General features: G+C 71.2%; 159 protein-coding genes and 1 pseudogene. 79 read left to right on the top strand and 81 right to left on the bottom strand.

Translation table 11 applies throughout. The features are described from left to right. Positions 1–175: pseudogene (locus BG418_RS32215) on the bottom strand (Crp/Fnr family transcriptional regulator); the annotation flags it as partial. Positions 176–647: 472 nt separating this feature from the next. Between BG418_RS32215 and BG418_RS32220 the strand changes: the two are divergent. Further along, a complete protein-coding gene (locus BG418_RS32220) occupies positions 648–1112 on the top strand; it encodes a hypothetical protein (RefSeq protein WP_188277583.1) in 465 nt (154 codons plus the stop codon). Positions 1113–1200: 88 nt separating this feature from the next. On the opposite strand, the gene BG418_RS32225 is transcribed toward BG418_RS32220, so the two are convergent. The 8 genes from BG418_RS32225 to BG418_RS32260 form a co-directional block, all read right to left on the bottom strand. Continuing rightward, on the bottom strand, positions 1201–2361 hold the full coding sequence (locus BG418_RS32225) for a CapA family protein (protein WP_188277584.1): 1161 nt from the start codon (positions 2359–2361) through the stop codon (positions 1201–1203). Beyond that, complete coding sequence (locus tag BG418_RS32230; protein WP_188277585.1) at positions 2358–3152, bottom strand: DUF3050 domain-containing protein; 795 nt, start codon at positions 3150–3152, stop codon at positions 2358–2360. Before BG418_RS32230 ends, BG418_RS32225 begins: the two co-directional genes overlap by 4 nt. Beyond that, on the bottom strand, positions 3149–4855 hold the full coding sequence (locus BG418_RS32235) for a M3 family metallopeptidase (protein ID WP_188277586.1): 1707 nt from the start codon (positions 4853–4855) through the stop codon (positions 3149–3151). Before BG418_RS32235 ends, BG418_RS32230 begins: the two co-directional genes overlap by 4 nt. Positions 4856–4862: 7 nt before the next feature. Beyond that, complete coding sequence (locus tag BG418_RS32240) at positions 4863–5717, bottom strand: bifunctional 2-polyprenyl-6-hydroxyphenol methylase/3-demethylubiquinol 3-O-methyltransferase UbiG (RefSeq protein WP_188277587.1); 855 nt, start codon at positions 5715–5717, stop codon at positions 4863–4865. A 22-nt stretch (positions 5718–5739) separates the two neighbouring features. After that, a complete protein-coding gene (locus tag BG418_RS32245) occupies positions 5740–6897 on the bottom strand; it encodes a ThiF family adenylyltransferase (protein WP_188277588.1) in 1158 nt (385 codons plus the stop codon). 336 nt (positions 6898–7233) lie between these two features. After that, positions 7234–9987, bottom strand: a complete 2754-nt coding sequence (locus BG418_RS41005) for a LuxR C-terminal-related transcriptional regulator (protein WP_317453835.1) — start codon at positions 9985–9987, stop codon at positions 7234–7236. 135 nt (positions 9988–10122) lie between these two features. Next, positions 10123–11181 (bottom strand): helix-turn-helix transcriptional regulator, encoded by a 1059-nt coding sequence (locus tag BG418_RS41010; protein ID WP_188277589.1) that lies wholly within the window; start codon positions 11179–11181, stop codon positions 10123–10125. Between the two features lie 65 nt (positions 11182–11246). After that, entirely contained in the window at positions 11247–11630 is a 384-nt protein-coding gene (locus BG418_RS32260) for a peptidoglycan-binding domain-containing protein (protein WP_188277590.1), read from the bottom strand. Positions 11631–11865: 235 nt separating this feature from the next. On the opposite strand from BG418_RS32260, the gene BG418_RS32265 reads away from it, so the two are divergent. The 3 genes from BG418_RS32265 to BG418_RS32275 all read left to right on the top strand — a co-directional run bounded on the left by BG418_RS32265 (position 11866) and on the right by BG418_RS32275 (position 14875). Further along, positions 11866–12711 carry an alpha/beta fold hydrolase gene (locus BG418_RS32265; RefSeq protein WP_188277591.1) on the top strand — a complete coding sequence of 282 codons (846 nt, stop codon included), beginning with the start codon at positions 11866–11868 and terminating at the stop codon, positions 12709–12711. A gap of 81 nt (positions 12712–12792) precedes the next feature. Continuing rightward, positions 12793–13617 (top strand): alpha/beta fold hydrolase, encoded by an 825-nt coding sequence (locus BG418_RS32270; RefSeq protein ID WP_188277592.1) that lies wholly within the window; start codon positions 12793–12795, stop codon positions 13615–13617. A 139-nt stretch (positions 13618–13756) separates the two neighbouring features. Continuing rightward, complete coding sequence (locus BG418_RS32275; RefSeq protein WP_188277593.1) at positions 13757–14875, top strand: PP2C family protein-serine/threonine phosphatase; 1119 nt, start codon at positions 13757–13759, stop codon at positions 14873–14875. 145 nt (positions 14876–15020) lie between these two features. Here the strand turns inward: BG418_RS32275 and BG418_RS32280 are convergent, their stop codons facing one another. The 3 genes from BG418_RS32280 to BG418_RS32290 form a co-directional block, all read right to left on the bottom strand. Beyond that, positions 15021–15509, bottom strand: a complete 489-nt coding sequence (locus BG418_RS32280; RefSeq protein ID WP_188277594.1) for a lamin tail domain-containing protein — start codon at positions 15507–15509, stop codon at positions 15021–15023. Between the two features lie 292 nt (positions 15510–15801). Next, positions 15802–16590 (bottom strand): class I SAM-dependent methyltransferase, encoded by a 789-nt coding sequence (locus BG418_RS32285; RefSeq protein WP_188277595.1) that lies wholly within the window; start codon positions 16588–16590, stop codon positions 15802–15804. 124 nt (positions 16591–16714) lie between these two features. Continuing rightward, on the bottom strand, positions 16715–18709 hold the full coding sequence (locus tag BG418_RS32290) for an FGLLP motif-containing membrane protein (protein ID WP_188277596.1): 1995 nt from the start codon (positions 18707–18709) through the stop codon (positions 16715–16717). Positions 18710–19440: 731 nt separating this feature from the next. Between BG418_RS32290 and BG418_RS32295 the strand changes: the two genes are divergently transcribed. Next, positions 19441–20256, top strand: a complete 816-nt coding sequence (locus tag BG418_RS32295; protein WP_188277597.1) for a hypothetical protein — start codon at positions 19441–19443, stop codon at positions 20254–20256. A gap of 67 nt (positions 20257–20323) precedes the next feature. Here the strand turns inward: BG418_RS32295 and BG418_RS32300 are convergent, their stop codons facing one another. From BG418_RS32300 to BG418_RS32315, 4 genes are all read right to left on the bottom strand, one after another. Further along, complete coding sequence (locus BG418_RS32300; RefSeq protein WP_188277598.1) at positions 20324–21598, bottom strand: S1 family peptidase; 1275 nt, start codon at positions 21596–21598, stop codon at positions 20324–20326. Between the two features lie 127 nt (positions 21599–21725). Beyond that, a complete protein-coding gene (locus tag BG418_RS32305) occupies positions 21726–21971 on the bottom strand; it encodes a WhiB family transcriptional regulator (RefSeq protein WP_188277599.1) in 246 nt (81 codons plus the stop codon). Between the two features lie 193 nt (positions 21972–22164). Next, positions 22165–23403: a phosphodiester glycosidase family protein gene (locus BG418_RS32310; RefSeq protein ID WP_188277600.1), complete on the bottom strand. Its 1239-nt coding sequence runs from the start codon at positions 23401–23403 to the stop codon at positions 22165–22167. A 179-nt stretch (positions 23404–23582) separates the two neighbouring features. Then, positions 23583–24536: an NADP-dependent oxidoreductase gene (locus BG418_RS32315; protein ID WP_188277730.1), complete on the bottom strand. Its 954-nt coding sequence runs from the start codon at positions 24534–24536 to the stop codon at positions 23583–23585. 198 nt (positions 24537–24734) lie between these two features. Here BG418_RS32315 and BG418_RS32320 point away from each other — a divergent pair, with 198 nt between their 5' ends. After that, positions 24735–25100: a helix-turn-helix domain-containing protein gene (locus BG418_RS32320; protein ID WP_188277601.1), complete on the top strand. Its 366-nt coding sequence runs from the start codon at positions 24735–24737 to the stop codon at positions 25098–25100. 188 nt (positions 25101–25288) lie between these two features. After that, positions 25289–26113 carry a hypothetical protein gene (locus BG418_RS32325; protein ID WP_188277602.1) on the top strand — a complete coding sequence of 275 codons (825 nt, stop codon included), beginning with the start codon at positions 25289–25291 and terminating at the stop codon, positions 26111–26113. Positions 26114–26169: 56 nt separating this feature from the next. On the opposite strand, the gene BG418_RS32330 is transcribed toward BG418_RS32325, so the two are convergent. After that, positions 26170–28416: an MMPL family transporter gene (locus tag BG418_RS32330; RefSeq protein WP_317453836.1), complete on the bottom strand. Its 2247-nt coding sequence runs from the start codon at positions 28414–28416 to the stop codon at positions 26170–26172. Between the two features lie 241 nt (positions 28417–28657). Here BG418_RS32330 and BG418_RS32335 point away from each other — a divergent pair, with 241 nt between their 5' ends. Next, positions 28658–29881, top strand: a complete 1224-nt coding sequence (locus BG418_RS32335) for a sensor histidine kinase (RefSeq protein WP_188277603.1) — start codon at positions 28658–28660, stop codon at positions 29879–29881. After that, positions 29878–30591 (top strand): response regulator transcription factor, encoded by a 714-nt coding sequence (locus tag BG418_RS32340; protein WP_188277604.1) that lies wholly within the window; start codon positions 29878–29880, stop codon positions 30589–30591. The genes BG418_RS32335 and BG418_RS32340 overlap by 4 nt, the downstream gene beginning before the upstream one ends. On the opposite strand, the gene BG418_RS32345 is transcribed toward BG418_RS32340, so the two are convergent. Continuing rightward, entirely contained in the window at positions 30588–32168 is a 1581-nt protein-coding gene (locus tag BG418_RS32345) for a serine hydrolase (protein ID WP_223185776.1), read from the bottom strand. The genes BG418_RS32340 and BG418_RS32345 overlap by 4 nt on opposite strands. A gap of 127 nt (positions 32169–32295) precedes the next feature. Here BG418_RS32345 and BG418_RS32350 point away from each other — a divergent pair, with 127 nt between their 5' ends. Beyond that, positions 32296–33381, top strand: a complete 1086-nt coding sequence (locus BG418_RS32350; RefSeq protein ID WP_188277606.1) for a hypothetical protein — start codon at positions 32296–32298, stop codon at positions 33379–33381. An 11-nt stretch (positions 33382–33392) separates the two neighbouring features. Continuing rightward, positions 33393–34082, top strand: coding sequence for a YoaK family protein (locus tag BG418_RS32355; protein ID WP_399001145.1), 690 nt, complete (start codon positions 33393–33395; stop codon positions 34080–34082). A 15-nt stretch (positions 34083–34097) separates the two neighbouring features. Here BG418_RS32355 and BG418_RS32360 read toward each other — a convergent pair whose 3' ends face one another. Together BG418_RS32360 and BG418_RS32365 are read right to left on the bottom strand one after the other, a co-directional pair. Beyond that, complete coding sequence (locus BG418_RS32360; RefSeq protein ID WP_399001148.1) at positions 34098–34625, bottom strand: RNA polymerase sigma factor; 528 nt, start codon at positions 34623–34625, stop codon at positions 34098–34100. 84 nt (positions 34626–34709) lie between these two features. Next, entirely contained in the window at positions 34710–35993 is a 1284-nt protein-coding gene (locus tag BG418_RS32365) for a phthiocerol/phthiodiolone dimycocerosyl transferase family protein (RefSeq protein WP_223185778.1), read from the bottom strand. An 831-nt stretch (positions 35994–36824) separates the two neighbouring features. Here BG418_RS32365 and BG418_RS32370 point away from each other — a divergent pair. Genes BG418_RS32370 through ccrA form a run of 3 tightly spaced genes read left to right on the top strand, consistent with a single transcriptional unit; the run spans position 36825 to position 50581 of the window. After that, entirely contained in the window at positions 36825–45551 is an 8727-nt protein-coding gene (locus BG418_RS32370) for a non-ribosomal peptide synthetase (RefSeq protein ID WP_188277607.1), read from the top strand. After that, positions 45544–49311, top strand: a complete 3768-nt coding sequence (locus tag BG418_RS32375; RefSeq protein ID WP_188277608.1) for a type I polyketide synthase — start codon at positions 45544–45546, stop codon at positions 49309–49311. The genes BG418_RS32370 and BG418_RS32375 overlap by 8 nt, the downstream gene beginning before the upstream one ends. 49 nt (positions 49312–49360) lie before the next feature. After that, entirely contained in the window at positions 49361–50581 is a 1221-nt protein-coding gene (gene ccrA / locus BG418_RS32380) for a crotonyl-CoA carboxylase/reductase (protein WP_188277609.1), read from the top strand. Here ccrA and BG418_RS32385 read toward each other — a convergent pair. The 3 genes from BG418_RS32385 to BG418_RS32395 are packed head-to-tail and all read right to left on the bottom strand — an operon-like array spanning position 50565 to position 53009. Further along, a complete protein-coding gene (locus tag BG418_RS32385; protein WP_188277610.1) occupies positions 50565–51299 on the bottom strand; it encodes a 4'-phosphopantetheinyl transferase superfamily protein in 735 nt (244 codons plus the stop codon). The two genes, ccrA and BG418_RS32385, sit on opposite strands and share 17 nt — an antisense overlap. Continuing rightward, on the bottom strand, positions 51292–52758 hold the full coding sequence (locus BG418_RS32390; RefSeq protein ID WP_188277611.1) for a class I adenylate-forming enzyme family protein: 1467 nt from the start codon (positions 52756–52758) through the stop codon (positions 51292–51294). Before BG418_RS32390 ends, BG418_RS32385 begins: the two co-directional genes overlap by 8 nt. Continuing rightward, entirely contained in the window at positions 52758–53009 is a 252-nt protein-coding gene (locus BG418_RS32395; RefSeq protein WP_188277612.1) for an acyl carrier protein, read from the bottom strand. Before BG418_RS32395 ends, BG418_RS32390 begins: the two co-directional genes overlap by 1 nt. A 189-nt stretch (positions 53010–53198) precedes the next feature. Here BG418_RS32395 and paaA point away from each other — a divergent pair, with 189 nt between their 5' ends. From paaA to BG418_RS32445, 10 genes are all read left to right on the top strand, one after another. After that, positions 53199–54185 carry a 1,2-phenylacetyl-CoA epoxidase subunit PaaA gene (gene paaA, locus BG418_RS32400; RefSeq protein WP_188277613.1) on the top strand — a complete coding sequence of 329 codons (987 nt, stop codon included), beginning with the start codon at positions 53199–53201 and terminating at the stop codon, positions 54183–54185. Beyond that, positions 54182–54484, top strand: coding sequence for a 1,2-phenylacetyl-CoA epoxidase subunit PaaB (gene paaB, locus BG418_RS32405; RefSeq protein WP_188277614.1), 303 nt, complete (start codon positions 54182–54184; stop codon positions 54482–54484). The genes paaA and paaB overlap by 4 nt, the downstream gene beginning before the upstream one ends. Continuing rightward, complete coding sequence (gene paaC / locus BG418_RS32410; RefSeq protein ID WP_188277615.1) at positions 54474–55250, top strand: 1,2-phenylacetyl-CoA epoxidase subunit PaaC; 777 nt, start codon at positions 54474–54476, stop codon at positions 55248–55250. Before paaB ends, paaC begins: the two co-directional genes overlap by 11 nt. Next, positions 55247–55744 (top strand): 1,2-phenylacetyl-CoA epoxidase subunit PaaD, encoded by a 498-nt coding sequence (gene paaD, locus BG418_RS32415; RefSeq protein WP_188277616.1) that lies wholly within the window; start codon positions 55247–55249, stop codon positions 55742–55744. Before paaC ends, paaD begins: the two co-directional genes overlap by 4 nt. A 9-nt stretch (positions 55745–55753) precedes the next feature. Then, positions 55754–56881 carry a 2Fe-2S iron-sulfur cluster-binding protein gene (locus tag BG418_RS32420; RefSeq protein ID WP_188277617.1) on the top strand — a complete coding sequence of 376 codons (1128 nt, stop codon included), beginning with the start codon at positions 55754–55756 and terminating at the stop codon, positions 56879–56881. 63 nt (positions 56882–56944) lie between these two features. Further along, a complete protein-coding gene (locus BG418_RS32425; RefSeq protein WP_188277735.1) occupies positions 56945–57727 on the top strand; it encodes an SDR family oxidoreductase in 783 nt (260 codons plus the stop codon). A gap of 31 nt (positions 57728–57758) precedes the next feature. Next, a complete protein-coding gene (locus BG418_RS32430; RefSeq protein WP_188277618.1) occupies positions 57759–58610 on the top strand; it encodes a tryptophan 2,3-dioxygenase in 852 nt (283 codons plus the stop codon). After that, a complete protein-coding gene (locus BG418_RS32435) occupies positions 58603–59406 on the top strand; it encodes an alpha/beta hydrolase (RefSeq protein ID WP_188277619.1) in 804 nt (267 codons plus the stop codon). The genes BG418_RS32430 and BG418_RS32435 overlap by 8 nt, the downstream gene beginning before the upstream one ends. 97 nt (positions 59407–59503) lie before the next feature. Next, on the top strand, positions 59504–60991 hold the full coding sequence (locus BG418_RS32440; RefSeq protein ID WP_188277620.1) for an MFS transporter: 1488 nt from the start codon (positions 59504–59506) through the stop codon (positions 60989–60991). Next, a complete protein-coding gene (locus tag BG418_RS32445; protein ID WP_188277621.1) occupies positions 60988–61578 on the top strand; it encodes a TetR family transcriptional regulator in 591 nt (196 codons plus the stop codon). Before BG418_RS32440 ends, BG418_RS32445 begins: the two co-directional genes overlap by 4 nt. A 15-nt stretch (positions 61579–61593) precedes the next feature. Here the strand turns inward: BG418_RS32445 and BG418_RS32450 are convergent, their stop codons facing one another. Together BG418_RS32450 and BG418_RS32455 are read right to left on the bottom strand one after the other, a co-directional pair. Further along, entirely contained in the window at positions 61594–62799 is a 1206-nt protein-coding gene (locus BG418_RS32450; RefSeq protein WP_188277622.1) for an ATP-binding protein, read from the bottom strand. Then, complete coding sequence (locus tag BG418_RS32455) at positions 62796–63455, bottom strand: response regulator transcription factor (protein WP_188277623.1); 660 nt, start codon at positions 63453–63455, stop codon at positions 62796–62798. Before BG418_RS32455 ends, BG418_RS32450 begins: the two co-directional genes overlap by 4 nt. A gap of 89 nt (positions 63456–63544) precedes the next feature. Between BG418_RS32455 and BG418_RS32460 the strand changes: the two genes are divergently transcribed. Genes BG418_RS32460 through BG418_RS32475 form a run of 4 tightly spaced genes read left to right on the top strand, consistent with a single transcriptional unit; the run spans position 63545 to position 67024 of the window. Then, a complete protein-coding gene (locus tag BG418_RS32460; protein WP_188277624.1) occupies positions 63545–64042 on the top strand; it encodes a hypothetical protein in 498 nt (165 codons plus the stop codon). Further along, complete coding sequence (locus BG418_RS32465) at positions 64039–65097, top strand: peptidoglycan-binding protein (protein WP_188277625.1); 1059 nt, start codon at positions 64039–64041, stop codon at positions 65095–65097. Before BG418_RS32460 ends, BG418_RS32465 begins: the two co-directional genes overlap by 4 nt. After that, positions 65094–65783, top strand: coding sequence for an ABC transporter ATP-binding protein (locus BG418_RS32470; protein WP_188277626.1), 690 nt, complete (start codon positions 65094–65096; stop codon positions 65781–65783). Before BG418_RS32465 ends, BG418_RS32470 begins: the two co-directional genes overlap by 4 nt. Beyond that, positions 65783–67024 carry an ABC transporter permease gene (locus BG418_RS32475; RefSeq protein ID WP_188277627.1) on the top strand — a complete coding sequence of 414 codons (1242 nt, stop codon included), beginning with the start codon at positions 65783–65785 and terminating at the stop codon, positions 67022–67024. The genes BG418_RS32470 and BG418_RS32475 overlap by 1 nt, the downstream gene beginning before the upstream one ends. A gap of 54 nt (positions 67025–67078) precedes the next feature. On the opposite strand, the gene cynS is transcribed toward BG418_RS32475, so the two are convergent. Then, positions 67079–67549 (bottom strand): cyanase, encoded by a 471-nt coding sequence (cynS, locus tag BG418_RS32480; RefSeq protein ID WP_188277628.1) that lies wholly within the window; start codon positions 67547–67549, stop codon positions 67079–67081. 46 nt (positions 67550–67595) lie between these two features. Beyond that, positions 67596–68210, bottom strand: a complete 615-nt coding sequence (locus BG418_RS32485) for a carbonic anhydrase (protein ID WP_188277629.1) — start codon at positions 68208–68210, stop codon at positions 67596–67598. Between the two features lie 125 nt (positions 68211–68335). On the opposite strand from BG418_RS32485, the gene cynR reads away from it, so the two are divergent. After that, complete coding sequence (cynR, locus tag BG418_RS32490; RefSeq protein ID WP_188277630.1) at positions 68336–69244, top strand: transcriptional regulator CynR; 909 nt, start codon at positions 68336–68338, stop codon at positions 69242–69244. Between the two features lie 3 nt (positions 69245–69247). Here the strand turns inward: cynR and BG418_RS32495 are convergent, their stop codons facing one another. Both BG418_RS32495 and htpX read right to left on the bottom strand, forming a co-directional pair. Beyond that, entirely contained in the window at positions 69248–69838 is a 591-nt protein-coding gene (locus BG418_RS32495; RefSeq protein ID WP_188277631.1) for a PspA-associated protein PspAB, read from the bottom strand. 79 nt (positions 69839–69917) lie between these two features. Next, positions 69918–70823 (bottom strand): zinc metalloprotease HtpX, encoded by a 906-nt coding sequence (gene htpX, locus BG418_RS32500; RefSeq protein WP_188277632.1) that lies wholly within the window; start codon positions 70821–70823, stop codon positions 69918–69920. A 272-nt stretch (positions 70824–71095) separates the two neighbouring features. Between htpX and BG418_RS32505 the strand changes: the two genes are divergently transcribed. After that, positions 71096–72262 carry an alpha-hydroxy-acid oxidizing protein gene (locus BG418_RS32505; protein ID WP_188277633.1) on the top strand — a complete coding sequence of 389 codons (1167 nt, stop codon included), beginning with the start codon at positions 71096–71098 and terminating at the stop codon, positions 72260–72262. A gap of 36 nt (positions 72263–72298) precedes the next feature. Here the strand turns inward: BG418_RS32505 and BG418_RS32510 are convergent, their stop codons facing one another. Together BG418_RS32510 and BG418_RS32515 are read right to left on the bottom strand one after the other, a co-directional pair. Continuing rightward, entirely contained in the window at positions 72299–75508 is a 3210-nt protein-coding gene (locus BG418_RS32510; RefSeq protein ID WP_188277634.1) for an amidohydrolase family protein, read from the bottom strand. A 165-nt stretch (positions 75509–75673) separates the two neighbouring features. Further along, positions 75674–76822 (bottom strand): serine hydrolase, encoded by a 1149-nt coding sequence (locus tag BG418_RS32515; protein WP_188277635.1) that lies wholly within the window; start codon positions 76820–76822, stop codon positions 75674–75676. A gap of 110 nt (positions 76823–76932) precedes the next feature. Here BG418_RS32515 and BG418_RS32520 point away from each other — a divergent pair, with 110 nt between their 5' ends. Then, positions 76933–77727: an alpha/beta fold hydrolase gene (locus BG418_RS32520; RefSeq protein WP_188277636.1), complete on the top strand. Its 795-nt coding sequence runs from the start codon at positions 76933–76935 to the stop codon at positions 77725–77727. Positions 77728–77789: 62 nt separating this feature from the next. Here BG418_RS32520 and BG418_RS32525 read toward each other — a convergent pair whose 3' ends face one another. Further along, positions 77790–78560 (bottom strand): AraC family transcriptional regulator, encoded by a 771-nt coding sequence (locus BG418_RS32525; RefSeq protein WP_188277637.1) that lies wholly within the window; start codon positions 78558–78560, stop codon positions 77790–77792. Positions 78561–79087: 527 nt separating this feature from the next. On the opposite strand from BG418_RS32525, the gene BG418_RS32530 reads away from it, so the two are divergent. Then, the gene (locus BG418_RS32530) at positions 79088–79711 is read left to right on the top strand and encodes a histidine phosphatase family protein (RefSeq protein ID WP_188277638.1); all 624 of its coding nucleotides are present in this window, start codon (positions 79088–79090) and stop codon (positions 79709–79711) included. 33 nt (positions 79712–79744) lie between these two features. Here the strand turns inward: BG418_RS32530 and BG418_RS32535 are convergent, their stop codons facing one another. Beyond that, positions 79745–81301: a cellulose binding domain-containing protein gene (locus tag BG418_RS32535; protein WP_188277639.1), complete on the bottom strand. Its 1557-nt coding sequence runs from the start codon at positions 81299–81301 to the stop codon at positions 79745–79747. Positions 81302–81564: 263 nt separating this feature from the next. Between BG418_RS32535 and BG418_RS32540 the strand changes: the two genes are divergently transcribed. Beyond that, on the top strand, positions 81565–82401 hold the full coding sequence (locus BG418_RS32540; protein WP_188277640.1) for an SDR family NAD(P)-dependent oxidoreductase: 837 nt from the start codon (positions 81565–81567) through the stop codon (positions 82399–82401). Between the two features lie 61 nt (positions 82402–82462). Here the strand turns inward: BG418_RS32540 and BG418_RS41015 are convergent, their stop codons facing one another. From BG418_RS41015 to BG418_RS32570, 6 genes are all read right to left on the bottom strand, one after another. Then, positions 82463–83470, bottom strand: coding sequence for a LuxR C-terminal-related transcriptional regulator (locus BG418_RS41015; RefSeq protein WP_188277641.1), 1008 nt, complete (start codon positions 83468–83470; stop codon positions 82463–82465). A 161-nt stretch (positions 83471–83631) separates the two neighbouring features. After that, on the bottom strand, positions 83632–84423 hold the full coding sequence (locus BG418_RS32550) for an ABC transporter permease (RefSeq protein ID WP_188277642.1): 792 nt from the start codon (positions 84421–84423) through the stop codon (positions 83632–83634). Next, entirely contained in the window at positions 84420–85412 is a 993-nt protein-coding gene (locus BG418_RS32555) for an ATP-binding cassette domain-containing protein (protein WP_399001236.1), read from the bottom strand. The genes BG418_RS32550 and BG418_RS32555 overlap by 4 nt, the downstream gene beginning before the upstream one ends. 103 nt (positions 85413–85515) lie before the next feature. Continuing rightward, a complete protein-coding gene (locus tag BG418_RS32560) occupies positions 85516–86361 on the bottom strand; it encodes a DUF4097 family beta strand repeat-containing protein (RefSeq protein ID WP_188277644.1) in 846 nt (281 codons plus the stop codon). A gap of 85 nt (positions 86362–86446) precedes the next feature. Beyond that, the gene (locus tag BG418_RS32565) at positions 86447–86977 is read right to left on the bottom strand and encodes a toxin-antitoxin system HicB family antitoxin (protein WP_188277645.1); all 531 of its coding nucleotides are present in this window, start codon (positions 86975–86977) and stop codon (positions 86447–86449) included. 231 nt (positions 86978–87208) lie between these two features. Further along, a complete protein-coding gene (locus BG418_RS32570) occupies positions 87209–89395 on the bottom strand; it encodes an RICIN domain-containing protein (protein ID WP_188277646.1) in 2187 nt (728 codons plus the stop codon). A gap of 551 nt (positions 89396–89946) precedes the next feature. On the opposite strand from BG418_RS32570, the gene BG418_RS32575 reads away from it, so the two are divergent. After that, positions 89947–91056: a substrate-binding domain-containing protein gene (locus tag BG418_RS32575; protein ID WP_317453837.1), complete on the top strand. Its 1110-nt coding sequence runs from the start codon at positions 89947–89949 to the stop codon at positions 91054–91056. Between the two features lie 129 nt (positions 91057–91185). Here BG418_RS32575 and BG418_RS32580 read toward each other — a convergent pair whose 3' ends face one another. Then, entirely contained in the window at positions 91186–91719 is a 534-nt protein-coding gene (locus BG418_RS32580; RefSeq protein WP_188277647.1) for a hypothetical protein, read from the bottom strand. Between the two features lie 440 nt (positions 91720–92159). On the opposite strand from BG418_RS32580, the gene BG418_RS32585 reads away from it, so the two are divergent. Beyond that, positions 92160–92837 (top strand): pyridoxal 5'-phosphate synthase, encoded by a 678-nt coding sequence (locus BG418_RS32585; RefSeq protein WP_188277648.1) that lies wholly within the window; start codon positions 92160–92162, stop codon positions 92835–92837. Positions 92838–92864: 27 nt separating this feature from the next. Here BG418_RS32585 and BG418_RS32590 read toward each other — a convergent pair whose 3' ends face one another. The 3 genes from BG418_RS32590 to BG418_RS32600 all read right to left on the bottom strand — a co-directional run bounded on the left by BG418_RS32590 (position 92865) and on the right by BG418_RS32600 (position 95218). Then, a complete protein-coding gene (locus tag BG418_RS32590) occupies positions 92865–93389 on the bottom strand; it encodes an ATP-binding protein (protein WP_188277649.1) in 525 nt (174 codons plus the stop codon). A gap of 96 nt (positions 93390–93485) precedes the next feature. Beyond that, a complete protein-coding gene (locus tag BG418_RS32595) occupies positions 93486–93836 on the bottom strand; it encodes a VOC family protein (protein ID WP_188277650.1) in 351 nt (116 codons plus the stop codon). 251 nt (positions 93837–94087) lie between these two features. Beyond that, complete coding sequence (locus BG418_RS32600; protein ID WP_188277651.1) at positions 94088–95218, bottom strand: DUF5954 family protein; 1131 nt, start codon at positions 95216–95218, stop codon at positions 94088–94090. Positions 95219–95289: 71 nt separating this feature from the next. Here BG418_RS32600 and BG418_RS32605 point away from each other — a divergent pair, with 71 nt between their 5' ends. Together BG418_RS32605 and BG418_RS32610 are read left to right on the top strand one after the other, a co-directional pair. Then, positions 95290–96120 (top strand): alpha/beta fold hydrolase, encoded by an 831-nt coding sequence (locus tag BG418_RS32605; RefSeq protein WP_188277652.1) that lies wholly within the window; start codon positions 95290–95292, stop codon positions 96118–96120. Between the two features lie 82 nt (positions 96121–96202). Beyond that, the gene (locus BG418_RS32610) at positions 96203–97630 is read left to right on the top strand and encodes a lipase maturation factor family protein (protein ID WP_188277653.1); all 1428 of its coding nucleotides are present in this window, start codon (positions 96203–96205) and stop codon (positions 97628–97630) included. 7 nt (positions 97631–97637) lie between these two features. Here BG418_RS32610 and BG418_RS32615 read toward each other — a convergent pair whose 3' ends face one another. Both BG418_RS32615 and BG418_RS32620 read right to left on the bottom strand, forming a co-directional pair. Further along, on the bottom strand, positions 97638–99272 hold the full coding sequence (locus BG418_RS32615; RefSeq protein WP_223185781.1) for a phospholipase D-like domain-containing protein: 1635 nt from the start codon (positions 99270–99272) through the stop codon (positions 97638–97640). A gap of 186 nt (positions 99273–99458) precedes the next feature. Continuing rightward, on the bottom strand, positions 99459–99626 hold the full coding sequence (locus BG418_RS32620) for a hypothetical protein (protein ID WP_188277655.1): 168 nt from the start codon (positions 99624–99626) through the stop codon (positions 99459–99461). A gap of 168 nt (positions 99627–99794) precedes the next feature. Here BG418_RS32620 and BG418_RS32625 point away from each other — a divergent pair, with 168 nt between their 5' ends. Together BG418_RS32625 and BG418_RS32630 are read left to right on the top strand one after the other, a co-directional pair. Further along, positions 99795–100325, top strand: a complete 531-nt coding sequence (locus BG418_RS32625; protein WP_188277656.1) for an FBP domain-containing protein — start codon at positions 99795–99797, stop codon at positions 100323–100325. A gap of 170 nt (positions 100326–100495) precedes the next feature. Next, positions 100496–102382 carry a glycoside hydrolase family 5 protein gene (locus BG418_RS32630; protein WP_399001239.1) on the top strand — a complete coding sequence of 629 codons (1887 nt, stop codon included), beginning with the start codon at positions 100496–100498 and terminating at the stop codon, positions 102380–102382. Between the two features lie 7 nt (positions 102383–102389). On the opposite strand, the gene BG418_RS32635 is transcribed toward BG418_RS32630, so the two are convergent. The 5 genes from BG418_RS32635 to rpmG form a co-directional block, all read right to left on the bottom strand. After that, the gene (locus BG418_RS32635) at positions 102390–102911 is read right to left on the bottom strand and encodes a histidine phosphatase family protein (protein WP_188277658.1); all 522 of its coding nucleotides are present in this window, start codon (positions 102909–102911) and stop codon (positions 102390–102392) included. Further along, positions 102908–103624, bottom strand: a complete 717-nt coding sequence (locus tag BG418_RS32640) for a hypothetical protein (protein ID WP_188277659.1) — start codon at positions 103622–103624, stop codon at positions 102908–102910. Before BG418_RS32640 ends, BG418_RS32635 begins: the two co-directional genes overlap by 4 nt. Before the next feature lie 84 nt (positions 103625–103708). Then, positions 103709–103945 carry a 30S ribosomal protein S18 gene (rpsR, locus tag BG418_RS32645; protein WP_188277660.1) on the bottom strand — a complete coding sequence of 79 codons (237 nt, stop codon included), beginning with the start codon at positions 103943–103945 and terminating at the stop codon, positions 103709–103711. 32 nt (positions 103946–103977) lie between these two features. After that, a complete protein-coding gene (locus tag BG418_RS32650; RefSeq protein ID WP_188277661.1) occupies positions 103978–105153 on the bottom strand; it encodes a GTP-binding protein in 1176 nt (391 codons plus the stop codon). Next, a complete protein-coding gene (gene rpmG / locus BG418_RS32655; protein ID WP_188277662.1) occupies positions 105150–105353 on the bottom strand; it encodes a 50S ribosomal protein L33 in 204 nt (67 codons plus the stop codon). The genes BG418_RS32650 and rpmG overlap by 4 nt, the downstream gene beginning before the upstream one ends. Positions 105354–105438: 85 nt before the next feature. Between rpmG and rpmB the strand changes: the two genes are divergently transcribed. After that, positions 105439–105675: a 50S ribosomal protein L28 gene (gene rpmB, locus BG418_RS32660; RefSeq protein ID WP_188277663.1), complete on the top strand. Its 237-nt coding sequence runs from the start codon at positions 105439–105441 to the stop codon at positions 105673–105675. Then, complete coding sequence (gene rpsN / locus BG418_RS32665; RefSeq protein ID WP_188277664.1) at positions 105675–105980, top strand: 30S ribosomal protein S14; 306 nt, start codon at positions 105675–105677, stop codon at positions 105978–105980. The genes rpmB and rpsN overlap by 1 nt, the downstream gene beginning before the upstream one ends. A 78-nt stretch (positions 105981–106058) precedes the next feature. Here rpsN and BG418_RS32670 read toward each other — a convergent pair whose 3' ends face one another. Then, a complete protein-coding gene (locus BG418_RS32670) occupies positions 106059–106952 on the bottom strand; it encodes a peptidoglycan-binding protein (protein WP_188277665.1) in 894 nt (297 codons plus the stop codon). A 457-nt stretch (positions 106953–107409) separates the two neighbouring features. Here BG418_RS32670 and BG418_RS32675 point away from each other — a divergent pair, with 457 nt between their 5' ends. Further along, positions 107410–108753 carry an AMP-binding protein gene (locus tag BG418_RS32675; protein WP_188277666.1) on the top strand — a complete coding sequence of 448 codons (1344 nt, stop codon included), beginning with the start codon at positions 107410–107412 and terminating at the stop codon, positions 108751–108753. Here the strand turns inward: BG418_RS32675 and BG418_RS32680 are convergent. Beyond that, the gene (locus BG418_RS32680) at positions 108713–109681 is read right to left on the bottom strand and encodes a helix-turn-helix domain-containing protein (protein ID WP_188277667.1); all 969 of its coding nucleotides are present in this window, start codon (positions 109679–109681) and stop codon (positions 108713–108715) included. The two genes, BG418_RS32675 and BG418_RS32680, sit on opposite strands and share 41 nt — an antisense overlap. A gap of 249 nt (positions 109682–109930) precedes the next feature. Between BG418_RS32680 and BG418_RS32685 the strand changes: the two genes are divergently transcribed. The 3 genes from BG418_RS32685 (at position 109931) to BG418_RS32695 (ending at position 111852) form a co-directional block, all read left to right on the top strand. Beyond that, positions 109931–110218 (top strand): DUF2087 domain-containing protein, encoded by a 288-nt coding sequence (locus BG418_RS32685; RefSeq protein ID WP_188277668.1) that lies wholly within the window; start codon positions 109931–109933, stop codon positions 110216–110218. Positions 110219–110376: 158 nt separating this feature from the next. Then, complete coding sequence (locus BG418_RS32690; RefSeq protein ID WP_188277669.1) at positions 110377–111222, top strand: VOC family protein; 846 nt, start codon at positions 110377–110379, stop codon at positions 111220–111222. 66 nt (positions 111223–111288) lie between these two features. Then, positions 111289–111852 (top strand): PadR family transcriptional regulator, encoded by a 564-nt coding sequence (locus BG418_RS32695; protein WP_188277670.1) that lies wholly within the window; start codon positions 111289–111291, stop codon positions 111850–111852. Positions 111853–111867: 15 nt separating this feature from the next. On the opposite strand, the gene BG418_RS32700 is transcribed toward BG418_RS32695, so the two are convergent. Together BG418_RS32700 and BG418_RS32705 are read right to left on the bottom strand one after the other, a co-directional pair. Continuing rightward, entirely contained in the window at positions 111868–113115 is a 1248-nt protein-coding gene (locus tag BG418_RS32700) for a glycosyltransferase (RefSeq protein WP_188277671.1), read from the bottom strand. Continuing rightward, positions 113078–113929, bottom strand: coding sequence for a MerR family transcriptional regulator (locus tag BG418_RS32705; RefSeq protein WP_188277672.1), 852 nt, complete (start codon positions 113927–113929; stop codon positions 113078–113080). The genes BG418_RS32700 and BG418_RS32705 overlap by 38 nt, the downstream gene beginning before the upstream one ends. Positions 113930–114074: 145 nt before the next feature. On the opposite strand from BG418_RS32705, the gene BG418_RS32710 reads away from it, so the two are divergent. Next, positions 114075–114476, top strand: coding sequence for a MerR family transcriptional regulator (locus BG418_RS32710; RefSeq protein WP_188277673.1), 402 nt, complete (start codon positions 114075–114077; stop codon positions 114474–114476). Here BG418_RS32710 and BG418_RS32715 read toward each other — a convergent pair. Next, positions 114407–114847, bottom strand: a complete 441-nt coding sequence (locus tag BG418_RS32715) for a signal peptidase I (protein WP_188277674.1) — start codon at positions 114845–114847, stop codon at positions 114407–114409. The genes BG418_RS32710 and BG418_RS32715 overlap by 70 nt on opposite strands. A 44-nt stretch (positions 114848–114891) precedes the next feature. Next, complete coding sequence (locus tag BG418_RS32720; protein ID WP_188277675.1) at positions 114892–115701, bottom strand: SDR family NAD(P)-dependent oxidoreductase; 810 nt, start codon at positions 115699–115701, stop codon at positions 114892–114894. Between the two features lie 282 nt (positions 115702–115983). Between BG418_RS32720 and BG418_RS32725 the strand changes: the two genes are divergently transcribed. From BG418_RS32725 to BG418_RS32775, 11 genes are all read left to right on the top strand, one after another. Continuing rightward, a complete protein-coding gene (locus BG418_RS32725; protein WP_188277676.1) occupies positions 115984–117057 on the top strand; it encodes a type III polyketide synthase in 1074 nt (357 codons plus the stop codon). Positions 117058–117069: 12 nt separating this feature from the next. Then, positions 117070–118299 (top strand): cytochrome P450, encoded by a 1230-nt coding sequence (locus BG418_RS32730; RefSeq protein ID WP_399001194.1) that lies wholly within the window; start codon positions 117070–117072, stop codon positions 118297–118299. A 43-nt stretch (positions 118300–118342) separates the two neighbouring features. Next, positions 118343–118927: a cupin domain-containing protein gene (locus tag BG418_RS32735; RefSeq protein WP_188277677.1), complete on the top strand. Its 585-nt coding sequence runs from the start codon at positions 118343–118345 to the stop codon at positions 118925–118927. Continuing rightward, positions 118924–120156 carry a cytochrome P450 gene (locus BG418_RS32740; protein ID WP_188277678.1) on the top strand — a complete coding sequence of 411 codons (1233 nt, stop codon included), beginning with the start codon at positions 118924–118926 and terminating at the stop codon, positions 120154–120156. The genes BG418_RS32735 and BG418_RS32740 overlap by 4 nt, the downstream gene beginning before the upstream one ends. Before the next feature lie 174 nt (positions 120157–120330). Further along, positions 120331–121815 carry a penicillin-binding protein 2 gene (locus tag BG418_RS32745; RefSeq protein ID WP_188277679.1) on the top strand — a complete coding sequence of 495 codons (1485 nt, stop codon included), beginning with the start codon at positions 120331–120333 and terminating at the stop codon, positions 121813–121815. A 180-nt stretch (positions 121816–121995) separates the two neighbouring features. Next, positions 121996–122370 carry a hypothetical protein gene (locus BG418_RS32750; protein ID WP_188277680.1) on the top strand — a complete coding sequence of 125 codons (375 nt, stop codon included), beginning with the start codon at positions 121996–121998 and terminating at the stop codon, positions 122368–122370. Between the two features lie 184 nt (positions 122371–122554). Continuing rightward, positions 122555–123190, top strand: a complete 636-nt coding sequence (locus BG418_RS32755) for a hypothetical protein (protein WP_188277681.1) — start codon at positions 122555–122557, stop codon at positions 123188–123190. Between the two features lie 140 nt (positions 123191–123330). Then, positions 123331–123633, top strand: coding sequence for a hypothetical protein (locus tag BG418_RS32760; protein WP_188277682.1), 303 nt, complete (start codon positions 123331–123333; stop codon positions 123631–123633). Between the two features lie 113 nt (positions 123634–123746). Then, positions 123747–124244, top strand: coding sequence for a peptidylprolyl isomerase (locus BG418_RS32765; protein WP_188277683.1), 498 nt, complete (start codon positions 123747–123749; stop codon positions 124242–124244). A 139-nt stretch (positions 124245–124383) separates the two neighbouring features. Then, the gene (locus BG418_RS32770) at positions 124384–124860 is read left to right on the top strand and encodes a hypothetical protein (RefSeq protein ID WP_188277684.1); all 477 of its coding nucleotides are present in this window, start codon (positions 124384–124386) and stop codon (positions 124858–124860) included. Between the two features lie 67 nt (positions 124861–124927). Further along, positions 124928–125491 (top strand): DUF2165 domain-containing protein, encoded by a 564-nt coding sequence (locus BG418_RS32775; protein WP_188277685.1) that lies wholly within the window; start codon positions 124928–124930, stop codon positions 125489–125491. Positions 125492–125554: 63 nt separating this feature from the next. On the opposite strand, the gene BG418_RS32780 is transcribed toward BG418_RS32775, so the two are convergent. Beyond that, entirely contained in the window at positions 125555–127057 is a 1503-nt protein-coding gene (locus BG418_RS32780; RefSeq protein WP_188277686.1) for an SDR family oxidoreductase, read from the bottom strand. Positions 127058–127257: 200 nt separating this feature from the next. Here BG418_RS32780 and BG418_RS32785 point away from each other — a divergent pair, with 200 nt between their 5' ends. Further along, entirely contained in the window at positions 127258–128619 is a 1362-nt protein-coding gene (locus BG418_RS32785; RefSeq protein WP_188277687.1) for a rhodanese-like domain-containing protein, read from the top strand. Continuing rightward, positions 128616–129362 carry a sulfite exporter TauE/SafE family protein gene (locus tag BG418_RS32790; protein ID WP_188277688.1) on the top strand — a complete coding sequence of 249 codons (747 nt, stop codon included), beginning with the start codon at positions 128616–128618 and terminating at the stop codon, positions 129360–129362. Before BG418_RS32785 ends, BG418_RS32790 begins: the two co-directional genes overlap by 4 nt. Positions 129363–129467: 105 nt before the next feature. Here BG418_RS32790 and BG418_RS32795 read toward each other — a convergent pair whose 3' ends face one another. The 3 genes from BG418_RS32795 to BG418_RS32805 all read right to left on the bottom strand — a co-directional run bounded on the left by BG418_RS32795 (position 129468) and on the right by BG418_RS32805 (position 133238). Then, positions 129468–132341 carry an NACHT domain-containing NTPase gene (locus tag BG418_RS32795; protein WP_188277689.1) on the bottom strand — a complete coding sequence of 958 codons (2874 nt, stop codon included), beginning with the start codon at positions 132339–132341 and terminating at the stop codon, positions 129468–129470. Between the two features lie 80 nt (positions 132342–132421). Beyond that, positions 132422–132787: a hypothetical protein gene (locus BG418_RS32800; protein ID WP_188277690.1), complete on the bottom strand. Its 366-nt coding sequence runs from the start codon at positions 132785–132787 to the stop codon at positions 132422–132424. A gap of 157 nt (positions 132788–132944) precedes the next feature. Next, a complete protein-coding gene (locus tag BG418_RS32805; RefSeq protein ID WP_188277691.1) occupies positions 132945–133238 on the bottom strand; it encodes a hypothetical protein in 294 nt (97 codons plus the stop codon). A gap of 203 nt (positions 133239–133441) precedes the next feature. Between BG418_RS32805 and BG418_RS32810 the strand changes: the two genes are divergently transcribed. Further along, a complete protein-coding gene (locus tag BG418_RS32810; protein WP_188277692.1) occupies positions 133442–133633 on the top strand; it encodes a hypothetical protein in 192 nt (63 codons plus the stop codon). Positions 133634–133645: 12 nt separating this feature from the next. Here the strand turns inward: BG418_RS32810 and BG418_RS32815 are convergent, their stop codons facing one another. Together BG418_RS32815 and BG418_RS32820 are read right to left on the bottom strand one after the other, a co-directional pair. Next, a complete protein-coding gene (locus BG418_RS32815) occupies positions 133646–134695 on the bottom strand; it encodes a PHP domain-containing protein (RefSeq protein ID WP_188277693.1) in 1050 nt (349 codons plus the stop codon). A 148-nt stretch (positions 134696–134843) separates the two neighbouring features. Continuing rightward, the gene (locus BG418_RS32820) at positions 134844–135302 is read right to left on the bottom strand and encodes a subtilase-type protease inhibitor (RefSeq protein ID WP_188277694.1); all 459 of its coding nucleotides are present in this window, start codon (positions 135300–135302) and stop codon (positions 134844–134846) included. A gap of 431 nt (positions 135303–135733) precedes the next feature. Between BG418_RS32820 and BG418_RS32825 the strand changes: the two genes are divergently transcribed. After that, positions 135734–135943, top strand: coding sequence for a hypothetical protein (locus BG418_RS32825; protein WP_188277695.1), 210 nt, complete (start codon positions 135734–135736; stop codon positions 135941–135943). Positions 135944–135971: 28 nt separating this feature from the next. Here BG418_RS32825 and BG418_RS32830 read toward each other — a convergent pair whose 3' ends face one another. From BG418_RS32830 to BG418_RS32865, 8 genes are all read right to left on the bottom strand, one after another. Beyond that, entirely contained in the window at positions 135972–136451 is a 480-nt protein-coding gene (locus tag BG418_RS32830) for an ATP-binding protein (RefSeq protein WP_317453838.1), read from the bottom strand. 333 nt (positions 136452–136784) lie between these two features. Then, positions 136785–138086 (bottom strand): radical SAM protein, encoded by a 1302-nt coding sequence (locus BG418_RS32835; RefSeq protein WP_188277697.1) that lies wholly within the window; start codon positions 138084–138086, stop codon positions 136785–136787. A 207-nt stretch (positions 138087–138293) separates the two neighbouring features. Then, positions 138294–139229: a hydroxymethylbilane synthase gene (gene hemC / locus BG418_RS32840; protein ID WP_188277698.1), complete on the bottom strand. Its 936-nt coding sequence runs from the start codon at positions 139227–139229 to the stop codon at positions 138294–138296. An 88-nt stretch (positions 139230–139317) separates the two neighbouring features. After that, positions 139318–140187, bottom strand: coding sequence for a geranyl diphosphate 2-C-methyltransferase (locus tag BG418_RS32845; protein ID WP_188277699.1), 870 nt, complete (start codon positions 140185–140187; stop codon positions 139318–139320). Positions 140188–140223: 36 nt separating this feature from the next. Next, entirely contained in the window at positions 140224–141288 is a 1065-nt protein-coding gene (locus BG418_RS32850) for a family 2 encapsulin nanocompartment cargo protein terpene cyclase (RefSeq protein ID WP_188277700.1), read from the bottom strand. Beyond that, on the bottom strand, positions 141288–142715 hold the full coding sequence (locus BG418_RS32855; RefSeq protein ID WP_188277701.1) for a family 2B encapsulin nanocompartment shell protein: 1428 nt from the start codon (positions 142713–142715) through the stop codon (positions 141288–141290). Before BG418_RS32855 ends, BG418_RS32850 begins: the two co-directional genes overlap by 1 nt. 144 nt (positions 142716–142859) lie before the next feature. Beyond that, positions 142860–143303, bottom strand: a complete 444-nt coding sequence (locus BG418_RS32860; RefSeq protein ID WP_188277702.1) for an SPW repeat protein — start codon at positions 143301–143303, stop codon at positions 142860–142862. Between the two features lie 181 nt (positions 143304–143484). Next, on the bottom strand, positions 143485–144363 hold the full coding sequence (locus tag BG418_RS32865; RefSeq protein WP_399001213.1) for a hypothetical protein: 879 nt from the start codon (positions 144361–144363) through the stop codon (positions 143485–143487). A gap of 191 nt (positions 144364–144554) precedes the next feature. On the opposite strand from BG418_RS32865, the gene BG418_RS32870 reads away from it, so the two are divergent. The 3 genes from BG418_RS32870 to BG418_RS32880 all read left to right on the top strand — a co-directional run bounded on the left by BG418_RS32870 (position 144555) and on the right by BG418_RS32880 (position 146937). Then, positions 144555–145076, top strand: a complete 522-nt coding sequence (locus BG418_RS32870; protein WP_188277703.1) for a helix-turn-helix domain-containing protein — start codon at positions 144555–144557, stop codon at positions 145074–145076. A gap of 77 nt (positions 145077–145153) precedes the next feature. Then, positions 145154–146080: a ketopantoate reductase family protein gene (locus BG418_RS32875; protein ID WP_188277704.1), complete on the top strand. Its 927-nt coding sequence runs from the start codon at positions 145154–145156 to the stop codon at positions 146078–146080. Positions 146081–146178: 98 nt separating this feature from the next. Beyond that, positions 146179–146937, top strand: coding sequence for a thioesterase II family protein (locus BG418_RS32880; protein ID WP_188277705.1), 759 nt, complete (start codon positions 146179–146181; stop codon positions 146935–146937). 93 nt (positions 146938–147030) lie between these two features. Here the strand turns inward: BG418_RS32880 and BG418_RS32885 are convergent, their stop codons facing one another. Both BG418_RS32885 and BG418_RS32890 read right to left on the bottom strand, forming a co-directional pair. Beyond that, a complete protein-coding gene (locus BG418_RS32885; protein ID WP_262928633.1) occupies positions 147031–147708 on the bottom strand; it encodes a 4'-phosphopantetheinyl transferase in 678 nt (225 codons plus the stop codon). A gap of 8 nt (positions 147709–147716) precedes the next feature. Next, positions 147717–148559: a metallophosphoesterase gene (locus tag BG418_RS32890; RefSeq protein ID WP_188277707.1), complete on the bottom strand. Its 843-nt coding sequence runs from the start codon at positions 148557–148559 to the stop codon at positions 147717–147719. A 140-nt stretch (positions 148560–148699) separates the two neighbouring features. Between BG418_RS32890 and BG418_RS32895 the strand changes: the two genes are divergently transcribed. Then, the gene (locus BG418_RS32895) at positions 148700–149527 is read left to right on the top strand and encodes a hypothetical protein (protein ID WP_188277708.1); all 828 of its coding nucleotides are present in this window, start codon (positions 148700–148702) and stop codon (positions 149525–149527) included. Here the strand turns inward: BG418_RS32895 and BG418_RS32900 are convergent. Next, complete coding sequence (locus BG418_RS32900; protein WP_188277709.1) at positions 149503–151593, bottom strand: BTAD domain-containing putative transcriptional regulator; 2091 nt, start codon at positions 151591–151593, stop codon at positions 149503–149505. The two genes, BG418_RS32895 and BG418_RS32900, sit on opposite strands and share 25 nt — an antisense overlap. 255 nt (positions 151594–151848) lie before the next feature. Here BG418_RS32900 and BG418_RS32905 point away from each other — a divergent pair, with 255 nt between their 5' ends. Both BG418_RS32905 and BG418_RS32910 read left to right on the top strand, forming a co-directional pair. Next, entirely contained in the window at positions 151849–153900 is a 2052-nt protein-coding gene (locus BG418_RS32905) for a GAF domain-containing sensor histidine kinase (protein ID WP_188277710.1), read from the top strand. Then, positions 153893–154585 carry a response regulator transcription factor gene (locus BG418_RS32910; RefSeq protein ID WP_223185783.1) on the top strand — a complete coding sequence of 231 codons (693 nt, stop codon included), beginning with the start codon at positions 153893–153895 and terminating at the stop codon, positions 154583–154585. Before BG418_RS32905 ends, BG418_RS32910 begins: the two co-directional genes overlap by 8 nt. Before the next feature lie 190 nt (positions 154586–154775). On the opposite strand, the gene lanL is transcribed toward BG418_RS32910, so the two are convergent. Next, entirely contained in the window at positions 154776–157562 is a 2787-nt protein-coding gene (gene lanL, locus BG418_RS32915) for a class IV lanthionine synthetase LanL (RefSeq protein ID WP_188277711.1), read from the bottom strand. 228 nt (positions 157563–157790) lie between these two features. Between lanL and BG418_RS32920 the strand changes: the two genes are divergently transcribed. Further along, entirely contained in the window at positions 157791–158624 is an 834-nt protein-coding gene (locus BG418_RS32920; RefSeq protein WP_223185784.1) for a helix-turn-helix transcriptional regulator, read from the top strand. A 21-nt stretch (positions 158625–158645) separates the two neighbouring features. Here BG418_RS32920 and BG418_RS32925 read toward each other — a convergent pair whose 3' ends face one another. From BG418_RS32925 to BG418_RS32940, 4 genes are all read right to left on the bottom strand, one after another. Further along, positions 158646–159038 (bottom strand): SsgA family sporulation/cell division regulator, encoded by a 393-nt coding sequence (locus tag BG418_RS32925; protein WP_188277713.1) that lies wholly within the window; start codon positions 159036–159038, stop codon positions 158646–158648. Between the two features lie 490 nt (positions 159039–159528). Further along, positions 159529–159777 (bottom strand): DUF397 domain-containing protein, encoded by a 249-nt coding sequence (locus BG418_RS32930; RefSeq protein WP_188277714.1) that lies wholly within the window; start codon positions 159775–159777, stop codon positions 159529–159531. Positions 159778–159889: 112 nt separating this feature from the next. Next, positions 159890–160393, bottom strand: a complete 504-nt coding sequence (locus BG418_RS32935; protein ID WP_188277715.1) for a hypothetical protein — start codon at positions 160391–160393, stop codon at positions 159890–159892. 97 nt (positions 160394–160490) lie between these two features. Beyond that, positions 160491–160949: a nuclear transport factor 2 family protein gene (locus tag BG418_RS32940; RefSeq protein WP_188277716.1), complete on the bottom strand. Its 459-nt coding sequence runs from the start codon at positions 160947–160949 to the stop codon at positions 160491–160493. A 119-nt stretch (positions 160950–161068) separates the two neighbouring features. Here BG418_RS32940 and BG418_RS32945 point away from each other — a divergent pair, with 119 nt between their 5' ends. The 4 genes from BG418_RS32945 to BG418_RS32960 all read left to right on the top strand — a co-directional run bounded on the left by BG418_RS32945 (position 161069) and on the right by BG418_RS32960 (position 167930). Continuing rightward, positions 161069–161626, top strand: a complete 558-nt coding sequence (locus tag BG418_RS32945) for a TetR/AcrR family transcriptional regulator (RefSeq protein ID WP_188277717.1) — start codon at positions 161069–161071, stop codon at positions 161624–161626. 144 nt (positions 161627–161770) lie between these two features. Next, a complete protein-coding gene (locus tag BG418_RS32950) occupies positions 161771–163186 on the top strand; it encodes an alkaline phosphatase family protein (protein WP_188277718.1) in 1416 nt (471 codons plus the stop codon). Between the two features lie 107 nt (positions 163187–163293). Further along, positions 163294–166728: a sialidase family protein gene (locus BG418_RS32955; protein WP_188277719.1), complete on the top strand. Its 3435-nt coding sequence runs from the start codon at positions 163294–163296 to the stop codon at positions 166726–166728. A 68-nt stretch (positions 166729–166796) separates the two neighbouring features. Beyond that, the gene (locus BG418_RS32960; RefSeq protein ID WP_188277720.1) at positions 166797–167930 is read left to right on the top strand and encodes a serine hydrolase domain-containing protein; all 1134 of its coding nucleotides are present in this window, start codon (positions 166797–166799) and stop codon (positions 167928–167930) included. Between the two features lie 7 nt (positions 167931–167937). Here the strand turns inward: BG418_RS32960 and BG418_RS32965 are convergent, their stop codons facing one another. Beyond that, positions 167938–168768, bottom strand: a complete 831-nt coding sequence (locus BG418_RS32965; protein ID WP_188277721.1) for an alpha/beta fold hydrolase — start codon at positions 168766–168768, stop codon at positions 167938–167940. A 142-nt stretch (positions 168769–168910) separates the two neighbouring features. Here BG418_RS32965 and BG418_RS32970 point away from each other — a divergent pair, with 142 nt between their 5' ends. Beyond that, the gene (locus tag BG418_RS32970) at positions 168911–169516 is read left to right on the top strand and encodes a bifunctional 2-polyprenyl-6-hydroxyphenol methylase/3-demethylubiquinol 3-O-methyltransferase UbiG (RefSeq protein WP_188277722.1); all 606 of its coding nucleotides are present in this window, start codon (positions 168911–168913) and stop codon (positions 169514–169516) included. Positions 169517–169520: 4 nt separating this feature from the next. On the opposite strand, the gene BG418_RS32975 is transcribed toward BG418_RS32970, so the two are convergent. Next, a complete protein-coding gene (locus tag BG418_RS32975; protein WP_223185785.1) occupies positions 169521–170249 on the bottom strand; it encodes a TNT domain-containing protein in 729 nt (242 codons plus the stop codon). A gap of 371 nt (positions 170250–170620) precedes the next feature. On the opposite strand from BG418_RS32975, the gene BG418_RS32980 reads away from it, so the two are divergent. From BG418_RS32980 to BG418_RS33000, 5 genes are all read left to right on the top strand, one after another. Next, positions 170621–171976: an ABC transporter substrate-binding protein gene (locus BG418_RS32980; RefSeq protein WP_188277723.1), complete on the top strand. Its 1356-nt coding sequence runs from the start codon at positions 170621–170623 to the stop codon at positions 171974–171976. Further along, the gene (locus tag BG418_RS32985; protein WP_399001230.1) at positions 171973–172998 is read left to right on the top strand and encodes a carbohydrate ABC transporter permease; all 1026 of its coding nucleotides are present in this window, start codon (positions 171973–171975) and stop codon (positions 172996–172998) included. The genes BG418_RS32980 and BG418_RS32985 overlap by 4 nt, the downstream gene beginning before the upstream one ends. Further along, on the top strand, positions 172995–173885 hold the full coding sequence (locus BG418_RS32990; protein ID WP_188277724.1) for a carbohydrate ABC transporter permease: 891 nt from the start codon (positions 172995–172997) through the stop codon (positions 173883–173885). The genes BG418_RS32985 and BG418_RS32990 overlap by 4 nt, the downstream gene beginning before the upstream one ends. A 69-nt stretch (positions 173886–173954) precedes the next feature. Then, a complete protein-coding gene (locus BG418_RS32995; RefSeq protein ID WP_188277725.1) occupies positions 173955–174944 on the top strand; it encodes a carbohydrate kinase family protein in 990 nt (329 codons plus the stop codon). Positions 174945–174976: 32 nt separating this feature from the next. After that, complete coding sequence (locus tag BG418_RS33000; RefSeq protein ID WP_188277741.1) at positions 174977–176296, top strand: alpha-glucosidase/alpha-galactosidase; 1320 nt, start codon at positions 174977–174979, stop codon at positions 176294–176296. Positions 176297–176304: 8 nt separating this feature from the next. Here the strand turns inward: BG418_RS33000 and BG418_RS33005 are convergent, their stop codons facing one another. Next, a complete protein-coding gene (locus tag BG418_RS33005) occupies positions 176305–176943 on the bottom strand; it encodes an NAD(P)-dependent oxidoreductase (RefSeq protein ID WP_188277726.1) in 639 nt (212 codons plus the stop codon). A gap of 89 nt (positions 176944–177032) precedes the next feature. Between BG418_RS33005 and BG418_RS33010 the strand changes: the two genes are divergently transcribed. Continuing rightward, the gene (locus BG418_RS33010; protein WP_188277727.1) at positions 177033–177557 is read left to right on the top strand and encodes a MarR family winged helix-turn-helix transcriptional regulator; all 525 of its coding nucleotides are present in this window, start codon (positions 177033–177035) and stop codon (positions 177555–177557) included. Positions 177558–177835: the final 278 nt, after the last annotated feature.

Here is a 177835-nt window from a genome sequence, read left to right on the forward strand (position 1 = left end):
GGTTCACCCGGTACGTACCACCCTGCACCTGCACCCACGGCAGCATCCGCAGCAACCACCGAGAGGTGATCTCCTGCATCTGAGGAGCGGACTTGGTCGTGGTCGCCAGATTCCGCGCGGCCGCCGTACCAAGACTCTGCTGCGCGCGGTTCTCGGACCCTGCCTCGACCGACATGTGACTCCCTCTCGATCATTCACCGCAGTCCATCTGCGCCGCCCAGCCTTGCAGGAGGGCGGCGCCCCATCTATTACCCGAAGGACTTACCTACGGATTGGATGTTCGAAGGGAGAACAAGACAGCGGAGACGATTCGAAACGGAACTCCGGATGAATTGACCGGATTACGGCGAGCAGCGGGAGGCTCCGGCGCAAATTCATCGCACTGCGCGCGCTCCGAGATTTTCAGTCATCGCCAGAAAACACATTCTCGCCATGCCAAGAAATACCGTTCAAGGTGACTCGTGTAGGGGATGAATGCGGGCTCCACCCCTGACAGGTGTAGCCTTCCACTTCAGGTCAAAGAGTGACACGAACACGTCACCTCCCTGCGGAGCACACGCTTCCGCCACAACCGTGCTGCCAGAGTCCCGGGTGAGGCTCCCGCCCCGGGCGCCGATGGATGAACTACCTGACCCAAGGAGTTATTCGTGGGGAAGAGAGTCACCACGCTTCTCGCAACCGCCACCCTCGCCACCATGGCGCTGGTCGGCCAGGCGAGCGCGACACCTTTGCACCACAGCCCTTCGGCCACCACCGGCAAGTCGGCGCACGCGCACGCCGATTCGACCCAGATCCGCTATGCGCCGTTCACCCTCAACCACAATCAGTCGGTGAGTTCCGACACCGCCCGCCTGGTGATGCAGTCCGACGGAAACCTCGTCATCTACGACGAGTTCAACCGGGCCCGCTGGGCTTCCAACACGGTCGGCCAGGGCTGGACGGCCCGGTTCCAGACCGACGGAAACTTCGTCGTCTACACCCGCTCCAACCGCCCGGTGTGGGCCTCCAACACCGATGGGCGACCGGGCTCGCGCCTGGCCGTCCAGGACGATGGCAACGTGGTCATCTATGACGGCAGCCGCGCGGTCTGGGCCTCGGGCACCAACCACTGAGCATCTTCCCCAGCTCCTGGCAGGCCGGGCCCCGCACGGGCCCGGCCTCGCCGGTGGGAGCACGCGGGCCGAGGGAGCAGCCCTCACCTCATACCGTCAGCGTCACCAGCGGGCAGCCCGCGAACGTCTCCCCCTCGTCCACGACCTCTGTGCCGAGCCGTGGGTGGGTCATGGACTTCCGGACGTGGCCGAGGACTTCGGCCCAGCGGTCATCGGTGCGGGCGACAGGTCGCGCGATGCCGTCCCGGTCGATCAGACACGGCACCAGACCGCACCGGCCGATCCCGTCGTGGTCGAGCTCCACGAGGGCGACCGCGGTGATCCGGGTGCTCGGGTGGAAAGGGAAGGCGGCGCTGTCCGGGCGCGGGTAGAAGCCGTACTCGCCGAACGCCTCCACCAGCTCGTCCTGGCTCGCCCGGTCGATGTCGAATCCGGCGGCCCGCAGGTCGTCGGGGAAGCGGGGCATGTCGAACACGATGTGCCCGAGCCCGTAGAACACCGGTGTTCCGCCGATGAACTCGGCGCCGCACAGGGCGTGTTGATGGTGGCCGAGCACGAGGTCCGCGCCTGCCCCGGCGATCAGCTCCGCGCACAGCCGCTCGTGCTCGGTGATCACCCACGGCCGGGTGTGGTCGCCCCAGTGCACACTCACCACCACCAGGTCAGCCCGGGCGCGGGCGTCCGTGATGGCCTTCTCGACCCGCGCCCAGTCCCCGTCGTCGAGGACCGACACCACCTTGGCCGGCAGCCCGGGGCACACATACCCCGGGACGGGTGCGGTGTAGCAGTCCTCCGCGCGCAGCGCCGCCACGCCCGGCGTCGACGGTCCTGCCTGGGCGCCGACGGCCAGCACGGAAGTGCAGGCCACCACCGCGACCCGGCGCGCCCCCACCCGTACCGTGGCGGGCCGCAGCGCCTCGGCCGACGACATACCGGCGCCGACCGTACGTACACCTCGTGCGGCGAGCGTCGCCGCGGTGTCGGCGAGACCTCCGTATCCCGCGTCCATGGCGTGGTTGTTGGCCAGGGACATCACGTCGAAGACCGACAGGGGTGCGGCGTTGGCGGTGGCCACCACGGTCGACGTGGGTGATCCCGGTGTCGCGCCGAAGGTGTCGGTCAGCACGCCCTCGAAGTTGCCGAAGACGAGATCGGCCGCCGCGAGCACCGGTTGCACACCTTCCAGCGCGCGGTCCGGCCGGCTGCGGTCGATCAGCACATCGCCGACCGCCGCGATGGTGCGCCTCATATCCGTACGATCTCCTCGGCCACCGCGTTCCACAGCTCGTGCCGGGCGACGAGGGCGCGTCGTACGGTCGTCGCGCACTCGGACCACTTGCGGTCGTCGTCCGCGCACAGGTCGATCAGCATCTGCATCGCCATCGGGGTGTGCTGCTCGCCGTCGATGTCGATGTGGCGGACCAAGTAGTCTTTGAACGAGGTGAGTTGGTGCTGTGCGCCCTCGATCCGCAGGACCCGTTCGAACATGTCGGGGATCAGGTCCTCACGGCCGAAGGCGAAGGCGGCCGCCTGGCAGTGCACCGGGGCGGACTCGATGATGTCCCAGGTGTGCGCGACGAAGTCGGCCGCCGCCGACGGTGCGCCGGAGAGTTTGAGAGCCTCGGCCACCGGGGTGCCGCCCCGCAGCCGCTCGATGAAGGTATGGATCGGGGCGGTGTCCGCGCCCGCCTCGGCCATGGCGGTGAGGTAGAGCTCGAAGTGGCTCAGATAGCCGTCCCCGATCTCGTCGCTCTCCTCGGTCAGCACGATGTCGTTGATGAGCCGCCGACTCGTCGAGGGACCCTGCGGCACCCAGGGCACACTGACGCAGGTGAGCTCTCGCTGGAGGCTCTTGAGCAGGGACATGAAGTCCCAGACGGCGAAGACGTGGTGCTCCAGGAAGACGCCGATACGGTCGAGGCGGTCCAGGTCGTGGTACATCCGGTGGTTCACGATCGCCTCCCGGTCGGGTGTGATCGCCTGTTGCAGTCCCGTGAGTCCCGGGTGGGTGCGGTTCCAGTGGTAGCGGTCGGACATCATGTTCGGCTCCGATACGGAAGACGGGCTGTGGTGAGGGTGTTCAGGCGCGTACGGATCTCTCCGAGCGCCGAGCGCCAGGTCTCGGGATCGTCGATCGACAGCCCGAGCCGGGCCAGTTGTTCGTCGGGCGAGGCCGTACCGCCGGCCCGCAGGAACGCGGCGAAGGCGGAACCGAAGGCGGCGGGGTCATACCGTCGCAACCGGTGCAGCCCGAGGGCGGTCAGTCCCGCGAAGGGGTAGGCGTAGTTGTAGAAGCGGCCCTGGAAGAAGTGGGGGATGCGCATCCACTCCAGCCGTTGCAGCGCGCCGGGGGCGAGGGCCGTTCCGTAGCAGTCACGGTGGGCCTGCTGCCACAGATCGCCCAGCGCCTCGGCGTCGAGCACCCGCTCCTCCTCGCGCAGGTCGTATGTGGCCTGCTCGAACGAGGTGATCATGGTCTGCCGGAACACGGTCCGCATACAGCGCTCGATCCACTGCGCCTCGGCGTCGGCCGCCTGCGTCGGGTCGCCTTCGGTGGCGAGCCAGTCGAGGACGGCCAGTTCGGCGAAGCACGCGGGTACTTCACCGAGCGCGGTCGGGGCGTCGAAGACGAGCGTGGGCTGGGCTTCGGCGGCCAGGACGAAGGCGACCGCGTGGCCGAGTTCATGCGCCAGGTCGAGCAGATCGGCGGGCCTACCGCCGAAGCTGACGAGGACGAAACAGGTCCGCTCGGACGGGACCGGCAGGGAGAAGGTGCGGGAGACCCGGCCGGGGCGGGGCACGGTGTCGATGCGGCCTTCCTCGACGATGCGCCGCGCGACCTGGGCGATCTCCGGGGAGATCCGCGCGAAGGCCGCGAGCACCGTCTCGATCGCCGCCGCCAGCGTCATACGCCCGGCCCCCGGCAGCGGGGCCCGCTCGTCCCAGGCGGCCAGCGACTCCACACCGAGCAGCCGGGCCTTGTGCACGAACCAGCGCTCCGCAAGGCCGTGTTGCAGCGTGATCTCGGTCAGCATGCGGTCGACGGTCGTCGAGTCGAGCCGGTTGTCGAAGTCGCTCATCGCGCGCGGCCGCGCGAGCCCCCGCAGCCGGTCCACCGCCAGCCGGTCCGCGACCAGGGTGTCGTAGGCGAGCGCCAGCGTACGGGCGTACGGCTCAAGGCCGCGTACCAGCGCGTCATACGCGGACCGGCGGACGGCGGGATCGGTGTGGGTGAGGTCGGACCAGGCCTGGTCCAGGGGTGCGAGCAGCCGGTCGTGCAGCAGCCCCCACGCCTGGGCCAGCGGCTCGCGTGCGGCCAGCGCCCGCTCCTGTTCGTCGGGCAGCGGACGCGCCCTCGACTCCCGTGCGGTGAGCAGCAGATGACGGTAGGGCGCCAGGGCGGGTGCCGCGAGCAGCTGCGCCACTCGCTCGTCGGGCAGCGCCTGCCATTCCGTATCGAAGAAGCGAAGGGCGTCCTCGACGGATTCGGCGACCGTGTCCGCGACGAGGGCGAGCTCCGCGCCGGTCTGGCCGAAGACGTCGAGGCTCTGGTGCAGTGCCGCGTAGGCGATGAGATGGGTCAACCCGGCGCGTGCCTGGCCGAGTTCGGCGAGGAGGCGGGACAGGTCGTGTGGCCCGATGCCGCCGACCCGGCCGCGCCAGCGTTCGGCGCACCCCCTGGCCCGGGCGGCGACGGCGGGGCCCGTGGGCGGCGGCGCCAGTGTGGACAGATCCCACTGCATGGCTCGCTCAGCCCTTCGGCCGGGTCGCGCGCATCGTGAAGAGCAGCGGCAGCTCGCCCTCGATGTGCGCCGGCAGCCAGTACGCGCCGTCCTCGCGCTGCTCCAGATAGGGCAGCACCGGGAACCACGCGGACGGGAACTCGTGGACGAACTCCAGGCGCAGCCCGGCGTCGACGACGCTCGTCACGATCTCGCCGAGCGAGTGCGCCCAGGTGTATCCGGACTCGACGACATCGTCGGCGGCGTTGGTGTACGTGCCGTGGAGCTCATGGGCGATCGGCTGCGCACGGTCGAAGTACGGGTAGCGGACGATGGGTTCGCTCACATCGTCGTCGAAGTCGAGGACGTGCAGGACCGGGTGGTACTCGGCCACATACAGGACTCCGCCCGGCGCGAGCAGACGCGCCGCCGCCTGGGCCCACTGGCGGATGTCGGGCAGCCATATGACCGAGCCGAACGAGACGTAGACGATGTCGAAGCGGCCTTCGAGGTCCTTGGGCAGCCGGTAGATCTCCGCGCACCGGAAGTCGGCGTCGAGCCCTGCCGTGTCCGCGAGGCTCCTCGCCTGCGCGACGGCGGCAGGCGAGAAGTCGACGCCCGTGACACGGGCGCCGCGCCGGGCCCAGCTGAGGGTGTCGAGTCCGAAGTGGCACTGGAGGTGGATCAGGGAGCGCCCGGAGACCTCGCCGAGTTCGTCGGGTTCGAACGACCGCAGGGTGCTGCCGCCCTCCAGGAATCCCTGTACGTGGTAGTGGTCGCTGCCCACGTGGAACCCGGTCCAGTTGTCCCACAGGCCGCGGTTGCGCTCGATGCAGCGGTCGGCGTCGGCGGGGGCCAGGGTGGTGACACGCGGTGTACGCATCGGATCGACCTCCTTGTCCGGCTCAGGCCGTCGCGCGCGCGGCGAAGGCGGGTGCGGCAGGGGCGTGGGCGCACACCGGGCAGTCGGGCCGGCGGCTCCACCGCTCGGACTCACGCGGTACGGCGTCGTCGAAGTAGGCCTCCATCAGCCGCCCCTGGGACAGCGGCGGGGCGATACCGGTGGCCAGCCGCACGACCTCGCCGAGAACGTGCGCGGTGTACAGCGTGACCAGCGCGCCGAACGCCGACATGTCCTCGGGGAAGCGCGGCTCGTCGGGGGTCGACGCCGCCCATTCGGTCTTCTTGACACTGATGTCGGCCGACAGCCGGTCGTGCTCGGCCACGTCCGCCTTCCAGCACTCCACGCACCCGGTCACGCCGGGGATCATCGTGTAGTACGCGATACGGCGGCTGTCCACACCACCCGTGATCAGCGTCGCGCCCGCGGTGACACAGGCCTGGTTGATCCAGTTGACGACCTGCATCTTCGGCATGTCCACCGCCGACAGGACGAGGTCCCGCCCCTCGACCACGGCCAGCGCCTCGTCCGCGCAGCCGATGTAGGTCGAGCGGGCGTCCAGCTTGACCAGCGGGTCGTAGGCGAGGATCCGCTCGGTGGCGACCTCGATCTTCGGACGGCCGATGTCGCTCTCGCGGTAGAGGATCTGCCGGTTGAGGTTGGACAGTTCGACGGTGTCGAAGTCCACCACCCGGATGTCGCGCACCCCGAGCCCGACCAGGTCGTACAGCATATGGCTGCCCACACCGCCGAGGCCGAGGAGGACGACCCGGTAGTCGCGCAGCTTGCGCTGAAGGGTGTACTTGCTGGTCAAGAGCGAGCTGTAGTTCTCGAAGAAACCCAGGTTGCGCTTCCAGCGTTCCAGGCTGTGGCCGTCGAGCCCGGGTGCGACGCCTCCGTCCTCGATGAGCCCGGCACGGTCGAACTCCTCGATCGCGGCGTCGACCTCCTCCCGCGTGAGGTCGCGCCCGGCCGCCCGCAGATCACGCTGCACCTCGGGCACGGTCCGGGTGCCGTCGAGAAGGCCCACGAACACTCCGACCCCGCCGTCGGCGTCGGACAACTCGACGCACTTTCCCGGCAGTTGGATGTAGACGTGGTCCGATACCCGGTAGACCGGGAGGGTCGGCTTGATGCGTGGTTTGGCCTGATGGTCCGTCATGACTCTGTCCCCCGTGTTCGGTTCGGATTACGTACGTGGTGCGGGGTGCGGCCGATGCCGCCTGGGGCGGGCGCACGGCCGGAGCCGCACGCCCGCGTCGTTCGAATCAGGTGGCGACGGCGCGGCCGGCGATGCTGGTCTTGCGGGTCTTGAGGACGATCGACATGGTCATTCACCTCCCCGATGTGTGGTGCGAAGTGCGTTGCGAACGGATTCCAGAGTGCGGGGCGGGGACCGATCGGGGGTATTGGCACATACCCCAGGTCGTGGCGCGTGAGGTCGTGAGCACGTCAGTCGTGGACGCGTCAGCCGAGGACGCGTCAGGTCGTGGACGCGTCAGGAGTAGGCCGCCCGGACGACCGCGCTGGCCAGTGCGGCCCGCGAGGTGACGCCGAGTTTCCCGAAGGCGTTGGAGAGGTGCATCTGGACGGTCTTCTCCGTCACTTGCAGCCGTTGCGCGATCTGACGGTTTGTCAATCCTTCGCTGACCAGCGCCGCGACCTCGCCCTCGCGCCGGGTCAGGGCTGCCAGGTCGCCGGGCCGTGCGGCCTCCTGCGGCGGTCGCGTCGCCGCGATGCGGCGCCGCTCGGCCGAGGCCCGGCGAGCGAGCGAACGCGCTCCGCAGGCGGTGAACGTACGGTGTGCCGTGGCCAGTTCGGCCGCCGCCCGGCGCGTATCACCGCGAGCCGTCAACGACGCGGCAGCCGTCAGCCGGGCCCGGTTGGCGTCGATCACCAGGCCCGCCTCGGTGAGCGCGTCGTACGCCGCGACACTCGCTCGGAACGCCGAGTCGGAGCGCTGATGGGCGAGCACCTGCGCCCGGGCGAGCAGCGCCAGTCCGACCCGTCCCGGCAGCGCCAGCGGGCGAGCGGCCGCCATGGCCCGGTCGGCCCAGCGCTCGGCCACGTCGTCGCGCCCGGCGGCCAGCGAGGCGCGGGTGAACAGCTCGCACCAGTCGACCCTCGACCACACGTCCGCCCAGGCCAGTTCGACGCCGCCCACCGTCCGCACGGCCGCGAGGCACCCCGTCGCGTCGCCCGCGTCGAGCCGGGCCTCGGCGAGCGCGCGGGCGACGGACGCGCCCGACCAGCCCCCCACCCCGGCTCCCCCCGGCAGATACTCCGTCGCCGCCGCCCCTGCCCGCAGCGCCGCGTCCAGATCGCCCGTAACCACCGCGATACGGCAGCTCACGGCCAGCGCGCCGCTCCGGGCCTCCTCGGCGCCGGAACGGACCGCCAGTTCCAGCGCCTCCGCGGCGGCCGCCTCGGCCTCGTGGAGCCGCCCCGACAGCTGAGCCACGAAGGCGCGCGCGGTCAGCAGATGCGTCAGCGCGAACTCCCGGCCCGAGCGCCGCGCGACCGCGATCCCCCGGTCCAGATGGCCCATCGCGACCGATGGCCGCCCCAGCATCCCCTCGCTCCACCCGAGCCACAGCACCGCGTGGAGGTCACCGGCGAGTTGCCCATCCAGAAGACCGTCCACCAGACGTGCGGCGGACGCGCTGTGGGCCTGGGCCGAGGGGATGGCTCCGGTGAGCACGCCGGTCAGCGACAGGAGCCCGTGCGCGGTCGCCGCCGGGCCCCGGCTGCCGCACCGCTCGGCGACGGCCAGCGCGCGCTCGGCCCGCGCGGCACAGTCGGCGGGACGGCCTTCACCGAGCTCGTCGCGGGCGAGCGCGAACTCCAGGACACCGGCCGCGTCGGCGTCCCGCGCCGCCCCGTCGAACACATCGAACGCGTCGACCAGCAGCGAACGGGACTCGGCATACCTGCCCAGCGCGCGCTCCACCAGCGCACAGGCGGCCACCGCCTCCGCGTACCGCCCGGCGGACTCGCGCGGCAGCACTTCCAGTACGGCGTGCAGCAGTTCACGGCTCTCGCGCAGCCGGCCGACCGCGCACAGCAGCCGCGCCAGACGGAACTGGAGCCGGGCTCGCTGGGCCACGGCGTCCGTCGGCAGCAGTCGCAGTGCGGCGTGCAGCCACCGCACCGCGCTGTCGGGCTGGCGAAAGCGCACCAGGTGAGCGGCCTCCGCGAGGATGCGCACCGCGTCGCGGTCACCGGGCCGTGCGGTGCGCTCCACATGGAACGCGCAGGCCGCCGCGTCTGCCTGACGATCCGTCAGTGCGGCGGCGACGGTGGTGTGCGCGGCGAGCCGCCAGCCCGGCAGGGCGCTCTCGTAGACCACATCGCGCAGCAGCGGGTGGCGGAAGGTGAACGTTCGCGGTGCCTCGACCGGCCGTACGAGATCTTCACCCGCCAGCTCGTCGATGGCGGAGAGGGTGGCGATCTCGGGGAGACCGGCGATGGCGGCGACGAGTTCGGAGGTGAAGTGCTCCCCCACCACGGCGGCGGCGCGCGCCACTTGGCGTGCGGTCGCGGATACTCGCGCGAGCTCTGCGGCGACCTCGACTTCGAAGGCGGCGGCGTGGGCGTCGGTCCGGGCGTCAACAGTGGTCTCGTCGGCCTGCGCCAGGATCTTCAGATAGAGCGGATTGCCGCCGCCCACACGTAAGAGCTCGGGTAACCGGCTCCCCACGCCTCCAATTCGGTCCGCCAGGGCCGTCGCCTCGCCCACGTCGAGCGGACCGGGACAGACTCGTTCCACTTCCCACCCCCCGGCCAGGGCGCTCCTCAGCAGTGCGCGCAAACGCGGCGACGCCTGCCGGGGCCGGTGGGCGAGGGCGAACAGTACGGGCACCCTCGGCGGCCGCCGCAGCAGATCGTCGAGCGCCGCCAGAAATCCGTCATCCGCCCACTGGAGCCCGTCCAGCAGGAAGACGAGTCCCGTGGGCGGCGACGCCGCCTCCAGCCGCTTGCGGACGTCACCCGGCGAACCGTCGCCCCACACGTCCCCGAACAGCTCCCACGGCCTGCCGCCACCGGTCGCGGTCGCCTGTCCCGTCCGCACCACGTGTCCCCGGGCGGACGCCAGCCGCCCCAGTTCGGCGAGCAGACGGGTCTTCCCGATCCCCGGCTCGCCGGTGATCTCCACCACCTGCGCCGCACCACCGGCGAACCGCCCCACCACGCGGCCCAGTTGGCGGCATTCCGATTCACGGCCGATCAGTGGCTCCGACGTCGACGTCACTTCCGTCCTCCCCGTATGGACGTGTCGCAGGTACATCGCCATGTCCACCGGGCAATGTCCGCTCCAACACCATGAATACGGCTGCCGAGCCTCCCGCGTTCATCCCGGCCGCGGGCCCCAGGCCGAAGGACACCGTCAGGAGTCGAGTACGGCCGTCAGCTCGTCGCGGCCGCTGACCCCGGTCTTGCGGAACACCGCCTTCACATGGGTATTGACGGTGTGCACCGACACGTCCAGGCTGCGGGCGATCTGCTTGGGCGCCGCGCCGGAATACAGATGCTCCACGAGTTGGCGCTCACGGGCGGTCAGGCCGTGCCAGGCCGAGAACGTGGACAGGAGCAGGGGGCCGGTGGCCTCCTGGAGGACCACGGCGACATCGCCCGTACCGTCCTCGTCGAGCGGTTGGGCATGCACCACGACCCGGCGCCCGAGAAAGGCGGCGGGGCTGTAGGCCAGCGGCTTCGGAGCCGCCGGATCGATCCGGTGGCGGCGCGCGGCGAGCGTGATCTCGCGCATCGACACCAGCGGCATCCACTCCGGCGCGAGGCCGCGCGCCGGATCGATCTCCCGCATCCAGGCCTGCGCTTCGGGAGTGAGGGAACGCACCTCGTGGTCGGGTCCGACGACGGCCACCCCCGCCGGCAGCCGCGCACCGCCCGCACCCGGTGACCGGCCGATCGCGTACCGGCGCAACAGCGCGATCAGCAGCGGGGAGATCTCGACCAGCCGGTCCGCGTCGTCCCGGTCGAAGGGTCTGCCGCCCTCCGCCCGCAGCAACGCCAGCAGCCCCCAGAGCCCCTGACCGTCCCGGAGCAGCAACCTCAGCTCGCACCCGGCGCCGTGCGCCGCCAGGATCTCCCGGGCGCGCCGATGTCCCTGGGTGGCCTCAGCCGTACGATCGCGCCCGCCGAGCAGCCCGACCGGTGCGCGCAGCCGCGCGATGTCGACCGGACTGAACGGGTCGTCCCCCAGATACGCGTCGTACAGCTGCGCCCGGACGAGATACGGGCTGAAGTCGTGCAGAAACCCGAACGAGACCGCACCGGTCACCGGGTTCATCCCGAACAGCCGCAACCCGTCATGTGCCACCCAGGGACCGATGGCCTCGGAGACCAGTGCCGCCAGTTCATCCCGTACGAAACGTTCCCCTACCGCCGCCTCCAGACAGCGAGCCAGTCGCTGCACATCCCCCACGCAGCCACTATCGCCCGCGCCCCACAGGCCGGGACAGAGTCTATTCGGGCATCCGCGCGGCTGGTTCAGTTGAGGGTCGGGACCGCCGCCCAGCAGCCGTTGGCGCGCCATACGTCCGTGCCGCCGTTGTTCTGCGCCACCATGAACTCGATGGTGCCGCCGGTCTGCCGCCCGACGACCCCGTCGACCGGGAGCCGCCAGAACCGCTGGAAGTTCTGCACGGCGGTCTTGGTGTTCGTGCCGTAGACGCCGTCGACGGCGAGCTTGGTCCCCGCGTACGCGTTGAAGGCGCGCTGGACGCATTTGATGCCGGCCTTGTTGTGCGAGCCGGTGCCGATGGTGGCGACACCGGGTTTGGCCTGCGCGGCGGTGGCGCCGAACAGGCCGCCGACCAGCAGTGCGGCCGCTCCGAGAGTCACCGATACACGTCGGGTGGTGTCGAGGCTCATGTCGTCTCCCGTTGTCACGTCGTGCGAGGTCCGAAGTCCGGCGCGAGTACGTTAGTTCATGGCTTCTGGCGGGTCATCGGACCCCGGGATGACAATGCACGTGAACCAGCACGGTAGGCGGCGGTGCGCTACCGCGCTGGTTGTACGACGGCGGGCGCAGCGGTATGAACCCCCAGCTCAGCGCCTACCCAAACCCTCTTGCCCTGATCGTCGCGCGGCCATCAGGATGGCGACCATGCCTACCTTCACCGCCGTCGACGGCACCGAACTCGCCTATCACCTCGTGGGAGAGGGCGAGCCCCTGCTCTGTCTGCCCGGTGGCGCCATGCGCGCCTCCGCCTATCTGGGTGATCTCGGCGGACTGTCGAAGCAGCGCACCCTCGTGCTGCTCGATCTGCGCGGTACCGGCGACTCCGGTACACCCGACGACCCGGCGACCTACCGCTGTGACCGGCAGGTCGCCGATGTCGAGGCCCTTCGCGCACACCTCGACCTGGACCGGATCGACGTCCTCGCGCACTCGGCGGGCGGCGACATCGCCCTGCTGTACGCCGCCGCGCACCCGGACCGCGTGCGCTCCCTCACCCTCATCACCCCGCGCGCCCGGGCCCTGGGCATCGACTTCACCCAGGAGCACCGCCGGGAAGCCGTCGCTCTGAGGGCGGGCGAGCCGTGGTTCACGGACGCGTACGACGCGTACGAGCGCATCTGGGGCGGCTCCGACGCCGATGCCGACTGGGACGCCGTCGTGCCCTTCTTCTACGGGCGCTGGGACGCGGCCGCGCAGGCGCATGCCGCACTCGACGTCTCGCAGACCAATATGGAGGCCGCCGAACTGTACGCGCCCGACGACGCGTACTCCCCCGCCGAGGCCCGGTCCGCCATCGCCGGCTCGGGCGCGCGGGTACTCATCCTGGCGGGCGAGCTGGACAGCGGACCGCTCCCCCGCGTCGCCGAGGCCATGGCGGAGCTGCTGCCCGGGGCCGAACTGGCCGTCCAGCCCGGCGCCGGCCACTTCCCGTGGCTCGACGACCCCGCGTACTTCACCAGGACCGTGGAGACGTTCCTCCACTCCTGCTGAGGGCGATGAGTTTTCGCCGCGCCCGAAGTCCTTCCTCTGTCACCGCGACCGCGGACGACCCCGTACGGAAGGACCGATGGAATGACCACCATCCAGAGCATCGACGTCCCCGGCGCGCGCCTGCGCTACGAAGTGCGCGGCGCGGGGCCGCTGCTGCTGGTCATGGGGGCGCCGATGGACGCGGCGGCGTTCGCGCCGCTGGCCGAGGCGCTCGCGGACGACCACACCGTCGTCACCCACGACCCCCGGGGCATCTCGGGCAGCACCCTCACCGACCCGGAGCAGGACTCCACACCCGAGCTGCGGGCCGACGACGTCGCCGCCCTCCTCGACGCCCTCGGCGCCGAGAACGCCGACGTGTTCGGCAGCAGCGGCGGCGCGGTGACCGGGCTCGCGCTCGTCGCCCGTCATCCAGGACGCGTCCGCACCCTCGTCGCGCACGAGCCGCCGCTGCTTGAGCTGCTGCCCGACGCCGCCGTGCGGCGCGCCGAGACCGACGACATCGTCGCGACCTTCCACCGCGAGGGCCAGGGGGCGGCGTGGATAAAGTTCATGGCCGGCGCGGGGTTCGACACCGGCGGCGACACCGGTGACGACGGTGCCCCCGCCGCGGCCCCGTTCGAGCCCACGCCGCAGGACATCGCCAACGGCGCCCGCTTCTTCGAGCATGAGCTGCGCGGCACCACCCGCCATCTGCCCGACTTCGCCGCGCTGACAGCGGGCCCGGCCCGGGTCGTCGTCGGCATCGGCGCCGACTCGCGCAAGCTGATCACGTATCGGACCTCCATGGCGCTGGCCGAGCGGATCGGTACGACGCCGGTCGAGTTCCCCGGCGACCACGGGGGCTTCGTCGGGCGACCGAAGGAGTTCGCCGAGGTGCTGCGGCGGGTGCTGGCGGGGAACTGAGTGCGAGGCGGCGGGGGCCTCCGCGCGCTGCGGCCGGTGCGCTCCGGGACCTGTGCGAGGGCCCGGTCGGCCGGGGACTTCATGTGTCTGTCGGCCGGGCGTGGGGGATCCGGGCCGGGGTGCGGTGTATTCAGGAGTCATGGATCTTCGGGAACTACGCACGGATCAGCACCCGTACCACCCGCTGCGCCATGCGTTGCTGGTGGCGCCGTTCGCGTTGATGGCCGTGGTATCGGTGCTGGACGTCCTCGCGCCGCCCAATGTCCACCTCGGACCGTTCCTGGCGGCGGCCCCGGCCATCACCGCGTCGTTCGCCGGTCCCCGGACGACCGGTCTCGTCGGCGCCGTCGCCGTACTGGCCCAGGTGGTGGTCGCGATGGTGCGCGGCAGCGTCACCGACCTCAACCACTCGGTCCAGATCGTCTCGCTGATCCTGATCTCGGTGTTCGTGACGCTCTTCGCCCATCTGCGCGAGGTGCACGAGCGGGAGCTGATCCAGCTGCGTTACGTGGCGGAGGCCGCGCAGCGGGTGGTGCTGCGCCCGCTGCGCGAACGGATCGGCCCGTTGCACATGGCGTCCATGTATCTGCCCGCCGAGGCGGAGGCACAGATCGGCGGCGACCTGTACGCCGCCGCCCGTACGCATCTGGGCACCCGGCTGATCATCGGCGACGTACGCGGCAAGGGGATGGAGGCCGTGGGGGACGCGGCCGTCGTGCTGGGCACGTTCCGGGCCGCCGCCCATCAGGAGGCCGAACTGTCCGGCCTGGTCGCCTATCTGGAGGGCGCCGTCTGCCCGGACCTGGCCGACGTCGGCCCTAACGGCGACGAAGTCGACGACCGGGCCGAGGCGTTCATCACCGCCGCCGTGCTCGACATCCCCGATGGCGAACCGGCGCTCCGCCTCATCAACTGCGGCCATCCCCCGCCGCTGCTGCTGCGCGAGGGCCGCGTCATCTCCTTGGACGTGGCCCAGCCGGCACCGCCCCTGGGCCTGGCGGGCCTCGCGGAACCCGCCCTCGTCGCGGAGACGTTCGCCTTCGAGAAGGGCGACATCATGCTCCTCTACACCGACGGCGTCATCGAGGCGCGGGACGGGGCGGGCACGTTCTATCCCCTGCCGGAGCGCCTGGCCACCTGGTCGGGCACGGGCCCCGCGTCGCTGCTGCGCCACCTCTGCGACGACCTGATCGCCCACGTGGCGGGCCACCGACTCGGCGACGACGCGGCGATGGTGGCGATCGAACGCCTGCACTGAGCATGGGCGCCGGGGGCGGTGCCGCACTCGAAACGCGGCGTGCCCGCGGCCTGTTGTGGCCGCGGGCACGCCGCGTTCGACACGTACCGGGGTGGGGCCGGACGGCGTTACGTCCCCGTCTTCCGGGTCCTACCGTCGGCCGGGGTCAGCGGTGGTGGTGACGCAGGTGGTGGGCGCCGCGGTCCCAGGACGCGGTGTCGAGGATCCGGCCATGGTCGCTGCGCAGGGTGGCGGTGTCGCGGTTGTTGTCCCAGACGTAGTGGTGACGGTCCTGGTAGACGTCGTGGCGGGTGTCGCGGCCGACGCCACTGTGGACCTTGACGGCGGAGTGGCCTTCGAGGAGCAGGCCGTGGAAGCGGTAGCGGGTGCCGTCACTGGCGGTCAGCGTGAAGCCGCGCAGCTGGACCGCGCGGTGGCCGGTGTTCTTCACCTCCACCCACTCGCCGTTGAGGCTCCGGTTGGAACGGTCGTCACGGCCCGGGCTGTTGTACTGCACCTTGCCGATCATCACGGCCGAGCGGGGAGCGTGCCGGTGGGGGCCGGCGGCTACGGCCGGCAGCGCCGCGGCACCGATCAGGGTGCCGGAGGCGACGAGGGTGGCGATGATGCGGCGGCTGGTGCGCGAAGCAGACATGTGCGTGCTCTCTCAAGGACAAGCCCCCAACGGCCTTGTTCGGGCCGGGTGGTGGGGCGGGCCAGGTTCCCGGCTGCTGCCGAGGACCACACTCTCGCCCGCCGCCTCGCCCTCGACGACGTTGAACCGACCCACTTTACGAATTCAGGACATTTCCGTAACTCGGGCTTGTGTCGTGAACTAACCCCAAAACACGCCTTCCGCCCGGTAATCGCCGCGCTCGGCCTCCCCGAGCGGCCCGTACCACGACGGAACTTCTGTAACGACGGCACCTCGGCGACACCGCAACGCGTCACGCCTTGACGGCCGTCGTCACCACCAGCGGGGGCCGCGCCCGCTCGACGGCCCAGTCGCGGCTGCGCACATGCTCGGGATCGGCCACTCCCACCGCCTCGTCGGGCGTCGGGTGGTGCTGTCCGACCTCGGTGAACCCGACCCGTTCGAGCAGCGGCGGGAACACCCCGACGGGCCACGCGTAGTTGCGTACGGACTGCCAGGTCCCGTCCGTGCGACGCAGCCGTACGGTCAGCGGCTCGCCCGGCCGGTACATGACGCCCGGCTCCCCCACCCGCAGCGAGGCGTACTCGATGCCGGAGCAGGCCGGATCGGTGGAGAGCAGCGCGAGCGGGGCTCCGGGCCGCAGCAGCCGGTGGATCTCACCGAACACCTCCAGGAGGGTCGCCTCGTCGGGCAGCGACGCCAGCACGTGGTTGCACATCGCCGCGTCCGCGCACGCGTCCGCCAGCTCACTCACCCGGCCGTCGGCCACCAGGTGGTACTCGGCGTCTGGCGTGCCCTGGTCGCGGGCCAGGATGAGCATGTCCGGGGAGGCGTCCACCCCGATGATCCGCATCCCGAGTGCCCGGGCCGCCTCATCGGCCACATGCCCCGGCCCACAGCCGAAGTCGAGGAGGACGCCATCCTTACGGCTCCCCCGCGCCACGGCCCGGAACACGAACGGATAGCCGAGCAGCCAGTCGCTCGCCGCGTCCACCGCCGCGAACGCCTCGGCGCCGTCGTGTCCCGCCCAGGCCCGACCCGGCTCGGGGAAGGACCGCTCACCTGCTCGTTCCTGCGGCATCGTCTGGTCCTGTCTCTCAGGTACGCAACCGGCACGGGCTGGTACGTACCCGGCACGGGCCTCCCATCATCGACTCCGCCCCGGCGCGGCGCACGCCGCCGCCCCGGGCCACATCCGTCCCGGCTCAGCCCATCGCCGCCGTACGGCGCTCCAGTCGGGCCACGTAGCCGCGCAGCCCTATCGAGAAGACCCAGGCCGCCACGAACAACCCCGTCGCGATGGCCAGGGTGCACCAGCGCAGATCGTTCGAGACCACGAAGCCGGGGCCGAACCCGGGGTGCGCGGAGTGCAGCAGGACATGGAAGAACAACGTCAGGGCGATCAGATACAGGCCGTACCAGGCGGGCTTGCTCCAGCTCTTGAGCGCGTGTCCGTCCATGCCGGCCAGCGGGAGCATCCCGAAGACCACGACCTCGACACCGCCGACGACTATCAGGCAGACCGTGTACGCGAGGATGTACGGCGCGGTCCCGGGCGCGGCCGTACGCCCGCGCTCGATCAGGGGTGCGCCCACGGCCCACACGAGCAGTGCCGCGCTGAGGACACAGATCCCGCCGATCATCACCGCCTGCCCCTTCGGCATGGCGTTGTACGGACGGTGCCCCGGAGGCACCGCGCCGAGCACCATGTAGACCGCCACCAGGCCGTAGACGTACGGGACCGGGAACGCCAGGCCCCGCGAGAGCGCGGCCATGAGCACCGCGAGGACGAGACCCGCGGGAACCACTCGCAGCTCGGCCGGTACACCGCCCCGGCCGGGCCGCAGCAGGGAGTCCTTCGTCTTCTCGTACGTCACGAGGATCAGCAGCGTGCCCACCGCCGCCCCCAGCGCCTTGGCCAGGGTGGATACGCCCCAGTGAGCCGTGGCGTCGGCCCAGACGACAAGGGCTCCGCCGAGCGCGGCGAAGGCGCCCATCCGGACCCAGCCGGGCAACAGGGCCGCCCGGTCCCGCACCCGGCGTCGCCGCCGAAGATCACGCCACCAACGGCCCAACGCGTTCTCCGCCAACTGCGAGGGGAACGCCTTCTCCAGCAGCAGCACGAGCAGCAGGAACCACAGGGCCATGCCCACCGATCCCGCCACGTCCCTGAGCGCCCAGGAGATCTGGGCGGGGGTGCGCATGCTCCCCACCAGTCCGGCCGGGTGGTCGTGCCCAACATCGGGACCTGGTGTCTTGCCGCCGCCACTGCCCTTGCCATTGCCATTGCCGTTGCCTGTGCCCGCGCCGCCGCCCTTGTCGTGCGGCCCTGACGACTGCCCGGGTGTGGACGAAGGGCTTCCGGACGGCGAACTCCCGTCGTCGTCAGACGCAGTGGGAGAGGGATCCCGCGTAACAGTGCCAGTGGGGCCCGGTATATCGGAGGCGGGCGAGGTCGGTGTGCCCCCGGGAATGGTGACCGCTGGACTGGCGGGGTTGGGCAGGCCCCCGATCCCGCCCCCTTGCGACGGGGACCCCACCGAACCCCCGGGTGACGGGCTGACAAGCGGCGGCGAAACGGGTGGTGAGACAGGTAGTGAAACGGGCGGTTGGGTCACGGTGAACGTTCGCGACACCGCGATACCTGCCGCCCCCGCCGCCACCGAACGGGCGGTCGGCGCCGCCGCGCAGCTCACCGTCACCTGGTGCGCCCCAGCTGTCGCATCGGGCGGCACGGTGAACGACGTGGTGAGCGTGCCGTCGGCGGCGGGAGTGGCTTCGGCGTCCGACAGCGCCGTCCCGTCCCACGACACTCGGGCCGCGCCCTCGCACAGGAAGCCCTTGCCCGACACTCCCACCTGCGTCTCCGGCTTACCGTGGTCGGGCCTCAGAGTGAAGTCGGGTTCCACCTGCGGCGGCCTCGGCGCCTTCACGTAGTAGGTCACCGTCAGGGTCACAGAGGGCCGCCCGTCGCAGGTCGCGACGATGGTGTGAGCGCCCGGAGCCGCGTCCTTCGCCACCTTGATCTGCTGCGAGAACTGACCGTAATCGTCGGTCCGCAACGTGATCGGGGCCGGTAAGTCTCCGGACAGGGTGAGCGGACCTGCGAAATAATCCGAGTCGACCGCACAGTCGAAGTACTCGCCGACAAGAGTCAGATACGCGCCCTGCTCCAGCTCCGCCGGGTTCACGGACAGCACAGGTTTCACCTCAGGCTGGGGCGACGAAGTCGTCTTGTGCGGGTGCGGGTTCGCCTGCGAAGGCCGCACCACCGCACCGGGTGACGACGGCGAAGGCGACGGCGCCACCCCGAAACTCGCCCCCGACGCACAGGCGAACAGCGCCACCACGAGCGCCACGACAGGTAGTCCCCTCGCCCATAACCTGATTCGCACAGCCGTCCCCCTCGTCCCCCTGCGGCCTCCCCCGACCGCCCCCGTTCGGGTGTACTTCTCAGACGAACGGGCAGCGCGCCGTCGTTTCCGGTGCGTGCGGCGCATCGGAGCGTGCTCCGGCATCGCGCGCGCCCCGTGCGCCCCCATGCCTACGCCCCGCAGGCCAGGCACTTCACGCCGGAACAATCTGGCCAGAGTCGCCAGCGGAAAGGTGAGGTTTGGCAAACCGAAGCCGCCCCGAACATCAGCCGGTTCACATTCACAGGAAGTACGCCGAGACACCGACACGGAAGGGCGTGCAACGAGCGATCACACCGCCAACTGCCCTCATACTCAACGGAGTTCACACCACACCCTCGTACGCAACAAACCGTCCCGCACATACCGGGATCAGCGATCGGCGTTGTACCGTCGGGGGGTTGGCGGGGGTACGTCGACTCGCCAACGTGTGAAACTTATGCGCACTCACCTGTGCTGTTGCCGTAGAGATGGGTAGCATCCGGCGGCAACATCCAGCACGAAGAAAGCGAACTCTCATGGCGGACGAGCCGGACACCACCACTCTCAAGGACCAGTACGCGGCACGTGTTGCCGCCGACCTGGACGCCAACCAGCAGGACCAGGCACGCATCCGCGAGGAACTCGACACACTCCAGACCCAACTCCAGGACCTGGAGCGGGACCACGGTCTGCTGCAGACCATGCGGAACACCCTCACCGACACCACCCTCGCCCCCGCGACGGCGACACCTCGTAAGCGCGGCCCGGTGAAGACGGCGGCGCAGGCCGCGCCGAAGAGCCCCGCGAAGACGGCGAAGACCTCGGCGAAGGCGCCCACCGCGCCCACCCCCGCCCCCGCCCCCGACACCACCCCCGCATCGGCATCCGCCGCCGCACCCGCCCCTGCCCAGGCCACCGTGCCCAAGCCGCGGGCGCAGAAGGCGGACACCAAGGCGCGCAAGACGGCCAAGACCGTCGCCACCAAGGCCGCCAAGAGCGTCAAGAAGACGGCCGCGCCCGCCAAGGACTCGGCGCGTTCCGGTGTGGAGAGCGGTGGACCCACCCTGCGCGAGCTGGTCCTCGGTCTCTTCGCGGACCACAAGGAGCCCCGTACCGTCGCGGACATCGTCGGCGAACTGGCCACGGCCCACCCGGACCGCACGACCAGCTCCCAGGTCGTGCGCAACACCCTGGAAGCGCTTGTCGCCAAGGGCGAACTGGAGCGGGAGCGCAAGCAGGGTTCGGTGTTCTACACCGCGCCCCAGCACGACGCCGTCACCGAGAAGGCTCAGGCACCTGCCCCCGACGCCAAGGCGGACACCACCGCCACGGCCGCTCCCGTGGAGGCGTGACACCACACACCGCGACCGGTGGGCGGGGCGACCGCAACTGCCCTCACCCCGCCCGCCGGTGACGGATTCACCCCCGCCCACCACCACCGTTGGGCGGCGCCGGTGCCGCAGGCGGCGCGGCCGAGCCATCGCCCGCGCCTCCCCTGCCGCCGCCACCCGAGCCTTGCCCGCCTCCGTTACCCGCGCCCCCGCCTCCACCGCCCGCGCCGTCCCCGCCGATCGTGGCTCCCGTGGCGGCCAGCGCGGCGGTGACCGGCTGGAAGAACGTCTCACCTCCTGCCTTGCAGTCGCCGCTGCCGCCGGACGTCAGGCCGACCGCGCTCCCGTCGGCGGTGAACAGGCTGCCGCCGCTGTCGCCCGGCTCGGCGCAGACGTTGGTCTGTATGAGCCCGGTGACCGTGCCTTCGGGGTAGTTGACCGTGGCGTTCAGACCGGTGACCGTACCGTCGTGGAGCCCGGTGGTGCTGCCCATGCGCAGGACGCGCTGTCCCACCGAGGCGTCGGCGGCGCGGTTTATCTGCACCGCGCGTCCGCCACCCGTGTTGACCGTACTGGGTGCGTTCGTGGCCGGGTTGTCGTAAGTGAGCAGGGAGAAGTCGGCGTTGCCGGGGAAGGTGGCCTTCTGGACGGTCGCGGCGGGTGCGCCGTTCGCGCTCAGCGACCACTGCTTGGCTGCGACACCGCAGTGGCCCGCGGTCAGGAATCCGGGGCTGCCATCCTGCGTCTTGACGTTGAAGCCGAGCGAACAACGCGCCCCACCACCGAATATGGCGTCACCGCCCGCACTGAAGGGGGTGAACTGACCTGCGGATTTCTTGATTTGGGCCATACCGCCGCCGAGCGATCTGACGGCCTTCTCCAACCGGGCCAGCTGCCCGCCCTTGACCGTCCGGTCCGCCGAGACGACGATCCGGTTGGTCCGGGGGTCCACCGCCCACGCGGTCCCCGGGATGGTCGCGGTGCGGGCGAGGGTGTGCGCGGCGGACCGCAGGTCGGCCGCGCTGTTGCGGACCGCACGCGGTACCGCTCCGGCCTTCTTGACCTGCGCGTTCGCCTGGTCATCGGCGCCGCCGGCCACGTTCACGACGACCTGCTGTTTGCCGGCGTCGAAGTACGCCCCCGCGAAGGCGTCGCCGAGCTGCTTGGCCAGAGTGTCGACCAGCGCCGACGCCGACGCGGCGTTCGCCTGGCCGGACGCGGGTGCGGCACCGACGTCGGGCGGGGGTTCGGCCTGGGCCTGTGACGCGTTCGCGTGCGGGATCAGTACGGCCGCCGCGATGAGGCCCGCGGCCCCGGCTCCCGCCAACGCGGCCCGCCGCTTGGGTATGCGCCTGTGAGTCAACTCGCCGCCTCCTGGGATGAGTTACGTCGCCGATCGAAACCGACGGAAGGTGTGCGCCTCTAGGTACGCATGCGATGGGTGTGGTGTTCATTGCCGTTGCAAAAAGGCTTCCCGAACGGCTGCCGCCTCACGCCACCTCCACCCCGCCCATCCGCCTTCGCAGGCTGCGCAGTTCGTACTCGCTGAGACCGCCCCACACCCCGCGCTTCTCGCCGTTCGTCAACGCCCAGTGCAGGCAGGCGCGCTTGACCGGACACTGCCGGCAGACCGCCTTGGCGTCCGCCAACTGCTGCTCCGCGAGCCGCCTGCTGTACGTGGGGAAGAACAACTCCGGATCCGCTGTGCGGCAGGCCGCACGCTCTCGCCAGTTCACAAGAAGATTCCCTTCTCGGTGACAAGTGATCGAGATCGACCGGATCAGGGAGGCTTCGGATCAACTGCCGTTGGATCCGCAGCCTCCCTGCTCTCTGATCCCTACCGCGTTGTTACGTCGGCCATCGACCGACCGTTCAACGCCCGTAGCCTCGATCCCACGCGAGCGGCACCGCCCGACCACACGGCGGCGGTCAAGGTCGGGTGAACACACCGATCCCATTGGCCACGGAACGTTCGAAACTTCCCGGCGGCCGATTGCGTACGACGACGTGCCGCTCGCCCGGAACGCGAGTGGCCAGGGTGGACGAGCCACCGCCGTCCAGGTTGACCGCGTCCTCGGCCCCGATGTCCCGCATGAGGCGCGCGAGTTCGGCGAGGGTCAGGCCCGCATCGTTCTCGGCCGCGCCGTTCAGCGCGAGGAGATAGAGACGCTTGCCCTGTGCGCCGATGCCCGCGCCGCTGCGTGTGGCGGCCGTACGGTCGTCGAGCCCGTCCAGTGGGCTGCGCCCGCGCAGCACCGGCAGACCGCCCACTGCGAACGTCAACGGCCCTTTGCGGCCGCGCAGCTGGTGGGCGAGGCCCACGCGCGCGTGGAGCCCCAGCGCGCGCAGCGCACGCGCACCCTTCTCACGTCCCACCAGAACAAATGTGTCGGCCGGGATCGGCCCCCGCCCCAGCGTGGTCGACGTCCTGACGACCTGCCCCCGCCGCACGGTCACCTCGTACGTGTCCTTGGCGCACGGCGCACCCCGCGAACTGTCCGTGCCGCAGGCGGCGCGTGCCCGGGAGGCGTCCCCCCACTTCGTGGTGAACGCGCCCACTCCACCCACCGGCACGGCGTACTGGTTGAACCCGTCAAGGCGCAGCTCGCCCTGGTCGGTCTCGACGCTTCCCTGGAGCCGGAGCCGGTCCAGGTAGGCGACCCGCCCCGCGCTGATGCCGAGGACGTCCCGCGCGCTGGTGCCGGGCGGCAGGGAGGGGCCGAAGCGCTGGCCGTCGGGCACGGCGGCCTTGAGCTCGCGGCCGGAGGCGATGGCGGGGCCCACCGAGGCACCGGTGACCTCGACGCCGGGATGCTGGACCTCGCTTATGTCGAAGAAGTCCCCGTTGAGGGCAGCGACCGCGTCCCGCGCGTCGGCCATGGCGGACACCCGGGCCCGCGCGGCCACCGCACCCGGGGTCAGGAGGTCCACCCTGACCCGGGGGTTGCGCAGATCGACCACGACCAAGCGGCCATGGGTCGCGCCGTGGGACGCGGTGACGGTGAAGCTCCGGTAAGAGACACCGGGACCGATCGCCACCGTACGGCCGTACGCCACGGCCGGGGCGCTGTGCGCCGCCCCGGGCGCGAGCACGCCCGTACCGACCACCATCCCCGCCGCGGCGACACCGGTCACCGCACCACGCACCCACCGCAGGGGCCACCCCATAGCGCCTCGTCTCCTGGGACCACTCCCGGACCGGCAGCGTAGCGAGACTCGCGGCCGCTGAACGGCAGGCTCGACACGTTGGCCAAGAACCGTCCGGCGCTCGGCGACGGTCTGCGAGGCGTATGGGGTACGAGTGCTGACGACTCATCAGAGAGTCGTCTGTGGGATTACTTGTGGCATTACTCGGCCACGCGCAGGACGATCTTCCCCTTGGTGCGGCCCCCGGCCACCCGGACGTGCGCCTCGGCGACCTGCTCCAGCGGGAGCACGTCGGCCACCTCGACCTTGATCGCACCGGCGTCGATGAGTCCGGCGAGCGTGGTGAGGGCGGTGCCGTCCGGCTCCACCAGGTAGGGCCGGGCCCGTACGCCCGCCGCGGCCGCCTGCTCGGCGAGGTCGTCCGACACCCCGGACGGGACCGCGACCAGCAGGCCGCCCGGGCGCAGCACCGCGAGCGAGCGCGTGCTGGTGGCGTCGATCTCGTCGCCGACGAGGTCGACCACGACGTCGACGTCGGAGAGCTCCTTCTCGAACCGGGTGGCGGTGTAGTCGACGACCTCGTCCGCTCCCAGCTCCCGCAGCCACGCGTGCTTCGCGGCGCTCGCGGTGGCGATGACGTACGCGCCGAGGTGCTTGGCGATCTGCACGGCGAAGTGTCCGACACCGCCCGCCGCCGCGTGTACGAGGACGCGGTCGCCGGGGCGCACGTCGGCGGTGTCCACCAGGATCTGCCAGGCGGTGAGGGCCGCGAGCGGGACGGCGGCGGCCTCGTCGTGGCTCAGCGCGGCGGGCTTGCGGGCGAACTGGCGGGCCGGGGCCGTGACGTACTCGGCGTAGCCTCCGGCCGCGCGGGGGAACCACGGCATCCCGTACACCTCGTCGCCGACGGCGAGGGTGTGCACACCGAAACCGACCTCCTCGACGACCCCGGAGACGTCCCACCCGAGGACGAACGGCGGCTCCCCGAGGACGCCCGCCATACCGGAGCCGCCGCGTGTCTTCACGTCGACCGGGTTGACCCCGGCGGACACGACGCGGACGAGCACCTCGGTCGGCAACGGCGCGGGGCGCGGCACCTCCGTGAGGTGCAGGACCTCGGGGCCGCCGAAGGTCTGCTGGGTGATGGCGCGCATGGTGGGCGTGGCGGGTGTGACGGCGGACACGGGTGACTCCTCGATGGTTCCTGGCGGGCGCTGGACCCCGCCGTGATCTGTGCCGCAAAGCTACGTTCGGGGTAGTAGTAACCTGCAAGGGCACCTACTATCTTTTGGGTAGCATCACAGCTCAGAGGGCCGCCGCTACCCCCACTTCGACTCCGAGGACGTTCCCGTATGGGCAGGACCTGCGACACCGGCAGCCACGACAAGCACGACGTCTACGCGGCCTTGTGTCCGTGCCGGAACGTGCTCGATCTGCTGGCCAACAAGTGGAGCGCCCTCGCGATCGGCGCCATGGAGGACGGCCCGGTGCGCTTCGGAGTGCTCCAGCGGTTCCTGGAGGGCATCAGCCCCAAGGTGCTCACGCAGACGCTGCGGCGTCTCGAAGAGGCCGGGCTCGTGTCCCGCACGGTCTACCCCGCTGTCCCGCCGCACGTCGAGTACGCCCTCACCGAGCTCGGCCACAGCGCCGCCGAGCCGCTGGCGCAGATGCGGAACTGGGCCGAGCGGAACATGGATCTGCTCTACGCCGGCGAGTGACCCACGGGGCCACGCACCCCGCACCCCCCTGAACCCCCGCCGCCGCATCGCTCACAGCTGGATCGTCTACAGTCATGTAGACGTTGGCCCGGTCGGTCGCGCCTGCCCGGACCGGGCGGCTCAACCATGCCCGGACGGCGGACAGTTGCGGACTGCGGCGCAGCGGCGCCGGAAGGGCGGGAACGAGCATGGCACAGCCGGGCGGCGCGGCGACCAGGCCGGTAGGAGAAGGACGGCACCGGGGCACGGTGCCCCGCCGGGGCGCGGGCCCGGCCCTGAGCAAGGTTCCGGAGGTCACCGCCCTGTTCTGGGTGGTGAAGGTGCTCACCACGGGCGTGGGCGAGACCGCGTCCGACTACCTGGGCCGCACCCTCGGCCCCATACCCGCGGGCACCCTGGGCCTCGCCGGGCTTGTGGCCCTGCTCACCCTGCAGTTCCGCGCGGTGCGCTACCGGCCCTGGACGTACTGGTCGGCGATCGTGATGGTCAGCGTGTTCGGCACCATGGCCGCCGATGTCATCCACGTCGTGGCCCATGTCCCGTACGTGGTGTCGGCGGTGGCCTTCTCGCTCGCGCTGGCCGCCGTCCTGATCGCCTGGTACGCCAGCGAGGGCACGCTGTCCATCCACAGCATCCGCACGCCGCGCCGCGAGACGTTCTACTGGGCGACCGTCCTGACCACGTTCGCGCTCGGCACGGCGGTGGGCGACCTCACGGCCGGCACGCTGGACCTCGGCTACTTCCCGTCCGGTGTCCTGTTCGCCGCCCTCATCGCGGTACCGGCGCTCGCCGGACGCTTCCTCGGGCTCAACGCGGTGGCCGCGTTCTGGTGGGCGTACGTCCTGACCCGCCCGCTCGGTGCGTCGTTCGCCGACTGGATGGGCGTCCCCACCACCCGCCACGGCCTCGGCTGGGGCACCGGCCCGGTCACCCTGGCGCTCTGCGTGCCGATCGCCCTGCTCATCGGTTACCTGGCGAACACGCACAAGCGGCAGTCGCTCCAGGCGGTTTGAGCTACTGACACAAACAAAGGGCGCCCCGCTCGTCGACGGACGAGCGGGGCGCCTTTTCACCTACCCGGGCTACTGGTCGCGCGGTCCCACTCCTGGTCGTACGCCCGATGCTGCGGCGTGTGGCGGCGCTGGCCGCGTCCCGGGCGGATCGGCCACCAGATACTCCGGCCCAGGATCGCGGCCAGCGCGGGCACCAGCACGATCGACAGGACGAACGCGGAGAGCAGGATGCCCAGCGCCGTCGCGAAGCCGATCTGCTGGGTGGAGGGGGCCGGGGTGACCGCGAGGCTGCCGAACGAGCCCGCGAGGACCAGGCCCGCCGTCGCGATGGCCGGTGCGGTGTGGCGTACGGCCCGGGCGACGGCCGCGCGGGCCGGTCCCGGCTGTTCCATCTCCTCCCGGATGCGGTCGCTGATCAGGATGTTGTAGTCGGTGCCGAGGGCGACGACGAACAGGAACAGCACCAGCGGCAGGGTGAAGTTGACGCCCGGCTTGTCCAGCATGTGCTGGAACACCAGGGCGGAGGCACCGAGCGTGGCCGCGAAGCCCAGGCCGACGGAGACCATCAGGATCATCGGCGCGAGCAGGCTGCGCAGCAGGACGAGCAGGATCAGGGCGATGAGTACGGCCGCGACCGGGAACACGATCTTCAAGTCGTGGTCGACGGCGGTCGCGATGTCGGCGAAGATCGCCGCCGTACCGCCGACATGGGCCTCGGTCCCGTCGGGTGTGTGCCCGGCGACGGCGGCACGCACCGGCCCGGAGACCAGGTCGCGGGCCTTCTGGGTCTGGGGATCCGCGCTCAGGTACAGATCGATCCTGGCCGCCCGGTGGTCCTCGCTCAGGGCGGTCCGCGCGACCTTGCCCACGCCCTCGACCCCGGCGAGCGACCGGGAGAGCCCGTCGAGGCGGCTCGTGGTGAGCGTGCCGCCGTCCTTCGCGGTGATGTACACGGTCGTCGGGTCCGACACTCCGGCGGGCAGTGCGCGGGAGATCTCGGCGGCGGTGGCCGAGGCGGGGGTGTCGCGCCCGCTTTCGCTGCCGTAGTCCATCCGTATCCCGGCGAGACCGGCGCCCAGTGCCGCGAGCAGGGCGACCGAGGCCACGATCAGGGTCAGCGGGCGTCGTGTGACGAGAGCGCTGATCCGGCCCGCCGTGCCTTCGCGTGGGGTGCGCTTGAGGGCGCGCGACGGCCAGAACATCTTGCGGCCGGTGACCGCGAGCAGGGCCGGCATGAGCGTGAGGCTGGCCAGCAGCATCACGAGGACCGAGAGGGCGATCGCCGGGCCGAGCACGCGGAACTGCCCGAAGGTCGCGACCCCGAGGGTGGCGAAGGCGGCGACGATGGTGAGCGCCGCCGAGGTGACCGCCGTGCCGACCCGGCCGCTGACCTCGGCGGCGACGAGGCGGTGCGGCAGTTCGGGGCGCCCGCGCAGTTGCTCGCGGAAGCGGAAGAGGAGGAACAGGAAGTAGTCGATCCCGATGCCGAGCAGAACCACCTGGATCAGCTGGGGAGTCGACGAGTCGATCTTGATGTCGGTGAGCATGGCGACGCCGACCACCGCACCCTGCGCCGCGCCGCCGACGATCACCACCGCGAGCAGCGGCAGCAGCGCCGCGAGAAGACTGCGGAACACCAGTACGTTGAGGAGCACGATCAGCCCCACGGTGAGGATTCCCGCGACCTTCGCGTTGGTCTTCTCCGCATCCGCGGTATCGGTCTCGTCGGCCATTCCGCCGGTGAATCCCGTACGCATTCCCTGGTCGGCAAAAGCGGCCCGGGCTTGGTCGCGGAAGGTGCGGTAGACGCTCTGGACTCCGGGGTCCGTGCGATTTCCCTTCAGTTCGACCGTGAGGAGTTCGAAGCTCTTGTCGGGTGCCACCATGGCCGGGCCGACCTTGGGTGTCTGGGAATGGTCCTGCGTCAGAAATCCGACGTCGTCCTTGGACTTGGGCATCGTGACCTCGCGACGGCCCAACCGCTCGGCTTCCGCGCCGATCTTCCGCTGGTCCGAGGCGGTGAGCACCTTGCCGTCCGACCGGGCCACCAGCAGGGTCACCGCGTTGGCATCGGGTTTGATCCCGAATTTGTCCTCGGCGACTTTCAGCGCGGCGGCCGAGTCGTACTTGTCCGGCAGGAAATCCCCCGCCTGGGTCTGGGAGGCGCGGTAGACCAATGCCTGGCCCAGCATGGTCAGAAAGACACCCACCACCGTCCAGGCGGCGATTACCTTCCACGGATTCCTGGTGGAGAATCCGGTCAGGGCGCGTATCACGTAGTCCTCCGGCAATGGTGCGTTCACCGGGGATTCCCGGCCGTTCTTTAGACCATCACGCCGAAGTGCCGCTTTTCGTCGGGGCGCAGAACGAGAAGAGCGCCGGGACCGGAGTCCCGAGTCGGGCCGCGACCAGGACCAGGGTCCTGGTCGGAGCTCGGCTCCAGGGCCCGTGGCCCGGGCACCGGCCGCTGTCAGAATGGATCACGGACAACAGTCGTGACGCACCGGCAAGGGCCCGGAGGGCCGACTGCCGAGGAGGACCGACATGCAGACGCGCCACGACCTCGCGCCACCCGCCGTGCCCACCGACACACCGTGGACCCGCGACGACGCGCTCGTGACGATCGGGGCCGCCGCCGTGGACCTGGTGGGGTACTCGCTCTCCGGCCAGAGCGACGGCGAGAGCGTCACGGTCGTCGGATGCGCGCTCATCGTGGCCTCAGCGCTCTGTCTGCTCGCCCGCAACCGCCGCCCGGTGCTCACCCTCGCCGCTGTCCTGGCCCTCGCGGTGGCGCTGAACCTGTCCACGTCCGTGCCGCACCACAGCGGGTTCAGGTCGGCACTGGTCGTCGCCCTGTACGCGGTCGCCCGGGCCCACGCCCGGAAGGTGATCGTGCCGACGGCTCTCACGGCCGCGGTCGTGCCGCTCCTGGGCCAGCCGGACAAGCCGGTCCCGACGCCCTGGGAAGTCCTGGGCAACATGCTCGCGGCCGCCCTGGTCGTCGCCACCGCGACCGCGGTGAACCGCTGGCACGAGAACGTCGAGACACAGCGCAGACTGCTGGCCGATCGCGCGGTGGCCGACGAACGCCGCCGTATCGCACGGGAGCTGCACGACATCGTCTCCCACCACATCACCACGATGCAGCTGATGGCGGGCGGCGCCCGGGCCAACCTCGCCCATGACACCGACGTCGTCCGCGACGCCCTGGTCACCCTGGAGGAGTCCGGCCGTATGGCCCTGCGCGAGATGCGCCAGCTCCTAGATGTGCTGCGCGCCGACGACGAGCCGGAGGACGCCCTGTCACCGCCGCAGCCCGGGACCGCGGACCTCGGCCGTATCGTCGCCGAGTCCCGACTGGCGGGTCTGCCCACCGAGTTCACCGTCCACGGCCAGGAGCGCCCGCTGCCGCCGAGCGTCGGCCTCACCGTGTTCCGTATCGTCCAGGAAGCCCTGACCAACGCCCGTAAGCACGCCGAAGGAGCCCGGGTCCAAGTCGAGCTGACATACCGTCAGAACATGATCGTCGTCGAGATACACAACGACGGGACGGGCGCGCCGCAGGCCGCGGTGGCGGCCGGGGGCCGGGGCAGGAAGGATCCCGGACGGACGGGATACGGTCTGATCGGCATGCGCGAACGCGTCGCCCTGCACGGCGGCACGCTGGAGACCGGCGCCCTCGACGGCGGCGGGTTCAGGGTGGCGGCGGGCCTGCCGCTGACACCGAGCACGAGTGAGGCCGACCAGGCCGAGGAGCTACTGCGATGACCACCTCCCACGCCCCCACCGATCCCGCCACTTCGCAGCGGATCACCGTGCTCATCGCGGACGACCAGCCGCTGGTGCGGCGCGGTCTTGCCCTGATCCTCGGCCCCGACCCGTCGTTCGAGGTCGTCGCGGAGGCCGAGAACGGTGAACAGGCCGTCGCCCTGGCCCAGCAGCTGCGCCCCGACGTCGTCGTGATGGACATCCGTATGCCGGTCCTGGACGGGGTCAAGGCGACCGAGGAGCTGGCCCGGACGCTGCCCGGGTGCCGGGTGCTGGCCCTGAGCACCTTCGACATGGACGAGTACGTCGTCGCCGCCCTGCGCGCGGGCGCGTACGGCTTCCTGCCCAAGGACATCTCCCCCGAGGAGCTGATCGCGGCGGTCCGTACGGTCCACACCGGCGAGGCGGCCGTCGCGCCGCGCCTGCTCACCCGGCTCATCTCCACCTACGTCAGAGCGCCCCGCGCTCCCCGGCCGACGCCCGTCGCGAGCCCCGGCGACCTCACACCCCGTGAGCTGGAAGTGTGGAGCCTGATCGCCACCGGGCTCGACAACGCCGAGATCGCCCGCGAGATGGAGCTCAGCGTCTCCACCGTCAAGAACTACATCACCAGCATCTTCGGCAAGCTCGATGTCCGCGACCGCGCCCAGGCGGTGATAGCGGCGTACGAGTCGGGGTTGGTCGAGGCGCGTACGAACCCCGGGTCCTAACCACCAGACCTGGTGAAGGTGCCCAGGCCGGTGTGGTCGAGGTATTCCACCGTGACCGTGTTGTCCTTGAACGTGACCCCGGTGAGGCCGACCGCGTTCTCGCCGGTCGTCTTGAAGCTGAAGACGTCACCGCTGTAGTGGGTCAGCGGGAACCGCATGTGCCGGGGCCCGAGTTCGGCGACCAGGCCCGTGGCCGACTCGGTGACGGTGAGGCGGCCGTAGTACGCGTTGTCATACGTGCCGGTGTACGCGCTGGTGGCCCGGGCGGGCTTCACGTCGGCCGGCGGATGCGCGTAATCAGTGCTGGAGGCGCCCTGGTTGAGCTGCTTTTCCAGCGCTCCGCCGATGAGAGGCAGCCAGTCCCGTGTCGGCTTGCCGAACTGCGCGGTGTCGAAGAAGTCCTGCGCCACGGTCTCCGGCACACCGATGGGCGCGCCGTTGGTGAGCACCACGATGCCGAGCTGTTCGGCGGGGAGCATGGTCACATTGGTCGCGGCACCGAGCGCGAAGCCGCCCGAGTGGCTCAGGCGCAGCCGGCCGTTCTCGTCGTAGGAGACGTTCCAGCCGAGGCCGTAGAAACCGGTGCGGTCGGTGGGTGCGGCCGGGGGCTGCGACACGACCTGCGGAAGGTGCGTCGGGGCGAGCCCGGCCGGGTCGATGATCTGGTGTCCGTCGAGCTTGCCGTTGGCCAGTTGGAGGCGCAGCCAGCGGGACATGTCCTTGGCCGTGGAGCTGACGCCGCCCGCCGGTGACTGGGCGTCGGCGTCACGGACGAACCGGGCGCTCCAGGTGCCGTCGGCGTTCTTGACGTGCGTGACGGCCTTGTTCTTGGCCTTCTCGAAGTCGGCGAAGCGCGAGCTGGTGGAGTTCATACCGGCGGGCTTGTACAGCGTGTCCTCGCTCAGCTTCTCCCAGCTGACACCCTTGGCCCGGGCGACGGCCTCCGCGGCCGCCGTGAGACCGAAGTTGGTGTACGCGTAACTCGCGCGGAACGGCGTCAGCGGCTCGTACCGCAGATGGTCCAGGATGTACGCGCGGTCGTAACCCAGGTCCTCAAGCAGATCGCCCGCGTGGTCCGGCAGACCGCTGCGGTGCGCGAACAGGTCCGCGACGGTGACGTGCGAACTCACCCATGGGTCCTTGAGCGCGAAGCCGGGCAACTGTCCGGCGACCGGGGTGTCCCAGGTGAGCTTGCTGTCCTTGCCCGCGCCCACCGCACCCGCGACCACGGTGGAGGCGACGGGCTTCGACACCGAGGCGATCTCGAAGACGGTGTCGGGGTCGATCTTGCCCTTTTCTCCGACGTGCCGGTCCCCGAAGCCCTTCAGGTACACCACCCGGTCCTTGTGGACGACGCCCACGGCGACGCCCGGGACTCCCGTGCGTTTCATGATGGCTGATACGACCGAGTCGAGCTGGTCGACGGCCTTGTTCACCTGGTCGTCGGTGAGCTGGGGAGCCGGTGGCGGCGGGCCGGACGGGGAGGGGCCCGCGGCGCCCGCGCCCGTTCCGCTCGCCCCGGCCAGCAGGGCCGCCAGGGCGAAGACGGTGAGCGCACGGCTCCGGCTCGGTCGCATGCGCGGTGCGGCATGCATATCTTTCATTGAACACCCGTGCTACGGCGCTGTCGCGCGGTGTCCGCCCCCCGGGCGGGCGGTGCGCTTGAATGATCCCGACGGATCCCCGGGAAGGAACAGAGCTGCGGTGCGTGTACTACAGGGCATCACAGGTGCCGTCATCGTCCTGGGGATCTTCTCCTCGGTGCTGCGGACGCTGGTCATCCCGAGGCCGACGCGTTCGGGCTTCACCCACATCGTCCAGCGCCTGGTCCACCGCCCGTTCCAGCTGGTCGCCGACCGGCTGCCGGACGCCGAGGCGAAGGACCGCATACTCGCCCCGGTGGCGCCGCTGTCCATCGTCGTGACGCTGATGGGCTGGCTCGCGTGCTTCATGGTGGGCTACGCACTCCTTGAGGCGGCCGTCAGCAACCTCCCCGTCAGGGACGCGATGGTCGAGTCCGGCTCCTCGCTCTTCACCCTCGGCTTCGCCAGCGGCACCCGCGTGTCGCTCAACGTCATCGACTTCTGCGCCGCCGCGACCGGCCCCGTCGTGATCGGCCTCCAGGTGGGGTATCTGCCCACCCTGTACGGTGCCTACCAGCGCCGCGAGACCGAGGTGACGCTCCTTCAGGCCCGCGCGGGCAGCCCGCCGTGGGGCCCGGAGATCCTGGCCCGTTACGCGCAGGTCGAGATGCTGCACAGCGTCACCGAGCTGTTCCGCAACTGGGAGCGGTGGAGCGCCGAGGTGAGCGAGAGCCACACCACCTACCCGGTGCTGCTGCACTTCCGCTCCCCCAAGGCGAGCCGCAACTGGCTGATCGCCCTGCTGTCGGTGATGGACGCGGCGGCGCTGCGCCTCGCCTTCAACCCCTCGCAACCGCAGCCCGAGGTACGGATGGCCCTGCGGGCCGGGTTCGTGTGCCTGCGCGACATCGCCGATATGCGCGGCATCCCGTACGACCGCGACCCGCATCCGGACGACCCCGTCCAGCTCACCTACGAGGACTTCCTGCACGGTGTGGCGCGCATGGAAGACCAGGGGTATCCGATGGAGCGCACACCCCAGGAGGCCTGGCGGCACTTCCGTGGCTGGCGGGTCAACTACGAGCAACTGGCGTACTGGCTGGCGCGGGACATCGACGCGGTGCCCGCGCCCTGGTCGGGTCCGCGCCGCACGTCCGTGGCCATCCGCACCCCGGTCACCCCGGTCGACCGGCGCCCGGTCGGATGAAGGGCAGGAGGATGAACGTGGACACCCTGCTCGGCCGGGGCGCCGCCCGGATGTTTCCCGGCACCCCGGGACACCACGGTGTGCTGCCGCCGCTGCTCGTCGTGCTCACCTTGGTCACCGGGCTTGTCGACGCCGTCAGTTATCTCGGGCTCCATCATGTATTCGTCGCCAACATGACGGGCAACGTGGTCTTCCTGGGGTTCGCGCTGGCGGGTGGGACCGGACTGTCCGCCGTCGCCTCCACCCTCGCCGGCGTCGCCTTCCTGACCGGCGCGCTGGTGGGCGGGCGCCTGGCGCCACGGATCGCCGAGCCGGTCCGGCTGTTCGCCCTGCTGGTCGCGGCGCACGCGGTGCTGGTGGCGGCGGCCCTGGTGACGGCGCTGGCGGCGCACGTGACGTACGTACTGATCGTGCTGCTCGCCCTCGGTATGGGGATGCAGAACGCGGTGGTGCGCAGGCTCGCGGTGCCCGACCTCACCACCACGGTGCTCACCATGACGCTGACCGGTCTGGCCGCCGACCCGCCGGGGCCGGCCGGGGTGCGCCGACTTCTGTCGGTCGCCGCGATGTTCGGCGGCGCCCTGGCCGGGGGTCTCCTTCAGCGCTCCCACGGCACGGCCGCCGCGCTGGCGCCGGCCGTGCTGCTGCTCGTCGCCGTGGCGCTGGCGGCGGGAGCCTCCGCGCGGCCCGTTCCCGCGTGACCGGCAGCCGTCGGGTCAGGACGCCTGCTGGTGCCAGGCGTCCTGGAAGTTGCGGCGGGCCCGGTGCAGCCGGGAGCGGACGGTACCGACCGGCAGCGCCAGGGTCGCGGCCATCTCCTCCTCGTTCATCCCGTACACGGCCCGCAGCATGAGCACCTGGCGGTGCTGGTCTGGCAGCCGGTCCATGGCGTCGCTGATGTGCACGGTGTCCAGGGGGTTGCCGTCCAGGGCCCGGTCGGTCAGATCGTCGGTGGGTCCCTGGTTCAGCCGCTTCGAGGTGCGGACCGCCTCCCGTACGGTCACCGCGCGCACCCATCCGTAGAAGGCCTCGGGCTCGCGCAGCCCCCCGATGCCCCGGAAGATGGCGAGCAGCGCCTCCTGCGCGGCGTCCGAACTGTGGCCCCGGGCGATCGGCAGACACAGCCGGCCGACGAAGGGCGCGATGTGCAGAAGGATCTCGTTCATGGCCCGGTCGTCCCCGGCCTGCGCGCGGGGCAGCAGGGCGGTGGTGACAGGGACCCGCGAATCGTTCGTCGTTATCACCGCAGGACTACTCCTGGACTCAGCCTGCTGATACAGGGTGCGTGGATGGTGCGTACCGCGTGGGAGGGGCGTCCTTGGACGCACTCACGCCGGGACCGCCACCGCGCCCTCGGCGTCGCCGCGATGTGCGGAGAAACCGAGCAGCGTGGCGTGCAGACTGTCGCGGATCTCGCTCATCTGACGGTGGGTGAAACATGCGGTGCTGTACGGGAGTTCGATGGCGATGCGGCCGTCGAAGGTGGTGACGCAGCTCATCAGCGGACCGCGTCCCGCCTGCGGGAAGTAGTTCTCGCGCGCCGGGACCAGCCGTACGTCGACGACCTCAAGCCCGGGCGGGGTCACCGGGCCCGCGACGCGGCCCATGTTGGTGACGATGACGCTGGTGGCCAGCAGCGCGGGATGTTCGGGCACCCGGGGAAGGAGCCGCATCTCGTGCAGGTACTCGCCCCGGTCGAGGGCGGTGTGCAGGTTGTCGGTGATCTGCCGGGCCAGGGCCAGCGGATCGGTGTCGTGGCTCACCTCCAGCACGTCCAGGCAGGACGTGACCGCGGGGACCATCACTTCCCGGGCCAGCGGCGGGGTGAGGCGGGAGCGCAGATCCACCGGTGACATACAGCCGAGCGAGCGCGGGCCGGGGTCGCCGTCGAGCCGGTGGCGCACCGCCTTGAGCATCGCGGCGCCCACGAACCCGTGCACCGACACGCCCTCGGCCTTGGCGGAGCGCAGCAGACGGTTGGTCTCCCCCGGTCCCAACAGGACGCGCTGGACGGCCAGTTCGGGCGATTCGGGCTCCGTGCCCGCCGCGTCGTACGGCAGACAGGTCACGGGGTGCTGCCGGGCCCGCTCGATGCGGCGCGCGAGGTAGTCCTCGGTCTCCTGCTCGGAGGCGGGCGGAAGGAGCTCGGAGACGGGGCTCGGCCATTCGGCCGCCGCCTCGACGGACGTTCCCTCGGCGAGTGCCGTATACGTCTCCCACAGTGCGTTCTGCAGGGCGATGCCGCTGTGGCCGTCGGTGACGGTGTGGTCCACGCTGAGCATCACGGTGTGCTCGCTCTCGCCCCGCAGCAGTACCGCGCGGACCAGCGGACCGCCCACGGGCAGCGGGATGCTGAACTCTTCGATGAAGGCGTCGGGCCCACCGTCCCGCACCAGCAGCGCCGGCACCTCGGCCTCGGCCAGCGGCTCCAGCACGGCCGCCCCGTCCTCGACGGCGATCCGGCAGCGCAGCGAGGGATGCTCGGCGACCTTGGCCGCGAAGGCGGCGGCGAGCAGCTTCTCGTCGATGTCGCCCCGGACCGTGCAGGAGAGCACGGCGCGGCTGCGTTGCGCCACGTAGATCGTTTCCACCGGGCATAACTTGCGCTGCATTTGAATACCTTTCAATTTTCATCCACGCGTCACACCGCGCCCATCCGCGTCTCCCCGCCCGGCAACGGCTGCTCACACGGTACGCCAGCGCGGGTACGCGAAAACACGGAAACCCCTTGCGCATTACTCCACGGCCGCATTGGCCGACGCCCGGGATCCCGAATCGGCTTCAGTGAAGCGGGAATTCCTGCCTCTCGCAAGAGGCAGGAGGGCACCTCTGCGAGTGACCTATCCCTCAGAACCGAGTGGACAGGTTCCGCATCCGCCGCTCAGGGAATACCCATCGCCACCCGGCGCCAACCGGCCGGGACCGATCTTCCCCGTCACGCAACCGTATTTGGCTGAACATGATCGCCCCATCGACCCCCAACACCCCCTGTGTACAGGAGTTTTCGCAGGCTGGCACTTGCCAGGAGCACGATTGACAATCGGCCATGACCGATTCGTTAACGCACTCTGAACGTCCGAAGCTGGCCGGATTCTTGTGGCCGTGCGCCTGCTATGAGGCACGATGAACCCCGTAATCACAGGGGATTGAGGCCGCCGCCCTGCGACACACGCGGGAGATCCTCCCCTTGACCGTCCGACTTCTCCTCATGCAGGGTTACTGACCTGAGAAAGGTTGGCCTCACCACGGCACCACCCGGCCTCCTCGAAGTCCCGCCTCCGCAGCGGCATTTCGGCGACGCATTTCGGTGCCGTCTTCGTGCATCAGAATTCCGCTGACGCAGTGAGCGGACCGCACACGCCTGCCGACGGCTTCCCGAACGGCGGCCCACGGGAACTTCGTGTGTGCCGAGAATTTACCTACGCCTAATGAGGGTTGGTGCCATGTCTGTCCAGGAGGACGCCAGTAGCCCGCTGTCCGGAGCCCAGCAGGGCCTCTGGTTCGCCCAGCGGCTCGACCCCGCGAACGCCGCGTACAACACCGCCGAGTACGTGGAGATCCACGGCCCCGTCGACACCGCGCTCTTCGAGAGCGCCCTGCGGCGCACCGTCGGCGAGGCGCAGACGTTCGCCCTGCGCTTCGCCGACACCCCGGACGGGCCGCGTTGTGTGCCGGCGGCGGGTGACGACTGGCCTCTTCGGCTCGTGGACGTCAGCGGCGAGCCGGACCCGGCGGCCGCTGCGGAGGCATGGATTCGCGCCGACATGGCCACCCCGGCCGACCTCGCCGAGGGGCCGTTGTTCACCCACGCCCTGTTCACCGTGGCGCCCGACCGCTACTTCTGGTTCCTGCGGGCCCACCACATCCTGCTCGACGGCTACAGCTACAAGCTCGTCGCCCGACGCCTGTCCGAGGTGTACGCGGCGCTCGCGAGCGGCGAGGATGTGCCGCCGACCCGGTTCGCCCCGCTGAGCCGTCTCCTCGACGAGGAGACGGCGTACCGCGGTTCGGAGCGTTTCACCCGCGATCGCGCGTACTGGACCCGACGGTTCGCCGACGCGCCCGGCGCGGTCGGCCTCACCGAGGGCAGCGCACCGCCCGCGCCCGCCTTCCTGCGCCGCACCGTCCTGCTCTCGGCCGCCGACACCGAACGGCTCTCGGCTGCAGCCGCGCGGCTCGGCGCGGCCCGCAACGACCTCCTCGTCGCGGCCGTCGCCGCCTATCTGTACCGGGTCACCGGACAGCGCGACATCGTGCTCGGCCTGCCCACCATGAGCCGTCTGGGCTCCTCGGCGCTGCGGACCCCCGGCACGGCGTCCAACATCCTGCCGCTGCGCCTCGCGGTCACCCCCGCCACGACGGCCGGTGAGCTGGTCCGATCCGTCGCCGCCGAGTTACGCGATGTCCGCCGCCACCAGCAGTACCGGGCGGAGGATCTGCGCCGCGACCTCAAACTCATCGGCGGCGACCGGCGGTTGTACGGCCCGGTCGTCAACCTCGTCCCGTTCGACGAGGAGCCGCCCTTCGGCGGCCACCGCACGACCTCCCACCATCTGTCCGGCGGCGCGGTCGAGGACCTCCAGATCAGCGTACGGCCGGGGGCGGGCGGCGAAGGGCTGTGGCTCGCCTTCGACGCCAACCCGGCGCTCTACACCGAGGCCGACCTCACCGACCACCAGCAGCGCCTGCTGCTTCTGCTCGACCAACTCATCGACGCCGATTATGAGTTGCCGATCTCCCGCACCAGCCTCCTGCACCCCGACGAGCACCCCTCGTACGAAACCGTCGAGAGCGCGCACACCGCGCCCGACGCCGTGCTGTCCACCCGGTTCGAGGCCCAGGCGGCCCGCACCCCGGACGCGGTCGCCGTCACCCACCGGGACACCCACCGCACGTACGCGCAGCTGAACGCGCGCGCCAATCGGTTGGCCCGCCTTCTCGTCGAGCGCGGCGCGGGACCCGGGCACATCGTGGCCCTGGCGCTGCCGCGCTCGGCCGAACTCGTCGTCGGTCTGCTCGCGGTGCTCAAGTCCGGTGCGGCCTATCTGCCGTTGGACCCCGCCTACCCCGCCGAGCGCATCCGCGCGGTCTCCGAGGACGCCGCGCCCGCGCTGCTCGTGACCGACGCGCTCACGGCGCCGACGCTGCCGGACACCGGCGCGGCCCCCGTCGTCCTCGGCGACGAAACCGTCGAGCGCGACCTGGCCGCACGGCCGGACACCGACCTGAGCAACGCCGACCGCCCGACGCCGCTCACCCCGCAGGACGCCGCGTACATCATCCACACCTCGGGCTCCACCGGCCGCCCCAAGGGTGTGGTGATCCCGCACTCCAACGTCGTCCGGCTCTTCGAGACGTCCACCGCCCACTTCGACTTCGGCGCCGACGACGTGTGGACGCTCTTCCACTCGTACGCCTTCGACTTCTCCGTGTGGGAGATCTGGGGACCGCTGCTGTACGGCGGCCGGCTCGTCGTCGTGCCGTACGAGACCAGCCGCTCGCCGCGCGACTTCCTGGAGCTGCTGCGCGCGGAAGGCGTCACCGTCCTCAACCAGACGCCCTCGGCGTTCCAGCAGCTCGCGCAGGAGGAAGCACACGACGGCGGCCGCCCGCTGGCTCTCCGCTACATCGTCTTCGGTGGTGAGGCGCTGGAGCCCGCGCAGCTGCGGTCGTGGGTGGAGCGGCACGGCGACGCGTCGCCCGCGCTGATCAACATGTACGGCATCACCGAGACCACCGTGCACGTCACCCATCAGCGCATGACCCGCGCACTCATCGAGGACCCGGAGGCGCGCAGCGTCATCGGGACCGCGCTGCCGGATCTTCGGGTGTACGTCCTGGACCACTGCCTCCAGCCGGTTCCGCCCGGCCGGGTGGGCGAGATGTATGTGGCGGGGCCGGGGCTCGCCCGGGGGTATCTGAACCGCCCCGAGCTCACCGCCGAGCGTTTCGTCGACGATCCGTTCGGCCCGGCCGGTGAGCGGATGTACCGCACCGGCGACCTGGCCCGGCGCTCGGCCGACGGCACCCTGGAGTACGCGGGCCGCTGCGACCAGCAGGTGAAGATCCGCGGTTTCCGGATCGAGCCCGGCGAGATCGAGGCCGCGCTCCTCGCCCACCCCGCCGTCTCCCGCGCGGCGGTGGTGACCCGGGAGACCGAAGGCGCCGCCGACCGGATCCTGGTCGCCTACGCAGTTCCCGCGCCGGGCACCCGCCCGGAACCGGCCGAACTCCGCGCCCACTGCGCCACATCACTGCCCGAGCACATGGTGCCCAGCGCATGTGTCCTGCTCGACGCGCTGCCACTGACCGCCAACGGCAAGCTCGACGCCAAGGCCCTGCCCGACCCCGACTTCACCGCCGCCGCGAGCGGGGGCGCACCGGCCACCGAGTCCCAGGCGCTGGTGTGCGGGCTCTACGAGGAGCTGCTGCGGCTTCCGCAGGGCTCGGTCGGCGTCGACGACAACTTCTTCGACCTCGGCGGGCACTCGCTGCTCGCCACCCGTCTGATGACCCGCCTTCGCGCGGCCACCGGCGCCGAGATCTCCATGGCGACGTTCTTCGCCCTGCCCACCCCGGCCGCGATCGCCACCCACCTGGCACCGAGCCAGAGCCCCGCCCGGCCGCCCCTCGTGCGCGCCGAGCGCCCCGACCCGGTGCCGCTCTCCTTCACCCAGCAGAGCATGTGGTTCCTCAACCAGCTGGACGGGGCGGCCGCGACGTACAACATCCCGCTGGTCGTCCCCGTGGACCGCGACCTCGACGTGGACGCACTGCGGGCGGCCCTCGCCGATGTCGCCGACCGGCACGAGACCCTGCGCACGCTGCTGCCGGAGTCCGGCGGTGTGCCCCGGCAGGAGATACGTCCGGCGGGCGCCCTGCGGCCCGTGCTGCACGTGGTCGACTGCCCGGCCGAGGAGGTCGCGGCTCACGTCGACGCGGCGCGCCGCCACCGCTTCGACCTGACGCGCGACCAGCCGCTGTGGGCCGGTCTGTACGGGACCGGCGCCGCGCGGACGCTGGTGGTCGTGCTGCACCACAGCGCGGCCGACGGCTGGTCGCTGCGCCCGCTGGCCGACGACCTCTCCACGGCGTACGCGGCCCGCCTCACGGGCAACGCTCCGGCCTGGCACGAACTGCCGGTCCAGTACGCCGATTACGCACTGTGGCAGCGCGGCCTGTTCGAGGAGCAGGACGGCCTGATGGATCGTCAGTTCTCCTTCTGGAAGGAGGCGTTGGCTGCCCTTCCGGTGGAGATCCCGCTGCCCACCGACCGGCCGCGCCCCCAGGCACCGGCCCGTCGCGGCGCCCACCTCACGCTCGATGTCGCCCCCGGTCTGCACCGCGCGCTCCTCGACCTCGGGGACGCGAGCGGCGCGAGTCTGTTCATGGTGCTGCAGAGCGCGCTCGCCGCCCTGCTCACCCGGTGGGGCGCGGGCACCGACATTCCGATCGGCACCCCGGTGGCCGGGCGGGCCGACGAGGCGCTGGACGACCTGGTCGGGCTGATGGCCAACTCCCTCGTCCTGCGCACCGACACGTCGGGCGACCCGGAGTTCCGCGAACTGCTCGACCGGGTGCGGTCGTTCGACCTGGCCGCCTACGACCACCAGGACCTGCCCTTCGACCGGCTGGTGGAGGAGCTCAACCCGGCCCGCACGCCGGCCCGGCATCCGCTCTTCCAGGTGATGCTCGCCCTGCAGAACAACACCGAGGCCGTGCTGCGGCTCGGCGAGAACCAGGCGCCGCTGCGGCCCAGCGCCACCGGAACCGCCAAGTTCGACCTCTTCGTCGACGTGGTGGAGAACCGCGACGCGGACGACGACCCGGACGGACTCGTCTGCCACATCGAGTACAGCGCCGACCTGTTCGACCGGGACACCGTCGAGCAGGCGGCGGGGTCGCTGCACGACCTGCTCACCGCCGTGGCCGCCGACCCCGGTGTGCGAGTCGGCGAACTGCCCGCCCCGGACACGGCGTCCCGCGTCCACAGCACGGCGGACACCCCGTTCGACCCGGCGGACCTGGAGCGCGAACTCCTCGCCCAGAGCGACATCCGCGACGCCGTGGCGGTCCTCGGCCCGGACGGGCGACCCACGGTGTTCGCCGTACCCACCCGGGCTGCCGCGACCGAGCAGGCGGCGCGCGCCCTGCGGCGGACCACCGAGGCTCTTCGGGTCGCCGCCGTCGCCGACCTGCCCAGGAACCCGGACGGCACCCTGGACACCGCCACCCTGGCGCAGTTGCCCGTCATCGACGCCGAGGCCGCCGAGCAGTGGGAGCAGGGGCTCGCGCGGATTCCCGGGGTGCGCTCCGCGACCGTAACCCTGGAGGAGGTCGCCGAGCCGACCGGCCGGCTCTACATCGGCTCGTCGTCCTCGCGTACGGACGCGCCCGAGCACAGCGGCGGCGCCGCGAGCGCCGACACCGTCCCGGCGCTCAGCGAAGGGCCGCCGCTGCCCGAACCGACCGTCGCCGACTGGGCGCAGGCCCTGCGCCGGGCCGCCGAGAGCGGGCCGCACGCCGAGGTCGTCCATGTGCGCGCCGACGGCACCGAGACCCGGCGGACGTATGCCTCGCTCATCGAGGAGGCCTCCCGCGTTCTCGGCGGGCTGCGCGCGCTGGGGATGCGCCCCGGTGACCAGGTGATCCTCCAGTGCGAGGACACCGAGGACTTCCTCGCCACGCTGTGGGGCTGCATGCTCGGCGGCTTCGTGACCGTCCCGCTGACCGTCCCCGTCTCGTACGCGACCCCGTCCGCGCCCGTGACCAAGCTGGAGGGCGTGTGGCAGATGCTGCACCGCCCCTGGATCGTCACCTCCGCGTCCGGCGAGGCCGGGCTGCGCGATCTCGCCGAGCGGCGGGAGTGGGAGGGCCTGCGCCTGACCACCACGGACGCGCTGCGCGCCGGGCCCGAGGACGGCGACTGGCACCCGGCACAGCCCGACGACGTGGTGCTGATGCTGCTGACCTCGGGCAGCACCGGTCTGCCCAAGGCGGTCCGGCTCACCCACCGCAACGTCCTGACCCGGGCCGCCGCGACCGCGTCCCTCAACTCCCTGACCGAGCACGACGTCTCGGTCAACTGGATCCCGCTGGACCATGTCACCGGTGTGGTGATGTTCCATCTGCGGGACGTGTATCTGGGCTGCCGGCAGGTGCACGCGCCGACCTCCTGGATCCTGGAGGACCCGCTGCGCTGGATGGAGCTGGTGCACCGGCACCGGGCCAGTGTCACCTGGGCACCCAACTTCGCCTTCGGCCTGGTCAGCGAGCAGGCGCACCGGATGGCCGGGCGCGCCTGGGACCTGTCGCCGGTGCGCCTGGTGATGAACGCGGGCGAGGTGGTCGTCGCCGCGACCGCCCGGCGGTTCCTGCACGTCCTCAAGCCGTTCGGGCTGCCGCAGGACGTCATGCACCCGTGCTGGGGCATGTCGGAGACCTCCTCGGTCGTCACCGACACGATCCTCGCGGCCGAGCCGCAGCCCGGCGAGGAGACGTTCGTCAGCTGTGGACTGCCGTACCCCGGCTTCGCCATGCGGATCGTGGACGACCAGGAACGTGTCGTCGCCGAGGGCACGGCGGGACGGCTCCAGGTGCGCGGCACCACGGTGACCCACGGCTACCACGACAACGCGAAGGCGAACGCCGAGTCGTTCACGCCCGCGGGTTGGTTCGAGACCGGTGACCTGGCGTTCCTGCGCGCGGGCGAGCTGTACATCACCGGCCGCGCCAAGGATGTCATCATCGTCAACGGCGTCAACCACTACAGCCACGAGATCGAGTCCTGCGTCGAGGAACTGCCCTTCGTCGTACGGAGCTTCACCGCGGCCTGCGCGGTGCGCACCGGCCCCTCGGCGGGCACCGACGAACTCGCGCTCTTCTTCCACCTCGAAGAGGGCACCGACGTCACGCAGGCCCTGCGGTCGATCCGCGGCAAGGTGACCCGCGAGATCGGCATCAGCCCTGCGCATCTGATGCCGGTCGCGGCGGCGACGATTCCCAAGACGGAGATCGGCAAGATCCAGCGGACCCAGCTGCGCAAGCGGTTCGAGGCGGGCGAGTTCGACCGGATCGCGCAGGAGTCGGAGATCCTGCTCGGCAGCACCGCGACCGTTCCGGACTGGTTCCTGCGCCCGGTGTGGCAGCGCGCCGAGCCGATCCAGCGCCCGTCCGCGCCCGGCGGGCACACCCTGGTCCTGGCCGGGCGCCACTCCCGGGCGGCCGAGGTCGCCGACGCCGTCGCGGCCCGGCTGCGCACGGAGGGCGCGCGCTGCACGATCGTCACGGCCGGTACGGAGTTCACCCGCGCCGACGCGGCCCGCTACACGCTGCGTATCGACGCGGGCGACGACTACGGCCGGTTGCTGGACCAGCTGGCGGCCGACGACCGGCCGGTGGACACCGTTCTCCACCTGGGCGCGCTCGGCGCACCGTCCGGTGAGCCGGGCAGCGTCGTGGAGCTGCTGGACGCCCAGCGCGACGGCGCCGATTCCCTGCTCTGCCTCACGCAGGAATTGACAGTTCGTCAGATGGGTCGGGTCGCTCTCCACTTCGTCAGCGCCGCGAGCCAGGCGGTGTCCCCCGGCGAACAACCCTCGTACGCGCACGGCGCCGCGGGCGGGCTCCTGAAGAGCCTGCGCGAGGAACTGCCCTGGCTGCGCACGGTCCATGTGGACCTCGCATCCGAAGGCACCCCCGACGAGACCGCCGAGCAGCTGCTCGGCGAGCTGGCGGCTCCCGCCGCCGACGCCGAGGTGGCCTTCCGCGACGGCGAGCGCTGGATCCGGCGCCTGGCCCCGCTGCCCGATCCGCTGCCGCGCACCGAGGTGGCCGTGGCCGATGGGTTCCACCTGGTCAGCGGTGGTCTCGGCGGAGTGGCCGGGCCGCTCGCCGAGCATCTGCTCAAGACACCCGGCACCCGGCTGCTCCTCGTCGGACGCACCCAACTGCCCGACGAGGACAGCTGGGACAAGCATGTCGCCGAGGGCGGGGCTCTCGCCCGCCGGATCGAGACGTACCGCCGACTGCGCGAGCTCGGTGAGGTGCGGTACGTGAGCGCCGACATCACCGACGCCGAGCGGCTGCGCGCGGTGGTCGACGAGGCATCCGCCTACTGGTCCGCGCCACTGGCCTCGGTGGTGCATCTCGCGGGCCGCTTCGAGCAGCGGGCCGTGGCCGACCTGGGGCTCGACGAGTGGCGTGCGGCGCTGGCCGCGAAGGTCACGGGCGGCTGGGTGCTGCACCGGCTCGCGCAGGAGTACGCGGCCACGTCGTTCCTCTCGTTCTCCTCGGTCAACGGCTACTTCGGCGGCTCGATGAGCGCCTCCTACGCCGCCGCGAACGCGTTCCTGGACGCCCTGGCAACCCATCAGCGCGGCTCGGGCCTCGACGCGCGGAGCCTGGCCTGGAGCATGTGGGACGAGCGGGGCATGAGCGAGGGGTACGGGCTCAAGTCGCTGACGGAGGCGCGGGGTTACCGCGTCCTGGACACGGCGTCCGCGCTGCGCTCCTTCGATCTGGCGCGCACCCTGGACGCACCCCATGTGCTCATCGGCACCGACCGCGCCAAGCCCTGGGTACGCGGCCACGTCCAGGCCCCGGCCCGCCCGGTGCACCGGCTCGCCGGACGTGTGGTCCTGGACGACGGGGCCGACCTCGGCGCCCTGCACACCGCCGCCCTCGCATCGGCCGAGGCTGCCGGGGCCAGTGGCAACTGGGCGCTGCGGGCGGCCGGTTCATCGGCGGCCGACGCGCCCTCCGGGGACGACTCCGCCGAGGGGACCCGCCGTCTGGAGAAGATCCTCAGCGCCATCTGGTGCCGGGTCCTGGAGCGCGACCAGGTGGGCGTCGAGGAGAACTTCTTCGACCTCGGCGGCCACTCGCTGCTCCTGGTCCGCGCGCAGGGCGCGGTCAACGAGGAACTGGGCTGCGAGGTGAGTGTGGTGGACCTGTTCAGCCACCCGAGCGTGCGCGCCCTGGCCCGCCACCTCACCGAGACCGGCGCGGTCGGCGACGTCGCGGAGAGCACTCCCGCCGAGAGCGCCCCGCCGTCCGGGCTCGACCGCGCCCGCCAGCGGGCCGAACGCCAGCGCGCCGCGCGGGCCTCCCGCCGCCCCGCCCCCAACACCCCGCACACCGAGCACGAAGGGCCCCGCAACGATGGCTGAGGCAGCACCCCCGCAGGACGGGTACGACACCGCCGTCGCGGTGGTCGCGATGGCGGCCCGTTTCCCGGGCGCCGACACGGTGGAGGAGTTCTGGGACAACCTCGCCGCCGGGCGGGAGTCGATCCGGCCCATCACCGACGAGGAGTTCCTGGCGGCCGGCGGCGACCCGGCCGGACTCACCGACCCGGACGTGGTGCGGATGGCCTCGGTCATCGAGGGCATCGACCGCTTCGACTCCACCTTCTTCGGCTACAGCCCGGCCGAGGCCGAAGTCGTCGACCCGCAGCAGCGGCTGCTCCTGGAGTGCGCGTACCACGCCCTGGAGCAGGCCGGATACGCGAACGGCCACGGCGATATGCAGGTCGGCGTCTACGCGGGCGCGGGCGACAGCCGGTACTACCCGGCCCATGTCCACCCCCGCTTCGCCGGGCAGAGCGCGTCGGTGGCCCTGGTCCACGCGGCCACCAGCAACTCGCTGGGCACCCTGGCCACCCGTATCAGTTACGAACTCGGGCTGACCGGGCCCAGTCTGTCGATCCAGACGGCCTGTTCGACCGCGCTCGTCGGGATCCACACCGCGTGCCAGGACCTGATCGACTACCGCTGCGACCTCGCGCTCGCCGGTGCCGTGTCCCTCAACCCGTCGGCGCTGCTCGGCTACCGGCATGTGCCCGACGGGCCGTTCTCGCCCGACGGGCGCTGCCGGGCCTTCGCCGCCGACGCGGCGGGCACCTCCTCGGGCGACGGTGTCGGGATGGTCGTCCTCAAGCGCCTGGAGGACGCCATCGCCGACGGCGACCGTATCCGGGCCGTCATCCGCGGCTCCGCCATCAACAACGACGGCCGCCGCAAGGTCGGTTTCACCGCCCCCAGCACCGAGGGCCAGACCGAGGCGATCCTGGCGGCCCAGGTGGCGGCGGGTGTCGACGCGGACTCGATCGGATACGTGGAAGCCCACGGCACCGCCACCCGCATCGGCGACCCCATCGAAGTGGCCGCCCTGACAAAGGCGTTCCGCGAGAGCAGCGACCGGAAGGGGTACTGCGCCCTGGGGTCGGTGAAGTCCAACATCGGCCACCTCGGCGCCGCCGCCGGTATAGCGAGCTTCATCAAGGCCGTACTTGCGCTGGAGCACCGGCAGATCCCGCCCACGCTGCACTTCACGCGCCCCAACCCGCTGATCGACTTCGCCACGGGCCCGTTCCGGGTGCCCACGTCGCTGGAGGAGTGGGAGTCGGGTGCTGAGCCCCGCCGGGCCGCCATCAGCGCCTTCGGGGTGGGCGGCACCAACGCGCATGTGATCGTGGAAGAGGCCCCGCCCGCGCCCGCAACCCGGCCGCAGCGGACCGAGGGATGGCACATCCTGCCGCTCTCCGCCCGCACCCCCGGGGCGCTGCGCGGACAGGCCGAGAACCTGGGGCGGCACCTCACCCGCCACCCCGACCTCGACCTGGCCGACGTCGCCCACTCCCTGCGCACCGACCGCCCCGCGATGCCCCATCGCGCGGCCGTCGCCGCCCGCAGCACCGACCAGGCCGCGCGCATCCTGCTCCACCCGCTCCAGGCCCCGGCCGAGGTACGCGGCGAGGACGCCCCACCAGTGGCGTTCCTGCTGCCCGGCGGCGGCACGCAGTACATCGGCATGGGCGCCGACCTCTACCGCGAACTCCCGGCCTACCGCGCCGCCGTCGACCGGTGCGCCGAGATCCTGCTCCCGGCGACCGGACGCGATGTGCGCACGGCGCTGTACGAGCACACCGACCCCGGCAGCGTCGACGCCTTCCTGGCACTGGTCGTCACCGAATACGCCCTGGCCACCGCGCTGATGGAGCAGGGCGTACGGCCCGCCGCGTTCATCGGCCACTCGCTCGGCGAGTACACCGCGGCCTGTCTGGCGGGGGTGATGTCCCTGGAGGAGATGCTGCCGCTGGTCGCCGAGCGGATCCGGCTGATCTCGTCGGCCGGCGGCGCCACGGTCTCGGTCGCGCTCGGCGAGGAGGCCCTGCGCGACTACCTCACCGACGAGCTGTCGCTCGCGGCCGTCAACGGCCCGGAGGCGTGCACCGTCGGAGGCCGCGAGGACGCGGTGGCGGCCCTGGAGGCGCGGCTGCTCGCCGACTCGGTCGCGTTCCGGCGGCTGCGGATGCCGGCGGCCGCGCATTCCCACGTCCTGGACCCGATCCTCGGCGCCTTCGGGGACGCCCTGCGGACGGTGACCCTGCGCCCGCCGCGCATTCCGTACGTCACCAATGTGACCGGCACCTGGATCACCGACGAGCAGGCGACGAGCGTGGCGCACTGGCTCGACCACACCCGGCACACCGTCCGCTTCACCGATGGCATCGCCGCGCTGTGGGAACGCGACAACCCCGTGTTCATCGAGATCGGCCCCGGCGACGGCCTCGCCAAGCTGGCCGGGGCCCGCCTCGGGGACGTCACCACGATCCCCACCATGCGCCACGCCAAGGCCGAGACCCCCGACGGGCAGGTGTTCGCCGAGGCGTTGGGCAGGCTGTGGAGCGCGGGCGTGCCAGTCGACATCGCCGGTGGGGACACCCAGCCGCGCCGGGTGCCGCTGCCCGGGTACGCCTTCGACCGCCGTCGGCACTGGATCGACGCGCCGGGCGCCAAGCCGCTCGCCGCCGAGACCGCGGCGGAACAGCCCGAAGGACAACCGGGCCGCGCACCCCGTCCGTATCTGACGACCGAGTACACCGAACCCCGCACCGCCCTGGAGCGGACGGTCGCCGGGTACTGGGAGGAAGCGCTCGGCATCGACGGCATCGGCGTCCACGACAACTACTTCGACCTGGGCGGCGATTCGATGCGGGCCGTGCTGCTCGCGGGCCGGATGCGTGGGGACAGGGTCGTGGACGTACCGGCCGCCGCGTTCCTGTCGGCGCCCACCGTCGCCGGGCTCGTCACTCTCGCAGGGCGGGGCGGTGTGAGCGGCCGGGAAGCGTTCGCCCCGCTGCTCCCGCTGCGCGCCGACGGCGATCAGCGTCCGCTGTTCTGCATCCAGCCCGGCGCGGGCATCGCCTGGCGCTACTCCGGGCTGCTCCCCCATCTCGGCGCCCGCCAGCCGGTGTACGGCATCCAGGCGCACGGCCTGGACGGCATCCTGCCCCTGGCCGCCGACGCCAAGGAGATGGTCGGCTTCTACCTGGCGCACCTGCGCGAAGTGCAGTCCGAGGGCCCGTATCGCCTGCTCGGCTGGTCCTACGGCGGTTTCGTGGCCCACGCGATGGCCGTGGCTCTGCAACGCCAGGGCGAGCAGGTCGAGTTGCTGGCCATGCTGGACTCTCCGCTGCCCCAGGACGTGCCCGCCGATCCCTCGGAGACGGAGCGCCAGGTGGCGTCCCTGCTCGTACGGGTCGTGGGTCTGGAGATGCCCGAGGGCGGCGCGACCGACGTCGACGAGGTGATCCGGCTGATCGGCGAGAGCTCCGGACCGTCGCCGATCACCCGGGAGGAGGCGGTGACGATCGCCCGGGTGATGCGCAACAACCTGACCATCGCCCACCAGTTCAGCCCCGAGAAGTACAACGGCGACGTGCTGTTCTTCAGCGCCACCGATGACGGCGGCGACCCGGACGACGTGGCACTCGCCCTGCGCAAGGCCGAGGCCTGGCGCCCGTATGTCGGCGGTGTCCTCACCGACCACGCCGTGTCCTGCACGCACTACGAGATGACCGAGCCGGAGCCGACGGCGGTTGTCGCCGCGGTCCTGGCGGCCGCCCTGCGGCCTTCCACCGGATGAGCCCCCGTACACCCCACTCCCCCGCCCCCGCACCGTCAGGAGCCTCCTCGTGACCCAGGACCTCTATGAACTCGGCGACGCGCCCCCGCTGGGCGAGGCGCCCAAGCGCATGTACGCCTCGCTCATCCGGCCCGAGCGCTACGGCCGGCCGATCGACGCCTTCCGCACCGAGGTCGTGGACGTGCCCCCGGTGGGGCCGGGCCAGGTGCTCATCAAGGTGATGGCGGCCGGCGTCAACTACAACAACGTCTGGGCCTCGCTCGGCGACCCGGTCGATGTGATAGCCGCCCGCCAGAAGCAGGGCGCCGTCGAGGACTTCCACATCGGCGGCTCCGACGCGTCCGGCATCGTCTGGGCGGTGGGCGAGGGCGTACGCCTCAAGCCCGGCGACGAGATCGTGCTGCTCGCCTCCACGTGGGACGAGAGCGCCGAGGACATCCGGCTGGGCGCCGACCCCAGCACCTCCACCTCGCAGCGGGTCTGGGGTTACGAGGAGAACTTCGGCTCGTTCGCCCAGTTCGCGGTCGTCGACGAGTACCAGTGCCACCCCAAGCCGAAGCGTCTCTCGTGGGCGGAGTCCGCCTGCTACATGGCGACCGCCGCCACCGCCTACCGTCAGCTCCTCGGCTGGGAGCCGCACACCGTGCGCCCCGGTGACCCGGTGCTGATCTGGGGCGGGGCGGGTGGGCTCGGCTGTATGGCGATCCAGTTGGTACGGCAGTACGGCGGCATCCCCGTCGCCGTCGTCTCCAGCGACGAGCGCGGTGAGTACTGCGTGAGCCTGGGCGCCAAGGGCTATATCAACCGGCGCGAGTTCGACCACTGGGGCCGGCTGCCGCACACTTCGGACGACGAGGCCATGGCGAAGTGGCTCAAGGGCGCCCGCGCCTTCGGACGGCGGTTCTGGGAGGTGCTCGGCGAGCGCCGGGCACCCAGGATCGTCCTGGAGCACTCGGGCGCCGACACCATCCCGACCTCGATGTACATGTGCGACAACGCGGGCATGGTCGTCATCTGCGGCGGCACCACAGGCTACAACGGCGATGTGGACCTGCGGTTCCTGTGGATGCGCCAGAAGCGCCTCCAGGGCTCCCATGTCTCCAACGCCCGTGAGGCCCGCGAGGTGACCCGGCTCATCGACCAGGGTCTGATCGACCCCTGCCTGTCGCTCACGCTCGGCTTTGACGAGATCGGCAAGGCGCACCAGCTGCTCCACGACAACGAGCACCCCGCCGGGAACATGGCCGTACTGGTCAACGCGAAGGCGTAGCAAGGCCGTTGGGCCGCCGCACCACGGGGGCGGCGGCCCAACTGAACACCCCGGGACCGGCCGGGCGCACCCGCACGTCGACGGCCTGCCCGTCCGTCCAGGCGCGGAAGCCGCCCGGCACCGGCCGTATCCCGATGGCGAGCAGGGTCGCGGGCGGCGACTGAGGGAGCAGTCCGCCGAACGCCTTGAAGGCCGCCTCCTTGGCCGAGAAAGCGGTGAGTAGTCGGCGCGTCGCGAGCGGTTCGGGCGTGCTGTCCGTCCAGGTCCGCTCGTCGGGGCCGAGCACGATGTGCGCGGTGTTCAGCGGGAGTTCGCGCAGTTCGAGGTCGCATCCCACGGCGTGGAAGCGCTCGGCGGGTGCGGCCAGGGCGACGGCGAGGCCGCCGGAGTGGCTGATCGAGCCGACGCGGTCGGCGGGGAACCTCGGTCGTCTGCCGTCCCGCAGGATCTCCGCCTCGGCCCGCCCCGGCTCCGCCAGCGCCCGGCGGGCCGCGAGGCGCCCGGCGAGGAAGTCACGGCGGCGGACCGGCCCCATGGTGGCCGCGAGTTCTTCCTCCCCGGGCCCGGCCGGGCACGCCGAGGCGTCCTGCGCGTACGCCAGGCCGAGGGAGAGGCCCTGGGCGCGCAGGACGGGTTGCAGCAGGCGCAGCGCCCGTTCCGCCGACGCCGAGCCAAAGGAGTTGTCCTCCGGCCCGGCGTCAAAGCGGCGGTCAGGCACGCAGTAGCTTCTTGATGATCTTTCCGGCCGGGTTGCGCGGCACCTGGTCGATGAACTCAATACGCCGGGGACGCTTGTACGCGGCGAGGTGCTGGGCCAGGTACTTCTGCAACTCGACCGTCCCGGTGCCCTCTTCGGCCACCACATACGCCAGCGGGACCTCGCCGAAGTCCTCGTCGGGGACGCCGACGACGGCCGCGTCGCGCACCGCCGGGTGGGCCTGGAGCGCGCGCTCGATCTCCGAGGGGTAGACGTTCTGACCGGCCCGGATGATCAGGTCCTTGCTGCGGTCGATCAGCCGGATGAGTCCGTCGCGGTCGATGAACCCGAGGTCACCGGTGCGGATCCAGCCGTCGACGGTGATCTCGGCGGTGGCGGCGTCGTTGCCCCAGTAGCCGCGCATGAGGCCGGGACCACGCACGACGATCTCCCCGATGGCGCCGGGCTCGACCTCGTTGTCCTGCGGATCGAGGGCGCGCGCCGACATCCCCGGGATGACCCGCCCGGCCGGGATCACCTCGGGCACCGCGTCGGGCGCCGGGTGCTCGTCGGGGCCAAGCGTGACGAACGGCCCGCCGACCTCGGTCATTCCGTAGACCTGCCGGAATCCGCAGCCGAGCCGTTCGACGGCCTCGGCGTAGATGTCCAGCGGCATGGGAGCGGCCCCGTACAGGATCTCGCGCAGGGTCGAGAGGTCGGTGTTCTCCGCCGACTTGGCCCGCAGCACGAAGCGCAGCATCTGCGGGACCAGCCAGATGTGCGTGGCGCGGTGTGTCTCGATCGCGGCCAGGGCCGTCTGCGGCTTGAACCCGGGCATCAGGACCACGGTCGCGCCCGCCGCCATGTACGTGAGGGAGACGACCATGCTGCCGTGGTAGAGCGGGCAGCAGTTGACCAGCACCATGTCGTCGGCGGGTCGCGCAACGGCCAGCCAGCCGAGCGCGATGGCCCGGAACGAGGCGTGGTCGACGGTGACGCCCTTGGCCTGGCCGGTGGTGGCCGAGGTGTGCAGGATCGCGGCGGGGGCGTCGTCCGGGATGTCCGCCAGCTCCGGGCCGCCCTCGGCTCCCAGCTTCGCGAACTCGTCGTCCAGCGGGATCCGGGTACGGACCGGAAGGTCGGGGTGGCGGGCGAGCAGGGCGCTCTCGCCGATCACCGCGACCGCGCCGGTGCGCTCCACGATGCCCGTCACCTCGGCGGGGGTCAGACTGTGGTTGAGCGGCACGAACAGCGCCCCGATGCGGGCGAGGGCGAAGTAGGACTCCAGCACCTCGATCCGGTCGAGCGAGAGCACCGCGACACGGTCGCCACGCCGGATGCCCAGACCGGCGAGGCCCCGGGCGAGACTGATGCCCCGGTCGTGGAACTCGGCCCAGGTGACGGAGCGTTGCTCGTCCACCAGGGCGATCCGGTCCGGGAAGCACTGACGGTTGCGCTCCGCCAGCTGGGCCAGCCACATCAGGCGGCGCCCGGCTGCTCGGTGGCGGCGGCGCGCCCGGCGAGGAAGCGCTCGTAGTCGGCGATGGTGGTCAGGCCCTCCATGTCCTCGGCGGTGACCTCGGCGCCGGTGCGCTGCTCGATGAGCAGGATGAGCCGCACCAGGTCGCCGGAGTCGATCCCGCTGGCGCTGAGGTCCTCGTCGTCACCGATGGCCTCGGCGAACTCGGGCGTTCCGGTCAGCTCGACCAGCATCGTCCTGATGGTGCTCATGGTGTTCCCCTTCTCGTTTCACTGACTACGAAAGAGAGAGGCGCGCCCCGCCGCGCACACTCCCCGACCCCCGCGTGACCTTCGTCACGGCCGCACGGCGTAGGCGCAGGGATTGAACGCCCCAGGTCAGACCTCTTCATACGTAAAGGCACTGCCACCACGGCAGTTCCGGGACGAAGGGGTGATGGGGTGGTCGACGGCGTGGAGCAGCTCAACGCGCACTTCGAGGCGCTGCTCGCGGCCGGGGAGCAGATCGAGCCGAGGGACTGGATGCCCGACGGCTACCGGCGGATGCTGGTCCGCCAGATCTCCCAGCACGCGCACTCCGAGATCATCGGTATGCAGCCCGAGGGCGCCTGGCTCACCCGGGCCCCCTCGCTGCACCGCAAGGCCAGTCTGCTCGCCAAGGTGCAGGACGAGGCCGGTCACGGGCTCTATCTGTACTCGGCGGCCGAAACCCTCGGGGTGGACCGCGACGACCTCCTCGACGCCCTGCACAGCGGCCATCAGCGCTATGCCGCCACCTTCAACCACCCCGCCCTGACCTGGGCGGACACCGGCGCCATCGCGTGGCTGACGGACGGCGCGGCGGTGGTGAACCAGGCGCCGCTGTGCCACACCTCGTACGGGCCGTACGCCCGGGCGATGCGCCGGGTCTGCCAGGAGGAGGCGTTCCACGTCCGCCAGGGCTATGACGTGCTGTGGTCGCTGTGCCAGGGCACCGACGCACAGCGGGAGATGGCGCAGGACGCGGTCAACCGCTGGTGGCTGCCGGCGGTGGCGCTGATGTTCGGCCCGCCCGACACGGTGGCGGGCGGCGCGGACGACCGTACGGCGGCGATGGGCGCGGCGGTGTCGCAGCGCTCGATGGCCTGGGGCATCAAGCGGCACACCAACGACGAGCTGCGCCAGCGGTTCGTCGACAACTGCGTGCCGCAGGCCGAGCGGCTGGGGGTGACCCTGCCCGACCCGGCGATCCGCTGGAACGAGGAGCGCGGGCACTACGACTTCAGCCCGATCGACTGGCAGATGTTCCGCGGCGCGCTCGGCGACGGCTCGCAGTGCAGCCGCCAGCGGCTCGCCCACCGGGTGGCCGCGCACGACGACGGTGCCTGGGTGCGTGCGGCGGTCGACGCGTACGCGGCGGGCCAGGACGACGAGAGGCATGGGTCATGAGCGAGCGGTCCGCGCGGGTGCAGACGCCGTGGGAGGTGTTCATCCGGCCGCGCCGGGGCCTGGCCCATCAGCATGTGGGCTCGGTCCACGGGGCCGACGCCGACATGGCGCTCGCCAACGCCCGTGATCTGTACACCCGTCGGGGCGAGACCGTCTCGGTGTGGGTGGTGCGCTCGGAGGCGGTGCACGCCGCGTCCCCGAGCGAGAAGGACCCGTTCTTCAGCAACGCCTCCCACAAGCCGTACCGATACCCCGAGCACTACATCCCGTTGAACGAGGAAAGCGGCCATGACGGCTAGTGCGACCGGAACCCCGGACCCCGACCTCGCCGCGTACGCGCTGCGGCTCGGCGACGACGCGCTGGTCCTCAGCCAGCGGCTGTGCGCCCTGGTGACGCGGGCGCCCACCATCGAGGAGGACCTGGCACTCGCCAACATCGCCCTCGACCTGCTCGGCCACGCCCGCCTTCTGCTCACGTACAGCGGTCAGTCGGACGGCACCGGCCGCAGCGACGACGAGCTCGCCTACCACCGCAGTGAGCGCGAGTTCCGCAACACGCTGCTGATGGAGCTGGCGCCCGCGGACTTCGCGGTGACCATCGCCCGACAGCTGGTGTACGCGCACTACAGCAGGCTGCTGTTCGGCGCCCTGGAGAAGTCCTCCGACGAGACGCTGTCGGCCTTCGCCGCCCGGGCCGCCCGCGAAGGCGAGTACCACCAGATGCACGCCTCCCAGTGGACCGTACGCCTTGGCCGGGGCACCCAGGAGAGCCGCCGCCGGATGCAGGCCGCGCTCGACCACATCTGGCCTTACGCGGCCGAGCTGTTCGAGCCCGACGACCTGGCGGAGCGGCTGGACGCCGAGGGCAGGGCCGTCGCCCCGGCCCGGCTGCGTGCGGAGTGGGAGCGGGAGGTCGCTGCCGTGATCGAGGACGCGCGCCTGACCGTTCCCACTGCTTCCTGGCAGGCGACCGGCGGTCGCTCGGGGCTGCACACCGAGGCGTTCGGTCCGCTGATGGGCGAGTTCCGGTCGGTGCGGCTGCAGTACCCGGGAGGCACCTGGTGAGCGCTTCGGCCCGGCTCCCCGCCGAGCAGGTGCGGGAGCGTGTGAACACCGTCCCGGACCCCGAACTGCCCATGGTGTCGCTGGCCGACCTCGGCGTGATCCGTGCGGTGGAGACGGCCGCCGACGGCGCCCTGGAAGTCGTCATCACCCCGACGTTCCTGGGCTGCCCGGCGATGCCCGCGATCGAGGCCGGGATCCGGGACGTGCTCGCGGAGAGCGGCCATCCCGACGGACGGGTGCGGCAGGTACTCTCGCCTGCCTGGACCACCGACTGGATCAGCGCCGAGGGCCGCCGCAAGCTCTCCGAGCACGGCATCGTGCCGCCCGGCCCCGCCAAGGCGCCGCTGTCGGTCCGGATCGGCCTGGGTGTCGCCTGCCCCAACTGCGGCTCCGTGGCGACCCGTCCGCAGAGCCCGTTCGGGGCGACCCGCTGCCAAGCCGTCCTGGTCTGCACCGCGTGCCAGGAGACCTTCGCGCATCTGAAGGCGATGTGACGCACCATCATGACGACATCGACGACACCGGACGTATCCGATGCGGCTGCCGCGCCCACCGCTCCGGCGCGGCGCGCGACCGGCTGGCACCGGCTGCCGGTCACCGGGGTGCAGCCGGTCGGCGACGAGTCCGTGGCGATCAGCCTCGCCGTGCCCGCCCACCTCGCGGACGTCTTCGCCCACCGCGCCGGCCAGCACGTGGTCGTACGGCACCGACCTGAAGGCCGGGAGCTGCGCCGCAGCTACTCGGTCTGCCTTCCGCCGCACGGCCCGTCGGGCCTGCGCCTGGTGGTCAAGCGTCTGGGCGCCGACGGGTTCGCCGAGTACGCCACGACGGAGCTGACCGCGGGCGACACCCTCGAACTCGGCCCGCCCACCGGTGACTTCCAGCTCGCGCCGAAGCCCGGCGCCCACCACATCCTGGTCGCCGGAGGCAGCGGCATCACCCCGCTGCTGAGCATGGCGGCGGCCGCACTGCGCGACGACCCCGACTGCCGGGTCTCACTGATCTACGCCAACCGCACCGCACAGTCCGTACTCCTCGCCGACGAACTGACCGATCTCAAGGACGCGTACGTCGAGCGGTTCTTCGTGCTGCACGTACTGTCGCGGGAGACGCGCGAGAGCGAGCTGCTCTCCGGCCGGATCGAGGGCGCACGGCTGCCGCGGCTGCTCGCACTGCTCGGCGCGGAACCGGACGACAGCGCGTACTTCTACCTCTGCGGCCCGTGGGGCCTGGTGGAGACGGTGCGCGAGGCGCTCACCCGGTGGGGCGCCGACCCGGACCGGGTGCGCTTCGAGCTCTTCTCCACCGGCGGCGGACTGCCCCCGGCCCCGCCGCCCGAGCCGCTGGGCCGCACCGGCCTCATCTCCGCCCGCCTGGCCGGACGCACCACCGAGACCGTGATGCGGCCCGAGGACCGGGTGGTGCTCGACGCCGTACTGCGCGCGCGGCCCGAGACGCCGTACTCCTGCCGTGACGGACTGTGCGGCAGCTGCCGGGCCAAGGTGACCCGGGGCAGCGCGGTGATGGACCGTCAATATGCCCTGGGATCAGCCGAGTTGGCCGCCGGATACACCCTCCCCTGCCGGGCCCGGCCCGAGTCGGACGAGATCGCGCTCGACTTCGACGCGTGACCGTCCTCGACACCCGAGCACCGGCACACACCCCCGTCCAGACACCACAGGAGCGCAGTGACCATGACGAATGCGGGCAGGCTGAGCGACCGTACGGCGCTGGTGACCGGCGGCAGCCGGGGAATCGGCCGGGCGATCTCGCTGCGCCTCGCCGCCGAGGGCGCGCTGGTGGGCGTCCACTACGGAACCCGCACCGAGACCGCCGAGCAGACCGTCGCCGACATCGAGGCGGCGGGCGGGAAGGCGTTCGCGCTGCGGGCCGAGCTCGGTGTGCCGGGCGACGCCGAGGCACTGTGGACCGCGTTCGACAAGGAACTCGATGCGTACGGCGCCCGGCCCGGCGTGGACGTCCTCGTCAACAACGCCGGGATCACCCTGCCCAAGCGGATCGGCGACGTCGGCGAGGAGGAGTACGACCGGCTCTTCGCGATCAACGTCAAGGCCCCGTTCTTCGTGATCCAGCAGGGCCTCGGCCGGCTGCGCGACGGCGGCCGGATCATCAACATCTCGTCCGCCGTCACCCGGATCGCCGTGCCCCACATCTCCGCGTACGCGATGACCAAGGGCGCCCTCGACACGCTCACCCTGGCTCTGGCCCAGGACCTGGGCCCGCGCGGCATCACCGTCAACTCGGTGGCGCCCGGGTTCACGTTCACCGAGATCAACCCGACGCTCAAGGCGCAGAGCGTGGTGGACAGGTACGCGGCCGCCTCCGTCTTCAACCGGATGGGCCGGCCGTCGGACATCGCCGACGTGGTGGCGTTCGTGGCGAGCGACGACGCCCGCTGGGTCACCGGCCAGTGCCTGGACGCGACCGGGGGCGCGCACATCGGAATGCCGTCCTGACCACCGGCCCTTCCCCGACCTACGGAGACCCATGACCGAGCACACCACGTCCCTTGCCGCGTCCTCAGCCCCCGACGGAGCGCCCCAGCTGCGCTTCGAGGGCACGACACCGTACGAGGACTACATCCACGCCTCGGTGCTGTCCTCCCTCCAACGACCGCTCTCCAACGACCCCGGCGAGATGGCGTTCATCGTCACCACCCAGGTCATGGAGCTCTGGTTCACCCTCATCGTGTACGAGTGGCGGGCCGCGCGGGACGCGTTACTCAAGGACGACCTCGAACTCGCCATGGACGCGTTACGCCGCAGTCAGCGCTCCCACCAGGCGCTCAACCACTCGTGGCAGCCGCTCGCCGCGCTGACGCCCGCTCAGTTCAACGGCTTCAGGGCGGCGTTCGGCGAGGCGTCGGGGTTCCAGTCGGCTCAGTACCGCCATATGGAGTTCCTGCTCGCCGACAAGTCCCGCTCCCTGGTCCAGGCGCACCGGGGCCACCCTGCGGTGTACGCGGAGCTGGAGGAGGCGCTGGCCGAGCCGTCGCTCTACGACGAGGTGCTGCGCTATCTGTACCGGCGCGGACTGCCCGTCCCCGAGCATGTGCTGGAGCGGGACGTGACCGAGCCGTACCAGCCCGACGGATGGGTCGAGGAGGTCTGGCGGCAGATCTACGCCGGGCCGCAGAACGACCCGCTGGTGCAGCTCGGCGAGACACTGACCGAGGTCGCCGAGCTGGTGCTGCGCTGGCGCAGCGACCACCTCCTCGCCACCCGCCGGGCGATGGGCGCCAAGTCGGGCAGTGGTGGCTCCCCGGGTGTGGCGTGGCTGGAGAAGCGCGCCAACCGGTCCGTGTTCCCCGAGCTCTGGACGGCGCGCGGCTATGTCTAGGATCCCTTCCGCGTTCGCGGCCGAGGAGGAGCGCCGGGTCCTGAGCATCAGGCCGGTGCTGGCTCCCGTACACCGCAAGTACGGCTCTCATCCGCATCAGGTGTACGACCTGTGGCCCGCCGAGGACCCCGACGCCCCGGTGGTGATGCTGCTGCACGGCGGCTACTGGCGCTACGACCGGATGCATCTGACGCCGTTCGCGGCGCATCTGGCACAGCACGGGCTCACCACGATCCTGCCGGGCTTCCGTCGGTCGGGCGGCGCGGGCGGCTACCCCGCGACCTTCGACGACATCGCGCTCGCCGTGGACACGATCACCGACGGGCGCCCGTTCGTCCTGGCGGGCCACTGCTCCGGCGGGCATCTCGCCCTGTGGGCGGGCGCCCGCGCCCTGCTGCCCGAGGACTCGCCCTGGTACACCACCCGGCTGCCCTCGGCGGTCCTGGGCCTGGCCCCGCTCACCGATCTGCAAGCCACGATCCGCGACGACCTCAGCGACGGCGCGGGCCTGCAACTGCTCGGCGGCGCCGACCAGGTCGAGGCGAGGCTCCCGCTGGTCGACCCGCTCACGATCCTGCGCGAGAAGGGTTCCACGGGCGTACGGACGGTGGTGCTGCACGGTGAGGTCGACGAGGAGGTGCCGCTCGGCCAGTTCTCCGACTACGCGGCCGTCCACCACGACGCCGAGCTCGTCACCCTGCCGGGCATCGGCCACTACACCCTGATCGAACCGGGCTCCAAGGCGTCGGTGGCGGTGATCGACACGCTGAAGCGCCTGTCGTCGCCGCAGCCGTAGCGCTCCTGCAAAGGCGGGGACACGGGGGTGCACAGGCGTTTACCCTAAGAGGGGGTAAACGCCTGTGCACCCCTTTGTGGACCAACCCTGGAGCAGCATGACCCCGGCGACAGCCGCACCGACACCCACCGGCGCCCACCCCTCCCGTGCGCGGTTCGTCGTCCCCGTCCTCGCGTTCTGCGGCGTCGTCGTCGCCGTGATGCAGACCCTCGTCGTACCGCTCCTGCCGCATGTCCCGGCCCTCACCGGAAGCAGCCCGGGCGCCGCGGGCTGGCTGGTCACCATCACGTTGCTCACCGGCGCGGTCTTCACCCCGGTCCTCGGCCGGGTCGGCGACATGTACGGCAAGCGGCGCGTCCTGCTCGCCTCGCTGTGGGTGCTGACCGCCGGATCCGTGCTGTGCGCCGCGACCTCCGACATCGGGGTGCTGATCGCGGGCCGGGCGCTGCAAGGCGCCGCCCTCGCCGTCATCCCGCTCGGCATCAGCATCATCCGCGACGAGCTGCCGCCCGAGCGGGTGCTGCCGTCCATCGCGCTGATGAGCTCCACGCTCGGCATCGGCGCCGCCGTCGGACTGCCGGTGGCCGCCGTGGTGGTCGAGAACTTCGACTGGCACACCATGTTCTGGGCCTCGGCCGCGCTCGGGCTCCTCGATCTCGTCCTGGTGCTGTGGATCGTGCCGGAGTCGCCGGTGCGCACCCCGGGCCGCTTCGACGTGCTCGGCACGCTCGGGCTCACCGCCGCGCTCGTCGGCCTGCTGCTGGCGATCACCCAGGGATCCGACTGGGGCTGGACCTCCGCACGCATCCTCGGCCTGCTCGGCGGGGCCGTGGTCATCGCCCTGTTCTGGGGGCGTTACGAGCTGCGCACCGCGTCCCCGATGGTCGACCTGCGCGTCTCGGCGCGCCCCGCAGTCCTGCTCACCAACGTCGCCGCGCTCTTGATCGGGTTCGCCTTCTACGCCAACTCGTTGGTCACCGCGCAGATGGTGCAGGAGCCCAAGGCGACCGGCTACGGCCTCGGCGCCTCGATCGTCGTCAGCGGACTGTGCCTGCTGCCCGGCGGTCTGTCGATGGTGGCGCTCTCGCCGGTCTCCGCGAAGATATCGGCGACGTACGGCCCCAAGACCGCGCTCGCGATCGCCGCCTCCATCATGGCGGTCGGCTATGTCATACGGTTCTTCACCAGCCACAGCCTCTGGATGATCGTGGCCGGCGCCACCGTCGTCTCGGCCGGTACCGCCATCGCGTACTCGGCGCTCCCGGCGCTCGTGATGCGGGCCGTCCCGGTGAGCGAGACCGGCGCCGCCAACGGCCTCAACACCCTGATGCGCTCGGTCGGTCAGGCCTGTTGCAGCGCGGTGGTCACGGCCGTCCTCTCGCACGTCACGTTCGTCGCGGCGGGGCGTGTGGCGCCCACGCTGCACGCGTATCTGCTGGTCTTCCTCGTGGCGGCCGGTGCGGCCCTGGCCGCTCTGGTGGCGACGCTGTTCCTGCCCTCCGGGCGAGCGCCGCGCCCGGAGGCTGCCGTCCCCGGTACGGTCGGGGGGACGAGCCCGATGCCCGCGGCCCAGGAGGGCAGATGACCACCGCCGAGCACACCGGCACCGCCGACCGGGGCGAGAGCCCGGCCCCCGAACACGGCACCGGCCGCGACGCCATCCTGCGCGCCGCGCGCCGCGCGTTCGCCCTGCGCCCCTACGCCGAGGTGACCATGCGGGGCATCGCCGCCGACGCGGGGGTCAGCGCGTCCCTCATCGTCAAGCGGTTCGGCAGCAAGGAGCAGCTGTTCACCACGGTCGCCGACTTCCGGCCCGCCGCCGACGAACTGTTCGCGGCCGCGCCCGCCGAACTCGGGCGGCATCTGGTCGTCACGATGCTGCGGCTGCGTGACGAGTTCCGCGGCGACCCGCTGCTGCGCGTGGTCTTCGCCCTCGGCAACGACGACGAGCGCGCGCTGCTGCGCGACCGCTTCCGCGAACAGGTCACAGCCCGCCTCGCCGAACAACTCCTGGGCCACGAACGGGAGTTGCGAGCCGAACTGATCGCGGGTCAGCTGCTCGGGCTCGGCGCGACCCTGAGCCTGCACCGCCCGGGCGCGGGCAACAGCGCGAAGCCCGAACGTCTCGTGGAGCTGTACGCGCCCGGGCTCCAGCGGCTGATCGACAGCTGATCCCCGACGTCCGCATCAGGTGTGCGACGGCGGAGGCTCGTCCCCGGCCCCGAACACCACACGTACGGTCAGGCCGCCGCCCACGTCGTTCGCGTACGCCGTCGCCGTGGCCCCATGGGCGCGGGCGATCGAGGCGACGATGGACATACCGAGGCCCGCACCCTCGCCCGGGGCGTGGCGATGGCGCTGCTCAAGGCGCCGGAACGGTTCGAAGAGCAGGTGGACCGTCTCCCTGGGGATCTCCGGGCCGGTGTTGGTCACCGTGATGCCGTCGCGGCCGGTGCGGAGCTCCACCCGGCCGTGCGGCACGTTGTGGCGGATGCCGTTCGCGAGCAGATTGTGGAGCAGCCGGTCGAGCAGCACCGCGTCGCCGGGCACGGTCAGCGGCCCGGTGTGCAGCGTCACGGCCACGCCGCGCTCCTCGGCCTCCCGCGCCAGCGCGCCCGCCGCCTTCAGCGCGAGCTCGTGCACCGGCACCGGCTCACGCCGCTCCAGGCCCTGGTCGGAGGCCGCGAGCAGCAGCAGCCCGTCGATGATCCGCTCGCTGTCGTCCGCGACGTCGATCAACTTGGCCCGGATCCGCGCGACCTTCTCCGTGTCCGGCTCCCCCGCGAGCCCGATCTCGGCCGCCGCCCGCTGCACCGCGACCGGGGTACGCAGCTCATGGGCGGCGTTCGCAGCAAATCTCTGCTGCGCCGACACCAGCTGCTCCATCCGCCCCAGCATCCCGTCGAACGTGTCCGCGAGCTGCTTCAGCTCCCCCGGCGGCCCCGCCAGCGCGATCCGCTCGTGCAGGTTCTGGCCGGAGAGCCGTCGCGCGGTCTCGGTGATCACGGCGACCGGGCGCAGCACCCGGCCCGCCATCCACCAGGCGAGCGCGATGGACAGCACCGCGTAGGCGCACAGCACGATGACCGACACCGCGAGCAGCCGCTTCAGTGCCGCGTGCTCGACCGCGTCGCTGAGCGTGCGGGTGACCGCCATGCCCCTGACCACCCCCGGTGGCAGCGGCCCCGGACTCGCCGGTGCGGCGCTCGCCCACTCGCCGGTGGTCGGCAGGCCCTTGAGCTCCTTGGCCGGTACGGCCGTCGTCACCGCCGTACTGATCGACGCGTACAGACCCTGCTGGACCAGGAGATAGACGACGGCCGTCAGCAGGACGCCCGCCAGGACCAGGAGTCCGCCGTACAGGGCGGTGAGCCGCGCGCGTTCGGACTTCATGCCGCGATCCGGTAACCCGCGCCTGGCACGGTCTCCACCACCGGCGGCTCGCCCAGCTTGGCGCGGAGCTTGCTGAGCGTGACCCGTACGGCGTTGGTGCGATAGCTGGTGTGCTCCTCCCACACCTGCTCGATCAGGTCCTCGCCGCTGACCACCGCGCCCTCGGCCCGCAACAGCGCTTCGAGCACCGCGAACTCCTTGCGCGACAGATGCAGATGCCGTCCGTCGCGGCTGGCCTGGCGGCGTGCGGTGTCCACGACGATCCCGGCGCGCTCCAGGACGGGCGGCAGGGCGGGCCGGGCACGCCGACCGAGCGCGAGCACGCGCGCGAGGAGTTCGTCGTACGCGAAGGGCTTGGCGAGGTAGTCGTCGGCGCCGAGCCCGAGTCCGGCGACCCGGTCCCGTACCGTTCCGGCGGCCGTCAGCATCAGCACCCGGGTCAGCAGCCGCTGCTCGACGACATGACGGCACACGTCGTCGCCGTGCAGACCCGGCAGATCGCGGTCGAGGACGATCACGTCGTACGCGCCGAACCGCAGCTTCTCCATCGCTTCCAGGCCGTCCGACGCGACGTCGACGGCGAGCGCGTCGCGGCGCAGCCCCTCGGCGATCATCTCCGCGAGGAATTCCTCGTCCTCCACCACCAGTACACGCATGGCCCCTGTGTAGCCGAAAGTGACCTTTCGCCGTTGTTAACACTTCCGCTGAGGGAAACGAAACACCCCCTCGCGGCAGGCTCCCGCCCATGACGACCTACCGGCGACACCTCAGCAGGACCCTGGCCGCCACGGCCCTGGCCTCCCTCGCCCTCCTCACCGCTGCCTGCTCGGGCGACAAGGGATCGGGCGGCAAGAGCGACAGCGTGAGCGACGAGGGCAAGAAGGCCGACCAGGCCCTGGAGCACCGCAAGTGCCTGCGCGAGCAGGGGCTGAAGGTGCCCGAGCCCAAGCCCGGACAGGACGACCGGGCGCTGAGCATCGACGGCGGCGACATGTCGAAGGAGAAGATGGAGAAGGCGATCAAGGCGTGCGCCGGCAAGGGCGGCTCGGGCGGCGGCAGCGGGCCCACCCAGGCCGACAAGGACAAGATGCTCAAGTACGCGCAGTGCATGCGCAAGAACGGCTTCAACATGCCCGACCCGAAGTTCGACGGCGGGATGATGTCGGCGCAGCGGCTGCCCGAGGGTGCGGAGAAGGAGAAGTTCGACAAGGCGAACAAGGCGTGCGAGAGCGTCGGCCGATGAGCCGGCGCAGGCTCGCCGTGGCGCTCACCACCATCGTCCTGGTCGCGGGCGGCGGCGTCGCGGTCACCGCCCTCGGCACCCCCGACCACCCTCAGCACAAGGACCGCTCGACGCTCCCGCCCGCCACCGCCCCGATCACCCGGGGCGACCTCAGCGACAGCACGCAGCAGGACGGCACGCTCGGCTTCCTCGGCGAGCACCGCATCAACGCGGGCGCCACCGGCACCGTCAACTGGATCGCGGGCGCGGGCGCCACCGTCGGACGCGACGACCGGCTGTACGAGGTCGACGGCCAGCCGGTACGGCTGTGGTACGGCTCCGAGCCGATGTACCGCACCCTGAAGACCGGCGACAAGGGCAAGGACGTACGACAGATCGAGGAGAACCTGGCGGCGCTCGGCTACACCGGCTTCACCGTCGACGACGAGTACAGCGCCGCCACCGCTTCCGCGGTCAAGCGCTGGCAGAAGTCCCACGGCCTGAAGCAGACGGGCGAGATCGGTCCCGACCAGATCGCGTTCGCGGGCAGCGCCGTACGGATCAAGGAGGCGGGCGCGGCGTCGGGCGACCCGGTGGCGCCCGGCAAACCGGTGCTCACCGTGACCGGTTCGGAGCGGGTCGTACGGTTCAAAGTGTCGGTCGCGGACGCCAAGTCCGCGAAGAGCGGCACCAAGGTCACCGTCCAACTGCCGGACGGCACCCGGGCGTCCGGGAAGGTGACCGGCGTCGGCAAGACCGCCAAGCCCGGCGACGACGCGCAGGACAAGACGCCGAAGATCGACATCACGGTGTCCTTCGACGACCCCAAGAAGGTGACCGGCTTCGACCAGGCGCCGGTCACCGTCGAGCTCACCGGTGAGACGAAGAGCGACGTCCTGTCCGTCCCCGTCAACGCGCTGCTCGCCCTGGAGGGCGGCGGCTTCGGGGTGCAGGTGGTGGAGAACGGCACCACCCGCGAGGTCGCCGTCGAGCTCGGCATGTTCGGGCAGGGACGCGTGGAGATCACCGGCAAGGGGCTACGCGAGGGAATGAAGGTCGGGGTGCCATCCGTATGAGCACGGTCGTCCGGCTGACGGGCGTCACCAAGGAGTACGCGGGTGGCGTGCGGGCCCTCGACGGGGTCGATCTCGCCATCGCCCAGGGCGAGTTGCTGGCCATCGCGGGCCCGTCCGGCTCCGGCAAGTCCACGCTGCTGCACATCGTCGGCACCCTCGACCGGCCCACCGCCGGCACGGTGGAGATAGCGGGCCACGACGTGGCCACGCTCACCGACCGCCGGCTCTCCGCACTGCGCTCCCAGCACATCGGCTTCGTCTTCCAGGCGTTCCACCTGGTGCCGGGCGTCAGCGCGCGGGACAACGTGGCCGAGGGGCTGCTCTACTCGGGCCTCCCCCGCGCCCGGCGCCGCGCCATGGCCGCCGACGCGCTCGCCCGCGTCGGCCTCGCCGACCGTATGCGGCACCGCCCGCACGAGCTGTCCGGCGGCCAGAAACAGCGGGTCGCCATCGCCCGGGCGGTGGTCGGCGAGCCCGATCTGCTGCTCGCCGACGAACCGACCGGCGCACTGGACTCGGCGTCCGGGAAAGCGGTGATGCAACTGCTCCACGATCTGAACGCGGAGGGCGCGACCATCGCCGTCATCACCCACGACACGGAGATCGCCGCGGGGCTCCCCCGCCAGGTGCGCATCCGCGACGGCCGCGTCGTCGCGGACACGGCACGGGGAAAGGTCGCGGCGTGATGGCCTCTGATGCGGCAGACACGGCCAACTCCACTCGTACGAAAGGAACTTCACGGCTCAAAGCCGCACGGCTCAGCCCCCGGGACGTTCTCCACGTCGGCTCGGCCGGACTGCGCAGCCGTCCGGTACGGGTGGTGCTCTCGGCGCTCGGGATCGCGATCGGCATCGCCACGATGATCGCCGTGGTCGGCATCTCGGCGTCCAGCCAAGCCCAGTTGATGCGTCAGCTCGACGCGCTCGGCACCAACATGCTGGTGGCGAAGCCGGGCGAGGGCATGTTCAGCGGGCAGCAGGTCAAACTGCCCAAGGACGCGCCGGGCATGGTGGGCCGCATCGATGGGGTCGAGGAGGTCGGGGCGAGCGGTGACCTCAAGCAGTCCGTCCGTCGCACCGAGAAGATCCCCAAGGACGAGACCGGCGGCATCGCCGTCAAGGCGGCCACCGAGCGGCTGATCGACGTCCTGCGCGGCAAGATGGGCTCCGGCACCTGGCTGAACGCCGCCAACGGGCGCTACCCGTCCGTGGTCCTCGGCCACGTCGCCGCCGACCGGCTCGGTATCACCAAGCCCGGGCAGCAAGTGTGGATCGGCGACCGGTACTTCACGGTCGTCGGCGTCCTCGACCCGATGCCACTGGCTCCCGAGATCGAACGCTCGGCGCTGGTCGGCTGGGAGGCGGCGCAGCGGCTGCTCGACTTCGACGGCCATCCGACGGCGGTGTACGAGCGCTCGACGGACGCCTCCGTACGCACCGCGCACGAGCTGCTCGCCGCGACGGTCGACCCGCAGAACCCGCAGAACGTGGCGGTCAGCGATCCCTCGGCCGCATTGCAGGCCAAGGCGGCGACCGAGGGCGCGCTGTCCACCTTGCTGCTCGGACTCGGCGGCATCGCGCTGCTCGTGGGCGGGGTCGGCGTCGCCAACACCATGATCATCTCGGTCCTGGAGCGCCGCCACGAGATCGGTCTGCGCCGCTCGTTGGGAGCGACCCGGGGGCAGATCCGGGTCCAGTTCGTCGCCGAGTCCCTGATGCTCTCGGGCCTCGGCGGTCTGGCGGGCGTCGGCCTCGGCGCGGCGGCCACGGGGGTCTACGCCTACTCGGGCGGACTGCCCTGGGTGGTTCCCCTGTGGGCGGTCGGGGGCGGCTTCGGCGCGACCCTGGTGATCGGCACCATCGCCGGTCTGTACCCGGCCGTACGGGCGGCACGGCTCTCCCCGACGCTGGCGCTGCACGCGGCGTAGGGGCGAGGGGCGGCCGGTCGTCGCGTACGACCGGCCGCCCCTCGCCGTCTCGGGTCAGAACGGCTTGGTCGGGAGGTACTTGCCGTCCATGGTGATCACCGCGCGCTCGCCGCCCTCGGGGTCGGCGACCTTCTTCACATCGAGCTTGAAGTTGATCGCGCTGATGATGCCGTCACCGAACTCCTCGTGGACCAGGGCCTTCAGCGTGGTGCCGTAGACCTGGAGCATCTCGTAGAAGCGGTAGATCGTCGGGTCGGTGGGGATGCCGCCGGGGATGGAGCCACGGGTCGGGATGGTCGCGAGCAGCATCGCGGCGTCGTCGTCCAGGCCCAGGAGCTCGGCGACGGCCTTCGCGGCGTCGGCCGGAAGGGCGTGCTGGCCGAGTACGGCGGCGGTGACGAAGGCGACCGACAGACCGGTGACGTCGGCTATCTGCTGCCAGGTGAGGTCCTTGCGGGTCTTGGCCTCGACGGCGGAGACGGCGAGGGCCTGACGGGCGGTGGGGTCGAACTGGGCGTGCACCATGAGAGGGCTTCCTTTCGAGAGGTGAAACGGGGTCTGGGGGTGTGGGTCAGGCGGCGAGTACGGTGCCTCGGCCCGTCGCCGGGTCGAGCTCTTCGACCGCGCCGGTGCCGATGTCGTAGACCCAGCCGTGCAGGGTGACCGTGTGCGCGGCGAGGGCGCGGGCGACGGAGGGGTGGGTGGCGAGGTTCGCCAGCTGGGCGAGCACGTTCTGGCGCACCAGCGCGTCCACCGCGTTCGCGCCGGACTCGACCGTGGTGGCGCGGGCCCGCGAGGCGTCCGCGTGCCGCAGCCAGGCGTCGACCGTCGGCGCGCCGCTCAGGTCGTGGCCTTCGGCCAGGGCGGTCATCGCACCGCAGGCGGAGTGCCCGCACACCACGATGTCGGACACCCCGAGCACGGCGACCGCGTACTCGATACCGGCCGCGACACCGTGCGGGCCGGGGCCGGGGGTGTAGGCGGGGACGAGGTTGCCGACGGCGCGGACGACGAAGAGCTCGCCCGGCTCGCCCTGGGTGATCAGCTCCGGCACGACGCGGGCGTCGGAGCAGCTGATGAACAGCGTCGTGGGCCGGTGGGTGTCGGCCAGGTGGGCGAAGAGCTCCGCCTTGGCCGGAAAGACGTCCCGCCGGAACCGCGCGACACCCTCGGTGAGGTCCTGCATGGTCACTCCCTTTCAGTGGCTGTCCGCCCCGTGGGGCTGACGAGATCCACCATGCATGACCTGTATCTATAGTGTCCAAGACGCAATATCCATGACTTCTATCGATGACATCTATAGTTGTGGTCATGGCTCTGGAACTCCGTCATCTGCGCTATCTGCTCGCCGTCGCCGAGCACGGCAGCTTCACCCGCGCCGCCGAGGAGCTGCACATCTCCCAGCCCACGCTCTCCCAGCAGATCAAGCAGCTCGAACACACCGTGGGGACCCAGCTCCTCGACCGCACGGGACGGGCCGTACGCCTCACCGACGCGGGCGGGACGTATGTCCACTACGCCCGCCGCGCCCTGCGGGACCTGGCGACCGCCGAGCGCGCGGTCCTGGACGTGGCCGACCTCTCGCGCGGCAGCCTGCGCCTGGCGGTGACGCCGACGTTCACCGCGTACCTCACCGGCCCACTCGTCGCGGAGCTGCACCTCCGCCACCCCGGAATCACCCTGGACGTACGGGAGATGACACAGGACCGCATCGAATCCGGACTGCTGGCCGACGAGCTCGACCTCGGCATCGCCTTCCACGGCGCCCACGCGTCCGGCATCGCCGCGACGCCCCTGTTCACCGAGACGCTGAGCCTGGTCGTCGCGGCCGATCGCGCACCCGACGCCGGGACGCTGCCCGCCCAGGATCTGGCGGAGCGTCAACTCGCCCTGCTCAGTGGCGACTTCGCCACCCGCACCCACATCGACGCCTACCTCGCCGCCCAGCGGGTGCGGCCGCACATCGCGGTGGAGGCCAACTCCATCCAAGCGCTCACCGAGATCGTCCGGCGCACCCCGCTGGCCACCGTCCTGCCGGACGCGGTCACCCATGACCACCCCCATCTGCGGCCCGTCGCCCTCGAACCGCCCCTGCCCGCGCGGACCGTCGCCCTGCTGCGCCGCGAGAGCGCCTATCAGAGCGCGGCCGCGCGCGCCTTCGCCCGGCTCACCCGGTACATCGTGGACGAGCGCGGCTATCCGCCCGCGTCGGACGTATAGGGCTCAGCCGTCCAGGCCCGGCGCGCCCCACACCGGGAACCAGCGGGCCAGGTCCTGCTCGAACCGCAGGTCGTCCCCCACCACGGCCTTGATCCGCAGCTCCAGCGCGCTGTCCCGCTTCTCGCCGGAGCCGGAGAGCGGGGCGAAGGGGTAGAAGGTGCCGCGCTTGTAGAGGTAGACCAGCGCTAGGGCCTGTCCCTCGGCGTCCCGGAAGCCGACCAGGGAGCACAGCAGCTGCGGGCCGAAGCCGCTGTCCTGGAGCGCTGAGTTCACGGCGTGCAGATCACCGACGAGCTCGGGCAGTTCGGCCGGGGTGCGGCGGGAGAGCAGCCAGGTGTAGCCGTACTCGTCGCGGCTGAACTCCACGGGCACATCGTCCCGTTCGGTGTCCGCGTTGAGCAGTGCCTCGACGTCCTGGCGGATCTGGGTGAAGGCGCCGCCCTCGACCGTGGTGAAGCACACCGAGCCCCGCCCGGTCGGGGTGAACCCCGCGCCCGCCTCCAGGGTCAGGGCCGCCGACGGCACCGCGAAGAGCTGGTCGAGGTCGGGGGCGACGGGTTTGGTGCGCCCGAGCAGGATGTCCAGGAAGCCCATACGGATCAGTTGCTCCGTCCTGTGCGGGGTGCGTCCCGGGACGCGGGTCGGGTCGTACGTACCGGGGCCGCGCGGCCGCTCACGCCGGGCGGCCCAGCTCGGCGGAGATCCTGGCCAGCCGGTCGAGCCGCACCTCCAGGGTGGGGTGGGTGGAGAAGAGGCGGGAGAGCGAGGCGCCCGCGCCGAGGGCGGGGGCGAAGTAGAAGGCGTTGAACGCGCTGGCCGTGCGCAGGTCCTTGCTGGGGATACGGGCGATGTCGCCGTCCAGCTTGGTCAGCGCCGAGGCGAGCGCGGAGGGCCGGCCGGTGAGCAGGGCGGCGGCCCGGTCGGCGGCCAGCTCCCGGTACCGCGAGAGCGCCCGGATCAGCAGGAAGCTCAGCGCGTACACCGCCGCCGACACCACGATGACGGCCATCAGGATGGCGAACGTGTTCTGGTCGCCCCTGCGGCGGCCGCCGAACATCTGGGAGTAGAACGCGAACCGGACGATGAGCCCGGCGATGACTCCCAGGAACGAGGCGACGGTGATCACCGCGACATCGCGGTGCGCCACATGGGACAGCTCATGCGCCAGGACCCCTTCCAACTCCTCGGGCTCCAGACGGCGCAACAGCCCGGTGGTCACACAGACCACCGCGTTGTCGGCGTTGCGGCCGGTGGCGAAGGCGTTGGGCAGATCGATGTCGGAGACGGCCACCCGGGGGACGGGCATGTCGGCCGTGGCACACAACCGATCGACGATGCCGTGCAGTTGGGGGTACTCCTCACGGGTCACCGGTCGGCCGCGCATGGCGTACAGCGCGATCCGGTCGGAGAACCAGTACTGGCAGAACAGCAGGGCGGCGGCGATGACGACGACCAGGACCGTCGACTTGAGCAGGACGAGCAGCGCGGCGACGAACGCCACGTACAGCAGTCCGAGCAGGAACACCGTGACCAGCATGCGGGCGGTCAGCTGCCGGTCGGGCTGGAAGCGGCTGCGCATGGCCGTCATTCCTCGATCGGGACGTCGTGGTCCACGGCGGGGGCCGTGCGGCCTCGGACGGGCGTGCCGGGCAGCCGACGACGAATCTTGTCGATCATGATGTCTCCCAGGGGCCCAGGACTCTGCTCTCACTCTCCACCATGCCACTTACGGTGCCCGTAAAGGAGCGTGGCGGCGCCCGGATGACGGGGTAGGAGCTCCGACCGGACGCCGGTCGGCGTACCGTACGGGGCGCCCGTGGCGTAGCGGGTCGCGAGGGGAAGGGCTGCTTGATGAGTCAGTCGTTCGGCTTCTACCAGAACGAGATCTACTTCGAGGGTCTGGGCGGCGTGGTGCCGCGCTTCCCGCTCACCTACGACGAGCTGGAGTCCAGAGCCCGGGCCGCGCTCGCGCCCTCTTTGTGGTCGTACGTGGCGGGCGGCGCGGGGGACGAGCGCACCCAGCGGGTCAATGTGACGGCCTTCGAGCGCTGGGGGCTGTACCCGAGGATGTTCGTCGGGGCCGACCGGCGCGATCTGTCCGTGGAGCTGTTCGGGATGACGCTCCCGTCGCCGCTGTTCATGGCGCCGATCGGGGTCATCGGCCTGTGCGCGCAGGACGGGCACGGCGATGTGGCCACGGCCCGGGCGGCGGCCCGTACCGGTGTCCCGATGGTCGCCTCCACGCTGACCGTCGACCCCCTGGAGGAGGTCGCCGCCGAGTTCGGCCCGACGCCGGGGTTCTTCCAGCTCTACACCCCCGCCGACCGCGACCTGGCCCAGAGCCTGGTGCACCGGGCCGAGAAGGCCGGGTTCAAGGCCATCGTGGTCACGCTCGACACCTGGGTCACCGGCTGGCGGCCCCGCGATCTGAGCATCGGCAACTTCCCGCAGCTGCGCGGCCACTGCCTGGCCAACTACACCTCCGACCCGGTCTTCCGGGCACGCCTCGATCGCACCCCGGAGGAGGACCCCCGGGCTGCCGCCCTGCACTGGGCACAGGTCTTCGGCAACCCGCTGACCTGGGACGATCTCCCGTGGCTGCGTTCACTCACCTCGCTGCCGCTGATCGTGAAGGGCCTGTGCCACCCCGAGGACGTACGCCGTGCCAGGGACGGCGGGGTGGACGGCATCTACTGCTCCAACCACGGCGGCCGCCAGGCCAACGGCGGACTGCCCGCGCTCGACGCGCTGCCCGGCGTCGTCGAGGCCGCCGACGGGCTGCCGGTCCTGTTCGACTCCGGCGTCCGCAGCGGCACCGACGTGGTCAAGGCCGTCGCCCTCGGCGCCACGGCCGTGGGCGTCGGCCGCCCGTACGCCTACGGTCTCGCCGTCGGCGGTACGGACGGCCTCGTCCACGTCCTGCGCTCTCTCCTCGCCGAGGCGGATCTGCTGATGGCGGTCGACGGTTATCCGACGCTCGCCGACCTCACGCCCGAGGCACTGGTGCGGCTCACCTGATGCCGGGGGGCGGGGTCGCAGCCCCGCCCCCGCCCATCAGCTCGACGGGAAATGGGACTCGATGTCGCAGCACCCGTCCCGCCGCATCAGCCGCCCCACCGCCAGCCAGTCGTCCTCGGCGGCGGCGCGGAGCGGAGCCACGGCCGGGTGCGCGAACGAGGCCACCAACTCCTCGGTCACATACGGCACTCCGCCCCTGAGCACCGCCACCGTCCGCACCAGCGAGTCGAAGTCGGTGAACGGGTCGCCGTCCACCATCGTCAGGTCCGCGATCTTGCCCTTCTCCAGCGTGCCCAGGTCCCGGTCGACGCCGAAGAGCCGGGCCGGGAGCACGGTCGCCGTGCGCAGGGCCGCCGCCGGGGAGAGTCCGCCCCGGTGCAGTGCGCGCAGGCCGATATGGAGCGAGAGGCCGACCGGGACGATCGGTGCGTCCGTGCCGAGGGCGACGATTCCTCCGGCCGCCAGGACCCGGCGGTACACATCGGTCTCGGTGCGCAGGGTGGCCAGTTGGGCCGGGGTCGGTGCCACGGACGCCGACTGCTTGACCACCGCCACGTCCCACGGCGGCATCACCACGGTGACCCGGGGGTCCTCGGCGAGCTTGGGGTCGGCGCCGATCAGCGGTACGGAGGTGAACGGTGTGGCGATGAGCGAGAAGTCGACAGCTCGGGCGGTGTAGGTCTCCACCACATCGGCGTAGGCACGTCCGGTCGCGCTGGTGGCATGCCCGAACTCGGCGCGCTGGGTCGCTTGCAGATGGGTCGTCAGATCCTGGCCGCTCTGCACGCCGGGCGAGAGCAGATGGCTGCCCGAGCGCACCCCGAGCCGCTCGTGCGCGAACCGGGCAGCCTGCTCCATCACCCAACTGGGCGCCCGTACATAGGTCTTGACGAAATCCCAGTCGAGCGCGGCGCCGCGTTCGAGGGAGCGCCGCAGCCCGTCCTCGGTGCGGTGGGCGCGGCCCATGCTGTAGGCGACGCGGGAGCCGTCGAGCAGTTCGCCGGTGGTGAGCAGCCGGGGCCCGGCGAGCTCCCCGGCCGCCACCGCCTCGCGGATGCGTGCCTGCTCGTAGGCGAACCCGCCGAGCGAGACGGCGGTGGTGATCCCGTAGGTGAGCTGCCCGACGGTCTGCCGCCCACCGTAGGTGCTCTGCCACGGGTGGGTGTGCGTGTCCCACAGGCCCGGGATGACCGTACGGTGCGAGGCGTCGATCAGCCGCTGCGCCCCGCGCCTGCGGTGCGGCTCGACGGCCGCGATACGCCCGTCCCGGACGACGATGTCCACGTCGTCGTGCACGCTCTCGCCCGTGCCGTCCCACAGCCGTCCGGCGTGCACCACCGTGTCGGCGGGCGCGGGCCGCCGCCGCTCCAGGGGTACGCGGACGGTACGGGCCGGGCCGCCGTCGACGCCGATGAGCCGCAGCCGGTCGGCGGACAGATAGAGGAGTGTCTTCGAGTCGCCCGACCAGGACGGGTGGTCGGCCGGTTCGGTCGTCAGGGTGCGCGGCGGGCCCTGCGGGGTGCCGTCGGGGGCGACGGGCAGCAGGCACAGCGCGGACTCGACGATCACCGCCATCCAGCGTCCGTCGGGCGACCAGACAGGTCCGGAGTCATAGCGGTCGGAGATGGAGACATGGGGCGCCACCGCGTGCAGCCGGTCGGCGCCGGTCGTGGTGTCGACGACCCGGATCAGGTTGTAGCCCTCGCGGAAGCGCAGGTTGAGCCGGTTGCGGTCGCAGAGCGCGAGGTAGCGGCCGTCCGGCGACCAGCTGGGCCGCCCGGGCAGCCCGCCCGCGCCCATGGCCGCCACCAGCACGCGTTCGGTGCCCGCCGCCAGATCCCGTACGACGAGCCGGCCCGCCATGTCGAGGCACGCGAGCCGCTTCCCGTCGGGCGAAAGGGCGGGGTGGACCCGTCCGCCCGTAGCCAACGCCGTTTCATCTCCCGTGGCCAGATCTCGCCGGTACACACCGAGCAGCCCGTCGCGGTCGTCCGCGTACAGCAGGGAATGTCCGTCTCGCGACCAGACCGGCGCGAGCAGATAGCGGGTGGACTCGCCTCGACGAATCCGCTCGGGCGGGCGGCCTCCCGAAGTGTCCGCCAGCCAGAGCGAGTTGAGCGCGGCGAAGGCGACGCGCTTCCCGTCGGGCGAGAGCGCGGGCAGATGAATGCCCCGCACCGGGCGCACCCGCCCGTCGCCGAGGTCGTACTCCTTGACCCGGTAGCGCGGGCGCTGAACCGGAAGCACGCCCTCGAATTCGACCCGCTCCGTCTCCCCCGGCTTCTCGGGGCGTACGAGGGTGAATCGGCCGTCCACGGTGAGCAGCAGTTCCCCGGCCGCCGTCCAGCGCGGCGGCACCGGGGCCACGTCTCCGGCGACCGGAACGGCCTTGCCGTCGACGACGAGAACGCAGGAGGCGTTGGGCGCCGCGGTGGTCCGCAGATAGGCGAGCCGCCGCCCGTCCTGCGCGAGCGCCGGGGTCATGACCTGCGCGGCCTCGGTCTCGGTGTACTCGACGACGACCGGCCCCGCTCCTCGGGCCGGGACGGCGGCGACGGTCCGCGCCTCAAGACCGGGCCCGGTCGGCGTGGTGACGGCCCGCGCGCGGACGAACAGAATCCGCTTCCCGTCCGGCGACCAGGTGGGGTCGAAGTCCTCCCACGCGCCGTCCTGCAACGGCCCGTCCTGCCCGGGAAGCCCGGTGAGCCGGGTCAGTTCGCCGCTCCGCAGATCCAGTACGTGGATACGGTACGGGCCGCCCGTCACCGGGTCGCCGCCGCGCTCGGAGGCGAACGCGATCCGGGTCCCGTCGGGCGACCAGGCCGGACCCCGGTCGTCCCAGGGCCCCTCGGTGCGGCGGCGTACGTCCGACCCGTCCGGGCGCATGGTCCACACGTGATAGCCGCCGCCCTCGTACGCGCCGAAAGCGATCAGTGTGCCGTCCGGGGAGTACACGGGCCGGTTCGGCTCCAGGGCCGCCGGGGTGAGGGGAACGGCCTTGCCACCACCGCGCGGCAGCGACCACAGGACGCTCTGGATCTCGACGATCAGCCGGTCCCCGGCGGGCGAGAGGGTCGCCGACCCGTTGGTGGCCTCGGTGAAGGTCAGCGCGGGCCCGGTGCGTGTCCTGGCCAGGGCCGGCGCCGGGACCGATCCGATGGCGGTGGCGGCCCCGGCCACTCCTGCGGCGGCGAGCAGTTGACGACGGGAGAGGGAGAACGCGGCGGCGCTCCGATCACGATCCATAACGCCTTACGCTGGCGTACCTCACGGCACATCAGCAACCCTACGATTCCGGCCAAATGGGTAGTGCGGTCGCTCGTCCGCGGATCGTGCCGGGTTGCTCGCGCCCACGCGGCGGAGCCGCACGATGACACAGCCCCCACCGGCCCGCAGTCGCCTACCCAGCGCTCACACCGCGGCCGCGTACCGCCAGAAGTCCCGCATCACCGGCGTCGGCGTCGGCCCCGACGACTCCAGCTGGGTGAGCAGCACGGCCACCATCCCCGCGGACGGGACGACATGCGCGGCCGTCCCGGTCCCGCCGACCCACCCGTAACGCCCCGGCACGTTCCACGACTCGACCGCCTCGACATCCACCGAGCCCCCGAACCCCCAGCCCTGCCCCTCCAGGAACAACGTGCTCTCCGAGCGCTGGGACGGGCTCAGATGGTCGGTCATCATCTGCCGCACCGACTCGGGCGACAACAGACGACACCCACCCACGGTCCCCTCCCCCAGCAGCATCCTCCCGAACGCGTACACGTCGTCGACGGTCGACACCAACCCACCCGAGCCGGACGGGAACGGCGGCACCGTGCTCCACTGCCCGTCCGGGGCATCGACGAGTTCCAGACCACCGCCCTCCGCCACGCGGTAGTACCCGGCGAACCGGTCCAGCTTCCCGGGCGGCACGGCGAATCCCGTATCGCTCATGCCCAGCGGCTCGAAGATCCGCTCCGCGAGGAAGTCCGGCAGCGAACGACCCGAGACCCGAGCCACCAGCACGCCCTGGATGTCGGAGCACGCGTTGTAGAGCCAGGCCTCGCCGGGCTGGTGCACCATCGGGATACGGGAGAGCGCCGCCATCCACTCGTCCGGTGCCGCCACGAGCTGCGGCTGCGGCGGCCCCTGCCGCAGCTCGCTGAAGAGCGGCCCGACCGCGGGCAGCGAGAAGTCGGACGGAAAGCCGTACCCGGCGCGGAAGGTGAGCAGATCGGCCACCGTGATGGGCCGCACCGCCGGGACGACGTCGTCGAGCGGGCTGCTCGGCGTACGGACCACGGAAGGCGCGGCCAGCTCCGGCAGCCACCGCGCCACCGGGTCGTCCAGTGCGATCCGCCCGTCGTCGACCAGCATCATCACGGCCGCGGCGACAACGGGCTTGGTGAGCGAGGCGATCCGGAAGATCGTCTCCCGGCGCATCGGCGTGGTGCCCTCGGCGTCGGCCGAGCCGACGGCCTCCACCTCGACCCGGTCGCCACGGGCCACCAGGCCCACCGCGCCCGGCGCCGAGCCGTCACCGACGTTCGTCTTGAGGACGGTGTGCAGGCTGGTCATCGGTCCACCTTCGCTGTGCGGTCAGTGCGGTTGAAAGGGAGACTCCGGGCGCCGGGGAAAATCATCGGCGAAACGCGATGATTTTCCCGGCGGAACGCGGTCCATCCCGCATGGACGACACGTACGAAACCACAACGACCCACTCCCCGGACGGCACCCCCATCGCCTACGACCGGCTGGGTGAGGGCCCGCCCGTGATCCTCATCGGCGGCGCCTTCTGCACCCGCGAGACTCATCGGGAGCTCGCCCGGCTGCTGGCCCCGCGTTTCACCGTCCTCAACTACGACCGGCGCGGCCGAGGCGGAAGCGGCGACACGCTCCCGTACGCCGTCGCCCGCGAGGTCGAGGACCTGGCCGCGCTCATCGCCGAGGCGGGCGGCACGGCGAGCCTGTACGGGCTCTCCTCGGGCGGCGCGCTGGCCCTGGAGGCGGCGGCGAGCGGGCTGCCGGTGACGGCGGTCGCCGTGTACGAGCCGCCGTTCGCGCTGGCGGCCGAGCGGCGCGCCGGGAACATCGCGTACGCGACCCGGCTCAGGGAACTGCTCGCCGCCGACCTCCGCGCGGACGCCGTGGAGTTGTTCATGACCCGGGTCGGTGCGCCCCCGGAGCAGATCGCCCAGGCCAGGCAGTCGCCGATGTGGCCGGGCATGGAGTCCGTGGCGCACACGCTCGCGTACGAGAACGCCGTGCTCGGCGACGCCGCGCTGCCCGTGGAACGGCTGGCCGCGATCACCGCGCCGGTGCTCGCGATCGCGGGCGGGGCCAGCCCCGAGTGGCTGCGCTCCCCGGCTGCCGCGGTGGCCGAGGCCGTGCCGGACGGTCGCACACTGACCCTGCCGGGCCAGACGCACCAGTTCTCGGCCGAGGTGCTTGCGCCGGTGCTGCGGGAGTTCTTCGGCGGGTGACCTGACATCGAGAGGGGTGCCCCCGGGCCGGTCCGGGGGCACCCCTCGTTCACGTACGGTCGTCAGCGGTTGAAGACGCTCGTGCGGCCCCCTTCGACTGCGGCCGTGCCGTCCAGGGCGGTCTGGTTGGCCAGTCCGCACAGCTGTGCGGGGGTCAGGCCCGCCAACGCCTTGAAGTCACGGTTGAGATGGGCCTGGTCGTAGTAGCCGCACGCGGCCGCGAGTTCGGCGAGCGAGGCGTGCGAGCCGTACGGCAGCGTGAGCGCGTGCTGGAACCGCAGGATGCGCGCGACGGACTGGAGCGGCAGTCCGATCTGCTCCCGGAACAGCACCTGGAGTCTGCGCTCGCCCCGGCCGGTGGCGCCGGCCAGTTCGCCGAGCGTCATCCCGCCGTGCCGTGCGCTGAGTCTGCTCCACGCCTCGGCCACCACGGGCGACGGCTCCGGGCCGTCGGCCAACAGCCGTGCCAGGGCGTCGTCGACGACCTCCCAGCGCGCCTCCCAGTCCGGCGCGGCGGCGAGCCGTTCGGTCAGCCGCTGCGTCCACCGCTTGCCCACCAGCTCGTCGGGGTGCACGGTCTCGTTCGCCAGGTTGTGCATCGATATGCCGAGACACATATAGGCGCCCAACGGCGTGAAATCCACCTCGACCGCCTGCCCGGCGCCGCGATAGCCGCCGAGGACGGGCGAGGTCCGCAGGCCCCCGACCATCGCGTGCCAGGCTCCGGTTCCGCCCGTGGACCCCTTCTCACCGGCGTCGTACAGATGCAGCGGGTCTCCCCAGCCGACGATCATCGTCACCGTCGCGGCGGGCAGCGTCAGCCGGGCCGGCATTCCTCCCGGTGTGCGCCTGCCTCGGTATTTCACCACCTGACCCCGCAACCAGTCAGGTGCCGCCCGTTCCACACTCTCCCCTCGCTCTTCGGTATTCAAGGATGCTTTGGCCTCCACCTGCAACCCTCTCCTCACCCTGCGCGTGTGCCGCCGACCGGAATCCGGAAGGACAGTGCGCCTTCTTACAAGACCAGCGGTCGGCCTCGGGAGCAGTCTGTGACGGCAGAGGTGGTCAAGGCCAGGACAAGACAGCGGGCCTGGCTCGATATCGGCCACCGAACGGCCATTGCCGCATATGAGTACGGCGATCGGCCGATCGAGCGGGGGAGGCGGGACGGCCCTGGGGGGAGCCGGGCCGTCGCGGTCCGGTTTCCTGCTGTCGCCCGCCCACGGGGGTGGCGGGTGACAGCAGGGAACCGGACCGGAACCCGCGCCCCGGCCGATGGCGGAAACGGAACCGGACCGGCGGATGCCGACGTCCTTCCGGACATCCGCACGATCATGAACGCCGCCGGAGGACCGCCGACATGGCCACCACAGCCACCCGTTATCTCTATCTCGCGCGGCACGGCGAGGCCACGTCCGACGAGAGCGATCTGACGGACGCCGGACGCCGGCAGGCCGTGCTGCTCGGCGAGCGGCTTCGGGACAGCCCGCTCTCGGGGATCTACCACGGCCCGCTGCCGCGCGCGACCCGGACCGCCCAGCTGATCGCCGACCAACTCGACGGCGTACCGCTGGAGATGTCGGAGATCGCCGGGGACTACATCCCGTACGTACCGCTCAAGGAAGAGCTGCCGCCCGAGTCGGCCGACGCCATGCTCGACCGGCTGGCGCAGTTCCCGGCCGAGGAGCGCGAGCGGGGGCGCGAGTTGGCGCCCGCCGCCCTCGCGCGCTTCGCCGGGCCCGTCGACGGGGACGAGCCGCGCCACGAGCTGGTCGTGACCCACAACTTCCTGATCGGCTGGCTCGTCCGCGCCGCCCTGGACGCGCCCAAGTGGCGCTGGATGGGCCTCAACCACGCCAACGCGGCGCTGACCGTCATCCGTTACGCACCCGACCGGCCCGCGTCCGTGGCCTTCTACAACGACATGGGGCATCTGCCGCCCGAGCTGCGCTGGACCGGCTTCCCGCCGGAGCTCCGGGTCTGAAACGTCTGGGACCCGGAGCCCGGCGGCCGTGCCTCAGCCGGTGTACGCCGCGAAGATCTTCGAGAACTCGTACGGCTGCTGTGTCACATTGGTGCACTTGTAGAGCGGGCCATTGCAGGCGTTGGCGTCCCGGGTCTCCTCCCAGAAGCCCAGCATGCCCAGGTGATGGCTCTGCGCGAAGGTCACCAACTGCCGGGCGGCGGCCTGGTCGTAGACGCGGCCGTCGTCGTTCTGCCCGAGCATCGGTGTCACGCCGACCATGGCCCACGCCTGCGCGTCGCTCTTCGCCGGATAGAGCGTCCTCAGCTGCGCCTGGGTGCTCTGCGCGGCCTGTACGGCGGCCGTTCCGTAGTCGGTGTCGCGGTAGTAGTCCATCGCCATCACATTGACGACGTCCAGGTCGACGCCCGCGTCCCGGGCCGACTTGACGACATTGAGGCCGTCGTCGGTCAGCCCTTCCGGCAGTACGGGCAGGGTGAGCGAGACCCGCAGGCCCGGGTGGGTCTGCTGGAGCCTGGCGAGCGCCTGCGAGCGCCGCGCGATGGAGACGGGCTCCGCCACGGCCGAGCCCTCGATGTCGAAGTCGACATGGGTGAGGTGGTACGCGTCGACGACCGCCGCGTACTCGGTGTACAGCGCGTCGACGTCGGTGCAGGCCTGGGCGAGTTCGACGCCGTTGGCGCCGCCGAAGGAGACCTTCACGTCACCGCCGGCGGCCCGGACGGCGTCGATCTGCTCCTTGGCCCAACCGCTGCGCGGGTCATAGGCGTTGAACCACATGGCTTTGCAGTTGGAGGCGGTCACGAACGCCATGGTGAAGCTGTTGAGTCCGCTCGCGGAGGCCGCCGCCGTCAGACTCGGCGTGGGCCACGCGCCCATGTCGACATAGGGCGCGGTGTGGACGGTGCCGGGCGCGGGGCCGCCCGAGCCGGAGGTCGTACCGCTGACGGCGGCGCTGTACGCGGAGGTGTTGCCCGCCGCGTCCTTGGCCCGCACCCGGAAGCTGTACGTGGTGGAGGGCTGGAGCCCGGTCGCCGTGTACGAGGTGCCGGTCGCCGCGGCCGGGGCGCCGCCGCCCTGCGAGACCTCGTACGACACGGCCCCGGAACCGCCACTGGAGGCGTTCCAGCGCACGGTGAGCGAGGAGCCCGTGGCCGAGCCGACCGTGACGCCGGTCGGCACCGAGGGGGCCGGGCCACCGGAGCCGGAGTCGCAGGAGCCGCCGTTCAGGGTGCAGTTGGCGGGGGAGCCGCTGCCGGAGACGATGAAGCCGAACGCGGCGGTGGCACCGGCGGCGACGGCGCCGTTGTAGTCGCGGTTGGTGAAGGAGTAGTGATTGCCGCTCTGGGTCAGCAGCGCGTCCCAGTAGCTGCCGACCGTCGTCCCCGACGGCAGGTCGAAGGAGACGTTCCAGCCGCTGATCGCGGCCGACGAGCCGTTGGTGACGGTGTACTGGGCCTGGTAACCGGTGCCCCAGTCGGAGGTCTTGACGAACGCGGCGGACACGCCGCCCGCCGCGTTCGCCGGTGGAGCGAGAAACAGGATCACCGTTCCGAGCAGGGCCAGGAGCAGGGTGAGGGGTCTTCGCATACCGGACTCCTAAAGGTCTGGACCAAAAGTGGTCCGGTATGTGATTAAGTGCCAGACGCCAGCGTGTCAAGACGTCGCGAAAGCGGGAGCGGAAGCAGCAGCGGATGCGGCAGCCAGCGACAGCGTCGCGGCGCTCTGCCCGCCATCCGGCGACATCCAGCCGGACATGTCCCCGCGTACGCCTGCGCAGTTGCTGACCACACCTATGCTCGGGACGACTGCTGGTCAGCGGGACCGCAGGCGACCACGGAGGCTGAACGGGCATGTCTGAGCGGCAAGTTGTCATCGTCACCGGCGGCGGTACGGGCATCGGGGCGGCCACCGCACGGCTGTTGCGGGGCGCCGGACACCAGGTGGTCGTCTCCGGGCGCCGCCCCGAGCCGCTGCGCCAACTCGCCGAGGAGACCGGGGCCCTGGCGCACCCCTCCGACATCGGCGACCCCGCCGCCGTCCAGGAGCTCGTGGACGCGGCGGTGGACACGTACGGCCGACTGGACGGTGTCGTCCTCAACGCGGGCATCGGGCGCAGCGGAGCCGTGGGCGACACCTCCGTCGAGGACTGGGAGGAGGTCATGCGCATCAACCTCACCGGCCCGTTCCTGCTGCTGCGCAGCGCACTCCCGCACCTAGTGAAGGCACGGGGCTCGGTGGTCGCCGTCGCCTCCGTCTCCGCGCTGCGCAACGGGATGGGCAACGCCGCGTACGCCACGTCGAAGGCGGCCCTCGTCCAGATGTGCCGCTCCGTCGCGGTCGACTACGGGCCGGACGGGGTGCGCGCCAACACCGTGTGCCCCAGCTGGGTGCGGACCGAGATGGCCGACCGGCGCATGGCACGTTTCGCCGAGCAGTCGGGTCTCGCGGACGGCGACGCGGGGTCGGCGGACGGCGTCGAGGCGGCGTACGAGGCGGCCACCCAGCTGCTTCCGCTGGGCCGCCCGGGCGAGCCGGCCGAAGTCGCCGAGGCCATCGCGTGGTTGCTCTCCCCCGCCGCGTCCTTCGTCAACGGCGCGGTGCTCACCGTCGACGGCGGGGTGACGGCGCTCGACCCCGGGGCGGTGCCGTTCGGGTTCCGCGTGGAGCGCCGGGACTCGACTGGCTGAGGCCCGTACTGCGATACGCGACCGGTAGAGGCCAGGCCGGTCACGTCAGGCCGGGCGCCCGTCAGGCCAGGCCTGTCAGCAGCTCTTCCCGGCTGTTGACACCCGTCTTGCGGTAGATCGCCTTGAGGTGATCGTTCACGGTGTGCGGGGAGAGGTCGAGGCGGCGGGCGATGTGCTTGGTGGGCAGGCCCTCCAGGACCTCCTGCAACACGGCCCGCTCCCGGGTGGTGATCCCGTACCAGACCGAGACGGCCGGCAACAGCAGGCGGCCCGGGGCGGGTTGGATCGTGACGGCCACCGCGCCCGCCTCGGGGCCTTCGAGCAGCTGCCCGTGCAGGGCGATCCAGCCGTCGCGGGTCGGGATCCGGCTCAGTGCCTGTCCGCCCGCCCGTCGGGCGAGGTGGGCGACGTTCCAGACGGTGGCGGCCAGATCGTCCTCGTCGGTCGTGGTGGCGACGGGGGCGAGCAGCCGCATCCACTCATGGGCCGAGGGTGTGGCCGAGGTGACCTTGTCGTCGGCGCCGACTACGGCGACGCCGGGCGACAGGCTGTAGCGCGAGGGCCGCAGCGGCATCCCGGCGACGAACCGCCGCAGCGCGGCGGCCAGCGGCTGGGCGAGGGCGTCCGCGTCGGCCGCCTCATCGGCGGAGAACGGCGAACTCCCCTTCTCCCGTACGAGAATGAGCCCGCCCCACGCTACCCGCGCCTGCGTGAGTGCGATCCGCAGCTCACCGCCGAACCCCTCGGGGACGGTGACATTGCCCAGTCGTACGCGATGTCCATGCGCGACTCTTATCCCGACCCGGGAACCCGCGAGCAGTCGCTCGACGTCGTGGGCCTCGGCGTCGGCGGCCGTCATCCGGCGCTCGGACACCTCGCTGTAGCCGTGCTCCTTGGTGAACAGGCAGCTGGCTCGGGCCAACGGATCCAGCCCGGCCAGCACATATCCGTCGTGCGGCACGAGCCGGCCCAGCTCGTCCGAGAGCGCCCGCCCGAGATCCGGCACGGTCACCGCGTCCGTCGCCTCGCCCAGCAGGGCGCGGCCGATCGTTTCAACTCCCCCGGTCACCACACGAGCGTAGCCCTCGCTCGTTCGCCCACCGCGGTGAATGGCACACCGTCCACGGCCACTTGAGGTCATGCCGGGCCTCCCGCCGCACGTCAGCGCCCCATGCTTCGGATTTCGGACAAGTCGTGGCCGAACCGCGGGCAGTTGGTACAGGTGCGCTCTCAGCGCTTGGTGGTGCTGTTGAACAGTGAGCGCGACCAGACGTAGCCGACGAGGGTGAGGCCGGCGCACCAGGCGAGCGATATCCAGCCGTTGTCGCCGATCTCCGAGCCGCAGAGCAGTCCGCGCAGCGTCTCGGTCATCGGTGTGAACGGCTGGTTCTCGGCGAACCAGCGCAGGCCCGGTGACATCGAGTCGGCCGGCACGAACGCCGAGCCGAGGAACGGCAGGAACTGGATCAGCAGCGGCTTGTTGCTCGCCGACTCGACGGTCTTGGACTTCAGACCGAGCGCCGCGGCCAGCCAGGTCACCGCGAACGCGATGGCCACGAGCAGTCCGGCGGCGGCCAGCCACTCCAGTGGGCTCGCGGACGACCGGAACCCGACGGCGAGCGCGACGCCCACGACCAGGACCAGGACCATGCACACCATCGTCTGGACGACGCTGCCGATGACATGGCCCGTCATGAACGACGACCGGGTGATGTTCATGGTGCGGAAGCGGTTGATGATGCCCTCGGTCATATCGGAGCAGACCGCGATCGAGGTCGACATCGAACCGGCCGCCACCCCCATGACGATGATGCCGGGCGTCAGGTAGTTCACATACGCGTCACGGCCCCCGCCGCCGATTCCGGCGCCGATCGAGTCACCGAAAGCATACACGAACAGCAGCAGCATCAGGATCGGCGTCATGGCGCTGCCGAACCCCACGGCCGGATAGCGGATCGCGTGCTTGAGGTTGCGCCGCAACATCGTCATCGAGTCGTGCACGGCGTACGTGAGGGTGCTCATCGCAGGGTCTCCTTGACGTGGAGGGACGTTCCGGTGCCGCCGTCGCCGGTCAGCGCGAGGAACACGTCGTCGAGGTCGGGGGTGTGCACGGAGAAGTCGGCGGCCCGGATGCCGACGGCGTCGAGCCGGTCGAGCAGGGTGCGCAGCGCGTCGAGGCCGCCGTCGCCCGCCACGCGCAGGGCGAGGTTCTCGTCGTCGCGGGCCGCTCCCGGGAAGGCGGCGGCCGCGCGCTCGTACTCGTCGGGGTCGGTGAACCGCAGCCGCACATGGCTGCCGGGGATCCGCGCCTTGAGCTCGTCGGCGGTCCCCTCGGCGACGATCCGGCCGCCGTCCAGGACGGCGATCCGGTCGGCCAACTGGTCTGCCTCGTCCAGGTATTGGGTGGTGAGGAAGACGGTGGTGCCGCCCGCGACCAGCTCGCGCACGATGTCGTACATGGTGCGGCGGCTGCGCGGGTCGAGCCCGGTCGTCGGCTCGTCCAGGAAGATCACCTGGGGGTCGCCGACGAGCGTCATGGCGAGGTCGAGCCGACGCCGCATACCACCGGAGAAGGTCGCGGCCCGCTTGTGCGCGACATCCGCGATGTCGAACCGCTGAAGCAACTCCTGTGCGCGGGAGCGCCCTTCACGCTTGCCGAGGCGCAGCAGGTCGGCCATGAGGAGCAGGTTCTCCTCGGCGGTGAGCAGGTCGTCGAGCGCGGAGAACTGCCCGGTGACGCCGATCGCGGCGCGCACGCCGTCCGGCGACGTGGCGACGTCGTGGCCCGCGACCTGGGCCTGTCCGCCGTCGGCGGCGATGAGCGTGGACAGGATCTGCACGGTGGTGGTCTTGCCGGCGCCGTTGGGCCCGAGCAGCGCGAACACGGACCCGGCCGGGATGCGCAGATCGATGCCGTCGAGCACGGTCTTGTCACCGTACGACTTGCGCAGACCGATGGTGGAGACGGCGGCGGGCGACCGCGTACCGTCGCTCCGCCGAGGTGTGGGCATGGGCATGACAGAAGAAGGCATGGCGCCCTCCTGGTTGAAGGGTGGGAGGGGGACAGTGGGCTGAAGTGAGAGCTCAGGCGCGGGCTCGGCGGACGTCGAGGCTTCAGGCGCGGGCGCGGCGGACGTCGATGCTGCCGTAGCGGGTCCGGGCGCGGACCTCGACCGTCTCCTCGGTCTTGTCCGGGGTCTCGGACGCGGTGAGCGTGTTGCGCACCTGCCCGAGGCCGGAGCTGGCGTCCAGCCAGGCGGCGGTGCCCTCGCGGATGCCGATCTCGATGGCGCCGTAGGACGTCTCCAACTGGACGGTGCCGCGGGCGACATCGGCGACGCGCAGCGTGCCGTGGGCGGTGGTGGCGGCGACCGAGCCCTCGGCGCGCGCGATGTCGATGTCGCCGTTGGCGCCGCTCACCCGCAGGTCGCCGGTCGCGACGCCGACGGTCGTGTTGCCGTGCGAGTTCTTCAGGACGGCGGAGCCGTCGACGCTGCCGACGCGCACGCTGCCGGAGCTGGTGGTGATCTCGGCCGTGCCCTCGATCCGGTCGACGGTGATCGAGCCGTGGGAGGCGGTCAGCTGGAGCGGCCCGGTGGTGTCGAGGCGGACGTCACCGGACGAGGTCTTCACATGGACCTCGCCGAGCCGGCCCTCGCCGACCACCTGGGTCCAGGCACCGGTCATGGCGATCCGCGAGCCCGTGGGCAGTTCGACGGTCACGTCGACGACGCCGCTGGGCCCGACGAGGTAGCGCCCCTTGGGCGTCCTGACGCTCAGCTCGCCGCCCGTGAACGTGACCTCGGTCTGCGCGGCGGCCCGCACATCCTTGTCCTTCTTCGGGTCGCGGGGCGCCACCTCGACGACCGTGTCGAGACGGTCGCTCGCGGAGAACTGGATCGAGCCGGCGGCCACGTTGGCGTTGACCGAGATCGGCTGAGGAGTGTCGAAGGAAGGCATGGCTGTTCCGTCCTCTTGGGTCTTGGGTTCGTCCCCGCAGGTGGGACGTGGTGTGGGTGAAGTGAGGTGGTGCGGGCGGGCGCGGCTAGCGAACCCAGCCCGTGAAGCTCTGTCCGATGGTGCGGGTCTTCTCCGCTGTACGTGCGGTGCGCGGCGCGGCCCCGCCCTCGACCGCGGCCGACACGGCCCGCACCAGCCACGCGTTGACCGACAGGCCCTCACGGCTCGCGGCCTCCTCGGCGCGCGCCTTGAGATGGGCCGGCAGCCGCAGATTGACGCGGGCGGTGCCGCCCTCGTCACCCTCGGCGGGCACATGCGCCGCGAGCGGTTCGACGGGCTCGGCGGCGGCTTCTTCGATGGGGCTGCCATGAGCGATCGGCAACATCACCACGAAGTCGGGGTCGAGCCCGCGCAGCCGTACGTCGACGGAGCCAGGGGCGAGCTCGCGGGTGACCTCGTCCATCGCGGCGGAGAGCACATTGAGCATGGCCAGACGGGTCGCCGACTCCAGCGGAGCGGTGAGCCGCTCGGCCAGCTCGCGGGCATCGTCCCCGCCGGCTTCGGCGGCCACCGCGAGTTCGCGGCGGAGGGTGTCGACATACGGCGTGAGGTCCATGACGCCATCATGGCACCACTATGGCGCCACACGCAAGCCTAACTGGCACCTCACATGGACTGAACTTAAGGATGGCGCCTCTGACCTGCAAAAACACGCTGAAGCCAACCTGAGTCATCGTGGCACCATGCGCACCCAAGCCCCTCCGATGGCACGAAATGGCACCACGTGGCACCACGTGGCACCACTTGGCGCCACGTGATGCCACGCGATGTCGACCGGAGCCCGAGCTCAGGGACCGGAGACCAGATTCACCACATTCGTACCAGAATTGGCCGCTCCACCCACGTCGTTGATGACATGGCCGATCGTCCCCTTACCCCCCAAGGACACGGTCACCATGTCGTGGAACCGGACACCCGGCGCGGCCGGCGCCTCGAAGGCGCGGTCGGCCACCACCGACGGGTCGGCACTGAAGTAGCAGTAGCTGCCCAGGCCCCATGCCTCGTGCCGGGTCACGGAAGCGGCCACCTTGTACGCGTCGTAGCCGCGCGTCGAGCCGTTCATCCACGCCGCCTGGCCCGGCGGGTCGTACGGCATCTCGTTCTGGAAGAAGTACGTACGTCCACCGTCCCCGTTCCAGATCACCTGATGCTGTTGATAGTGCTCGACGAACAGGCCGTACATCGTCACGTCCGTACCGTTGACGACCAGACCGTTCGCGGCCGTGTTGCTGTTCCAGCCGACGCCGCTGCCGTGGTCGGCGCGCCACAGCCACATGTGGTCGCCGATGACGTCCGAGCTGTTCACGACGAGGGTCTGGGTGGCCCTGCCCACGCCTGCGCCGCCGACGCGGAAGAAGACGTCGTGCAGCGAGGTCGGGTCGGCGGTGTGCCGGGCGGTCGAGCCCGGGGCGCCCACCCGCATCAGGAGCGGGGAGTCGACGGGCCCGGCGTCGATGAGCAGTCCGGCGACCTTCACCCCGTCGACGTCGGCGACGTTCATCGCGGTGATCCCGTTGTCGGGGACCAGGGTGGCAAGGCCCAGGCCGAGCACGACGGTGTCCGGGCGGTTCACGTCGATCGTCTGGTCGAGGTGGTACACGCCCGGTGTGAACAGGAGGTTCTTGCCCTGCCCCAGCGCGCCGTTGATGTCCGCCGCCGTGGCACCGGGCTTGACGATGTAGAACTGGTCGATCGGCAGCGAGCTGCCCGCCGGGGTCCCGTTCGCCCAGGTCGTGCCCTGGGTGTCGGTGCGCAGGGCGGGCACGAACACCTTGTACGCGCCCGCGCCGTCCACGTAGAGGAACGGCTTCTCGCGCGTCACGGGGCTCTGCGGCACGGTGGTGTAGGGCGGGTTGGGGAAGGTGTTGGCCGGGGCGTTGGTGTCGCCGACGAAGACCATGTTCCAGTTGGCGCCGCTCCAGCTTCCCCACTGGCTGTTGCGGGAGAGCCACTGCTGCTGCGAGCCGGAACGCACCTGCCCGTCGATCTTGGAATCGGCGATGAACCCGCCGCTCGACCAGCCGCCGTCGTCCAGCTGAAGGTCGCCGCGTACGTGCATACGTCGGTACGGGGCCGCCTGGGAGACCGCCCAGCGGTCGCTGCCGCCGTTCGGCGTGACCGACAGGTTCTCGGCGGAGCGCCAGAAGTTCTGGGTGGCGTTGCCCTGGAACCAGTCGGCCTCGGCGTGCACGGCACCGTTGATGGTCACCGCGTCCGGCGACAGACCGAGCCCGGCGACCTGGGTATAGAAGCCGACGTTGGCGTCGACGTTGTAGCTGCCCGGCTTGAAGAGCAGGGCGTAGCGCTGCGCGCCGAACTGGTTGGTCTCCTGCTGGCCGAAGACCTGGTTGAGCCGGCTCTGGATGGCGGCCGACGACATCGACGGGTCGAAGACCGAGACGTTGGGCCCGAGGTCCGGGGTGTCGCCGGTGGGCGGCGCGGTGTCGACGGGGTTCACGTCGAACGACTGGGCGGCGCTGCCGTTGCAGGTGTACTGCTGGATGCGGGCGCCGTCGGCGGTGGAGGCGCCGGGCACGTCGAGGCACTTGCCGCTGTGCCGGTTGACGAAGTGGTACGCGCCGCCCGCCTCCTGCACCGGCTGCCACTGCTGGTTGTCGCCGCCGCCGTACGCCCAGAGCTGGACGGGCGCGCTGTCGGCCGTGGACACATCGGTGACGTCCCACGCCTTGGTGGCGTCGTTGCGGTTGTCGACCTGTACGTAGCCGCCGTCGGTGGCCCGGAACTGCCACTGCTGGGCGGCGGTTCCGTTGCAGCCGTACTGCTGGACGGCGGTTCCGTCGGCGGTGCCCGCCGAGGCCGCGTCCACACACTTGCCGCTGTGCCGCGCCGACACGGTGACCCACCCGGTGGGCGGCGCGGCCGCCTGGGCCCTGGGCGCGAAGGTGACGCCGGAGGCGAGGGCGGCGACGAGCGCGCCGACGGCCACCAAGGACGTGGACCTGGGAATCGTCATGGGCTCCCACCTTTCTTCAGGACGTGAAGCTAGGACCCCACCATGGACACGTCAAGACTTCAGACTCCGAACGCCTGGCCTACACCAAAGTCTTCACAACCATCAATCACCACACGGTTAATTGATCTCGGACCCGGAAGGGAAGGGGTCGAGGTATAGAACATTTTCGCCATGATCAACAATCCGCTTTGTTCAATAAATGAACGAATCAGGGCGATCCTTCCCGTTAGCTGTATTCAAGGTGAAGCATCGCCGCCACGACCAGACCACCCGGGCACCCGTCGACGTCACGGCCGTGCGTGAACTGGGGAGTAGCCACTCAACGAGGTGTCAAACTGACGAACCATCAGGAAATATCCGGGCAAGCGAAATCCTCCCGCACGACCGTTTCACCCCGAATTGGCAGGCAGATTTGGGCTGTCGGGCCCGTATCGGATAATTCCGTTGTCATCTCGTTAAGAGCTAACTTCTTGACGCCATCACGAATGGAGGGTTGGCTTCCAGCCACCTCGGCCGTATTTAAGCGGCCATGTCAGGGAGGTTGTTTCTAAGTGAGCACGCGTACCGGCCGTGGAGCGATGACCGTGGGTGTCGTCGCGATGGCCGTCACCCTCGCCGCATGCGGCGGTGGGAGCCAGTCCGGCGACAAGGCCGGCGGAGCCGGCAAGAAGAAGGACCTCAAGATAGGTCTGCTGCTGCCGGAGAAGCAGGCTGCTCGCTACGAGAAGTCGGACAAGCCGCTGATCGAGAAGATGGTCGGCGAGCTGACCAGCAACAAGGGTCAGGTCATCTACGCGAACGCGGAGCAGGACGCGGCGCGGCAGAACCAGCAGGTCGACGACATGATCGCCAAGAAGGTCGACGCGTTGATCATCGACGCCGTCGACTCCAAGAGCATCGGCGGAGCGATCAAGAAGGCCAAGGACGCGGGCATCCCCGTCGTCTCCTTCGACCGCCTCGCCGAGGGCCCGGTCGACGCGTACGTCTCGTTCGACAACGAGGACGTCGGCCATGTCCAGGCCCGTGCCCTGCTGGACAAGCTGGGCGCGAACGCCAAGGACGGCCAGATCGTCATGATGAACGGCGCCCGCACCGACCCGAACGCGGCCCAGTTCAAGAAGGGCGCGCACACCGAGCTGGACGGGAAGGTGAACATCGGCAAGGAGTACGACACCAAGGACTGGAAGGCGGAGAACGCCGCCGCGAACATGCGGACCGCGATCTCGGCCCTGGGCAAGGACAAGATCATCGGTGTCTACTCGGCCAACGACGGCTTGGCGGGCGGCGTCATCAGCGCCCTCAAGGCCGCCGGTGTCTCCAAGCTCCCGCCGGTCACCGGCCAGGACACGGACCTCGCCGGAGTCCAGCGCATCGTCGCGGGCGAGCAGTACATGAGCGTCTACAAGTCGTATGCGGAGGAGAGCCCGATCGCCGCGCAGATGGCCGTGGCGCTCGCCAAGGGCCAGAGCGTCACGCCGATCGCCAACTCCAAGACGAACAGCCCGACCGCCAGCGACATCCCCACCGCGCTGGTCCCGGTCGTGGCCGTGATCAAGGAGAACATCCGCTCCACCGTCATCAGCGACGGCCTCTACACGATCGACGAGATCTGCACGCCGAAGTACAAGGCCGCGTGCAAGGCCGACGGACTGCTGCAGTAACGCTTCGCCCGACCGTAACGGCCTCTGCCCCGGACTGCGAGCGCAGTCCGGGGCAGAGGCCGTTTTCGTGGTCCGTGGCGGAGTCGGTGTCCGTCGTCCAGGGCGGAAGCCGTACCCCCGTCTCGGGCGTCAGCCGGCGAACGTGGCCTTGGGCGGGCGGCGCAGCCGGGGCTCCGGGCGCGTCGGCCCGGAGGTGAACGGCTCGAAGCCGAAGGCCGCCAGGAGCTCCGCCTGGAAGGAGGCGGGCGCGGTGGCGTAGGCGGGCAGCCCCGCCGCGTCCACCGTGCGCAGCACTGGGTCGAGGACGGCTTCCAGCGCGCCCGGATGGGCGGTGGGAGCTATGCCGACGGCCGCGAGGAGCCAGTGGTCCTCCTCGCCCGGTATCCGGTCCTCATGGTCGCGCGCGGGCACCAGCGCGGGCCGCAGCCCGTGCAGTCGCAACAGGGCCCGGTGCTCGTCCTCGTCGATGGAGACACCGGGCGGAATCCACACCGCCGCCGCCTCGGGTGCGCCGGAACCGGTCTCGGCGACCCACACCTTGCCCGTTTCCAGCCCGAAGTGGGCCAGGATGAGCCGGAGTTGGGCCTGTGAAGCCGAGACGAGAGCGGCGGTTTCGGGCGGGAGTCCGTTGTCACCGGAGAGCAGGCGAACGATCGCGTTCACATCCTGCAGGGACGCGCGTCGAGCGGTGACCCTGTGCGCAAAGGTGAGGGCCATAAGCCGTGCCTTTCGCTGTGGTGCGTGAGGACGGCAGTGGCCTCACGCACCTCTTTGGCTTCTCTTTACCGAGGCTACCCGCCCAAGGGTAAGGGCTTCGTATGAATCCGGGACCCCCTGGCCGGCAACGAATTGCGAGCACCGGTACGGATCGCTCCGCTTGTTGCTCGTGGGGACGTCGTTGCGGGCAGGAAGGGCTGGGCGCGGGGCGAGGGCGCAGATGAGCCGTCCGCCGACGAGCCGGTCACGGTCCGCGTCGGAGGAGGTACGAGGGGTCGCGGACGGGGGCGGGGCGCGCGCTCAACGCCACGTAGCCGGGATTCCGCCCAACAGAAGCCGGTTTCCGTTGATAGGTTCGAAGCGAGGCGAACGACAAGAGGAGCGCGATGGCTGCGAGCGAGGACACCACAAACGTACGGACGTGGCTGCGGAGCCTGGACGCCTTCCCCAGCCGACTGCCGACGTTCGACCCGGCGTCCGCTCCGGCCGAGCCGGTCGAGCTGTTCCTGGCGTGGCTGACCGAGGCGGTGCAGGCGGGCGAGCCCGGCCCGCACGCCATGACCCTGTCGACCGTGGACGAGCAGGGCGACCCGTGGGCGAGGGTGCTGATCCTGAAGAACGTGGACGCGGCGGGCTGGCAGTTCGCGGCACACGCGGGCAGCCCCAAGGGGCAACAGCTGTCCGCGCACCCACGCGCCGCGCTGACCTTCTACTGGCCCGGCCGGGGCCGCCAGATCCGCATCAGGGGCGCGGTGACGACCGGCTCCGCCGACAGCAACGCGGCCGATTTCCTGGCCCGTTCCCCCTCGGCCCGGGCGGAGGCCCTACTGGGCCACCAGAGCCAACACCTCGACACACTCGCCCACCGCGACGCAGCCATCGCGGAATCAGCACGCCGCGTCGACCAGAACCCCCAGCTCCTGGCCGAGGACTGGACGCTCTACACCCTCGCCCCCGTATCGGTGGAGTTCTGGCAGGCCGCCGAAACCCGCGTCCACACGCGACTGCGCTACGAACGCGCGCGCCCGGACGCGGAGTGGGAGCGGCATCTGCTGTGGCCGTAGGGCCGGTGGCACGACCACTGGTGGACCTCAACTCTTGACGGCCTCCGCGATCTGCGCGGCGGCCTGGGCGGGTGTGAGGTGTGTGGTGTCTACGACCGTGGCCTCGTCGTGCAACCACGTGCGGGCTGCCTCGGCATACGGCTCAAGGTATTGGAGACGGAACGGGGAGTTGGGGCCGACGACAGTGTCGCCCGCGATACGCCCGCGGAGGGTGTCCTGGTCGGCGTGGAGGACGAAGTGCCGTACCGGAATGGCATGTTGAGCCAGACCGCTGCTGATCTCACGCCAGTACTGCTCGACCAGGACGGTCATGGGCATCACCAGGGTGCCGCCGGTGTAGTCGAGTACGCGGCGGGCGGTCTCGACCACGAGCGGCCGCCATGGCGGCCAGTGCTGGAAGTTGTCGGTCCCGGGCAGCCCTGGCGCGATGTCCATGAGCGTCTCGCCGACCTTCTCGGCGTTGAACACCCGTGAATCCGGGATCAGTTGCTGCACGAACGCACTGGTCGTCGTCTTACCTGCGCCATGGGTGCCGTTGAGCCATATGATCACGGGACCCGATGCTAGTGCTGTACTGGCCGCCGACGAGCCGGAAGCCTGATCACCGAGGTTCATCGGCCTGGCGCAGAACGTCTTCTTGGCGCCTGCTCAGAGCCCGTACGCGACCGGATGCCGTGGCTCGTAGAAGGCGAGTTCCGTTCCGCTGGGGAGGCGGATCGCGGCGATTCGACCCCAGGGGCGGTCGCTCGGCGGGCGGACGATCTCCACGCCCTTCGCGGAGAACTCGGCCAGCTGGGCCGCGATGTCGTCGCACATCAGGTACAGCTCGTGTTTGGCTTCGTCGGCCGTGGGGTGGACGGCGAGTTCGGCCGGGGGCAGTTTGAAGATCAGCCAGCCCTCGCCCGCGTCCACCCCCGGAAAGCCCAGCACGTCCCGGATGAAGGCCCGGTCGGCGTCGGCGTCCGTGCTGTAGAAGATGGCGTGCGTGCCACTGAACATGCTGCCCTCGCTTCGTCGTTCTCCGCACCGGCTTGTCCCGGCATCCTCTCAGCAGAGCCGAACGCGCCCCGTCGACACGCTCGGTCCGGACGCGGGCCAGCCGGAGCCTAGGCGGATCAGGTGTCACGGCGGTGGAGCGGTGCTGGAGCAGCACGGCACCACAGCCCACGGCCGAGCCCTCCCACGACCACCGACCACACCGACCGCCGCCGCGAGGCACACGCACACACCCCACGGCGGCGGCCACGGACTCACGACCCCTCCGGCCGCCTCCGACGCTCCTTCGCCTCGGCCACTCGCGCCTGCTCCTGCTCCCACAACCGGGCGAACTCGCGTGCGTCCGCGTCGAGTTCGCGCGGAGCGTCCTCGTCCTCCTCTTCCCAGAGGCCCTGTTCCTTGAGCTGGCGTACGTGGACCTCGATGGGCGGCTGGGGGTCGAAGTCGGAGGGGCGGGGGCCCTCGGGGCCGTCGGGGCCGATGCGGACCAGGCGTTCGACGCGGGTCACGCGGAGGCGATGGCCGTCCACGGTCAACGAGTTGGAGCGCTTCGCGTCCAGTCGGTCCGCGGCCTCCGCGAACACCGCGCGTTCGGCCTCGTCGAGTTTGTACGTGAACGGGGCCATCACCCGCAGCCAGGCCGTCAGCGAGTCGCGTGCGCCCTGCGGGGTCGAGTGGGACGCCCCGGGGTCATGGGCGCGCCACTTCCCGTCGTCACGCTCGGAGACCAGGAAGACGGCCGGCAGCAGCACTCCGCCGGGGTAGCGTTCGGCGGCCCGCCAGGCGTCCTCCGTCACCTCCCGGGGCGCGCCCGGGGCCGAGCCGACGAAGTGGACTAGGTCCAGGCGGAGAATGCCGTCGGCGAGGCCGGTGCCGGTGTACGGGTCGATCACGAAACCCTTGGTCCGGGAGGGCAGGCTGTGGGCCTCTCCGACCTCGGCCGGATCGGGGTCCGACGGGCGCGGGGGCTCCGGCCCCGCCGACCCCATCCGGATGAAGCGCGAGGCCCGTACGATCCGGAACCGCTGCCCGAGGACGCGGACCTCGTCGATCACCTCCCGGTCCATGCGCACGGCCGCCGCCAGCCACTTGCGCCGCGCCCTTTCGTCCCCGGCTTCCTCGGCCTCCTTGGCCGCCATCCGGAAGCGATGGCCGAGGGAATCCCGCGCGCCCTGCGGTGTGTCGCTGCTGTGTTCGCACAGCTCCCAGCCGCCCTGCTCACACTCTCGTGCGTGGAAGAACTCCGGGACTCCCACGCCCAGGATGTCCGGGTAGCGCTGTCTCGCCTGCCACGCCTCCTGTTCGGCGAATGCGGCGATCGGGCCTTCCTGTGGCGTCACACGGAACGTCAGAAAGGCCGGTAGTCCGTCTTCGTAGCCGTTCATGTACCGACTGTGCCCGATCCGGCGAGCCGCGCGTGCGGCAACGGTGAAATGGACGGGCGTACCGTGGACATATGGCCGGGCGATCACGCCACGAGCGGCCCGGGGACGGCTCGTGGGAGAGCTGGGAGCGCCGCGAGAGCGGGCCGACGGGCGTGCGCGGTGGTGTGTTGTTGCTGCCCGGTGGGATGTGCAGGGCGGGGCAGTACGAGGAGCTGATGGCCGAGCCGAAGCTCGCCGATGTCCGGCTGATCGCGGTGACCCTGCCGGGGAACGGCGGTACTCCCCCACCCCACGACACCCGGGTGGAGAACTACGCCCGGCTCGCCGCCGAATGCGCCGACGGCCTCGGCTGCGCTGTGGTGGTGGGCCACAGCATGGGGGCCACCGTCGCCCTGGAGATGGTCGGTTCGGGCGCGTTCACCGGGCCGGTGATCCTGCTCGCCCCGTCCTTCTCGCGCGAGGACGAGGCCGTGTTCCTGCGTGTACTCGACCGGCTCGCCCGCGTACTCGGGCATCTCCCGTACGGCGCGATGCTGCACATGGTCGGCGGCATGGCGAAGAGCAGTCCGCTGCCTCCGGAGCGGCTCGACGCGCTCATCGCCGATCTGCGGACCAATGACCCGCGCGTCATGCGGCGGATGATCCACGACTATCTGGTGTACCTGGACCGCCATGGCACGGTCGCGCCCCGGCTCTGCACGGCGGGCGTCCCCGCCTGGGTGGTGCACGGCGGGAGCGGCGACGGCGGGGTGAGCGACACCGAGCGGCGCACTCTGGAGGCGTGCCCCTGGGTGCATGTGATCACGATTCCGGGCCCCAGCTTCCTCACCCCGAACGAGCAGCCGTCGCTGGTCGCCGATCTCGTCACCGAGGCCTTGGAGGAGGCCGGAAAAGCCAGCTGAAGCCGCTGACCCCGAAGACACCCGCGTACGCCGTCCGACCGCTCCGCAGGCACACGACGTCACTCAGCGTCACAATGAAACCGTGGAGTGGTTCGTCGCACCCGACTACTGGCTGAGCCGGCTCGTCTTCCAGCGCACGCTCGCCGCGATCTACCTCGTCGCGTTCCTCGGCGCGGCGCTGCAGTTCCGTGCGCTGATCGGCGAGCGGGGCATGCTGCCGGTGCCCTGGTATGTCGAGCGGATGCCGTTCCGGCGGGCGCCGAGCGTGTTCCACTTCCACTACTCGGACCGGTTCTTCGCGGGGTGGGCGTGGACCGGTGTGCTGGTGTCCGTGGGGCTGCTGGCGGGGGTGGACGGCAGGGTGCCGCTGTGGGGCGCGATGCTGCTGTGGCTGCTGCCGTGGGCGCTGTATCTGTCGATCGTGAACGTGGGGCAGACCTGGTACTCGTTCGGCTGGGAGTCACTGCTCCTGGAGGTGGGCTTCCTCGCGGTGTTCCTGGGGAACGACGAGGTGGCGCCGCCGATCGTGGTGCTGTTCCTGATGCGCTGGGTGCTGTTCCGCGTGGAGTTCGGGGCCGGGCTCATCAAGATGCGCGGCGACGAGTGCTGGCGCAACCTGACGTGTCTGTACTACCACCACGAGACCCAGCCGATGCCGGGCCCGCTGAGCTGGTTCTTCCACCATCTGCCCAAGCCGTTCCACCGGGTGGAGGTGGCCGCGAACCACGTCACCCAACTCCTGGTGCCCGTGCTGCTGTTCACCCCGCAGCCCGTCGCCACGGCGGCCGCGTCGCTGATGATCCTCACCCAGCTGTGGCTGATCCTGTCGGGCAACTTCTCGTGGTTGAACTGGACGACGGTCGCGCTGGCCGTGACCGCCGTCGACTTCTCCCCACTCACCTCGGCCCACCACTTCGCGGGCACACCGATCTGGTACGAGGTCGTGGTACTGGCCGTCGCCGCGTTCCTGCTCGTACTGAGCTACCGTCCGGCCCGCAACATGGTCTCGCGCCGCCAGATCATGAACTACTCCTTCGACCCGCTGCATCTGGTCAACACCTACGGAGCGTTCGGCAGCGTCAGCCGGCTGCGGTTCGAAGTGGTCGTCGAGGGCACCGACGATCCGGTGCCGCTCATGGACTCGGAGTGGCGGGAGTACGAGTTCAAGGGGAAGCCCGGCGAACTGCGGTACTGGCCGCGCCAGTTCGCTCCGTACCATCTGCGGCTCGACTGGCTGATGTGGTTCGCCGGGCTCTCCCCCGGGTACGCGCGGCCGTGGTTCGGGCCGTTCGTGGAGCGGCTGCTGGAGAACGACCGCGACACCCTGCGGCTGCTGCGCCGCTCCCCGTTCCCGCCCGACAGCCCGCCCCGCTATATCCGGGCCCGGCTTTTCCGCTACCGCTATACGAGTTGGCGCGAGCTGCGGACGACGGGGGCGTGGTGGAAACGGACGTACGTACGCGAGTTCCTGCCGCCCACCCGGCTGGAGGCGATGGACGACAGGATCTGACGTGGGATCAGGCCTGGCAGACGCCGCGCTCGTAGTCGAACGTGGCGGTCGCCTGCGAGTACTGCCACTGCGGGGCGAGCAGCTTCGCCTGGAGCTGGGCGGCCGCGTCGGGGCTCTCCACCACGTAGCCGAAGTCCTGGAGCCAGGACGGGTACAGGTTCTTCGAGCCGAGGTAGAAGGCGGAGCTGTCGACCGAGACCAGCTTGTGGTGCTGGGCGTAGGGGTGGCCGTCGGCCCAGGTGGGGTTGGCCGAGCTGCGGAACGTGGCCAGTTGGAGGCTGGAGCACATCGCGGTGCGGGCCTTGCCCTTGTCGCCGGTGAGCAGCGCGAGGCGGTCGCGGAGGGTGTCGCTGATCTCGTTGAGCGACTTGATCTGCGAGTAGCCGCCGCTGCCGACGGCGCCGCGGTTGGCGGGGTCGCTGACGACGATACGTACCTTCACCCCGGCGGCCATCTTCGCGGCGAGCGCGTCGTACAGCCGGATGTCGTAGCGCGGCAGCGGCGGGCAGGTGGCGTTGAGGTCCTGCTGGGAGATCTCGATGTGATCGCGCGCGCTGGAGACGAGGGCGCGCAGGGCGCTCTCCTCGGGGTTGACCGTGTCGTAGTCGCGGTCGGCGTTGGTGTTGTCGTGCAGCCCGATGACGCACTTGGTGTCGGCGGCGGTGGGCAGGGTCGGGCGGAACGCCGAGGCGGGGTCCTTGTCCTTGATGCCGACGCCGAGGCCGCCGACGGCGATCACGGGGACGTTGCCGTCGACCGGCACGGGGGCCGGGGCGTCTTTGGCCAGCGACGGCATACAGCCGGCGCCGTTGGACGAGGCGAACCAGACGCTGGCGATGTTGGACTTGTTCTGGCACGTCCACGACCACAGCGTGTCGAGGTACTTGCCGGCGGACCCGGCGGCGGGTCCCTCAAGGGCGAGGTCGACGTCCGACACCGGGTGCGCGGTGTCGATGTAGTCGTCCTTCCAGCCGTTGATGCCACCGGTGACGACCGACTGGTTGTCGACCACGAGCAGCTTGGAGTGGTTCCACGAGAACGCGGTCTTCGAGGTGGTCATCGACGCCACGTTGAGCGTGATGTTCTCGGCCGCCTTGCCCAGCCTGGCGGTCAGCTCGTCGCGGTACTTCGACGGCACCACGTTCAGGTGGTAGATCGGCGCGGCGCCGACGAGGATGCGGACCTTCAGCTTGTTGCCGGACGCGGCCGAGGCCTTGAGACCGTCGACGATCGCGTCCTCGAACGCACCGTTGGGGAACGGCGCGAGGGTGGATATGTCAACCGTGCGCGTGGCCTTGGATATGTTCTCCGTCATCTTGGCGAGCAGGCGCTTGGTCCCCACGCGCTCGGCGCACTTGTCGTCGCCCCAGCAGCCGGGGGTCTGGAGCAGCCAGTCGGACGGGGTGCCGGCGGAGGCGTCGAGGCGGTTGCCCGCGGTGCGCTCCCAGACGCTGTTCTCCAGGCCGGGCGAGACCTGGCGCAGGGCTTGTTCCACGGCGTCGAGGTGCGGGGTCGCCGAGGCGGACGGCGTGCTGCCGGTGTCCGCGAGGGCGGGGGCCGCGGGCAGTACCGCGAGGACGACCGAGCCGGCCACCAGGTGACCCGCGAGGCGGAGACGACGGCGAAGCTGACGGTGAGCCAATTCTTTTCGCATTCTGGTCGGGGCGGGGGCGTTCGGGAACGCCGCGCCGACGAGCGGGGAGGGTGCGTCGGGGACGTCACCAAGATCAACACGGTGAGATTACCAATCCGCCACAAACGACCCGACATACCGCCCGTATCCATGGCCGAAAACCATCGCAGGGCGCCACCGCTCCACCGACCGGCGTCAGTCCCGCTTCGAACCGCCCCGCTCCTTCTTCGCCGGACCGGACGGCCGGGCGGGGTGCGGCTCCATTTCGTGCAGCTGGGTGCGGAGCAGCAGGTCGGCGAGGTCGGCGCCCGGTTTACGGGCCTCCGCGCGCAGGGCGTCACAGCCAGGACAGCCGTACTGCATCGCCGTCTGTCCTCTCGCGCGGAGTGATGTGCCGGTGCGGGCAACTCCATCACGCCGACCACCGTCGACCCGTACAGCGAAACGATTCATCACTCCGATGGCCGCGCCCGAAATGACCGCGCTCAAATTCGGATGCCCGCCCGACAACGTCTGTGTACGGTCCACCGAGTGGAGCCTTTGACCGAGAACACCATCCGTTCGTCCTTCGTGAACTGCACGAAGGGCGAGGCACGCCGACTGCGGCTGCCGCTCGACTTCGCCGAGACGCCCTGGCAGGACCTGGACTTCCTCGGCTGGGTGGACCCGGGTGCGCCGCTGCGCGCGCACCTCGTGATCCCCCGGCCGGACGGACCGCTGGGCATCACCCTGCGCGTCCCGGGCGCAACCCGCACCAGCGCCATCAAGTCCAGCATCTGCCAGGTGTGTCTGACGGCCCACGCCTCCTCCGGTGTGTCCCTGCTCGCGGCCCCGCTCGCCGGGGCACGCGGACGCGAGGGGAACACCGTGGGCATCTACGTCTGCGCCGACCTCGCCTGTTCCCTGTACGTACGGGGCAAGCGCCAGCCCAAGCTGCGCGCGGGCCGGCCCGGCGAGACGCTCGGGTTCGCCGAGAAGGTCGCGCGGACCATGGAGAACCTGGACGCGTTCGTGGCCAAGGTCGTGGCGACCGCCGACAGCACGCCCACAGCCATAAGGTGAGCCGCCGTCAGGTTCAGGGGTGCACGGGTCTGGCCGGTTCACCGACCCGCCGGTAACTTGTCCCTGCCCTCGTCGGCGGCGACCGCGCCGAGGGGCTGCTCGTCGGGCGGCCCCCGGCGGGCACGGCCGCCCACGACCAGGCAGGTGACGTGAAGACGTTCGTACGCGCGGTGTGCCGCGCACTCGTGGCGGGCCTCGTGCTGACGGGCGTCGCCGTCCCGAGCGCGGCGGCCGCCCCCACCCCGTCCACCGGGACGTGGACCGCTCCCCTGTCCACCCGGGGCCGCTACATCGTGGACGCCGACGGAAACCGGTTCCGGCTCAAATCGGCCAACTGGGACGGGGCACAAGGCTCCTGGACCGGTTCGGGCGATGTGAACGACCCGGCCAACCACCACAGCGGCCAGGACTCGTACGGCATCCCGCTCGGCCTGGACCGGGTCGCCATCCCCACGCTTCTGGGCGACTTCCACGCCCTGGGCATCAACAGCGTGCGCCTGCCGTTCTCCAACGAGATGATCCACACCACCGCCCCGGTGCCGGACGCCGCCGTCGCCGCCAATCCCGCGCTGCGCGGCAGGACACCCTTGCAGGTGTACGACGCGGTGGTGGCGGCGCTGACCGCCGACGGTTTCGCCGTCATCCTCAACAACCACACCAACACCACCCGTTGGTGCTGCGGCGTCGACGGCAACGAGCGCTGGAACAGCCGGCAGACCACCCGGCAGTGGGCCGACGACTGGGTGTTCATGGCTCGCCGCTACCGGGACAACGCCCGCGTGGTGGGCGCCGACCTCTACAACGAGGTGCGCCGCGACATCCTCGACGACCCCAACTGGGGCCTGGGAGACGGCCACGACTGGTTCGCCGCCGCGCAGGAGGCCGGGGACCGCATCCTGAGTGAGGCCAATCCGAACCTCCTCATCATCGTCGAGGGCATCAACTGGACCGGCATCCCCGCCGACGGCCTCCCCCACGGCCGCCCGCTCCTCACCCCCGTCCGCACGCTCTCCCACACGCTCGTGGTCTCCGGAAAACTCGTCTACTCGGCCCACTTCTACGGCTACACCGGCCCCCACCACAGCGGCGCCACCGGCCTCGGCGAGACCCATGACCCGCGCTACCAGGACCTCACCCCCGACCAACTGGCAGCCGCGCTTCACGACGAGGCGTTCTACGTCTTGGCCGAGAGCGGGCAGCACTTCACCGCGCCCGTGTGGATCAGCGAGTTCGGCGTCGGCTCCGACGAGGGCGGAGCGGCCGCACGTGCCTGGTTCTCCCACTTCACCGGCTATCTCGCCACCGCCGACGCGGACTTCGCGTACTGGCCGCTCGTCGGCTGGAGCACCGACAACCAGGGACGGCCCGGCGGGGACAGTTGGGCGCTGCTCCGTTACGACCGGGACGGGCATCGCTCCGGGATCCTGGACGGCACCGACTGGCGGGCCGACACGTTGCGCGGGCTGATGACCGCACCGCAGAGGTCCGGTTACGTCCCATCCGTTCCCACTTGGCACATGCTCACCACCGATCACGCCGACGCCGTTCAGTCCTTGCGCGTACGGTCCCTCGGCGACTGGGACAGCGGGGCGCGCAAGGCGGTCTGCCCGGACGGCGAACGGCTCATCGGCATCGGCCACACCCAGGGCCGGGGGCTGTGCACCGACACCGCGACCGACGGAGATCTGCGCGCGCCGGGCCTTGTGCAGACTGTGGTGCGGGACGAGCGGTACGTCCCTCCGGGCGGCGACTGGGCCTCGGGATACAGCAAACTCCAGTGTCCCCAGGGCCAGTTCCTGCTCGGCTACAGCCTGCGGGGAGACGCGGTCTCCGCCGCGCTGTGCGCACCCGCCCGCAGGACGCTCGGGAGCGCGTCTCGTACGGTCTGGTTCGACCGGGGCGACAACCGCCCGACCGGCGACCCCGGCGGCGAGTTCGCGTACGGAAACTACAAGGGGCAGTGCGGGTCCGACGAGTACGCGGCGGGGCTCGCCTACACCAACGCCATCGGCCATCGGGGCCGCCCCGACGCGCTGCTGTGCCGCGCGCTGGTCTGACCGGCGTTCAGGGCCGTTGCCCGCGCGGGACGGCGAAGTCGGTCAGCAGGGCCGTGCCGGGGGCGAGGACCGACCAGGGCCCGCGCCAGGTCAGCACCGCGATGGCCGAGGTGGGGAACTTGGTCCGGGCCCGGTCCAGGGTGTCGCCCAGCGCCTCACCGGTGAGCAGCAGCGTCAGGTCCTGGACACCGGGGTTGTGCGCGACGAGCAGCAACGTCCCGATGATGTCGGGGACTTCGCGTACCGCGTCGAGCAGGTCCCTGTCCTCGGCCGCGTAGAGGCGGGGGTCGTGGCGGGCGGGCGGCGGGCTGCCCAGTTCGGCGGCCGCGAGCTCCCAGGTCTCGCGGGTGCGGCGGGCGGTGGAGCACAGCACGAGGTCGGGCAGACAGTCCGCCGCGCTCAGCCACCGTCCCGCTGCCGGGGCGTCGCGCAGCCCGCGCGGCCCCAGCGGCCGTTCGTGGTCGGGCACGCCCTCGGGCCAGGCCGACTTGGCGTGCCGCAGGACCACGAGCCGCCGCAGCGGCCTCATGCCCGCGCCCCGGCGGGCGAGCGGCCGATCTCACGGGTCAGTTCGAGGCCGAGGACGCGGTCGAGCCGGGCGAACGTCTCGAACTTGGCACCCGGCGGTACGTCCGCGTCCGCCTCCAGATCGTCCAGGAGCCGCAGCACGGCGGCCGCGTCGAGGCTGTCCTCCAGCGCGGCGCGCGCGGTACGCACGAGGTCGGCGCAGAGCGGCTTGGACGGGTGGTCGGCCCACCCGGCCACGGCGCGCCGCCACCGCGCGAGCCGGAGCTCCGCCTCGTCGAAGGCGTCGGAACCGACCTCGACCGGTTCGTGGTACGGGCGGCCGAGCAGCACCAGCCGTACGGCGAGCGCGTCCACGGGGCCGGTCGCGGGCTCGGTCATACGCGCCTCGGCGATCCGCAGACACGCGCCGCCCCCACCCTCGTACGCCCGGCTGGTCAACTGCACGGCCGGTGGGCCGCCCAGGGCCTCGGCGATCTCCTCGGGGGTGCCGGTGGCGTCGGCCGGACGGATGCCGGCGGCGTCGGCCGAAGGGACGTCGGGGCCGGTCCACCCGGTGAGGACGGCTCGGCCCCGCAGCTCGACGACCCGGCCCAGCACGTCGGCGGCGAGCAGCACCCGCAGCCCCGTCAGCTCACCCGGGCCCTCGGCCACCGGCACATGAGCACAGACCCGCAGCGGCCCCGGCCCGGCGAGATGATCCACGATGCGCAGCACGGCATGAGCCTAGGCGCTCGGCCTCCCATCGGCAGGTCTCGTACGGCTGAGGGGCCGAAATTGATCCCGTCCGGGGCAGTCGCCTCAGCGCGAGGCGTACGGGATCAGGGCCATCTCGCGGGCGTTCTTGATCGCGCGGGCGAGTTCGCGCTGCTGCTGTGCGCTGACCCGGGTGACGCGGCGGCTGCGGATCTTGCCCCGGTCGGAGATGAACTTCCGCAGCAGGTCGGTGTCCTTGTAGTCGATGTACGTGATTCCGGCGGCGTCCAGCGGGTTGGGACGCGGGGCGGGCTTCTTGTCGGTCTTGCGGCGCGTGGGCATGGCGTACTCCTGAAAAGTCGGTGGCGGGGATCTCAGTGGACGGGGTCGAGGAGGTCGTCGAAGGCGTGCGGAAGATGGCGCCAGCCCTCGGGGCCCGCCGCGTACTCGTCGTCGGTGAGCAGACAGCACTCCAGGGCCGTGAGGAGGCCGTCGCGGTCCAGGCCCGGTGAGGTGAAGGTGAGGTGCTGGGCGCGGTCGCCGTGTTCGGGATGCCAGTCCATGGCGGCGGCGACCCGGCGGACCGGAGGCACCAGTTCCCAGGCCGCGTCGGGCAGCGAGGCGAGCCAGGGACCGGCGTCCTCCACGCACAGCGCGCCCCCGGCCGCGTCCCACATCAGCAGCGTGTCGGGCCGGTCGGCGAGCCAGAACCGGCCCCGGCTGCGTGCGGCCGCGCAGGTCAGGTCCTCCAGCGCGGCGTACAGCCGGGCCGGATGGAAAGGCCGGGTGCGGTGCCACACCAGGGTGGCGACGCCGTGCTCGTCGGCCTCCTGGGGCAGCAGCGCGCAGGCCGGGTGCTGGCGTTCGGCCGCCGCCCGGACGTCGAATCCGCCCCGAGCGGCGGCGGCGAGAGTGCCCTCTCCCAGTGTCAACTGCTGTGCGGTGCAGTGGAGTTGCGTGAGCAGGGCGAGGTCGGCCGGGTCGGGGTGCTCGGACGGGGCGACGGCGAGGACGTTCGCGTACTCCAGCTGCCGGGCCAGCGTGTCGGCGACCGTGCGCTCGTCGCTCGGCGCCGCCGCGAGTCCGTGCTCGGAGAGGTCGTCGCCGCAGCCGAGGCTGGAGAGCAGCAGCTCCGGGTCGACGGCGGTGACGACGCCCACGAGATCGAGCACCGCGCCGGAGTGACGCTCGCCCACGTGGGTGCCGACGACGACCTCGGCCATCGCCTTGGGCTCGACCGAGTCCCACAGTTCCACGACCGCGAGCGAGCAGGTGCCGCTGTCGGCGATGCGCAGCAGCTCGGGCACCAGGTCCTCGCGCAGTGCGCAGCACGCGCAGTCGTTGACCAGCGGTGTCTCGTGCGTACGGGTGTGGCCCGCCGCGTCGAACACGCCGGCCCGCACCACGCCGTCGGCGGCGGTGCTCAGGTCGTGGTGCAGGACCACGGCGCCGGGTGTCGAGAGCAGCAGTTCGTCGACGGCCGCCCGGCGGACGGCCGCGTGCAGCCCGGCGACCAGGACCACGGGCAGCCGGGGTTCGTCGGGGCTCATCGTTCCTCCCGGAAGTCGACATGCCGGCTGACGACCGGGTCGTACTTGCGCAGGGTGAGCCGGTCGGGGTCGTTTCTGCGGTTCTTGCGGGTGACGTAGGTGATTGGGGTCTCCCCTGCTCGAACGGAGTTGAGAGCTTGGGGAACGGTGCCTGCGGTGGAGCGCAGCTTGATCACCGGGCGCAGTTCGTTGCGTGCCATGCCGAGGACTATACAGAAATGGTTTTCATTACCGTTAAGGTGGTGGCGTACGGATCACCCGTCGCCCAGCGAGAAAGGCTCCCGCATGTCCGCCCACTGCCAACTCACCGGCCGCAAGCCCGGGTTCGGCAACGCCATCTCCCACTCCCACCGCCGCACCCGCAGGAGGTTCGACCCCAACATCCAGCGCAAGCGCTACTGGCTGCCCAGCGAGGGACGCCATGTGCGCCTGACCTTGAGCGCCAAGGGCGTGAAGACCGTCGACAGCATCGGCATCGAGCGGGCCGTCGCCCGTATCCGGGCCCGCGGGGAGAAGATCTGATGGCAAAGAAGAGCAAGATCGCGAAGAACGAGCGGCGCCGCGTGGTCGTCGCCCGGTACGCCATACGGCGCGCCGCCCTCAAGGCCATCATCCGGGACCCGCGCAGCTCCCCCGAGGACCGCGCCGCCGCCCAGGGCGAACTGTGCCGCCAGCCCCGCGACGCCAGCGCCACCCGTATCCGCAACCGCGACGCGGTGGACGGCCGCCCGCGTGGCTATCTGGGCACCTTCGGCCTCTCCCGCATCAACGTCCGCGCGCAGGCGCACGCCGGACTGCTGCCGGGGGTGCGCAAGTCGAGTTGGTGACGCCACCGCGTCCCGGCGACCGCTGGGACGCGGTGTACACCCTCGGGCCTCGGGCACGTCGGGGAGCCCGGGGCCGGATCAGACCACGGTGAAGCCGTGGCGGGCGCCGAGCCGGGTGAGGGTGTCGCGGCCGGGGATCCCGTCCGCGTCCGCACCCGAGTAGCCGCAACGTTTCTGCCAGGCGGCGTACGCCGTCTTGGTCTTGGTCCCGAAGGACCCGTCCACCCAGGCGGCACCGAGCAGCCCCTCCGCATTGAGGGCGCGCTCCACGATCAGGACGTCCGCCTTGTACGTGGTCCCGCCCTGCGGAAGGCCCGGGTCGCGGTTGGCCGCGGCGATGACGTGCGCCAGCGACACCTGCTGGGACGGGGGCGGCGGCCCGCCGATGAACCAGGGCCAGGAGCCGGGGTCCTGATGGTCGTTCTCCGGGACCTGCTGGTGTCCGTACCACCCGCCCCGGGTCTCCCATATGTGTTCGTCGCGGTGCGAGGTGAAGTCGACCGGCCGCCCCATCGGCCAGGTGTCGGCCACGCCCCAGGAACGCACCCATGCGTTCAGCCCCGCCCAGCCGGTGCACGGGGTGTCGACGAGCCGGGCGTAGACTTTGCCGCTCGCGCGGCAGTACGGGAAGAAGTGCGCCTCGATCTGGATGACCACCGAGCCCGCTCTGTTCGTACGGGTCCCGCCGGGTAAGTCGACGAGGGACTTCGACCGGGAGTTCGCCGGGAAGAACTGGGTGAGCGCGCCGGTGAAGGGCGACCAGAGCAGATGCGGGGCGGACGACTTGCCGTCGGGGTTGCGGCCGAACCAGTCCTGGAGGTTCGCGTACGGCACCTGGTCCTGCGGGTGGCTGGCGGTGGCGTTCTTGTCCCAGGTGATGTGGGCGATCGCCTTGGCGGGGTAGCCGGAGTCGGTGGGGGCGTGGTCGCCCACGTCGATGCGTTGGGCACCGGGAAGCCAGAGTTCGGGCATGGGGGTCTCCAGAGCTGAGCCCCTGGGTGCGGGGCTCGCGTGGGGGATGAGCCTTGGGGGGATGGCTCATGCTGGGGATGAGGTGGGGGGACCGGATTCGGTCTCTACTGAAAGGTGTTCCCGCCGGTAACAGGTCAACGCCCCACCGTTCGAAGGAAGTTGAAACATTCGAACTGCGAGACGCCGAGCCGGCTCCGCACCCTTCACCGGGCGGCCCGCATCGCCCGTCCCCGCCCTCGATGGGGCCGACCAGGATCGGCGACCATGACTCACTGGCTGCCGCCGCACCACGTCCCACCAGCTCCGCCGAGCCCGCGTGCACGATCCGGCAACGTGCGTGCACGCATCGTCAAGGACATCTCAAGTCGGGCCTCGTTGAATGAGGCGCAAGCCGACCAGGAGGGGCAGGCAGTTGAACACCCCATCGCCAGCAGATCACGGATCAGCCCACGCCGACATGTTCGTCCGGGACAACTTACCGCCCGCGCTGCTCCAGCCCGACCTGCTCCTCGGAATGCCCCATCTGCGCTTCCCGGCACGTCTGAACTGCGCGTGGGAACTTCTCGACGGGGCCGGGTCGTTGGACCGGTCGAAGCGTCTCGCCGTGCTGTCGCCGCACGGCGTGCGCTGGACGTACGGGCAGCTCACCGCCGAGGTCTCCCGTATCGTCCATGTGCTCACCGAGGACCTGGACCTCGTGCCCGGCAACCGGGTGCTGCTGCGCGGGGCAAACACCCCGATGCTGGCGGCGATCTGGCTCGCGGTCGTCAGGGCGGGCGGGGTCGTGGTGGCCGCGCCCATGTCGCTGCGGGGCCAGGCGCTTGCCCATGTGATCGACAAGGCGCGGGTCACGCATGTCCTGTGCGAGTCCGCCCTACGGTCCGAACTTGCAGCGACGGGCCGGGCACCCCGGACGATGTACTTCCTCGATGACGAGGCGGACACCGGCACCGGCACCACCCTCGAACAGGCCATGGTGACCAAACCGGACTGGTCGCTCCCGGTCGACACCACCGCGACCGACCCCTGCCTGATCGCCTTCACCTCCGGCACCACCGGAACGCCGAGGGCCACGATCCACTCGCACCGCGATGTGATGGCCGCGTGCAACTCCTTCCCCCTGCACGTCCTGCGGGCCACCGGCGACGACCGGTTCATCGGCTCCGCGTCACTGACGTCCACGTACGGGCTCGGCGGACTGCTTCTCTTCCCGCTGCACGTGGGTGCGACGACGGTGCTCCTCGACGACCCCACGCCCCGCCAACTCGCCCGTTCCATCTCGAAGTTCAAGGCGACCGTGTGCTTCGGCGCCCCGGACATCTACCGCGCGGTCTGCGCCGAGCGGACCACGTACGACATGTCCTCGCTGCGCGAGTGCGTGTCGACCGGGGAGCCGCTGCCGACCGAGACCCGCCGCAGGTGGAAGCGGCGTACGGGCAGCGGTCTCATCGACGGGCTCAGCTCGACCGAGATGTTCCACATCTTCGTCGCGATGCGCGGCGAGGAGGCCTGGACCCGGCCCGGCGCGATGGGTCGGCCCGTGCCCGGCTATCTCACCGCGATCGTCGACGAGTCCGGGCGCCCGCTCCCGCACGGCGAGGTCGGCGCCCTCGCCGTCAAGGGACCGACAGGTTGCCGCTATCTCGACGACGATGAGCGTCAGCAGGACTACGTGCGCAACGGCTGGAACTTCACCGGCGACGCCTGCTGGACCGACGAGTACGGCTTCCTCTACTACCACTCCCGCACGGGCGGCCCGCTCAGCGGTTCAGGGCTGCCTCGCGATAGTCACGCGGGCTGATTCCGTACGCGGCCCGGAACGCCCGGCTGAAGTGGGCCGGTTCTATGAAGCCCCAGCGGGCGCCGATGGCGTACACCGGCCGTCGGCGCAGGCCGGGGTCGGTCAGGTCCCGGCGGCAGCGTTCGAGCCGCCGGGACCGGATCCAGGCGGCGATGGTCATGCCGCGCGAGTCGAAGACCTGGTGGAGCTGGCGCAGGGACATCCGGTGCGCGGCGGCGACGGTCGCCGGGGTGAGGGAGGGGTCGCTCAGGTGCCGGTCGATGAAGTCGCAGACCTCGACGCGCAGGGCCTGCTTGCGCGACTCGGGCGTCATCTGGTCCTCCACGGCCAGCCGCCGCCCGAGCACGGCGGCGAGCAGGTCGATCGTCACCGACGCCAGGGCGGGGATGTCGTCGAAGGCGCACTCGTCCGCGCGGGCGTCGAGGTCGGCGAGCCAGCGCCCGAACACCCCGCCCATCCCGTGGTCCGCGGCGATCGGGGTCGCGGTCACGCGCTGGACCACGTCCCCGGGCAACGGGAGCCGGGTCCGGGGAAGTTGGACCACCGTCATGGACGACAGCTCGCCGTCGAACCCCCCGTCGAACGGACGGCTGCTGTCCACGACCATCAGTTCTCCGGCCCGCAGCACCGCCTCCCGCCCGCCCTGCGCGACCCGGCCGCGCCCCGACATGAGGACGTTGACCTGGTACACCTCGGGGTCGTCCTGCCGTATCAGCTTCGGTGTACGGGTGATCTCCACACTCGGGTACGTCAGCGTCGACACCCGTACATCGCCCAGGTCGAGCACGCGCAGCGAGGCGTGGAAGTCCGGCGCCGACTCGCTGCGCAGCCAGTTGCGCACGTGCGACTGACCGGCCAACTCCGTCCAGAGCGCGAACCGTTCCCTCGCGGGCACGGCCTCGGTACTGAACTCGCTCACCAGCCCCATCTCACACCCCCGCTGTGCCAGACGTCCGACCGGGGCGCGAGCATGGCACAAATGTTCGTAGGACGTCGAGCAAAGCTTCGGCCATCCCGCTCCCCGTTTCCCTTCAACTGTCGCACGGGGTGCGGTGTTTCGTGGTCGTCACCCCCCGCCCGCCGACCTTCGCGCGCAGGCCGACCGAGCCCCCGGTATCGCCCCCTCCCGGCAAAAATACGTTGCCGGGCCGACAACCGGTACGTCAGGCTTCCGGCCATGTCCGAGAACAGAACCAGCCCTCCCCAAGCGACCTCGCACGGCGTGGCCTCGCTCTTCTCCCACGGCCGCCTGACGGCGATCCCCCGCAAGGCGGCCCGCCGCGAGCAGCTGCTCGCGCACCTCCAGGAGACGCTGTTCGAGCCGGACCGCACGTACACCGAGCGCGAGGTCAATGACGCACTGCTCACCGTGCACGACGACTACCCGGCGCTGCGCCGCTACCTGATCACGGCGGGCCTGCTGACCCGCACCCGAGACGGCGCCAGCTACCAGCGCGCCGCGTAGCGGGTCGCCGCCCGACGGTCTCGGTAACTAAGCGCTACCATCCCACCCCCTCCGTCACGTAACGTAGTCGATATATCAAGTGACTGGATGCGGGACGTCCGTTTTGCGGGAAGATGGTGAGGCAGGAAGCCGTCAGGCGATAGCGATCGGCATCAGCGATGGACAGGACAACGACAGTCCCGGATTCCAAGGCCTCATCGAGTGCGGCGGTGTTCGGGGCGCCGTGCTGGGTGAGTCTCATGGCGCGGGACCTCGCTCCCGCACTCGACTTCTATGGCGCCGTGTTCGGCTGGACGTTCCGGACCGGAGGGCTCGGTGAGCAGTTCCGGGTGGCCCTCGACAACGGCCAGCCGGTGGCCGGCATCGGAGCGCTCGCGCCGGAACTGCAGGTGGCGGTCGCCTGGACTCCCTATTTCGCGGTCGAGGACGCCGACACGACCGCCGGACGCATCCGTGAGCGCAGCGCCACGGTCGCCGTGGGCCCCGTCTCCTTCCAGACCGGCCGCGGTGCGCTCGCCGCCGACCGGGACGGCGCCGTGTTCGGCATCTGGCAGGGCAAGCTCGTCGCCGACTGGGAGTCCTGGCGCGACCGGGAGCCCGCGTGGCTGCGGCTGCGCACCCGTAACGCCTTCGAGTCGGCGATCTTCTACGGAGAGGTCCTGGACTGGGCGAACGAGCGGCCGGGCTGCTGCGACGTCCAGTACGAGGCCGACGAGGTCGTGCTGCGGCACGCGGGCCACATCGTCGCCCGCCTCAGCTCCGGCGCCCTCGAAGCCGCACCGGACCCCACCCTCCGTCCGCACTGGGAGGTCCACTTCGTCACGGTCGACGTCCCCGCCAAGACGGCGACCGCCCGTGCCCACGGCGGCGTGGTGATCGACCAGGGCACCGGCACCACCGGCCCCTGGGCGACGGTCCGGGACCCCGACGGCGCCACGTTCACGATCAACACCCGGGCCACCCCCGCACCGCCACCGCCGGCGGCGGCGGCGGCGGCAAAGTAATCCGCATTAGTCATCAATGTGATTACTCGAATACGCACCTATTAACGCAAGTGCTAACTTGGCGCAATGGCATTGCGCAACGCGGTCCTCGCCGCGCTCCTGGAAGGTGAGGCCTCCGGGTACGACCTGGCCAAGGGGTTCGACGCGTCCGTGGCCAACTTCTGGATGGCGACCCCGCAGCAGCTCTACCGCGAGCTCGACCGGATGGAGTCCGACGGCCTGATCGAGGCCCGCGTCGTGCAGCAGGAACGGCGGCCCAACAAGCGGCTGTTCTCCCTCACCGACGCCGGGTACGCGGCGCTGCGGTCGTTCACCGCCGAACCGCCCAGGCCCAGCGCGATCCGCGATGAACTGCTGGTCAAGGTGCAGGCCGTGGACGCGGGTGACGCCGAAGCCGTCCGCGCCTCGATCGCCGAACGGCTGGAGTGGGCACGGGCCAAGCTGGCCCGCTACGACCGGCTGCGCGCCCGACTGCTCGACGGGCGCACCGAGGACGACTTCCTGGCGGGCGCCGAACGCGTCGGCCCGTATCTGACCCTGCTGCGGGGCCGCGCGTTCGAGCAGGAGAACATCCGCTGGGCCGAGCGGGCGCTGGCCGTTCTGGAACGGCGCGCGCACCACTTCACGTAGTCACATTCCAGGACGTCATCCCGCCAGCCGGGCCACCGCCGACGCCACCCGGCCCGCCCCGTCCTCGCCTGCCATACGGCGGGACAGGTCGGCGGCGGCACGGGAGGGGGCTGAATCGCGTACGGCCCGGCCGAGTGCGTCGGCGAGGCGCTCGGCGGTGAGGCGTTTGAACGGGATGGCGCACGGGGCCGCGCCCAGGGCGACGAGGCGGGCCGCCCAGAACGGCTGGTCGGCCGTCACCGGCACCGGGACCGCGGGCACCCCCGCGCGCAGGGCCGCCGCCGTCGTGCCCGCGCCTCCGTGATGGACGACCGCCGCCACTCTCGGGAAGAGCAGGGCGTGCGGGAGTTCGCCGACGGTGAGCACGTCGTCGCCGGAAGCGTGGAGTCCGGCCTGGCCGGTCTGGAGGATGCCGCGCAGTCCCGCGGAGCGCAGGGCCCGTACGGCGAGTTCGCCGAGGCGTTCGCCTTCGCCCGCCGCCATGCTGCCGAAGCCGATGAAGACGGGGGGCGGGCCCGAGCGGAGGAAGTCCTCGACAGCTGTGGGGAGTTCGGCGTCCGGGGCGTGGTACGGCCACCAGTTGCCGACCGCTTCCAGGCCGTCGCGCCAGTCGCGCGGCTGCGGTACGACGGCCGGGCTGTAGCCGTGCAGCACGGTCCAGCCGGGCTCGGTCCTGCTGCGCACTTCGCCCGGCGTCGCGGCGGGCAGGTCGAGCCGCGCCCGCAGGTCCCTGACGGCCTCGGTGAAGACGCGGTCGACCATCTTCAGCGAGAAGCGTCCCATCGCCCGGTTGCCCCACGCCCCGAGCGACTTGGCGCCCGCGACGACCGGGGCGAACTCCCTTGTCGGGTGCGTCGGTTGCAGATAGACGCCGAGGCCGGGTGTCCCGGTGGCCTCGGTGATGTGCCAGCCGAGCGGGGCCGTGGTCGTGGAGAGCAGCATCAGCTCGGTGCCCTGCTCGACGGTGTCGGCCAGCCCTCCGGCCAACTCCTTCACATACGCGCCCGCCGCGCGCATCAGCGCACGCTTTTCGGGTGCGGAACCGGCCCCCGATGTGGTCCCGCTCCCGTTCCCGGACGCGGCCTTCGCCCGGGGATCGCCGGGCAGGGGCCGGAATTCGAGCCCGGCGGACTTCACGAGAGCGGCGAACGACTCCGGCGCCGCGAGCGCGACCTCGTGTCCTTCGCGCCGGAGGTGGGCGCCGAGACCGGTGTACGGGGCGACGTCACCGTACGATCCGGCAGCGGTGATCAGAATCTTCATGGCTGTCCTTGAGGTGTCCGTCGGACGTGAGAGGTCCTTCGGAGGCGGCTTGACGTGCGGCGTTGGCCTCCACGGCGGTACGCAGATACGTGGCGAGGCCGGGCCGTTGCTGTGACGCGGGCACGACGAGTGCGAAGGCGCGCGGGTCCCGGGCGAAGTCGTCGGCGATGCGCCGATGCATCTCGGGCGGGCAGGACGTGAACCAGCGCGCGATATGGCGGCGGTGCTCCTCGGCGAGGTCCATGGCCTGCTCCGACTCGGCGGGACGGCCGTCGTCGAATGCGGCGAGCAGGTCCTCGCGCCACGCCGCCGCCTCGGCCATGATCCGCGCCCAGTCCTCCTTGGTATGGGCCGCGGCACTGGCCATCGACTGCCGGTGGCCGTCGCTGTCCTGCCACTTGAGCTGCGCCTCGGTGGCGTAACTGAGATCGAAGGCGATCTCCCCGAAGACCTCGAACCGCTCCTGCGGTGTGAGCCGTACGCCGGTCTGCTGCACGGCCATGGCCTGCTCGGCGACGTCCATCATCCGCCGGAGCTTCCCGATCTGCTCGCTCAGCCGCTTGTGGCGGGCGCGCAGTTGGTCCAGGGCGTTGGCCTCGGGGTCCTCAAGGATCGTGGTGATCTCGTCGAGGGAGAACCCGAGCTCCCGGTAGAAGAGGATCTGCTGGAGCCGTGCCAGGTCGGCGTCGCTGTAGAGCCGATAGCCCGCGGGGCTGCGCTCACTGGGTGTGAGCAACCCCGCGGTGTCGTAGTGGTGCAGGGTGCGCACGGTGATCCCGGCGAACCCGGAGACCTGGCCGACGGAGTAACTCATCGCGGTGCCTTTCGTCGTGATCGAGCGTGCTGCCTCACGTGACGTGAGGGTCAAGCCGATCACACGACGGCGTTATGCTTGAACCATCACATGGATGTGAAGGTTGAGCCGCCCGGAGCCGGGCGACGGGACGTGGGGCGATCGCATGCGTATCGGAGAGTTGTCACAGCGCACCGGCACGCCCCCTCGGCTGCTGCGGTACTACGAGGAGCAGGGCCTGATCGGCGCCGACCGCACGCCCAACGGCTATCGCGAGTACGACGACTCCAACGTGAACCGGGTCCTGCAGATCAGGGGGCTGCTCGACGCGGGGCTGCCCACCAGGATCATCAAGCAGATCCTGCCGTGCCTGGACGAGCCCCTGGCCAACCACTTCTCCGACGTGACCCCGGAGATGGTCGCGGGCCTCGAACTCCACCGCGACCGTATGACGGCGCGCATCAACTGCCTGACCCGCAACCGCGACGCGGTGGCGCACTACCTCGACGCGCTGGGCCCGCGCGGCGACGGGGCCGGGGACACCTCGGCCGACTCGCCCACCCGATAGCCCGCCACCGACGGCCAGCGGACGGTGAGCACCACGGACTCCTCCTCCGCGTACCAGGAGTGGTCCACCCCGCGCCCCCACACGACGTAGTCACCCTGCTCGCTCAACGTCACACTGCGGCCCGGAAGTTCCACCCGGAAGCGCCCGCTGATCAGCACCAGCAGCGCCGTGCGCTCCTCGCCGGTCACCCATTGCGCCCGCTCGTCGCCGCGCGGGTGGACACCCCACTTGATCTCGACGGCTTCGCTGTGCCGGGGGTCCCCGGCGTCCTTGAAGTGCCCGAGCAGCCAGCCCCGGTCGAGCGCGGCGTCCTTGCCCGCGTTGCCCACGTACACATCGGCCACATCAGCCACTTCCACGACTTCGTTCATGGCATGGGAGCCTAATCGGCCGCTGAAGGGAGCCTCCTCGCTCCTCAGATCAGCGTCCTCCCGCCGTCCAGCGGCACGAACGTGCCCGTGACCTTGCTCGCAAGGTCACTGGTCAGCAGGACGACCGCGTCCGCCACGTCCTCCGGCAGGATCGGCTTGGGCAGCGGGGTGACCTCGGCAGTGTGGGCGATCAGGGTCGCCTGGAACGGGCCCGCGTTGGCATCGGTGGGGACGAAGCCCGGGGCGAGGGTGTTGACGCGGATGTTATCCGGCGCCAACTCCCTTGCCAGGGACCGGCCTACGGCGTCCTGGGCGCTCTTGGCCGCCGCTATCTCGACGGGTACGGGGTACGGGTTGTGCGTGGTGGACGCGCCGATGAGGACGATCGAGCCGCCGCCCGCCCGGCGCATCCCGGGGACGACGGCATGGCAGCACGCGAGGGTCGCGTCGAGTTGGGAGGCGACCGCGTCCCGTACCGAGGCGATGCCGTCGGGGGTGTCGATGAAACACCCTCCCGAAGCCCCGCCCCGCGCCGCCCCGGCCCTCGCGCCGATCCGGTCCGTGCCGACCATGACGTTGCAGACCAGGACGTCGATCGGGCCGAGCGCTTCCGTGGCCGTCGCCACCATCGTCCGCACCTGTGCCAGATCGCACACGTCGCCCGCGACCGCGATCGCCCGGCTGCCCGACTTCTCGATGTCGGCGACCACGCGCGCGGCGGCCTCGGCGCTGCGGAGGTAGTTGACCGCCACGGACGCGCCGTGCGCGCCCAGCGCACGGGCGACGGCCGCGCCGATCCCACGGCTCGCACCCGTCACCAGAGCCACCCGGCCCGCCAGCAGTGACGACGACATGACGTCTCCCCTCGTATCCCCTTGAAGCACCCCATCACTCGGCGCCCCAAGATCGCACACGTCGGCGCACCCGGGACCCGTCACCGTCGCGGATGCGCCACACCGCGCATCCGCGACCGTCAAGCGTCACACGCGCCATCCGAATAACACTTTTGTGTACTTTCAGGGTGATCTGGGATTTCCTGTGGCATAGGCCGGGGATGATCATCCACGGCTGTCCGGCAGCCCGCCCGCCCCGTGTCACGAGGCCGGTGTCGCCTACCCCTCCAGGATGTTCCGCCCATGGCTGTCTTGTGCCGACCTGCCGTCGCCGTGCCCGAGCATGTGATCACCTCCGAGCAGACGCTCGACCTGGTGCGCACCGTGCACGCCGGCCATCCCCAGCTGGCGCTCGCCCTCCGCCTGATCGAGAACACCGGGGTGGCCAAGCGGCATCTGGTGCAGCCGCTGGAGGAGACCCTGCGCCACCCGGGGTTCGAGGTGCGGAACAAGGTGTACGAGGCGGAAGCCAAGGCGCGGGTGCCGCAGGTCGTACGGCAGGCGCTGGACACCGCGGAGCTCACGGCACGGGACATCGACCTGATCGTCTATGTGTCGTGCACCGGGTTCATGATGCCGTCCCTGACGGCCTGGCTGATCAACACCATGGGATTCCGGCCGGAAACGCGTCAGGTACCGATTGCACAGCTCGGCTGTGCCGCGGGCGGCAGCGCGATCAACCGCGCGCACGACTTCTGCACCGCCTACCCCGACGCCAACGCCCTCGTCGTGGCCTGCGAGTTCTGCTCGCTGAGCTATCAGCCGACCGACCTGGGCGTCGGCACGCTGCTCTCCAACGGCCTGTTCGGCGACGCCGTGGCCGCCGCCGTGGTGCGCGGCTCGGGCGGCACGGGGATCCACCTTGAGCGCAACGGCTCGTATCTGATCCCGCAGACCGAGGACTGGATCGCGTACGCGGTCCGCGAGACCGGGTTCCACTTCCTGCTCGACAAACGCGTCCCCGGCACGATGGAGTCGCTGGCGCCCGCCCTCGGACGGCTCGCCGACGAACATGGCTGGAACGCGTCGGACCTGGACTTCTACATCGTCCACGCGGGCGGCCCGCGCATCCTGGACGACCTCTGCAAGTACCTCGGGGTGCCGCCGGAGGCGTTCCGCTTCAGCCGGGCCACGCTCACCGAGTACGGGAACATCGCCAGCGCCGTCGTCCTCGACGCGCTGGGCCGCCTGTTCGACGAGGGCGGCGCCGAGCACCGGGCCAAGGGCCTGATCGCCGGGTTCGGGCCCGGTATCACCGCCGAAGTGGCGCTGGGCCACTGGACGTCGACGGCGGCGAAGAAATCCGTAGAGGTATAGGAGGACAGGGCCGTGGAGGAGAAGACCGTGCAGAACGACGCGACCGCGAGTGAGTCGACCGTCCACTTCTGGGCCCCGCCGGATCTGCCCGGCCTGGCCTTCGATCCGCTGCTGCACCGGCTGCTGCACGAGGAACCGGTCGCCCGCGTCCGGCTCCCCAACGGCGAGGGTCACGCGTGGCTGGCGACGCGGTACGACGACGTACGGTTCGTCTCCGTCGATCCCCGGTTCAGTCGGCAGGCCGTCATGGGGCGCTCCGTCACCAGGCTGGCCCCGCACTTCATCCCGCTGCCCGGGGCCGTCGGATTCGCCGACCCGCCGGACCACACCCGGATGCGGCGCGTCGTCGCCAGCGCCTTCACCGCCCGCTCCATGCGCCGGCTGCACGAGCACGCGCAGGGGGTGATGGACGGTCTGCTGGACCGGATGGAACGCAAGGGCGGCCCGCTCGACCTGGTGGCCCACCTCAACCGGCCCTTCCCGCTCGCCATGGTGTGCGCACTGACGGGCGTGCCCGACGAGGACCAGTCCAAGATGGCGCACTGGTCGGACACCATCATCTCCGCAGGACGCGGCCGCGAGGCGAGCGAGCAGGCGAAGGCCGAGATGGCCGCGTACTTCCACGATCTGTTGGCCCTGCGCCGGACCGAGCCGCGCGAGGACCTGGCGGGCGTGCTGGCCGGGGCCGTCGAGGACGGCACGCTCGACGTGGACGAGGCCGTCGGGCTCGCCGTGCTGATCCAGATCGGCGGCGCGCACGCGGTGCGCAACAACAGCGCCAACATGGTGTACGCGCTGCTCACCAAGCCCGCACACCTCGCCCGGCTGCGCGCCGAGCCCCAACTCCTGCCGCAGGCCGTGGAGGAGCTGCTCCGCTACATCCCTCACCGCAACGCGGTCGGCCTCTCCCGGATCGCCCTTGAGGACGTCGAGGTGGGCGGGGTGCTCATCCCCGAGGGCGACCCCGTATACGTCTCGTATCTCACCGCCAACCGCGACCCGCAGGTCTTCGCCGACCCCGAGCAGCTCGACTTCGACCGCACGCACAACCCGCATGTCGCCTTCGGCCACGGCCCGCACTACTGCCCCGGCGCCACGCTGGCCCGGATGGAGTCCGAGATCCTGCTCCGCTCGCTGTGGGACCGCTTCCCGGAGCTGAAGCTGGCCGTGCCGGAGGACGAACTGGTATGGGAGCGCGGGGCGTTGATCCGGGGGCCGAAGGAACTGCCGGTGACCTGGTGACGGATCCGATGAACCGTCAGTGACCATCCGAGAGGAGACAGCCGTGGACGACCTCGATCCGTACACCCGCCCCATCGACGGTCTGGTGATCCCGCCCGGCGGCGGTCGCACGATCCGGACCGCCGCGCAGCAGGTGACCTTCAAGGTCACCGGTACGCACTCGGCCGTCGCCTCCACCTTCGAGGTGGTGGTGCCGCCGGGCTTCGACGTCGGCGCCCACGCCCACAGCCGCAGCGAGGAGCTGTTCTACCTCCTCGAAGGCGAGCTGGACGTGATGGCGTTCGAGCCGAAGGTGCGGACCCGCGACGACTGGCGGGAGTGGGAGTCCCGTTCCGGCGAGCGCCACATCCGGGCGACGGCGGGCACGATGATCCTGGTGCCGCCCGGCTGTCCGCACGCCTTCGCCAACCCGACCGGCCGCCCCGCCCGCATGCTCTTCCAGGCCGCCCCTCCCCCGGACCACGAGCGCTACTTCGAGGAGCTGCTCGAACTCCTCAACAGCGGCGGCGAGATCGACCCGGCCGCCGTCCAGGAGCTGCGCGTGCGGTACGACATCGAGCAGCTGACCCCCCTGCGGCACACCCCTCCCGTACAAGCGCCGACCGTGAACGCGGGGGTCACGTCATGACCGAGGACGTACGCACCGACGCGCCCCGCACCTCCGACGGGGCCACGCCGCACTTCTGGCCGGTGGAGCACCTGGACGCCCTGGAGTTCGACCCGCTGCTGCACCGGCTGTTGCGGGAGGAGCCGGTCGCGCTCGTCCGGATGCGGTTCGGCGAGGGCAGCGCGTGGCTGGTGACGCGGTACCAGGACATCAAGGAGGTCACCTCGGACCCCCGGTTCAGCCGGGCGCTGACCGTCGACCGGCCGGTGACCAGCATGACCCCGCATGTGGTGGCGCCCGCCGGGGGCATCGGCCGCACCGACCCGCCCGACCACACCCGGCTGCGGCGGCTGCTCGCCCAGACCTTCAACCGCAAGCGGGTCGCGGCGCTGAAGGTGGAGGCCGAGGCGATCGCCGAGGAGCTGGTCGGCGCCATGCTGGCCCAGGGGTCGCCCGCCGATCTCACCGAGTGCGTGACCGGGCCGATGCCGGAGCGGGTGATCGGCAAGCTGCTCGGCGTGCCGGAGGACGACCTCGGCCGGCTCCAGGCCTGGCGGGCCGTCATCCTCTCCAGCGATCACTCGCTTGAGGAGAGCAACGCCGTGAAGGCCGAGATCGCCGGGTACTTCCGGGAGCTGGCGGCGCACCGCGTGGACCACCCCGGCGACGACCTGTTCAGCGAACTGGTCGCGGCCCGGGCCACCGACGAACTCAGCGCTCCCGAGCTGATCTCGCTGGCCGTGATGATCGTACTGAACGCGCTCGACCAGGTCCGCAACCAGTGCTCCACCATGGTGTACACCCTGCTCACGCACCCCGACGAGCTGGCGCGGCTGCGGGCGGATCCGGAGCTGCTGCCCATGGCGATCGAGGAGTTGCTGCGGTTCATCCCGCAGCGCAACGGTGTGGGACTGCCCCGGATCGCGACCGAGGACGTCTGTGTGGGCGATGTGGTGATCCGTGCCGGGGAGGCGGTGTACGTCTCGTATCTCGCCGCCAACCGCGACCCGGAGGTCTTCACCGAGCCGGACCGGTTCGACCTGTCCCGCGACGAGTCGCCCAACCTCGCGTTCGGCCATGGCGCGCACTACTGCCTCGGGGCCGCGCTCACCCGGATGCAGTGCGAGGTCATCCTCGCCACGTTGCTGCGTCGCATGCCGGGGTTGCGTCTCGCGGTCGCGCCGGAGCAGGTGCGGTGGCGCCGGGGGTCGATCAACCGGGGCCCCGAGACGCTGCCGCTCACCTGGTGAGGACGGGCGACGGGCGGACCGGAGGCCGCCCGTCCGCGTTGCCTTCGAGCGGCGTTTTCTGATATCGGGCAATGTCGAACTAAAGTTCATTTGTTCGCAACCACCCGCATCGGCATTCACATCTTCCCCACAAGGAAGACGCACAGCGATCGCCGGTACGGAGTGAACACGACGATGAACAAGCCGCTGCGGCATGTGGCCGTATTCTGCGGGGTCCTCATATGCGCCCTGCTCCTACGGACCACCTGGGTCCAGTTCGTCCAGGCCGACGACCTGGACAACGACTCCCACAACACCCGGGTGAAGATCCGCCAGTACGCCCAGCCCAAGGGCGACATCATCGTCGACGGCAAGCCCGTCACCGGCTCGGTCGAGTCGCCGCCCACTTCGTACCTCAAGTACAAGAGGGTCTACAAGAACGGCCCGATGTACGCCCCCGTCACCGGCTACGCCTCCCAGACCCAGGGCGAGACCTTCCTGGAGTCCATCTACAAGAAGCCGCTGGCCGGTACGGACAACCGGTTCTCCCTCGATCGGGCCGCCGACTTCTTCACCGGCACCAAACCGCGCGGCGCGGACGTGCTCACGACCATCAACGCCAAGGCGCAGGAGGCGGCGTACAAGGGGTTGATGGACATCAACGCGCGCGGCGCGGTGGTCGCGCTCGACCCGAAGACCGGCAAGGTCCTGGCTCTCGCCTCCACTCCCTCGTACGACCCGTCGGTCTTCGCGGGCGAGTCCTTCAAGGAGAGCGACAAGTTCAAGGCGCTCATCGCCGACAAGAGCAAGCCGCTGGCCAACCGGGCACTGCGCGAGACCTATCCGCCCGGCTCCACCTTCAAGATCCTCACCGCCGCGGCCGCCCTGGAGCACGGCGCGGTCACGGACATCAACGCGAGTTCCGGCGCCGCCTCCCCGTACCGGCTGCCGCTCTCCACGACCACGGTCGGCAGCGAGGCCGGGAACGAGGTGTGCGACAAGGCGTCGATGAAGACCGCGATGCAGCACTCCTGCAACAACGTCTTCCTGGACGCGGCGTCGAAGGTGGGCGCGGACAAGATGCGTGAGACGGCGGAGAAGTTCGGCTTCAACAAGGACGTCTACGACAAGGAACTCGGCGATCTGCTCGCCTCCAAGAGCCTGTACCCCGACAAGCTCGACAAGCCGGGTGTCGCCCTCACCGGTATGGGCCAGGGCAGCCTCACCAGCACGCCGATGCAGATGGCGATGGTGACGGCCGCGCTCGCCAACGACGGCAAGCTGATGCAGCCGTACCTCGTCGACGAGGTGCGCGCCCCCGACCTCTCCACGATCGAGAAGCACCGCCCCAAGGAGATGAGCAAGCCCGTCTCCCCGCAGACCGCGCGCAAGGTGCAGGAGATGATGGAGTTCACCGCCAAGGAGGGCAGCGCCAAGCGCGCCCTGATCGACGGGGTCACGGTCGGCGGCAAGACCGGCACCGCCCAGCGGGGCGTCGACGTCAACAAGGACGTCCCGTACGGCTGGTTCGTCTCGTACGCGAAGAAGGGCGACGAACCCGCGGTCGCGGTCGCGGTGTTCATCGACCCGACGGCGATGGACATCTCCCGCGAGGACATCTCGGGCGGCAAGCTGGGCGCGCCGATCGCGAAGAAGGTGATGCAGGCGGTGCTCAACTAGACGTGGGTAAGCGGGTGTTCGACCTGTGACAACTACCGCCCAGGTTTACCCCCGAGCACCGCGCTGGTTGGACGCGCTCGGCCGTGCGCCCGGCGCACCATGGGGCTCGCGTGGCACCGACCGGCCACGCCGTTCAGTTCCACGGAGACCGACCGGTCCACGGATACGAGGGGGAACACCATGCTCAATGTGCGCAGGAGCGCGCTCGCCGGCGCCCTGGTGGCGGTGTGCGCGGTGACGGGGCTCAGCGTCGGACAGGCGTCCGCCGCCGAACGCCCCGCGCTGAGCGGGACGTACAGCGTCGACGCCAACAGCAACGTACGGACCACCCCGCACGTCCGCGCGGGCACGGTCGTCTACACGACGACGGCGAGCCGCCCGATGGACGTCTACTGCTGGGCGCGCGGGGACTACGTCAACTCGGGCGGGTACCACACGAGCATCTGGTACGAGGGCTCGTTGTGGACGGGCAGTCGGTACCTCGACGACGTGTACGTGTGGGGCGGCAACGTCAACACGCCGCACGACCCGCCGGCGGGTCTGCCGCAGTGCTGATCGCGCGCGGGAGATAGACGCGGAAGATCGGCATGGCACCGCCCGGTACCACCCTTCGGTGGCACCGGGCGGTTTCCATTTCGCCGCCCCCGTCCCCCCTTCGTCCCAGTTCGGTGACTGATCCCCAGATGACCATTGTGCGGCGATACGGTCACCGTGCGTACCAGACCTTGGGGGACACACCATGCGCAAGATCCTGCTCGCGACCGCCGCTGCCGCCTGCCTCGCCCTGACCGCCTGTCACAACGACAACAGCGGCAACGCCGCGAAGTCGCCGACGACTCCGCCGCCCACCGCTCCCTCGCCGACCACCCCGGCGCCCTCGCCCTCAGCGCCGGACACGGGCCCGGCCGCCCAGGCCTTCGGCGAGCCGTCCCGGACCGTGGGCGCCAACACCGTCGGCATTCTGGAGATCACGCCGATGTCCGTGGTCTACGTCAAGAAGGGCGGCGGGCAGACGTCCAAGTACGGCACGTTCGCGATCGTCACGATGGACGAGAAGTCGCTCAGCGCCAACCCCGCGAGCGAGACGCTGGTCGCCAAGGGCGGCGGCTGGCACTGGCTAACCCCCGACGGACGGCGGATCGCCGAGGACTCGGGCAACGCCGCCAAGGTGGCCCTGGTCAAGTTCCGGCACTCCGACGCCATCGTGCCCGGCGCCCACCAACTCCGCGCCAAGGTCTTCGACCTCACCCCCGCCCAGGCCAAGGGCGGCCGGATCGACTACATCGACGGCACCGCCTCCTCCGACCGCTGGACCGTCCCGGCCAAGGACTCCGGACCGCAGGTCGCCGACGTCAAGAAGGAGCTGATTCCCTGAGGCCGACCGCGTCCCGCCGCGTGGGGAATCCGTCCGCCCGGGAGGAGTCAATCCAACTGTGCGCGCGGTGAGTTGGCTTGCCGGTCCACTTGGCCGGGAATGGCCATACCGTTCCGCTGTGCACCAGCGAGGAGGGGCGTGTGGACAAGGACGAGGAACGCCGATTGTGGCTCATCGCGCCGGAGATCACCCGGACCACGATCCGCCTGCTGCGAACAGTGGTCGGGCTCGAACCCGCGGAGCGGGTGCCCGAGGAGGCGCTTCGGGTGGCCGACGAGGTACTGGCCGAGCACGGCACCGACGGGCTGCGCGTACTGCTCATGAGCATCACGGGATGGACGGCGGTCGGCATCGAGACCAACGCCCATCTGACCGGCAAGTCGAACGAGGCCTATCTCGACGAGATGGAGCTGACCTGCCTGGAGGCGAACGCCGACAGCTGACGCCCTGATCTCGGTGGGCCTCGGACGGCCTCCGACCGGCCCCGTACGCGGAAAACCGCCCGTACGAGGTGCCCGGAGAGCGGGTTGTCGCTGCAGGATGTCAGGATGGGGGCATGACGACCAAGGTCTACTTCGACATCACCATCAACGACGAGCCCTCCGGGCGGATCGTCTTCAACCTGTTCGACGACGTGGTTCCCAAGACGGCGGAGAACTTCCGCGCGCTCGCCACGGGCGAGAAGGGCTTCGGCTACGCCGGTTCGTCCTTCCACCGTGTCATCCCCGCCTTCATGCTCCAGGGCGGCGACTTCACCCGGGGCAACGGCACCGGTGGCAAGAGCATCTACGGCGAGAAGTTCGCCGACGAGAACTTCAAGCTCAAGCACACCAAGCCGGGCCTGCTGTCCATGGCCAACGCGGGGCCGAACTCCAACGGCTCGCAGTTCTTCATCACCACCATCGTGACCGACTGGCTGGACGGCAAGCACGTCGTCTTCGGCGAGGTCGCGGACGAGGACAGCATGAAGCTCGTCAAGAAGATCGAGGGCCTCGGCTCGTCGAGCGGCGCGACCAAGGCGAAGATCACCATCGCCGAGTCCGGCCAGCTCTGACGGACCCCGTGGTGGGCCGCACCCCGCGTGCGGCCCGCCCGGCCACCCTGATGGTGCGGCCGAACGCCTGCGCCAGGTGTGCGTACGCCACCCGAGTGGGCGATCCACATCCCGTGCGATCGATGGTTGACTCGGGATCATGATCGGACGTATCGGACATACGTGTTTCCAGGCCGCCTCGCTCACCGCGGCCGCCGCGCTGCTCGGCCTCGCCGGCGCGCTGCCCGCCGCCGCCGAACCGGTGCCCGTGCCCGCCACGGCGCCCGTCCGCGCGCCCGGTGCGCAGGACCAGGTCGACACGTTCCTCACGGCCTACCGCAACGCCCGCCTCGGCACGACCGAGGACGCGACCCCGGCCGAGGTGCGCGGCAAGTACCTCACCAAGGACCTCGACCAGGCCCTCACCACCTGGGCGACCGGCCACCAGGGCGCCGATCCGGTCTTCCGGGCGCCGAACGTCCCGGCTTCCTGGACGCTCAAGCCCACCGGCACGGACGGCTCACACGTCGTCGTCACCGAGAAGTGGGGCGACGGCACCAGCGCCGATGTCGCCTACACCGTACGCCCCGGCGACCTGATGATCACCGCGATCACGGACCCGCCCGCCACCGGCTGACACCGGCTGGCACCGACGGCTGATCGGGCCGGGGTTTTGCCGGGCGGTCCGCCGGGGAGAGTCCGGCATGCCCTCCAGGCCCTCCTTCCTGTCCCGCGCACGCTCGGCGACCCGCAACCGGGCCCCGCTGCCCGCGCTGCCCCTCGCCGCCGCGCTGCTCACCGCAACTGTCGCCCTCTATATGGCACTTGTGGCCTTCGGCAACATCACCGACTTCGACACCAACCGTGCCTTCGTCCGCCATGTCCTCGCCATGGACACCACGTTCAAGGACCCGGACCTCATGTGGCGGTCGATCGATTCGACGACGCTTCAGGACATCGCGTACGTACTGATCATCGCCTGGGAGACGGTCGCCGCCCTTGTGCTCGTCGTGGCGGCCGTCGTCTGGGCGCGGGCCCTGCGCCGCTCGGGCGGGTTCGGCCGGGCCCGGCGGCTGAGCACCGCCGGACTGCTGATGGTGCTGCTGCTCTTCGGCGCCGGGTTCATCGCCATCGGGGGCGAGTGGTTCGCGATGTGGCAGTCGAAGGCGTGGAACGGCCTGGACGCGGCGGCCCGCAACTTCATGCTGGCGGCGTTCGTCCTGATCGTCGTTCATCTTCCCGGCGTCGAGGAACGGTCGCGCAGATGACGCCGGTGACGTAGGGGCGTCCGTACAGCCACCACTCGGAATCCCTCACCGAGCAGATACGGTTCAGCCCCCGCCCGCCCGCACCCGTTCGGCGGCCCTGGCGATGTTGCGGGCCATTCCGCCGAACACCACCGCGTGGAACGGCGACACGCTCCACCAGTAGAGGTGGCCGAGCAGGCCGCGCGGGTGGAACAGGGCGCGCTGGTGGTAGCGGGTGCGGCCGTCCGCGTCGCGGTCCGCGTGCATCTCCAGCCAGGCGAGGCCCGGCAGCCGCATCTCGGCGCGCAGACGCAGCAGCTGCGGCGGGGCGATCTCCTCGACGCGCCAGAAGTCGAGGGAGTCGCCGACCCGCAGCCGGGCCGCGTCGCGGCGGCCGCGGCGCAGGCCGACGCCGCCGGTCAGCCGGTCGAGCCAGCCGCGTACGGCCCAGGCGAGCGGGAAGGAGTACCAGCCGTTCTCGCCGCCGATGCCCTCGATGACCTGCCACAGCGCCTCCCGTGAAGTGTCCACGACGATCTCGCGGCGGTCGGTGTAGAGGCTGCCGCCCGCCCAGTCGGGGTCGGTGGGCAGCGGGTCGCTGGGTGCGCCGGGCAGCGCGGCGGAGGACCAGCGGGTGGCGACATTGGCCTCCTTGATCCGTCGGAGGGCGAGCGCGATCGCCGTGTCGAAGGGGATCGGCGTTCCGGGCGGGTCGGGGACGAAGCGCGCGATGTCGTGTTCGTGGCAGACGACTTCATGGCGCAGCGACTCCGCGAGCGGCCGGGCCAGCGCCCGGGGCACCGGTGTGACGAGGCTGATCCAGTGGCTGGACGGTCTCGGCGGCAGCATCGGCACCCGCAGGATCAGCCGGTGCGGCAGCCCCGCGACCTCCGCGTACCGGCGCATCATCTGCTCGTAGGTGAAGACCTCGGGGCCGCCGATGTCGAAGGTCCGGTTCACCTCGGCGGGCATCCGGGCGCTGCCGACGAGATAGCGCAGCACGTCGCGTACGGCGATCGGCTGGATCCGGTTGCTCAGCCAACTCGGGGTGATCATCACCGGTAGCCGTTCGGTCAGATGGCGCAGCATTTCGAACGAGGCCGATCCTGAGCCGATGATGACGGCGGCGCGCAGCACGGTCGCGGGCACCTCGGAGCGCAAGAAGATCTCTCCGACCTCGGCCCGGGAGCGCAGATGCGGCGACAGCTCCCGCGCCGGCACGCCCACGGGTGTGAGGCCGCCCAGGTACACGATCCGCCGCACCCCCGCCTTCGCCGCCTGCTCGGCGACGACGCGGGCGGCCGTGCGGTCCGTCTCCTCGAAACCCCGCCCGGCGCCGAGCGAGTGCACCAGGTAGTACGCCACGTCCACGCCCCGCAGCGCCGCCGCCATCGACGCGGCGTCGGTGACATCACCCCGTACGACTTCCACGCGACCGACCCAGGGGTAGTCGCGCAGCTTGTCCGGTGTACGTGCCACACAGCGCACCCGGTACCCCGCGTCCAGGAGCTCGGGCACCAGGCGGCCTCCGATGTACCCCGTGGCGCCGGTGACCAGGACGAGCCCCGGGGTGCCGTCGCTCTTCATGCCGCCTCCGCCGCTCGCCGTGCCCCCGGCCAACGATCTCCCGTGACCCCGGCTTTCGTGCGGCGCGACACAGCATGCGCACACACCCCGTCCCGCACCAGTTTTCGAATTACCCCCTGGGGTACGCGCATTCCCGCGTGCATACGGATACCCCGGGGGGTAATTTTCGGCCGCCGCGACGGAAACGAGAGGAGTACGACATGTTCTTCATCGACACCATCGAGGTGCCGGGACTCGGCAACCGCGGCTATCTGGCGGGCGGCGCGCACACCGCGGTGGTGATCGACCCGCCGAGGGACGTCGACCGGGTGATCGCGGCCGCCGCCCGGCGAGGCGTACGGGTCGCGCATGTCTGCGAGACGCATGTGCACAACGACTACGTGTCCGGTGGCCTGCAGCTCGCCCGACTCACCGGGGCCGCCTATCTGGTGCCCGCCGGGGCCCGCGTCGCCTTCCGCCGGGTGGCGGTGGACGACGGCGACCGCGTGGAGCTGGAGGCGGGGCTCGCGCTGCGTGCGCTCGCGACGCCCGGGCACACCCCGCACCACACCGCGTACGTCCTGGAGGAGGCCGGAGACGCCAGGGCCGCGTTCACCGGGGGCTCGCTGCTGATCGGCACGGTCGGGCGGCCGGATCTCGTGGAGCCGCGCCTGACCGGGGAACTGGCCCGCGCGCAGTACACCTCGGCACACCGGCTTGCCGCCGAACTCCCGGACGAGACCGCCGTGTTACCCACCCACGGCTTCGGCAGCTTCTGCTCCTCGGCGCCCACGGACGGCGGCCCGACCACCATCGGCAAGGAACGCGGCGGCAACGAGGCGCTGGTCAAGGACATCGAGACCTTCCTCGCCGGGCTGGCGGCCGGGCTCGACGACGTGCCCGCGTACTACACCCACATGAGCCCGCTGAACGCGGCAGGCCCCGCCCCCGTCGATCTCACCGCGCCACCGCTCGCGGACGCCGACGAGATCGCGGGGCGACTGGCCGCCGGGGAGTGGGCGGTGGATCTGCGCGACCGGGCCGCGTTCGCCGAGGGGCATGTCGCGGGCTCCTTCAACTTCGAGGCCGACGGGCAGCTCGCCACGTATCTGGCGTGGCTGCTTCCGTGGGGCAGGCCGGTCACGTTGCTGGCCGCCTCCGCACACCAACTGGCCGATGCCCAGCGGGAGTTGGTGCGAGTGGGCATCGACCGCCCGGCCGCGGCCGCCATCGGCTCACCTGTCGACTGGGTGCGGCGCGGGGAGCACTTGCGCTCGTTCCCGCACGCCCGTTTCGCCGATCTGACGGTCGCCGACCGGGACGTCGTCGTCCTCGACGTCCGGCGCGACTCCGAGCGGGCGACGGGTCACATCGTCGACTCGCTGCACCTTCCGGTGCACCAACTGCGGGACCGGCTCGGGGAGATACCTCCCGGGACCGTATGGGTGCACTGCGCGGGCGGCATGCGGGCCGCCATCGCCGCCTCGCTGGCCGACGCCGCGGGCCGGGAGGTCGTCGCGGTCGACGACGAGTTCGCCGCCGCACGGGAGGCCGGGCTCGCCGTGACCGCCGCCCGCGCGTGAGCGCCCTGGTTCTCGCCCTGGCCGCCGGGGCGGTGATCGGCCTCGCGCTCGGCGCGCTCGGAGGCGGCGGCAGTGTGCTCGCGGTGCCCGCGCTGATCTATCTGCTCGGCTTCACCCCGGTCGCGGCCACCACCGCGAGCCTGATCATCGTGACGACGACCTCGGCCACCGCGCTGTACGCGCACGCGCGGGACGGCTGGGTCCGCTGGCGCGGCGGCGGGCTCTTCGCGGCGGCCGGACTCGTCCCGGCGGCGCTGGGCGGCGCGGTCGCGGGCCGGGTGCCGGACGCGGTGCTGACCGGCGCGTTCGCGGTGATCGCGGGCGTGGCGGCGGTGCGGATGCTGCGCCCGTCGCGCCCCTCGTCCGGGGAAAGGTCCGCCGGGTGGCGGCGTACGGTCGGCGCCGGGGCCGGACTCGGGGCGGTGACCGGGGTGCTCGGGGTGGGCGGCGGGTTCCTCGCGGTTCCGGCGCTGGTCGGTGTGGTGGGGCTGCGAATGCGGGCCGCCGTGGGCACCAGTCTGCTGGTCATCACCGTCAACTCGCTGGCCGCGCTGCTGGCCCGGACAGGCACCGCCGAAGGTCTGGACTGGGCGGTCGTGGGCCCGTTCACGGGGGCCGCCGTGCTCGGCGCGTGGGGCGGCAAACGGCTCGCCACGAAGGTCTCCGGCGGCACGCTGCAGCGCCTCTTCGCGTACGTACTGCTCGCGGTGGCGGCGTTCATGCTGGTCGACGCGGTCGTATGAGCGGGACGCTCCGCGGAGGTGCGGATAGCGGATATTCGACTGCGGACCGTGCGTGGCTGGTCGCGCCCACGCGGCGGAGCCGCATAATGACACAGCCCCGCGCCCCTAAAGGGGCTCGGTACCGCATCGGCCTTCCAGCGCCAGGCGTTCCTGAAGGCGTGCGTGGCGGAACTGGTACACCGCGCCCGCCTGTCGCAGTACACCCAGTCGGTGTGCCTCGTCCAGGAACGCCATCAGGCGCCAGGGCAGCATGCCCCGCGCGCACAGCCACAGTCGTGCCACGCCGAGCCGCCCCCACGCCGACAGTGCGGCGGTGACCACGCCCGTCGGGATCAGGGCGTACGCGCCGATGGTCGCGGCGTCCGGCAGGGCGAGGAGACGGGGCAGGGCGCCGCCGACGGGGACGGCGGCGAGATAGATCAGCAGCGCGCGGGCCAGCGCCGTGCTCCGGTCGGTGGCCAGGCTCGCCGACGGGCTGAGGCTGCGGGTCACGTCAACGGGCGCGCCCAGCCAGCGATGCAGCCCCGCCGCTATACCGGCGACGAGCCCGAGGCCGAGGCCGCCCGCCAGGCCGAAGACGACCGCCGAGCGCAGGATCTGGCCGGGGCTCTGTCGCGTCAGCCACTCGTCGTGCGCGGTGTCCAGCAGGGGGGACAAATCGTACGAGCCGACGGTGCGGCCGTCGGTGAGCCGGACGGTGAAGACCTCGCCGTCCGGCCGATAGTCGTGCGCGACGATCGTGAGGCGCTGGTCGACGGAAGTGCAGCGGGCCGGTGGTGCGCACAGGTCGAGTTCGCGTACGTCGTCGGGGAGCGCGAACTCGTCCGTACCGGAGTGATGGACCAGCGTGCCGTGGACCGGGGCGGGCAGGACGACATACGTGTCGCCGTCCGCGCGCAGGCCGTAGCGCGTGCCGTCCGGCGCGTCGACATATCGCGAGCCGTCGGATGCATGTGCCACCGGGCCGCTCACCGGGAAGTCGTCGCGTGCGCCCGCCCGTACCGCCGCCGAGGCTCCCTCGGTCACCGTGAACACGGCCCCCAGCGCCAGGCCCGCGAGCAGCCCGAGAGAGAGTCCGTGCGTCATGGCCCGGCCCAGTCGGCGCGCCCGCCCGGCGGGGTCGCGCGCTCTCGCGGTCCCGGCCGCCACCTCCCCCCGCTCGCCCCGGGAGACGTACACCGCCAATGCCCCCGCGACGACGGCCACCAGGGCGACGAGCAGCAGCGATTCGGGCAGGAAGCCGACGCCGACCAGGAGCGCCCCGGCCGCCACGACGAGTCCGGCCACCGCCCGCCGCGCCCAGCGCCGCAATGGTCTGCGCCGACGACGCCTGCGGCCGAAGAACGGCATCGTCGACGGAACCGGTGAGGTCGGGACGGCGATGGCCGCGAGGCCCGTCGCGATCACCAGACCGTAGAGCCCGCCCACCGCGAGCCAGCCGAGCGCGCGTGGCATGCCCGCGAACGGCACGGCGAGATAGGGGTCCTGGCTCAGCGGCCGGGTCAGCCCGACGACCAGGCTGAGCGGAACCGCGTACAGCAGGGGCAGCAGCCACTGGCGGCGCGCGGCGTACCCCGCGCAGGCCCCGGCCACGGTGGCGGCGGTGACGGCCGGCAGCGCGGGGGCACCGCCGAGCGCCCACAGCGGCAGACACACCGCCTCCGCGAGCAGGCCGAGCAACAGCAGCGGGCCGAGCCGCGGCAGCGGCCGGGGCAGCGCGGTGTGCAGCTCCCACCAGGCGAGGTCGCGGGTCTGGCGGTGTTCGAGGTGGCGGGCGAGAAAGCGCAGCCAGTGCCCGGCCCGGCCCGCGTCCCAGCGCGCGGACCCGGCGAAGGCGGCGGGGACGAAACCGTCGAGCAGGTACTCCTCAAGAGCCGTGGCGTCGGCGAACTCCGGCCGCCGCAGCAGCTCCATCGGGTCGTTGCCCGACTCCCCGTACACGGCTCGTGCCATCGCCACCATCAGGGGCGAGGCCAGCACCTGACGTACCGAGTCGCCGGGCCGCGACTGGGCGAGCACCGGGTCCCAGGCGGTGGTCCGCTCCCCCGCCGGTCCGCGCAGCGGCCGTGCGGTGAGCCGCAGGAAGGCGGCGGCCTCCTCGAAGGCGAGCGGCTGGAGCTCGACCACGGCCGCCGCCGTGAACACATCGCCGTCGGTGACCACTTGGGCGTACACCTGACTGCGGCAGGTCAGCAGAACCGGACTGCCCTGGTCCAGCTCGGAGTTGAGCTGCCGCACGGCCTCCGTGCGTACGGGCGCGGCAAGTTCGTCCAGGCCGTCGAGTACGGGCAGGACGCGGCCGGTGTCCAGAAGTTCCGACGCCAGTAAGGATCCTGACGGCTGGACGGCGCCGAGCGCCGGGTAGCCGTCGGCGAGGCGGGTGGAGAGCCAGGCGTACAGGCTCGTGGTGTCGGGCTGCCAGGTGGCGAGGGGGAAGATCACCGGCACCGGGTCGCCGGTGTCACGGCGGGCCAGGGCGTCCAGCGTGAAGCGGACGGCGAGGACGGTCTTGCCGCTGCCGGGCGCGCCGAGCACCACCAGGCGCCGGGACGGGACGCGGGCGAACACCCGGGTGATGTCGTCCAGCACACCGTCGAGTTCGGCCGCGCCGCCGTGGCGCAGCCCGATGTTCTCGTCGAAGTCCGCGAGCCAGGGCGCCGCCGTGGTCCAGCGCACGGGCAGCGGTCGGGGGTCCTGGAGCCTGCGCAGCCGCCACTCCGCCTGCCAGTGCAGCCGCACCGCCTCGGCGAGCGCGTCGGCCGCGTGGTCCAGGTGCTCGGCCGGGGACGGCTCGCCGGGGACCGGGCCGACCCCGACGATGAGCGTGTTGCCGATCAGTCCCACCAGCGAGACGACGAAGCCGAGGACCGAGACGAGGGATCCGGTACTGCTGAGGCTGCGGTCCTGGACGGCGACCGCGACGACCGCCCCGGTGGCGAGCACCGCGCCCGCCCAGATCCCGCGCCGCCAGTACCGCATCACGCGCGCCCCCCGTCCGGGTGCCCCCGTTGGTGCGCTTCATTGTCCCAGGCATCGACCCGTACGGAACCGGGACGGTGTCAGGAGGTGCGGACGATCGTCCAGGCGTTGGGGTCGAAGCTGGGGGTCACGGAGTATCTGCAGCTGCTGGAGTAGTACGTGCTGCTGATCGTCCAGCCCGCGGGCGGGTACGTCGAGGCGCAGGCGTTGACCCGGGTGCCCACCGGGAGGCCGGTGAGCTGCTTCACCTGCTTGTAGTTCGGGCTGAAGCTGCTCGTGCCGCATGCGGAGTTGTAGCCCCACTGGGTGTCCACGAAGCCGCTCGGGGTGAGCGTGTAGGCGCACATGTTCTGGGTGTCGCCGGGGGCCGCGCTGGCGGGGGCGGCCGCGACGGCGGTGGCGGCGGCCGCCGCGAGGGCGAGACAGGCGATGCGGGTCCGGATCACGGGGGTCTCCTCGTCCTTGCATGCGTGGTGCGCCGACGACGCCGGCGTCCGGTCACATGCGACGAGCAATTACTACCGGCACATTCACCCCTCCGGACAGTCATCTTTCGGTCCCGGGCGAACGCATATTCGGCCGCGATCCGGACACCCCGGTCGGCTACTCGACGGCGGGCACCAGACCCGTGACCGGCGCGACGAGGTCGGTGAGCTGATGGAGCTGATTGAGGTCGTTCAACTTGTTGAGCTGCGAGAGCTGCGCCTTGACCGTGGGCATCTTGCTCCGCTGGTCCGCCGGTACGGAGGCGGCGGTGAGCCCGTCCAGCATGCTGATCGGGGAGGCGTCGATGGGCTTGATGCCGCCGATCGGGGCGGCGCTCGCCGCCGACACTCCGAGACCCGAGACTCCGGCGGCGAGGGCGAGGACCGTGGCGATACGTCGTGTTGAGATCACGCTCTGACAACCGGCCGACGCCGCCGATGGACACGGCGTGCCTGCTGTTCGGGTGATTCATTGAAAGGCGAACCATCAACACGTTCGAGATGAACAAGCCCGGTGGCTGTTACACGGCGTACGGATGGCCTTGACGGTCGGCCCGTAGCTTCGAAGGCGTCGAACGAACGCTTCACCAGAGCCTCCCCGAAGGACCAGCCGCCATGCGTACCACCCCTCGCGTGCTCCGCGCCTCTCTCGTCGCCGCCGGTGTCGCCACGGCGATCGGGCTGTCGCTGACCGGCGTCTTCCCCGAGCCCGGCCCGTCGCACACCTCGGCCATCGCGTCCCTCTCCGACGCGGTACGGGGCACGGTCAAGCACTTGCCCGCCACGCTCGGCATACCGACCCCGTAAGCGTCCGGCCGGTCAGCCGGGGCCGGACACCCGGGCCGGTGTCCTGCCGTGCCGTGTCCACGCCAGCAGTTCCTCCGCCGTCCACGAGGTCACCACACGCTCGACCGGGACGCCGCACTCCTCGGCCCGGGCGCAGCCGAAGACCTGCCAGTCGAGCTGCCCGGGCGCGTGCGCGTCGGTGTCGACGGAGAACAGCACCCCGGCGTCGATCGCGCGGCGCAGCAGCCGGCGCGGCGGATCGAGCCGTTCCGGGCGGCTGTTGATCTCGACGGCGGTGCCCGACTCGGCGCAGGCGGCGAAGACCGCGTCCGCGTCGAACGTGGACTCCGGCCGCTTCCCCCGCCCGCCGGTGACGAGGCGGCCGGTGCAGTGCCCCAGGATGTTCGCGTACGGATTGCGGACGGCCGCGACCATACGGCGGGTCATCGAGTCGGCGTCCATGCGGAGCTTGGAGTGCACGGAGACGACCACGACGTCGAGTTCGTCGAGGAGTTCGTCCTCCTGGTCGAGCGAGCCGTCGTCGAGGATGTCGCACTCGATGCCGGTGAGCAGCCGGAACGGCGCCCAGCGTTTGTTGGCCTCGGCCACCACGGCCAGTTGCTCGCGCAACCGCTCCGGCGAGAGGCCGTTGGCAACGGTGAGCCGGGGCGAGTGGTCGGTGAGCACGGCCCACTCATGCCCGAGCTCCGCCGCCGTCAGGCCCATCTCCTCGATCGGGCTGCCGCCGTCCGACCAGTCGGAGTGCAGATGGCAGTCGCCGCGCAGCTCCGCGCGCAGCCGCTCGCCCCCGGCGGCCAGCGGACCACCGGCGCCGTCCTCCTCCAACCGCCGTAGATATCCCGGCAGTTGGCCGTCCAGCGCCTCGCGCACCACCTGTGCCGTCTTGGGGCCGATCCCCCGCACCGACTCCAGCGATCCGGCGGCCACCCGCTTCTCGACCTCGCCGTCCGCCATCCCGGCGACGATCGCGGCCGCCGTACGGAACGCCTTCACACGGTATGTGGGGGCCTGGGTGCGCTCCAGCAGGAACGCGATCCGCCGCAAGGCCGTCACGGGATCCATCGACACCTCCGACCGCCCTCCATTGTCCGGCACACTCCCGCCCCTCGCACACCGCAGTACCACGACAAGCGGCGGGACACCCCCTCAGAAAACGGGGTGCCCCGCCGCCGTGTACGCCTACTCACGGGCGATGAGCCGCGCGCTCAGGTCAGAAGTTGAACACCACACCCTGGCCCGCGAGCTTCTCGCACGGGTTGCCGAAGGTGTGGCGCTCCGCGACGCGCCTGCCCTGCCAGACACCGTCGGCCGTGACGGTGACCGGCTTCCACTCCTTGGTACAGAACGTCGTCGGCTGCGCGGCGATGAGCGCGGTGAAGTCGCCGTCCATACGGGCGAGTTCCGCGCAGGCACCCTTGGCGTCCGGGTGCGTGCCCGAGGCGCCGGGCGCGCAGGTCAGTGTGACCGCGCGCATGACCGAGGCGCCGTCGTCGCCCGTGCCCGGCGCCACCGTCAGGACGAGCGCGGACGGCGCGTACAGGCTCATGGGCGTCGCGGTGGCACCCGGGGTGTTGTGCTGATCGGCGCCGGCCGCACCCGGTACGGCGACCGCAGCGCCTGCCAGCGCCAGCGCGGCCACCAGAGTCGTACGCCCAAGCGTCTTACGCATATCGAACACTCCTGTCACTCATGGATGGAAGAACGAACGTGAGTCTTAACCAGTCCCGGGAGTGCCGCAGAACATCGTGTACGAATCCAGTCACCCTCCGCCACTTGACGATCACTTGAAGTTGCAGGCCAGACCCGGGTAAAACCTTGACGAGCTGATGGGTGGCCATGGAGAAGAAGGCGCAAAGCCGCCTCTACTTTGGTTTCTAAAGTGGCCTGAACATTGAATCTTGAATGGGAAGGTTTCGGTTCGGTTTCATTCCCATGCACGGTTGTTACGTAACCGTTCGGGCACTCGCTGAGATCACCTGGACGGCCCGTGGGCGACATGCGCGCGCCCGGGACCGGCGTCAGAGTGGGGACGGTGCCGCACACGGCCCGCCCGGCTCGCCCGGCTCCCACGGGTCCTGCCACACGAAGGAGCAGCAGACGATGGAACACCACATCATCGCCGAGATGACCGAGCCCGGGGGCAGCACGCTGAAGGAGTGGCACATGGTCCGCGGCGACGCGGACGTGGCCATGTGCGGCCGTGAACTCGACCTGGCGGAGAAGCAGTTGCCCGCCGACGCCTGGGGAACCGAGCAGACGCGGCCGTTCTGCCACACCTGCGGTGCGCTGTATCTGCGCGAGGTCCCCTGACGGCGCCGACGGGCCGACGGTTCGCGAGTCAGGCGATGGCCGCCACGGGTACCCGACGCTCGGCCGAGAGTGCCCGCAGGGGCGGCAGGGCGGTCAGCGGCTCCCGGGCGGGCGACTCGACCCGCAGGGTGAACCAGACGACCTTGCCGTCGGCCGTGGCGTGCGTGCCCCAGCTGTCGCTGAGCGACGCCACCATGGTCAGGCCACGGCCGGGGGCCGCGAGCGGCTCTCCGCCGCCCAGCACCGGGAGCCGGGGGTCGCGGTCGAGCACGGCGGCGGTCAGCCGCCGTCCCGTCCAGCGCAGTTCCAGCGTGCAGCGCTTGTCCTCGGCGTGCCGGTAGACGTTGCCGAGCAGTTCGCACACCCCGAGGCCGACCGGATGGATCAGCGACTCCAGATTCCAGTACCGAAGGTGTGCGGCGACGATCCGGCGGATCTGCGGCACCCGTTCGGGGGCGGCTTCAAGCTCAAGGGTGTACTGACGGTTGATTTCCACGACCACGCCCACGACTGCGCTCCTCATCAGAGCGGCCGGCGGACCGGCCGCGTCCTTGACTGGACAGCCCCGAGAACTCGGAAAGTAGTCAATCGATCACGGAGGGATCGCAACCAGCGTGACCCCATCCGGGTGAATGCGCAACACCGCCCGGGTGAACCGCCGCGCCCTGGGCATGGAGAAGCCCCGGCTGGACGGGGGAAGCCGGCCGGGGCGGTCCATGGACGGGCGGTGCGGCGTTGCGCTGCCGCCCTATATGGATGAACGATAAACCATGTCCGGAGGTTCCCGGCCACGGCGCTCTTTTTTCCGAGCCGGCCGCCTTTTCGGACGAGCCGCCCCGGATCAGACCGGCAGGCTGTCCATGAACGAGCTCACCGAGAACACCGCCTTCCCGGGACCCGCCGGTCCGTACCCGGGCGGGGAGGTCAGGCCGTACTCCTCCATCGTCGCCCGATAGGCCTCAAGGAGACGGATGTGGTACTCCAGCGGCGCGCCCTGCGGGTTGGCCTTGCCGAGCGGGGTGGTGGGCTCGGGGCACCACGTGGTGAAGCGCGGGGTGATGCCGCGCGACATGAAGAAGCGCAGGCCCTCCACCGTGGAGTCGATCGCCTCGTCGACCGTGGTGAAGCCGAACGGCTCGGCCATCTCCACGCCCGCGACGAAGTTGGGGATCACATTGCGCGGCCCGAAGATCTCCGCCGAGTCGAGGATGCGCCGGTGCCACTCGTCGCGGCCGACGTACTCCTCCTTGCCCGGGCAGTACAGCTCGAACAACCGCCGGTCCCACACCTCGTAGTTGGGGTGGTAGATCCGTACGCCGTAGTCGTGGAAGCGCTGCACGTCCTCCTTGGGCAGCGCCTGGGCGACGACCTTTCCGGTCCAGCGGCCGGGGAAGCGCTCCTCGATGGCCTTGGCGTACTGCCCGTAGAAGTCGGCCTCGTCGCGGCCGCCCACATGCGAGGTGATCGCGCCGCCGGTGAGGGTGTACGCGGTGGACGCCTTGGCGGTGTCGTAACGGTCGATGATCTCCAGGGCCTCCAGGATCTCCTCGACCGGCTTGACACCGGTGTAGGGGCGCCCGGCGGCCTTGTGCTGGCGCCAGTTGTGGTTGATGTCGCAGTACTGGCACTCCTGCTTGGCGCCGAAGTACTGGCAGACCCGGAAGACCGTGAGGTAGATCAGGTACCCCCACTGGATGGTCGGGGCCACCTCCATCACGGACTTGCCGTTGGAGAGCTTGTGCCGGTAGTACTCCGGCATCGGCGGCAGCCCGACGTCCGAGATCCGCTTCCCGTCCAGATACAGGCCGAGCATCCCGTCCTCGGCGGCCGCCACCCGGTACGGCGACGTCGGGTTGACCCGCACCGACACCACCGTGCGGCGCAGGTCGTAGGGGCCGCCGGTGAGCACGATCTCCTCCGGCGGGCGGCGCAGCGCGGCCTCGCCGAGCTCGGGCAGGGTGCGGTGGTCGAAGGAGAAGATGAAGTACGACTTCGGCTTGACCTCTCCCGACTCGTTGTCGCTGAGCGCCGATTCGTCGAAGGCGATGCCTCCGCGCAGCAGGTCCTCCTTGATGACGGCTTCCCGCGGCACCTGCGGGAATCGCGCCATCAGTGACTCGATCACATCCGTACGGCTGATCATGTGCTGACGTCCTCCGGTCCAGTCGCTGTCACGTTCCACTGAACCTACGTTCTCGCCGGCTTCGCCGATGGACTGGGCATCGACGACGAAGCCGGCGAGTGGCGCCATGCTAGTGGCCGGGCGATCTTCGGCGGATCGGTCTGCGGTCGGGTATCGCCTCCGACCATAGGCTTAGGCTCGGGTTCCGGGGTCCCGATCGCCCTGGTCTCAGTGCGCGATGGAGTCGATGAGCTCACGGGCCCCCTGCCGCAGCAGTGTGACGGCGACCGAGGTGCCCAGGGTCGCCGGGTCGAGCGGGCCCGCCCACTCATGGGCGTTGAGCACGGTCTTGCCGTCGGGCGTGAACACACAGGCGCGCAGCGAGAGATCGCCGTTGCGGGCGGCTCTGGCGTATCCCGCGATGGGGCTGTTGCAGTGGCCCTGGAGGACGTGCAGGAACATCCGCTCCGCCGTGGCCTCCCGGTGGACGTCGGGGTCACCGAGGTCGCTCACCAGGTCGATCAGCTCCCGGTCGCCCTCGCGGCACTGGAGGGCGAGGATGCCCGCGCCGATCGGCGGACACATCACCTCCGTCGACAGGACCTCGGAGATCACGTCCGTACGGCCGATGCGTTCGAGGCCGGAGACGGCGAGCAGCAGCGCGTCGGCGTCGCCCGCGGCCAGCTTCTCCAGGCGGCGGTTGGCGTTGCCGCGCATGGGGACACAGCGCAAGTGCGGGTGGGAGGCGGCGAGTTGGGCGATCCGGCGTACGGAGGAGGTGCCGATGCGGGTGCCCGCGGGCAGTTCGTCGAGAGTGAGACCGGCGGGGTGGATGAGGGCATCGCGGATGTCGTCGCGTTTGAGGAACGCGGCGAAGACGGTACCCGCGGGCAGCGGGCGGTCGGCCGGCACGTCCTTGACGCAGTGCACGGCGAGATCGGCCTCGCCCGCGAGCAGCGCGGCGTCGACCTCCTTGGTGAACGCGCCCTTCCCCTCGACCAGCGAGAGGTCCCCCATCCACTTGTCGCCGGTCGTCTTGACCGGGACGACCTCGGTGGCCACATCAGGATGGAGGACGGCGAGTTCGGCCCGCACACGTTCCACTTGCGCGAGCGCCATCGGCGAGTCGCGCGAGACGATCCGGATCAACTCTGCGGTAGACATGCGTCCACGATATGGGGAGCGCCCGGATCTCGCTCACATACCGCTGTGACCTCAGTGCCCGTGTGTCGCAACCGAGTTGGCGCATGGCTCAGACCCGGTCGGCGGCGATCAGAAGATAGTGGAAACTGCCTTCGCCGTACGCGGTGAGGAACGCCTCCTCGATGCCGGTGGCGACCGGGGACTTCGCCCGCAGCTGCCAGTACGGGATGGTCGCGGCGGTGAGATCGACGACGTCGATGGGGACCAGACCGTGCGCGGCCATGGCCTTGAAGTAGGCGCTTCTGGGATGGATGTTGCAGGTGTAGTGCTCGTCGATGCGGCTGACCGCTTTGGAGCGGCCGCCGGTCACGTCGTTGGAGCACCCGGTGACGCACACATACCGCCCGCCGTGATCGAGCAGCCGGGAGAGCTCCCCGTAGAGCTCGTCGACGTCCACGTACATGGTGGTCTCATTGGTCCAGGCACCCCGGAACGAGCCCGTCCCGAAGCCGGTGTCCAGCATGTTGCGGAAGTGGAAGCGCACCCGGTCGTCCACCTCGCGTGCGGCGGCCGCGGCGTTGGCGAAGCCGACCTGGTATTCGGAGATCGTCACACCGTCCACTCGGCAGCCGAAGCGGCCGTGCGCCATCAGGCTGGTGCCGCCCCGCCCGGAGCCCGCGTCGAGGAGGCGGGCGTCCGGCGCGATGTCTCCGAGGCGGTCGAGCAGCAGCTCGGCCTGCGCGGTCTCCAGGCGGTGCAGCTCCCGGATGATCCTGGCCTCGCGGGTGCGTACGTCGCCGTCGAGTACGGACGGGTCGAACTCGCCGACGCCGTAGTGATGGTGGTAGAGACCGTCGACATCGCCGAGCAGCAGGTTGACCGGATCCTGCTGATGGGTGTCCCAGTACGCGGCCACGGCCTTCTGGTAGTCGGTGCGCAGCACCGGCGGGGCCTGGGTGGTGGACGTGGTTCTGGCCATGGGGAAGTCTCCGTGGGGCGTTGGTTGCGGGGGCGTTCACACGCCGCGGTAGCGGCCGCTGCCGGCGTGCCAGGCGCGGTTGCCGCCGAGCCAGGCACGCAGGCCCGCCAGGAAGCGGACGAGCTCCGGGGAGGCGCTCGGGATCAGGGCGGCGGACGCGCTCTCGAAGGCGTGCATCAGGTCGTCGTGGATACGGGCGCTGCGCTCCACCGCGCTCGCGAGCGAGCAGCGCTGTTCGGCGGCGAGGACCATGGGCAGGTTGAAGTCCTGGCCGGGTGCGGCGTTCTCCCGCGCCAGCCCGTACAGGTCGTTCACGATCGCGCCGGCCAGTGCGGCGTGCAGGAACGCGCGGCGCACCCGGGGGTCCTCGTAGGTCTCGGCGGATAGTTGGTAGCCCTCTGCGGCGTCGACGAGGGCCAGGCAGCACGCGAAACTGTTGAGCTGACGGTTGACCAGGTACTCCCACACCGCCGGCAGCCGCCCGGAGGTGCGCCACGCGGCTTCCGCGCCGCTGGCCTGGAACAGCTGCCCCAACTCTCGGCAGGCCCTGGCCACTTGGAGCGGCGTGGCCCGGGCCAGCATGCCCTCGCGGGCCGAGCGCAGGGCGGCGAGCACCGGATCGTCCCGTACGGCCCGCTCCAGGTCCGGGACATATGCGGCCGAGAGCGGCGGCGGGTCCAGCATCGTGGTGGCGAGGGCCAGACGTGAGCCGAGAAGTTCGGGTGCCGCGCCGGCGCTCCGGTCGTCGCAGTAGCAGTCGTCCACCGCCCAGCCGACCACGACGCATCTGCCGATCGCGAGCAGTTGCCCCACGTCGTCGGTGCGCGGGTGCACCAGCATCAGCATCCGGCCGAAGTCCGCATCCCGCAGGAGGTCGAGCCGTCCCGCGTGGAGCCCGGTCTCTGCCGCCCAGGCGACGAGCCGGTCGTTGACCTCCACGCCCAGGGCCGGGTCGTCGCGCAGCGGTGGCGGGCAGTGCAGCTCCGGGACCGGGATGCGCGCGGCGGACGGCGGGCGCCTGCGTGCCGCCGAGGTGCCGAGGCCGGTCGGTCCCGTCGGGAACCGTCGCACGGCGGGCGCCGTCGGGGCCGCTGTGTGCATCACGACGCCTCGGCGTAATGGCCGACTTCGACGTTCTCCAGTACGCCGAGCGCGCTGGGCAGGAGAACCGCCGCCGAGTAATAGGCGCTCACCAGATAGGAGATGACGGCCTTTTCGTCGATCCCCATGAAACGGACCGAGAGGCTGGGCTCGTACTCGTCGGGAATGCCCGTCTGGTGCAGCCCTATGACCCCTTCGTCCTCCTCCCCCGTGCGCAGCGCGATGACCGAGCTGGTGAGGGACGGCGATATCTGGATCTTGTTGCAGGGAAGAAAGGGGACGCCGCGCCAGCCGAACACATGGTGCCCGTCGAACTCGACGCCGGGCACGGCGAGTCCGGCGCGGGTGCACTCCCTGGCGAACGCGGCGATGGTGCGCCGGTGGGCGAGGAAGAACTTGGTCTTACGGCGCATCGACAGCAGTTCGTCCATGTCGTCCGGGGTGGGCGGGCCGCTCCGGGTGGAGATGCGCTGTTTCCGGTCGACGTTGTGCAGCAGCCCGAATTCGGGGTTGTTGACGAGCTCGTGCTCCTGGCGCTCGCGCAGTGCCTCGACGGTCAGCCGCAGCTGCTGTTCGGTCTGGTCCATCGGCTCGTTGTAGAGGTCGGCCACCCGGGTGTGGACGCGCAGGACGGTCTGGGCGACACTCAACGCGTATTCACGGGGGCTGAGTTCATAGTCGGCGAAGGCGCCCGGCAGGATGAGTTCGCCCTCGTATCCGGACATTACTTCGATATCCGCCTCGCCCCTGCGGTTCATCCGCTCCGCGGGCCGGGAGGCGAATTCCTGGACGTGTGCGCGCAGTTTCGGGGAGCGGTCGGCGATCCGGCGGAATTCCTCGCGCGGCAGCACCATCAGCGTGCAGGGCGTCAGCGCCTTGGCGGTGAACTCCCAGCGGGCCTCCTCGTCGGTGAAGCCGTGCTCGCCGAAGTGGTCGCCGTCGCAGAGCGCGCCCTCGGAGTTCTCGTCGCCGTAGGGGCTCGCGCCGAGGATGTCGACCTTGCCGTGCGCGATGACGACGACGCGGTCGGCCTGTTCGCCCGCCTGGGCGATGATCTCGCCCGCGTCGACGTCCTGTTGCTCGAAGCGGTCGGCGAGACTCGACAGCGCCTTGCCGTCGGAGAAGCCGCGCAGCAGCGGGAGTTCGGTGAGTCTGTGCGGGATCACGACGACGGAGGACCCCTGGGAGTCGCACTCCACTTTGCCGTCGCCGACGGTGCACAGACGGCGCCGGTTGACCCGGTACGTACCGCCCGACACCTGCACCCATGGAAGGATCTTCAGCAGCCAGCGGGAGGAGATTCCCTGCATCTGCGGAACGGACTTGGTGGTGTGTGCCAGATTCCGCGCGGCCCGGGTACTCAGACTGGACGGCGCATGAGGTCCGTTCGGCGAGGCAGGAGGCTGTGACGCCAACGTATCTGCCATGTGCCTCAGCGTCACACAGGCCTACTGCTTCCGCATGTCAGGGCGGGTGAGCGGGGGAACGCGGTACATGGCGCGGGCCCCCGGCCGCGCTCGGGCGCGGGCGGAGGCCCTGGGGAGGGCGGCCGTGCGGGCGGCCGCCGTGGATCAGGTCGCCCTTCTGTTCTTGCTCATCAGGATGCCGCCGGCGACGAGCGCGAGCAGGCAGGTGACGGCACCGGTGATGACGTTGCTCAGGGCTGCTCCGGTACCGGGGTGGCGTGCGACCACCCACGGAGCGACGATCAGCCAGGCGCCCATCAGCAGGGCCACGAAGTTGAGGTCCTGCGACCGCTCGGGAGCGATGGACATGCACAGACCCACCACCGCGAGAGCGATGCCGACGATCAGGTTCGTCAGGGCGAGCGTCGGAAGGGCCGCGGAGAAGTGCACGGTCCAGCCGGAGATCGCCGCGTAGATACCGGCGAGGATCACCAACTCCTCGACCGCCGCCACGCCCCTGGTCTGCAGCATGGCGGCGTATCGGTCGCGCATCTCCGATACGTCGGGGTGCCCGGATATGTCACCTGGTCGGTGAGAGACGTCGGCCATGTGACTCGCCTCCTTCTAGTGCCTGCAAGTCTTTGGCCTGCTGCGACATCCGGTCGCGACTCAAGTGTGCTCTTATCTGGCCTTTATGTGTAGCTTTAACGGTTATCCGATATGTACAGAAATTTTGGGCGTTTCGTGTACGAAAGCGATGGTTCAGGCGACTGATTCCAGCAGGCGGATTTCAGGCCGTGGCCCCGGCGGTCGCCTCGACCGCCGCCATCGCCCGGCGGTTGCGCCAGCGCAGGAACCTGCGTCGCAGCGCCGCCGGGCCCAGGTCCACGCGCCCGTGCAGCAGGCCGAGCACGATGGCCATACCGACGGCGATCAGGTGCTCGCGGCCCGCCAGATTGGGCTTGTACATCGCCTCGAACAGCATCGAGCCGCCGGTCAGCGAGAACACGACGGGGGCACGGCGGACCACCGAGATATAGGTGAACAGGCCCACCACTGCGGCCGACGGCCCCGTGTCGAGCACCTGCCCGATCTCCGGCGGCAGCCCGAGGCCGCCCAAGGTGCCCGGGCCGAGCGCGATCATCACGCGGGCGGCCATGGTCCCGGCCAGCGTGGTGGCGTACGCGATCACCAGCGTGCGCTTGCGGCCGAGGGTGAGCTCCGCGAGCGCGAACCCCAGGAACAACTGAGTGAGGCCCGCCCAGACCGGCAGGTCCAGAGCCGGGACGAACAGCGAGATGGGGGTGCGCAGCAGGGCCAGCCAGAGCGGCAGATCGGCCTTGACCTCGCCGGTCAGCCGGATGATCACGGAGCCCACCTGGGTGGCGGCGAAGGCGTGGAAGACGATCACCGCGACATTGGCGAGGACACCCAGGAAGAGCCCCCGGATCCCCCGGTTCACCAGTTGCTGAACGGGGTCGACGATGATGCCGTGGAACTCTCCGCGCACGGTGCGCGCGACGAAGCGAACGCAGCGCAGCAGCACGTCGACCCATGCCCGACGACCGTCGTCCTTCGCGGCCGGCTCCCCCGTCGCCCCCGCCCCCACGACGTCGTCCGCGTGGCCGCCTTCGACCCCGTCGCGACGACCGTCGGCAACTTGAAACACTGGCTGATCAACCCCTCGCTCACAGCGCCGGGCAGTCATGTCGAATCGGCGCGTAGCTCCCCACGTACCCCCAGATCGTGCACCAGGTCGAACACGCGCTGCACACGGGGGTCCGGACCACCGTAATCGGGGCACGTCGACCATTCAAGATTTCAGTTCACTCACCGAACTGTTTCGGCTAGGGTCGACATGTGACCCTGCCCCGCGACTACACCGGCCAGTCCTGTTCGCTCGCCCGCTCGCTCGAAGTGGTCGGCGAGCGCTGGACGCTGCTCATCGTCCGGGACGCGTTCTACGGGGTGCGGCGGTTCGGCGACTTCGCGGCGCACCTGTCGGTGCCGCGTGCCGTTCTCACCGACCGGCTGACCAACCTGGTCGAGGCGGACGTGTTCGCGCGCGTGCCGGGGGCCGGGCGGCGCGAGGTGTACGAGCTGACGCCGAAGGGCGTGTCGCTGTGGCCGGTGGTGCGGGCGCTCACGAGCTGGGGCGACGAGCACTACGCGACGGCCGGCCCGCGCCGGATCTTCCGGCACGCCGCCGACGACGCACCGCTCACGCCCGACGGCCGCTGCACCCGCTGCGACACGGCGGTGGAGGTGCGGGACACCCTCGTGACCCCGGGCCCCGGACTCGGCGCGGGCGACGGGGACGACGACGTGGTGTCGCTGGCCCTGCGCCGCCCGCACCGCCTGCTGCAACCCCTGCGCGACTGATTCCTCTTCTGCTGCACGTTTTCTGCTGCACGTTCTTCTGCACGACTGGATGCGAACTCGACGAAAGGTGTACGCCCATGAAGATCCTGGTCGTCGGCGCCGGAGCCACCGGAGGCTACTTCGGCGCCCTGCTCGCCAAGGCGGGACGCGATGTCACCTTCCTGGTGCGCCCGCGCCGCGCCGCCGCCCTGCGCGAGCGGGGCCTTCGGCTGACCGGCGCGGGCGGGGACGAGGTGATCACGCCGAACCTCGTCACCGCCGACGAACTCACGGGCCCGTACGACCTGATCCTGCTGTCGGTGAAGTCCACCGCCCTGAAACAGGCCATAGACGACCTCGCCCCGGCGGTCGGCCCCGGGACGGCGATCGTGCCGCTCCTCAACGGCATGCGTCACCTGGACGAGTTGTCGGCGCGCTTCGGTACGGGGCCGGTGCTCGGCGGCGTGGCCAAGGTGATCACCACCCTCAACGACGAGGGCGACATCGTGCGCCTGGCGCCCCTCGCCGTTCTGACCATCGGCGAAGTGGACGGCTCCGCTTCGCCCCGGACCGAGGCCGTCCGCGCGGTCCTCGCCGACGCGGGCATCGACGCGAGCGTGGCGCCGGACATCCTCGCGTCGATGTGGCACAAGTGGGTCTTCATCACCACGCTGTCCACGGTGACCTGTTTGATGCGCGGCGAGGTCGGCGACGTCAACGCCGTCCCCGGCGGCTCGGAGCTCGGCCCGGCCGTTCTCGCCGAGGGCGCCGCGGTGTCGGCCGCGGCGGGCTACCCCGTTCCGGCCGGCGAACTCAGCGCCAGCTCGGCGCTGGTGACCCAGACCGACTCGGCGTTCGCGTCCTCCATGTACCGCGATGTGGTCTCCGGGTTCCCGACCGAGGTGGAGCACATCTTCGGCGACCTGGTGGCACGCGCCCGCGCCCTGTCGGTGGCCACGCCACTGCTCGATCTGGCCGCCCTCCATCTTCGGGTGCACCAGCGTCGGGTGGAGGCGAAGCGCTAGATCGTACGGAGCCGCCGGTGCCGGGCGTCCGGTCGGCCGGGCGCGGGCTCTAGGCTGATCATGAACGCTGAACGTGTACGACGAAAGGGATTGAGAACGTGGCTGGAACGTCCTTGCGCAGCCCCTGGATCCGGCGGTTCCACCCCGCCCCGCAGGCCGCCACCCGGCTGGTCTGCCTGCCGCACGCGGGCGGCTCCGCCACGTCCTACTTCCAGGTCTCCCAGGCGTTGGCGCCCGACGTCGACGTGCTGGCGATCCAGTACCCCGGCCGCCAGGACCGGCTCAACGAGCCGTGCATCACGGAGATAACCACCCTGGCGGACCGGATCGTCGACGAGCTGATCCCCTGGATGGACCGGCCCGTGACCGTGTTCGGCCACAGCATGGGCTCGGCCGTCGCGTACGAGGTCGCGGTGCGGCTTGAGCGGCGGGGCATCGTTCCGCTCGGACTCTTCGCCTCCGGGCGCCGCGCCCCCTCGGTCCACCGGGGTGCCTACGTCCATCTCGGCTCCGACGAGGACCTGTTGGCCGAGCTGAAGAAGCTGAGCGGTACCGACGATCAGGTCTTCGCCGAGGAGTCGCTGGTGCGGATGATTCTACCGGCGTTGCGTGGGGACTACCACGCGCTGGAGACGTACCGGCCCGAGCCCGGGTCCTCGTTGACGTGTCCGATCGTCGCGCTGTCCGGCGACGACGATCCGGTGGTCGACCTGGACGACGTCGCGCTGTGGGAGCGGCATACGTCGGCGGCCTTCCGTATGCGGGTCTTCTCCGGTGGGCACTTCTTTGTGGACGGTCATGTTCCGGCTATCGCCGGGGAGATTCGCGACCACATCGCCAGCGCGGGCGTTCTTTGAGCGAGGTGTTCGGCTGCGGACCGTAGGGGCTGGTCGCGCCCACGCGGCGGAGCCGCACAATGACACAGCCCCGCGCCCCTAAATCGCACCCCACTACGTCCGCGCCACCACCACCGCAGTCGCCAGCAGCCCGTTGCTGCTGCGCCACTGGCCCGTGAACCCCTCCAGGCGTACCCCGTCCACCACCGGACCCGGCACCTTCAACTCGCCCGTGAACGTGCCGTGTTCGGGGTCCGGGGTGACTACGCACTCGGTGAAGTCCAGCCAGCGGCCCGTCAGGGGGAACCAGGCCTTGAAGACGCTTTCCTTGGCGCTGAAGAGCATGCGGTCCCAGGCCACGTCCGGGTGGGAGAGGGCGAGGCGGTCCAGGGTCACGCGTTCCTCGGGGAGGGTCACCATTTCGCGTACGCCGTCGGGGACGGGTGCGTTGGGCTCGGCGTCCACGCCCACCGAGGCGACCTGCTCGCTGCGGGCCACGGCCGCCGCGCGGTAGCCGTCGCAGTGGGTCATGCTGCCGACGATGCCGTCCGGCCAGCGCGGTGCGCGGCGGGCCCAGGCCGGGCCCTCGTCCATGGGCAGGATGGGGCCCGGCGCGTGGCCGAGCCGGGCCAGCGCGGTGCGCGCGCACAGCCGTACGGTGGCGAACTCGCGACGGCGCTTGTCCACCGCCTGCGCCACGATCTCGGCCTCCTGCGGGAACAGGTCGACCGACGGCGGGTCGGCGAACAGCTCCACCACGACCACGTCCGCCGGGAGCAGGCCCTCCAGCAGGCCGCCGCTCACCATCGGGCGGCCGAGACGGGCTCGGGCAGGATGCGGCACAGCCCCTGCGGCGGGGCCGACCGGCTGCCCCACTCCCGGGGATAGCCGAGCGACACCTCGGTGTGCGCCACCCCGTCGACGTCGATCGTGCGCGGTATGTGCAGATGCCCGTAGACGACCGCGGCCGCCCGGTACCGTACGTGCCAGTCGGCGGTGGCCTCGGTTCCGCACCACTGGGCGAACTCCGGGTAGCGCAGGACCCGGGTCGGCTGGCGCACCAGCGGGAAGTGGTTGACCAGCACCGTCGGCAGCGTCGGCTCGATCGCGTCCAGGCGCGAGCGCGTGTACGCGAGCCGGGCCCGGCACCAGGCGTCCCGGCTGGGGTACGGGTCGGGGTGGAGCAGATGCTCGTCGGTGCACACCACGCCCGCACTGTGCGCGGCCGCCAGCGCCTCTTCCTTGGTGTGCGTGCCGTCCGGGCGGAAGGTGTAGTCGTAGAGCACGAAGAGCGGCGCGACCACGACCGGCCCGTCCGGTCCCGGCCACTGGAGATAGGGGTCCTCCGGCGTGGCCACGCCGAGATCGCGCAGCCGCTCCACCAGATACCGGTAGCGGTCCTCGCCACGCAGCTGGACCGGGTCGCGTGGCGGGGTCCACAGCTCGTGGTTGCCCGGTGTCCACACGACGGTCGCGAAGCGCCCGGCGAGCCGTTCCATCGCCCACAGGACGTCGTCGGCCAGCTCTCCCACGTCGCCGGCGACGATCAGCCAGTCGTCGGGCGACTCGGGCCGCAACTCGTCCACGATCGCGCGGTTTTCCGCATGGCGGACATGCAGGTCACTGATGGCGAAGAGACTCATGATGGATCACAGCCTACGACGGCCCGTGCGGCGGCGGGCAGGGTGGCCGGTTCGCACCCGGCGGCCTACCGGCGTACTCCATGGGTCCGATAGAGGTTCGGGCGCGGAACATCTGCCCCCCAGCCTGCGGAGGTACGCCCATGAGCCGAGGAACGAGCCACGTGTCAGCGGGCAAGACCCGTTTCGACGACATCTACGACGAGCCCGACCCACGCGCCTACTTCCGCCGTCTCGCCCCACTGGAGTACGAGATTCCGCACCATGCGCAGGCGGTCTTCCGCCGCGATCTGGCCCGCCGGGCGGCGGCGCGCGGCGCGGGCGGACCGGTCACGGTGCTCGATCTGTGCTGCTCGTACGGGATCAACGCGGCTCTCCTCAACCACCACCTCACGCTCGCCGAGCTGTACGCGCACTACACCGCCCCGGAGGCCGAGCACCTGTCGGTCGCCGAACTCATCGCGCGCGACCGTCGGTTCTACGCCTCCCGGCGCCGGGCCGACGCCACCCCCGTGATCGGGCTCGACGCCGCCCGGCACGCCGTCGGCTACGCGCTGGCGGTCGGGCTGCTCGACGAGGCGTACGCCGAGAACCTGGAGGCCCTGCCGCCCAGCGAGCAGCTGCGCACGGCCGTCGCGCGCACCGGTCTGATCACGGTCACCGGAGGCGTCGGCTACGTCACGCACCGCACCTTCGACGCCCTGCTCGGCTGTGCGCGCCAACCGGTGTGGGTGAGCGCGTTCGCCCTGCGGACCTTCTCGTACGAACCGGTGCGCGCGGCACTTGCCGCGCACGGTCTGCTCACCGAGTCGGACCCGTCGCGGGCCTATCCGCAGCGGTTGTTCACCGGGTCGGTGGAGCGGGACCACGCCATCGGGCAGACCGTGCTCGCCGGGCACGATCCGATCGGTCTGGAGAGCGCGGGCCGCTATCACGCCCGGCTGTATCAGTCGCGGCCCGCGCCGCGCTGACCCGGGCGCGGGAAGGCGGCCGGGGCCACGTCGATCTCCCGCATCCGGTCCGCGTAGAGCGCGTAGCGGCGCCGCGCCTCGCCGTGCCGGCCCGCCTCGGCGAGCAGGGCCACCAGGCCCAGGTGGGTCTCCTCGTCGTAGGGGTCGCGTTCCAGGAGCCGCAGCCGGAAGTGGACCTCGGCGTGGTGGTCCTCGCGCTCGGCGGCGGCCGTCGCGAGGCGGACGAGCAGTTCGGTGTGGACGGCCTGGGCCTCCTCGCGCAGGGCGACCGCCCATTCCATGTACGGCTCGTCCTCCAGCACGTCGCCCCGGTAGAGGCGTTCGGCGTCGGCGAGCGCGGCGAAGGCGTGGCCGCCGGAGCGCTCGGCGACCGCGAGGGCGTGCCGGGCCGCCGCGAGGAAGTCCTGGACGTCGACGCGGAGCCCGGCGATGCCGATGACGTGTTTGTCGGCGGCGATGAAGTGGTCCTGTGCGAGGCGGCGTTCGGGGTCGAGCACCAGCCGGACGATCGACAGGGCGACCGAGAGGCGGTTGGCGCACCGGGACGGCTCCTCGCCGGGCCACAGCGCCTCCACGACGACCTCGCGGGGCGTGGGCAACCCCCGCCGCGCCACCAGGAGTTTGAGCAGGTCGCGGGCCTTCTTGGACTGCCATTCCTCGGGCCCGACCGGGCTGCCGTCGCGCAGCACCTGGAAGCCGCCGAGCACTCGTACGGCGGCGGAGGGGCGACGGGTCACGGTGGCGCGGTTGAGCAGCCCCGCCGCGTCGGCGGCCGCCTCCGGAATGCCCAACTGGCGTAGCCGGGCGGTCGTTTCGCGCTGCCCCGAGCCGGTCAGGCGGGCGCGGGCGAAGGCTGTCCTGGCCGCCGCGACGGGTCGACGCGCGGCGGTCCACATGGCCTCGGCGTCCGCCAGGAGCCGTTCGCGGGCGCACGGTTCGCGGGTGCACATCGCCTCCAGCTCCAGGAGCTCGGCGAAGACCGTGCGGCAGCCCTGGGCGCCGGGCTCGCCCGCCGCCTGCCGTACCGCGTCGGCCGCTGTTTCCGGCCGTTCGTCGGCGAGCGCGACCCACCCGGCCGCGACCAGCGCCCTGATCCGGGTGCGGCCCGCGCACTGGGCGACCGCGCGGCGGGCCAACAGGGCGGCGGCGCGCGGTTCCTCGGCGCCGCGCGCAAGGGCGAGCCCGGTGAGCGCGGCCGCCAGCACCTGACGGTCGCCGCACTGTTCGGCCCGTACCACCGCCTCCTGATAGGCGGCCCGCGCGGGTCCCAGCGCGCCACGCTCGCGGTGCACATCGCCGAGCCCGAGCAGCGCCTGGGCGCCGAGCGCGCCATGCCCCAGCGCCTCGCCGAGCCGCTGGTATCCGGCCAGCGAACGGCCGAACTCGGCCGCCGCGTAGTCGAGTTCGCCCAGCGCCAGATGAGCGGCGCCGCGCAGGCACTCGGCGGCCAGGCGCAGCTGCGGCAGCTCGGTGCGGTCGGGTCCGGTGGCGGCCGCCGTGAGCGCCGTGTCGAGCGAGGCGAGCACATCGCGGGCGGCGCCCTGCTCGATCCGCTCCTGCGCGGCACCGGCCCTGACCAGCAGGACGAGCGCGGGGTCCCCCGACGCGCACGCCGCCTGCTCGGCCAGTTCCCGGTGGTGCTCGGCGACGGCCCCCCGACCGTCGCACGCCGCCACCACGGCGGCCGCCGCGTGCCCGACCGCCTGCGCGCCCGCCTCCGCGCAGTGCCCGAGCGCCCCCACCACGAGCCGGGCCACCGTCTGCGCCCGGCCGGGCTCGCCATGCGCGCAGAACGCGACGGCCGCCCACGACAGGGCCATGATCTCGTCCGGCGTCGCGGCCCCCGTGAACTGCGTACGCCGGTGGATCTCCAGCACCCGGGCGGGCTCGCCGAGCAGCTGGTACGTCATGGCCAGCCGTCCCCCCTCGGCCACGTCCAGCAGGCCGCCGCCCTGCGGTGCCGCCGCCGGGCGGGGCGGCACCCCCAACTGCCGTGGTGGACCGGCATGTTCTCCCTCCGCTGCGGCGAACTCCTGGCCAGCTGCTTCCATCTGAGCCGTACTCATCAGTCCCCCTTGCCCCGTCCCGTCGGACGGTGCTCCTTCGCCGTGTGCTCACGGGTGGGGTCCGCCGGCGCGCCGGTCAAGCGCGTGAACCGGAGGTCCGGCTCCCCGTCCGCCGGACTCCACCGCTTCAGTGTGCGCGGCGGCACCGGCACGCAGAACGCGGGACGCCTCGCTTCCCTATGGAGGCTGTCCGCCATACGGGCGGTGAGGAAGGCTTTCTGTACAGACGGCCCGGCGCCCCGGGAAACTGGCACCATGCAATCGCCTGGTGAGGGACGGCCGATGCGCGTGCTCGCGGTCTGCGGCGGGCTGGGGTTGCTGTACGGGATACCGGCGGGGGTGTGGATCTCCGCCGCGCAGACGCTGCCGTGGAGCCTGGCGTGCATCCTGCCCATCTATGTGGCCGGGCTCTCCCTGTCGTGGCGCGCCCCGCGGCATCCGGTGGCCCGTCGGCTGCTCGCGGCCGGGTCGTTCGGGGCGATCGGCATGGCCGTGCGGTTCACGCTGATGTCCCCGCCGGCGACCGGCTGGCACTCGGGCACAGCCCGCGAGTGGCTCTTCCTCGCCGTCGCCCGGGTCTTCGACGTACTCGACGCGATCATGCTCTGCCGACTCCTGGCCCTGCTCCCCGACGGACGCGTTCGCCACCGCTACGAACGGGTGGTCCTGCGCGCGCTCTGGCTGCTCGTGCCCTATCCCGTGACACTGATGGCGCTGCCGCTGTCGGACCGGGTGCTGCCGTGGCTGCTGGTCCAGCCGGAGGCGTGGATGCCCGGTCTGGGCGCGGGACTTCTGCTCGTACGGTCCCTCCTGGACGCGCGCGAACAGCGGGCCGGGCGGGCGGAGCGGACGGACCGGGTGTGGGTGATCGCGCTGATCGCCTTCGTGGTGTTCGCCGGGCGCGGTTCGGCACGGCTGTTCCGGCTGTGGCTGGAGGACCAGGGGCCCGCCTACTTCTTCGGTTCGACGCTGGGGGCGCTGCCGTACATCGTGATCTCGGCGGGCCTCGTGTACGCGGCGTTCCGACACCGGCTGCCGGGCATGGACTTCGCGATCCGGCGCTCGCTGGTCTACGGGCTGCTGTGGACGCTCATCAGCGCCTGGTATCTGGGGCTGACCACGGCTCTCGGACTGACCGCGGGCCAGTATCTGCCCATCGGCCTCGCGGTCCTGGTAGCGGTGGGAGCGACCATGCTGTTCCAGCCCGTGCACCGCCAGCTCAACCGCCTCGCCGCCCGCCGGGTGTTCGGGGCCCGGCCCTCCAGCTTCGAACTGCTCGTCCAGTGCGGTACGACCCTGGAGCACGCCTACGACCTCAAACGGCTCGGCCCGCAGCTGGCGCTCACCCTGCGGGACGGGCTCGATCTGCGCTGGGTGTGCGTACGCCTCGGCGCCGCCGGGCATCCGCCGTTCGGCGCCGGGTTCGCGGGCGTACGGGCGGCGGACGGCGAGCAGCCCTGGGGCGAGGTCCGGCTGCGGTACGGGGACGACGAGCTCGGTGTCATCGAGTACGGGCCGAAGGAGGAGGGCCGGTTCACGCCCGAGGACCAGGACCTGATCGAGACCCTGGCCCGGCAGGCCGCGCTCGCGGTCCACAACGCGCTGCTCACGGCGGAGCTGTCGACCCGCGTCGACGAGGTGCAGCGCCAGGCGTGCGAGCTCAACGCGTCGCGGACCCGGATCGTCCAGGCGCAGGACATCGAACGGCGGCGTATCGAGCGGCAGTTGCACGACGGCATCCAGCAGGAACTGGTCGCGTTGGTGGCCAAATTGGCGCTCGCCCGCAACCAGCTCTGCCGCAATGGTGACACCGTGCACACCACGCTCACCGAGCTCCAGGACGACGCCTGCCGGGTCATCGACGACCTGCGCGAGTTCGCGCACGGCATCCACCCGCCCGTACTGACCGACCAGGGCCTGGCCGCCGCCGTGATGTCCAAGGCCCGTCGGCTGCCCCTGCCCGTCACCGTCGAGATCGACCCCTCGGTGTCCTCGGCACGGTTCGCGCCGGAGATCGAGGAGGCGGCGTTCTTCCTGGTCTCCGAGGCGCTGACCAATGTGCTCAAACACGCCCGGGCCGACGGGGTGATCATCAGGATCGCCCGCGTCGACGGCTCGCTCCGCCTCGACGTCAGCGACGACGGCGTGGGCCTGCCCGCCGCGTCCCGCCTCGGCTCGGGGCTCACCGGGCTGCGCGACCGGATCGAGGCGGTCGGCGGCCGGCTGTCCATCACCGGCAGGCCCGGCGGCGGCACCACGCTCTGCGCCCAGCTCACCGAACGCTCACGAGAGACGGCCCATGCCTGATGCCCCCGCGCGCATGCGCATCGTGATCGCGGAGGACCACTATCTCGTACGGGAGGGCACCCGGCGGCTGTTGGAGGACACCGGCGAGGTCGACGTCATAGCGGCCGTGGGCACCGCCGAGGAACTCCTCGACGCGGTGGACCGGTTCCGGCCCGACGCGGTGATCGCCGACATCCGGATGCCGCCCGAACACCACACGGAGGGCATCACCGCCGCGCACACCATCCGCGCCTCCCATCCGGGCATCGGTGTGGTGGTGCTCTCCCAGCACGCCAACGAGCAGTACGCCTTCGCCCTCTTCCAGCAGGGCACCGACGGCCTCGCGTATCTGCTCAAGGAGCGGATCGGCGAGCTGGAGGAACTGCTGCGCGCGCTGCGCGAAGTCGCGGCCGGACGCTCGGTGATCGACCCGCGCATCGTGGAGGTGCTGGTCGGCAGCCATATCCGTACGGCCGACGCGCCGCTCGCACAGCTGACGCGCCGGGAGCTCGACGTGCTGCGGCAGATGGCGCAGGGCAAGAACAACCGGAACATCGCCGAGTCCCTTTCGCTCTCCGAGTCGACGATCGAGAAACACGTCAACTCGACGTTCGCCAAACTCGGCCTGGCCGAGGAGTCCCAGGTGCACCGCCGGGTCACGGCGGTGCTGACGTATCTGCGGTACGGGCCGAACAGGGCGCCCTGACAATGAAGTTGACGGTCCATCAGTGAGAGTCACCGTTGCCGCTCCCGCTCGGCAACGGTGACCCGGAACAGGGCCGTTCAGAACGTGCTGCAACACGCGCCGGCGGTGGGCGGCGGCCAGGACTCGGAGCCGGGCGCCTCCTCTTCCTCAAGCATCTGAAGAGCGGTCACATCGGATTCCGTCACGGTGTTCACCCCCTCTCGGCGTGCTCTCGGGCCGACATCGTGACGATGCCGGAGTGCTGATCCCGCGTGGCCGTGAGCGCGCGCGGCAGCCACAGTCGCGGACCTCCGTGGACGTACCGCAGCAGGAAGGCGAGCGCGCCCGACAGGCCGGTGCCGTAGCCGGCCCACACCTGGGTGCCGTTGTCGTCCGGCAGCAGCGTGCGCCCGCCGCGCCGGACAGTGCGCATCTGGAGGGCCACCGCGAGTTCCCCGGCCCCTTCGCGGTACGCGGGGTCGGCGCAGGCGTCCGCCAGGTCGAGCAGGAACTCGCCGTCCCCGGCCAGACCGTGGCACTGGGATGTGCCGATGTGCCGACGCGAGCGGCGCACCGCCACCGCCGCCTGCCGCGCGCACTCCAGGAACTCAGCTTCGCCGGTCTCCTGCCAGACCCGCACCAGGAACGTCCCCACCCCCGAGGAGCCGCTGCACCAGTGCGTCTTGCGCGGGCCGCCCTGCTCGCCGGAGCGCCAGTACGCGGCCCCGTCCGCCACCTCGGCGACATCGAGCAGTGTCTGGGCCGCCTCCACGGCGAGTTCTTCGTACGCCGGGGTGCCGGTCGCGCGGCCGAGGGCGAGCAGGAACGCGCCGATGCCCGCGACCCCATGGGCGAAGCCGTAGTGGACGACATCGTCCGGGGTGCCCAGGATCTCGCGCGGTACCGGCCACACCAGCCGCCCTTCGCGCCGGTGCGCCGTGGCGGCGAGTTCGGCGCCCGCCTCCTGGGCCCGGTCCAGATAGCGCCGGTCCCAGGTGGCCTCCCAGAACCTGAGTTGTGTGAGCCCCGCCCCGGCCACCCCGTGGCAGACATCGGGGCTCGGCCAACGGACCGGCACCCGGGCCGCCAGCTCCATGGCGTGCCCCAACAGCGTGTCGTCGCCGAGGAGTTGGGCCGCGTCAAGAAGCGCCCAGGCGGTGCCCGAGCGGCCGTAGTGCAGCCCGGGCAGGGTGCGCGGCTCGCGGCCGACACGGTGACTGATCCACTCGGCCGCACCCCGGACCGCGTCGAGCACCGCCGGGTCCTCGCCGGTCTCGTACGCGCGCACCAGTACGCCGAGGACGCCCGCCGCGCCGTGCTGGACGGTGAACGCGTCGGTCGCGGCGCCGACCGGTCCCGAGGGCCAGAGCCGGTCCGGGCCGCCGTTCTCCATGGTGGCGAGCAGATGGGCGACGCCGTGCGTGATCAGCTCCACGGACTCGGCTTCGGTCCTGTCTTCGGGCTCCTGCGCCATGTCGACGGGGGCGTGTTCGTCGGCGGCGCGGGCCGTCTCGGCCAGCCGGTCCAAGACCTCGTCGAGGCCGGGGCGCCGGGCCGGGTCCTCGTCGAGCAGGGCGACGACGAGTGGAGCGAGCAGCCGGGCCGCCGTGTTGCCCGGGGCGAGCCGGGCGAGCCAGGCCGCCAAGCGCTCGGCGTGGGCGCGTCCGCCGGGGTCGTCGGCGGCGAGCAGCGGATCGACCCCGGTGACGAGATGGAAGAGGGTGGCGCCGAAGCTGAAGAGATCGGACGCGATGTCGGGTGCGGGGCCGTACCCCGGCGCGGTCAGCTGTTCCGGGGCCGCGTATCCGGGGGTGTGGATGCGGCGGGCGGGCTCGCCGGGCCGGGCGAGCATCTCCAGGTCGATCAGATGCACTTCGCCGTTGTCGGCGACCATCACGTTGTTCGGGTTGAAGTCCCGCAGCACCCAGCCCTCGGCGTGAACGAGACGCATCAGACAGGCGAGGGCGCGTGCCCGGCGCAGAGCGTCGGTGAGCGGTATTCCCCATCCCTTGTCGTCGTCGAACTCCAGCCTGTCCAGCACCCATTGACGAAGTGTCACCCCGTCAAGGGCCTCCTGGACCAGGAACAGATCGCCCTGCTGCTCGAAGAGCGCGACCAGGCCCGGTGTGTACCCGCTCCCCGCGAACGCCTCCAGCATCGCCGCCTCGTGGCGCCGCAGATCCCGTGCGTCCTCGCCGGTCAGCGCGGCGGCCGTGTGCGGGCGTGCCTGTTTGATGATGACGGGCAGGCCGGTGGTCTCGTCGACGCCCCGGAAGACCCCGCCGCCGAACGCGTGCCGTATCGCCCCCTGCACCAGATAGCGGCCGTCGAGGAGCACGGCGGCCGGAGCGGGCCGGCGCACCCCGGTGGACTCGCCGTGCGTGAACGGATCGCGCGGCGCCCACGGCGGCGGCGCGAACCAGGCGCGGCGCCGGTCGGGGACGAGCCGCCCGTCGGGCGCGACCATCATCGCCCCGAGCGTGCCGTCGTCGCCCAGCGCGCGAACTCCGGTGAACACCCCGTACCGGTAGTGCACCAGGCTGTGCGGGAAACACGGCCGGTCGGAGAGGATCGCGGGCCCGGGCAGCCCCAGCGTCGCCTCGTGCAGTTCCTTCGCCAGGTTGCGCAGCCGGCCGTCGCCCCCCTCGGGATAGACGGTGAGGAACTTTCCGCCGCCGCCCCGGTCGTACCGGTGGGCGACCAACTCACCGGTACGGCCGAGGGTCCCGGCGAACTTGAACCGGCACCCGTGGCGGACGAGCACGGCGGCCGCCCGCGCCAGGACCAGCGGCGCCGACAGCGGCGTCGCCGCGATGTGCAGCTTCCAGCCCTGGACCCGCGACGGCTCGTCGGGAGGCGTGACGAAACACCAGAACTCCCCCTCCCTCACCCGCCATTGACCGGTGGCTGGCCCGCCCCCCGTACGGGCCAGAACCGCTTCCACGATGTCGACGAGCAGCCTGTCGGCCGCCTCGTTGCGCTGCGTCGTGGGTTCCATGCACCCCATCGTGGCCGCGGCTCTGTCGGTTGCCTTGCACCAGTCTTACGGAATGCGAACCACGCCCGGAGTTCAGAGCTCCGCGTCCGTCTTCAGCGTCAGCCGTACGTTCGTGTCGGCCGTGCCGGTGCCCGGCCGGGTGGAGATCGAGGGTTGAGCCGGAGTCCAGGGAACCCTGGTATCCACGATCCCTGGTTCTCGCTTCCGGGTTCCGCCATTATGTGGATCATGACGACCGACCGCCGCCAGCTCGCCGATTTTCTGCGCCGCTGCCGGGACCGGGTCACCCCGCAGAACGCCGGGCTGCCCGCCGGGCCGCGCCGCCGCACGCCCGGACTGCGCCGGGAGGAAGTCGCCCAGCTCGCCGGGATGTCGGCCGACTACTACATCCGCCTGGAGCAGGCCCGGGGCCCGCAGCCCTCGCCGCAGATGCTCGGCGCGCTGGCCCGCGCCCTGCGGCTGAGCGAGGACGAGCGCGACCATCTGTATTTTCTCTCCGGTCACCGGCCGCCCGCCGCGCGCTCCTCGGACGGCAAGGTCAGCCCCGGACTGCTGCATCTGCTCGACCAACTGCCCACCACCCCGGCCGTGGTGCTGAGCGACCTCGGCGACATCCTCGTCCAGAACCGGATGGCCCGGGCGCTGCTCGGCGAGGTCTGCGCGGACTCCGAGCACGGGTGCAACGTGGTGTGGCGGTGGTTCACCGTGCCGGAGGCCCGGGCCCCGTACCCGGAGGAGGAGCACAGCTACTACAGCCATCTGCACGTGGCAGATCTGCGCGCGGCGGCGGCGCGCCGTTTCGGCGACGCGGAGTCGGCCCGGCTGATCTCACGGCTGCACGGCGCGAGCCCGGAGTTCACCGAGCTGTGGGAGCTGCACGAGGTCGCGGTGCGGCGGCGCGACCGGGTCCGTGTCCTCCACCCGAAGCTCGGCCCGTTCGACCTGTTCTGCCAGGTACTGCTCGCCCCCGAGGGCGATCACCGCCTGGTCCTGTTCACCCCGCCGCCGAACAGCACGACGGCGGACCGCCTCGCCATGTTCGGGGCCTCCCCCATGCACTGAACCCCTGCGCCAGAGGCGATGTCACCCGGTGCCGTGGTCGTGGCACGGACACTCCCGGCCGCACCAGCAGCTCCCCTGCACCGGCGTTGCCGCGAGCAGCATCCGTATCACCTCGTCCACGTCGATGCCGTCCAACTCACTTCCCTCCGGGACGAGTTGGTACGTACGGGAGAGGAAGTCGGCGACGTCCTCCAGCTCGGCGAGCAGGTCGGCGCTGCCCTCGTCCGAGTGGAGCCGGATCCGTAACCCGCTCTCGCCGTACTGCCATACGCGCACATCGCCCAGGCCCACCGGGCAGCGGGAGGCAAGACCCTCGGCCACCAGGTCCCGCCCCATGGTCCATGTCGTATGCATGCCATTGCCGCAGACGAATTCCACGGATACCGCGAGCGGGTCCGCGGGGTCGTAAGCCATCAGAGCCTCCACGGGGGTCATGGCATCACCCTCGTGCAGCAGTTCGACATACAGTGGAACGCAGATCTCTTCCATGTCGCCCCCCTTGGCGGGACAGTCACCGGCGGCCGCTCGCCGGGTGTTGTTCGGTATCCGCTTCTATGACGTACTCAACGGCCGTGATAGTGACCGACTTCGCGAACAAATTCGCCCGCGGATGTGGAAACTGTGCGGACGGTGACGCAAATTCGTATGCCCTCGGGGATCTCGTACCCCGTACGGGGACGGCCGATCCCTGCCCCGCCGGGCGTCGCAACCGCCTGTGACCCCGCCGTCACCGGCGGACGGGGCACCCGGGCGGGCGCCGGGGTGTTGTGAGGACGGCTTCACAAGTCGGTGTCCGACCCCACCGATTCGGCCGGAACGTTGCGCTCACCAGCACAAGATCAGAACAGCGCATCGCCCGCGGCCGTATGTCGGGGGCGGCCGCGGGCGATGCGAGGGGGCCGGCTCAGCAGAACTTGTCCAGCTGTCCCGCTTTCGCCGCACGGACCATGGCGGCGATCTCGGAGCGGCTGTAGCGGAGCACGGGCGCGTCGGCGTGCTTCGTATGGGTCACCGCGACACTGTCACCGTCGACGGCGAATCCGACGCAATCCTTGGAGTAGTCGAGGTCGCTGAATGACGACTTCTCGAATGCGAGGTGGGGGGCATTCCGGTTGACGTATTCGGTGACCGCGACAAGACGTGAGTGGTCCATGGAAGAGCTCCTTCGTCCAACAGTGGGGGCACTTCCGACGCTACGAGCCCAAGTCCGCGCATTTCTAGTGCCCTTGACACACAGACACTCCATGCGCTAGACGCACGTGCGGTTACAGCAGACCCAGGTTGGCGGCAGGCGAGCCGTGCAGGGTCGGGGCGAGCAGACCGGCGTGCGGCTCGTCCAGCGCGGGCAGCCCGAACAGCTCGGCCTTCGGCGGCGTGAGCGGCGCACCGAGGACCGCCCCCGGGCTCTCGGCGCGCAAGGGTGACTCCGGTGTGGCGAGGGCGGCCGAGCCGAGATGGTCGTCGGTCAGCGGGTCCTTCAGGGGTGCTTTGAGCAGGGTCGACGGCACTTCGGTGGTCACCGGGAGCGAGGGCAGCACCGGGGACGGCAGCAGGGAACCGACCACGTGCCGGGGGCCACCGGGCGAGCCGGGCATCGGGATCGGTACGCCGGTGCTCACCGTGGGGGCGTCGAGCGGCAGGGCCGTCTCCAGACCTTGCAGCGGCACCACGACGGGTACCGACTGTCCGGCGGCGGCGGGCGCGACCGTCGCCGCCGTGGCCATGCACGTCATCATGGCCGCGAGGCCGGCCCGCTTGGTGAGCTTCATGTGTACTTCCATCCCTCTGGGTCGGAGGATTTCTGACGGACACCTACCGCCCTGGAAGAACGACCCGGCTCACCCAACCACTCCAAAATTCCCCTGTTCAGCGGAGCGGAAAGGGAACTCCTCGCTCGGATTCGGGGCGTGTTCCGAAGATCCTCCGATCCGACTGTGCGATGGCCACGTCATTGATGCTCGCCTCGCGGCGCGCCATCAGACCGCGCTCGTCGAACTCCCAGAGCTCATTTCCGTAACTGCGCCACCACTGCCCCGAGGCGTCGCGGCACTCGTACTGGAAACGCACCGCGATGCGGTTGCCCTCGAACGCCCACAGCTCCTTGCGCAGGGCGTAGTCGAGCTCACGGTTCCACTTCGCGGTGAGCAGCTCGACGATCGCGGCGCGGCCGGTGACGAAGGTGTCGCGGTTGCGCCAGCGGGAGTCCTCCGTGTACGCGAGCGAGACCTTCTGCGGGTCGCGGGTGTTCCAGGCGTCCTCGGCGGTCTGGACCTTCTGCCGGGCGGTGTCCAGGTCGAACGGGGGCAGGGGCGGGCGGGCATCCATGGCGGCTTCCTTCGGTCTGAGGTCCGAACGGCTGGGTCGAGGCAGGGAGAACGATCGTTCTCCCTTGCGTGCGGCTACTCTAGAGAACGGTCGTTCTCATTTCAAGGAGTGGTGGAGTCATGGACAGCGCGGACGCACGGGAGCGGGCACTGGACGCCGCCGAGTCGCTGTTCTACGCCCGGGGCGTGCAGAGCGTCGGCATGGACGAGATCCGGGCCGCCTCCGGGCTCTCCCTCAAGCGTCTGTACGGGCTCTTCCCCGCCAAGGACCAGCTGGTCGAGGCGTATCTGGAGCGCCGGGACACCGTCTGGCGCGGCCGCCTCGCCGACCATGTCGAGCGCCATGAGACACCCGAGGAGCGGATCCTCGCCGTCTTCGACCATCTGCACCGCTGGTTCGGCGAGCCCGGCTTCCGCGGTTGCGCCTGGATCAACGCGTACGGCGAGCTCGGCGCCACCTCGCCGCGCGTGGCCGCCCAGGCCCGCGCCCACAAGCGCGCCTTCCGTACATACGTCGGCGGCCTGGTCGCCGACGCGGGGCTGCCCGCGAGCCTGGCCGACCACCTGACGCTGCTCGCCGAGGGCGCGATGGTGACCGCCGGGATCTTCGAGAACCGCAAGCCCGCGCTCCAGGCACGCGAGGCGGCCGCCGTGCTGCTGCGGGCGGCACGCGGCTGACCACGGCATCCTCGCCGCCACCCCCCTTCCGTAGGACCGTCACACCTTTGACCGGCGCGCCCGCCGCTCCCCCGGCCCGGCGCGCCGGGCCCTTATGGTCGGGCGGGCCCGGGTCCCCCTTGGTCGGGCCGGGAGGGAACGTTCATGGCCGAGTTGACGCGCCGCAGACTCCTCGGGTCGGCGGCGGGCGCGACCGCGCTCTCGCTGCTGCCACCCAGTGTGCAGAAGGCCGTGGCGGCCGGGCCGCCGCGTCGGGGGTCCGTCCGCGACATCGAGCACGTGGTGCTGCTGATGCAGGAGAACCGCTCGTTCGACCACTACTTCGGCACGCTCTCCGGCGTACGCGGCTTCGACGATCCACAGGCGCTGAAGCTGCCCGGCGGCCGTTCCGTCTTCTACCAGCCGGACGCGGTCAACCCCGACGGCTACACGCTCCCGTTCCACCTGGACACCCACCGCTCCAGCGCCCAGGCCATCCCGTCCACCAGCCACGCCTGGTCCGTGCAGCACGAGGCGTGGAACGGCGGGACAATGGACCGGTGGCTGCCCGCGCACCGCAAGGCCGACGGGGTCAACGGGCCCTATGTGATGGGGTATTACACCCGCCAGGACATCCCGTTCCAGTTCGCCCTCGCGGAGACCTTCACGGTCTGCGACCACTACTTCTGCTCGGTCCTCGGCCCGACCTGGCCGAACCGGCTGTACTGGATGACCGGCACGATCGACCCCGGCGGCACCCTGGGCGGTCCGGTCATCGACAACCTGGCACCCACGCCGTACCGCTGGACGACGTACGCCGAGCGGTTGCAGGCGGCCGGGGTCAGCTGGAAGGTCTACCAGCAGAACGATGACTACGGCTGCAACATGCTGGAGCAGTTCCAGGTCTTCAAGGACGCCAAACCCGGCTCCGAGCTGTACGAACGCGGGGTACGCCCGCAGCCCGAGGGCACCTTCGAGGACGACGCCCGGGCCGACCGGCTGCCCGCGGTCTCCTGGATCATGCCGACGAGCTATCAGTCCGAGCACCCGGACTATCTGCCGGCGGCGGGCGCGGACTTCGTGGCGCGGAAGATCGAGGCCATCGCCGCGAATCCGAAGGTGTGGGCGAAGACCGCGTTCCTCCTCAGCTACGACGAGAACGACGGCCTGTTCGACCATGTGGCCCCGCCGACGCCGACGGCGGGCACGGCCGACGAGTTCGTCCAGGGTCTGCCCATCGGCGGCGGGTTCCGGGTCCCGGCCATCGTCGTCTCGCCCTGGACCGTGGGGGGCTGGGTCGCGAGCGAGGCGTTCGACCACACCTCGGCGCTCCAGTTCCTGGAGGCGTTCACCGGGGTCGCGGAGCCCAACATCAGCCAGTGGCGCCGACGCACCTTCGGCGACTTCACCTCGGCCTTCCGCTTCACCCAGGCCCGGCCGAACCCGCCCCAGTTGCCCCGGAACACGGCTGAGCAGCTGGCGCAGGCGAAGCAGGAGGTGGCGACGCTGCCGAAGCCGACGCTGCCGGGCGGCGGCCAGACGTTCCCGCACCAGGAGGAAGGCCACCGGCCGCGCGTGTAGACGTGGGTCCCGGATGACGGGCGGCACGCAGATTTCATCCGGCGTTCAACGCCCAGCCACCCGGTATCGCCCGGTTCCGGCGCCCGCCGATCACCACCATGATCCCCATGCCGTTCACCCCGTACAACTCACCGGCCCCAAGCAACCCATTGGTCACCCGCCGCAGACGGGCGCCGGTCCGTTCCCCCGCCGCTCTGCTCGCGCTCGCCGTCGCGGCCGTCGCCGTCCTGTTCGCCGTGCCCGCCGCGTCCGCGAGCGGTCCGCTGGCGTCCTCGCGCGCCCTCGTCGGCGCCGAGCAGGTGCTGTTCCGCTCCGGCGTGGGCGGTTACGGGTGCTACCGGATTCCGGCGCTTGTGAAGACCAAGGCGGGGAGCCTGCTCGCGTTCGCCGAGGGGCGCAAGTCGCCCACCTGCGCCGACCGTGGCGACATCGATCTGGTGATGCGCCGCTCCACCAACGACGGCCGCACCTGGGGCCCGGCCCATGTCGTCCTCGAAGGCGGCCCCGACGACCCCACCGCGCCCTACACCCGGGGCAACCCGGCGCCCGTGGTGGACCGCGAGAGCGGCAGCGTGTTCCTGCTGTCCACCTCCAACGAGGCCACCCCGACCGGGCTCCGGCTGCCGTGGGTGCAGCGCAGTGACGACGACGGGGTCAGCTGGAGCAGGCCCAGGGCCCTGCCGACGTTCAGCGGGGCCAACAACGGCTGGTTCGCCACCGGCCCCTCGCACGGCGTCCAGCTCACCGAGGGCGCGCATGCCGGCCGCCTCGTCGTCGGCGCGCACCAGAACCCGGCCTCGGCGACCCGGTACGCGGGTGTCCTCTACTCCGACGACCACGGCGCCACATGGCGGGCGAGCTCCACGGCCAACTCGTACGTGGCCGGGTCCGTCAAACCCGGCGAGGTCTCGGTGACCGAACTCCCGGGCGGAAGAGTCTACTTGGCGGCCCGCAACGAGATCGGCGGCAGCGCCAACCATCGTACGCGCGCGGTGAGCACCGACGGCGGAACCACGGTCCCCGCCTCCACGGTCGTGCCCGGTCTGATCACCCCGGAGGTCCAGGGTTCCGCCCTGACACTGCGTCAGACCTATCAGCGCACCCCGGGCGACACCATGATCTTCTCGGCGCCTTCGGACCCCTCCGACCGCAAGCTGATGAAGATCCGCTACTCCATCGACCAGGGCACCACTTGGACCGCCGCCCCCAACGGGCTCATCAGCAACGACCGCGCCTCCTACTCCGACCTCGCCGAACTGGACACCGGCGAGATCGGACTGGTCAACGAGGGCGGCCCGACCAACTCCGCCGACGAGATCCGCTTCAACGTCACCACACCCGGCGCACTGGGCGTCCCGGGCACGTTCACCGGCAAGGGCTCCCCCCAGAAGAGCCCGACGGCGGGTCGCACCAGCCCCGACGCGGGCCCGGACGCCAACGACGCGTATCTGCAAGGCGACGCGACCCTCGGCAGCGGCCGCTTCGGGCAGGGGCTCGTCCTCGACGGCACGGGCGACTACGCCGATGTGCCGTACGCGAAGACGCTGGACCCGGGCGCGGGCGACTTCACGTACGCGATGTGGTTCAAGTACGCGGCCACGACCGCGTCCAAGCAGCAGGCGCTCTTCTGGGCGTACGGGCAGGGGGCGGGCAAGCCGCAGGTGTGGCTGCGCACTCAGCCCGCCGACGACCGGCTGTACGCCTGGGTGCAGGGCGGGGGCGGTGGGGCCCGGCTCACCCTGAGCGACCCTTCGGCCGCCGTCGCGTTCGGCGACGACCAGTGGCACCATGCGGCGCTGGTCCGCACGGGCGCGCGGATCCGGCTGACCGTGGACGGCACGGTCACCGCGACGGCGACCGGCGTCGCGGGATCGGTCACCGACGCACCGCAGAACGGCGTCGAGGGGATCCGCATCGGCGCGAAGTCCGACAGCGCGGCGAGCGACGCGTTCGGCGGCTCGGTTGATGAATTCCGCTTCTATCGCTCTGCATTGACGGACAGTCAGTTGGCTCAGGTGCGGGCCAACGCGACCACCCTGGACACCGACGCGGCCACCCGCTCGATGGGGGCCCGGCTGCCGTTCCAGGTGATCGACACGGCGGTCGTGCCGGAGCGCAGAACGATCACCATCGAGGACGACGTCTCCGGCCACTGCGCGAGCGGCACCCTGCTCGGCGGTGCCCACACCCTGGTGACGGGCCGGATCGGTTCGGGCGCGGCGAGCGTCGACCGTACGCATCCGGGCACCGAGACCGGGTTCTCGCCGACACTCGACGTCGGCTCCGGCGACTTCACGTACACGCTCTGGTTCCGCTACGCGGCGAGCCCCACCACCGCCGACCAGGCCCTGGTGTGGGCGTACGGCTCGGGCGGCAGCAGTCCTCAGCTGTGGGTGCGCGCGCAGCCCGGGCAGGACCGGCTCTACGCCTGGGTCCAGACGGACACGAGCACCGCCGCCGTCGCCCTGCCGGACACCACCTCGACGACCGCGTACGGGGACGACGCCTGGCACCTGATGACCCTGACCCGCTCGACCGACAAGGTCACGCTCGGCGTCGACGCCCGCAGCCCGGTCACCGTCGGCGGACTCACCGGGTCGCTCACACCCGCCCAGGGCAGCGGACAGCAGGGAGTGCGGGTCGGCTCGAAGCTCGACGGCACCAGCGTCCTCACCGGCGACGTCGACGAGTTCCGGGTCTACCACCGGGCGCTGAGCACGGCCGAGATCGCCTCGGTCGCGGGGTCGGCGGCCGGTTCGTCCGGCTCCTACCCGGCCGATCCGCCCGCGCTGTGGTGGTCGTTCGAGGACCGGTACGGGGCCAAGGACGTCGTGAGGCCCGTCGCGGGCCCTGCCACACCGGACTCCACGGTCCACTGCGGCCACGGCTTCGTGCGGGGCGACGCGGCCACCGTGCCCGGGAAGTTCGGGAACGCGCTCGGCTTCGACGGGGTGGACGACGCGGTCGACCTCCCCTACGGCGCGGCGACCGCCCTCGGCTCGGCGGACTTCACCGTCAGCACCTGGCTCAAGTACGCGGCGACCAGCGGGAGTCCGGACCAAGTGCTGCTCTGGGCGTACGGAACGGGGACCTCGGAGCGGCAGATCTGGTTGCGGGCCCAGCCCTCGCAGGACCGGCTGTATGCGGCCTTCGAGACGGACACCGCGACCACCGTGGTGGCCGCCGTGGACGCCTCGGCGGCTTCGGGCTTCGGCGACGGCGCCTGGCACCAGGTCGCCCTGGAGCGCTCCGGCGGACAGCTGTTGCTGATCGTCGACGGCGCGACCCTGGGCAGCTCGGCGGTCCCGGCGGGCGCGGTGACCGTGGGCGACACGTATGCCGTGGACGGCTTCCGTCTCGGCGCCGAGTTCGACGGGACCGACGCGCTGACGGGGGCGCTCGACGAGTTCCGGATCACCCGCAAGGCGCTGTCGGCCGACGAGCTGACCGCGCTGCGCACCGAGAACCGCCTGGCCGGGACGGCCACTTCGACGTGGCTGCCGTTTCAGGTGATCACGGGGGCGGAGTTCGCGCGAATGTAGCCTGGGAGGTTCGAGGACGGTGGCCGTCCGCGCGGACGGCCACTAGCAAAAACACGGGGAGAAGTGACATGACCGAGGCACCACCGTCGAACGCCGCCCAAACGAGGGTCCAGGAGATCCTCGACGAACTCACCGCGTCCGGCGAGGAGACCGGTATCCAGGTGGCCGTCCACCTCGACGGCGAACTGGTCGTCGACGCCTGGTCGGGCCTGGCCGACATCGAGTCCGGGCAGGCCATGGACGGCGAGACGCTGGTGCCGTCCTGGTCGACCGGGAAGGGCGTCGCCGCTGCCCTCGTCGCCGTCCTCGTCGACAAGGGCGTGCTCGACTACGACGCCCCGATCGCCGCGCACTGGCCGGAGTTCGCGGCCAACGGCAAGGACCGGATCACGCTCGGGCAGTTGCTCTCCCACTCGGCCGGTCTGCCGCAGCTGCCCCCGGATCTGACCCCCGAGGAGCTGTTCGACATCCCGGCGGTCGGGGACTGGCTGGCCGGTCAGGCGCCGCTGTGGGAGCCGGGCACCGCGACCGGCTACCACGCCTGGACGTACGGCATCCTGCTCGCCGAGATCCTGCGCAAGGCCACCGGCCGCACCTGCGACGAGCTGCTGCGCGACGAGATCGCGGCGCCGCTCGGCATCGCGGACTCGCTGCTGTTCGCCGTCCCCGACCGGCTCGTGGACCGCCTCGCCACCTGCTACGACGGCGGCTGGGCGGCGCTCCTGGACAGGATCCCCGAGGGCGCGCCCTTCTTCGTCTGCGCGCCCCGGCAGGTGCTCCCGGTGGCCTCGCTCGCGAACCGCACCGACTACCGCCGCGCCGCGCTCCCGGCCAACGGCACGGTGACCGCCCGGGCGGCCTCGCGGATGTACGCGGCGCTGGCCTGCGGCGAGATCGACGGCGTACGCCTGGTCTCCGACGCCACCCTCAAGGCAGCCACGGCGCCCAGGGTTTCGGGCAAGGACCGCTCGCTCGGCTCGGAGCTGCTGAAGGGCTACGGCTTCATGCTGGGCGGTGAGGGTTCCATGATGCGCTACCCGGCCGGCGCCTTCGGCACCAACGGGTCGGGCGGCACCACGGCCTGCGCCGACCCCGCCCACCGCTTCTCCTTCGCCCTGATCAAGAACCGGATGAACGTGCCGGGCCTCGACGGGCGCCTGATGGACGAGGCCCGGATCGCGCTGGGTCTGCCGGGGATCTGAGGGCGCCCTACTGGTTCGCGAACTCCAGCAGATCTGCGGTGAGTTGATCGGCGTGGGTGACGAACAGGCCATGGCCCGCGTTCTCGTACACCCGCAGCGTGCTGCCCGGGATCAGTCGGGCGGCGCGCTCGCCGGTGAGGGCGATCGGGGCCGAGACGTCGTGGGTGCCGTGGACGACCAGGACCGGTACGTCGATCTTGGCCAGTTCGGGGGCGACGTTCAGGGTCACGACGAGCTCCCCGAGCGCGTTGCCCGCCCGGGCGGTGGCACCCGCGCAGCGGTCGACCCAGTACTGGACGGCTGCGGGCGAGACCTCGTTGCCGGGGCGGTGCAGGGCGAAGAAGTCGTCCGCGCCGCTGGCGAAGAACGCGGGCCGGTCCTTGCGGAAGGCCTCGTTCCCGGCCTCGATGAGGGCCGGGTCGACGCCGTCGGGGTGATCGGCGGAGCGCGCGGGCCCGGGTGCCATTCCGGCCACCAGGGCCACGCGCGCCACCCGCCCGCTGCCGTGGAGCGTGAGATAGCGGACGATCTCGGCGGTGCCGATCGAGTGCCCGACCAGGGTGATGTCGCCCAGGTCCAGGTGGTCGACGAGCGCGCCCACGTCCCCGGCCAGGGTGTCCAGGTCGAACCCGCCCCACACGTCGTCGGACCGCCCGTGCCCGCGCCGGTCGAACCCGACACACCGGTAGCCCTCCCCCGCCAGCGCCGGCATCTGGAACTCCCACATCTCCGTACCGAAGTAGGAGCTGTTGACGAAGACGACGGTCCGCCCGTCACGCGGCCCGTAGTCGACGTAGTGGAGGCGGGTGCCATCGGTGCTGGTCTCGAAGTACGGCATGGTGCTGGGTCCTTCCCCGTCGGTGTTCGCTCACTGCGCTGCTTACGTGATCGATAGTGCGGCAGGGGCGGGGAGTTGGTCGATTACCTCGGGGGTCATGAAGTGCGGGACCTCGTACAGGTTGATCGTTTAGCCTGGCGCGATGACGGACACCACGACGGGCACCCAGGGGTACGGCGCGGAGGCTGACGTGCTGGCCGTGCAGTACGAGAGCGTGACCTTCGAGGAGGTGCACGGCGAACTGCTGCACCTCCTCCCGGCCGCGCCCGCACGGGTGCTGGACATCGGCGCCGGGACCGGGCGGGACGCGGCGGCGCTCGCCCGCCTCGGCCACACCGTGACGGCGGCCGAGCCGACCGCCGAACTGCGCGCCCACGCCGAGCGGTTGCACGCGGACACCGCCGTGTCCTGGCTCGACGACGCACTGCCGGAGCTGGCGGGGCTGCGCGCTCGGGGCGAACGGTTCGACCTGATCCTGATCACGGCGGTCTGGATGCATCTCGACGCCGCCGAGCGCGCCCGGGCCATGCCGAACGTCGCCGAACTCCTCGCGCCCGGCGGCACGCTGCTCATGCGGGTGCGCAGCGGCCCGGTGCCGCCCGGGCGGCGGATGTTCGAGGTGCCGGACGCCGAGACCGTGGCACTCGCCGAGGCCGCGGGACTGCGCGTCCTGCACCGGGGCGGCCGCGTGGATCTGCACGGCCGCTCCGGAGTGAGCTGGTCGGAGCTGGGGTTCACCCGGCCCTAGTACGTCAGCTGCCCGTCACACCCGCGAGCGCGCTCCGCGCCGCCGCCGGGTTGTTCTCGGCCTTCAGGTAGCCGTGGTCCAGGAGCCACTTCACATTGAGCTTCTGGCCCGCGCCCGGGTCGACGAACGCCGGGTCGAGCTTGACCTGCTGGCCGCCGCCGCGCTGCTCGAACCAGGGGGCGATCCGGCCCTGCCAGACGGTGAAGCTCTTGGTGACCTCGTACGCGTGGTACGCGCACGGGTACGCGGCCTCCCGCGTGATCAGGCTCTGCGGGGGCAGCGCCCGGCGGGCGTAGCTCGCGCCGGCCGGGGCGAGGAAGGCGCCGTACTCGGAGCCGAAGCGGTCCAGGTCCTCGCCGACGTGGAGATTGACCGCGCGCTTGTCGAGGCTGCCGTCGTAGCGGTTGGCGAAGCCGTCGTTGGGCGGGTACTTCCAGCTGCCCGCCGTGGTGTCCCAGTAGGTGGCGAGGAACGCGGTCGGCGTGAGGTGGCCGGTGCGGTGGTAGCCGAGGACCAGCGGGCCGACCGGGTCGTCCCAGGGCCTCGGCAGGTTCTGCGGCCCCAGCCGCTCGTCGCCCTCGTACGTGCCCGAGCACGCGGCCGGTGCGGAAGGCGCCTTCTCCGGGAGCGGGGCGGCCTGGGCGGGGGCGGCGCCGAGCAGGGCCGTCGCGGCGAGCGCGACGGCCGAGGTGCCCATGGCCACGAGGACGCGCAGCCTCGGGAAACGTCTCATCGGTGATCTCCGAACAGGTGATGCGAACAGTGACGAGCCCTCACATCTAGTGCGTGTGGGATCACTTCGGTGTCCGCCGGGAACAAGTTAGTCCGAAAGATCACCCCGGCTCGGCCGGAAGCGCACTGTTGTGCCCCCGACGTGGGGTGTGGTGCCCGACGGCACGTCGACAGCGCTTTCCCCTGGGTACTTGACGCGTGTGCGCCGAGGCGCTTTCATCCAGCCAGTGCGGGGCCTACGAGCGGCCCGGCGCTTCGAGTGGTGCGCCCAGCCGGTAGCGGATCCCGACCAGGTCCGAAGTCCGGCCCGAGTCGCCAGGACGTGTGTCCCGCGTCCGAGGCGGGGCGTACCCGCTAAGGGATGGAACGACCATGCCCGCCGCTTCGGACCGCACCAGTGAGCCCCAGGACTCCCCAGGCCGCCCGCCGCGCCGACGGGTGCTGCGCGCCGGGGCGGCGCTCGCCGCCGGGGCCGGGGCCCTCCCGCTCCTCGACGCCTGCGCGGCCACCACCTCGAACGGGATCGGCGCGGACGGCCGAGTCACCATCGAGATGTGGCACGGTCAGAACGAGGCCGGCGCCAAGGTGATCGAGGCGCTGGCCGCCGACTTCAACCGGTCGCAGTCCCGCGTACGGGTGAACGCGAACGGCGGCGGTGTGGTGGCCGACGCCATGCTGCAGAAGGTGACGGCGGCGCTCGCGGCCGGGGCCTACCCCGACATCGCGTACATCTTCGGCTCGGACCTCGCGAGCATCGCGCGCAGCCCCAAGGTCGTCGATCTGACCAGCGCGCTGCACGGCGGATCGCCGCCCTGGAACGACTTCTGGCCCTCCGTCAGGGAGGCCGTCACGCTGCACGGCAAGGTGCGGGCCGCGCCCTCGCTGCTCGACTCGCTCGCCGTCGCCTGCAACACCACCCTCTTCAGACGCGCCGGCATCCCGCTCCCCCGCGCGGGCTGGACCTGGGCGGAGTTCGTGGCGACGGCCAAGAAGCTGACCGACGCCGGGCACGGGGTGTTCGGCACGGGCTGGCCGGGCGCCGGTGACGAGGACACCGTGTGGCGGCTGTGGCCGATGGTGTGGGATCTCGGCGGGGACGTGATCGCCCCCGACGGCAAGAACATCGGCTTCGTGGACTCGGGCAAGCGGGCCCTGGAGACCGTGGCCCAACTGGTCGCCGACAAGAGCGTCTACATCGACCCCAAGCCCGGCAGCGAGCAGATGTACCAGGTATTCGTCTCCGGCCGGATGGCGATGGTGATCACCGGACCGTGGCAGCTGCCCAACATCCTGGAGTCGAAGCTGCCGTACGACGTGGTCCCGATGCCGACGTACAGCGGCAGGCCGCTCACCATCTCCGGCCCCGACACCTGGACGGTCTTCGACAACGGCAAGGCGCGCGCGAAGGCCGCCGTGGAGTTCGTCCAGTGGCTCATCACCCCCGCGCAGGACGTGCGGTGGGACATGGGGGGCGGCAGCCTGCCGCTGAGCAAGGAGAGCGAGCGCCAGAGCACCTGGCAGCGGCACTCCGCCGACACCGTCGGCCTGCCGGTGTTCACCAAGGCCCTGGAGACCGCCCGGGTGCGGCCCATCCACCCCGCCTATCCGCAGATCTCGCAGGCCACCGGCGAGGCCGTGGTGTCCGTGCTGCTCGGCCGCGCCTCCCCCGCCAAGGCGGTGCGCCAGTGCGCCGACAAGGCCGGCGCGGCCCTGCTGATTCCCCGATGAGGAGGGTCCTCGTGCCCCGAGCATCCCGAACGGGCCCGCCCCGTCCGCTCACGGTGGCCCCGGCCGACCGCGAGGCGATGGCCCGGCACCGTGCCCGGCGCCGGCGGGCACGCGGCGAGACCGCCACCGCCTGGGCGTTCATCAGCCCGTCGGTCCTGGTGATCCTGGGGCTGAGCGTGGTGCCGGTGATCTGGTCGCTGCTGCTGTCCTTCCGCGCCGACGACCTGGTCACACCGGGCCGCTGGGTGGGCCTGGACAACTACCGGGCCCTGTCGAAGGACCCCGGGTTCCGCAAGGCCGTCGAGAACACACTGACGTACGCGGGCATCTTCGTACCCGTGAGCCTGGCCGGTGGCCTGGCGCTGGCCCTGGCGCTCAACCGGCGGATCCGGTTCGTCGGGGTCTACCGGACGCTGGTCTTCATACCGTTCGTGGTCTCGGCGGCCGCCCAGGGCGTGCTGTTCTCGTTCATCTTCGACCCGCAGTTCGGCGCGGCCAACTCCGTGCTGCACAAGCTGGGCGTCTCGCCGCAGGGCTTTCTCACCGACCCTGGCCAGTCCCTGTACGTGCTGCTGATGATCTCGCTGTGGAGCGGGGTCGGGTTCTGCGTGGTGGTCTTCCTCGCCGCGCTCCAGGACGTACCGGCCGAACTCGTCGAGTCCGCACGCCTGGACGGGGCGAACCGCCTGCAGGTGCTGCGATACGTCACGCTGCCGACGCTCGCGCCGGTCACCGCGTTCCTGGTGCTGTGGCAGCTGATCACCGCGTTGCAGGTCTTCGACCTGGTGTACGTGACGACCAAGGGCGGGCCGCTGGGCTCGACCACGGTCATCGTCTACTTCGTCTGGGAGCAGGCGTTCCGTACGTTCACGGCGGGCTACGGCGCAGCCGCCGCGTACGTACTCGCGGTCGCCCTGCTCCTCGCGGGCACGGCGGTGACGCTGTACCGGCGCCATCGCGAGCGTACGACCGGCGCGGCCGGAACGCCCGGGCTGCGCGGCGCGGAAGGAGTGGCGCGATGACCGCCTCCACCATGGTCGGCGAGGGCGCCGCGCCGACGGCGGCCCCGGCCGCGCAGACCGCCCGGCGGCGGCGCCGACTGCCGTTCAGCGCCTGGCACTTGCTGCTCGCACCGCTGTCGATCGGGTTCGCGCTGCCGCTGGTGTGGCTGGTGCTCAGCTCGGTGATGACCAACGCGGAGATCAACCGCTTCCCGCCCGCGCTGTGGCCCAAGGGGATCGACCTCGGGGGCTACCGCTATGTGCTGGGCAACGCGATGTTCCCGCGCTGGTTCGCCAACTCGTGCATCGTCTCGACCGTCGCCGTCGGCGCGAACCTGGTGCTGGGCTCCCTCGGCGGATACGCGTTCGCCCGGATGCGCTTCCGGGGTTCGCGGGCCCTGCTCGTCCTGATGCTGGCGACGATGGTGGTGCCGTTCCAGCTGACGATGATCCCGACGTTCCTGGTGATGAAGTGGCTGGGGCTGATCGACACGCTGGGCGCGCTGATCGTGCCGTCGCTGGTCACCCCGTTCGCGGTGTTCCTCTTCCGGCAGTTCTTCCTGCGGCTGCCCAGGGAGTTGGAGGAGGCGGCCTGGATCGACGGGTGCTCGCGGCTGCGGGTGCTGTTCTCGATCGTGGCGCCACTGGCCCGCCCGGCGCTCGCGACGGTCGCGGTGCTGACCTTCCTGGCCACCTGGAACGACCTGTCCTGGCCGCTCATCGCCATCAACCACGACACCCAGTACACGCTCCAGCTGGGCCTGACGACCTTCCAGGGGCAGCACCACACGCAGTGGGCGGCGGTGATGGCGGGCAATGTCATCACCGTGCTGCCGGTGCTGCTCGCGTTCCTGTTCGCGCAGAAGACCTTCATCCAGTCGCTGACGTCGAGCGGCCTGAAGGGCTGAGCCGGGGCCCACCCACCGGACGAACTCGCTGACGATACGTCAACTCACCGATCCAGAAAGCCCTTTGCCATGCCTTCATCCCGCTCCCGCCCCTTCGACCTGCTGGTCGTCGGGGACGCCAATCCGGATGTGGTGCTCGGCCCGGTGCCGCGCGACCTCGTGTACGGGCAGCGCGAACAGCTCGTCGAGCGGGCCGATCTCGTCCTCGGCGGATCCGCCGCGATCACCGCGTGCGGGGCGGCGCGGCTCGGGCTGCGGGTGGCGTTCGCGGGCCGCGTCGGCGACGATCCGGCGGGCGCCTTCGTGCGTACGGCCCTGGCCGCGCGCGGGGTCGACACCTCGGCCCTGACGACCGACCCCGAACTGGCCACCCCGCTCACGGCGGTGCTCACGCACGGCGCCGACCGGGCCATCCTCACCGCGCCGGGGTGTCTGGCCGCGACCGGGCCGCAGGACGTCCCCGACACGCTGCTCGCCGGGGCCCGGCATGTCCACGCGGGCTCGTTCTTCCTGATGCCGCGCCTCGCCCGGGCGCTGGCCGCAGTGTTCACGCGGGCGCGCGAGCTCGGCGCGACCACCTCTCTGGACACCAACGACGACCCGTCCGGGCGCTGGGACCGGGAGCTGCTCGACCCGGTCCTGAAGGTGACCGACCAACTGCTGCCGAACGCCGCCGAGGCGCGCGCCCTGGCGCCGGACACCGAGGGCGTGGCCGGGGCCGCCGCCGCACTGGCCAGGCGGGGCCCGGGACTTGTCGTGGTCAAGAACGGCGCCGAGGGCGCGCTCGCCCATGACGGGACCCGGCTGTCGACGGCTCCGGCGGTCCCGGTCGAGCCGCTGGACACCGTCGGCGCCGGGGACAGTTTCGACGCCGGGTTCCTCGCCGCCGTACTGCGCGGCCTCGCGCTGCCGGACGCGCTCGCCGTGGCGGCGGCCTGCGGCTCACTGTCCACCCGGGGCCGCGGCGGCACCGCGGCTCAGCCCACCTGGGACGAGGCCGTCGGCTGCGCCCCGGTCAACCGACCTACGAACAGCGGGAGTTCCGCATGGCCGACATGAACCGCATCACCGACACGACTGGAGTCGCCGCGATGACCGAACCGGCCGAAGTGAAGATCGCCTTCATGGGCGCGGGCAGCGTCGTGTTCACCCAGGGGCTGCTGGCCGATCTGTTCGCCTTCCCCGAGTTCGCCCGGGCCCGTATCGCCCTGCACGACATCGACCCCGAGCGGCTCGCCACCAGCGAGGCGGCGGCCCGGCACATCGCCGGGGCGCTCAAGGTCGCACCGATCATCACCGCACACGCGGACCGGCGCGGCGCGCTCGACGGGGCGCACTTCGTCATCAACACCGTCCAGGTGGGCATGAACGCGGCGACCCGCACCGACTTCGCCGTCCCCGCCCGCTACGGGCTGCGCCAGACCATCGCGGACACGCTCGGGATCGGCGGCATCTTCCGCGCGCTGCGGACCTTCCCGGTGCTGCGCGGCATCGCCGAGGACATGGCCGAACTCTGCCCGGACGCCTGGCTGTTGAACTACACCAACCCGATGGCGATGAACCTGCTGTATCTGCACCGGATCGCGCCCCGGCAGCGGGCGGTGGGGATGTGCCACTCGGTGTACTGGACGATGCACGACCTCTCGGAGCTGGTCGGCGTGGACTTCTCCGAGGTGTCGTACCTGGCCGCCGGGATGAACCACCAGGCCTGGGTGCTGCGCTTCGAGCGGGACGGCCAGGACCTGCATCCGCTGCTCGACGCCGCCATCGAGAAGGACCGCGAACTGCTGCGCCGGGTCCGGGTGGACATGTACCGCAGGCTCGGCCACTACCCCACCGAGACCAGCGAGCACTCCTCGGAGTACGTGCCGTGGTACCTGCACCACGACAGCGAGGTGGAGCGGCTGCGGCTGCCGATCGGCGCGTATCTCGACATCATCGAGGACAACACGGTCAGCTACGAGCGCACCCGCAACGCACTCGCGGCGGGCCGCCCGCTGCCCGTCGAGGGCACCATGGAGTACGCCCCGCAGATCATCCACAGCATCGTGACGGGCACGCCCCGGACGATCTACGGCAACGTCCCCAACAACGGCCTCATCTCGAACCTGCCGAGCGATGTGGTGGTCGAAGTCCCGTGCCTGGTCGACGGGTTGGGTGTGCAGCCGACCCGCGTGGGTGCGCTCCCGCCGCAGTGCGCGGCGCTGAACCGTACGTACGCGAGCGTCACCGATCTGGTGGTCAGGGCCGCGACCGAGGGCGAGCCCCGGCATGTGCGGCACGCGGCCATGACCGACCCGGCGACCGCCGCCACCCTGCCGGTGGAGCGGATCTGGGACCTGTGCGACGACCTCGTACAGGCCCATGGGGACCTGATCCAGCCCGAGTTGAGGACGCTGCTCGGGCACTGAGGGGCACGTCAGTACCCGACGGTGAACCTGGTGCGGTGGTGCCGGGGGCGCTCGGCCTCGTCGAGGAGCGCCACCGCCAGGTCCTCCATCGAGACGGCGGACCGCCCCTCGGCGTCCACCAGCAGCTCGTCGGCGCCGAGGCGGTACGTGCCGGTGCGCTCGCCGGGCTCCAGGAGCGCGGCCGGGCTGAGGTAGGCCCAGTCCACGCCGGTCTCCGCGCGGCAGACCTCCAGCTGCTCGGTGCACGCCTGGGCTATCGGCCGCAGGTCGGCCGGGAAGTCGGGGTCGTCGACGACGGTGGCGCCGCCGGTGCCGGGCACGGTGAGGGTCGCGGCGCCGCCGACGAGCAGCACCCGCACGCCCGTTCCGGCAAGACCCGCGAGCAGCCCCTTGGTCGCGGTGACGAGGTCGCCCTCACTGCCGGGCGCGGGCCGGGTCGCGGTGATCACCAGGTCCTGCCCGGCGCTCAGTTCGGCCACGTCCTCGACGTTGCGGGCGTCTCCCGTACGCGGCAGGGCGGCCGGGTGGAGTTCGGGGAAGCGGGCCTCGTCGCGGACGACCGCGGTGACCTCGTGCCCCCGCGAGACCGCCTCGGCCACGACACGGCTGCCGACGTTCCCGGCGGCTCCGAAGACGGTGATGCGCATGCTGTCCACTTCCTTCTGCTCGGCCCCACTGAATCTCTTAGCGCTAAGAGAAAGTATCTCACTGCTAAGAGATTGGCTAGGGTGGAACGGTGACCGATCACGTGGACCTGGTGCTGGAGCAGTGGGGCGCACGCCGCCCCGACCTCGATGTGTCGCCGATGGCGGTGATCGGGCGGCTCAAAAGGCTCACGCGGCTGGTCGAGGCCGAGTTGCGCCGCACCTTCGCGGAACACGACCTCGACCCGGCGTCCTTCGACGTGCTCGCGACCCTGCGCCGCAGCGCGCCGCCGCATCTGCTCACCCCGGCCGAACTGATGCGGAGCTCGATGGTCACCTCGGGCGCCGTCACCCAGCGGCTCGACCGGCTGGAGGCGCGCGGCCTGGTGGCCCGTACGCCCAGCCCGACCGACGGCCGGGTTGTCCAGGTGGCCCTCACCGACGCCGGGCACGCGCTCATCGACCGGGCGCTGCCCGACCACCTCGCCACCGAGGAGCGGCTGCTCGCGGCCCTGGATCCGGCGCGGCGCGACACGCTCGCCGAGGCGCTGCGCGATCTCCTGGAATCCCTCGGGGACACGATCGACCGACACGGCGGCGGCCATGGATCCCGCTGACGGATGGAGTACCGCCGACGGGCGTGGGCACGCGGTGGAGGAGACAGTGGAGGCGGCGCCGACGGTCGTGCTCCCGGAGCACCGCACGGGCGCCGCCCCACCGCACGACAGGAGGCCCCCGATGACCCACCCGCACCCCGACCCCGCCCCGCCGACGCGGCGCGCGAGCGCGGGCGTGTTGATCTCGGCGAGCGCCCGCAGCACCTCGGCCGCGCCCTCCCCCGGCTGGAACAGCCGTGCCTGGAAGGCGGCGAGCACCGGCTCGGGGTGGGTGGTGA

Source organism: Streptomyces sp. CBMA152 (assembly GCF_014596475.1).
Taxonomy (GTDB): domain Bacteria; phylum Actinomycetota; class Actinomycetes; order Streptomycetales; family Streptomycetaceae; genus Streptomyces.

Coding starts and splice junctions, on each gene's coding strand:
- BG418_RS32225 (WP_188277584.1), bottom strand. CDS start 2,361: ATGAGGCGCACCATCGCGGCGGTCGGCGATGTGCTGATCGACCGCAGC.
- BG418_RS32230 (WP_188277585.1), bottom strand. CDS start 3,152: ATGATGTCCGACCGCTACCACTGGAACCGCACCCACCCGGGACTCACG.
- BG418_RS32235 (WP_188277586.1), bottom strand. CDS start 4,855: ATGCAGTGGGATCTGTCCACACTGGCGCCGCCGCCCACGGGCCCCGCC.
- BG418_RS32240 (WP_188277587.1), bottom strand. CDS start 5,717: ATGCGTACACCGCGTGTCACCACCCTGGCCCCCGCCGACGCCGACCGC.
- BG418_RS32245 (WP_188277588.1), bottom strand. CDS start 6,897: ATGACGGACCATCAGGCCAAACCACGCATCAAGCCGACCCTCCCGGTC.
- BG418_RS32260 (WP_188277590.1), bottom strand. CDS start 11,630: ATGAGCCTCGACACCACCCGACGTGTATCGGTGACTCTCGGAGCGGCC.
- BG418_RS32265 (WP_188277591.1), top strand. CDS start 11,866: ATGCCTACCTTCACCGCCGTCGACGGCACCGAACTCGCCTATCACCTC.
- BG418_RS32270 (WP_188277592.1), top strand. CDS start 12,793: ATGACCACCATCCAGAGCATCGACGTCCCCGGCGCGCGCCTGCGCTAC.
- BG418_RS32275 (WP_188277593.1), top strand. CDS start 13,757: ATGGATCTTCGGGAACTACGCACGGATCAGCACCCGTACCACCCGCTG.
- BG418_RS32280 (WP_188277594.1), bottom strand. CDS start 15,509: ATGTCTGCTTCGCGCACCAGCCGCCGCATCATCGCCACCCTCGTCGCC.
- BG418_RS32285 (WP_188277595.1), bottom strand. CDS start 16,590: ATGCCGCAGGAACGAGCAGGTGAGCGGTCCTTCCCCGAGCCGGGTCGG.
- BG418_RS32295 (WP_188277597.1), top strand. CDS start 19,441: ATGGCGGACGAGCCGGACACCACCACTCTCAAGGACCAGTACGCGGCA.
- BG418_RS32310 (WP_188277600.1), bottom strand. CDS start 23,403: ATGGGGTGGCCCCTGCGGTGGGTGCGTGGTGCGGTGACCGGTGTCGCC.
- BG418_RS32315 (WP_188277730.1), bottom strand. CDS start 24,536: ATGCGCGCCATCACCCAGCAGACCTTCGGCGGCCCCGAGGTCCTGCAC.
- BG418_RS32320 (WP_188277601.1), top strand. CDS start 24,735: ATGGGCAGGACCTGCGACACCGGCAGCCACGACAAGCACGACGTCTAC.
- BG418_RS32325 (WP_188277602.1), top strand. CDS start 25,289: ATGGCACAGCCGGGCGGCGCGGCGACCAGGCCGGTAGGAGAAGGACGG.
- BG418_RS32335 (WP_188277603.1), top strand. CDS start 28,658: ATGCAGACGCGCCACGACCTCGCGCCACCCGCCGTGCCCACCGACACA.
- BG418_RS32340 (WP_188277604.1), top strand. CDS start 29,878: ATGACCACCTCCCACGCCCCCACCGATCCCGCCACTTCGCAGCGGATC.
- BG418_RS32345 (WP_223185776.1), bottom strand. CDS start 32,168: ATGCGACCGAGCCGGAGCCGTGCGCTCACCGTCTTCGCCCTGGCGGCC.
- BG418_RS32355 (WP_399001145.1), top strand. CDS start 33,393: ATGAACGTGGACACCCTGCTCGGCCGGGGCGCCGCCCGGATGTTTCCC.
- BG418_RS32365 (WP_223185778.1), bottom strand. CDS start 35,993: ATGCAGCGCAAGTTATGCCCGGTGGAAACGATCTACGTGGCGCAACGC.
- BG418_RS32370 (WP_188277607.1), top strand. CDS start 36,825: ATGTCTGTCCAGGAGGACGCCAGTAGCCCGCTGTCCGGAGCCCAGCAG.
- BG418_RS32375 (WP_188277608.1), top strand. CDS start 45,544: ATGGCTGAGGCAGCACCCCCGCAGGACGGGTACGACACCGCCGTCGCG.
- BG418_RS32390 (WP_188277611.1), bottom strand. CDS start 52,758: ATGTGGCTGGCCCAGCTGGCGGAGCGCAACCGTCAGTGCTTCCCGGAC.
- BG418_RS32395 (WP_188277612.1), bottom strand. CDS start 53,009: ATGAGCACCATCAGGACGATGCTGGTCGAGCTGACCGGAACGCCCGAG.
- paaB (WP_188277614.1), top strand. CDS start 54,182: ATGAGCGAGCGGTCCGCGCGGGTGCAGACGCCGTGGGAGGTGTTCATC.
- paaC (WP_188277615.1), top strand. CDS start 54,474: ATGACGGCTAGTGCGACCGGAACCCCGGACCCCGACCTCGCCGCGTAC.
- BG418_RS32420 (WP_188277617.1), top strand. CDS start 55,754: ATGACGACATCGACGACACCGGACGTATCCGATGCGGCTGCCGCGCCC.
- BG418_RS32425 (WP_188277735.1), top strand. CDS start 56,945: ATGACGAATGCGGGCAGGCTGAGCGACCGTACGGCGCTGGTGACCGGC.
- BG418_RS32430 (WP_188277618.1), top strand. CDS start 57,759: ATGACCGAGCACACCACGTCCCTTGCCGCGTCCTCAGCCCCCGACGGA.
- BG418_RS32435 (WP_188277619.1), top strand. CDS start 58,603: ATGTCTAGGATCCCTTCCGCGTTCGCGGCCGAGGAGGAGCGCCGGGTC.
- BG418_RS32440 (WP_188277620.1), top strand. CDS start 59,504: ATGACCCCGGCGACAGCCGCACCGACACCCACCGGCGCCCACCCCTCC.
- BG418_RS32445 (WP_188277621.1), top strand. CDS start 60,988: ATGACCACCGCCGAGCACACCGGCACCGCCGACCGGGGCGAGAGCCCG.
- BG418_RS32450 (WP_188277622.1), bottom strand. CDS start 62,799: ATGAAGTCCGAACGCGCGCGGCTCACCGCCCTGTACGGCGGACTCCTG.
- BG418_RS32455 (WP_188277623.1), bottom strand. CDS start 63,455: ATGCGTGTACTGGTGGTGGAGGACGAGGAATTCCTCGCGGAGATGATC.
- BG418_RS32460 (WP_188277624.1), top strand. CDS start 63,545: ATGACGACCTACCGGCGACACCTCAGCAGGACCCTGGCCGCCACGGCC.
- BG418_RS32465 (WP_188277625.1), top strand. CDS start 64,039: ATGAGCCGGCGCAGGCTCGCCGTGGCGCTCACCACCATCGTCCTGGTC.
- BG418_RS32470 (WP_188277626.1), top strand. CDS start 65,094: ATGAGCACGGTCGTCCGGCTGACGGGCGTCACCAAGGAGTACGCGGGT.
- BG418_RS32475 (WP_188277627.1), top strand. CDS start 65,783: ATGGCCTCTGATGCGGCAGACACGGCCAACTCCACTCGTACGAAAGGA.
- cynS (WP_188277628.1), bottom strand. CDS start 67,549: ATGGTGCACGCCCAGTTCGACCCCACCGCCCGTCAGGCCCTCGCCGTC.
- BG418_RS32485 (WP_188277629.1), bottom strand. CDS start 68,210: ATGCAGGACCTCACCGAGGGTGTCGCGCGGTTCCGGCGGGACGTCTTT.
- cynR (WP_188277630.1), top strand. CDS start 68,336: ATGGCTCTGGAACTCCGTCATCTGCGCTATCTGCTCGCCGTCGCCGAG.
- BG418_RS32495 (WP_188277631.1), bottom strand. CDS start 69,838: ATGGGCTTCCTGGACATCCTGCTCGGGCGCACCAAACCCGTCGCCCCC.
- htpX (WP_188277632.1), bottom strand. CDS start 70,823: ATGCGCAGCCGCTTCCAGCCCGACCGGCAGCTGACCGCCCGCATGCTG.
- BG418_RS32505 (WP_188277633.1), top strand. CDS start 71,096: ATGAGTCAGTCGTTCGGCTTCTACCAGAACGAGATCTACTTCGAGGGT.
- BG418_RS32510 (WP_188277634.1), bottom strand. CDS start 75,508: ATGGATCGTGATCGGAGCGCCGCCGCGTTCTCCCTCTCCCGTCGTCAA.
- BG418_RS32515 (WP_188277635.1), bottom strand. CDS start 76,822: ATGACCAGCCTGCACACCGTCCTCAAGACGAACGTCGGTGACGGCTCG.
- BG418_RS32520 (WP_188277636.1), top strand. CDS start 76,933: ATGGACGACACGTACGAAACCACAACGACCCACTCCCCGGACGGCACC.
- BG418_RS32525 (WP_188277637.1), bottom strand. CDS start 78,560: ATGCCGGCCCGGCTGACGCTGCCCGCCGCGACGGTGACGATGATCGTC.
- BG418_RS32530 (WP_188277638.1), top strand. CDS start 79,088: ATGGCCACCACAGCCACCCGTTATCTCTATCTCGCGCGGCACGGCGAG.
- BG418_RS32535 (WP_188277639.1), bottom strand. CDS start 81,301: ATGCGAAGACCCCTCACCCTGCTCCTGGCCCTGCTCGGAACGGTGATC.
- BG418_RS32540 (WP_188277640.1), top strand. CDS start 81,565: ATGTCTGAGCGGCAAGTTGTCATCGTCACCGGCGGCGGTACGGGCATC.
- BG418_RS32550 (WP_188277642.1), bottom strand. CDS start 84,423: ATGAGCACCCTCACGTACGCCGTGCACGACTCGATGACGATGTTGCGG.
- BG418_RS32555 (WP_399001236.1), bottom strand. CDS start 85,412: ATGCCCACACCTCGGCGGAGCGACGGTACGCGGTCGCCCGCCGCCGTC.
- BG418_RS32560 (WP_188277644.1), bottom strand. CDS start 86,361: ATGCCTTCCTTCGACACTCCTCAGCCGATCTCGGTCAACGCCAACGTG.
- BG418_RS32565 (WP_188277645.1), bottom strand. CDS start 86,977: ATGGACCTCACGCCGTATGTCGACACCCTCCGCCGCGAACTCGCGGTG.
- BG418_RS32570 (WP_188277646.1), bottom strand. CDS start 89,395: ATGACGATTCCCAGGTCCACGTCCTTGGTGGCCGTCGGCGCGCTCGTC.
- BG418_RS32585 (WP_188277648.1), top strand. CDS start 92,160: ATGGCTGCGAGCGAGGACACCACAAACGTACGGACGTGGCTGCGGAGC.
- BG418_RS32595 (WP_188277650.1), bottom strand. CDS start 93,836: ATGTTCAGTGGCACGCACGCCATCTTCTACAGCACGGACGCCGACGCC.
- BG418_RS32600 (WP_188277651.1), bottom strand. CDS start 95,218: ATGAACGGCTACGAAGACGGACTACCGGCCTTTCTGACGTTCCGTGTG.
- BG418_RS32605 (WP_188277652.1), top strand. CDS start 95,290: ATGGCCGGGCGATCACGCCACGAGCGGCCCGGGGACGGCTCGTGGGAG.
- BG418_RS32620 (WP_188277655.1), bottom strand. CDS start 99,626: ATGCAGTACGGCTGTCCTGGCTGTGACGCCCTGCGCGCGGAGGCCCGT.
- BG418_RS32635 (WP_188277658.1), bottom strand. CDS start 102,911: ATGAGGCCGCTGCGGCGGCTCGTGGTCCTGCGGCACGCCAAGTCGGCC.
- rpsR (WP_188277660.1), bottom strand. CDS start 103,945: ATGCCCACGCGCCGCAAGACCGACAAGAAGCCCGCCCCGCGTCCCAAC.
- BG418_RS32650 (WP_188277661.1), bottom strand. CDS start 105,153: ATGAGCCCCGACGAACCCCGGCTGCCCGTGGTCCTGGTCGCCGGGCTG.
- rpmG (WP_188277662.1), bottom strand. CDS start 105,353: ATGGCACGCAACGAACTGCGCCCGGTGATCAAGCTGCGCTCCACCGCA.
- rpmB (WP_188277663.1), top strand. CDS start 105,439: ATGTCCGCCCACTGCCAACTCACCGGCCGCAAGCCCGGGTTCGGCAAC.
- rpsN (WP_188277664.1), top strand. CDS start 105,675: ATGGCAAAGAAGAGCAAGATCGCGAAGAACGAGCGGCGCCGCGTGGTC.
- BG418_RS32670 (WP_188277665.1), bottom strand. CDS start 106,952: ATGCCCGAACTCTGGCTTCCCGGTGCCCAACGCATCGACGTGGGCGAC.
- BG418_RS32675 (WP_188277666.1), top strand. CDS start 107,410: ATGTTCGTCCGGGACAACTTACCGCCCGCGCTGCTCCAGCCCGACCTG.
- BG418_RS32680 (WP_188277667.1), bottom strand. CDS start 109,681: ATGGGGCTGGTGAGCGAGTTCAGTACCGAGGCCGTGCCCGCGAGGGAA.
- BG418_RS32685 (WP_188277668.1), top strand. CDS start 109,931: ATGTCCGAGAACAGAACCAGCCCTCCCCAAGCGACCTCGCACGGCGTG.
- BG418_RS32690 (WP_188277669.1), top strand. CDS start 110,377: ATGGACAGGACAACGACAGTCCCGGATTCCAAGGCCTCATCGAGTGCG.
- BG418_RS32695 (WP_188277670.1), top strand. CDS start 111,289: ATGGCATTGCGCAACGCGGTCCTCGCCGCGCTCCTGGAAGGTGAGGCC.
- BG418_RS32700 (WP_188277671.1), bottom strand. CDS start 113,115: ATGAAGATTCTGATCACCGCTGCCGGATCGTACGGTGACGTCGCCCCG.
- BG418_RS32705 (WP_188277672.1), bottom strand. CDS start 113,929: ATGAGTTACTCCGTCGGCCAGGTCTCCGGGTTCGCCGGGATCACCGTG.
- BG418_RS32710 (WP_188277673.1), top strand. CDS start 114,075: ATGCGTATCGGAGAGTTGTCACAGCGCACCGGCACGCCCCCTCGGCTG.
- BG418_RS32715 (WP_188277674.1), bottom strand. CDS start 114,847: ATGAACGAAGTCGTGGAAGTGGCTGATGTGGCCGATGTGTACGTGGGC.
- BG418_RS32720 (WP_188277675.1), bottom strand. CDS start 115,701: ATGTCGTCGTCACTGCTGGCGGGCCGGGTGGCTCTGGTGACGGGTGCG.
- BG418_RS32725 (WP_188277676.1), top strand. CDS start 115,984: ATGGCTGTCTTGTGCCGACCTGCCGTCGCCGTGCCCGAGCATGTGATC.
- BG418_RS32740 (WP_188277678.1), top strand. CDS start 118,924: ATGACCGAGGACGTACGCACCGACGCGCCCCGCACCTCCGACGGGGCC.
- BG418_RS32745 (WP_188277679.1), top strand. CDS start 120,331: ATGAACAAGCCGCTGCGGCATGTGGCCGTATTCTGCGGGGTCCTCATA.
- BG418_RS32750 (WP_188277680.1), top strand. CDS start 121,996: ATGCTCAATGTGCGCAGGAGCGCGCTCGCCGGCGCCCTGGTGGCGGTG.
- BG418_RS32755 (WP_188277681.1), top strand. CDS start 122,555: ATGCGCAAGATCCTGCTCGCGACCGCCGCTGCCGCCTGCCTCGCCCTG.
- BG418_RS32765 (WP_188277683.1), top strand. CDS start 123,747: ATGACGACCAAGGTCTACTTCGACATCACCATCAACGACGAGCCCTCC.
- BG418_RS32770 (WP_188277684.1), top strand. CDS start 124,384: ATGATCGGACGTATCGGACATACGTGTTTCCAGGCCGCCTCGCTCACC.
- BG418_RS32775 (WP_188277685.1), top strand. CDS start 124,928: ATGCCCTCCAGGCCCTCCTTCCTGTCCCGCGCACGCTCGGCGACCCGC.
- BG418_RS32780 (WP_188277686.1), bottom strand. CDS start 127,057: ATGAAGAGCGACGGCACCCCGGGGCTCGTCCTGGTCACCGGCGCCACG.
- BG418_RS32785 (WP_188277687.1), top strand. CDS start 127,258: ATGTTCTTCATCGACACCATCGAGGTGCCGGGACTCGGCAACCGCGGC.
- BG418_RS32795 (WP_188277689.1), bottom strand. CDS start 132,341: ATGCGGTACTGGCGGCGCGGGATCTGGGCGGGCGCGGTGCTCGCCACC.
- BG418_RS32810 (WP_188277692.1), top strand. CDS start 133,442: ATGCGTACCACCCCTCGCGTGCTCCGCGCCTCTCTCGTCGCCGCCGGT.
- BG418_RS32815 (WP_188277693.1), bottom strand. CDS start 134,695: ATGGATCCCGTGACGGCCTTGCGGCGGATCGCGTTCCTGCTGGAGCGC.
- BG418_RS32820 (WP_188277694.1), bottom strand. CDS start 135,302: ATGCGTAAGACGCTTGGGCGTACGACTCTGGTGGCCGCGCTGGCGCTG.
- BG418_RS32825 (WP_188277695.1), top strand. CDS start 135,734: ATGGAACACCACATCATCGCCGAGATGACCGAGCCCGGGGGCAGCACG.
- BG418_RS32835 (WP_188277697.1), bottom strand. CDS start 138,086: ATGATCAGCCGTACGGATGTGATCGAGTCACTGATGGCGCGATTCCCG.
- hemC (WP_188277698.1), bottom strand. CDS start 139,229: ATGTCTACCGCAGAGTTGATCCGGATCGTCTCGCGCGACTCGCCGATG.
- BG418_RS32845 (WP_188277699.1), bottom strand. CDS start 140,187: ATGGCCAGAACCACGTCCACCACCCAGGCCCCGCCGGTGCTGCGCACC.
- BG418_RS32850 (WP_188277700.1), bottom strand. CDS start 141,288: ATGCACACAGCGGCCCCGACGGCGCCCGCCGTGCGACGGTTCCCGACG.
- BG418_RS32855 (WP_188277701.1), bottom strand. CDS start 142,715: ATGGCAGATACGTTGGCGTCACAGCCTCCTGCCTCGCCGAACGGACCT.
- BG418_RS32860 (WP_188277702.1), bottom strand. CDS start 143,303: ATGGCCGACGTCTCTCACCGACCAGGTGACATATCCGGGCACCCCGAC.
- BG418_RS32875 (WP_188277704.1), top strand. CDS start 145,154: ATGAAGATCCTGGTCGTCGGCGCCGGAGCCACCGGAGGCTACTTCGGC.
- BG418_RS32890 (WP_188277707.1), bottom strand. CDS start 148,559: ATGAGTCTCTTCGCCATCAGTGACCTGCATGTCCGCCATGCGGAAAAC.
- BG418_RS32895 (WP_188277708.1), top strand. CDS start 148,700: ATGAGCCGAGGAACGAGCCACGTGTCAGCGGGCAAGACCCGTTTCGAC.
- BG418_RS32900 (WP_188277709.1), bottom strand. CDS start 151,593: ATGAGTACGGCTCAGATGGAAGCAGCTGGCCAGGAGTTCGCCGCAGCG.
- BG418_RS32905 (WP_188277710.1), top strand. CDS start 151,849: ATGCAATCGCCTGGTGAGGGACGGCCGATGCGCGTGCTCGCGGTCTGC.
- BG418_RS32910 (WP_223185783.1), top strand. CDS start 153,893: ATGCCTGATGCCCCCGCGCGCATGCGCATCGTGATCGCGGAGGACCAC.
- lanL (WP_188277711.1), bottom strand. CDS start 157,562: ATGGAACCCACGACGCAGCGCAACGAGGCGGCCGACAGGCTGCTCGTC.
- BG418_RS32920 (WP_223185784.1), top strand. CDS start 157,791: ATGACGACCGACCGCCGCCAGCTCGCCGATTTTCTGCGCCGCTGCCGG.
- BG418_RS32925 (WP_188277713.1), bottom strand. CDS start 159,038: ATGGCTTACGACCCCGCGGACCCGCTCGCGGTATCCGTGGAATTCGTC.
- BG418_RS32930 (WP_188277714.1), bottom strand. CDS start 159,777: ATGGACCACTCACGTCTTGTCGCGGTCACCGAATACGTCAACCGGAAT.
- BG418_RS32935 (WP_188277715.1), bottom strand. CDS start 160,393: ATGAAGCTCACCAAGCGGGCCGGCCTCGCGGCCATGATGACGTGCATG.
- BG418_RS32940 (WP_188277716.1), bottom strand. CDS start 160,949: ATGGATGCCCGCCCGCCCCTGCCCCCGTTCGACCTGGACACCGCCCGG.
- BG418_RS32945 (WP_188277717.1), top strand. CDS start 161,069: ATGGACAGCGCGGACGCACGGGAGCGGGCACTGGACGCCGCCGAGTCG.
- BG418_RS32950 (WP_188277718.1), top strand. CDS start 161,771: ATGGCCGAGTTGACGCGCCGCAGACTCCTCGGGTCGGCGGCGGGCGCG.
- BG418_RS32955 (WP_188277719.1), top strand. CDS start 163,294: ATGCCGTTCACCCCGTACAACTCACCGGCCCCAAGCAACCCATTGGTC.
- BG418_RS32960 (WP_188277720.1), top strand. CDS start 166,797: ATGACCGAGGCACCACCGTCGAACGCCGCCCAAACGAGGGTCCAGGAG.
- BG418_RS32965 (WP_188277721.1), bottom strand. CDS start 168,768: ATGCCGTACTTCGAGACCAGCACCGATGGCACCCGCCTCCACTACGTC.
- BG418_RS32970 (WP_188277722.1), top strand. CDS start 168,911: ATGACGGACACCACGACGGGCACCCAGGGGTACGGCGCGGAGGCTGAC.
- BG418_RS32975 (WP_223185785.1), bottom strand. CDS start 170,249: ATGAGACGTTTCCCGAGGCTGCGCGTCCTCGTGGCCATGGGCACCTCG.
- BG418_RS32980 (WP_188277723.1), top strand. CDS start 170,621: ATGCCCGCCGCTTCGGACCGCACCAGTGAGCCCCAGGACTCCCCAGGC.
- BG418_RS32985 (WP_399001230.1), top strand. CDS start 171,973: ATGAGGAGGGTCCTCGTGCCCCGAGCATCCCGAACGGGCCCGCCCCGT.
- BG418_RS32990 (WP_188277724.1), top strand. CDS start 172,995: ATGACCGCCTCCACCATGGTCGGCGAGGGCGCCGCGCCGACGGCGGCC.
- BG418_RS32995 (WP_188277725.1), top strand. CDS start 173,955: ATGCCTTCATCCCGCTCCCGCCCCTTCGACCTGCTGGTCGTCGGGGAC.
- BG418_RS33000 (WP_188277741.1), top strand. CDS start 174,977: ATGACCGAACCGGCCGAAGTGAAGATCGCCTTCATGGGCGCGGGCAGC.
- BG418_RS33005 (WP_188277726.1), bottom strand. CDS start 176,943: ATGCGCATCACCGTCTTCGGAGCCGCCGGGAACGTCGGCAGCCGTGTC.